This window comes from Arthrobacter sp. B1I2, from assembly GCF_030816485.1.
Taxonomy (GTDB): Bacteria; Actinomycetota; Actinomycetes; order Actinomycetales; family Micrococcaceae; genus Arthrobacter.
On sequence record NZ_JAUSYC010000001.1, the window covers coordinates 57,400 to 288,085 of the forward strand.

General features: G+C 65.5%; 194 protein-coding genes, 4 tRNA genes, 3 rRNA genes, 3 pseudogenes and 3 riboswitches (2 of these 207 running past the window's edge). Of the genes and pseudogenes, 70 read left to right on the plus strand and 134 right to left on the minus strand.

Translation table 11 applies throughout. The features are described from left to right. From QFZ57_RS00270 to fdhA, 5 genes are all read right to left on the minus strand, one after another. On the minus strand, window positions 1–50 hold the start of the coding sequence (locus QFZ57_RS00270) for a dienelactone hydrolase family protein (RefSeq protein WP_306897121.1). It extends 691 nt beyond the left edge of the window; 50 of the gene's 741 nt are visible here — the first part of the coding sequence; its start codon is at window positions 48–50; its stop codon lies beyond the left edge, outside the window. A 44-nt stretch (window positions 51–94) separates the two neighbouring features. After that, the gene (locus QFZ57_RS00275) at window positions 95–1,456 is read right to left on the minus strand and encodes an MFS transporter (protein WP_306897123.1); all 1,362 of its coding nucleotides are present in this window, start codon (window positions 1,454–1,456) and stop codon (window positions 95–97) included. Between the two features lie 67 nt (window positions 1,457–1,523). After that, a complete protein-coding gene (locus QFZ57_RS00280; RefSeq protein ID WP_306897125.1) occupies window positions 1,524–2,489 on the minus strand; it encodes a serine hydrolase in 966 nt (321 codons plus the stop codon). A 130-nt stretch (window positions 2,490–2,619) separates the two neighbouring features. After that, window positions 2,620–2,985, minus strand: coding sequence for a GNAT family N-acetyltransferase (locus QFZ57_RS00285; protein WP_306897128.1), 366 nt, complete (start codon window positions 2,983–2,985; stop codon window positions 2,620–2,622). A gap of 114 nt (window positions 2,986–3,099) precedes the next feature. Then, window positions 3,100–4,317, minus strand: a complete 1,218-nt coding sequence (gene fdhA / locus QFZ57_RS00290) for a formaldehyde dehydrogenase, glutathione-independent (protein WP_306632251.1) — start codon at window positions 4,315–4,317, stop codon at window positions 3,100–3,102. 306 nt (window positions 4,318–4,623) lie between these two features. On the opposite strand from fdhA, the gene QFZ57_RS00295 reads away from it, so the two are divergent. The 4 genes from QFZ57_RS00295 to QFZ57_RS00310 all read left to right on the plus strand — a co-directional run bounded on the left by QFZ57_RS00295 (window position 4,624) and on the right by QFZ57_RS00310 (window position 12,458). Further along, on the plus strand, window positions 4,624–5,598 hold the full coding sequence (locus QFZ57_RS00295) for an aldo/keto reductase (protein ID WP_306632252.1): 975 nt from the start codon (window positions 4,624–4,626) through the stop codon (window positions 5,596–5,598). Window positions 5,599–5,746: 148 nt separating this feature from the next. After that, entirely contained in the window at window positions 5,747–7,423 is a 1,677-nt protein-coding gene (locus tag QFZ57_RS00300; RefSeq protein ID WP_306897130.1) for a RecQ family ATP-dependent DNA helicase, read from the plus strand. A 39-nt stretch (window positions 7,424–7,462) separates the two neighbouring features. Beyond that, entirely contained in the window at window positions 7,463–8,665 is a 1,203-nt protein-coding gene (locus QFZ57_RS00305) for a TerC family protein (protein WP_306632254.1), read from the plus strand. 145 nt (window positions 8,666–8,810) lie between these two features. Beyond that, complete coding sequence (locus tag QFZ57_RS00310) at window positions 8,811–12,458, plus strand: TM0106 family RecB-like putative nuclease (RefSeq protein WP_306897133.1); 3,648 nt, start codon at window positions 8,811–8,813, stop codon at window positions 12,456–12,458. 53 nt (window positions 12,459–12,511) lie between these two features. Here the strand turns inward: QFZ57_RS00310 and QFZ57_RS00315 are convergent, their stop codons facing one another. From QFZ57_RS00315 to QFZ57_RS00325, 3 genes are all read right to left on the minus strand, one after another. Next, window positions 12,512–12,811: an acylphosphatase gene (locus QFZ57_RS00315; RefSeq protein ID WP_306897134.1), complete on the minus strand. Its 300-nt coding sequence runs from the start codon at window positions 12,809–12,811 to the stop codon at window positions 12,512–12,514. A gap of 106 nt (window positions 12,812–12,917) precedes the next feature. Then, complete coding sequence (locus tag QFZ57_RS00320) at window positions 12,918–13,868, minus strand: pullulanase X25 domain-containing protein (RefSeq protein ID WP_306632257.1); 951 nt, start codon at window positions 13,866–13,868, stop codon at window positions 12,918–12,920. A 261-nt stretch (window positions 13,869–14,129) separates the two neighbouring features. Then, complete coding sequence (locus tag QFZ57_RS00325) at window positions 14,130–15,191, minus strand: adenosine deaminase (protein ID WP_373461138.1); 1,062 nt, start codon at window positions 15,189–15,191, stop codon at window positions 14,130–14,132. Between the two features lie 309 nt (window positions 15,192–15,500). Between QFZ57_RS00325 and QFZ57_RS00330 the strand changes: the two genes are divergently transcribed. After that, entirely contained in the window at window positions 15,501–16,157 is a 657-nt protein-coding gene (locus QFZ57_RS00330) for a LysM peptidoglycan-binding domain-containing protein (protein ID WP_306897136.1), read from the plus strand. A gap of 195 nt (window positions 16,158–16,352) precedes the next feature. Here QFZ57_RS00330 and QFZ57_RS00335 read toward each other — a convergent pair whose 3' ends face one another. Further along, window positions 16,353–16,940, minus strand: coding sequence for a hypothetical protein (locus QFZ57_RS00335; protein ID WP_306632260.1), 588 nt, complete (start codon window positions 16,938–16,940; stop codon window positions 16,353–16,355). Window positions 16,941–17,096: 156 nt separating this feature from the next. Between QFZ57_RS00335 and QFZ57_RS00340 the strand changes: the two genes are divergently transcribed. From QFZ57_RS00340 to QFZ57_RS00360, 5 genes are all read left to right on the plus strand, one after another. Further along, window positions 17,097–18,014, plus strand: a complete 918-nt coding sequence (locus QFZ57_RS00340; RefSeq protein ID WP_306632261.1) for an MSMEG_6728 family protein — start codon at window positions 17,097–17,099, stop codon at window positions 18,012–18,014. Window positions 18,015–18,017: 3 nt separating this feature from the next. Then, window positions 18,018–18,878, plus strand: a complete 861-nt coding sequence (locus tag QFZ57_RS00345) for an NAD-dependent epimerase/dehydratase family protein (RefSeq protein ID WP_306897138.1) — start codon at window positions 18,018–18,020, stop codon at window positions 18,876–18,878. 60 nt (window positions 18,879–18,938) lie between these two features. Beyond that, complete coding sequence (locus tag QFZ57_RS00350; RefSeq protein WP_306897139.1) at window positions 18,939–19,334, plus strand: DUF1622 domain-containing protein; 396 nt, start codon at window positions 18,939–18,941, stop codon at window positions 19,332–19,334. 588 nt (window positions 19,335–19,922) lie between these two features. Beyond that, window positions 19,923–21,293, plus strand: coding sequence for a DUF222 domain-containing protein (locus tag QFZ57_RS00355; protein WP_306897141.1), 1,371 nt, complete (start codon window positions 19,923–19,925; stop codon window positions 21,291–21,293). 151 nt (window positions 21,294–21,444) lie between these two features. After that, a complete protein-coding gene (locus QFZ57_RS00360) occupies window positions 21,445–22,257 on the plus strand; it encodes a YqjF family protein (protein WP_306901493.1) in 813 nt (270 codons plus the stop codon). Window positions 22,258–22,267: 10 nt separating this feature from the next. Here QFZ57_RS00360 and QFZ57_RS00365 read toward each other — a convergent pair whose 3' ends face one another. Beyond that, complete coding sequence (locus QFZ57_RS00365) at window positions 22,268–22,588, minus strand: hypothetical protein (RefSeq protein WP_306632266.1); 321 nt, start codon at window positions 22,586–22,588, stop codon at window positions 22,268–22,270. A 45-nt stretch (window positions 22,589–22,633) separates the two neighbouring features. Beyond that, on the minus strand, window positions 22,634–25,066 hold the full coding sequence (locus QFZ57_RS00370; protein ID WP_306897143.1) for a Tex family protein: 2,433 nt from the start codon (window positions 25,064–25,066) through the stop codon (window positions 22,634–22,636). A gap of 129 nt (window positions 25,067–25,195) precedes the next feature. Here QFZ57_RS00370 and QFZ57_RS00375 point away from each other — a divergent pair, with 129 nt between their 5' ends. After that, entirely contained in the window at window positions 25,196–25,513 is a 318-nt protein-coding gene (locus QFZ57_RS00375) for a hypothetical protein (RefSeq protein WP_306632586.1), read from the plus strand. A 233-nt stretch (window positions 25,514–25,746) separates the two neighbouring features. Here QFZ57_RS00375 and QFZ57_RS00380 read toward each other — a convergent pair whose 3' ends face one another. From QFZ57_RS00380 to QFZ57_RS00395, 4 genes are all read right to left on the minus strand, one after another. After that, on the minus strand, window positions 25,747–26,817 hold the full coding sequence (locus tag QFZ57_RS00380; protein WP_306897145.1) for an alkene reductase: 1,071 nt from the start codon (window positions 26,815–26,817) through the stop codon (window positions 25,747–25,749). 113 nt (window positions 26,818–26,930) lie between these two features. Beyond that, the gene (locus tag QFZ57_RS00385; RefSeq protein WP_306897147.1) at window positions 26,931–27,692 is read right to left on the minus strand and encodes a PKD domain-containing protein; all 762 of its coding nucleotides are present in this window, start codon (window positions 27,690–27,692) and stop codon (window positions 26,931–26,933) included. A 161-nt stretch (window positions 27,693–27,853) separates the two neighbouring features. Then, entirely contained in the window at window positions 27,854–28,510 is a 657-nt protein-coding gene (locus QFZ57_RS00390) for a DUF6318 family protein (protein ID WP_306897150.1), read from the minus strand. Window positions 28,511–28,715: 205 nt separating this feature from the next. Continuing rightward, the gene (locus QFZ57_RS00395; protein WP_306632270.1) at window positions 28,716–30,443 is read right to left on the minus strand and encodes a purine-cytosine permease family protein; all 1,728 of its coding nucleotides are present in this window, start codon (window positions 30,441–30,443) and stop codon (window positions 28,716–28,718) included. A gap of 218 nt (window positions 30,444–30,661) precedes the next feature. Between QFZ57_RS00395 and bioB the strand changes: the two genes are divergently transcribed. Genes bioB through QFZ57_RS00415 form a run of 4 tightly spaced genes read left to right on the plus strand, consistent with a single transcriptional unit; the run spans window position 30,662 to window position 32,899 of the window. After that, window positions 30,662–31,663: a biotin synthase BioB gene (bioB, locus tag QFZ57_RS00400; RefSeq protein ID WP_306632271.1), complete on the plus strand. Its 1,002-nt coding sequence runs from the start codon at window positions 30,662–30,664 to the stop codon at window positions 31,661–31,663. Continuing rightward, window positions 31,660–31,935 carry a biotin synthase auxiliary protein BsaP gene (bsaP, locus tag QFZ57_RS00405; protein WP_306632272.1) on the plus strand — a complete coding sequence of 92 codons (276 nt, stop codon included), beginning with the start codon at window positions 31,660–31,662 and terminating at the stop codon, window positions 31,933–31,935. Before bioB ends, bsaP begins: the two co-directional genes overlap by 4 nt. Before the next feature lie 51 nt (window positions 31,936–31,986). After that, window positions 31,987–32,421 (plus strand): pyridoxamine 5'-phosphate oxidase family protein, encoded by a 435-nt coding sequence (locus QFZ57_RS00410; protein ID WP_306632273.1) that lies wholly within the window; start codon window positions 31,987–31,989, stop codon window positions 32,419–32,421. Window positions 32,422–32,440: 19 nt separating this feature from the next. Further along, complete coding sequence (locus QFZ57_RS00415) at window positions 32,441–32,899, plus strand: very short patch repair endonuclease (RefSeq protein ID WP_306632274.1); 459 nt, start codon at window positions 32,441–32,443, stop codon at window positions 32,897–32,899. A 127-nt stretch (window positions 32,900–33,026) separates the two neighbouring features. Here QFZ57_RS00415 and QFZ57_RS00420 read toward each other — a convergent pair whose 3' ends face one another. Next, window positions 33,027–34,220, minus strand: a complete 1,194-nt coding sequence (locus QFZ57_RS00420; RefSeq protein WP_373461289.1) for a glycosyl hydrolase — start codon at window positions 34,218–34,220, stop codon at window positions 33,027–33,029. A gap of 267 nt (window positions 34,221–34,487) precedes the next feature. Between QFZ57_RS00420 and QFZ57_RS00425 the strand changes: the two genes are divergently transcribed. After that, window positions 34,488–34,898 (plus strand): Hpt domain-containing protein, encoded by a 411-nt coding sequence (locus QFZ57_RS00425; protein ID WP_306632276.1) that lies wholly within the window; start codon window positions 34,488–34,490, stop codon window positions 34,896–34,898. Here the strand turns inward: QFZ57_RS00425 and QFZ57_RS00430 are convergent. Further along, window positions 34,871–35,635: a response regulator transcription factor gene (locus QFZ57_RS00430; RefSeq protein WP_306632277.1), complete on the minus strand. Its 765-nt coding sequence runs from the start codon at window positions 35,633–35,635 to the stop codon at window positions 34,871–34,873. The genes QFZ57_RS00425 and QFZ57_RS00430 overlap by 28 nt on opposite strands. Window positions 35,636–35,729: 94 nt before the next feature. Between QFZ57_RS00430 and QFZ57_RS00435 the strand changes: the two genes are divergently transcribed. Then, window positions 35,730–37,385: a sensor histidine kinase gene (locus QFZ57_RS00435; protein WP_306897156.1), complete on the plus strand. Its 1,656-nt coding sequence runs from the start codon at window positions 35,730–35,732 to the stop codon at window positions 37,383–37,385. Here QFZ57_RS00435 and QFZ57_RS00440 read toward each other — a convergent pair. The 10 genes from QFZ57_RS00440 to speB all read right to left on the minus strand — a co-directional run bounded on the left by QFZ57_RS00440 (window position 37,363) and on the right by speB (window position 51,339). Beyond that, window positions 37,363–38,610, minus strand: coding sequence for a 5-methylcytosine restriction system specificity protein McrC (locus QFZ57_RS00440; protein WP_306632279.1), 1,248 nt, complete (start codon window positions 38,608–38,610; stop codon window positions 37,363–37,365). The two genes, QFZ57_RS00435 and QFZ57_RS00440, sit on opposite strands and share 23 nt — an antisense overlap. Continuing rightward, window positions 38,597–40,828: an McrB family protein gene (locus QFZ57_RS00445; protein WP_306632280.1), complete on the minus strand. Its 2,232-nt coding sequence runs from the start codon at window positions 40,826–40,828 to the stop codon at window positions 38,597–38,599. Before QFZ57_RS00445 ends, QFZ57_RS00440 begins: the two co-directional genes overlap by 14 nt. Before the next feature lie 70 nt (window positions 40,829–40,898). Further along, window positions 40,899–41,156, minus strand: coding sequence for a PLD nuclease N-terminal domain-containing protein (locus QFZ57_RS00450; RefSeq protein WP_306632281.1), 258 nt, complete (start codon window positions 41,154–41,156; stop codon window positions 40,899–40,901). 67 nt (window positions 41,157–41,223) lie between these two features. Beyond that, window positions 41,224–41,640, minus strand: a complete 417-nt coding sequence (locus QFZ57_RS00455) for an acyl-CoA thioesterase (RefSeq protein WP_306632587.1) — start codon at window positions 41,638–41,640, stop codon at window positions 41,224–41,226. Window positions 41,641–41,750: 110 nt separating this feature from the next. Next, on the minus strand, window positions 41,751–43,832 hold the full coding sequence (locus QFZ57_RS00460) for an ABC transporter ATP-binding protein (RefSeq protein ID WP_373461143.1): 2,082 nt from the start codon (window positions 43,830–43,832) through the stop codon (window positions 41,751–41,753). Next, window positions 43,829–45,562 (minus strand): ABC transporter ATP-binding protein, encoded by a 1,734-nt coding sequence (locus QFZ57_RS00465; RefSeq protein ID WP_306632282.1) that lies wholly within the window; start codon window positions 45,560–45,562, stop codon window positions 43,829–43,831. Before QFZ57_RS00465 ends, QFZ57_RS00460 begins: the two co-directional genes overlap by 4 nt. A gap of 159 nt (window positions 45,563–45,721) precedes the next feature. Continuing rightward, on the minus strand, window positions 45,722–47,938 hold the full coding sequence (locus QFZ57_RS00470) for an MDR family MFS transporter (protein WP_306632283.1): 2,217 nt from the start codon (window positions 47,936–47,938) through the stop codon (window positions 45,722–45,724). Next, a complete protein-coding gene (locus tag QFZ57_RS00475; protein WP_306632284.1) occupies window positions 47,931–48,425 on the minus strand; it encodes a MarR family winged helix-turn-helix transcriptional regulator in 495 nt (164 codons plus the stop codon). Before QFZ57_RS00475 ends, QFZ57_RS00470 begins: the two co-directional genes overlap by 8 nt. A 156-nt stretch (window positions 48,426–48,581) precedes the next feature. Then, window positions 48,582–50,270 (minus strand): thiamine pyrophosphate-binding protein, encoded by a 1,689-nt coding sequence (locus tag QFZ57_RS00480; protein ID WP_306632285.1) that lies wholly within the window; start codon window positions 50,268–50,270, stop codon window positions 48,582–48,584. Between the two features lie 4 nt (window positions 50,271–50,274). Next, window positions 50,275–51,339 carry an agmatinase gene (gene speB / locus QFZ57_RS00485; protein ID WP_306632286.1) on the minus strand — a complete coding sequence of 355 codons (1,065 nt, stop codon included), beginning with the start codon at window positions 51,337–51,339 and terminating at the stop codon, window positions 50,275–50,277. Window positions 51,340–51,637: 298 nt separating this feature from the next. Here speB and QFZ57_RS00490 point away from each other — a divergent pair, with 298 nt between their 5' ends. Continuing rightward, a complete protein-coding gene (locus tag QFZ57_RS00490) occupies window positions 51,638–52,468 on the plus strand; it encodes a hypothetical protein (RefSeq protein ID WP_306632287.1) in 831 nt (276 codons plus the stop codon). 130 nt (window positions 52,469–52,598) lie between these two features. Here the strand turns inward: QFZ57_RS00490 and QFZ57_RS00495 are convergent, their stop codons facing one another. Then, window positions 52,599–53,174, minus strand: coding sequence for a helix-turn-helix domain-containing protein (locus QFZ57_RS00495; RefSeq protein ID WP_306632288.1), 576 nt, complete (start codon window positions 53,172–53,174; stop codon window positions 52,599–52,601). Window positions 53,175–53,434: 260 nt separating this feature from the next. Between QFZ57_RS00495 and QFZ57_RS00500 the strand changes: the two genes are divergently transcribed. Continuing rightward, a complete protein-coding gene (locus tag QFZ57_RS00500) occupies window positions 53,435–54,955 on the plus strand; it encodes a sodium:solute symporter (protein ID WP_306632289.1) in 1,521 nt (506 codons plus the stop codon). A 76-nt stretch (window positions 54,956–55,031) separates the two neighbouring features. On the opposite strand, the gene QFZ57_RS00505 is transcribed toward QFZ57_RS00500, so the two are convergent. Further along, a complete protein-coding gene (locus tag QFZ57_RS00505; protein WP_306632290.1) occupies window positions 55,032–55,259 on the minus strand; it encodes a hypothetical protein in 228 nt (75 codons plus the stop codon). Window positions 55,260–55,524: 265 nt separating this feature from the next. Between QFZ57_RS00505 and QFZ57_RS00510 the strand changes: the two genes are divergently transcribed. After that, window positions 55,525–56,670 (plus strand): VIT1/CCC1 transporter family protein, encoded by a 1,146-nt coding sequence (locus tag QFZ57_RS00510; protein ID WP_306897162.1) that lies wholly within the window; start codon window positions 55,525–55,527, stop codon window positions 56,668–56,670. A 57-nt stretch (window positions 56,671–56,727) separates the two neighbouring features. Here QFZ57_RS00510 and QFZ57_RS00515 read toward each other — a convergent pair whose 3' ends face one another. Together QFZ57_RS00515 and QFZ57_RS00520 are read right to left on the minus strand one after the other, a co-directional pair. Continuing rightward, on the minus strand, window positions 56,728–57,864 hold the full coding sequence (locus QFZ57_RS00515) for an LOG family protein (RefSeq protein ID WP_306897164.1): 1,137 nt from the start codon (window positions 57,862–57,864) through the stop codon (window positions 56,728–56,730). A 138-nt stretch (window positions 57,865–58,002) separates the two neighbouring features. Beyond that, entirely contained in the window at window positions 58,003–59,421 is a 1,419-nt protein-coding gene (locus QFZ57_RS00520) for a sugar porter family MFS transporter (RefSeq protein ID WP_306897166.1), read from the minus strand. Between the two features lie 298 nt (window positions 59,422–59,719). Here QFZ57_RS00520 and QFZ57_RS00525 point away from each other — a divergent pair, with 298 nt between their 5' ends. Genes QFZ57_RS00525 through QFZ57_RS00535 form a run of 3 tightly spaced genes read left to right on the plus strand, consistent with a single transcriptional unit; the run spans window position 59,720 to window position 62,437 of the window. Beyond that, window positions 59,720–60,460 (plus strand): GntR family transcriptional regulator, encoded by a 741-nt coding sequence (locus QFZ57_RS00525; RefSeq protein WP_306632293.1) that lies wholly within the window; start codon window positions 59,720–59,722, stop codon window positions 60,458–60,460. 17 nt (window positions 60,461–60,477) lie between these two features. Next, complete coding sequence (iolB, locus tag QFZ57_RS00530) at window positions 60,478–61,371, plus strand: 5-deoxy-glucuronate isomerase (RefSeq protein WP_306897169.1); 894 nt, start codon at window positions 60,478–60,480, stop codon at window positions 61,369–61,371. A gap of 46 nt (window positions 61,372–61,417) precedes the next feature. Beyond that, complete coding sequence (locus tag QFZ57_RS00535; RefSeq protein ID WP_306897171.1) at window positions 61,418–62,437, plus strand: LacI family DNA-binding transcriptional regulator; 1,020 nt, start codon at window positions 61,418–61,420, stop codon at window positions 62,435–62,437. Between the two features lie 69 nt (window positions 62,438–62,506). Here QFZ57_RS00535 and QFZ57_RS00540 read toward each other — a convergent pair whose 3' ends face one another. Continuing rightward, window positions 62,507–63,718, minus strand: a complete 1,212-nt coding sequence (locus tag QFZ57_RS00540; RefSeq protein WP_306632296.1) for an MFS transporter — start codon at window positions 63,716–63,718, stop codon at window positions 62,507–62,509. A 170-nt stretch (window positions 63,719–63,888) separates the two neighbouring features. Between QFZ57_RS00540 and QFZ57_RS00545 the strand changes: the two genes are divergently transcribed. Further along, window positions 63,889–64,338, plus strand: a complete 450-nt coding sequence (locus QFZ57_RS00545; protein WP_306632297.1) for a MarR family winged helix-turn-helix transcriptional regulator — start codon at window positions 63,889–63,891, stop codon at window positions 64,336–64,338. A 66-nt stretch (window positions 64,339–64,404) separates the two neighbouring features. Here the strand turns inward: QFZ57_RS00545 and QFZ57_RS00550 are convergent, their stop codons facing one another. The 9 genes from QFZ57_RS00550 to QFZ57_RS00590 form a co-directional block, all read right to left on the minus strand. Next, entirely contained in the window at window positions 64,405–65,844 is a 1,440-nt protein-coding gene (locus QFZ57_RS00550; RefSeq protein WP_306897173.1) for a sugar porter family MFS transporter, read from the minus strand. Then, window positions 65,841–66,716 carry a sugar phosphate isomerase/epimerase family protein gene (locus QFZ57_RS00555; RefSeq protein ID WP_306897174.1) on the minus strand — a complete coding sequence of 292 codons (876 nt, stop codon included), beginning with the start codon at window positions 66,714–66,716 and terminating at the stop codon, window positions 65,841–65,843. The genes QFZ57_RS00550 and QFZ57_RS00555 overlap by 4 nt, the downstream gene beginning before the upstream one ends. 114 nt (window positions 66,717–66,830) lie before the next feature. Then, window positions 66,831–67,844 (minus strand): Gfo/Idh/MocA family protein, encoded by a 1,014-nt coding sequence (locus QFZ57_RS00560; protein ID WP_306897177.1) that lies wholly within the window; start codon window positions 67,842–67,844, stop codon window positions 66,831–66,833. A 30-nt stretch (window positions 67,845–67,874) separates the two neighbouring features. Further along, entirely contained in the window at window positions 67,875–68,786 is a 912-nt protein-coding gene (locus QFZ57_RS00565) for a sugar phosphate isomerase/epimerase family protein (protein WP_306632300.1), read from the minus strand. Between the two features lie 83 nt (window positions 68,787–68,869). Then, window positions 68,870–70,399, minus strand: a complete 1,530-nt coding sequence (locus tag QFZ57_RS00570; RefSeq protein ID WP_306632301.1) for a CoA-acylating methylmalonate-semialdehyde dehydrogenase — start codon at window positions 70,397–70,399, stop codon at window positions 68,870–68,872. Between the two features lie 32 nt (window positions 70,400–70,431). Beyond that, window positions 70,432–72,378: a 3D-(3,5/4)-trihydroxycyclohexane-1,2-dione acylhydrolase (decyclizing) gene (gene iolD, locus QFZ57_RS00575; RefSeq protein WP_373461290.1), complete on the minus strand. Its 1,947-nt coding sequence runs from the start codon at window positions 72,376–72,378 to the stop codon at window positions 70,432–70,434. Between the two features lie 29 nt (window positions 72,379–72,407). Beyond that, complete coding sequence (locus QFZ57_RS00580; protein ID WP_306897184.1) at window positions 72,408–73,346, minus strand: Cgl0159 family (beta/alpha)8-fold protein; 939 nt, start codon at window positions 73,344–73,346, stop codon at window positions 72,408–72,410. Then, window positions 73,343–74,359 (minus strand): 5-dehydro-2-deoxygluconokinase, encoded by a 1,017-nt coding sequence (gene iolC / locus QFZ57_RS00585; protein ID WP_306897186.1) that lies wholly within the window; start codon window positions 74,357–74,359, stop codon window positions 73,343–73,345. The genes QFZ57_RS00580 and iolC overlap by 4 nt, the downstream gene beginning before the upstream one ends. A 187-nt stretch (window positions 74,360–74,546) precedes the next feature. Beyond that, a complete protein-coding gene (locus QFZ57_RS00590) occupies window positions 74,547–74,951 on the minus strand; it encodes a tautomerase family protein (RefSeq protein WP_306897189.1) in 405 nt (134 codons plus the stop codon). A gap of 151 nt (window positions 74,952–75,102) precedes the next feature. On the opposite strand from QFZ57_RS00590, the gene QFZ57_RS00595 reads away from it, so the two are divergent. Then, the gene (locus QFZ57_RS00595; RefSeq protein WP_306897190.1) at window positions 75,103–75,462 is read left to right on the plus strand and encodes an ArsR/SmtB family transcription factor; all 360 of its coding nucleotides are present in this window, start codon (window positions 75,103–75,105) and stop codon (window positions 75,460–75,462) included. Continuing rightward, the gene (locus QFZ57_RS00600) at window positions 75,462–75,944 is read left to right on the plus strand and encodes an SRPBCC family protein (protein WP_306632307.1); all 483 of its coding nucleotides are present in this window, start codon (window positions 75,462–75,464) and stop codon (window positions 75,942–75,944) included. Before QFZ57_RS00595 ends, QFZ57_RS00600 begins: the two co-directional genes overlap by 1 nt. Here the strand turns inward: QFZ57_RS00600 and QFZ57_RS00605 are convergent. The 16 genes and pseudogenes from QFZ57_RS00605 to QFZ57_RS00680 form a co-directional block, all read right to left on the minus strand. Then, on the minus strand, window positions 75,902–76,720 hold the full coding sequence (locus QFZ57_RS00605; protein WP_306897192.1) for a triose-phosphate isomerase family protein: 819 nt from the start codon (window positions 76,718–76,720) through the stop codon (window positions 75,902–75,904). The two genes, QFZ57_RS00600 and QFZ57_RS00605, sit on opposite strands and share 43 nt — an antisense overlap. Before the next feature lie 42 nt (window positions 76,721–76,762). Beyond that, window positions 76,763–78,109 carry an MFS transporter gene (locus QFZ57_RS00610; protein ID WP_306632309.1) on the minus strand — a complete coding sequence of 449 codons (1,347 nt, stop codon included), beginning with the start codon at window positions 78,107–78,109 and terminating at the stop codon, window positions 76,763–76,765. 96 nt (window positions 78,110–78,205) lie between these two features. Then, window positions 78,206–78,973, minus strand: coding sequence for an SDR family NAD(P)-dependent oxidoreductase (locus QFZ57_RS00615; RefSeq protein ID WP_306632310.1), 768 nt, complete (start codon window positions 78,971–78,973; stop codon window positions 78,206–78,208). A 29-nt stretch (window positions 78,974–79,002) separates the two neighbouring features. After that, complete coding sequence (locus QFZ57_RS00620) at window positions 79,003–79,956, minus strand: 3-hydroxyacyl-CoA dehydrogenase family protein (RefSeq protein WP_306897199.1); 954 nt, start codon at window positions 79,954–79,956, stop codon at window positions 79,003–79,005. Next, a pseudogene (locus tag QFZ57_RS00625) lies at window positions 79,953–80,448 on the minus strand (ribose-5-phosphate isomerase). The gene QFZ57_RS00620 and the pseudogene QFZ57_RS00625 overlap by 4 nt, the downstream one beginning before the upstream one ends. Window positions 80,449–80,458: 10 nt before the next feature. Beyond that, window positions 80,459–82,180 carry a dihydroxyacetone kinase subunit DhaL gene (dhaL, locus tag QFZ57_RS00630; protein ID WP_306897200.1) on the minus strand — a complete coding sequence of 574 codons (1,722 nt, stop codon included), beginning with the start codon at window positions 82,178–82,180 and terminating at the stop codon, window positions 80,459–80,461. Between the two features lie 41 nt (window positions 82,181–82,221). Next, the gene (locus QFZ57_RS00635; protein WP_306632314.1) at window positions 82,222–83,220 is read right to left on the minus strand and encodes a sugar phosphate isomerase/epimerase family protein; all 999 of its coding nucleotides are present in this window, start codon (window positions 83,218–83,220) and stop codon (window positions 82,222–82,224) included. A gap of 131 nt (window positions 83,221–83,351) precedes the next feature. Continuing rightward, entirely contained in the window at window positions 83,352–84,041 is a 690-nt protein-coding gene (locus QFZ57_RS00640; protein WP_306632315.1) for a GntR family transcriptional regulator, read from the minus strand. Window positions 84,042–84,149: 108 nt separating this feature from the next. Further along, window positions 84,150–84,926, minus strand: a complete 777-nt coding sequence (locus QFZ57_RS00645; protein ID WP_306897203.1) for an SDR family NAD(P)-dependent oxidoreductase — start codon at window positions 84,924–84,926, stop codon at window positions 84,150–84,152. Window positions 84,927–84,935: 9 nt separating this feature from the next. Then, the gene (locus QFZ57_RS00650; protein ID WP_306897206.1) at window positions 84,936–86,285 is read right to left on the minus strand and encodes an MFS transporter; all 1,350 of its coding nucleotides are present in this window, start codon (window positions 86,283–86,285) and stop codon (window positions 84,936–84,938) included. Between the two features lie 208 nt (window positions 86,286–86,493). After that, complete coding sequence (locus QFZ57_RS00655) at window positions 86,494–87,237, minus strand: FadR/GntR family transcriptional regulator (RefSeq protein ID WP_306897208.1); 744 nt, start codon at window positions 87,235–87,237, stop codon at window positions 86,494–86,496. A 196-nt stretch (window positions 87,238–87,433) separates the two neighbouring features. Further along, the gene (gene sucD / locus QFZ57_RS00660; protein ID WP_306897209.1) at window positions 87,434–88,336 is read right to left on the minus strand and encodes a succinate--CoA ligase subunit alpha; all 903 of its coding nucleotides are present in this window, start codon (window positions 88,334–88,336) and stop codon (window positions 87,434–87,436) included. 10 nt (window positions 88,337–88,346) lie between these two features. Further along, window positions 88,347–89,516 (minus strand): ADP-forming succinate--CoA ligase subunit beta, encoded by a 1,170-nt coding sequence (sucC, locus tag QFZ57_RS00665; RefSeq protein ID WP_306632319.1) that lies wholly within the window; start codon window positions 89,514–89,516, stop codon window positions 88,347–88,349. 224 nt (window positions 89,517–89,740) lie between these two features. Continuing rightward, window positions 89,741–90,418: a hypothetical protein gene (locus tag QFZ57_RS00670; RefSeq protein WP_306632589.1), complete on the minus strand. Its 678-nt coding sequence runs from the start codon at window positions 90,416–90,418 to the stop codon at window positions 89,741–89,743. A 50-nt stretch (window positions 90,419–90,468) separates the two neighbouring features. Beyond that, window positions 90,469–93,054 carry a DNA helicase PcrA gene (gene pcrA / locus QFZ57_RS00675; RefSeq protein WP_306897212.1) on the minus strand — a complete coding sequence of 862 codons (2,586 nt, stop codon included), beginning with the start codon at window positions 93,052–93,054 and terminating at the stop codon, window positions 90,469–90,471. 77 nt (window positions 93,055–93,131) lie between these two features. After that, the gene (locus QFZ57_RS00680) at window positions 93,132–93,962 is read right to left on the minus strand and encodes an inositol monophosphatase family protein (RefSeq protein WP_306897214.1); all 831 of its coding nucleotides are present in this window, start codon (window positions 93,960–93,962) and stop codon (window positions 93,132–93,134) included. Between the two features lie 32 nt (window positions 93,963–93,994). Here QFZ57_RS00680 and QFZ57_RS00685 point away from each other — a divergent pair, with 32 nt between their 5' ends. Next, on the plus strand, window positions 93,995–94,621 hold the full coding sequence (locus QFZ57_RS00685; protein WP_306897216.1) for a hypothetical protein: 627 nt from the start codon (window positions 93,995–93,997) through the stop codon (window positions 94,619–94,621). Here QFZ57_RS00685 and QFZ57_RS00690 read toward each other — a convergent pair. Further along, window positions 94,618–95,388 carry a DUF998 domain-containing protein gene (locus tag QFZ57_RS00690; RefSeq protein ID WP_306632323.1) on the minus strand — a complete coding sequence of 257 codons (771 nt, stop codon included), beginning with the start codon at window positions 95,386–95,388 and terminating at the stop codon, window positions 94,618–94,620. The two genes, QFZ57_RS00685 and QFZ57_RS00690, sit on opposite strands and share 4 nt — an antisense overlap. 83 nt (window positions 95,389–95,471) lie before the next feature. Between QFZ57_RS00690 and QFZ57_RS00695 the strand changes: the two genes are divergently transcribed. From QFZ57_RS00695 to QFZ57_RS00705, 3 genes are all read left to right on the plus strand, one after another. Next, a tRNA-Arg gene (locus tag QFZ57_RS00695) sits at window positions 95,472–95,544 on the plus strand. Window position 95,545: 1 nt separating this feature from the next. Then, entirely contained in the window at window positions 95,546–96,034 is a 489-nt protein-coding gene (locus tag QFZ57_RS00700) for a DUF6314 family protein (RefSeq protein ID WP_306897219.1), read from the plus strand. Beyond that, on the plus strand, window positions 96,031–96,462 hold the full coding sequence (locus QFZ57_RS00705) for an NUDIX hydrolase (RefSeq protein WP_306632325.1): 432 nt from the start codon (window positions 96,031–96,033) through the stop codon (window positions 96,460–96,462). Before QFZ57_RS00700 ends, QFZ57_RS00705 begins: the two co-directional genes overlap by 4 nt. Here QFZ57_RS00705 and QFZ57_RS00710 read toward each other — a convergent pair. Both QFZ57_RS00710 and QFZ57_RS00715 read right to left on the minus strand, forming a co-directional pair. Further along, window positions 96,459–98,372, minus strand: coding sequence for an ABC transporter ATP-binding protein (locus QFZ57_RS00710; protein ID WP_306897222.1), 1,914 nt, complete (start codon window positions 98,370–98,372; stop codon window positions 96,459–96,461). The genes QFZ57_RS00705 and QFZ57_RS00710 overlap by 4 nt on opposite strands. Beyond that, the gene (locus QFZ57_RS00715; RefSeq protein ID WP_306897225.1) at window positions 98,369–100,036 is read right to left on the minus strand and encodes an ABC-F family ATP-binding cassette domain-containing protein; all 1,668 of its coding nucleotides are present in this window, start codon (window positions 100,034–100,036) and stop codon (window positions 98,369–98,371) included. The genes QFZ57_RS00710 and QFZ57_RS00715 overlap by 4 nt, the downstream gene beginning before the upstream one ends. A 251-nt stretch (window positions 100,037–100,287) precedes the next feature. Between QFZ57_RS00715 and QFZ57_RS00720 the strand changes: the two genes are divergently transcribed. Both QFZ57_RS00720 and QFZ57_RS00725 read left to right on the plus strand, forming a co-directional pair. Beyond that, the gene (locus tag QFZ57_RS00720; protein WP_306632327.1) at window positions 100,288–101,019 is read left to right on the plus strand and encodes a hypothetical protein; all 732 of its coding nucleotides are present in this window, start codon (window positions 100,288–100,290) and stop codon (window positions 101,017–101,019) included. Beyond that, window positions 101,016–101,753, plus strand: a complete 738-nt coding sequence (locus QFZ57_RS00725; protein WP_306897227.1) for a hypothetical protein — start codon at window positions 101,016–101,018, stop codon at window positions 101,751–101,753. The genes QFZ57_RS00720 and QFZ57_RS00725 overlap by 4 nt, the downstream gene beginning before the upstream one ends. A 237-nt stretch (window positions 101,754–101,990) precedes the next feature. Here the strand turns inward: QFZ57_RS00725 and QFZ57_RS00730 are convergent, their stop codons facing one another. From QFZ57_RS00730 to QFZ57_RS00775, 10 genes are all read right to left on the minus strand, one after another. Beyond that, window positions 101,991–105,023 (minus strand): alpha-mannosidase, encoded by a 3,033-nt coding sequence (locus QFZ57_RS00730; protein WP_306897229.1) that lies wholly within the window; start codon window positions 105,021–105,023, stop codon window positions 101,991–101,993. A 126-nt stretch (window positions 105,024–105,149) separates the two neighbouring features. After that, window positions 105,150–106,028 carry a formate dehydrogenase accessory sulfurtransferase FdhD gene (gene fdhD, locus QFZ57_RS00735; RefSeq protein WP_306632330.1) on the minus strand — a complete coding sequence of 293 codons (879 nt, stop codon included), beginning with the start codon at window positions 106,026–106,028 and terminating at the stop codon, window positions 105,150–105,152. 50 nt (window positions 106,029–106,078) lie between these two features. Further along, window positions 106,079–107,563, minus strand: coding sequence for a molybdopterin molybdotransferase MoeA (locus QFZ57_RS00740; RefSeq protein ID WP_306897233.1), 1,485 nt, complete (start codon window positions 107,561–107,563; stop codon window positions 106,079–106,081). Then, a complete protein-coding gene (locus QFZ57_RS00745; protein ID WP_306632332.1) occupies window positions 107,560–107,856 on the minus strand; it encodes a DUF6457 domain-containing protein in 297 nt (98 codons plus the stop codon). The genes QFZ57_RS00740 and QFZ57_RS00745 overlap by 4 nt, the downstream gene beginning before the upstream one ends. Then, window positions 107,853–108,566, minus strand: a complete 714-nt coding sequence (gene mobA / locus QFZ57_RS00750; protein ID WP_306897237.1) for a molybdenum cofactor guanylyltransferase — start codon at window positions 108,564–108,566, stop codon at window positions 107,853–107,855. The genes QFZ57_RS00745 and mobA overlap by 4 nt, the downstream gene beginning before the upstream one ends. Window positions 108,567–108,616: 50 nt before the next feature. Continuing rightward, complete coding sequence (locus QFZ57_RS00755; RefSeq protein WP_056331149.1) at window positions 108,617–109,117, minus strand: HNH endonuclease; 501 nt, start codon at window positions 109,115–109,117, stop codon at window positions 108,617–108,619. Between the two features lie 266 nt (window positions 109,118–109,383). Continuing rightward, the gene (locus QFZ57_RS00760) at window positions 109,384–110,157 is read right to left on the minus strand and encodes an NlpC/P60 family protein (RefSeq protein WP_306897248.1); all 774 of its coding nucleotides are present in this window, start codon (window positions 110,155–110,157) and stop codon (window positions 109,384–109,386) included. A 163-nt stretch (window positions 110,158–110,320) separates the two neighbouring features. Then, window positions 110,321–111,004 carry a C40 family peptidase gene (locus tag QFZ57_RS00765; protein WP_306632590.1) on the minus strand — a complete coding sequence of 228 codons (684 nt, stop codon included), beginning with the start codon at window positions 111,002–111,004 and terminating at the stop codon, window positions 110,321–110,323. A gap of 70 nt (window positions 111,005–111,074) precedes the next feature. Continuing rightward, a riboswitch (cyclic di-AMP (ydaO/yuaA leader) is annotated at window positions 111,075–111,253 on the minus strand. Between the two features lie 128 nt (window positions 111,254–111,381). Beyond that, window positions 111,382–112,203: a M23 family metallopeptidase gene (locus tag QFZ57_RS00770; RefSeq protein ID WP_306632591.1), complete on the minus strand. Its 822-nt coding sequence runs from the start codon at window positions 112,201–112,203 to the stop codon at window positions 111,382–111,384. A 12-nt stretch (window positions 112,204–112,215) separates the two neighbouring features. Beyond that, window positions 112,216–112,409, minus strand: a riboswitch (cyclic di-AMP (ydaO/yuaA leader). Window positions 112,410–112,564: 155 nt separating this feature from the next. Continuing rightward, the gene (locus tag QFZ57_RS00775) at window positions 112,565–113,266 is read right to left on the minus strand and encodes a metal-dependent transcriptional regulator (RefSeq protein ID WP_306632335.1); all 702 of its coding nucleotides are present in this window, start codon (window positions 113,264–113,266) and stop codon (window positions 112,565–112,567) included. Window positions 113,267–113,545: 279 nt separating this feature from the next. On the opposite strand from QFZ57_RS00775, the gene serC reads away from it, so the two are divergent. Then, entirely contained in the window at window positions 113,546–114,676 is a 1,131-nt protein-coding gene (gene serC, locus QFZ57_RS00780; RefSeq protein WP_306632336.1) for a phosphoserine transaminase, read from the plus strand. Between the two features lie 60 nt (window positions 114,677–114,736). Here serC and QFZ57_RS00785 read toward each other — a convergent pair whose 3' ends face one another. Then, window positions 114,737–115,255 carry a DUF3027 domain-containing protein gene (locus QFZ57_RS00785; protein WP_306897252.1) on the minus strand — a complete coding sequence of 173 codons (519 nt, stop codon included), beginning with the start codon at window positions 115,253–115,255 and terminating at the stop codon, window positions 114,737–114,739. Between the two features lie 6 nt (window positions 115,256–115,261). Beyond that, window positions 115,262–115,645 carry a cold-shock protein gene (locus QFZ57_RS00790; protein ID WP_306632338.1) on the minus strand — a complete coding sequence of 128 codons (384 nt, stop codon included), beginning with the start codon at window positions 115,643–115,645 and terminating at the stop codon, window positions 115,262–115,264. Between the two features lie 225 nt (window positions 115,646–115,870). Between QFZ57_RS00790 and QFZ57_RS00795 the strand changes: the two genes are divergently transcribed. The 3 genes from QFZ57_RS00795 to QFZ57_RS00805 are packed head-to-tail and all read left to right on the plus strand — an operon-like array spanning window position 115,871 to window position 120,249. Continuing rightward, window positions 115,871–116,104 (plus strand): hypothetical protein, encoded by a 234-nt coding sequence (locus tag QFZ57_RS00795; protein ID WP_306632339.1) that lies wholly within the window; start codon window positions 115,871–115,873, stop codon window positions 116,102–116,104. 10 nt (window positions 116,105–116,114) lie between these two features. Beyond that, on the plus strand, window positions 116,115–118,589 hold the full coding sequence (locus tag QFZ57_RS00800; protein ID WP_306897253.1) for a helicase-associated domain-containing protein: 2,475 nt from the start codon (window positions 116,115–116,117) through the stop codon (window positions 118,587–118,589). A 13-nt stretch (window positions 118,590–118,602) separates the two neighbouring features. After that, complete coding sequence (locus QFZ57_RS00805) at window positions 118,603–120,249, plus strand: DNA repair helicase XPB (protein ID WP_306632341.1); 1,647 nt, start codon at window positions 118,603–118,605, stop codon at window positions 120,247–120,249. Window positions 120,250–120,268: 19 nt separating this feature from the next. On the opposite strand, the gene QFZ57_RS00810 is transcribed toward QFZ57_RS00805, so the two are convergent. Then, a complete protein-coding gene (locus tag QFZ57_RS00810; RefSeq protein ID WP_306897254.1) occupies window positions 120,269–121,138 on the minus strand; it encodes an FHA domain-containing protein in 870 nt (289 codons plus the stop codon). 5 nt (window positions 121,139–121,143) lie between these two features. Next, the gene (locus QFZ57_RS00815) at window positions 121,144–121,401 is read right to left on the minus strand and encodes a hypothetical protein (protein WP_306632343.1); all 258 of its coding nucleotides are present in this window, start codon (window positions 121,399–121,401) and stop codon (window positions 121,144–121,146) included. Window positions 121,402–121,647: 246 nt separating this feature from the next. On the opposite strand from QFZ57_RS00815, the gene QFZ57_RS00820 reads away from it, so the two are divergent. The 4 genes from QFZ57_RS00820 to QFZ57_RS00835 all read left to right on the plus strand — a co-directional run bounded on the left by QFZ57_RS00820 (window position 121,648) and on the right by QFZ57_RS00835 (window position 124,838). Beyond that, on the plus strand, window positions 121,648–122,148 hold the full coding sequence (locus QFZ57_RS00820) for a DUF427 domain-containing protein (RefSeq protein ID WP_306897255.1): 501 nt from the start codon (window positions 121,648–121,650) through the stop codon (window positions 122,146–122,148). Window positions 122,149–122,220: 72 nt separating this feature from the next. Then, window positions 122,221–122,931, plus strand: a complete 711-nt coding sequence (locus tag QFZ57_RS00825; RefSeq protein ID WP_306632345.1) for a response regulator transcription factor — start codon at window positions 122,221–122,223, stop codon at window positions 122,929–122,931. A gap of 2 nt (window positions 122,932–122,933) precedes the next feature. After that, the gene (locus QFZ57_RS00830) at window positions 122,934–124,445 is read left to right on the plus strand and encodes a sensor histidine kinase (protein ID WP_306897257.1); all 1,512 of its coding nucleotides are present in this window, start codon (window positions 122,934–122,936) and stop codon (window positions 124,443–124,445) included. Between the two features lie 105 nt (window positions 124,446–124,550). Next, window positions 124,551–124,838: a WXG100 family type VII secretion target gene (locus tag QFZ57_RS00835; protein ID WP_306897259.1), complete on the plus strand. Its 288-nt coding sequence runs from the start codon at window positions 124,551–124,553 to the stop codon at window positions 124,836–124,838. Between the two features lie 10 nt (window positions 124,839–124,848). Here the strand turns inward: QFZ57_RS00835 and QFZ57_RS00840 are convergent, their stop codons facing one another. Continuing rightward, on the minus strand, window positions 124,849–125,934 hold the full coding sequence (locus tag QFZ57_RS00840; RefSeq protein WP_306897261.1) for a ribonuclease HI family protein: 1,086 nt from the start codon (window positions 125,932–125,934) through the stop codon (window positions 124,849–124,851). 195 nt (window positions 125,935–126,129) lie between these two features. Here QFZ57_RS00840 and QFZ57_RS00845 point away from each other — a divergent pair, with 195 nt between their 5' ends. Continuing rightward, on the plus strand, window positions 126,130–127,440 hold the full coding sequence (locus QFZ57_RS00845) for an ABC transporter substrate-binding protein (RefSeq protein ID WP_306897263.1): 1,311 nt from the start codon (window positions 126,130–126,132) through the stop codon (window positions 127,438–127,440). Window positions 127,441–127,591: 151 nt separating this feature from the next. Here QFZ57_RS00845 and groL read toward each other — a convergent pair whose 3' ends face one another. The 5 genes from groL to QFZ57_RS00870 form a co-directional block, all read right to left on the minus strand. Next, on the minus strand, window positions 127,592–129,226 hold the full coding sequence (groL, locus tag QFZ57_RS00850) for a chaperonin GroEL (RefSeq protein WP_306632350.1): 1,635 nt from the start codon (window positions 129,224–129,226) through the stop codon (window positions 127,592–127,594). Window positions 129,227–129,517: 291 nt separating this feature from the next. Continuing rightward, complete coding sequence (locus tag QFZ57_RS00855; protein ID WP_306897265.1) at window positions 129,518–130,801, minus strand: ABC transporter substrate-binding protein; 1,284 nt, start codon at window positions 130,799–130,801, stop codon at window positions 129,518–129,520. Beyond that, window positions 130,801–131,007 (minus strand): cold-shock protein, encoded by a 207-nt coding sequence (locus QFZ57_RS00860; protein WP_306897266.1) that lies wholly within the window; start codon window positions 131,005–131,007, stop codon window positions 130,801–130,803. Before QFZ57_RS00860 ends, QFZ57_RS00855 begins: the two co-directional genes overlap by 1 nt. Before the next feature lie 165 nt (window positions 131,008–131,172). Next, on the minus strand, window positions 131,173–131,811 hold the full coding sequence (locus tag QFZ57_RS00865; RefSeq protein ID WP_306632353.1) for a LytR C-terminal domain-containing protein: 639 nt from the start codon (window positions 131,809–131,811) through the stop codon (window positions 131,173–131,175). A 52-nt stretch (window positions 131,812–131,863) separates the two neighbouring features. Then, entirely contained in the window at window positions 131,864–132,193 is a 330-nt protein-coding gene (locus QFZ57_RS00870) for a DUF3263 domain-containing protein (RefSeq protein WP_018769531.1), read from the minus strand. A 138-nt stretch (window positions 132,194–132,331) separates the two neighbouring features. Here QFZ57_RS00870 and QFZ57_RS00875 point away from each other — a divergent pair, with 138 nt between their 5' ends. Both QFZ57_RS00875 and QFZ57_RS00880 read left to right on the plus strand, forming a co-directional pair. Continuing rightward, window positions 132,332–133,102, plus strand: coding sequence for a uracil-DNA glycosylase (locus QFZ57_RS00875; RefSeq protein WP_306897270.1), 771 nt, complete (start codon window positions 132,332–132,334; stop codon window positions 133,100–133,102). A gap of 14 nt (window positions 133,103–133,116) precedes the next feature. Beyond that, window positions 133,117–133,956, plus strand: coding sequence for a siderophore-interacting protein (locus QFZ57_RS00880; protein WP_306897271.1), 840 nt, complete (start codon window positions 133,117–133,119; stop codon window positions 133,954–133,956). Window positions 133,957–134,010: 54 nt separating this feature from the next. On the opposite strand, the gene QFZ57_RS00885 is transcribed toward QFZ57_RS00880, so the two are convergent. The 3 genes and pseudogenes from QFZ57_RS00885 to QFZ57_RS00895 all read right to left on the minus strand — a co-directional run bounded on the left by QFZ57_RS00885 (window position 134,011) and on the right by QFZ57_RS00895 (window position 138,108). Beyond that, window positions 134,011–135,498: a threonine/serine ThrE exporter family protein gene (locus QFZ57_RS00885; RefSeq protein ID WP_306897272.1), complete on the minus strand. Its 1,488-nt coding sequence runs from the start codon at window positions 135,496–135,498 to the stop codon at window positions 134,011–134,013. 34 nt (window positions 135,499–135,532) lie between these two features. Further along, the gene (locus QFZ57_RS00890) at window positions 135,533–136,849 is read right to left on the minus strand and encodes a peptidoglycan bridge formation glycyltransferase FemA/FemB family protein (protein ID WP_306897274.1); all 1,317 of its coding nucleotides are present in this window, start codon (window positions 136,847–136,849) and stop codon (window positions 135,533–135,535) included. A 124-nt stretch (window positions 136,850–136,973) separates the two neighbouring features. Continuing rightward, a pseudogene (locus tag QFZ57_RS00895) lies at window positions 136,974–138,108 on the minus strand (lipid II:glycine glycyltransferase FemX). A gap of 121 nt (window positions 138,109–138,229) precedes the next feature. On the opposite strand from QFZ57_RS00895, the gene QFZ57_RS00900 reads away from it, so the two are divergent. Continuing rightward, window positions 138,230–138,775: a TspO/MBR family protein gene (locus QFZ57_RS00900; protein ID WP_306897276.1), complete on the plus strand. Its 546-nt coding sequence runs from the start codon at window positions 138,230–138,232 to the stop codon at window positions 138,773–138,775. 38 nt (window positions 138,776–138,813) lie between these two features. On the opposite strand, the gene QFZ57_RS00905 is transcribed toward QFZ57_RS00900, so the two are convergent. The 4 genes from QFZ57_RS00905 to QFZ57_RS00920 all read right to left on the minus strand — a co-directional run bounded on the left by QFZ57_RS00905 (window position 138,814) and on the right by QFZ57_RS00920 (window position 145,332). Beyond that, complete coding sequence (locus QFZ57_RS00905; protein WP_306897279.1) at window positions 138,814–140,253, minus strand: L-serine ammonia-lyase; 1,440 nt, start codon at window positions 140,251–140,253, stop codon at window positions 138,814–138,816. A 141-nt stretch (window positions 140,254–140,394) separates the two neighbouring features. Then, window positions 140,395–141,555 carry a glycine cleavage system aminomethyltransferase GcvT gene (gcvT, locus tag QFZ57_RS00910; protein ID WP_306897280.1) on the minus strand — a complete coding sequence of 387 codons (1,161 nt, stop codon included), beginning with the start codon at window positions 141,553–141,555 and terminating at the stop codon, window positions 140,395–140,397. Between the two features lie 11 nt (window positions 141,556–141,566). Beyond that, window positions 141,567–144,416, minus strand: coding sequence for an aminomethyl-transferring glycine dehydrogenase (gene gcvP, locus QFZ57_RS00915; protein WP_306897282.1), 2,850 nt, complete (start codon window positions 144,414–144,416; stop codon window positions 141,567–141,569). A gap of 187 nt (window positions 144,417–144,603) precedes the next feature. After that, window positions 144,604–144,701: riboswitch (glycine riboswitch) on the minus strand. Between the two features lie 94 nt (window positions 144,702–144,795). Further along, complete coding sequence (locus tag QFZ57_RS00920; RefSeq protein ID WP_306632363.1) at window positions 144,796–145,332, minus strand: TetR/AcrR family transcriptional regulator; 537 nt, start codon at window positions 145,330–145,332, stop codon at window positions 144,796–144,798. Window positions 145,333–145,415: 83 nt separating this feature from the next. On the opposite strand from QFZ57_RS00920, the gene QFZ57_RS00925 reads away from it, so the two are divergent. Next, complete coding sequence (locus QFZ57_RS00925; RefSeq protein WP_306897283.1) at window positions 145,416–146,975, plus strand: MFS transporter; 1,560 nt, start codon at window positions 145,416–145,418, stop codon at window positions 146,973–146,975. A gap of 102 nt (window positions 146,976–147,077) precedes the next feature. Here the strand turns inward: QFZ57_RS00925 and QFZ57_RS00930 are convergent, their stop codons facing one another. After that, on the minus strand, window positions 147,078–147,557 hold the full coding sequence (locus tag QFZ57_RS00930; RefSeq protein WP_306632365.1) for a Dps family protein: 480 nt from the start codon (window positions 147,555–147,557) through the stop codon (window positions 147,078–147,080). Between the two features lie 218 nt (window positions 147,558–147,775). Between QFZ57_RS00930 and QFZ57_RS00935 the strand changes: the two genes are divergently transcribed. Next, on the plus strand, window positions 147,776–149,332 hold the full coding sequence (locus tag QFZ57_RS00935) for an APC family permease (RefSeq protein ID WP_306897285.1): 1,557 nt from the start codon (window positions 147,776–147,778) through the stop codon (window positions 149,330–149,332). A 57-nt stretch (window positions 149,333–149,389) separates the two neighbouring features. Here QFZ57_RS00935 and QFZ57_RS00940 read toward each other — a convergent pair whose 3' ends face one another. The 7 genes from QFZ57_RS00940 to araB form a co-directional block, all read right to left on the minus strand. Then, complete coding sequence (locus QFZ57_RS00940) at window positions 149,390–149,941, minus strand: AMIN-like domain-containing (lipo)protein (protein ID WP_306897287.1); 552 nt, start codon at window positions 149,939–149,941, stop codon at window positions 149,390–149,392. Between the two features lie 159 nt (window positions 149,942–150,100). After that, complete coding sequence (locus tag QFZ57_RS00945; RefSeq protein ID WP_306632368.1) at window positions 150,101–150,403, minus strand: DUF4193 domain-containing protein; 303 nt, start codon at window positions 150,401–150,403, stop codon at window positions 150,101–150,103. A 92-nt stretch (window positions 150,404–150,495) separates the two neighbouring features. Next, window positions 150,496–150,699, minus strand: coding sequence for a hypothetical protein (locus QFZ57_RS00950; protein WP_306632369.1), 204 nt, complete (start codon window positions 150,697–150,699; stop codon window positions 150,496–150,498). A 74-nt stretch (window positions 150,700–150,773) separates the two neighbouring features. Then, complete coding sequence (locus QFZ57_RS00955; RefSeq protein WP_306897289.1) at window positions 150,774–151,784, minus strand: LacI family DNA-binding transcriptional regulator; 1,011 nt, start codon at window positions 151,782–151,784, stop codon at window positions 150,774–150,776. Between the two features lie 51 nt (window positions 151,785–151,835). Then, complete coding sequence (gene araA, locus QFZ57_RS00960) at window positions 151,836–153,356, minus strand: L-arabinose isomerase (RefSeq protein ID WP_306897290.1); 1,521 nt, start codon at window positions 153,354–153,356, stop codon at window positions 151,836–151,838. A 35-nt stretch (window positions 153,357–153,391) separates the two neighbouring features. Beyond that, on the minus strand, window positions 153,392–154,108 hold the full coding sequence (locus QFZ57_RS00965) for an L-ribulose-5-phosphate 4-epimerase (RefSeq protein ID WP_306632372.1): 717 nt from the start codon (window positions 154,106–154,108) through the stop codon (window positions 153,392–153,394). Next, window positions 154,105–155,865, minus strand: coding sequence for a ribulokinase (gene araB / locus QFZ57_RS00970; protein WP_306897292.1), 1,761 nt, complete (start codon window positions 155,863–155,865; stop codon window positions 154,105–154,107). The genes QFZ57_RS00965 and araB overlap by 4 nt, the downstream gene beginning before the upstream one ends. Window positions 155,866–156,132: 267 nt before the next feature. Here araB and chvE point away from each other — a divergent pair, with 267 nt between their 5' ends. From chvE to mmsB, 3 genes are all read left to right on the plus strand, one after another. Beyond that, entirely contained in the window at window positions 156,133–157,260 is a 1,128-nt protein-coding gene (gene chvE / locus QFZ57_RS00975; RefSeq protein WP_373461160.1) for a multiple monosaccharide ABC transporter substrate-binding protein, read from the plus strand. Between the two features lie 107 nt (window positions 157,261–157,367). Beyond that, window positions 157,368–158,897: a multiple monosaccharide ABC transporter ATP-binding protein gene (mmsA, locus tag QFZ57_RS00980; RefSeq protein WP_306897295.1), complete on the plus strand. Its 1,530-nt coding sequence runs from the start codon at window positions 157,368–157,370 to the stop codon at window positions 158,895–158,897. 4 nt (window positions 158,898–158,901) lie between these two features. Further along, window positions 158,902–160,182: a multiple monosaccharide ABC transporter permease gene (gene mmsB, locus QFZ57_RS00985; protein WP_306897296.1), complete on the plus strand. Its 1,281-nt coding sequence runs from the start codon at window positions 158,902–158,904 to the stop codon at window positions 160,180–160,182. A 112-nt stretch (window positions 160,183–160,294) separates the two neighbouring features. On the opposite strand, the gene QFZ57_RS00990 is transcribed toward mmsB, so the two are convergent. The 4 genes from QFZ57_RS00990 to QFZ57_RS01005 form a co-directional block, all read right to left on the minus strand. After that, entirely contained in the window at window positions 160,295–161,548 is a 1,254-nt protein-coding gene (locus tag QFZ57_RS00990; RefSeq protein ID WP_306897298.1) for an MFS transporter, read from the minus strand. 54 nt (window positions 161,549–161,602) lie between these two features. Then, window positions 161,603–163,783: an elongation factor G-like protein EF-G2 gene (locus tag QFZ57_RS00995; protein ID WP_306897300.1), complete on the minus strand. Its 2,181-nt coding sequence runs from the start codon at window positions 163,781–163,783 to the stop codon at window positions 161,603–161,605. A gap of 84 nt (window positions 163,784–163,867) precedes the next feature. After that, entirely contained in the window at window positions 163,868–164,293 is a 426-nt protein-coding gene (locus tag QFZ57_RS01000; RefSeq protein WP_306897302.1) for a ChaB family protein, read from the minus strand. 68 nt (window positions 164,294–164,361) lie between these two features. After that, window positions 164,362–164,447, minus strand: a tRNA-OTHER gene (locus QFZ57_RS01005). A 389-nt stretch (window positions 164,448–164,836) separates the two neighbouring features. Here QFZ57_RS01005 and QFZ57_RS01010 point away from each other — a divergent pair. Both QFZ57_RS01010 and QFZ57_RS21585 read left to right on the plus strand, forming a co-directional pair. Continuing rightward, on the plus strand, window positions 164,837–165,148 hold the full coding sequence (locus QFZ57_RS01010) for a hypothetical protein (protein WP_306897303.1): 312 nt from the start codon (window positions 164,837–164,839) through the stop codon (window positions 165,146–165,148). Window positions 165,149–165,177: 29 nt separating this feature from the next. Then, window positions 165,178–165,637, plus strand: a pseudogene (locus QFZ57_RS21585) (IS5/IS1182 family transposase); the annotation flags it as partial. 27 nt (window positions 165,638–165,664) lie between these two features. On the opposite strand, the gene QFZ57_RS01015 reads toward QFZ57_RS21585, so the two are convergent. The 5 genes from QFZ57_RS01015 to QFZ57_RS01035 all read right to left on the minus strand — a co-directional run bounded on the left by QFZ57_RS01015 (window position 165,665) and on the right by QFZ57_RS01035 (window position 169,765). Continuing rightward, window positions 165,665–166,474, minus strand: a complete 810-nt coding sequence (locus tag QFZ57_RS01015) for a DUF6994 family protein (RefSeq protein ID WP_306897305.1) — start codon at window positions 166,472–166,474, stop codon at window positions 165,665–165,667. Between the two features lie 660 nt (window positions 166,475–167,134). Further along, window positions 167,135–168,289 carry a tyrosine-type recombinase/integrase gene (locus QFZ57_RS01020; RefSeq protein ID WP_306897307.1) on the minus strand — a complete coding sequence of 385 codons (1,155 nt, stop codon included), beginning with the start codon at window positions 168,287–168,289 and terminating at the stop codon, window positions 167,135–167,137. After that, window positions 168,289–168,516 (minus strand): helix-turn-helix transcriptional regulator, encoded by a 228-nt coding sequence (locus QFZ57_RS01025; RefSeq protein WP_306897309.1) that lies wholly within the window; start codon window positions 168,514–168,516, stop codon window positions 168,289–168,291. Before QFZ57_RS01025 ends, QFZ57_RS01020 begins: the two co-directional genes overlap by 1 nt. Before the next feature lie 135 nt (window positions 168,517–168,651). Then, window positions 168,652–168,728 (minus strand) — tRNA-Thr (locus QFZ57_RS01030). A gap of 149 nt (window positions 168,729–168,877) precedes the next feature. Continuing rightward, a complete protein-coding gene (locus QFZ57_RS01035; RefSeq protein ID WP_306897311.1) occupies window positions 168,878–169,765 on the minus strand; it encodes a DsbA family protein in 888 nt (295 codons plus the stop codon). Between the two features lie 179 nt (window positions 169,766–169,944). Between QFZ57_RS01035 and QFZ57_RS01040 the strand changes: the two genes are divergently transcribed. From QFZ57_RS01040 to QFZ57_RS01055, 4 genes are all read left to right on the plus strand, one after another. Continuing rightward, window positions 169,945–171,447, plus strand: coding sequence for an alpha,alpha-trehalose-phosphate synthase (UDP-forming) (locus QFZ57_RS01040; protein ID WP_306897314.1), 1,503 nt, complete (start codon window positions 169,945–169,947; stop codon window positions 171,445–171,447). After that, window positions 171,437–172,273: a trehalose-phosphatase gene (gene otsB, locus QFZ57_RS01045; protein WP_306897316.1), complete on the plus strand. Its 837-nt coding sequence runs from the start codon at window positions 171,437–171,439 to the stop codon at window positions 172,271–172,273. Before QFZ57_RS01040 ends, otsB begins: the two co-directional genes overlap by 11 nt. A gap of 218 nt (window positions 172,274–172,491) precedes the next feature. Then, window positions 172,492–173,574 (plus strand): ABC transporter ATP-binding protein, encoded by a 1,083-nt coding sequence (locus QFZ57_RS01050; RefSeq protein ID WP_306632383.1) that lies wholly within the window; start codon window positions 172,492–172,494, stop codon window positions 173,572–173,574. A 118-nt stretch (window positions 173,575–173,692) separates the two neighbouring features. Further along, window positions 173,693–175,111 (plus strand): DUF4032 domain-containing protein, encoded by a 1,419-nt coding sequence (locus QFZ57_RS01055; RefSeq protein ID WP_306897320.1) that lies wholly within the window; start codon window positions 173,693–173,695, stop codon window positions 175,109–175,111. 3 nt (window positions 175,112–175,114) lie between these two features. Here QFZ57_RS01055 and QFZ57_RS01060 read toward each other — a convergent pair whose 3' ends face one another. Then, on the minus strand, window positions 175,115–176,485 hold the full coding sequence (locus QFZ57_RS01060) for an FAD-binding oxidoreductase (RefSeq protein ID WP_306897322.1): 1,371 nt from the start codon (window positions 176,483–176,485) through the stop codon (window positions 175,115–175,117). A 177-nt stretch (window positions 176,486–176,662) separates the two neighbouring features. On the opposite strand from QFZ57_RS01060, the gene QFZ57_RS01065 reads away from it, so the two are divergent. Both QFZ57_RS01065 and QFZ57_RS01070 read left to right on the plus strand, forming a co-directional pair. Beyond that, window positions 176,663–178,396 carry a glycoside hydrolase family 13 protein gene (locus QFZ57_RS01065; protein ID WP_373461161.1) on the plus strand — a complete coding sequence of 578 codons (1,734 nt, stop codon included), beginning with the start codon at window positions 176,663–176,665 and terminating at the stop codon, window positions 178,394–178,396. 2 nt (window positions 178,397–178,398) lie between these two features. Further along, window positions 178,399–179,454 carry a LacI family DNA-binding transcriptional regulator gene (locus tag QFZ57_RS01070; RefSeq protein ID WP_306897327.1) on the plus strand — a complete coding sequence of 352 codons (1,056 nt, stop codon included), beginning with the start codon at window positions 178,399–178,401 and terminating at the stop codon, window positions 179,452–179,454. Here QFZ57_RS01070 and QFZ57_RS01075 read toward each other — a convergent pair. From QFZ57_RS01075 to QFZ57_RS01105, 7 genes are all read right to left on the minus strand, one after another. Next, window positions 179,451–179,978, minus strand: a complete 528-nt coding sequence (locus QFZ57_RS01075; RefSeq protein WP_306897329.1) for a hypothetical protein — start codon at window positions 179,976–179,978, stop codon at window positions 179,451–179,453. The two genes, QFZ57_RS01070 and QFZ57_RS01075, sit on opposite strands and share 4 nt — an antisense overlap. 126 nt (window positions 179,979–180,104) lie before the next feature. Further along, window positions 180,105–180,221: ribosomal RNA gene (gene rrf, locus QFZ57_RS01080) — 5S ribosomal RNA — on the minus strand. A 167-nt stretch (window positions 180,222–180,388) separates the two neighbouring features. Beyond that, a 23S ribosomal RNA gene (locus tag QFZ57_RS01085) occupies window positions 180,389–183,529 on the minus strand. 503 nt (window positions 183,530–184,032) lie between these two features. Then, a 16S ribosomal RNA gene (locus QFZ57_RS01090) occupies window positions 184,033–185,557 on the minus strand. The 16S, 23S and 5S rRNA genes sit together here, the layout of an rRNA operon. A gap of 468 nt (window positions 185,558–186,025) precedes the next feature. Beyond that, the gene (locus QFZ57_RS01095) at window positions 186,026–189,718 is read right to left on the minus strand and encodes a 1,4-alpha-glucan branching enzyme (RefSeq protein WP_306897331.1); all 3,693 of its coding nucleotides are present in this window, start codon (window positions 189,716–189,718) and stop codon (window positions 186,026–186,028) included. A gap of 1 nt (window position 189,719) precedes the next feature. Next, on the minus strand, window positions 189,720–191,513 hold the full coding sequence (gene treS / locus QFZ57_RS01100) for a maltose alpha-D-glucosyltransferase (RefSeq protein ID WP_306897333.1): 1,794 nt from the start codon (window positions 191,511–191,513) through the stop codon (window positions 189,720–189,722). Further along, window positions 191,510–193,552: an alpha-1,4-glucan--maltose-1-phosphate maltosyltransferase gene (locus QFZ57_RS01105; protein WP_306632391.1), complete on the minus strand. Its 2,043-nt coding sequence runs from the start codon at window positions 193,550–193,552 to the stop codon at window positions 191,510–191,512. Before QFZ57_RS01105 ends, treS begins: the two co-directional genes overlap by 4 nt. Window positions 193,553–193,743: 191 nt before the next feature. On the opposite strand from QFZ57_RS01105, the gene glgP reads away from it, so the two are divergent. Next, entirely contained in the window at window positions 193,744–196,362 is a 2,619-nt protein-coding gene (gene glgP, locus QFZ57_RS01110; RefSeq protein ID WP_306897335.1) for an alpha-glucan family phosphorylase, read from the plus strand. A gap of 62 nt (window positions 196,363–196,424) precedes the next feature. Beyond that, the gene (locus QFZ57_RS01115; RefSeq protein ID WP_306897337.1) at window positions 196,425–198,212 is read left to right on the plus strand and encodes a thiamine pyrophosphate-requiring protein; all 1,788 of its coding nucleotides are present in this window, start codon (window positions 196,425–196,427) and stop codon (window positions 198,210–198,212) included. Window positions 198,213–198,258: 46 nt separating this feature from the next. On the opposite strand, the gene QFZ57_RS01120 is transcribed toward QFZ57_RS01115, so the two are convergent. The 8 genes from QFZ57_RS01120 to QFZ57_RS01155 all read right to left on the minus strand — a co-directional run bounded on the left by QFZ57_RS01120 (window position 198,259) and on the right by QFZ57_RS01155 (window position 205,791). Continuing rightward, window positions 198,259–198,615: a barstar family protein gene (locus QFZ57_RS01120; RefSeq protein WP_306897339.1), complete on the minus strand. Its 357-nt coding sequence runs from the start codon at window positions 198,613–198,615 to the stop codon at window positions 198,259–198,261. A gap of 7 nt (window positions 198,616–198,622) precedes the next feature. Next, window positions 198,623–199,111 (minus strand): ribonuclease domain-containing protein, encoded by a 489-nt coding sequence (locus QFZ57_RS01125; RefSeq protein WP_306628655.1) that lies wholly within the window; start codon window positions 199,109–199,111, stop codon window positions 198,623–198,625. Between the two features lie 50 nt (window positions 199,112–199,161). After that, on the minus strand, window positions 199,162–201,267 hold the full coding sequence (gene glgX / locus QFZ57_RS01130; protein ID WP_306897341.1) for a glycogen debranching protein GlgX: 2,106 nt from the start codon (window positions 201,265–201,267) through the stop codon (window positions 199,162–199,164). Window positions 201,268–201,349: 82 nt separating this feature from the next. Next, window positions 201,350–202,339: a 23S rRNA (guanosine(2251)-2'-O)-methyltransferase RlmB gene (gene rlmB, locus QFZ57_RS01135; RefSeq protein WP_306628657.1), complete on the minus strand. Its 990-nt coding sequence runs from the start codon at window positions 202,337–202,339 to the stop codon at window positions 201,350–201,352. A 102-nt stretch (window positions 202,340–202,441) separates the two neighbouring features. Then, a complete protein-coding gene (gene cysS / locus QFZ57_RS01140) occupies window positions 202,442–203,899 on the minus strand; it encodes a cysteine--tRNA ligase (protein ID WP_306897344.1) in 1,458 nt (485 codons plus the stop codon). Between the two features lie 9 nt (window positions 203,900–203,908). Beyond that, on the minus strand, window positions 203,909–204,421 hold the full coding sequence (ispF, locus tag QFZ57_RS01145) for a 2-C-methyl-D-erythritol 2,4-cyclodiphosphate synthase (protein WP_306897346.1): 513 nt from the start codon (window positions 204,419–204,421) through the stop codon (window positions 203,909–203,911). Beyond that, window positions 204,418–205,200, minus strand: coding sequence for a 2-C-methyl-D-erythritol 4-phosphate cytidylyltransferase (ispD, locus tag QFZ57_RS01150; protein ID WP_306897347.1), 783 nt, complete (start codon window positions 205,198–205,200; stop codon window positions 204,418–204,420). The genes ispF and ispD overlap by 4 nt, the downstream gene beginning before the upstream one ends. A 108-nt stretch (window positions 205,201–205,308) precedes the next feature. After that, complete coding sequence (locus QFZ57_RS01155) at window positions 205,309–205,791, minus strand: CarD family transcriptional regulator (protein ID WP_011690592.1); 483 nt, start codon at window positions 205,789–205,791, stop codon at window positions 205,309–205,311. A gap of 271 nt (window positions 205,792–206,062) precedes the next feature. On the opposite strand from QFZ57_RS01155, the gene QFZ57_RS01160 reads away from it, so the two are divergent. Then, the gene (locus QFZ57_RS01160; RefSeq protein WP_306901495.1) at window positions 206,063–206,659 is read left to right on the plus strand and encodes a hypothetical protein; all 597 of its coding nucleotides are present in this window, start codon (window positions 206,063–206,065) and stop codon (window positions 206,657–206,659) included. Window positions 206,660–206,743: 84 nt separating this feature from the next. Here QFZ57_RS01160 and QFZ57_RS01165 read toward each other — a convergent pair whose 3' ends face one another. Then, on the minus strand, window positions 206,744–207,424 hold the full coding sequence (locus QFZ57_RS01165) for a response regulator transcription factor (RefSeq protein ID WP_306628661.1): 681 nt from the start codon (window positions 207,422–207,424) through the stop codon (window positions 206,744–206,746). Further along, on the minus strand, window positions 207,421–208,653 hold the full coding sequence (locus tag QFZ57_RS01170) for a sensor histidine kinase (protein WP_306901496.1): 1,233 nt from the start codon (window positions 208,651–208,653) through the stop codon (window positions 207,421–207,423). The genes QFZ57_RS01165 and QFZ57_RS01170 overlap by 4 nt, the downstream gene beginning before the upstream one ends. A gap of 205 nt (window positions 208,654–208,858) precedes the next feature. Between QFZ57_RS01170 and phoU the strand changes: the two genes are divergently transcribed. Then, a complete protein-coding gene (gene phoU, locus QFZ57_RS01175; RefSeq protein ID WP_306897350.1) occupies window positions 208,859–209,521 on the plus strand; it encodes a phosphate signaling complex protein PhoU in 663 nt (220 codons plus the stop codon). A gap of 76 nt (window positions 209,522–209,597) precedes the next feature. On the opposite strand, the gene QFZ57_RS01180 is transcribed toward phoU, so the two are convergent. After that, a complete protein-coding gene (locus QFZ57_RS01180; RefSeq protein WP_306628663.1) occupies window positions 209,598–210,344 on the minus strand; it encodes a phosphoglyceromutase in 747 nt (248 codons plus the stop codon). A gap of 164 nt (window positions 210,345–210,508) precedes the next feature. Between QFZ57_RS01180 and QFZ57_RS01185 the strand changes: the two genes are divergently transcribed. Next, on the plus strand, window positions 210,509–211,342 hold the full coding sequence (locus QFZ57_RS01185; protein ID WP_306897352.1) for a class I SAM-dependent methyltransferase: 834 nt from the start codon (window positions 210,509–210,511) through the stop codon (window positions 211,340–211,342). Here QFZ57_RS01185 and QFZ57_RS01190 read toward each other — a convergent pair. Together QFZ57_RS01190 and QFZ57_RS01195 are read right to left on the minus strand one after the other, a co-directional pair. Further along, window positions 211,327–211,680: a DUF2516 family protein gene (locus tag QFZ57_RS01190; protein ID WP_306628665.1), complete on the minus strand. Its 354-nt coding sequence runs from the start codon at window positions 211,678–211,680 to the stop codon at window positions 211,327–211,329. The two genes, QFZ57_RS01185 and QFZ57_RS01190, sit on opposite strands and share 16 nt — an antisense overlap. A 9-nt stretch (window positions 211,681–211,689) precedes the next feature. Next, window positions 211,690–212,880: a trans-sulfuration enzyme family protein gene (locus tag QFZ57_RS01195; protein ID WP_306897355.1), complete on the minus strand. Its 1,191-nt coding sequence runs from the start codon at window positions 212,878–212,880 to the stop codon at window positions 211,690–211,692. Window positions 212,881–213,015: 135 nt separating this feature from the next. Between QFZ57_RS01195 and tmk the strand changes: the two genes are divergently transcribed. The 4 genes from tmk to QFZ57_RS01215 all read left to right on the plus strand — a co-directional run bounded on the left by tmk (window position 213,016) and on the right by QFZ57_RS01215 (window position 216,593). After that, window positions 213,016–213,690, plus strand: a complete 675-nt coding sequence (gene tmk, locus QFZ57_RS01200) for a dTMP kinase (RefSeq protein ID WP_306897357.1) — start codon at window positions 213,016–213,018, stop codon at window positions 213,688–213,690. Beyond that, on the plus strand, window positions 213,687–214,850 hold the full coding sequence (locus QFZ57_RS01205; protein WP_306628668.1) for a DNA polymerase III subunit delta': 1,164 nt from the start codon (window positions 213,687–213,689) through the stop codon (window positions 214,848–214,850). The genes tmk and QFZ57_RS01205 overlap by 4 nt, the downstream gene beginning before the upstream one ends. Continuing rightward, window positions 214,847–216,415 (plus strand): alpha/beta hydrolase, encoded by a 1,569-nt coding sequence (locus QFZ57_RS01210; protein ID WP_306897360.1) that lies wholly within the window; start codon window positions 214,847–214,849, stop codon window positions 216,413–216,415. Before QFZ57_RS01205 ends, QFZ57_RS01210 begins: the two co-directional genes overlap by 4 nt. A 105-nt stretch (window positions 216,416–216,520) precedes the next feature. After that, window positions 216,521–216,593: transfer RNA gene (locus tag QFZ57_RS01215), tRNA-Thr, on the plus strand. A 229-nt stretch (window positions 216,594–216,822) separates the two neighbouring features. Here QFZ57_RS01215 and QFZ57_RS01220 read toward each other — a convergent pair. After that, complete coding sequence (locus QFZ57_RS01220) at window positions 216,823–217,299, minus strand: hypothetical protein (protein ID WP_306628670.1); 477 nt, start codon at window positions 217,297–217,299, stop codon at window positions 216,823–216,825. A gap of 370 nt (window positions 217,300–217,669) precedes the next feature. Here QFZ57_RS01220 and QFZ57_RS01225 point away from each other — a divergent pair, with 370 nt between their 5' ends. After that, entirely contained in the window at window positions 217,670–218,581 is a 912-nt protein-coding gene (locus QFZ57_RS01225; protein ID WP_306897362.1) for a CPBP family intramembrane glutamic endopeptidase, read from the plus strand. A gap of 168 nt (window positions 218,582–218,749) precedes the next feature. Here QFZ57_RS01225 and QFZ57_RS01230 read toward each other — a convergent pair whose 3' ends face one another. Beyond that, window positions 218,750–219,991 carry an NAD(P)/FAD-dependent oxidoreductase gene (locus QFZ57_RS01230; protein WP_306897363.1) on the minus strand — a complete coding sequence of 414 codons (1,242 nt, stop codon included), beginning with the start codon at window positions 219,989–219,991 and terminating at the stop codon, window positions 218,750–218,752. 86 nt (window positions 219,992–220,077) lie between these two features. Here QFZ57_RS01230 and QFZ57_RS01235 point away from each other — a divergent pair, with 86 nt between their 5' ends. The 3 genes from QFZ57_RS01235 (at window position 220,078) to QFZ57_RS01245 (ending at window position 222,925) form a co-directional block, all read left to right on the plus strand. Beyond that, the gene (locus QFZ57_RS01235) at window positions 220,078–221,082 is read left to right on the plus strand and encodes a hypothetical protein (protein ID WP_306897364.1); all 1,005 of its coding nucleotides are present in this window, start codon (window positions 220,078–220,080) and stop codon (window positions 221,080–221,082) included. Window positions 221,083–221,145: 63 nt separating this feature from the next. Next, window positions 221,146–222,219 (plus strand): hypothetical protein, encoded by a 1,074-nt coding sequence (locus QFZ57_RS01240; protein WP_306628674.1) that lies wholly within the window; start codon window positions 221,146–221,148, stop codon window positions 222,217–222,219. Between the two features lie 520 nt (window positions 222,220–222,739). Then, window positions 222,740–222,925, plus strand: coding sequence for a hypothetical protein (locus QFZ57_RS01245; RefSeq protein ID WP_306897369.1), 186 nt, complete (start codon window positions 222,740–222,742; stop codon window positions 222,923–222,925). A 163-nt stretch (window positions 222,926–223,088) separates the two neighbouring features. Here QFZ57_RS01245 and QFZ57_RS01250 read toward each other — a convergent pair whose 3' ends face one another. The 7 genes from QFZ57_RS01250 to QFZ57_RS01280 all read right to left on the minus strand — a co-directional run. Continuing rightward, window positions 223,089–223,934, minus strand: a complete 846-nt coding sequence (locus tag QFZ57_RS01250; protein ID WP_306897371.1) for an aldo/keto reductase — start codon at window positions 223,932–223,934, stop codon at window positions 223,089–223,091. 117 nt (window positions 223,935–224,051) lie between these two features. Next, window positions 224,052–224,495 (minus strand): hypothetical protein, encoded by a 444-nt coding sequence (locus QFZ57_RS01255; RefSeq protein ID WP_306628678.1) that lies wholly within the window; start codon window positions 224,493–224,495, stop codon window positions 224,052–224,054. A gap of 7 nt (window positions 224,496–224,502) precedes the next feature. Further along, window positions 224,503–225,129, minus strand: coding sequence for a bacterial proteasome activator family protein (locus tag QFZ57_RS01260; protein ID WP_306628679.1), 627 nt, complete (start codon window positions 225,127–225,129; stop codon window positions 224,503–224,505). A gap of 78 nt (window positions 225,130–225,207) precedes the next feature. Next, window positions 225,208–225,411: a YbdD/YjiX family protein gene (locus QFZ57_RS01265; RefSeq protein WP_306897374.1), complete on the minus strand. Its 204-nt coding sequence runs from the start codon at window positions 225,409–225,411 to the stop codon at window positions 225,208–225,210. After that, window positions 225,411–227,708: a carbon starvation CstA family protein gene (locus QFZ57_RS01270; RefSeq protein WP_306897375.1), complete on the minus strand. Its 2,298-nt coding sequence runs from the start codon at window positions 227,706–227,708 to the stop codon at window positions 225,411–225,413. The genes QFZ57_RS01265 and QFZ57_RS01270 overlap by 1 nt, the downstream gene beginning before the upstream one ends. A 224-nt stretch (window positions 227,709–227,932) precedes the next feature. After that, window positions 227,933–228,217, minus strand: coding sequence for a DUF1540 domain-containing protein (locus QFZ57_RS01275; protein WP_306628682.1), 285 nt, complete (start codon window positions 228,215–228,217; stop codon window positions 227,933–227,935). 94 nt (window positions 228,218–228,311) lie between these two features. Beyond that, a protein-coding gene (locus QFZ57_RS01280; RefSeq protein WP_306897378.1) for a hypothetical protein crosses the window boundary here: on the minus strand, window positions 228,312–230,686 show its 3' portion. Its footprint extends 499 nt past the window's final position; only the last 2,375 of its 2,874 coding nucleotides appear in the window; its start codon lies off the right edge, out of view — the gene reads right to left on this strand; the stop codon is at window positions 228,312–228,314.

Sequence of the window (230,686 nt, forward strand, 5' to 3'; positions counted from 1 at the left end):
ACGTACGCCTGAAGAGACTTTTCGGCACCCAGAGTCATCATGTTTTCCATGCGGCCAGCATGGCACGCTCCCCCGGGCCTTCCTAGGGGTACGCCTATGCCTTCTGCTGCCGCCAGAACACGGAGATTCCGAAGGTCACGACACAGAGCACCAGCATGGCCAGCACCATCCGCATCCAGCTGTCCTGGTGCACCCCGCCGGACGCGAACACCCCGATCATCACGGTGGCGGTAATCGCGCCCACGTAGCGGCAGGTCTGGTAGATCCCGGCCGCGACCCCGCGGTCCTGCGGGCGGGTGGACACGAACATGCCCTGGTTGGAGGCGATGCTCACGGTCCCGTACGGGATGCCCATCAGTGCCGTCAGCGCCACCACGATGGGGATGGCCAGGGTGCCGGTGAGCAGCCACATGAGTGCAGCCGCCACGGTCAACAGGACGACGCCGGCAAGCAGCACCCGCCGCACACCGAACCGTCCCATGGCGGAGACAGCCCACGGGGTGGCTATCACGGACATGCCGGCCAGGGGCAGCATCAGCAGGCCCACCACGCCGGGATCGTAGCCGCCGGCTTCCTGCAGCAGTTGCGGAAGGCCGAAAAAGGCGAAGTAGTAGACGCTGCTGAACACGGCGAAGGCCAGATACACCAGCATCAGGGGCCTGTTCCGGCCCAGCAGACGCAGGTCCAGGAACGGTTTGGCGAAGCGCAGCTCGCGCCAGGCAAACAGCGCTGCGAGGACGGTTCCGGCGGCCAGCATCAGCCAGCGGTAGCCCGGCGCCACGTTCAGCGCGGCCATCATGACCAGCAGGAGGGCGCCGATGAACCCGGTGATGCCCGGGACGTCGGAGTCGCGGACAAGCTCCGCGACGCTGCCGCGTTCCCGGACCTGGTCCGGCGGCGCGGCCTTGCGCACGATCAGCAGCGCCGCCAGCGCAAGGGGGACGTTGATGAGGAACAGCCACTGCCAGCCCGCAAAACCCACCAGCAGGCCGCCGACGACCGGACCCACGGCAGCTGCCGACGTGTTGGCCATCTGCAGCCGGCCCAGCGGGCGGGCGGAATCCACTTTGGCCCGGTGCGCGATGGCACCCACCATCACCACGGCACTGGGATAGGCCGTGGCAGTGCCCAGCGCCATGACCGCCCGCGCCACGCACAGCAGCGCGAAGTTTGGGGCCAGCGGGGCCAGCGCGCAGGTGATGGCCACCAGCCCCATGCCCAGGCTGAACATCCGCCGGGGCCCGAACCGGTCTGCCAGCCGGCCCATGACGGGCTGGCCGGCCGCGGAGGCCAGGTAGAAGGACGTGACTACCCAGGTGACGGCCGCGACGTCGAGCCCGAAGTCGGCGCGCAGCACCACCAGGGCCACGGCGATCATGGAGGAGTTCAGCGGGTTCAGCGCCGTGCCCAGGCTGAGGCCGGCGACGGCCAGGGCAGTCCGGGGGTTGTTGCTCACGGTAACAGTCTGGCCTAAAGCTTGCGCCACGGGCGACTTGGCGGACTTCCCGATGGTGTGGCGAGCGCTACTTGGCTGCCACCCCGACCGGGAACAGTGCGTCCTCCACGGCCCGGGTCAGGTCCCTGATCACCTCGGCCTGGCCCTCATCCGGAACGCCCTCGGGGTTTTCCGTGTAGATGACCAGCGCGAAGGTGGAACCGCGGTAGCTCAGGAGCGCGGCGTCATGCAGTTCCCCCGAGACCTCCCCGTACTTGTGGTAAACGTCCACTCCGGACCGTGACCCCGCCGGAATGAGGTCTTCATTATTCGTGTCCTGCATGTAACTGAGCAGTTGCGCCGTGTTGTCCTTGTTCAGCAGCTCACCCGCGTGGAGCTTCTTCAGGATTAGGGCCATGTCCGCCGCGGTCAGGAGGTTTTGTTCGGGGTCGTAGGTGACGCCGATGGAGTCCGCGTAGGCAATCAGCTGCGGGTATCCGACGGCATCCATGAGCAGCAGCCAGGAGTCGTTGTTGCTGTCATTGACCATGGCCTCGAGCTGGAACGCGGCGTCGTAGTCGCCCATGGCGTCATCCAGGCTCGCCTGCCCGCTTTCCACCAGATGGTAGTAGGCGGCGGCGGTGAGGACCTTGGCAGTGCTGGCAGCAGCGAACGTGCCCTCGTCACCGAACGTCCGCTCCGCGCCGCCGGACACGTCGGCGAGCGCCAGTCCGATCCGGTATTCGTCCGCCTCACTGAGGATGTTGTCCACGCGGTCCTGCAACGACGGCGGAGCGGCCGCCACCGGCGCCGCCGGCACCGCAGGCTGGGTGGGGACCACTGCGCCCGACCGCGGCTCGGACCGGACCACGGCCAGGGTCATGGTGCCAACGATGGCCAGCACCACCGCGAGGGCCAGTACCAGCAACCTCCTGTGGCCCCGCTTCCTGCTGGAAGATGGCGTGCCGGAAGATGGCGTGCCGGAAGGTGGCTTGCCAGGCGCTGGCTGCGGAGCGTCGCGGCCTGGTTTGGGCACCACGGGGTGCACGGACATACAAGGGCTCCTGTCCCGCCTCAGCAATCAAAAACAACACCAGCGCGGCGATGAGCCGCGCTGACAGATGCTGATTAAATCACCGGAGGTTGGGAGCTTCCTGAAGGCTCCCGGTGTGTTCCTCCGTGCTTTATCCGCTGTGCTGGGCGCGGGTGCGGGCGGCCAGGGCGGTCTCCAGGAATTCCAGGTGGGCCGGCGCTACGGGCACGACGCTGGCGGAGTATTCCGGGTGCTTGGCCAGGAACTTCTTGATGAACGGGCACACCGGGACGATGCGGCTCCCGGCTTCCACCGTGCTGTCAAGGGCAGCCGTGGCAAGCTCTCCGGCAAGGCCCTGCCCGCCGTATTCCTCGTTGATCACCGTGTGGTAGAAAATCCGCTGCGGCAACTCCCCGCCGTCGTACTCCTTGTACGCCGCCTTGCCAATCACGTTGCCGGCATCAAGAATCTCGAAGCGTTCTCGCCCAGGGTTGTGGCGGACGGTGATGTCGCTCAAGGGAACTCCTTCAGTTGCGGGAAAGTGCTGACCGTGCAAAGCCTAACCCGGCCCGGGCAGCACTTATTTCCGCAAACACGGGGTCCTTGGCAACATCCCCGCCCGCCCGCCGCGTCAGCTCAGGTAGCCGTTCGGGTTCAGGACGTACTTGGTGGCTGCGCCTGCGTCGAACTCCGCGTAGCCCTTCGGTGCCTCCTCCAGCGGAATCGCCTTGGCGTTGACGTTCTTGGCGATGCTGACCTTGTCATTGAGGATGGCCATCATCAGCTGCCTGTTGTACTTCATGACGGGGCACTGGCCGGTGGTGAAGCTAAGCGACTTTGCCCAGCCGGTGCCAAGGCTCAAACTCAGCGAGCCCTTCTTGGCGGCCTCGTCAATGCCGCCCGGGTCACCGGTGACGTAGAGGCCGGGGATGCCCAGCGCCCCGCCGGCCGCCGTGATCTCCATCAGGGAGTTCAGCACAGTGGCGGGAGCTTCCTCTGCGTTCTTTCCATGGCCGTGTCCACGGGCCTCGAACCCCACCGCGTCCACACCGCAGTCCACCTCCGGCACACCCAGAATCTGCTCGATCTGGTCCTTGGGCTCGCCCTTGGTAAGGTCCACCGTTTCGCAGCCAAAGCTGCGCGCCCTCGCCAGCCGTTCCTCGTTGAGGTCCCCAACAATCACGACGGCGGCGCCCAGCAGATGTGCGCTCGTCGCCGCTGCGAGGCCCACAGGACCGGCGCCCGCCACGTACACGGTGGAACCCACGCCAACCCCGGCACTGACGGCGCCGTGGAAGCCTGTGGGGAAAATGTCCGAGAGCATGGCCAGGTCCATGATCTTCTCCATGGCCCGGTCCTTATCCGGGAACTTCAGCAGGTTCCAGTCCGCGTAGGGCACCAGGACGTAGTTGGCCTGGCCGCCCACCCATCCGCCCATGTCCACGTATCCGTAGGCACTGCCCGGGCGGTCCGGATTCACGTTGAGGCAGATTCCGGTCTTGCGCTCCTTGCAGTTCCGGCAGCGGCCGCAGGCAATATTGAACGGCACCGAACAGAGGTCGCCGACTTTGATGAATTCGACGTCACTGCCCACTTCCACCACTTCACCAGTGATTTCGTGGCCCAGCACCAGGTTGGGCGGCGCCGTGGTGCGGCCGCGGACCATGTGCTGGTCCGAGCCGCAGATGTTGGTGGCTACCGTTTTGAGGATTACCCCGTGATTGACCGCGCGTCCCACGTTCGCCGGGTTGACGCCTGGGCCGTCCTTGAGCTCGAACGTTGGGTAATCAATATCAATAACTTCGACCTTGCCTGCTTCTTTGTAGGCAACGGCTTTGTTCCCTGTCATCTATCGCTCCTGTAGTCAGGCGTCCGGTGGGACGGCCATGATCTGGGTAGGTGAGACACCCCGCGTGAAGGACCGCCTGATCCAGTGGTGCTTTTCTGATGGACGTTAGGCATGATCAGCAACCGGTTCCCGGGTTGGGGGTCCGCTCAGTCTAGGCACGCCCACCTAGGCGGTCTAGGGGTAGGAAGCCCCTTGTTTGTTGGGGCAGTCCATAGGGGAAATGCCTATAGTGGCGTACGCTGCACCAACCGGCTCCGCACGGGGGCTGGCTGGTTCCCGGGCACGTTCTACCGTTGAGGAGACCGCATGAAAACGCGCACCATCGGACAATTGACAGTCTCCGCCCTGGGCCTTGGCTGCATGGGCATGAGCGAGTTCTACGGCGACGGCGACGAGCAGGAGTCGATCGCCACCATCCACGAGTTCCTGGACGCCGGCGGATCCCTGCTGGACACAGCGGACATGTACGGACCCTTCACCAACGAGCAGCTGGTGGGCCGTGCCATCGCCGGTCGCCGTGAGGACGTTGTCCTGGCCACCAAGTTCGGCAACGAACGCCGCGAGGACGGTTCCTGGGTAGGCATCAACGGCCGCCCCGATTACGTCCGGTCCGCGTGCGACGCCAGCCTTCAGCGGCTGGGCGTTGACCACATCGACCTGTACTACCAGCACCGGGTGGACAAAACCGTCCCCATCGAGGACACGGTTGGCGCCATGGCGGAACTGGTCCAGGCCGGAAAGGTCCGGCACCTGGGCTTGTCCGAGGCGTCGGCCGAGACCATCCGCCGCGCCCACGCCGTGCATCCCATCACCGCCCTGCAGACCGAGTATTCACTCTGGGAGCGGGAGCCTGAAACCAAGGTTTTCCCCGTGCTCGCGGAACTGGGGATCGGATTTGTGCCCTACAGCCCCCTGGGCCGCGGCTTCCTGACCGGGCAGATCCGCAGCGTGGACGACTTCGCCGAGGACGACTTCCGCCGGCACTCCCCCCGCTTCCAGGGCGGGAACTTCACACGGAACCTGGAACTCGTGGACCGGGTAAAGGAGCTGGCGGACCGGAAACAGTGCACGCCCGGCCAACTGGCCCTCGCCTGGCTGCTGGCGCAGGGCGAGCATATCGTCCCGATTCCGGGGACCAAGAGGCGCGAACGGCTGCGCGAGAACCTGGGCGCTGTAGACGTTGAGCTCAGCCAGGACGAGCTTCAACTGCTGGACCAGCTGGCACCGGCCGGGGCAACTGCCGGCGCCCGCTACCCCAACATGTCCACCATCGACACCTGATCAGGCGGCGGAGTAAAGATGTTTTCCACATAACGCCCGGGTCTAACCACGGCCAAGCAGTTTGCGACGGCGGGGCGGGGCTGGCGTAGGGTGGTTCCTACGGCTGAAGCAAGCGGCCTCTGTTTTCTTCTGTGCGGAGCCACTTTTCATGTCCGACAAACAGGCCCTCCGGGCCCTTGCTGAATCGCCCTTCTCCCTGCCCCACCTTCGGGACGGCCAGCTGGCCGGCATGGCCGCCCTTTCGGACGGTCGCGATGTCCTGGCCGTCATGCCCACGGGATACGGTAAATCCGCCATCTACCAGGTCGCGGCGCTGCATCTGCACAAGGCAACGGGACGTCCCGCCGTCGTGGTTTCACCGCTGATTGCCCTCCAGGAGGACCAACTGGACGGGCTGACCCAGGTCCTGGGACCGGACGCCGCCGTGGCCATCAACTCCTCACGCAGCGACACCGAAGTCGAAACTTCATGGCAGGCCGCTGAGGACGGCAGGGCTGTGTTCCTGTTCCTCGCCCCGGAGCAGCTGGCCAAGCAGTCAACCGTGGACCGGGTCAAAGCCCTGGACATCTCGCTGTTCGTGGTGGACGAGGCCCACTGCGTCTCCTCCTGGGGCCATGACTTCCGCCCGGACTACCTCGCGCTCGGCAATGTCCGGGAGCAACTGGGAAACCCGCCCGTGGCCGCTTTGACCGCCACTGCCTCACCGCCGGTCCGGGACGAGATCGTGGAGCGGCTGGGCATGAAGGACCCTTTGGTCCTGGTCCACGGCTTCGACCGGCCCAACATCACACTGGACGTGGTCCGGCACCACGAGGACAAGGGCAAGCGCAAAGCCGTGCTTGCCCAGGTAGCGGACCTCGCCAGGAAGGGCCAGGGCCTGCTTTACGCCGCCACCCGGAAGGACACGGAGAAATACGCGGCCAAGCTGGCCAGCGAGGGGCTGCGCGCGGAGGCCTACCACGCAGGCCGCTCCGCGAAGGACCGGGAACACATCCACGAGCTGTTCCTGGACGACAAGCTGGACGTGGTGGTGGCCACCACGGCGTTCGGGATGGGCATCGACAAGCCGAACGTGCGGTTTGTGGTTCACGCCGACATTCCGGAATCGCTGGACTCCTATTATCAGGAGATTGGGCGGGCGGGCAGGGACGGCGAATCCGCAACCGCCGTGCTGCATTACCGCTCCGAGGACCTCGGCCTGCGCAAATTCTTCGGCACCCACACCCCCGATCCTGATTCCCTCCTGGCCCTGTTGAAGATCCTCAAGCCCGCCAAGGCTCCAGCCCCCAAGGCGTCGCTGGCAGAGCTCACCGGGTTCCCGGCGCGGCGCGTCACCAATCTGGTGAACCAGCTGGAGGAGATCGGCGCCGTAAGAGTCGGCAAACGCGGCATCCGGCTGACCTCCAAAGCCAAGCTGCCCACACTGGTGCGTGACGCCGTCGAACTCGCCGAGGCCCGGCAACGGGTGGACCAGTCCCGGCTCACCATGATGCGTGCGTACGCGGAGACGGACGGCTGCCGCCGGCAGTTCCTGCTGGGCTACTTCGGTGAGGACCTGCCGGAGCCGTGCGGAAACTGTGACGGGTGTGCTGCCGCTGCCGTGGACGTTGCGCAGCACGGCAAGGAAGAGCACGACGGCGGTGGGCAGGCTTCCGCCGCTGACGAACCTTTCCCGCTGCAATCCGCAGTGGTGCACAAGGAATGGGGCCCCGGCCTGGTGATGCGGCACGAGGACGATGTCATCACGGTGCTCTTTGAACAGGAGGGGTACAAGACGCTGTCCCGGTCCGCCGTCGTGGAGAACAAACTCCTGAAACCCGCTTAGGTAGGCTTGGGGGAACCCTCCTACGAAAGGCCCCCTGGCGTGGAAGTACCTGCTTATGTCTGGACCCTGACCATCGCGGGAATCGTGGGTCTCCTGGCCTTCGATTTCTTCTTCCACGTCCGCAAGGCACACACCCCCACCCTCAAGGAATCCGCCACCTGGTCCGCCATCTATGTGGGCATTGCGGTGCTGTTCGGGCTGGGAGTGCTGCTGTTCGGCGGGTCCGACATGGGCACCGAGTACTTCGCCGGCTATGTCACGGAGAAGGCGTTGTCAGTGGACAACCTCTTCGTCTTCCTCATCATCATGGCCAGTTTCAAGGTGCCCCGCGCGGACCAGCAAAAGGTGCTGCTGTTCGGCATCGTGTTCTCGCTGATCGCCCGCACGGCTTTCATCTTCCTCGGCGCGGCACTGATCAACAGTTTCGCCTGGGTGTTCTACATCTTCGGGCTCATCCTGCTGGTCACTGCCGGCAATCTTCTCAAGCCGGACAGCCATGATGACGACTCCGAAGGCCTGGTGGTCCGGCTCGCCAAGAAGCTCCTGCCGGCATCGGAACACTACGACGGCGACAAGCTCTTCACCGTGGAGAACGGCAAACGCGTCCTGACGCCGATGCTGCTCGTGATGGTCGCCATCGGCGGCACGGACATCCTGTTCGCCCTGGATTCCATCCCGGCGATCTTCGGCCTCACCCAGAACGTGTTCATCGTGTTCACCGCCACCGCTTTCTCGCTGATGGGCCTGCGCCAACTGTTCTTCCTGATCGACGGCCTGCTGGACCGGCTGATCTACCTTTCGTACGGCCTGGCGGTCATCCTGGGTTTCATCGGCGTAAAGCTCATCCTGCACGCCCTGCATGAGAACACGCTTCCGTTCATCAACGACGGCGAGCACGTCAACGTGGTTGAGGTCAGCACCGCTGTCTCGCTGGGCGTGATCCTCGGTGTCCTGGTGGTGACCATCCTGGCGTCCATCTTCAGCCCCAAGGGCAAGGCCAAGAACGCGGTGTCCGGAGCGCGGCGCCACGCCACCGAATACCTGGACCTCAACTACGAGACGGACATGGCGGAACGGGACAAGATCTTCGCCAGGATGTGCCGCGAGGAGGACCAGATACGCAAGCTTCCCGAGAAGTACAAGCGGCTGGTCCGCAACGAAACCGAGTTCATGGAGCTGCTGCGCAACGCCCATGCAGAGCACGACAAGGCCCAGGTGCGGGCTGCCGCCGCTGAGGGCTGACGCTCACCGGCTTTCGGGGCCCACAACGGGGATTGCTGCCGGCGGTGGTTTGGGGCCGGCTGGAGTGATTGTCAGCCCCTCTTGCTAGGTTTGGTTTCAGGCTCGGGAAACTGTCTCCGGGCCCGCAAACAGTTGGGGAGGCCCCATGTTTCTGCTGGACGCTGCCGGCAGTGAAGCCGGATCCGGTGCGCCACCGGACCTGGTCTTTTCGGCCACCGACCTTGTGGCTGCTTCAGAGTGCGAGTACCGCATGCTCCGGATCCTGGACGAAAAGCTGGGGCGCGCTCCCAAGGCTGATTTCCCTGTTGACGAGATGCAGAAGCGTGCCGGTGAGCTCGGCGACCGCCACGAGCAGACCGTACTCGCGAGCCTGGTGGCCAAGTACGGCGAATGGAACGCCAGCAGCGGATCGGGCGTCTACTCGCTGGAGCGTGGCCAGACCCTGCGGGGCGAGCTGCAGGCAAAGCACGCAGAGACGGAACTTGCCCTCCGGTCCGGCGCGGACGTCGTTTTCCAGGCCACCTTCTTCGACGGTGAATTCCTTGGCTATGCGGATTTCCTGGTCAACGAGGCCGCCGGCACGGGAAACCCTGGCCGTTACGAGGTCTGGGACACCAAGCTTGCACGGCACGCCAAGGTAGGGGCCCTGCTGCAGCTTGCGGCCTACGGTGATCAGCTGCTCGGGATGGGTTTGGCCCCCTCCCCTGTCGTCACGCTGGTGCTTGGTACCCGCATCGGCGACGATTGGCTTCGGAGCAGCCATTCCCTGCCGGACTTGCTGCCCGTCTTCCGCGAACGGCGCTGGCGCTTCCGGCAACTCACAGCCGGCCACCGCGCCGCTGCCACCCCTGTCCAGTGGCAGCAGCCCGGGGTGGTCCATTGCGGACGCTGCGACTACTGCGCTGAGCAGGTCAAACTGCACAGGGATTTGCTGATGGTGGCAGGGATGTCTGTTGTCCAGCGGCGGAAACTCCACGCGGCCAGTATCACCACCATTGATGGACTTGCGGCCATGCCTGCCGCCGAAGCCAAAAACTCCGTGACCCGGCTCCGTGCCCAGGCGCGGATGCAGCTGGGCCTGGACCAGCCCGCGGGAGCGCGCACCTTCACTAAGGACGGGCAGCCGCACACGGTCTCCTATACGGTCCTTCCGGACAACACCATCGGATCGCTGCCCGCTCCCAGCGCCGGGGACATCTTTTTCGACTTCGAGGGCGATCCACTGTGGCAGGACCCTGCCACCGGTGCTTGGGGCATCGAGTACCTCTTCGGTGTCATCGAGGCCCCGGTTGCGGGCGCCGAAAGTGAACCCGTGTTCCGTCCGTTCTGGGCGCACTCCCGCTCCGGGGAGCGGCGCGCCTTCCTGGATTTCCTGGATTACGTGGAGAAGCGCCGTGCCCGGTACCCGGACATGCACGTCTACCACTACGCCCCGTACGAAAAGACGGCGCTGCGGCATCTTTCCCTCGTACACCAGGCGGGCGAGGACACGGTGGACCGCTGGCTCCGGCAGGGATTGCTGGTGGACCTGTACGCCACGGTGCGGCATTCCATCCGCATCTCGGAGGCGTCGTACTCCATCAAGAAGCTGGAACCGCTGTACATGGGAGACAACCTGCGGTCCGGAGACGTCAAAGATGCAGGGGCCTCCGTGGTGGCCTATGCCGCCTACTGTGCCGCGCGTGATGAGGGGCACCAGGACGAAGCCCATGGCATCCTGGCTTCGATTTCCGACTACAACCAGTACGACTGCCTCTCCACCCTCCGTCTGCGGGACTGGCTGCTGAAGGTGGGAAAGGACGCGCGAGGCACTGCGGCGCCAGGTGGCCGTGCCGGTGCACCTGGCGTGGACGCAGGGTCCGGGGAGGATGCGCCATCCGAAACCAGCGGCGTGGCATCCGCGGACGAGACACCGGAGGAGGAACGGCTCCGCGGGTATCTTGCCGGCCTGCCGGACAACCGCCCATGGACCGACGACGAGCGCGCCGTCGCCATGGTTGCGGCCGCCACTGGCTATCACCGGCGCGAGCGCAAGCAGTTCTGGTGGCAGCACTTCGACCGGCTCGAGGCACCCTTGGACAACTGGTCCGACCAGAGGAACGTGTTCGTTGTCTCGTCAGCGGAAGTCGTTACGGACTGGGCGTTGGCCAAGCCCAGGGAACGGATGCGCACCCGCGTCCTGAAGCTCCGCGGCACCATGACGGAGGGCTCCGATTTCCGTGCCGACTCCAGCTGGTGCCGGCTGTACGACGCGCCGGGACCGGACGGCATGAGCGCTCCGGAGGCTGTTCCCGGGACCCGGGCCTACACCTTCGGGACCAGGATCAGCGGGCTGGAGGCCGCGCCGGACAGCCCCGAACATGTGATCACCGTTACGGAACGGGAGACAGGAAAGGTTCCCGCCTACCCGCACCTGCCGGTGGCCCTGACCGAGGACCAGCCCCTGGCCACCGCCAGTATCGAAGCCGCCATCGCGGAAATAGCGGGAGCCGTGGGCGCCTCGGTCCCGTCCCTCCCCGCACAGCCGGGCCTGGACATCCTGCGGAAGCTGCCGCCGCGGTTCCGCTCGCTGCCAGGGCCTGCAGAAGTCCGGCATGGCCACGACGGCGCTGCCGATTATGCAAGCGCCATAACCGGGTCCTTGCGGGACCTTGACCACTCCTACCTGGCCGTCCAGGGGCCTCCGGGGACGGGTAAGACCTACGTTGGCGCCCACGTAATCGGCAGGCTCGTTGCCGAGGGCTGGAAGATCGGGGTGGTAGCCCAGTCGCACAACGTGGTGGAAAACCTGCTGTGCCGTGCCATCGAAATCGGCGGGGTGGATCCGCAGGTGGTCGGCAAGAAACTGGCCTCCCCTCATGCGGTTCCCTGGGCCTTCACCGCCGAAGGCGACGTGGCCCGCCTGCTGTCGTCGCCGGGAGGATGCCTGGTGGGCGGCACCGCGTGGACCATGACCGGCAAGGAAGTCCCTGCCGGATCCCTGGATCTCCTGGTCATTGACGAGGCCGGCCAGTTCTCACTGGCCAACACCCTGGCCGTGAGCCGCGCGGGCAAGCGGCTGCTCCTGCTCGGTGACCCGCAGCAGCTCCCGCAGGTCACCCAGGGCGCGCATCCGGAACCGGTGGACGAGTCCGCCCTGGGCTGGCTCGCAGCCGGGCATGCCACGCTTCCGGCGCGCCTGGGCTACTTCCTCGCCGACACCTGGCGGATGCATCCTGAGCTGTGCCGGGCGGTATCGAACCTGAGCTATGAGGGAAAGCTGAAATCGACTCCTGCCGCCTCCCTCCGGGAACTGGAGGAGCTGGCGCCTGGCGTGGAGACGGTGTTTGTCAACCACACCGGCAACACCACAGCGTCGACGGAGGAAGCTGGGGAAGTGGTGCGCCAGGCGCGCCGCCACCTTGGGTTGAAGTGGACCTGCGGCCCGGGCAGCGGAGCGCGCCCGCTGGAGCAGCAGGACCTCCTGGTAGTGGCTGCCTATAACGCCCAGGTCCACCTGGTCCGGAAGCACCTGGCGGAAGCAGGGCTGCCGGATGTACGGGTGGGCACGGTGGACAAGTTCCAGGGCCAGGAAGCCCCTGTGGTACTGGTTTCGATGGCCTGTTCCGCGGTGGCAGAGGCTCCGCGCGGTGCGGAATTCCTGCTGAACCGCAACCGCATCAATGTTGCAGTGTCCCGCGGCCAGTGGCGCGCTGTCATCGTCCGCTCCCCCGAACTCACCAGCTACATGCCGCACAAGCCGGCGGGGCTCGAGGAGCTGGGAGCCTTTATCGGCCTAAGCCCTCGGGAGTAGCGGATCCAGGATCAGCGGAGGCGGGATTTGTCCGGTCAGGCCGGCACAGGACGTCAGCGCGCCCGGAAGCCGCGGAATGATCCTTCGGCCTGGGACATCGAACCGTCCACCCGCTCCACCCGGCCCGGGGTCTTGTCAGAGTTGAGCCAGTCCAGGAGCTCCCGGACCTTGGGATCGGGGCCTTCGGCAACCACGGAGACGGAGCCGTCGTCGAGGTTTTTCACCTCACCTGACAGCCCCAGTTCCTCCGCTTTGCCCATGGTCCAATACCGGAAGCCCACTCCCTGGACCATCCCGAACACCCGGGCGTCCAGCCGCACAGCTTCCTGTGCTGCACCTTCGTGCCTGCCCATGGTGCTCCTCCTCCGTCCGGCCGCCCCTCCCAACCGGGCCGCAGTACGTGTCGTTTAAGCCGACAAACGACACTTGGGCCACCCGGTCGGGTGGGAGGGCAACCCGTCAGTTGATGGTGATGTCGCGGGTGGCGTGGTTGTAACGGATGGTCACCGTGCCACCGGCGTGGTGCAGTTCGTGGTTGGGGCCGTCGAAGGTGCCGAAGGCGCCATAGTTTTCGTCCCACGAGCGGTTCAGGGCGATCTTAAAGGTGTAGAAACCGGCGGGAAGCTCGGCGCTCTTCTTCCACAGCTGGTCCAGGAAGTCGAACTCCATCTGCGCTTCGTCGTACTGCGGCGCCCAGTTTTCCGGGGCGCCCAGGATGGTGTTGAAGTCACCTGCCACGGCCACAGCTTCGGGCTGTGCAAGGGTTTCAACGTCCGGGCCCTCGAAGGGCTCCGTGGCAGCGGAGGTTTCGGCAGAGGCGGCAGCGGGCGCTGCTTCGGTCTTGTCCTTGGCAGCAGCCTTGCCCTTGCGGACAGCCTTCACCACGGGTTCGACGGCGTCTTCGATTGCCTTGGCTGCCTTGCCCACAGCGGACGCGGCCTTCTTCGCGGGAGCCTTCCTGGCGCTCGTTTTCGGTGCTTCCTCCTTGGCCGGAACCGCCAGTGTTGCCGCAGCGGCGGAAACCGGGCGGACAAACCCTTCGGGAGCCGTGGGAACGGAAGTGCCGGCAGGGACGGGAGTGCCGGCGTCGAGCGCTGCGGCGAAGGAATCAGCGTCGGGGAAGGCTACGGTGGCGCGCATGCCGTCCTCGGTAATGGTCCAGCCTGAGCGGCCCTTGACCAGCCAGCCGGCTTTGACCAGCTTGGCGGTGGCCGAGGTGAGGGTCTTGTGGCCGCGCGGGATGCCGCCGCTGAGGAGTTCAGCCTCGTGCTCGTTGAACGGCACGCGGGCCGTTGCTTCCGCCAGGACCTGGCCTGCATTCAGTGCATCGCCGGACCACACGCCTTCGGTCAGGACATCCAGCACGGTCTTGAGTCGAAGGTACGTGTTTTCTGCGGTGGACTTGGCCATGATTCCCCTTATATAAAAGCGATCGGTCTTAGGCATCTTGCCAACTGCCCATTAAATCGCGCGACTTTAATTGGTTAACTCTGCGTGTCGTGACCGACTGTGAAGCGGATTGAGCCGCAAGTGAGGCGGAGGTCTCGGGTAAGGGCTGTCTGCATAACCCTCAAGCGCTGACATGGGTGCTGCCTTGCACTCCCCAGACACGCCTGCGGCACTTAGTTTACCGGGCAGAAAGCCCGGCTGTTGCCCCCGACACAGCAGCGGTCAGTCGGACACTTCCCGGCCGTTCAATTCCGCCAGCAGCTCCGCCTTCCGTTCCTCGGACGCGAAGGAGGAGTGGATGGAGTTCGCCGCAAGGCGCGCCCTGTCAAAGTCGGAAAGGTCAAACACCGCTGTCAGCTGGGTGAAGTTGTCATCCACATAGCCGCCAAAGTAGGCAGGATCGTCCGAGTTGACCGAAACGTTCAGTCCCGCAGCCAGCATCGCAGGCAACGGATGGTCGGCCAGGGTGTCCACCGCGCGGAGCCGGACGTTGGACAGGGGGCAGACAGTCAGGGGAATCCGGGCGTCCACCAGGCGCTCCACCAGGTCCGGATCGTCCATGCAGCGGATGCCGTGGTCAATCCGCTCCACACCCAGGATGTCCAGGGCTTCGATGATGTACGCCGCCGGACCCTCCTCGCCAGCGTGCGCCGTCAACCGCAGGCCTGCTTCACGCGCCTTCGCGTACAGCCGCTCGAACTTGGACGGCGGGTTCCCCACTTCGGCTGAGTCCAGGCCGATTGCGCCGATGGGCGCGTTCATGGCCAGCAGCCGTCCCAGGACTTCCAGCGCCGAATCCTCCGGCAGGTCGCGCAGGAAGGCCGCGATCAGGATGGTGGAGATGCCGTACTCCTCCTCCGAGGTTGCCAGCACCGAAGCCACACCCTTGACGCACGCCTCCAGGGGGATGCCGCGGGAGAGGTGGGCCTGCGGGTCCATCATGATTTCCGCGTGCCGGACGCCGGCGGCAGCGGCCCGCTCCAGGTAGGCCCGGGTCATGTCCGCGAAGTCCTGCTCGGTTCGCAGTACCGTCATGTTGGCGTAGTAGAGGTCAAGGAAGGACTGCAAATCCGTGAACTCGTACTTTTCCCTGAGTTCGTCCAGTCCGGAGTAAGGCAGCGCGATGCCGTTGCGCTCGGCCAAGGCGAAGATGAGTTCGGGCTGCAGCGTGCCTTCGATGTGCAGGTGCAGTTCGGCCACCGGGAGGGGCTTGACAGGGACTGTGGGTTCCGCTGGGTCCGTTTCGGTTTCGGGCATGGTGCTGCCGCCGGCAAAGTTGTCCATCCGGTCAGGATAGTGCCCCTCCGGGTTTCGCGCCTGCCCGGCGCTTCGAGGCCACGGTGCCGCCGCTGCGGCAGGTGGAATCGTCCACCCGCAACACGCCCGCTGGAATCTCGATTTGATAACGCCCCGGCGATGTCCTAGCGTGAAATGCATGCCCGTTCGGCGGGCTCTTTGATTGCCCGGTGCTGCCTCCACCAGAACTGCCCAGCGGCAGCCACCAACAGTGACCTCTATTCGTCAGGGCGGGCAGTGGCGCGACGACTTCCGGGGACGGAACCAGCGCTGGTGGCCTTCAGGAGCATCACCATCATGAAAAACACCAAATTCCGTACTGCCGCACGCCGCGGAGTCACCCTGGCCGCCGTCTCCGCGGCAGGTTTGGCGCTTTCAGCCACGGCGGCCAACGCAGCCACCCCCACGTCCACCTGGGATGCACTGGCACAGTGCGAGAGCAGCGGCAACTGGTCCATCAACACCGGCAACGGCTTCTCCGGCGGCCTGCAGTTCACCCCCAGCACCTGGGCTGCCTACGGCGGAACCGGGTCCCCCGCGGACGCCAGCCGTGAACAGCAGATCGCGGTAGCCGAACGGGTGCAGGCTTCCCAGGGTTGGGGCGCCTGGCCGTCCTGCGCGGCCCAGCTGGGCCTGAGCGGTGGCGGCGGAGCACCGGTCCAGAGCGCTCCAGTCCACGCTGCTCCCGTACAGAGCGCGCCAGTCCAGGCTGCTCCCGTTCAAAGCATCCAGGTCCAAAGTGCTCCGGTGACGCAGGCACCGGCTCCGCGGCACGCAACGTCGGTTGCCCTCAGCGGTGAAACCTACACGCTGCAGGCCGGGGACACCCTGAGCATTGTTGCCCAGAAGCTGGGCATCCAGGGCGGCTGGCAGCACCTTGCCGATGCCAACCTGGACACCATTTCGGATCCGAACCTCGTTTTCGCGGGACAGGTCATCCAGCTTCCCGCGTAACACCAGCGGCAGTACCACCGGCGGCTGCATGAGCAGTGGCTCCCGCCGTTCCGCCTTTTCGAAGGCGACACAAACAGGTCGGCGATAGACAAATTCCGTTGACCAAAAAACGACGCCGGCACCTCCCACAAGGGGCGTGCCGGCGTCGTTCTTTAACCTCTGGGCCGCTGCCGGAGCGGGGCAGTCAACAGACGGTCAGCCGGCGGGCAGTTCGCGGACGATCCGCACCTTCCAGGCGGAGTCGTCGCTGGTGTCCAGCAGGGCAACCGTGCCATGCGCAAGATTCAGGGCAACGCGCTTTACGGCGAGCAACTCCAGGTAGAGGTGTTCGTTCATTCTGCTGGGGGTGTCGATCATGAACTTCACGGCGTCGCGCACCTTGCGGTAGTTGGCGCTGCGTTCGCGGTGCATGTGCAACTCCAGGGCGGAGCGCTGCTTGAGCCGCGGCTCATGCCGGTTGAGCAGCGTCACGGCCGCGTGGACGGCTACCACCAGGGTGAGCGAAACGGCGTAGATCCACCAGCCACTGGAGAGCAGGAACAGGGGCAGGTTGCCGATGGCCACGAGCGCAATGACCACCCGAAGGGCGGCAATTCTCCGGACCGTCCTGGCGACGGCGGCCATGCCGTCCCGGAAGCGGTGCTGATCCTTGCGTGCGGCTGCGGGATCGATGATGAATTCGTCGAGGACCAGGATCCCCCGGGCTTCCGGGCCCAGCATCTGCCCGTAGCGGGGCAGGACGGTGCGGGCGTGGTCGACGGCTTTGTCAGATGTAGATGTCATGAGAGAGCTTCCAGAACGCGGGTGGGGTTGCCGAGATCTTAGTGCTTTAACCTGGAAGCGGTATGCAGGTGTCCACTATTTGGACAGCATCTGCTGCCGCATGTGGTCCCCGGCACCGTAATTGGAACATCCGCCGCATGCCGTCAGACTGAATAGATGCAAACCTTCCTCCCGTACCCTGACTTCCGTCAAAGCGCCAAAGCCCTGGACACTGCACGGCTGGGCAAGCAGCGGGTCGAAGCGCTGCAAACCCTCCGGGCGCTGGTGATCCCTGGCTACGGCTGGCAGACCCACCCGGCGATCCGGATGTGGATGGGCCACGTGCCCGCCCTCACCATGTATGGACTGGCGATGGTGGACGAATGGATTGAGCGCGGCCACCCGGACAACACCCGCGCGAATATCGCCGAGTTCGCGCCGCAGGCGGCCCATCCCGACTACGCTGCCAAAATCGTCCTGCCGCCGTGGCTCGGGGACCCGGACTTCCACCTCAGCCACCGTTCCAAGCTGGTGCACAAGGAACCGAAGTTTTACACCTCTGTCTTCCCAGACGCCATTCCGGATATGGACTACGTCTGGCCTGAGCCCCGGCACGAGTTCCTGCCGCAGGAACCGGAGGGGGACATTCTGTGGATCCTGCGGGAGCCGCATGATGACGTCGACCCCCAGTCGCTCACGACAGTGGCGCTTCCGCCGGTGAACCGGAGTGCTGCTGCCGCCGCCGCGATGGCCCCCGGGGACGGCTACTCCCCCGTCTACGTGGACGACGGCTCCCGCCGGCCGTCGCGGACCCCGAAGAAAGCCGCGCCCAAGCCGCAGGCGAAGAAGCCCACCCGCAAGCGCATGGCGCAGGAGGAGGCGTTCCGGACCCTCCCGGGGAAGACGCCGGTTGCGGTTCCGTTCGAAAACGGGGCCAGGTTCGCGGTGGGACAGGTGGTAGGCCGCCCGATCACCCTTGATGATGGTCGGTTCGGCAGGAATTTCGAGGTCTTGGAGATCATTGACCGCTCCGCGTTCGCCTACCCTGCGCTGTTGCAGGACCCGCGCGTGTTCTTCCCGGTGGAGGCACCGTAGGCCATGACCGTTCTCATGGCGGGCTGCGGCGACCTGGGCACGGAGGCGGGGCTCGGGTTCGCCGCGCTGGGGCACAGGGTCGTGGGTTGGCGCCGGACCCCAGGGAAACTGCCGGCAGCCATCCAAGGTGCTGCGGCAGACTTGGGATCGCCGGAGCTGCCGCTCGTCCCCGCGGACACCGCCGCCGTCGTCATTGCTGTCGCCGCAGATTCCCCCACTGAGGAGGCATACCGCGCCGCGTATGTACGCGGCGTGGCAAACGTGCTCGATGCGCTGGAACGTGACGGCGTGCGCCCGGACCGGGTCCTCTTTGTTTCCTCGACCGCCATCTACGGGGACGCGGGTGGCGGGTGGGTGGATGAATCCACCCACCCGGAGCCTGCCGGATTCTCGGGCCGGGTGCTGCTGGAAGCAGAGGAACTCCTGCAGGCCAGGCTCAGGGGAACCGGCACTGCTGGCATCTCGCTGAGGCTGGGCGGCATTTACGGGCCGGGCAGGACACGGCTGATTGACCAGGTGCGGACAGGTTCAGCAGTCATTCCCGAGGACGTGCGGTACACCAACCGGATCCACCGTGACGACGCCGCGGCCGCGATCGTGCACCTGGCCACCATGGACACTGCGCCCTCGCCTGCTTATGTCGGCGTGGACAACGAGTCGGCCGATCTGGGAACCGTGCTGCGATTCCTGGCAGCCGAACTCGGCCTTTCCGCACCCCCAGCTGGTGATGCGGGCCCGGCCCGTGGGGGCAACAAGCGCTGCCGTAATGACCTGCTCCGCAGCACCGGCTTTACCTTCACCTTTCCCACGTTCAGGGAAGGGTACAGGGACGTCATAGCGGGGAACGGCATCCGCCATCCCTAACGGAGGCCTCCCCATAATCACTGCCAGGCGCAGTACGCCTGGACCGAGGAGAGACAGGGCATGGAATTTCGGCAGGTCATTGAGGCGGTTGGGCAATTTGTCGACGTCGCAGGAGTGGCGGTCATGGTGATCGGCGCCGTGGTGTCTCTCCCGCTGGCGATCCGGGGCCATCAGCCGCGGCAGCTTCCACCGGAGTCGGAGAAGTTGGGTTTCTACCGGTCCTACCGCCAGTTGCTCGGCCGGTCCATCCTGCTGGGCCTTGAACTGCTCGTCGCGGCCGACATCATCCGCACCGTTGCCGTCACGCCCACATTCGCGAGCGTCGGGGTGCTAGCCATTATCGTGCTGATCAGGACCTTCCTCAGCTTCTCCCTGGAACTCGAAATTACAGGGCGATGGCCCTGGCAAAAGGGGCCATCCGTCGCCCGGGATGGGGCTACCGCCGCCGCAGGCTAACGCCTCTGCCCAGGTTTTCCACATAGCAGTTTTGTCGGCTCCTGATTGTCAGTGGTGGCTGGCAGAGTTGGGTTATGGAGGCCATTGGGGAGCAGCTTGGGGAGACGGACGACGCCGGCAGCTGGCTGCCGCGCCCGTCCTACCTTCACGCAGTCCCCGGGGAGGTGCCAGCCAGCGGCGAGGAGCCTTCACGGCAATCCCGGAGTCTCCCATCTGCCACGGCACCGGCCGCACGGGATTTGTTGGGCGGACTGGCTAAGCAGCTTGCGGCAGCTGCCCTGGCCGCCCCTGAGGGGCTGGCGTCCGCCTCCTATGTCGAGGCCGCCGATTTCGCCGACGGGGTCGAGGAACTGGTCCGGACCGCGGAGTACCTGCAAATTCTCTCGGCCGGCGCTGTGGACCGGACCCGCGCCCAGGCCATCAGCGATGCCGCCACGGCCGCCACCAAAACACGCCGCACCACCTGGCTAACCGAAACCGCCCGTGCCAGCCGGTCCCGGGGCTGGATCACCGGGTGGGACGCCAACCGCGTCGAAACCCTGAACACCACCCCGGACCCTGTGAAGGAAACCGACACCGATTGGCCTCGTGCCAGATCCCCCCGCCCGGTCCCGGCGTCTCCGGCCGATGACGGTTGCCGGAACACCGCAGAGTTCCTCCGCCTGCGCCTCCGGATCCCCATCCGCGAAGCCCGCCGCCGGCTCACCCTCGCCCACAACACCCTCCCGGGCACCAGCCTCACCGGCCAACCACTCCCACCCGCCCGGGCCCCGCATCGCCGCCGCCCTCGCCCCCAGCACACCCGGCACGCCCAGCGGCAACAAAGCCGGCACCACGGAGACCGGGACGGCGCAGGGGCCAGTGGTGTCCTCGCACGCCGGCACACTCATCACGGCCACCCTGGACCGGCTCCAACACCACACCACCGCCGGCACCCTGGACCGGATCGAACACCACCTCACCCAAGCCGCCACCACCACCGACCCCGACTTCCTCGCCCGTCTGGCCCAACGATGGACCGACACCATTGACGCCGACGGCACCGAACCCACCGAAGAAGCCCTCCGGCACACCCAAGGCGCCTTCATCCGCAAACCCCGCCACGGCCTGCACCACCTCGAAATCTTCGCCACCACCGACCAGTACGAACACCTCCTCACCGTCATGAACACCGCCACCAACCCCCGCACCAACAGCACGGAAACAGGCACCACCGCCACGAACGGCACGGCCAGTGAAACCAAATCCGATGACGGCACGGGAACAGTCCGGTCGGGTCAACGGACAAGCAGGAACCCTGACCTGCCCGACCTGGACCGGCGGACCCGGCCACAAAAACAACTGGACGGCATCATCACCGCCGCCAAGATCGCCCTGGCAACCAACACCCTGCCCACAACCGGCGGCAACCGACCCCAAATCATCGCCACCATCCACTACCAGGACCTTTTCCCCACCCGCACCACACAACCCGGGACAGGGAGAGAGCCAGGGGCAGGGCCTGGAACGGCATCAGGGACCGGTGCGTTCGCATTCACCGGCCCCGTCGCCGCGGCCACCCTGCGCAAAATCGCCTGCGACGCCGACATCATCCCTGCACTCCTGGGCACCCGCGGCGAAATCCTTGACCTCGGCCGTAAAACCCGCCTCTTCACCCCAGCCCAACGCACCGCCCTCATCGCCCGTGACCAAGGCTGCGCCTTCCCCAACTGCACTATCCCCGCACCCTGGTGCGAAGCCCACCACATCACCTACTGGTCACGTGGCGGCCCCAGCACCACCACCAACGGCGTCCTGCTCTGCAGCTACCACCACCACCTCATCCACAAAGAACAATGGACCATCACCACCACCCACGACACCCCAACCTTCATCCCCCCACCCCACATCGACCCCACCCAAACACCCCAGCAAAACCACTACTCCAAACCACCACCGCTGCCTCAGCCACAAGAATGAAGAAGCCAATAGAAGAGGTTTTTCAGAGCGGCAGTCTGTCCTCACATACAGGGACAGACTGCCGGGGAAACGAGTAGTCACTGCTGGGCCAGCCTTTACGTCTACAACGCCGGTTAGGCTTGGTGGGCCGAGCGAAGGAGTAGTGAGGCCCTTGACCGGAAACCTCAGCGCCGCAGCAGTGTGGCCGCGGCCGCCGGAACTGCCCGCGCCGGTCTTCTCCGATCAGCGGTGGCTTGACGCCGTCTTCCTTCACTGGCGCATCCCGCAGGCAATAGCTGCCGCATTCATGCCTGACGGCGTCCGCCCCGACGTGTTCGACGGCAGTTCCTGGGTGGGTCTGATTGGCTTCCGCATGGAGCAAGCGGGACTTGGCCGCGGCCCCGGAATTCCCTATCTGGGAAGCTTCAATGAGGTCAACGTGCGGCTTTACTCACGGGAGCGGAACGGGACCCGCGGAGTGGTGTTCCTGAGCCTGGACGCAAACCGGCTGCCGGTCGTCCTGGCCACGCGGGCGGCGGGAATTCCCTATGTGTGGTCACGTATCCGGCATTGGCCGCCCTTTCCCGGCGGTGGCGTTTCGGGGCAGCATGGCAACGGCGGGGCGGCCGTGGCTGCCGGCAGCTCGGATGAATTTCCCCTCGGCTATTCCGTACGCCGGTTCGGCAGCTCAGCAGCCCGCAGCGATTTCACGGTCGTCCCCAGGCTCCACACGGCTGCCTCCGACCCGCTCTCCGTCTTCCTGACGGCCAGGTTCGGCATGCACGGCAGCTTCCACGGAAGGACCCTCTATGTACCGAACAGCCACCAGGCGTGGCCGCTCTTCGGCGCGGAGGTCCACCAGCTCAGCGACGGATTGGTCGAAGCCGCCGGCATCAGCGTTACCGGGCCGCCGGAGTCGGTCCTTTACTCGCCTGGAGTTCGAACAAGGTTCGGCAGGCCACGCCTGGTGGGCCCTTCCGGCTGAACGGCAGGCCTTAGACGTCCTGCCAGCCCCGGCCTTCACTGAAAGTGCTCACCAAGGTGCCCACGCCTGCCTGCAATGAGTTCGACGGGTCGAAGTACAGGGACGCATCCGTGGCGCGGCTGTGGGTAATCAGCTGCTCCGCCTCAAGCTTCGCCTCCGGCACGGTGGCACCGATGATTCCGGTGCGGGCCGGGAGATCGGGCGCATGCACCACTTCCGCGTCTGTCTCAGACAGCGGAACCGTGGTTCCGGAATTGATCTCGTCGTGCGGAAAATCGAACCCTGCATCACCAGGGGCGGCCGGAACGGTGTACTCCAGGAAATAGGTCATACCCCACCCTTACAGAAAACCCGCCACTGCCAAAAGCCCGCTCGGCTACTTGCCCAGGCCGGCTTTCCTGAGTGCCTCCGCCATTGCCGTGTCAACGGGCTGGGGTCTGGGAGCCGGTCGGCCTCCAGCACCGGCCCTACCCGTAGCCTGCTTCACCGGCTGTTGCCGGTCCGCGCGCCCATTGCGCTCGGGCTTTCCGCTGCCTGCTCCCCCGCCGCCCTGTCCCGAACCGCGCCGCCCCGAGGCTGCACCGCCGCCGGCCGGTTCGTCGTCGAGCCTCAATGTCAGCGAAATCCGCTTCCGCTCAGGGTCAGCCTCCAGGACCTTCACGCGGACTACCTGCCCGGATTTCACCACTTCGCGCGGATCGGACACAAAGCGGTTGGCCAGGGCGGAGACGTGGACCAGGCCGTCCTGGTGGACTCCAACGTCTACGAAGGCCCCGAAGGCCGCAACGTTGGTGACGGTCCCCTCGAGAATCATGCCCGGCACCAGGTCCGAGATCTTTTCAATGCCTTCCGAGAACGTGGCGGCGGCGAAGGCGGGCCGGGGATCGCGCCCGGGCTTGTCCAACTCCGTGAGGATGTCCTGGACGGTGGGCAGGCCAAAGGTATCGTCCACGAAGTTGCCCGGGTCCAAGGACGACGCCGGCGCCGAGCCGGAGGCCACCAGGATCTTGCGCGCCACGGCGTATGCCTCCGGGTGCACGCTCGACGCGTCCAGCGGCTCCGCTCCCCCGGTGATCCTCAGGAAACCGGCGCACTGTTCAAACGCCTTGGCGCCCAGCCGCGGTACCTTCTTGAGGTCGGACCGCTTGTTGAACGGGCCGTGCTCGTTGCGGTAGGCCACGATGTTTTCGCTCAGCAGGGGCCCGACGCCGGCCACCCGGCTTAGCAGCGCTGGCGAGGCCGTGTTGACGTCGACGCCGACGGCGTTCACGCAGTCCTCCACCACGGCGTCCAGGCTCCGGTCCAGTTTGGACGCCGTCACATCGTGCTGGTACTGGCCCACACCAATGGACTTGGGGTCGATCTTGACGAGCTCGGCGAGCGGATCCTGCAACCGTCGGGCAATGGAGACCGCCCCTCGAAGTGAAACGTCCATTCCCGGCAGTTCCGCGGCAGCGAGCGCGGATGCAGAGTAGACGGACGCGCCGGCCTCGGACACCACGAGTTTCTGCGGCTTCCGGTCCACGTCCGGCAACAGCTTGATCAGTTCGGCAGCCAGCTTGTCAGTTTCCCGGGACGCTGTCCCGTTGCCGATAGCCACGAGTTCGACGGCGTGCTGCCGCGCCAGGCGCGCCAGGGTTGCCAGGGCGTCGTCCCACTTCCGCGCCGGTGCGTGCGGGTAGACCGTGTCAGTGGCAACCACCTTGCCGGTGCCGTCCACCACCGCGACTTTGACTCCCGTCCGCAGTCCGGGGTCGAGCCCCAGCGTGGCGCGGTTTCCGGCAGGGGCGGCCAGCAGGACATCGCGGAGGTTGGCGGCGAACACCCGGACGGCTTCGCCCTCAGCTGCCGCAAACAACCTGGCACGGAGGTCGGAGGTAAGGCGGGCCAGCACGCGCGACCGCCAGGCAACCTGGGCGGTCTGGATGAGCCAGGCGTCTGCGGGACGTCCGCGGTCGGCGACTCCGAGGAACCTGGCTACTGCCGACTCGTAGCGGGCGCGGGCGGCGGTGAGGGCGGCGTCGTCCGACGGGTCTGCTTCGGCGAGATCCAGCTCAAGGACTCCGTCCTTTTCCCCGCGGAACAATGCAAGCACCCTGTGGGACGGCATCCTGTCCGGCGCCTGCGCGAACTCGAAGTAGTCCGCAAACTTCTGGCCTTCGGCCTCCTTGCCTTTCTTGACGCGGGACACCATCCGGCCCTGGGTCCACAGCCGGTCCCGCAGATTCCCGGCGAGGTCGGGATCCTGGGCCACCCGTTCCACCAGGATGGACCGGGCACCAGCCAGTGCGGCAGCTGCATCATCGATGGAGTGTGCGCTGTTGAGGTACTTCCGGGCCTCCCGTTCGGGATCCAGGTCCGGCCGCTTCAAGAGCGTGTCCGCAAGTGGCTCCAGGCCTGCTTCCCGGGCGATCTGGGCCTTGGTCCGCCGCTTGGACTTGAACGGCAGGTAGATGTCCTCGAGCCGTGACTTGGTATCCGCCGCGAGGACTGCCTTGCGCAGTTCGGGCGTCAGCTGGCCTTGGGCCTCAATCGCTTCAAGGATGGCACGACGGCGGTCTGCCAGCTCGCGGAGGTAGCGGAGCCGCTCGTCGAGGTCGCGGAGTTGGGTGTCGTCCAAGGTTCCGGTCGCTTCCTTGCGGTACCGGGCGATAAACGGGACTGTCGACCCGCCGTCGAGCAGTCCGACGGCCGACTTGACCTGCCAGGCTTTGACCCCCAGCTCGGCGGCAATCTGGGCAAAGATGGCGTCCTCCTCTGCTGCGCGGGAGGGGGCGGAAGCGGGGGAAGGTGAAGGCAGTTGGGTCACCAGAACATCTTGCCTTACCGGCCGGTGGGGCTCCACCGCCACTGTCTCCCTGGAGGTTCCGGCGGGGGAAAGCGGGTATTCCCCTTGGGCCCGCAAAGTGCTGTAGTGGACTTGGGATCACTGGCACCCATGCTCGAGGAAGAGGCCACCGTGCGGGAATTGCTGGTTGTGTTTCAGGATGGGTTCGACGAGGCGAACATCACCGTCACCGTGAATGGCAAGGCAGTACGCAGGGACTTGGGGATCTCCACCAATCCGCTTCTCGGCATCGCATCAGAAGTCTCCGTGGAGCTGCCGGCGAAGGGTGCGCAGGTGGGAGTCGAGGTCACCAACCGCGGCCTGAAAGCCATCACCAAGGTCAGCGGCAGGCCCAAGAGCGTGCTGGTGTCCATCGAGGACGGACGCTTGGTGATGAAGGAAGGCACTGGCCGCGAAGCCGTGCTCTAGCCCTGTTTTCCAGGCGGCAAGAAATGGCTCTGGTAAGAGTCCATTCGTTGGAGTAGCATCTGATCACCGCCGGCTTCCGCTGGAGTCCGGCGGGCCACATCAGTCTTCAGCCGGAGGTCGTCGGATGGCCTTCCGGCTTCGCTGCCCGGGACCAGCACCCCTGACAGCCAGCGACGGCGGCACCCAGGATGGGTGCCGCCGCCGTCTTTTATTCGGCTCGGCGGATCGGCCGCTTAGCCCTGGTACGCCGGGTAATCCGTGTAACCGCTGGCGCCGTCAGCGTAGAACGTGGACGCGTCGGGCTCGTTGAGCGGAAGGCTTTCCTTCCAGCGGCGGGCAAGGTCCGGGTTGGCAATTGCGGGGCGGCCCACCACGACGGCGTCCGCGTGGCCTTCAGCCACCAGGTTCACGGCCTCTTCCCGCGTGGTGATGACACCGAATCCGGTGTTGACCAGGAAGGTGCCCCCGAAGCGCGCGCGGAGGTCCTGGACGAGTTCGCCCGAGGGTTCGTGGTGCAGGATGCTCAGGTAGGCCAGGTTGAGCGGCGCGATGCTATCCACAAGGACCTCGTAGGTGGCGCGCACATCCACAGCGTCGGTCTCCGCGATGCCCTGGACGTTGTGCTCGGGGGAAATCCGCAGTCCCACCCGGTTAGCGCCGAGGGCCGCGACTACGGCATTGACGGTTTCGATGACAAAGCGGGCGCGGTTCTCCGGCGATCCACCGCAGCTGTCCGTCCGGATGTTGGAGTTCGGGGCCAAGAACTCGTGCAGGAGGTAGCCGTTGGCCGAGTGCAGTTCCACGCCGTCGAACCCCGCCTCGATGGCGTTCAGCGAGGCGTTGACGATTTCCTGGATGACCATGGGGAGTTCGTCGGTGGTGAGTGCGTGCGGCACCGGGTAGGGCTTCTTGCCGGCAGGAGTCCGGACGTCGCCGTCAATGGCTACAGCGCTGGGGGCGACGATGGGCAGGCCCCCGGTGATGTCGGAGTGGGAAACCCGCCCGCCATGCATGATCTGGGCGAACATGCGGCCGCCCTCGGCGTGGACTGCATCGGTCACCTTCTTCCACCCGGCAACCTGCTCCTCGGTGACGATTCCCGGCTGGCCGGGGTAGGCCTGCCCGGCGAGGGTGGGGTATGTGCCCTCGCTGACGATGAGGCCAAGGGAAGCGCGCTGGCGGTAGTGCTCGACGACGAGCGGGCCCGGGACGCCCTTCTCACCGGCGCGGAGGCGGGTCAGGGGAGCCATCACCAGCCGGTTGGGAAGTTCAAGTTCGCCGAGGGTGAGTGGGGAAAACAGCATGCGCGGTTCCTTTCGAAGGCTGAAGACGTACTGCCCATGCCAACTGTGGGGCGCGTGCAACTATTCCGATCTCCGCGCGGGTGCGACGGGGATCACAGTCCCCCGCGTTGGACCTAGCGCGATGCTCCGGCACCCGGGCAGCCCTGGCCCTGGGGATTGGCGTTGCAGTCGTCGGCGTAGTTGCGGGTGAGCGAGCGCCAGACGCTGACGGTTTGCGGTGGAGCACTGAACTGGCCCTGGCCTGGAATCGGCAAAGGAGGACCCGAATTCACAGAGTAGGTGCCCGTGAACGAGGTGGTCAGTACCACCTGGAAATCTCCCGTGGATGCATACGCGTGGCTGGTGCGGGTCTTCTCGCCCCAGCGGTCCTGCGGCAAGGGTCCGCCCATGGACGGTTGCGGGCCGAAGACAGTACCGTCGCCGTAGTTCCACGTGTATTGGACGGGCGTTGCCACAACGTGAACCTGCTGGCCGAACATGGTGATGTCGAACTGCTGTTCAGCCGCTTCCGCGTAGAAGTTCGTTTCCGCGCCCCGAAGGGTGTTCGGGCTGGGCTGCGCCACAACCTTCCCAGCATTGACCGGCAGGTTCTGGAACTGCCGCTGGATGTCCGCCGCGATCCGGGGCAGCAGGTCCTCAGGCTTCGGATCGTAAAGGCAGGTGGGACCCGAGTGATGCGCCCAAACCGCGCCCGGTACGCCTCGTGGCCGCGACAACCACATGACAGGAATGCCCTTGGCGCCGTCCTCCCGGTCCTTGCAGTCGAGCTGGCGGGCTAGGCAAGGAGTGTCGAAGTCCCCTCCGCCGAGGTGGCATTGGAGCTCGTACTTGTACTCATTGGGGTCGGCGACAATCGCACCGGGCTCAGCCCGCACCAACTTTCCGGTGCCCGAGTCTTTGACCCATTGATCTGCCCCCGCTACTAGCCCCCTGTCCTCATAGCCAACGGATACGTCAGCATAAGCCACTAAGGGGCTAAGAAAGAGAACAGAAAAGGCTACACACAGAACTTTGAGTCCGGTGGCTTTCATTGTGACTACCGAATGAGTCCGAGGTCTGACATTACCCAACCCGACGAGCCGAAGGTAAGTCCGGCTCGGCTACCAGTATTTGTGGCAGGAGTTGGGTTTTGAAGGAGAGTCCCGTCCGGCTTCCTGATCTCGATTGTTGACTGAATAACTTGAACTACTGCGTATGATTCGGCTCCCGTCTCGACTGTCGCTGTTATAGCTGGCGTCTCGATCTTCCCGCCTAATATCCAACGACCCTCGCTCCACGCTTCATTTATGCCATCCCGTAATCCCTTGCAGAAGACGCACCCTGGACCGCTTATCTTCTCGAGATTCTGGGGCTTACCGGTTTCGTACGCGTAGCTCAGGGTCTCGTACCAAAAACGAACAAAGGCTTCTGCCCCTTCCTTCGTCTCTGTCTTCGCCACTTCCGGGAGCACGGGGACGGGCACGTTCTGGGCGGGGCCGGACGCGTCGGCCGGCTTGTACACGGCGCTCGGTGTTGGAGTCGAAGTGGGTGTGGTGCTGGCGGTGGGTGTTTCAGCAGCCACCGGGGAAGACGTGCCGCCGGTCCCAGGAGAGTCCCCGGAGTTGCAGCCGGACAAGGCCAACGCAAGACCAACAACGAGGGCTGCTGCCCTGGAACGCACAGCGCTGGACGTAAAGAAGTTCCGTGATGTCATGGGCCGCTATTCCCCCAGTAGTTTCAAGACGGCTTGCTCCGAACAGTGGCTTAAGGGTAGCCCACGTCGCAATTTCGTGATCAGACTTATCCACAGGCACCGCCCACGGTTTTATCACCAGAGGCGAAGCGAACAAAGTCATAAAGGAAGCCGGTGCAGGAAATGCACCGGCTTCCTTTGACGAGAAGAAGTTCGTAGTAGGCGCCTATTTCCGGGCCGGCAGCACCAACTCACCTGTCTTGTCGGTCGACAAGGCGAGCGAGGAAACATACTGCGGGCCGCCGTCGGGCGCGTCCTGCGCGGAACGCATCATGTCCGGGCGCTCAAACTCCAACCCCGTCACGTGGCAGAGGAGCTTGGCGTCGCTGGGATTCCCGTCCGCGTCGAACATGGGCAGGTCGATTCCGTCGTCAGAACGCCGAAGGTAAAACCGCCCGCGGGTCAGCACGGCGAGAACCGGCGGCAGCACCAGCGCCAGGCCCACCGCGAAAATCGGCGAGTACGGCTGGATTGCGGCGCCGAACGCCCCGAAGAACACCGCAATCGAAACCCCGGCGGACACCAGCATGGACACGAACCCAACCGGATTCACGGCGTACAGCATGCCGCGGCGGAACTCCGGCACCTTCGGGGAAATCTTAAGCAGGTACTTGTTGATGGCGATGTCGGACGCCACCGTGACCACCCACGCCATGGCGCAGTTGGCGTAGAACCCGAGGATGGTGTTGAGGAAATCAAACATGTTCGCTTCCATCAGAACCAGCGCGATCAGCAGGTTCACCACCACGAACACCATCCGGCCCGGGTATGTCTTGGTGATACGGGTAAAGGAGTTGGTCCAGGCGAGCGAGCCCGAGTACGCATTGGTGACGTTGATCTTTATCTGGGAGATGACCACCAGCACCACGGCGAGCGTCATGGCCAGCCACGCCGGCATCATCTCCTGGTAAACGCCCAGGAACTGGTGCACCGGCTCATTGGCGGTAGCAGAGGCGGCGGGATCCAGGGTGGCGATCAGATAGATGGCGATAAACAGGCCCACAATCTGCTTGATCGCCCCAAAAATCACCCAGCCCGGACCGGCAAGGATCACTGCGCGCCACCAGGCACCCCGGTTGGCATCGGTACGCGGCGGCATGAAACGGAGGTAATCGATCTGCTCGGCGATCTGCGCCATCAGGGACAGGCACACGCCCGCGGCCAGCATCACCGACGCCAGGTTCGGCCCGCCGTCACCGGATGCACCCGTGTACGCGAAGAAGCTGTCGATACTCTCCGGGTGCGAGACCAGCAGGTATCCCACGGGAACCACCATCAGCAGCAGCCACAGCGGAGTGGTCCACACCTGCAGCTTGGCAAGGGTGTTCATGCCGTAAATCACCAGCGGAATGATGATGACCGTGGAGGCGGCGTAGCCAAGCCACTGCGGGATGCCGAGCCCCAACTCCAGCCCCTGCGCCATGATGGAGCCCTCCAGGGCAAAGAAGATGAAGGTGAAGGTGGCGAAGATGACGTTGGTGACCACCGATCCGTAATAGCCAAAGCCTGATCCGCGGGTGATCAGGTCAAGGTCGATGTTGTACCGCGCCGCGTAATACGCCAAGGGAAATCCCGTGGCGAAAATAACGACGGCTGCCACCAGGATTCCCAGGATCGCGTTCACCGTGCCATACGAGATGCCAATGTTCGCGCCGATCGAAAAGTCTGCCAGGTAGGCGATGCCGCCCAGTGCACTTGTGGCCACCACCCCGGCGCTCCACTTGCGGTAGGAGCGCGGCGCGAACCGCAGCGTGTAATCCTCCAGGCTTTCCTTGGTGGCGTTGAGTGCGGCGGTGTTGCCCGTCGTCGTGGTTGCCGGAGAACGTCCGACGACGGCGGCGCCGGCGGGTGCCGCCGGTTCCAGCAATTGCGTGGTGTCTATGTCATTGCCCATTGGGTGCGTCTCTTTCGTTGGCAGGCTTCTGCGGTCTGCGTGTGACGCTATCGAGCAGGAAAGACAGTCCGGTCACAGCACCATTTCCGGAGTGTTAAGTCTTGACGGGCCCTGTCAACAAAAGCTGCGGACTGCGGTTGTGGCTACTCCACAAAAACAGGCGGCCCGCGCAGAACTAGCGTCGGGAAGAGATTTCTTCCCACGCCAAAGGACCATCAATGACACCACACCCGATTTTGGAAACAGCCCGCCGGCAGGTGCTGGAACAGGGCATCGGCCTCACTGAGGCGCAGCTGGTAGACGTCCTGCGCCTCCCCGACGACGCACTCCCCTCGGCCCTTCAACTGGCCCACGACGTGCGTCTGGAGCACTGCGGTGAGGAGGTGGAGGTGGAGGGCATCATCTCCATCAAGACCGGGGGCTGCCCCGAAGACTGCCACTTTTGCAGCCAGTCGGGCCTGTTCGACTCCCCCGTCCGCGGCGTCTGGCTGGACATTCCGGCACTGGTCAAGGCCGCCAAGGAAACCGCCGCCACTGGAGCCACCGAATTCTGCATTGTCGCCGCCGTCCGAGGCCCCGATATCAAGCTCATGAACCAGATCAAGTTCGCGATCGACCGCATCAACCAGGAAGTGGACATCAACATCGCCTGCTCCCTGGGCATGCTCACCCAGCGCCAGGTGGACCAGCTGGCCGCCTGGGGCGTCCACCGTTACAACCACAACCTGGAGACCGCCCGCAGCTACTTCCCACAGGTGGTCACCACCCACACCTACGAGGAGCGGCTGGAAACCTGCGCCATGGTCAAGGATGCCGGGATGGAACTGTGCTGCGGGGCACTGATCGGTATGGGCGAAACACTGGAGCAGCGCGCGGAACTCGCCGCGCAGCTGGCGGCCCTGGAACCACAAGAGGTTCCCCTGAACTTCCTTAACCCCAGGCCCGGCACACCCCTTCAAGACCAGCCGATCATGGACGGGAAAGATGCCCTGCGCGCCATTGCGGCCTTCCGGCTGGCGATGCCCCGCACCGTGTTGCGCTACGCCGGCGGCCGCGAGCTCACCCTCGGCGACCTCGGCACCCGCGAAGGCCTCCTGGGCGGAATCAACGCCGTCATTGTCGGCAATTACCTCACCACCCTGGGCCGCCCCGCAACGGCCGACCTCAACCTCCTGGTGGACCTGAACATGCCCATCAAGGAACTGCAGAAAACCCTATGAGCAACCCGGACCTGCGCCAGCCGGGCGAAACCCCTTACTGCGAACTCTGCGGGCTTCCCCTGCAGCTGCCCTCCCGGCACGGGGACGCGCCCAAGGAAGAAAAGTACGACGGCGGCGACGCACCGCCGTCGTACCACCATTCCAGGTGCGCGGACCTTCTCCAGCTGGAGCCGCCCCGCTTCTGCGCGTCCTGCGGCCGCAGGCTCAAGGTCCAGGTCTCGCCGATGGGCTGGTGGGCCAGCTGCTCACGGCACGGCTTAAACGCTTCGTAAAGGGGACTCCTGCCTCTGGTGCGTTTCTGCCTGGCTGAGAAGAATGTCTGCATGATGTTTGAACACGCGGACGGCAATCCTGTCCTGGAACTCGATGATGAGCAGTCGTGGCAGCTTCTGGCGGCAACGCAGCACGGGCGGCTGGTGGTTTCCGTTGCAGGGGAACCGGACATCTTCCCGGTGAATTACGTGACCTCCAACCGGAAGGTGTACCTGCGCACTGCTCCCGGGAACAAACTCGCTCAATTGACCATCAACGCGCAGGTGCTGTTTGAAACCGACGGCATCCTGTCGCAGGAGGCCTGGTCGGTTGTGCTGAGGGGGACAGCACGGGTCCTCAGCAATTCGGATGAGCTGGCGGCGATCGAGGAACTCGGCCTGAAGACCTGGGTTCCAACACTCAAGGACTTCTACGTGGAGATTGAGCCGAAGTCCGTGAGCGGCCGGCACTTCCTGTTCGGCGAGCAGCCGGAACGGGAAATCTAGGCACTCCTAGACTGGAGTTATGCCGGACACCCCCAGCGCGGACAAACCAACTGCGGACAAGCTCAGCCCCGAGCGGCGCAGTTGGAACATGTCCCGGATCCGCGGCAAGAACACCAAACCGGAACTGCTGGTCCGCCGGCTCCTGCACGCCAGGGGCTACCGGTACCGGCTGCATGGAAGGTCCGGTGGTACCAAACTCCCAGGCAACCCTGACCTCGTCTTCGCTGGCCGGCACAAGGTGATTTTCGTGAACGGCTGCTTCTGGCACTTCCATGAGTGCAGGGTGGGCCTGCACGCGCCCAAGGCCAATGCGGACTTCTGGGCCGCGAAGCGCACCCGGACCCGGGAGCGCGACGAAGGCCAGCGCCGCCAGCTGGAAGACGCCGGCTGGGAAGTACTGACAGTCTGGGAATGCGAGCTGAAGGACCGTTCCGCCCTCGAAACCCAGTTAGTGACCTTCCTCGAAGCCGGCGCCTGAGACAGGAATCTTGAGGCAATCTTCAGCCGCCGCCGTCACAGGTCTTGATTCTGGCACGGCAGGATAAACGGGTCGCCGCAATCTGGCACCCGCCACTGACCGTTTCGGAGCAGGTATCCCCTATCCCCTAGCTTCTCCGGGCCAACAGGGCGGACTTGAAGGCAGATGCCGACGAGTCACTGCTGTTGATGCGCCAGTCTGTTTCCTTCTGCAGGTGGAACCAGACGAAGCCCATCACATCAGACTGGCTGGCCAGGTAAGACACCAGAGCCGTGTTCCAAGCGGCCTTGGAGCCGCCCGTCTCGCTGGACGCCGTTTCGGCAATCAGGACGGGCTTTCCGGGTGCAAGGGCGCGGAGCTGGGAGATGCCGGGGGCAAAAAGATCCACGGGGGTAACCCAGCTGCTCCAGGTTTGCGACGTGCCCCAGTTGTAGCCGTCCAGGGCCACGACGTCCACGTAGCCTCCCCCGGGGAACAACCCGGCCAGGTCAGTCGAGCCCCAGTAAGGGACGTTCGGCGACCAGACCCACTGGACATTGCCGGCACCCGTGGCGGCAACGACGTCGTGCACATGCCGCCAGGCGGCCACGTAGTCTCCCGGCTGGTTGCCGTTGACGCCTTCGGCCCACGGATACCAGTTGCCGTTCATCTCGTGGGCAAAGCGCAGCATGACCGGCTTGCCCCAGGCCGCAAGGGACTGGCCCCACTGGGAAATCTTCCCGTCGAAGTCCCCGGCGGTGATCCGTGCCAAGGAGTAAGCCGGCTGCTGCACGCCGCCTCCCCACGCCCACGGCTCCCAGGTGACCAGGGGTGTGGCTCCGCGGGAGCTGACCGCGTCCAGCTCCGTTATTGGCGGCGATTGCAGGAAGTCCTTGTAGATCATCACCATGGACGGACTTTCCCCTGCCAGGGCGGACACCTCCTCCAGTTCAGTGCCGGCCAGGGCTCCCCCGGCGGTCGCCACTCCAAAGCGAAGGGCAGCTGTACTGACAGTTGGCTGCGGGGCGGGCGCTGGAGCCGGGGCAGCTTGAACCACGAAAATCGCTGACGCCTTGACGGACGAGGTCTTGGCAGTGATGGTGAGGTTTCCGCTGGAAGCGGCCGGTATGGTGATGCCAGTGCTGAACGTACCCGTCGCTGTGGTCTGGAACGCGAAGGTGGAGGAGCCTGCAACCACAGTGCCCGTGGTGGAGGCTTTGAACCCGGTTCCGGCAACAGTCACGGCGGACCCTGCAGGGCCGGAGCCCGGAGTGAGCGTGATTTGCGGTGAAGTGGCTGCGCTGGCGGGCTGGAGGATAGACAAAGCCAAACCAGGCACCATTAAGAGCGCGACAAATAAGGTCCTCAAAGTTCGGAACACGGCAATCCATCCCCAGATTGAAAAGCGGCAATTGGCCGCAGACGGCGTCGATGCAGAAAGCACTGGCATCGATCTTATGGGCAGGAAACCACGCTCCCATCAAGAAAACCGCAATTCTTGCCCAGTCTTCCGCGAGCTCAGGGGAACGGTCCTAACCTGAAAAAGAACAAGCACCCGCGCATAAGCATCCTGTTTCCCGAGTCCGCAAGTCCAGCAGAAAGGAGTGTCATGAGCACTTCAGATGATGCGCCCAGGCCGCTGGTTGACCAGTCCGTCCTGGACCGGCTGCGGGACGAACTCGAGGAGGAAGAAGGCTACAGCCGGGTCTTCGTGGGGAACTTCATCGAGAACCTGCCCCAGCGGCTCAATCGGTTGCGGCTTGCCCTGACCACTGGAGACCTGGAGGGCTCCATTGATGCCGTCCTGAGCTTGAAGACCTCAAGCCAAATGGTTGGAGCCGAGCGCCTCGCGGGACTTGCCCTGGACCTGGAAAACGAGATCCGGTCCGAGGCGCGGCACGCGGACATGGCGGTTGCGTTGCCCAGGCTGGCAGCGACCTTCCTGCGGCCCATCACCCAGTGCAGCAGGCAAACGACGCACCGGCTGCAGGCTCAGTGCTGCCCCGGCGCCAAACGGTAACCCACTCCGCGAACGGTTTGCAGCCAACGCGGCTGCTGCGGCGAGTCACCCAGCTTTTTGCGCAGGTTCCCCATGTGGACCTCCACGGAACGTTCGTCGGCCTCGCTGATGTAACTGCCGACGTCGTAATCCTCGTCGCGAAGCCGCCGCACCAGGTCGGACTTGGTCCGGACCGTCCGGCCGGCTTCCAGGAGCGCGTACAGGAGTTCGAACTCCGTGCGGGTCAGGTTCATCTCCTTGCCGTCGACGGCGACTGTGCGCGAGGCGTAGCTGAGTTCCAGGCCGTTGTGGCTGAAGTTTCCACGCTCGGGATGCGCAACGTCGTCCGAAGAAGCATCCACCGCAACCTGGCCCGGCTCTGGAACGGAGCGCGGCCGCCGCATCATCGCCGCAATCCGGGCGCGCAGTTCCCGCGGCCGGAACGGTTTGGTGAGGTAGTCGTCCGCACCCGATTCGAGCCCGATCAGGGTGTCCAGCTCCTCCGCCCGCGCCGTCAGCATCACGATGTAAGCATCGGAAAACTCGCGGATCTGCCGGGAAACCTCAAAGCCGTCGATGTCCGGCAACCCCAGGTCCAGGGTGATGACGTCAGGATTCAGGCTCTTGGCCATCAAGACGCCCTCGGCGCCGCCGCTGGCGACACTCACGTCAAACCCTGCCTGGGTCAGCACAGTGCGAACCAGTTCCCGAATGTCGTGGTCATCCTCGATGACCAGACCCACACGTGCCTCACTCATAGAGCCCCCTCAGTGCCAACGTCAGAAGTATAGCTGGCTGCGGATATCCTGCTGCTATGGTCTTGCACACGCCGACATCCGCGTCCTCCACGCCATGAGCAACCCCACAGCCTGGTCCTCGGGACGGCTGCGGTCTTTCAAGCGGCCCTTTCATGAGTACCGGCTGACGGACCGGGTGGTCTTGAGCCAAATGCCCTTGTTCGTGACCACCATCCTGACGGCCCTGCTGGTCTGGGCGTTTTTCCCGGGCACCATGAACAACCCCTTGTTCATTACATTCCTCATCTCGCAGCTGGCGATCATGGCGCTTTGCTACCTGATCCCTTGGGAGCGGCTGCCCTACACGAGCTTCCTGGCCATCCCGCTTCTGGACTTCATCTCGATCGCAGCGGGCAGGGAAGGCGGCCAGGAAAGCCTCACAGGGATCAGTCTGCTGGCCGTGTTCCCCGTCATCTGGCTCTGCGCGTCCGGATACTACCCGCGGGCGGCCTTGTGGCTCTCCTTCCTGGGACCGCTGGCCATCATTTGGGTGCCGTTGCTCCTGCAGGGGAACTACGCGCCGCAGGACTTTGCCCGGTCCCTGCTGCTGCCCGTCATGATGCTGGGCATCGGCGTGTCCGTGAGTGTCCTGACCCTGAGCATGATGCGCCAGCAGAGCCAGCTGGAGGAAAAGGACGAGCAGCTGCGGGCCAACCTGCGCATCAGCAAGCGCCAGGAGTCGCTGCTGAACACCGTGCTGGATACCGTGCACCTTGGCGTCCTGGCCGTTGACGCCGATGGCCACGACGTCCTGATGAACCGGAAGCAGCGCGCCAACCATGAACTCGCCCGGCCAAAGGACATAGCGGACCCCAATGAATCACAGCTGCTGGTCTATGGCCCGGACCGGAAGACCCTGATTCCCGTAGAGGGGCGGCCGGTACGCCGGGCCATCCTGGGGGAAACCTTCACCGACTACCTCGTATGGCTGGGTGATGGAAAGGACCAGCGGGCCCTGGTGACGACGGCGCGCGCCATGAAGGACCCGGACGGCAACTTTGCCGGCTCCGTGATTGTCTTCAGCGACGTGACGGACCTGGTGAACGCACTGGCTGCAAAGGATGACTTCGTCTCCAGCGTCTCCCACGAATTCCGCACGCCGCTGACCTCCATCCTTGGTTACGTGGAAATCCTGCTTGCCGATGAGCCGGCAGAGCCTCAGCGGGACATGCTGGAGGTCATCCGCCGGAACTCCGAGCGGCTCCTGACCCTGGTGTCCGACCTGCTGTCCAGCAGGAATGGTCAGTTGATCGTCACCCCGCACGCCGTGGACGTGGCCGAACTCGTCCGCAGCAGCGTGACATCGGCGATGCCACGGGCCGCCGCCGCCGGAGTGGAGCTGCGGGCCGACACCCCGCAGCGTCTGGAGGCCCACGTGGACAGCGCCCGGATCTCCCAGGTCCTGGACAACCTGGTGTCCAACGCCATCAAGTACTCACCGGACGGCGGCGAGGTGGTGGTGTCGCTGGCGCAGGAGGACGGGCACATGGCCTGCCGCGTCACCGACACGGGCATGGGCATGAGCCCCGAGGACGCCTCCGAAGTGTTCGCCAAATTCTTCCGCACCAGCAGCGTCCGCCGTACAGCCATCCCCGGTGTGGGACTGGGCCTGCCCATCAGCAAGGCCATCGTCGAGGCGCACGGCGGGACGATCGGCGTCGACAGCACGCTGGGCGAAGGGACGACGTTTACGTTCCGGGTGCCGGTCTAGTCCCCACCCGGATTACTTCGCCCCAGGACTGGCGGGCGAGCTCGCCGATTGAAGCCAGGATGGCCGACGGCGGCTGGCTGAGATCCAGCGGGAACTCCACGATGTCGATGTCGGTGTTCAGGATGCGGCGGAGCTTGACCTCGCCCTGGCCGGCGTAGACCAGCCACGCGGTGGGTACGGCCAGCGCGGTGCAGTGGGCCAGCATCTGGTAGTGGTCGGCTGTCAGGGAAGCGCCGGCGTCCGTGGCGGCACGGTACTTGGTGTTGTAAGCCACCACCGGGCGGCCGCCCAGCAGGTGGACCGCGTCCGGGCGCACGGACAGGCGGTCCGAGTCGCGCACCGCTTCGCTGAGGAGGGCGTTGTACCGGAGGCGCAGCTCCCCCGGATAAGAAGCCATCGCGCTGCGAAGCGCCTTACCCACGAAATCCTCGAACACCTGGGCCATGTCCACCACGAACGAGGCCGTCTGCTGTTTTCCCTCGCCGGCTTCCGCGGATGCGTTGCGCAGGATCAGCCCGGCCAGGCGGAGCACAGCGTGATACCGCAGGTTCATCCGGGTGGGTTTCCACGGCGGCACCGGGGCGCCGGACGGGAGGCGGGTGACGGCGTCGAGCTTTCCCTTCAGCTGGCGCAGCCGGCCCAGCACCTCGGGCCGCACCCCTGGCACCTGCCCCATCCGCTCCAGTGCGGCGCGGAGGATCCGGTTTTCGGCGATGTCCTCGGTGAACTCGTCGTAGGAGACTTCCAGCGGAACCAGCATCCCGGGGCGACGGGAGATCTGGTCCGAAATGCGGATCCGCCCCTTGACCGTCCGCAGCGACTCGTCCACGGTGAGGTAGCCCTGCAGGACGCCGCGGCCGAGGGCCCGTTCGGCCAGCTGCACCAGCGACTCCGCCAGGGCGCTCCACAGGTCCCCGTCCTCGTCAGCGGAGACCAGGTCCGGCCGGAAGCCCTGCTCCCCCGCGAAGCTGAGCAGGAACAGGAGCCGGCTGAGCCCCAGCCGGTCCTTGGGCCGGACGTCCAGCTGGACCGTGGGTGTCCGGACCGAGCCCACCTTGCCCACCGGCTCAATCCGGTACAGCCCCAGGCCCATGGGGGACGCCTTGGCCAGGCCGCTGGAGTTCAGGAGGGAGGCGCTTGGGGCATCCAGCCGTTCCACCAGCCCGCTGGACAGCTCGTCCAGGACCAGGTGCCGCACGGATGCCCGGGGGTCAGCGCGCTGCAACGCGCCCCAGCAGCTGGTCCAGCCCGAAGCGCTCCTCCAGCTGCGCCCGGGTGAGCTGGCCGTGGTAGTGCTCCTCCAGCAGCGGCATCAGCTCGTACTTCCAGATCCGGCGCAGCCCGGCGGGGGTCTGGGCGGCCGGCTTCATGAAGTAGGACGGGCCGATCATCAGGTCACGGTCCCACTCGTCGATTGCCCCGTTCAGCGCATCCAGCAGCAGCGCCGGGGTGGGGTCCAGCTGCCGGGCCTGCAGGAACCGGAGCAGGGACCCCTTGACCGGTTCGGTTTGCGGGTGCAGCTCGATGAACGAGAAACGGCGGCGGATGGCGGCGTCCATCATGGCGATGGACCGGTCCGCGGTGTTCATGGTGCCGATGATGTAGAGGTTGTCCGGCAGCGTGAACGGCTCGTTGGGGCTGTACTGCAGGTAGATCCGGTCGTCGCGGTATTCCAGCAGGAAGTACAGTTCGCCGAACACCTTGGCGAGGTTGGCGCGGTTCATCTCATCGATGATGAGGAAGTACGGCTTCTTCTCGTTGCCGGGCTTCGCGGCCTCCTCGGCCAGCCGGCGCAGCGGGCCCGCCACCAGCTTGAAGGACACCTGCCCTTCGTCCGTCTTGTCGGGCCGGTAGCCCTCGAAGAAGTCCTCGTAGGCGTAGGACGGGTGGAACTGGACCAGCTTGACGCGTTCGTCAGTGGTGTCGTCCGCCAGCTGCGCCGCGAGGTGCTTGGCCAGGTAGGTCTTGCCGGTGCCCGGCGGGCCGTAGAGAACCAGCTGCCGGTTTTCCTGCAGCAGGTCGGCGATCTCCTGGAGCGGTTCCAGCTCCATGTGCAGCGACGCGGCAAATTCCTGGGTCAGCGGGCGGAAGGCCTCCTGGACAGGCGGGACGACGGCGGCGCCGTCAGTGTCGCCGTCGGGCTCAGTTTCCGCCTCGGCCGGCAGCAGCGCCTGAAGCGCCTGGACCACCCGGGTCACGTCCACCACGATGCCGGGGGTGGCGAGCTGGCGCTGGACGTGCCGGGGAAGGGCGGTGGTGGTGTGCCCGTCGTCGAACCAGCGCACCTTGCGCCGCAGCCGGCGGTTGTCGTCGTTGTATTCGGGCTCCCCCAGCACACCGCCCAGCCGGACGCTTCCGGCGTGCTGGTAGAGCACCAGGTCACCGGGCTTCATGACGGTCAGGAATGCAAACACCGCGGTCTTGGTGTCCTCGCGCTCCACATAGCCAAGGTGCTTGTAGTCCTCGTCCACGGCGTGCTGGACCAGGCCGGCGGTCACGCCGGGGTCCAGGTGCCGGAGATGTTCGACGTCGAGGGTTACCTTTTCCTCGCCGTGCCAGGCCGTGATCAGCCCGGCGTGGTCGCTGTGCGTCCGGAGCAGCCAGGCCCGCCGCCCGGGATCGCCCACTTTGCGCCATTGGCTGACCAGCTGGCGGGAGTACCAGTCGGTGCGCTGGCCCGACTGCTCGTCCAGGTGCAGCCGGATGCGGTGGATGTCCGCGGTGATGTCCTCGTCGCTGTCGCCCCTGGCCCCGCCCACCAGGGAGGCGAACGCGTCCCGGATTTCCTGCCGCTCCACGTCCGCCACCACCGGCTCGAAGTAGCTGGGCCAGGCGAGGAACTCGATGCTGCGGCGGATGGCGGGCTGATCGTCCGGGGTGGATGCGGCGAGACGGTGGAACTGCAGCGGGTCCTTGATGGCTGCCTGCACCACGCCGGCCGGCCGCTGTGCCACGTTCCGCACAAACCGGCACAGCCACTTGAGGTGGTCCCAGATGGTCCAGTTGAATTCTGCGGTCCGGTCGCGGATGACGCCGTGGTCCGTCATGCCGGCGTACAGCTCTTCGGGGAGCTCCAGCGGCGGCTCCAGCCAGCAGGCGGCCTCGGCCACGCGGGCGCGCTTGACCTTCAGGGACTTCACCTCATGGGCCAACGGAAGTGACTGCAGGAAGAGCAGCTCCACGGCCAGCTGCTTGGCCCCGCGGGTGGCGCCCTCCAGGTTTTCGCGGAGGTTCGTCATCATCGGGGCCTTGGGGTCGGCGATGCCCCGGTCCAGCCGGTCAAGCAACTCCGCGGCCGCCGGAACCGACCAGCTCCTGGTGCGGCCGTCCAGGGGTGAAGCCTTTCCCTGCAGACCCGGTCCCAGCACGAACCACGCTGCTTCCTCAATCTCCTTCGAGATGCCGAGGGCGCGGGTCATGGCAGCAGTGGCAGTGGGGGTCATGCCCCCAAATTTACAGGGTCAGGCCGGGCGGCCGCTCCAAGCCGCCCGGCTGCCACTCCGCCAGAGCGTGCTACTTGCCGGTGGCGGACCGCTTCCTGCCGAAGACGAAATACCCCATCGGCCCGATGAAATTGACGAAGGACGCCATCCGCCACGCAGCCTTGGGCCCGTTGATCAGTTCCGCCGGACGCCGCGAGATGTCCCGCTGTGCAGCAACCAGCAGCGACACCTGCACGATCGCCGTCAAAATGATGCCTGCCTTGCCGGAAGGCGACATTTCCTTCCACGTCTTCTTGTTCCGGGCGGCACGTGCCTTGTTCTTTGCCATCGGGGCTCCCTTTCGCAGTTTGTGGTGGTTCCAGTCCAGTGTGCCTGGTGCAATCCTGCCCAGAGTCTTAGTGCCTGTAGGGAGCCATCCGGTCTTTTTGTTCCTGGGTGAGTCTTTGCACCCGGCCCGTTGCCTCGTCCACGAACGCCAGGTGGCTGCTCGCCTTCACACAGTCCTCCCGGGTCACCGGGTCCTGGAGCAGGTAGTGGATATCAAAGCTGGCCCCCTTGACCGCGCCGATCCAGACCTGCACCACGGCCGGGATGTTGCGGTACTCCAGGGTCCGGACATAGCGGATCTTGTGGTCCACCACCAGCGCCAGGGTGCCGTCGGGGACGTCGTTGAACAGGGACACCGGCGGCTCGATGCCGGGGAGGCCGGGGCCCCTGGGCGGCCCGAAGGCGGCGATCCTTGCTTCCTCCAGCATCCTCACAATCTGGACATTGTTGATGTGGCCGTAGGCGTCCATGTCGCCCCAGCGCATTGGCACCAGGACTTCTATCCGTTTGCCGCCGTGCACCTCGGTGCCTTCCGTGGCCTCCTGCCCGTGTTCCTGCCCCTGCAACCGCTGGGCTGCCTGGGCCTGCTGCGCGCTCAGCTGCGCACCGCCGTCGAATCATCAACCGGTACTTCTCCGGCATCCGCACCCGCAAACTGCGACATGTACAGGCGGTGGTAGGCCCCGCCGGCGGTCAGCAACACCTGGTGGTTGCCCTGTTCCACGATCCGTCCGTTCTCCATGACCAGGATCGTATCGGCATCGCGGATGGTGGAGAGCCGGTGCGCGATCACAAAGCTTGTCCGGTCCGAGCGCAGCGCCGCCATGGCCTTCTGCACCAGGAGTTCGGTGCGGGTGTCCACGGAGCTGGTGGCCTCGTCCAGGATCAGCAGTGAAGGGTTCGCCACGAAGGCGCGGGCGATGGTGATCAGCTGTTTCTCGCCGGCGCTGACGTTGTTGCCTTCTTCATCGATTACGGTGTTGTAGCCCTCGGGCAGTGCGCGGACGAAGCGGTCCACGAAGGTGGCCTTCGCCGCTGACATGACCTGCTCCTCCGTGGCCTCGAGGTTGCCGTAGCGGATGTTGTCGTAGATGGAGCCACCGAACAACCAGGCGTCCTGCAGGACCATACCCACCTTGGAGCGCAGCTCCGAGCGGCTGAGGCGGGTGATGTCCACGCCGTCCAGCATGATGGAGCCGGAGTTGAGCTCGTAGAACCGCATCACCAGGTTCACCAGCGTGGTCTTGCCGGCGCCTGTGGGTCCGACGATGGCCACGGTGTTGCCCGGCTCTGCCGTGAAGGACAGGTTCTCGATGAGCGGCTTGTTCGGGGTGTAGCTGAAGGTGACGTTCCGGAAGTCCACGTGCCCGTCGGTCTTGGCCGGCAGGTGTTCGGTAGCAGTTTCAGGGTCCTGTTCGTCGGCGTCCAGGAATTCGAAAACCCGCTCGGAGGACGCCACGCCGGACTGGAGCATGTTGGCCATGCCCGCCATCTGGCCCAGCGGCTGGGTGAATTCCCGGGAATACTGGATAAACGCGGTGGCGTCGCCCAGGGACATGGCCCCGGACGCCACCCGGAGTCCGCCCACCACGGCGATGCCCACGTAGCTGAGGTAGGAGACGAACTGCATGACCGGGAAGATGATCCCGGACACGAACTGCGCCCCAAAGCTCGCTTGGTAAAGAGCCTCGTTGCGTTCCTCGAACCGGGCCAGCATGTCGGCATCCCGGCCGAAAACGCGGACCAGGTCGTGGCCCGAAAAGGATTCCTCAATCTGGCCGTTCAGTGAGCCCGTGTTCTTCCATTGGGCAGCGAAGAGTTTCTGGCTCCGGACGCCAATCATTCCCGCGGCGACCCCGGACAGTGGGAGGGCCACCAGGGCGATCAGGGCCAGCTGCCAGGAGACGATGAACATCATGATCACGATGCCCACCACGGTCAGCACAGAGTTGACCAGCTGGGCAAAGGCCTGCTGGAGCGCCTGCTGGATGTTGTCGACATCGTTGGTCACCCGGGACAGGACGTCGCCGCGCTGGCGGGTGTCGAAATAGTTCAACGGCAGGCGGTTCAGCTTGCTTTCAGTGTCGTCGCGCAGCCGCCGGATGACCTTCATGACGATGCGGTTCAGCACGTACCCCTGCAGCCACATGAAGATGTTCGCCACGAAGTACATGAGCAGGACGATGGCGATGAGCATGCTGAATTTGTCGAAGTTGATGCCGGTGCCGGGCACCAGTTCCATGCGGGACACCATGTCCGCAAAGTTGTCCTGACCCTGCTGCCGCAGGCCGGCAACGAACTGCTCCTTGCTGGCACCGGCGGGCAGCTGTTTGCCCACCACACCGGCGAAGATCACGTCCATGGCCTGGCCGAGGATCTTGGGGGCGATGACGTTCAGGACCACGGAGATGACTACCAGGCCAACCACGGCATAGATACCCAGCGTTTCGGGCTTGAGGAGGCCCATGAGCCGCTTAGCGGAGGGCCAGAAGTGCTCCGCTTTCTTGGCGGGCATGCCGCCGAACATGTCCCCGTCCGCTTCGGAGGGCGTGAACTCTTCCTCGAAGTAGTCGTCATCCTCCGGTTGCCCGGCGTCCGGTCGCGCATCCCCGGCAAGCGGCTGGGCCGCCAGCTCGGTCTCTTCCATGGGACCGGAGTCCTTCTTGCGCGGGCTCATGCCACCTCCTCCACACTCAGCTGGGATTCGACAATTTCCTGGTAGGTGGGCGAGGTTTCCAGGAGTTCCTCGTGCGTGCCGCGGTCCACGATCCGTCCGTTGTCCAGCACCAGGATCTGGTCAGCCTCGGTGATGGTGGAAATCCGCTGGGCAACGATGATCACAGTGGCGTCCGCGGTGGTGCGCTTGAGGGCGGCGCGGAGCCTTGCGTCGGTGGCGACGTCCAAGGCGGAGAAGGAGTCGTCAAACAGGTAGACCCGCGGTTTGATCACCAGGGCGCGGGCGATGCAGAGACGCTGGCGCTGGCCGCCGGAAACGTTGGTGCCACCCTGGGAGATCCGGGCGTCCAGGCCGTTCTTCTTCTCCCGCACAAAGGATTCACCTTGGGCTACCCGGAGGGCATCCCAGAGTTCCTGGTCCGTTGCTTCGGTCTTGCCGAACCTCAGGTTGTGCGCAATGGTCCCGGAGAACAGGTAGGGACGCTGCGGCACCAGGGCAACGCGTTTGGTGATCTCGGCGCGATCCAGTTTGTCCACCGGGACACCGTCCAGCAGCACTTGGCCTTCCACGGGGTCGTACAGCCTCGGCAGGAGGGACAGCAGAGACGTCTTGCCGGCGCCCGTCGAACCAATAATGGCAATGGTCTGTCCCGGGCGTGCGGTGAAGCTGATGTTGCTAAGCACCGGCGACTCAGCTCCCGGGTAGGCGAAGGAGACGTTGCGGAACTCCACCACGCCGGCCAGCGAGGCCGGAGCCTCGGGACGTTCGGGATCATGGATGGAAGGTTCCACGCCGAGTACCTCGCCAATGCGGTCCGCGCAGACTGAGGCACGCGGGATCATCATGGCCATGAATGTGCCCATCATGACGGCCATCAGGATCTGCAGCAGATACTGCAGGAACGCCGTCAGCGACCCCACCTGCATGGCGCCGGCATCCACCCGCTGCCCGCCAAACCAGAGGACGGCGGCGGTGGACAGGTGCAGGATCATGCTGATGGCCGGGAACATCAGGACGAACAGGGCGCCAATGCGGAGCGAGACGTCCGTGAGCTCCTTGTTGGCGCCGCCGAAGCGGTCGGTTTCATACGGTTCACGAACGAAGGCCCGGACCACGCGGATGCCGATGATCTGCTCGCGCAGGACGGCGTTGATCCGGTCGATCTTCCTCTGCATGGAGCGGAACAGCGGCATGAGCCGGACCACCAGGTAGCCCACCACCACTGCCAGCAGCGGGACGGACACCCACACCAGCCAGGACAGGCTGATGTCCTCACGCAGCGCCATGATGATGCCGCCGATGCACATGATGGGTGTGGCAACCATGAAGTTCAGCCCCATCAGCAGGAGCATCTGTACCTGCTGGACATCATTGGTGCCACGGGTGATCAGCGTAGGGGCACCGAACGCGTTGACGTCCTTGGCCGAAAAGCTGGTGACCTTGCCGAACACCGCGCGGCGCAGGTCGCGGCCCACCGCCATGGCCGTCCTGGATCCGAAGTACACGCCGGCAATGGCCGCAGCCACCTGGGCGAACGCCACCAGGAGCATCACGGCGCCGGTGCGCCAGATGAAGTCGGTGTCTCCGCGCGCCACTCCTTCATCAATGATTTGGGCGTTCAGGCTGGGCAGGTACAGCGCGGCGATGGTGGATGCGAGCTGGAAAATGACCACAGCCAGGATGTAGGGAAAATACGGTTTGGAGTAGCGCCGTATCAGGGTAAGGAGCATGGACTCAACTCTAGTGATGCCCGCTGACATTGGGTCCCAGGGAGGGCACCTTTTCCTGCCACAAAGCCGCAACCCGCCCCGGGAATCTTCCCGGGGCGGGCTGCCGCTTTGATGTTTTCCGGCGCTGGGCCGGCCGGCCGGGGATGGCCTGCTTAAGGCCTACCGGCCCGGGGCTGGCTCCGAACCGGCGCCGGTGGACGGTGCGGCAGGCGGTGCGGCGGCGCTGTGCTTGCCGTGCCCGGCCAGGTACAAGGCGGCCGCTGCCTGGATCTTGCGTTCCTTCAGGAGCTTGCGCTGGAGCCTGCTGAGCTCTGCCGCGGTGGCCGCCTGCCTGGCGGCAACCTCCTGCTGGGAGCGCAGCTGTTCCTGGATGTCCAGGACCAGACCGCCCAGTTCCGCCTGCTGGCGGGCCAGCAGGTGCTGGGTGTCCTGCAGTTTCTGCAGGGTGGCAGCGGCGCTGGCTACCGCGTCGGCGGCCTTCTCCGCGTTGTCAATGGACCGCAGGTCCAGTCCTTCGGAACTAAAGCTCCTGGCGAAGGCTTCCTCGAAGTCCTCCGTGGCCACCCGGCCGGACGAAGCCAAGGCAGCGGCAGCCCCGCCGTCGTACATCTTTGCGGGCGCCGCGGCCGGCCCTGCATGTGCAGCACTCCTGGCGGCGATTCCAGTCCCGGCGGGGGCGGTGCCGTTCCCGCCGGCGCCGGTGACCATGGGCAGTTGGCCGGTCATGGCGGTCATGCCCGCTTCACCGGCCGCGTTGGCCTGCAGCGTGGCCTCGGGGGTGATGTCCACGGTCTTGCGCAGCGGCACTTCCTTGATGAAGAGCACGGCGATGAGGGCCACCGCGCTGACGATGGCGGAGATCATGAAGATGCCTGCTGTGGCGTCACCGTAGGCGGCACGCATGACGTCGGCGATCGGCGCCGGCAGGTCCTTGAGGTCCAGCGTGGCGCCGCTGTTCCGGGAGGCCTGGATGCCAAGCTTCGAAAGCCCGTCGGTGGCCAGGTCCTTGACATGGTTGGCCATGACGGCGCCCAGGACGGAGACGCCGATGGCGCCGCCAACGGAGCGGAAGAAAGCAACGGAGGCACTGGCGGAGCCGATGTCCTTGGCCTGGACGGTGTTCTGCACGGCAAGGACCAGGTTCTGCATCAGCATGCCCAGGCCGATGCCGAAGATGCCCGTGTACAGGCCGGTCAGCCACAGTTCGGTGGTGTGGTCCATGGTTCCTGCGAGTGCCAGGCCGCCGATCAGGAGAATGGTGCCGCCGACCAGGAAGCGCTTCCACTTGCCGTACCGGCTGATCAGCTGGCCGGACAGGACCGAACCGATGAGGTTGCCGGCGATCATGGGCAGGGTCAGCAGGCCGGCCTCGGTGGGCGTGGCGCCCCGGGCCACCTGGTAGTACTGGCCCAGGAACGTGGACGAACCGAACATGGCAACGCCAACGGCCACGGAAGCCACGATGGCCAGAGCGGTGGTGCGGTCGGAGATGATCTTCAGCGGGATGATCGGCTGGGACACCTTGGACTCCACCAGCACCAGCAGTGCCAGCAGGAGGACGCCGCCGCCCACCATCACCGCCGTCTGCCAGGACCACCAGTCGTAGTAGTCGGCCTTGCCGGCAAAGGAAACCCAGACCAGGAGCAGGCTAACGCCGGAGGTGAGCAGGATGGCACCAAGCCAGTCGATCTTGGCGGGGCGCTTGACGTGCGGAACCTTGAGCGTGACCTGGAGCAGGATCAGGGCGACGACGGCGAGCGGCACGCAGACAAAGAAGGTCCAGCGCCAGCCGAGCGGGCTGTCCACGATGAAGCCGCCAAGCAGCGGGCCGCCGGCGGTACCGACAGCCATCACACCGCCCATGTAGCCGGAGTACTTGCCGCGGTCCCGCGGCGGGATGATGGATCCGATGATCGCCTGGGCCAGGGCGGTGAGGCCACCCATGGCGATGCCCTGGATCACGCGGGCGGTGAGCAGGAACGGAATGTTCTCCGAGAAGCCTGCCATGACCGAGCCGGCAACGAAGATCACGATGCTCAGCTGGACCAGGACCTTCTTGTCGAAAAGGTCGGCAAGCTTGCCCCAGATGGGGGTGGTGGCTGCGTTGGCCAGCAGCGCGGCCGTGATGACCCACGCGAAGTCCGTCTGGGTGCCCTTGAGCTCGGACATGATGGTGGGCAGCGCGTTGGCCACGATGGTGCTGCTGAGGATTGCGGTGAAGAAGGCTGCGAGAAGACCGGTCAGGGCCTCCATGATCTGCCGGTGGTTCATGGGTGCGCCGGGTTCGTGGCGTTTAAATTGCCGCGACTCCTGTTTGGCGCTGCGTTGGCGCTGGCGCTCCTGTTCCTGGTCCGCGGCGGCGGTGACGTTAGCCATTGGTGGGCTCCTGCGTTTCGTGTTCGGTGGTGATTCCGGCCGCCCTTGCCCGGATGGAATTCTTCAGGGATGTGGTGAGCTTGCTCAACATCGCGGCTGTTGCAGCGGCGTCGTCCTCGTTCCAGTCGGCAAGGTAGGCCTGCAGGGTCTCCGTCCGGTGCCGCACCACCTGTGCGAGCTTTTCCTGCCCCCGCGGGGACAGTGCCAGCAGCTGCGCCCTGCCGTCGTGCGGGTCCGGGGTGCGGACCACCAGGCCCGCGTCCGCCAGCTCAGCCACGTGCCGGCTGAGCACCGGAGGGCTGACCCCCAGGCGCTCGGCCAGGTGCGCGGCCCGGGTTTCCCCTTCGCCGATGAACCTGAGCACGCCCTGGAGCGCGATGCCGGTGTCCTGGCCCTTGATATTGACCATGGTGACGCAGCGCAGGGCGCGCTGCAGGTCATAGATATTGCTGACGAGGTCGGCAGCGGTGGCCGGTGCGACAGACATGGTGCTCCCTAAAGAATTAGTTGCTGCAAGCAACTGTATCAGGAAAAGGTTGCTTAGGGAAACGAAGTTGTTTGTAGATGCCTTAACGACAGCGCTCCCCCACTTCAGCCGGGCGGGCCGGGAAGTGAGGGAGCGTTGTGCCGGTTACAGGTGGGCTCAGTCGCCCAAATGGGTGGGGCCGAACATCTTCAGGAGGGTTTCAACCACGACGACGTTCGGCCCGTCGGCAGCGAAGCCCGCCTTCAGCGCGTCCCCCACACCCTCCGGGGCAACCCGGGTGGCGGGCACGCCGAAGGACTCGGCAAGCTTGACGAAGTCCGGGCGGGCGAGCTCGGTGGCAGTTGCTTTGCCGAACGCACCCACCATGTATTCGCGCAGGATGCCGTAGCCGCCGTCGTCCACTATCAGCCAGGTGACCGGCACGTTGTGCTGTTTCGCCGTAGCCAGTTCGGCGATGGAATACATCGAGGAGCCATCACCGGAGACGGCGAGTACCCTGCCTGGCCTCCCCTTTGTTTCCAGTCCCACGGCCGCTCCGATAGCACTGGGGAACGCGTAGCCCAGGCCGCCTGCACCCTGGGCGGAGTGGAATTGCCCCTGCCGCGCATCCCAGCAGGACCAGCCCCAGTAGGCGGCGATCGTCATGTCCCAAAAGGTCTGCATGTCCGCCGGTACGGCCTCGCGGATGTCCGCCATGAACTTCAGTTCCTTGGCCAGGTCCTGGGACTCCAGCCGGGCGCGGACTTTGCCAAGGGACTCCGCGACCAGCTGTTCCGGGGTGGTGCCGTGCCAGTCCGGGGCCGCCGTCCCGCCGGGCTCTAGCGCTTCGTCCAGTGCCGCCAGGGCCTGTCCGGCATCGGCGCGGATGCCCAGGCCGGGCCGGTTGGACTCCAGGACCCGGGGCTCGGCGTCGATCTGGATGATCCGCCCGCGGGGCTCGAAGGTGAAGTAATTGGAGGTCACCTCACCCAGCGAGGAGCCGATCACCACCAGGACATCGGCGTCCTCCAGGACGTCGGTCATGTAGCGGTCCTCGATCCACGCCTGCAGGGACAGCTCATGGTTCCACGGGAACGCGCCGTTGCCGCCAGGGGTGCAGATCACCGGCGCCCGCAGTTTCTCGGCAATGGAGAGCAGCGACTTCTCCGCCTTGCCGCGGCGGGTACCACCGCCGGCGATGATGGCCGGGCGCTTGGCCGTCTCCAGCCACTTCACGGCCTCCCGCACCAGTTCAACCCGCGGCGGGTTGTCCGCGGCCTCCGCCAGGGCGTCCTCCACCGGAGGCACCATGATGGGATCCAGCAGCACGTTTTGCGGAATTTCCAGCCAGACCGGGCCCTGCGGGGACGAGATGGCCTCGGTCCACGCGTCCTGGATGGCGGACGGGATGCCCGAGGCATGCTGGATCAGCCGCTGGCTCTTGGTGACGTTTGCGGCGGACGCCTTCTGGTCATCGAGCTGGTGCAGCATGCCCTTGCGCCGCGCGCCCAGGCCCTCCAGTGGAATCTGGCTGGCCACCACCACCATGGGCACCCCCGTGGCGTAGGCCTCCTGCAGGCCGGCCAGCGACGTCAGCGCGCCAGGGCCGGTGGACAGGAACAGCACCCCCACTTCCCCGGTGGCACGGGAGTACCCGTCCGCGGCAAAGGCGCTGTTGTTCTCGACCCGGGAGGAAACGAAGTGCAGGTTGCCCCGGCCCATGGCGTCGAAGAGTCCCAGGGCATGCTGCCCCGGAATACCGAACACCGTCTTCGCGCCCAGCGCTTCGAGGGTCTCCACGACGAGGTCCCCGCCGTTGCGGGTACCACTTCGCTGCGCGGGGACAGGTGTGCCCAGTTCGGTCACGGCCCTACTCCTTGGCGGCGGCGGCGAAACCGGCGGGGCGGCGGACTTCCTGGCCCAAGGCCTGGGCCTGGTATCCGGTCTCCGTTCCGAAGCGGCTTCCGGGCAGGGCGTTATCTGCCATGAGGGTCACCAGTTCGTAGGCGACGTGGCTCGCAGCGACACCGGTGATTTCGGCGTGGTCATAGGCAGGTGAGACCTCGACGACGTCGGCTCCCACCAGGTTCATGCCGCGGAAGCCGCGGATGATCTCGAGGAGCTCGCGGCTGGTGATGCCGCCGGCTTCCGGGGTTCCGGTGCCCGGTGCGTGGGCCGGATCCAGGACGTCGATGTCCACCGAGATGTAGAGCGGGCGGTTGCCGATCCGGTCGCGGACCTTGGCGACGGTTTCCAGCACGCCCTGGTAGTAGACGTCCGCGGAGGTGACGATGCCGAACCCAAAGCGGTGGTCGTCGTCGAGATCCTTTTTGCCATAGAGCGGGCCGCGGGTGCCGATGTGGCTGATGGCCTCGGTGTCCAGGATGCCTTCCTCAACGGCGCGGCGGAAGGGCGTGCCATGAGTGTATTCGGCGCCGAAGTACGTGTCCCAAGTGTCCAGGTGGGCATCGAAGTGGAGCATGGCGACGGGTCCGCCGGCGCGTTCAGCGGCGGCACGAAGCAGCGGAAGGGCGATGGTGTGGTCCCCGCCCAGGGTCAGCAGCTTGCTCCCGGCGGCCGTGAGGTCCAGCGCGTTCTGCTGGATGGTCTCGATGGCTTCGTTGATGTTGAACGGGTTGACGGCCATGTCCCCGGCGTCGGCCACCTGGATGTTCTCGAACGGGCTGACGTCCCAGGCCGGGTTGTAGGGGCGCAGCAGCCGGCTGGCCTCGCGGACGTGGTTGGCCCCGAACCGGGCTCCCGGACGGTAGGAGACACCTGAATCGAAGGGCACGCCCACCACCGTCACGTCAGCCTTATCCACCTGGTCCAGCCGGGGAAGGCGGGCATACGTGGCAGCTCCGGCATAGCGGGGAATCCGGGATGAATCGATGGGGCCAAGGTTGCCGTTGGCTTCAATGCGCAGCTCTTCCAATGGAGGCCTCTCCTTCGAGGAGTTGAGGGACTGGTGTGACTGCCATCATACACCTCTGTTTTCTAATGAGCATCAGACGTTTACCAAGTTCCTTCAGCGCGCGCGTTACACCCCAGTTACTCCCGGAGCACCAAACCTTCCTTGCGCCCGTTCCGCGGAATTCCGGCCACTCTGCCGAAATTGGACGGGGCTCCGCTGAAGGTAACCGGGAGGGAACGCACGCATCGGTTTCCGGATTTGCCCACATAGGGCCGGCACCTGGTTCCGGTAGCCTCCCCACGCCGCCTCCAATAATGCTGTGGATATTCTTGACTACCTGAAACAGGCCGGCGGCATCGCCCGCTCCTCACAACTCATCCAGGCAGGGTTCCCGCGCCTCGACCTTTTACGGCTCAGGGATACAGGCGTTTCCCAGCCCAGGCGCGGGGTCTTCGTGCTGCCGGACTGCGATGAGGGCCTCCGCGCTGCGGTTCTGAACAACGGACGGTTGAGTTGCGCCAGCGCGGCCGCCCACTACGGGCTCTGGCTGCGCAAGCCTCCCTCCCTGGTACACCTGGCCTGCAATCATGGCCACGGAACTGGTTTCATCCGGCACCGGACCGTTCGTTTCCGAGGGCATCCCCTCTTACCTGTGGCCGCCGTCGAGGATGTGGCACTGCATGCCTTGGGGTGTCTGCCTCCCCCTGCATGCAGCGCCCTGGCCACTTCAGCAATCCGGCTGCACGGCGTCTCCCGGGAATTGCTTGCATCCCACCTGCGGGCGGACCGATCAGCCACATCGCGCCGCATCCTGGCGGAACTCGACGTACGCGCGGAGTCCATCGTTGAGGTCGATCTTCAGCATTTGTTCCGGACGCACGGGATCGCATACGAAGCACAAGTTTTCCTGCCGGGGATCGGCAGGGTGGACTTCCCGCTGGGCGGCTTCCTGATTGTGGAGGTTGACGGCTTCGCGTTCCATTCCAAGCGCGGCGATATGCTCCGCGACCGTGCGCGCAACAACTCATCCACAGTCAACGCATACGCCGTTCTGCGCTACATGCCGGAGCACATTTGGTTCGATCCCGGCCACGTAATAGCAGAAGTCCGGATGGTTCTGGCCGGCGGCCAACAAAGGCCGCGCCGCTAGGCGTGCATTCCAGCCCAGTTACTCCCGCCCTGAGAGAATGTGCGGCCCGAGTCCCACGGAATCCGCGGCTGCGGGAACGGGTAACTTAAGGTAACCGGGCAGGAAGGCACAAACTCCAGAACGAGTGGGGTTACCGGCTGGCGGCGGGCACCAGGACCCAGAGCACCTCAACCGGCTCGTCCGTGGGGTTCACCCAGGTATGGGGTTCGCGGCCGGGGAATGTGACGGTGTCGCCGGTGCCGAGGTCGTATTCCTCGTTGGTGAGGATCAGCTTGATGGACCCCTTGATCACGTGCAGCACATCCACATCGCAGTCCACCGCGTAGAGCTCGGACTCGCCGCGGCCGTGCGGCTCGATCACGGCCTGGATGATCTGGACCCGCCGTTCCGAGCGTGCCGTCAGGAGCCGTTCCACGATGCCCTGGCCGCCAAGCGAGATCCGCGGGCCGTCGTTCCGCTTGGTCAGGTGGGTCTCCGGCGCCGCGAAAAGGTCGCCAATGGAAATGGACAGCACCTGGCAGAGCGTCACCAGGGAAGCGACCGACGGCGAGGTCAGGTCCCGCTCCACCCGGCTGAGGAACCCCTTGGTCAGGCCGGTGGCGTCGGCCACCTGCTCGATGGTGAGCCGCTGGGACTGCCGGGCGGCCCGGATCCTGGAACCGATCGCAACCGGGACGTTGCTGGGCTCAACTGGCAGTGCCTTCATCTTCGAACCTTTCATGGCCGGCAGTCCGGCTCCACTCTCGAGCCATACTAATCGGCGGCGCTTTTGTGACGCGCCCATGCCACACGTGGGTTGCGCCGGCGTTCCCGTCCTTGACTGTTGCAGGCGTCACACTCTAATCTGTGGAAACTCCTGTTGCCTATAAGGCAATACCAGGAACCCTCTCCGCTCGTCCGCGGCGGTTCCGGGCGCCGTCGCCCCCGGTCCCACACCCGGCGCCAAACAGCTCCAAGGAGCCAACTATGGATGCAAGTGCCATCAACATCGCCATTGTGGTGGTGTATCTCCTCGCAATGCTGGCCTTCGGCTGGTGGGGCAAGTCCCGCACCAGGAACAACAGCGATTTCCTCGTTGCCGGCCGCCGGCTGGGACCGTTCCTCTATACCGGAACCATGGCCGCGGTCGTCCTGGGCGGCGCCTCCACCGTGGGCGGCGTGGGGCTCGGCTACAAGTTCGGCATCTCGGGGATGTGGCTGGTGGTGGCGATTGGCGCCGGCGTTCTGCTGCTGAGCCTCCTCTTTGCCGGGACCATCCAGAAGCTGAAGATCTACACGGTGTCCCAGATGCTCACCCTCCGCTACGGGAGCAAGGCCACCCAGGCGTCCGGCATCGTTATGCTCGCCTACACGCTGATGCTCTGCGCCACCTCAACCGGCGCCTACGCCACCATTTTCGTGGTGCTCTTCGGCCTTGACCGGGCGCTGGCCATCGCCATCGGCGGCGCCATCGTCCTGGTCTACTCCACCATTGGCGGCATGTGGTCCATCACCCTTGCGGACCAGGTCCAGTTCGTCATCAAGACGGTGGGCATCTTCTTCCTCATGCTCCCGTTCACACTGAACGCTGCCGGCGGCCTCGACGGCATCCGCAGCCGCGTGGATGCCAGCTTCTTCCAGATGGACGGCATCGGCGTCCAGACGATCATCACCTACTTCGTGGTCTACACCCTGGGCCTGCTGATCGGCCAGGACATCTGGCAGCGCGTGTTCACCGCGAAGACGCCCAAGGTTGCCCGCTGGGGCGGCGCCACTGCCGGCATCTACTGCATCCTCTACGGCGTGGCCGGCGCGCTGATCGGTATGGCCGCCAACGTGGCCCTGTCCAACGTCAAGATCGCCGCGAAGGACGACGTCTACGCCGAAGTGGCCCAGAACCTGCTCCCCGTCGGCATCGGCGGACTGGTCCTGGCCGCCGCCGTCGCCGCCATGATGTCCACTGCGTCCGGCGCCCTCATCGCCGCTGCCACCGTTGCGCGTGCCGACGTCCTGCCGTTTGTCGCCGGCTGGTTCGGCAAGGAAATAAACACCGGCGACACGGAAAACCCGGAGCATGACGTCAAGGCCAACCGCATGTGGGTCCTGGCCCTGGGCATCGTGGCCATCGTCATCGCCATCATCACCAAGGACGTCGTTGCGGCCCTGACCATCGCCTACGACATCCTGGTGGGCGGCCTGCTGGTGGCCATCCTCGGCGGCCTGGTCTGGAAGCGCGGCACGGGCCTTGCGGCCGCGGCATCAATGGCGGTTGGCTCCGTGGTGACCCTGGGAACCATGATCATCCTGGAAGTCAACGCCAAGGCCCCGCTGGACGGCATCTACGCCAACGAGCCCATCTACTACGGCCTGATCGCCTCGGCCGTTGTCTACGTTGCGGCTTCGCTGTTCACCCGTCCCACGGACCCCGCGGTGATGCGCGCCTGGCAGCTGCGCGTTGCCGGGCAGGCGCCGGAAGTTGCTCCCGAGGAAGTCCTCACCGGCCACTGAGCCTGCGCAGGCTTTAAGCACGACGGCGGCGCCTCCTTTCGCTTTCCCGCGAAAGGGGGCGCTGCCGTCGTAAGTCCTACTCCCCTGTGTTGCGGGGCTCGTCGTCATCCAGCGGGACCTCGCGGTCCTCGGCGTCGATGACCACCGGCGGCGGCTGGACCACCGGCTCTTCCTCGTCAATCAACGCGTCCTCCGCGTCCCAGTCCGCATCGTCTACCGGTGCATCCTCGGCGTAATCGTAGGCGGGGTCCGCTTCCACGGCGTCCAGGTGCGGCATGTCCGGGTGCTGTCCGGTGGTGCTCATGATTCAACCTCCGTATGTTCGCCTGACGTGCTCTTTCAGGTAGGGCGCAGGCTGCGCCACACCTTCATCACAGCACCGGCCGGGTGGACGGGTCAATAGCCGCGGCGGGGCCGGGACGAACGGAAAACGGCGGCCGTAATTGGCGCAGTTTTGAGGCTGACCGAAACTTCCCATCGAGGTTTGCCAGCCAAAAAACCGCGCCAATTCGCAGTACGCTGGCAAGGCAAAGGCGCGAAAACATGCCCTTTCCAGCCCAGGAGTACCAGTGTCGCAGCACGCCCAGTCCAATTCGCATGCCACGCCCCCGGAGGCCGCCAACACCCCGCAAAGCCAGCCCTCGCCGTCGAACATCAAACGGTGGCGCCAGTACCTGGCCGACGAGCGTGCTGAAGCCGCCGTCTACCGTGACCTGGCCCAAAACCGCCAGGGCGAGGAACGGGACATCCTCCTGGCCCTGGCCGAGGCCGAAGGCCGGCACGAAGCCCACTGGCTGGCCCTGCTGGGCGACCACGCGGGCAAGCCGAAGAGGGCCTCCGCGCGAAGCCGGTTCCTGGGGTTCCTTGCCCGGCACTTCGGCTCCGTGTTTGTGCTGGCCCTCGCCCAGCGCGCTGAGGGCCGCTCCCCCTATGCCAAGGACCCCAACGCCACCGAGGCCATGGCTGCCGATGAGCAGATCCATGAGGAAGTGGTGCGCGGGCTGGCGACCCGCGGCCGCAACCGCCTGGCCGGTACATTCCGCGCGGCGGTCTTCGGCGCGAACGACGGCTTGGTCAGCAACCTCTCCCTGGTGATGGGCATGGCCGCGTCCGGCGTGGCCAGCAGCGTGGTGTTGCTCAGCGGCATCGCTGGGCTCCTGGCCGGTGCCATGTCCATGGGCGCCGGCGAATTCATCTCCGTCCGTTCCCAGCGCGAACTGCTGGCCGCCACCCGCCCCACGCAGATCACGCTGGCGGCCGCGCCGAAGCTGGACCTCGAACACAACGAGCTCCTCCTGGTGTACCTGGCCCGCGGGATGTCCCGCGAAGCGGCGGAACACCGGGTGGCCGAGCGCATGGGCCTGCTGTCCTGCGACTGCGACCCCAGCCTGTCCCTTCAGCCTGACCTGCCGGAGGAAGAGGACCAGCACGAGGCAGTGGGCACGGCCTGGGGCGCGGCGCTGTCCAGTTTCTGCTTCTTCGCCTCCGGCGCCATCGTTCCCATCCTGCCGTTCCTGTTCGGTCTCACGGGCATCACGGCGCTGGTGGTGGCCGGGGTCCTGGTGGGCACTGCCCTCCTGGCGACCGGCGCCGCCGTTGGCCTGCTGTCCGGAACGTCCCCCTTGACCCGCGGCCTGCGCCAGCTCGCCATCGGCCTGGGTGCCGCCGCCATCACGTACCTGCTGGGACTGCTGTTCGGTACTGCGGTTGGCTAGCTGCAGGGCCGGGTAGCGGGCCGGCAACTCCATCCCGGGGAGGTCCTTCGGTGCCGTTCAGCGGCGCTGCAGGACCTCCACTGCTTCTTCCACCGAGTCCACCAAATAGATGTAATCCGCCATGGGCCGCCCGGCGGCAAGGCTGCACAGCATGGGCCACGCCGGGTACTCCTGCTCCCAGTGGCGCCGGCCCACCAGGACCATGGGCGCCACCTTTTCGAGGGCGCCATAATAGTTTTCGCAGGCGTCCTGGAAGATCTCCTGGACAGTGCCCGCGGCACCCGGCAGGAAAACGATGCCGCCGTGGCACAGTTCCAGCAGGATGGCCTCGCGGATGGCGTTGGCGAAGTACTTGGCGATGTGCGTGGCGAAGTAGTTGGGCGGCTCATGCCCGTAGAACCACGTGGGGATCCCCAGCGACGCCGTCCCGCCCGGATGGCGTTCGACGACGGCGGCGGCCGCACGTGCCCACGCCGACACCGAGGGACGGAATCCGGGGACAGCGGCGAGCGTGGCAAGCGCTGCCTGCACGTCGCCGTCGGACGCCTGGCTCAGGTAGGCACCCAGGTTCGCCGCCTCCATGGCCCCGGGTCCGCCGCCGGTGGCCACCGAATAGCCCTCCAGGGCCAGCAGCCTGCCCAGCCTCGCCGCCTCCGCGAACTCAATACTGCCGCGCGGCGCCGTATGCCCGCCCATGACGCCCACGATGGACCGTCGTGTCCAGGCTCCTGAGCGCGTCAGCTCTTCCAGGGCGGCACCGATCGCATGGTCGTGGAGGGCTGATGCCAGGGTGGCGTCCACGCGGTGCCGCTGGCCGGACTGGATGGTCCAGTGATAGATGCGCGCGTCCGGCAGTTCCTCGTATGGCGACGCTGCCAGGCCTGCATACAGTTCGGCCGGGGAATACAGCGAAGCCCGGTAGGGGTCGAAGGGGACGCCGTCAAGCCGTGGAAAGATCAGTGCGCCGCGGCTGCGCAGGTTGCCTTCCATGCCGTCGTCAAAGATGCAGCCGAGGAACATGGCGCCTTCGACGCTGACGCTCATAAGGGCGGCCGACCGACCGCGCAGGTCAAGTGACTGTGCGTGCCAGCCGTGCAGGTTGACCGCGCCGGCGGCCACCAGGCGGTCGAAGCTGGCCAGGTCCTGGACTTCGAGGTTGCGGGGGCGGGGACCAAGGCTTCCGGCGAAATTCACGGCTGCTGCCTCGCGGTCCACATCATGGAGCCAGCCTAGGCCACCCAACGCGTCGCGGGGCCGGACCGTCCCCTTTTCGTCAATGACGGAGAAGAGCTGGGTCCGGCCCCGCGTTTCATGGGGTGAGAGGCTGCCCGCCTAGGCCGGGAGCTTCGCCGGGACCGCGCCGTCGCGGAAGTACGCTTCCAGGTCCTCGAGCGAGTGGCCCTTGGTTTCCGGAACGAACTTGATGACGAAGGCCAGGGACGCGAGATTGACCAGGACAAACAGGCCGAAGGTGCCGGTGGAGCCCAGGGCGTTGACCACAATGGGGAAGAGGAAGGAGATGGCGGCGTTCACGGTCCACAGTGCGAAGACCGCAATTCCCATCGCGAAACCCCGGATGGCCAGCGGGAACATTTCCGAGAGCAGGAGCCAGACGCAGGTGCCGATGAAGCACTGGACGAAGGCCACGAACAGCATCATGGCGGCCAGGATGGTGTAGCTCGCCAGGTCGGACTGCGGCAGGAGGAAGACGACGGCCAGCAGGGCCTGGGAGCCAACCACTCCGGAGAAGCCGATCACCAGCATCCGGCGCCGGCCAACGAAGCCGAGCAGCCAGATGCCCAGGATGGTCATCAGCACGGAGGTGACGCCGACGCCGATGGTGGCCACGAGCGAAGCGCTGACGCCGAGCCCGCTCTTTTCCAGGATGGTGGGAGCGTAGTAGTTCACGGTGTTGATGCCGGTGGCCTGCTGGACGGTGGCCAGGCCAATGCCGATCCACAGCAGCCGGCGCATCCAAGGGTTGTTCTTCAGGTCCCGCAGCGCGTGGCCCCGTTCTTCCTTCGCGGTGCGTGCTGCCTTGGCGATCCCCTCGTATTCGGCGTCTGCTTCCTGCGGGCTGCGGCTGAGGTTCAGGACGCGGCGGCTGTCCTCGAGGCGGCCACGGATGGCGTACCAGCGCGGTGATTCAGGCAGCATCAGCATGCCGGCGAGCAGGGCGAGGGCGGGGATCGAGGCGATGCCCAGCATGGTGCGCCAGACCTCGTTGTCGTGGATCAGGGCATCCAGGAGGGCATTGATGGCGAAGGCAAGCATCTGGCCGGTCACGATCATGAGCTCATTGATGGTCACCATGCGGCCACGGAGATTGGCCGGCGCCATTTCGGCCAGGTACAGCGGGCAGGTCACGGCGGCCGCGCCCACGCCCAGGCCGAGGACGATGCGGGCAGCGATCATGAAGCCCACGTTCGGTGCGAGGGCGCAGCCCATGGCCCCGATGAGGAACAGCAGTGCGCAGACGAGCAGGGAGCCGCGGCGGCCCAGTTTGTCAGCCATGCGGCCGCCGGTGAGGGCGCCGACGGCGGCACCGGGGAAAAGCAGTGCGCTCACCACGGTTGCTTCCTCGACGGCGGTCATGTTGAGGGAGTCGTTCATGTACAGCAGGGCGCCGGAGATGACGCCGGTGTCGTAGCCGAAGAGCAGTCCGCCCAGGGTGGAAATGACTGTGAGCCGGGCCAGATATCCGCGGCGCTGGGTACCGGGTGCGCCTGTGGGTTGTTTCTGCAACAGCATTGTTGCCTCTCAGATTCTCTCGGCGACCGGAAGACCGATCGGGAATGTGATGCGTGCCACTGACTTTAGAGCGCTCTAATGACGCGCGTCAATAGAAAGTCTTAATGTCAGCACAATGTGCCTTCCATTGGTACTGCCCCTTGGCGCAGGGCCGGCACCCTTGACCCTCGCAACCCGGCTGCTACGATCGAGGAAAGAAAGTATGTCCTATCAAGCGAACATATGGCGGCAAACGGGCCGCAGGCGCGGCTGTCCTGACGGGACGGAGGCGCAGAGACCGAAGACGAGGGAACGCACCGTGGCGAACAACCTGGGACTCACCATCGACCGCTCCTCCCCGGTGCCCTTGTACCACCAGGTGGTCCAGGGCATCGAGGCTGCGATCTACAGTGGCGTGCTGGAGCCCGGCAGCCGGCTGGACAACGAGATTGACCTCGCCGCCCAGCTGAACCTGTCCCGGCCCACCATGCGCAAGGCCATGGATGAACTGGTCCGCTCCGGCCTGCTGGTGCGCAAACGGGGGGTGGGAACCCAGGTAGTCTCCAGCCAGGTGCGCCGCCCGCTGGAGCTGTCCAGCCTTTACGACGACCTCACCAACAACGGCAAGAAACCCACCACTGAGGTTTTGAGCTTTTCCCACGTGGAAGCGGACGACGCCACCCTGGCAACACTGCAGCTTCCCGCCGGCTCCAAGGTGTACCACTTCACCCGGCTGCGGAAAGTGGGCGGCAAACCACTGGCCCTCATGGAGAACTGGGTGCGCGACGACATCGCAAAGATGGATGAGGCCATGCTGGGCGCCGAGGGCCTGTACTCGATCCTCCGCCGCGGCGGCGTGAACTTCCGGCTGGCCAACCAGCGCATCGGCGCCATGACCGCCAATGACTACCAGGCCTCCATGCTGGACACGCCGGCAGGATCGGCTCTGGTCACCATGGAACGTACCGCTGTGGACGATACCGGGCGGCGAGTGGAAACGGGCCACCACGTGTACCGCGCCGATTCCTACAGCTTTGAAATGACACTCGTACAGCGATAATCCAAGGAGCCAACTCCATGACCAACTGGGTCTACCCCCTGGGCACAGCCGCCGACGGCAAATGGGACGTCTCGATCGGAACCTCCGACTCCTCCCTCACCGTGGACGGCTGGGCCCACACCGGGCTGAAGGTGGCCACCGTGCCGGCCGGCGCCGCCGTCGAACTCCCCGCCTCTGACGAGGAACGGATCGTGGTGCCCCTCAACGGGTCCTTCACCGTAACTGTTGAGGGCATCGACTATTCCCTGGCAGGCCGGCCCTCGGTCTTCTCCGGGCCGTCGGACGTGCTCTATTCCGGCACCGGCCGTGCGGTGAGCATCAGCTCAGCCGAAGGCGGCCGGGTTGCCGTGGCAACGGCACCGGCGAACGCGTCCTATCCCACCCGGCTGGTGTCCGCCGCCGAAACCCCGGTGGAGCTGCGCGGCGCCGGCAACTGCTCGCGCCAGGTCCACAATTTCGGCACGCCGGCAGCACTCGAGGCCGACCGGTTCATCGTCTGCGAGGTCCTCACCCCGGCCGGGAACTGGTCCTCCTATCCTCCGCACAAGCATGACGAGGAGAAAGACGGCGAGACCTCCCTCGAGGAGATCTACTACTTCGAGACGCAGGTGGCGGCAGGCTCCGGGGCGCCCTCCGATGCCGACGCCATCGGCTACCAGCGCGTCTACGCCTCCGACGAACGCCCCATCGATGTTTCGGCGGAAGTACGCACCGGCGACGTTGTCCTGGTTCCCTATGGCTGGCATGGTCCTGCCATGGCCGCGCCCGGCTATGACCTGTACTACCTGAACATCATGGCCGGTCCCGGCCCCGTGCGGGAGTGGCTGATCAGCGACGACCCGCACCACGGTTGGGTGCGGCAGACCTGGGAGACCCAGGACATCGACCCGCGGCTGCCGTTCGGCGCTTAAGGAACCCGGGCCGCCAGGTGGCGGCAGACTGGCATAGTGGAGTCTTGTGAAACAGACATCCCCTGCGGCGCGGCCCGTGACCATGGAGGACGTGGCACGCGACGCCGGCGTGAGCCGCGCCCTGGTGTCGTTGGTGATGCGGGATTCCCCCAAGGTTTCCCCCGCCAAGCGGACTGCCGTGCTGGAAGCTGCCGCCGCCCTGGGCTACTCCCCGAACAGGCTGGCCAGCCGGTTGGCCAGCCACCGAACCAACACCGTCGGGGTCCTCTTCCTCGACCTGCACAACTCTGTCTTCGCCGATATCTACGACGGCATCACCGAAGGCCTGGCGGGAAGCGGCAACCAGGTGATGGTGGCCGTCGGCTCCGCTGATCCGGGAACGGAACTGGAGGCCGTCAGGTCCTTCGTGGACCTGCGCGTGGACGGTGTCCTGCTGGCCGGCTACACCGGTACCTCTGCGGAACTTGCCGGGGCACTGCGCGGGACACCCGCCGTCGTCATCACCCGGGAGATGGAGGTCGACGGCGTGGATTCCGTTTTGACCGACGACTTCCGTTCCGGAGCGCTTGCGGTGGAGCACCTGTACGGGCTGGGGCACCGGCGGATCGCACACGTGGACATCTCCGACTGGCTCCCCTATACCGCCCGCCGGGAAGGCTACCTGCACGCCATGAGGCAGTTCGGGCTCGAACCGCAACTGGTCCACAGCGACATGACCGAACGTGGGGGCCGGTCAGTGATGGAGCAATTTTTGGACTCCGGCGCCACCCTTCCCACGGCTGTCTTTGCGCACAACGACCTCACGGCCATCCGCATCATGGAAGCCTTGGCATCCCGCGGACTGTCCGTCCCGGGCGACATGGCGATCGTTGGTTGCGACAACATCGAAGTGGGCGCCTCTCCCCTGATTGGACTGACGTCCATAGACCAGCACGCCGGGCAGCTGGGCCGGGTGGCGGCGCAGGCCATGCTGGACCGGATTGCGGGCGCAGCCGGACAGGCCGTCACCCGCAAGCTCGAACCCGCGCTGATAGTGCGCCGCTCCTCAGATCCCGCCGCGCCCTGAACCGCCTGGATTTTTTGGGCAGATATAACGACTTCCGGGGCATTTACCGCCCGATATCTGCCCAAAAACTCACACCTTCAGGGCGTCCTCCAAGTCCGTTGAGGGTTCCGCCCCCGGGTTGCCGCGCTGTTCGTTGCGCCGGGCGGCTGCGGCGGAGAAAGCCATGACGGCCAAGCCCGCCAGGGTGATCACCGCGCCGGCCCAGATAGGTGAGGTGTAGCCGAGTCCCGCGGTGATGGTGACGCCGCCCAGCCACGCGCCCAGCGCGTTGCCCACGTTGAACGCACCGATGTTGGCGCCGGAAGCGAGCGTCGGAGCCCCGGAGGCGTACTTCATCACGCGCATCTGCAGGCCCGGCACGGTGGCAAAGCCAAAGCCGCCCATCAGGACCAGGGACACGACCGTCAGGACAGGGTTGGCGGCTGTGAGGGCGAACGCCACCAGCACCAGGGTCAGTGCAGCGAGCACCACCAGAAGCGTGCGGTCAACGTTGCGGTCCGCAGCCTTGCCGCCCAGGGTGTTGCCGGCGAAGAGGCCCGTGCCGAAGACAATGAGCAGCCAAGGCACGGTGGATGCCGCGAATCCGGAGACCTCGGTAAGGGTGTATGCGATGTAGGTGAACGCGCCGAACATGCCGCCGAAGCCCAGGATGGTCACCACGATGGAAAGCCACACCTGGCCGGAGCGGAAGGCGCGGAGCTCGGAGCGGAGGCTGGCTGCTTCTTCCGCTTCACCCGCCGCCTTGGGAACGAGCGCCAGGATGCCGGCGAGCGCGGCAACGCCAATGACTGTGATGGCCCAGAAGGTGGCACGCCAGCCGGCGGCCTGGCCCAGCAGCGTCCCGAACGGCACGCCCAGGACGTTGGCCGCGGTCAGCCCGGTGAACATGAGTGCGATGGCGCCTGCCTTCTTGCTGGGCGGGACCATGCCGGCCGCCACCACGGCTCCGATCCCAAAGAAGGCGCCGTGCGAGAGGGCAGCAACAACGCGGCCCAGCATCATGGGCCAGTAGCCGTCCGCCGTGGCGGAGAGCAGATTCCCGGCAATGAACAGGACCAGCAGGGCGGCCAGCACCGGCTTGCGCTGGAAGCGTGTCACCGCGGCCGTCAGGCCCAGTGCGCCCACCACCACCGAGAGCGCATAGCCGGAGATGAACCAGCCGGCTGACGCCTCGCTGACGCCAAAGTCCGCCGCCACCTGCGGGAGGAGGCCGGCGATGACAAATTCAGTGAGTCCTATGCCAAACCCGCCCAGGGCGAGTGCTATCAGGCCAACAGGCATGCGAATGCTCCTTTGAGCTGTACGTGTGGTTGTTCCATGAAGGGGAAAGCGCCTAAGATAGTTGCAGACGCGGTATTTATTGTTGCACATGCAAATATACCGCGCAAGCAACTATCTCGACCTGCAACCACCCACGGCCGTCCCGCGCGGCCACCCACGAAGGAGCAACCATGGGCATCAAGGACGACGCCGTCGAGGTCCGCGCCCAGGGGTGGCGCACCCTGGCGGCCCTGCACGGGCTGATTGAAAATGAGCTGGAGCGCTCCCTCCAGGCAGAGTCAAAGCTCTCCGTGGTGGAGTACACGGTGCTGGATGCCCTCAGCCGGCAGGACGGGTGGCACATGCGGATGCAGCAGCTGGCGCGCGCCACGGCGCTGAGCCCCAGCGCCACCACCCGCCTTGTGAACCGGCTGGAGGACCGCGGCCTCCTCACCAGGATTCTGTGTGATGACGACCGCCGCGGCATCTACACCGAGCTCACCCCCAGCGGAAGCATCCTGCTCGCGGACGCGCGCCCGGTCCACGATGCCACGCTTGAGCGAGCCCTGGACGACGCGATGGGCATCCCCGAGCTCGCACCGCTGGTGGAGGCCCTGCCGCGGCTGCACGCGCCCGCATAGGACAGCAATGCCCCCTTGAGGTTCATCAAGGGGGCATTGAGGTGTGTACAGCTGCGGGTGTTCGGGTCAGGGGACCTTGGCCGCGTCGGCCCCGGCCTTGCTGCCGGCGACGTTCTTGAAGTAGTGCTCCAGGTCCTCCAGGCTCTTGTCCTTGGTCTCCGGCACGTACTTCGCGGCGAAGGCGATAGCCCCCACGCCAAGAACGGCGAACACGAAGAACGTGCTGGAGATCCCGATGGCTGCCAGCAGCAGCGGGAATCCGAACCCAATCAGGAAGTTCACGATCCACAGCAGGAAGGCCGAGGCTCCCATGCCCAGGCCGCGGATCTTCAGCGGGAAGATCTCCGAGAGCATCAGCCACGTCACCGGGGAGATGGCACCCTGCTGGAAGGCCAGGAATGTCACGGTGAGCGCCAGGATGACGAAGCCGCGGGCTGAGCCTTCGGGCAGGATCAGCGAGAAGAAGCCGATGAGCAGCAGCGCCGTCGTGGTTCCCACCTGGCCGGTGATCAGCATCCTGCGCCGGCCCACCTTGCCCAGCAGCCAAATCCCGACGAACGTGGCGAGTACCGAGATGACGCCGTTGGCGATGTTGGCCGTCAGCGCCGCTTCGCGGCCGAAGCCGGACTGCGACAGGATCTGGGTTCCGTAGTACATGATCGAGTTCACTCCGGTGATCTGCTGGATCACCGCAAGGCCCAGGCCCACGAAGAAGATCCGGCGCAGCCAAGGGATGCCCAGGTCCTTCCAGGAGCCCATCTTGGACTTGTAGTCCTCCACCGCCATGGCTTTGACTTCTTCAAACTCCCTGCGCGCCTGCTCCTGCGAGCGGATTCGCTGCAGCACGGAGAGCGTCTCGCCGAAACTGCCGATGGAGGCCAGCCAGCGGGGACTCTCGGGCATAAAGTTCATCCCGATCCACAGGGCGATGGCCGGCAGGGTGGCGATGACCAGCATCCACCGCCAGATTCCGTGGGACTCGCCGAACGAGTTGCCCAGGTACGCGTTGAAGATGAAGGCGAGCAGCTGCCCGGTGACGATCATGAGCTCGTTTTGCGTGACGATGCGGCCGCGCCGGTCGCTTGGCGATACCTCGGCCAGGTACACGGGAACGGTGACAGATGCGCCGCCCACGGCGAGTCCCAGGATGAACCGGGCGGCGATCATGATTCCGGTGTTGGGCGCGAAGGTGCAGCCCAGGGTGCCCAGCAGGAAGATGACCGCCAGGACCATGATCATGCGGCGGCGGCCATTGCGGTCCGCCAGCCGTCCGCCGAAAAGCGCTCCGAAGGCGGCACCGAACAGCAGCGAGGAAGTGACAAGGCCCTCGGTCAGCGGGGTGAGGCCCAGGTCTTCCTGCATGTACGGCAGGGCGCCGTTGATCACGCCGGTGTCGTAGCCGAACAGCAGCCCACCGAACGTGGAGATGATGGTGACGGTCCGCAGCGCCCGCTGGTGGTTCCCTGGCGCTTTGGTTGCCACGGGACCGGAAGCAGCCGAACTCATACGGTGACCTTTTGGACGTACTGCTTCATCGTCTCCAGCTGGTAGCGGGAGACCTCCTCGGCATTGTCATTTTCGGCAAAGACGCTGGACACCATCACACTATTCTCGCGCTCCAGGAAGCCGATCTCCTTCAGGCCGCTAAAGAACTCGTTCCAGTTGACGTCGCCGTCGCCGATCTTCAGGTGCTGGTGCACACGGACCGGGTTGCCAGGCGGGTTGGTGATGTAGCGCAGTCCGTGGGAGGCGTGGTGGTCCATGGTGTCGGCCACGTGGACCAGGCGCAGCTTGTCCCCCGCCGCGCGCATGATGTCCAGCGGGGAGTTCTTCATGTGGAAGCTGTGTGAGGCCACATAGACCATGCCCACGTTCTTCGAGTTCACGCCACGGATCACGCGGATGGCGGCAAGGCCTTCCTCCACGAAGTCGTCCGGGTGCGGGTCGATCAGCAGGTCGATGCCTTCGCGCTCGATGATCGGCAGCAGTTCCTCCATGGAGCGGTAGAACGCCCGCTCGGACTCCTCCGCCTTCTCCGGGCGGCCGCTGAACTCGGTGTTCATGGTGCTGACGCCCAGGTCCACGGTGATCTGGATGGCGCGCTTCCAGTAGCGGACGGCGGCTTCCCTGGCATCCTCGTCGGGCCCGGACCAGCGGAGCACCGGCAGGACCGAGGCGATCTCGATTCCGGCGTCGCGGCAGGCCTTCTTCAGCTGGCCCACCAGTTCATCGTCCGCTTTGGGGTGGTTGAAGAAGGGGATGAAATCCGCGTGCGGAGTCATCTGCATGTACTTGTAGCCAAGGTCCGCCACCACCCTGGGGAACTCCAGCAGGCTGTGCGAGTGGTGGAACGGGGTGGGGTCAAGTGCGATTTTCACGAAAGAACACTCCATTGTGGATCAGGACGGCTGGTACGGGAGTTTTTGGACAGATACCGTGGGCTGGAAGGCGCTAACGTCGCGGTATCTGCCCAAAAACTCCGGTGCGGGTGGTTACTTGTAGAGGTCGGGCTTTGCAGCCAGCTTCACGGCGACCTTTTCGCCGTTCTTCTGCGCTTCGACGCCTGCTTCACAGCACGCTGCGGTGGCGTACCCGTCCCAGGCGGAGGGGCCGCCGATTTCGCCCTTGAGTGCCGCGTCCACCCATGACTGGATTTCGACGTCGTACGCTGCCCCGAAACGCTCTTCAAAGCCGGGGGTGACGTTGCCGCCCCAGCGGCCGGAGCTGCGGGTGTAGGGGCCCTTGTCGCCGCCGATGCTGACAATGCCGTCTTCGAAGGAGGCCTGGGTGGCAACCTCGTAGCCGAACTTGGCGTTGACGTAGATTTCGACGTCGGCCAGGACGCCGGATTCGGTCTCCAGCAGAACGTGCTGGGGGTCGTGCTGGCCGTTCGGGGCGTTTCGGGTGGCCTTGCCCAGCCGGACCTGGATGCTGGTGATTTCCTCGCCGGTGAAGAAGCGGATGGCGTCGAACTCGTGGACCACGGAGTCGTTGATCAGCATCTCGTTCGTGAAGCCGGGCGGTGTCGTGGGGTTCCGGTGCTGGTGGTGCAGCATCAGCAGTTCGCCCAGTTCGTGGTCGCGGATGATCTTACCCAGCGAGGCGTATTCGGCGTCGAAGCGGCGCATGAAACCGACCTGGATGCGCTTGTGCCCCAGCGCCACCTCTGCCTGGACGATCTTCCAGGAGGACTCGGCGTCGGGAGTGAGCGGCTTTTCGCAGAGGATCGGGATGTCCTTGGCGATGGCCTTGAGCAGGATGTCCTCGTGCAGGAAGCCCGGGGTGGCGATCAGGACGGCGTTGACGTCGCCGTTGTTGAGTGCCTCCTCGGCGTCCGCGAGGGCCACTGCACCGGGGATGCCTTCGATGGCGGCCTGGGCGCGGGCGAGATCGACGTCGACGACGGCAGCAACTTCGGCTCCGTGGATGCGCTTGTTAAGGCGCTGGATGTGGTCGGCGCCCATGCGGCCTGCGCCGATGACGGCGACGCGGAGGGTTTCAGTCATTGTTCTGTCCTTTTAGTGTCTGTGGGTGGGCTAGCTGGCGGTGGTGCGGGAACCGCAGGACAGCAGGTAGTTTCGGGTGCGCTTGGCGATGGGCATGGGCACATCAAAGGCAACCGGGTACATGTCCTGCTCCACGATGCCGAAGATGGGCCGGTTGAGGGCTTCCACGGCTTCAATGACGGCGCGCAGGTCCGGCAGCCCGTTGGGCGGCTCAGTCATGACGCCGGCCAGGTTCGCGGCGGCCCAGGTCATGTTCTTCTCGTTAACCTCGGCGAGGATCTCCGGGTTGATCTGCTTCAGGTGCAGGTAGCCGATCCGGTCCGGGTAGTTCTTGATGAGTTCCAGGCTGGAGGCGCCGCAGTATTCGGCGTGCCCGGTGTCCAGGCAGAGGTTGAGGTACTGCGGGTCAGTGGCGCCCAGCAGCGTTTCGATGTCCTCCTGCGCACCAACGTGGGAGTCTGCGTGCGAGTGGAACTGCTGTTTCAGGCCGAAATCCTCCAGGAGGGTCTTGCCCAGGCGGTTGTGCCCGGTAAAGAGGTCGCTCCAGCCCTTGTCGCCCAGGGTGCCGCTCTCGACAGCTTCGCCGGTGACGTCGTCGCGCCACATGGCCGGGATGACCACGATGTGCTCACCGCCCATGGCAGCGGTCAGTTCGGCGACCTTGCGGGCCGGCTCCCAGGCTGCTTCCCACTGGTCCACGCCGCGGTGGAAAGCGGTGAACACGGTGCCGGCGGTGACCTTGAGGTCGCGCTGTTTCAGTTCCTCCGCCAGGCGGGCGGGGTCGGTGGGAAGGTAGCCGTACGGGCCCAGCTCGATCCACTTGTAGCCGGATTCGGCCACCTCGTCGAGGAAGCGTTCCCAGGGGGTCTGCTTGGGATCGTCCGCGAACCAGACGCCCCAGGAGTCCGGTGCCGTGCCGATGATCAGCTTGTTCTCAGTCATTGTCTGTTCCTTTGCATCGATTGCTCCGTAGTTGTCGTTTTGGTCGCTCAAAACGACATGTACGGAGCAGTCGACGGTGGCCGTTAGTTCGAGGGGAAGTTGTAGGAGGCGCCGGAGGCGTGGTGGGTTTCGGGCCAACGGGAGGTGACCACTTTGCCGCGGGTGTAGAAAGATACGCCTTCCGGGCCGTAGATGTGCTTGTCGCCGAAGAGGGATGCCTTCCAGCCGCCGAAGGAGTGATGGGCCACCGGGACCGGGAGGGGCACGTTGATGCCGATCATGCCCACGGTGACACCGCGCTGGAATTTGCGGGCGGCGGCGCCGGAGGAGGTGAAGATGGCGGTGCCGTTGCCGTAAGGGTTGGCGTTGATCAGCTTGATGCCGTCTTCGAGGGTGTCCACGCGGACCACGACCAGGACGGGGCCGAAGATTTCCTCCGTGTAGGCGGTCATTTCGGTTTTGACGTGGTCGATGACGGTGGGGCCTACCCAGAAGCCGTCTTCGTGGCCGGGGACCACGAGGTCGCGTCCGTCCACCACCATAGCCGCCCCGGCGGCCTCTGCTTCGGTGACGATCCTGACGATGCGTTCCTTGGAGGCCGGGGTGATGACCGGGCCCATTTCGGCGTCGGGGGCGGTGCCGTTGTTGACCTTCACGGCTTCGGCACGTTCCTGGACCTTACCTACCAGGGCATCCGCGGCGTCCCCGACGGCGACGGCGACAGAGATGGCCATGCAGCGTTCGCCGGCGGAGCCGAAGGCGGCGGCGGCAAGGTGGTCCGCGGCGTTGTCCAGGTCGGCGTCAGGCAGGATGATGGCGTGGTTCTTGGCCCCGCCCAGGGCCTGGACGCGCTTGCCGTGCTTGGTGGCGGTCTCGTGGACGTACTGGGCGATCGGGGTGGATCCGACGAAGGAAATGCCGTCCACGTCCGGGTGCGTCAGCAGCCCGTCAACGGTTTCCTTGTCGCCGTGCAGGACCTGGAACACGCCGTCGGGCAGTCCTGCCTGCTTCCACAGCTTGGCCAGCAGCAGCGAGGCGGAGGGATCGCGCTCGGAGGGCTTGAGGATGAAGGAGTTGCCGGTGGCGATGGCCATCGGTGCCATCCACAGCGGCACCATGACGGGGAAGTTGAACGGGGTGATGCCGGCCACGACGCCGAGCGGCTCGCGGAAGGAGAAGACGTCGATGCCGGTGGAGACCTGGTCCGAGTAGTCGCCCTTGAGCAGGGTGGGGATGCCGCAGGCGTATTCGACAACCTCCAGGCCGCGGCCGATCTCGCCCTTGGCGTCGGAGAGGACCTTCCCGTGTTCGGCCGTGACCAGCTCGGCGAGCTCATCCACGTGCGCGGCGACAAGTTCCCGGAATTTGAACAAAACGGCGGTGCGCTTTGCCAGGGAGAAGTCACCCCAGGTGTCGGCGGCCTTGCGGGCGGCTGCGACGGCGGTGTCCAAGTCCGCACGGTTGGCCAGGCGCAGTTCACCGGAGACGGCGCCGGTGGCCGGGTTGTACACGTGGGTGGTGCGGTCGCCCTCGCCGGCGGTCTCGGCGCCGTTGATGAAGTGGTTGATGACGGTGGTCTGTGTGACTGTGGTCTGGGTGGTGGTGGCAGTCATGGGACTCTTCCTTGAGTAGTGGAAAGTGTTTCTTAGCCGAGCAGTTTGCGCTGGCGTGACTTGTGGCCGACATAGGTCTGGAAGGCCTGCTTGGTGGATTCCAGTTCTGCGACCTGGGAGACGGGGACATCCCACCAGGACTCGGAGGACGGCGCATCCAGGAGCGGGTCGGATTCGACGTGGATCAGGATGGGTCCGCCGCGCTCCGGGGCGGCCTTCGCGTCGCGGATGGCCTGCTCGAGCTCGGCGATGACCTTCTCCCCCGGCTCAATCCGGATGACCTTCACACCCAGGGACTCGGCGTTCAGGGCCAGGTCCACGGGCAGGGTCTCGCCCTCATCGAAGCTGTGCTGTTCCTCGTCCAGGGCCCGGTACCGGGTGCCGAAGCGCTGCGAGCCGAGGGATTCGGAGAGTGAGCCGATGGAGGCGTAGCCGTGGTTCTGGATCAGGACCACGATCAGCTTGATGCGTTCGGCGACGGCGGTGACCAGTTCGGTGTGCATCATCAGGTAGGAGCCGTCCCCCACCATCACGACGACGTCCCGCACATCCGCACGGTCCCCACCAGCCGCCGTCGTACTTGCCGCGGCCTCCGCGAGGGCTGCACGCTTGACGCCGAGGCCGCCGGGGATCTCGTAGCCCATGCAGGAGTAGGCGTATTCGACGTGGTAGCCGAACGGGTCCCGGACGCGCCACATCTTGTGCAGGTCCCCCGGCAGGGACCCTGCCGCGCAGATGACCACGTCGCGGTCGTCCATGGCCCGGTTGGTGGCGCCGATGATCTCGTTCTGTGCCGGCAGCGGCGTGTAGCGGGTATCGAAGGCCTCGTCCACGGTGGCGTTCCAGCGCTTTTTCTCGGCCGCGACCTTCTCCTCGAGGTCGGCGCCGACCCGGTAGCCGCCCAGTGCTGCGTTCAGCTTGACCAGTGCCTTGCGGGCGTCGGTGACGATGGGGAGCGTGGTGCCGTGCTTGTATGCATCGATCGGGGCGACGTTGATGTTGATGAAGCGCACCTCGGGGTTCTGGAACGCGGTCCGGGAGGCGGTGGTGAAGTCCTCATAGCGGGTGCCGATGATCAGGTCCGCCTCGGCAGCGATGGCGTTCGCCGCCGTCGTGCCCGTGGAACCAATGGCGCCCACGGAGTGCTGGTGGTCCCAGGGCAGGACGCCGACGCCGGCCTGCGTGTTGCCCACCGGGATGCCGGTCAACTCCACGAACTTCGCCAGTTCCTCGTTGGCGAAGGCATAGAGGACGCCGCCGCCGGCGATGATCAGCGGACGCTTGGCCGAACGGATGGCTGCGGCGGCACGGGCAATGTCGTCGTCGTCGGCCTCGGGGCGGCGGATCCGCCACTCGCGCTCGGCCAGGAACTCTTCCGGGACGTCGAAGGCCTCGGCCTGGACGTCCTGTGGCAGCGAGATGGTCACGGCGCCGGTCTCGGCCGGGTCCGTCAGGACGCGCAGGCCGTGGTGGAACGCGGAGAACAGCTGCTCCGGCCGGTTCACCCGGTCGAAGAACTTGGACAGCGGCCTAAACGCGTCATTGACCGTGAGGTCATAGGCGTAGGGCTGCTCAAGCTGCTGCAGCACGGGGTCGGCGGCGCGGGTGGCGAACGTGTCGGACGGCAGCAGGAGCACCGGCAGGCGGTTGGTGGTGGCCAGCGCCGCACCGGTGAGCAGGTTCGAGGAACCCGGGCCGATCGAGGTGCTGACAGCGAAGGTCTGCCGGCGTCGGGTGTGCCGGGCATACCCGACGGCCTGGTGGACCTGGGCCTGCTCGTTCCGGCCCTGGTAGTACGGCATGATGGACGGGTCCAACTGCTGGTACTGCTTCAATGCCTGGCCCACACCGGCCACGTTGCCGTGTCCGAAAATACCGAACGTGCCCGGAATGAGCCGCTCGCGGTACTCAACACCGTTGACTGAGTCCACGGTGTACTGCTTGGAAAGATATTCGACGACGGCCTGCGCCACCGTCATTCTGCGCGTTCCTGTTGTGGTGCCCATGGCTAGTTCTCCGGGATTTCAGTGGTGTGGTGCAGCAGCGAGGCCGCCGTGGCGACGGCGCCGGCGACGTCCCCGTCAGAGGGGTAGAGCAGGGTCCGGCCAACCGTGAGGCCCTGGACGCCGGGAAGCGCCAGGGCTGCCTGCCAGGTGGCGAAGACCTCGTCCTGGGTCCCGTCCGGGTCACCGCCCAGCAGCACGGTGGGCATGGTGGTGGCGGCCATGACGCGTTCCATCTCCGCGACGACCGGCAGTTTCATCCACGTGTAGGCACTGGTGGAACCCAGGCCCTCGGCGATGGCGATGGACTTGATCACGGCGTTGGTGGAAAGGTCGTTGCGGACCCTGCCGTTCTCGCGGACGGACAGGAACGGCTCCACCATGGCGATCAGCTTCCGCTCCGCCAGGGAATCAATGGCCCTGGCGGTCGCTTCCAAGGTGACCACGGTATCGGGGTCGCCCAGGCAAATGCGGGTCAGCATTTTCCCGCCGTCCGCGCCCAGCGCCTCCAGTGCGGCAGCGGTGTGGCCGGTGAAGCGGTCATCGAACTCGTTGACCAGCCCGGACAGCCCGCCGCGGTTCATGGAACCGAACACGAGCTTGCCGTCCAGGGCGCCCAGCAGCAGCAGGTCATCCATGATGTCCGGAGATGCCAGGACACCGTCCACAGCAGGGTTGGCCAGCGCGATCTGCAGACGGTCCAGCAGTTGCCGGCGGTCAGCCATGGCCACGGGATCGCCGCCGACGGCCAGGGCACCGCGGGCGGGGTGGTCCGCGGCGACAATGAAGTTCTGCCGGCCGGACTTCAATCCGGGGTGGCGGCGGCGCGACTTGGCCGCACGGGCCACAGCCTCCGGATCTTCCAGCCGAATGGTGCTCAGGTGCTCATAGCGGCGCGGATCATCGTCCACGGCATTGTTTGAGGCGAGGGGGGTGAGGGTCACAGTGCTGCTCCTTCGGGAACTGAGGCGCCGGAAACTGCACCCGGCACAATACGTCCGCGTTCGGCCAGCAGCGAGGTAACCTCATCCGGCGTCGGCATGGCATCGGCGCAGGAAAGGCGGGAGGCGACAATGGCACCGGCAGCGTTGGCGTAATCCAGGACCTGCGCCAGCGGCCAGCCCGAAAGCAGCCCATGGCAGAAGGCGCCACCGAAGGAGTCGCCGGCACCCAGGCCGTTAAGGGTTTCCACCGGGACAGGAGCGGAGACCGCGCGTTCGGTGCTCGTCTTGGCCATCACGCCCTCGGCGCCGAGCTTGACGACGGCGATCTCCACGCCGGCGGCAAGCAACCGGTCCGCCTGCTCATCCGGGGTCCCCTCCCCCACAGCCACGGCACATTCCTTGTCATTGCCGATCGCCACGGTGACGTGCGGCAGGATCTTCGCGACCTCCGCCCGGGCTTCTTCTTCCGAAGCCCAGAACATCGGCCGGTAATCCAGATCCAGGATGGTGAACTGCCCCTCGGCCAGGCCGGTCCGGGGACGGGCCTCATGGGCGGCAAGGTGCGCGCTGCGGGACGGTTCCTGGCACAAACCAGTTACCGTGGACCAGAAGATCCCGGCCCCGCGGATGGCATTCAGGTCCAGTTCTTCGGCCTGGATCTGCAGATCCGGCGCCGTGGGGAACCGGCCGTAGAAGTAGAGCGGGAACTCGTCCGTCGCCGGCTTGATCGCGCAAAAGGTTACTGCCGTGGGCCAGTCCTTTACCGGCGTGACATACGTGTCATCGACGTTGAACTTGTGCAGTTCGCGGTGCAGGTAGGTGCCGAAAGGATCGTTCCCGGTGCGGGTGATGACACCGGTACGGCGTCCATGGCGGGCAGCGGCAACGGCGACGTTGGATGGTGAACCGCCCAGGTATTTGCCGAAGGAATTAACGTCCTCCAGGCCAACCCCGATGTCGTTCGGGTAGATATCAACGCTGATGCGCCCGATCGTAAGAAGCTCGTGGGTCACGTGAATCGTGGACCTTTCTGATGTGGAACTCGAGTCCTTTGAGGGGCAGGAGTTCCGGGACTGGCAGGCCGTGGTGTGGGCCACAGGCACTACTTTGCCCTAGATCCAATGTCCTGTCAAAGGTTTGTACTGACATACTTACAACAGGTTCTAGGATGCGCCCATCCCCCAACAAATGGGCGCAACGCTACTTCCCGGGGACAGCCAATTCACCCGTCACGTACTGGGCGCGGCCGAAGCCGAAGGACCAGTCGCCGGCGGTGTTTTCGACGTAGCCAATGAAGACGTCCTCTCCGGCAACGCCAACCGCCGCAAGCTTTTCGGCCACTGCGGCGAAGAGCCGCTGCTTGGCCTCCTGCGAACGCCCGCCCTGGGTGAAGATCTGGATCATGACCACGCCGCTAGTCCGCTCAAACCCCAGTCCTGCATCCTGGGCAAAAACCTGGCCCTGCGGATGTTCGGTGAGGATGTGAAAGTAATCCCGTTCCGGAATGCCGTACTCGGCGAGGATCGCGTCATGGATCCCGCGGCTGAGCTGCCGCAGATCCTCGGCGGTGCGCCCTTCGTTGACGTCAATGCGAACCAGTGGCACAAGGCCCTCCTTCAGATAGTTTGTCCTGACATACTAACAATCCCTCTCTAGCAAAACAAGGCCAGTAGGTCTTGAAACCGCCTCACGGGAGGGCTACGGTTAAACAACCAAGAGGTTGATAAACCAGAAGGTTGATTAGAAATGGGCGACGATGAATCCTGAAAGCGCGGCCTTGGACTCCGCCTTCATGGCGCTGGCCGATCCCGTGCGGAGGAGCATCATCGCCCGGCTCAGCCGGGGCCCGGCAACAGTAAACGAATTGGCAGAACCGTTCGAGATCTCCAAGCAGGCGGTCTCGAAACATATCCAGGTGCTCGAGCAGGCGGAGCTGGTGACGCGAAGCAGGGATGCGCAGCGCAGGCCCGTGCACCTGAACCCGGCGCGGCTTGAGGCGCTGACCGCCTGGATCGACCGGTACCGGTTGGTCCGGGAAGGGCAGTTCCGCAGCCTCGACGTCGTTCTTAGATCAAACGCTGCGGGCAGCGGCGATCAATCCTCCAAGGAGTCATGATGAGCAATTCACTGAAACTCAGCGTTCCTGAGGGCGTCCCCTTCATCGATTACGAGCGTGAGTTCGATTTCCCGGTCGCGGATGTATTCCGCGCCCACAAAGAGCCGGACCTGCTTGTCCAGTGGCTCGGCCCGCGGGGCATGAAGATGGAGATCGACCACTACGATTTCCGCACGGGCGGCAGCTACAGCTACCTGCACACGGGGCCGGACGGCGTGGCCTACGAGTTCAAGGGCATCTTCCATACGGTCCGGGACAACGAATTCGCCATCCAGACCTTCGAGTTCGGCGGGTACCCGGACGTGGTCAGCCTGGACTTCATGACGTTCGAGGACCTGGGCAATGGCAGGACCCGGCTGCGGGGCCACTCCGTCTACCCCAGCCAGGAGGCGCGCGACGGCATGGCCCAGTCCGGAATGGAGGGCGGTGTGTCCGAAGGCTACGAGCGCCTTGAAGAATTGCTGGCCGGGGCGCGGGTCTGAGCCACGGCAAGGGCTTCGTCCAGCACGCGGCCCAGGTTCGCGGCGTCGTGGGCGAAGCGGCCCAGGAAGAGTCCGTCCGCGGCGGGCAGCTGCGGGAGCAGTCCGGGCCCGGCACTGCCGCCGTAAATGAGGGGGCAGTCCGGGCCCAGTTCAGCCCGGAGCAAGGCCAGCACGGAATTGACATGGTGCGGCGGGGCGGGGGCATCGGCACCGATGGCCCACACCGGCTCGTAGGCCAGGACCAGGCGGTCCAGCACTGCGGGGTCGCCGCCCGTGGCAGCGCGGACCTGCCGCAGGCAGAAGTCGGCGGCAGCGCCGGCGTCGAGCATGTCCGGCTCGCCGATGCAAAGCAGAGGGGTAAGGGAATGTCCGACGGCGGCGCGCACCTTGCGTGCCACCACGGCGTCGTCTTCGGCGAACAGCCGGCGGCGTTCCGCGTGGCCGATCTCGACGAGCGTGACGCCGAGTTCGGCCAGCATGCCGGGGCTGACCTCGCCGGTCAGCGGCCCGTCCCCCCAGGCGCAGTTCTGCGCGCCGAGCACAACGGGCGAGCCGGCCAGGATCCGCGTGGCCGGCTCCAGGACGGGAAAGGATGGGATGACGAAGACCCGGACCGGGGAGTCCTTGGCAGAACCCGTGGCCAGTCCGGGCCTTTCGTCCACAACAGAGCGCACCTCCGACAGCCAGCGCAGGCTTGCCTGGTAGCCCAGGTACATTTTGGTGCTGACGCCGACGTAGACGGTGCCGTTGCCTGTGCTGCTGCCGGAGGTGCCCATGGGTTTCCTTCTGATCGTGCGCTGGCCTTGATCGTGTAGTGCTCAGTCGAGCAGGTCGTCGGCCTTGTTCTTGAACCGCTTGGTGGCGTACATCATCGCTGCCGCGAGGAACGGCAGGACACCCAGGGCGTAGACGCCCATGGAGCCGGTTGGGGACTGCGTTGCCTCGTTGACGGCGGTCCGCAGGATGGGTGCAACAAAGCCGCCCAGGTTGCCCAGCGAGTTGATCAGACCGATGCCGGCCGCGGCGGCAGAGCCGGCCAAAAACGCGGTGGGATAGGACCAGACCACAGGACCCACGGCCAGGAAGCTGCAGACCGCCAGGGTTATGAAGATCATGCCCAGGACCGGCTGGTGGTTGGTCCCTGCCCAGGCGGAGCCGAAGATGCACAAGCCGGTGGAGATGAACAGGATGGTGCCGAACTTCCGCCGCTTGGCCACGGTGTCTGCAGCCTTGCCGATGAAGTAGCAGGAGAAGATGCCGAAGAACCACGGCACGGCGATCAGCAGGCCAACGGCGAGTCCCACCTTTTGCCCGGTCAGCGAGGACACCTGCTGCGGCAGGAAGAACGTCACACCGTAGACGGCGATCTGCAGGCAGAAGTAGATGACGGTGAAGTACCAGACGCGGCCGTTGCGCATGGCGGCGAGGATGCCGCGGGGGCCGGTCTCATCCTTGATGTTGTCCTCCAGCGCCATGACTTCCTTCAGCGCGTACTTTTCCTCCTTGTTAAGGAACTTGGCTTTCTCCGGGCCATTGATCAGGAAGAAGAACGCAGCGATGCCCGCCAGGACGGCCAGAAGGCCTTCGACGAAAAACATGACCTGCCAGCCGCGCAGGCCCGGCACCTGGTCGCCGATGTTGATCAGCCAGCCGGAGAGCGGGTTGCCGATCATCTGGGAGAACGGCTGGGCCAGGTAGAAGATGGCGAACATCTGGACGCGCACCTTGTTCGGGAACCATTCGGCGAGGTACATGATCACGCCGGGGAAAAGGCCTGCCTCGGTCACGCCGAGGAGGAAACGCAGGATGACGAAGGAGGTCTCACCCTGTACGAAGGCGAAGCAGGCTGAGACGATGCCCCAGGTGATGGCGATGCGTGCCAGCCAGATCTTGGCGCCGACCTTCTTGAGCAGCAGGTTGCTGGGAATCTCGAAGATCGCGTAGCCAATGAAGAAGATGCCTGCGCCCAGGGCGAAGGCCGCGGCGGACACCCCCTTGTCCGCGCCCAGGGCCGCCTCGGCAAAGCCGACGTTGGTGCGGTCCAGGAACGACACGATGTACAGGATGACCAGCATCGGCATGAGCCGGCGGGCGGCCTTGGAAATAGCGGACTTCAGGACCGGGCGGGCCAGAAGTTCCTTGGATGTTGCGGTGGTTTCGGACACAACACTCTCCTTCGAGTGTGACGTTGGTGATTACCCGCGGGCCAGCGGCCCGCGGGGTTTTGTGGCGGCACCGGTCTTCGTGTGGAACCGGTGCCGTCAGTGCATGTAGAGGCCGCCGTCGACGTTCAGCGTCTGGCCGGAGATATAGCCTGCGTCCTCGCCGATCAGGAAGTGGATGGCGGCGGCGATGTCCCGCGTGCTGCCCACCCGGTTCACGACGAGGTCCTTGACGAGTTCGTCCTTGCGTTCCTCGCTGAGGGTGCCGCCCATGATGTCGGTGTCGATGGGGCCCGGTGAGATGGCGTTGACGGTGATGTCGTACTCCCCCAGCTCGCGGGCGGTGGCACGGGTCAGGCCGATGACGCCGGCCTTCGCCACGGAGTACGGGGTCTTGCTGAAGGTGCCGCCGCCGCGCTGGGCGGAGACAGAGGAGATGTTCACGATGCGGCCCAGCCGGTTCCTGACCATCGATTCCGCTGCCCGCCGGGTGGCGTAGTGGACACCGTTCATGTTGATGCCGAGCACGCGGTCCCATTCGGCAGCATCAAGCTCAAGGTAGGGCACGGGAGAGCTGACCCCGGCAACGTTGGCAAGGGCCACGAGCTGCGGCAGCTCGGCCTCGATTTCGTCAATGGCGGCGCGGACCGAAGCCTCGTCGCTGACGTTCGCACCGGCCCCGTGGGCCTTGACGCCATGTTTTTCCGCCAGTTCTTTGGCCACGGCCTTGCTGGCAGCGTCATCCAGGTCGATGACGCCGATGTTCCAGCCCCGCTCCGCGAGATAGTCCGCAGTGGCACGGCCGATGCCGCGTTCGGAGACGGCGCCGGTGACGATCACCGTGCGGTCTGTGGGGAATGCTGTCATGGAAGTGTTCCTTCGGTGAATCGGGTGAACTAGGACAGCGGGGCAGGGCCCAGCTCTTCGATGAGCTTTTGCATGGCGACGTATGCCTTGTTCCGGTACGCCACCAGCTCGGCCGTCCGCTCGGCGGGGACGTCAAGGAAACCGGAGCCGGTCTTGGTGCCGAGCTGGCCGGCGTCGACCTTTTCCTGCAAAATGCGCGGGGTGGCGAAGCGCTCCGGGAAGCCGGTCTGCAGGGATTTGTAGCAGAAGGCGTAGACGTCCAGGCCGGCCATGTCCGCGATGGCGAACGGTCCGAAGAACGGAAGCCGGAAGCCGAAGGTGGTGCGGACCATGGTGTCCACGTCCTCCGCGGTGGCGATGCCCTCCTCCACCACCTGTGCGGCCTCGTGGAAGAGCGCGTACTGCAGCCGGTTCAGGACGAAGCCGGTGACATCTTTGACGGTGGCGGTTTCCTTGCCTGTCTCCCCCACGATGGTGCGGGCGGCCTGGACGGTGGCGTCCGAGGTTCCCGCGTGCGGGATGACTTCAACACCCGGGATGAACGGTGCCGGATTGGAGAAGTGGACGCCCAGGAAGCGCTCCGGATTTTCCACCACTTCGGCCAGTTTGGCGATGGAAATGGTGGAGGTGTTGGAGCCGATGATGGCGTCGGGGCGGGCGGCTGCGCTGATTCGGCCCAGGGTGGCGTGCTTGATCTCCAGGACCTCAGGGACCGCCTCCTCGATGTACTCGGCATCCGCCACGGCTTCTTCAATGTCCTTGGCCGGCCAGAGGTTTTCCTTGAGCAGGTCGGTGGCGTTGGCAGGGAACAGGCCGGCCGCCACGAACTCGTCGGATTCCTTCAGCAGCCGCTCGTAGTTGCTTTGGGCGATTTCGGCGGAGACGTCGGCGAGTGCGACGCGGGCCCCGGCTAGTGCCAGGACCTGGGCGATCCCGCCGCCCATGTAGCCTGATCCGACGACAGCGATGTTGCGAGTGGTCATTTGTCCTCAAGTCCTTCCGACGCGTCCTCGTAGGAGGAGATGGCGTCTACTTTGGCCGCGGATGCGGAATTTTCATCGAAGCGGTGGTCCAGCCACTCGCTCACGAGTTTCTTGGCCAGTTCCAGGCCGATAACGCGCTGGCCCCAAGGTCAGCACCTGGGCGTTGTTGGACAGCACGGAGCGTTCCACCGAGTAGCTGTCGTGGGCGGTGACAGCCCGGATGCCCGGTACCTTGTTGGCCGAAATAGCCACGCCGAGGCCGGTTCCGCAAATGAGCAGGGCACGGTCCGCTTCCCCGGACGCCACTTTGCGGGCAGCCGCGACGGCCAGGTGCGGGTAGGCGGTGGTGTCGTCGGCGCCGACTCCTACGTCCTCCACCGAGGCAACGCGGGGGTCCGCCTCCAGCAGTTCGCGCAGGGCGTTCTTGTATTCGACACCGGCTTCGTCATTGCCGACGACGATGCGCCAGCCTGGCTGGGTGTTCTCGGTCATGTGGTTCTCCTTAGTGGCTTTCGATGGTGGCTGCGTAGTCCGCCACCCTGCGGGCGATGAGGCCGAACGACACTGCGCCGGGATCCGGGTGCCCCAGGCTCTTTTCGGCCAAGGGCCGGGCGCGGCCCTTCTTGGGGCTCAGTGCGGCCGTGGCGTCGGCGGCCTGTGCTGCGGCCTCCGCAGCTGCAGCAAGGCTGCTGGCCAGGCTGCCGCCGTCGTCAAGTGCTTTGCTGAAGGTGTCAGCGAACGGAAGGAGCGCGTCCACCATGGTCTTGTCTCCCGCCTCGGCCTTGCCCAGGGTGATGATGGCGTCGCGGAGGGCGTTGACCGCCGCCGCTGCGTCGGCCGCGGAATAGGCGTCCTTGCTGCCGAGGGTCCTGCCGACGGCGGTGACGGCCGCGCCCCAAAGAGCGCCGGAGGTACCGCCGGCGCGCTCGGCCCACTGCTCCCCTGCAGCCGTGAGGACTTCCTCCAGGCCGGCACCTTCGGCGTGGGACTTTTCAGCGGCGGCAACGGCAGCGTCCACACCGCGCCGCATGCCGATGCCGTGGTCGCCGTCCCCGGCGATGGCGTCCAGCTTCCCCAGTGCCTCCTCATGTTCGACGACGACGGCGCGCGCCACCTTCAGCGCGTCCACGGCCGTGGCAGCCAGGGCAGTGGAGGCGGGGGTGGCGGCCAGCGCCGGCGTCGTTTCCGCCTCGGCGAGGGACGTGATGGATCGCGCACGGCGCGGGGCGAGGTTGCCTTTGCGGAAGGCGGGGGTGTCAGCGGGCGCCGCCCAGAACTTTTCAAGTTCCGCGTCCAGCCAGAACAGGGTCAGGGACAGTCCGGACATGTCCAGGCTGGTAACCAGTTCACCGCACTCCGGCTCGACGATTTCCAGGCCGGCAGCGGTCAGCAGCGCCTCGACCTTGCCGAACAGCAGGAAGAGTTCATCGTACTTAACCGTTCCCAGGCCATTGAGGATGGGCACCACCCTGCGGCCCGCGGTTTCCGGTTTGTCCTTCAGCAGCCCGTCCACCAGCAGCTGTGCCAGTTCGCTGGCGCTGGGCAGGGGCTGCTCGGAGATACCGGGTTCGCCGTGGATGCCCAGTCCCACTGACATCATGCCTTCCGGCACGGTAAACAGGGGTTCCGCTGCGCCGGGGAGGGTGCAGCCGGCGAAGGCGACGCCGAGCGAGCGGGTGTGGTGGTTGGCCTTGATGGCAAGGCGCTCCACCTCGTCCAGGTCCAGCCCGGCCTCTGCTGCTGCCCCGGCCACTTTGAAGACCGTGAGGTCTCCGGCGATGCCGCGGCGCTTGCCGATCTCGTCGAGGGGCGCGCTGGCGATGTCGTCCGTGACCAGCACGGTCCGGGTTTCGATGCCTTCCGCGTTCAGCTTTTCCTGTGCCTGGCCGAAGTGGAGGACGTCGCCGGCGTAGTTGCCGTAGCTGAGGAGGACGCCGCCGCCGGTCTGGGCCGCCTTGGCCACCCGGTAAACCTGTCCGGCGGAGGGGGAAGCGAACATGTTGCCGCACGCGCTGCCGGCGGCCAGTCCGGCCCCTACCAGGCCGGCAAAGGCGGGGTAATGGCCGGAACCGCCGCCGATGACCACTGCCACTTGGCCCTGTGGTGTTTCGGTGGAACGGACAACGCCGCCGTCAACCCGCGCCACGTACTGGCGGTTGGCCGCGACGAAGCCGTCAAGGGCGTCGTCCGCGAACTGCGCTGGATCGTCAAATATTTTTGTCATGATTCCTCATCGAACCGGTCGGGTGGTTGGCTGCCTGCCGGCTAGCGTGCAGGGACGGTTGCCGGGGCCTGCCGGCCCTGGGCCACCAGGCTGGTGCCCAGGGCGTAGCCTTCGCGCTTGGGCAGGACCTGCCGGCGCAGGTAGTCCTGGTTGGCGGCCGTGACGCTCAGGCCGTCGCCGCCGTAGTGCTCCGTGCAGATGATGCCCTGGAAGCCCACCGAGATGGCGAACTGGAAGGCCTCGCGGTAGCTGATGAGGCCGTATTCCATGGGGGCCGGCATGGCGACGTAGTGGTCCCGGGCCTGGTCCTCATCCCGGAAGTAGTTCTTGACGTGCCAGTAGTTGGAGTAGGGCAGCGTCTTGTGCACCAGTTCGCGCCAGTCCTCGATGGGGCGGTGCAGGCGGATCAGGTTGCCGAGGTCAGGGTTCAGCCCAACGTTGGGCAGATCGATGTCCTGGACCAGCTGTACGGACGAGTCCCCCGTGCCCAGGTAGGTGTCCTCGTACATCTCCAGCGAGACCAGGAGTCCCAGCTCGGCGGCGTGCTTGCCCACTTCGCGGATGCGGGTGACGGCGTTGTTCCAGGTTTCCTTATCCCCTGCCGGGTCCTGGTGGCCTTCGACGGTCCAGAACCACAGCTGTTTCTGCTGTTCAGGGGTGATGGCCTGGTGCAGGCCGATCGAGACAACCTCGCATCCCAGCTGGGCTGCAGCTTCCAGGGTGCGGTGCGTGTAGGCCAGGTTTTCCTCCCAGTTGCGTTCCTCGATCACGCTGCGGCGGATGGCTGAGATGGAGGGAAGGCCAAGGCCGGCGGCGGTGGCGGCGGCCTTCAATTCGTCCAGCCGGGCGCTGGAGAGATCGCCGGGGCGCACCCAGCTGTCGGTGAGGTCGGCATTGGTGAAGCCGGCGTCCGCCACTTCTTCGAAGACCTGCTGCCAGTCCCCGGCGGGGGCATCCTGGACGGCGGTGCCGTCCGGCTTGGTTCCCGGGAACTGCAGCAGGGCAGCGGCGATGGGCCAGTTTTCAGCGGTGTACGGCATTGTCACTCCAGATTCTAGAATCGCATTTCCTATAGGATCTACGCTTTGGCTTGGTCCTGTCAAGGGCCTTTTTGTTCCTCCGTTACGGAGGCTGATGAAGAGGCGGGCCCTTTTCGGCCTGCGTGTGACTGCTAGCTGCGGATTTCGCTGTCGTGCTGCGAGCGCTGCTTGACACCGTCAATGTGGTCGATCATTTTTTGCCGGGCCAGCTCGGCGTTGCCGGCTTCGAAGGCCTTGAGGATCTCGGTGTGCTCTGCGATGGCATAATCGGCGTCGGTCACGCCCAGGCCGCCGAAGAAGCGGAAGCGCTGCACTTGGCCGCCCAACGCGTTGTAGGCGGACAGCAGGAATTGATTGTCCGCCGACTCGGCGATGAGTCGGTGGAAACGTTCATCGGCTTCCCAGTAGGCGCGGAACTCCGCGAAGGACGGACCGCGCGGCGCTGCCTTCAGGTCCTCGATCGCCTGCTCCAGTTGCGCGGTCAGTTGCGGGTCCACATGCTTGCAGGCCATAAAGGCGTTGGCCGGTTCGATCACCAGGCGGGCGTCCATCAGGTCTGCCAGCTCTTCCGGAGAGAACAGCGGGGCCACACGGTAACCGCGCAGGGCCATCCTCCGGACCATTCCCGTGGCCTCGAGCCGGGCAAGGGCCTCGCGCACGGGCGTCGGGGAAACATCCAGCTCCCGGGCCATCCCGTCAATACTGACGGGAGTGCCAGCCTCCAGCCGCCCATCCATCAATGCAACCAAGAGCGCTTCGTAGACATGGTCGGCGAGGACCTGCCTGTTGACGCCGCCGGAGGCCTGGTTCTTGGTTGCCATGTAGAAATCCTATAGCCGGAAAACGCGCGGAAGCGCGAGCGTGAAGGGCGCAGCGAGGTCCCGGTGCCGTGCGGCCGGTGGGCCGCACGGCACAGCGGGAAGCGGTGGTCAGGAAACCTGCAGGCCGCCATTGATGTCGTAGGTGGCGGCGGTGATGTAACCGGCGTCCCCGCCAAGCAGGAACGCGATCAGGGCTGCCACTTCCTCGCGGGTCCCCACCCGGCCCATCATGATTCCTTCGGACATCTGGGCCTTGCGCTCATCCGTCAGCGTTCCGCCCATGATGTCCGTATCGATCGGTCCGGGGGCGATGGCGTTGACGGTGATGTTGTGCTCCCCCACCTCTCGGGCCAGGGCGCGGGTGAAGCCGAGGATCCCGGCTTTCGACGCACTGTAGGCCACTTTGGAGTAGGTGCCGCCGCCGCGCTGGGCTGAGATGGAGGAGATGCTGACGATCCTCCCGAGTTCGCGCTGGATCATGCCTTTGAGGACCCGCTGGGAAACAATGAAGGTGCCGCGCATGTTGATGGCAAAGACCTTGTCCCATTCCGCCACCGTAGTTTCCATGAAGGGCGTGGGCGAGCTGATTCCCGCGAGGTTGACCAGTCCGACGATTGGCGGAAGCGCCTGCTCAATCTCCGTGATGGCGCGGTCCACCGAGGCCTCGTCAGAGACGTCGGCACCCACGCCGATGGCCTTGACGGCACGGTTGGCGCCGATTTTCGCAGCCGCCGCCTTGGCGTCTTCATCGTTGATATCCAGGATGGCGATGGACCAGCCCTCGCTGGCCAGCCGGTCGGCGGTTGCGCGGCCGATGCCGCGCGCCGATGCTGCACCGGTCAGGACCGCGGTGCGCTCTGCGGGGAAGGTGTGCTGTGTAGTCATTGATGCGTCCTAGTGGGTTTCGGCAGCAGGAACGGTGACCCCGGGGGCGGAGACACCTTCCGGCCGCTTGCGTGCGTAAAGGTAGGTGGCGACGGCGGTTACGGCCAGGCAGGCGGCCAGGAAGACCAGCCCGCTTTGGCTGTTTCCGGTGGCATCCTTGAGGATGCCCACGATGTAGGGCGCCACGAAGCCGCCCAGGTTGCCCAGCGAGTTGACCATGGCAAGTCCCGCAGCCGCCGCGGCGCCCGTGAGGGCTGCGGAGGGCATGGCAAGGAACGGTGCGATGGCGGAGTAGATGCCCATGGCGGCGAGGGTCAGGAAAACCATGGCGAGTACGGCGTTGACCGGGAGCAGGAAGCCGGCGCCCAGGAGGCCGACGGCGGCGAGCACCATGCTGACGCTGGCGTGCCACACGCGGTTGCCGGTACGGTCCGAGCGCTTGCTCCAGAAGTAGACGAACACTGCTGCGATGGCGTACGGGATGAAGACGATGAAGCCCACCTGTGTTGAGTCGAACTTGCCGAGAGCCTTCACGATGGTGGGCAACCAGAGACCCAGGCCGTATATGCCGCAGACCAGGCCGAAGTACAGCGCCGAGTAGGCGATGGTGCGTGGGTCCTTCAGGCCCGCAAGGAAGTTGTGGTTGCCGGCCTTCTGCTTGTGGGCCAGTTCAGCGCTCATGGTGGTGGAGAGCCAGTCACGTTCTTCCGGCTTGAGCCATTTGGCGTGTTCGGGCCGGTCAGTCATGACGAAAGGCGTGATGATGCCCAACAGGATGGCGGGAATGCCTTCAAGGATGTAGAGCCACTGCCAGCCGTGCAGGCCGCCGACGCCTTCCAGGTTCAGGAGCATGCCGGACACCGGGGCGCCCAGGGCGTTGGAGATGGGCTGGGCCAGGATGAAAATGCCCAGCACGCTCACCCGCTGTGCGGCAGGGAACCACAGGGTCAGGTAGAACAGGATGGCGGGGAAGAAGCCGGCTTCAGCCGCTCCGAGCAGGAAGCGGATGATGTAGAACGTGGTTTCACCGTTCACCAGGAACATGGCCGTGGCGAAGATGCCCCAGCTGATCAAGATGCGGGCGATCCACTTGCGCGCTCCATAGCGGTACATGCCGCCGTTGCTGGGGATCTCCAACAACGCGTAGCCGAGGAAGAAGATGCCGGCGCCCAGGCCGTACGCGGCCTCGGTCAGACCCACATCCCCCTGCATGCCGAGCTTGGCGAAGCCGACGTTGTTCCGGTCCAGGTAGGCAATGAAGTACAGCAGGACGATCAGGGGCATGATCCTCCGGCGTACCTTGCGGAGGGTGGTCTGGCCCAGCTCGCTGAGTGCGGGGGCAGCAGCACGGGAGGCCATCACAGGCCTCCGGTGGTGGTCTGGGGACCCTCGAAAAGGGAATGCACGCACATAACGACTCCTTTGGCTGGCGGCATTTGGGGGAACTGATATCAGATGTCTGATGTCTCTATGAGATTCTAGTCACACGTGCCGGCAGCGTCAACACAAGTGCGGACGGGAGCGGTGGGCACGCCGATAGAAAGGCAAATACCCAACTCGGGAAAGTTTAGACAGACGCCTGGCGGGCCGTGGCTCCGCTGCGGCTGGACACGGCGAGGTAGTGCTCGTAGTCCTCGAAGGTCTGGGTGATGTGGGCGTCCATGGTGGAGCGGGCAGTGGCCGGGTCGCTGGCAGCGATGGCTGCCAGGACCATCTTGTGATGGTGGATGGCGTGGCGTTGCACGTCCGGGAAGGCGGAGGTTTCGCGGCGCATGGCGTAGAGCAGGGTGGACAGCTGGCCCAGCAGGGCCGGCACGAACGGGTTGCCGGAGGCGCGCAGGACCGTGTCGTGGAAGGCGATGTCGGCCATGGTCAACGCGTCCACGTCGCCCGCCTGGTGGGCTGCTTCCATCTGCTCCACGCTGTCCTGCAGTGCGGCGAGGTCGGCCGGCCGATGACGGGACGCAGCAAGTTCGGCCGCCCCGGTTTCCACCATGCGGCGCACCTCAAGCAAACGGAGGGCCACCTGGTCGGAGGCCACTCCCCTGGAGGCTGCGCGCATAATGGCATCCAGTCCCGTCCAGCGCTCGGGCGGGTTGACGAACGTGCCCAGGCCGCGCTTCACGTAAACCACGTCCTGCGCTTTCAGCACTTTCATCGCCTCACGGGCCGTCAGCCTGCTGACGCCCGACTCCTTGGCGATATCAGCTTCCGGCGGCAGGGCGTCGTCGGCCTGGATTTCTCCGCTGAGGATGTGTTCGAGGACCTTATCCACGACGGCGTCGACCAGGGTGGGTCGCTTCTCTGCCATCGTCATTCCCCTGCCTCTGCGCCCGAGGCGCCCTGATTTTCCTTCCCCCAACATTACTCGACGCCCGTCGGCAACTGCCGTATGTCGGCAACTGCTGCCGGGTCGCCGTCGTTCGTTAAACAGCGAACGCGGGGCCACTCCGCACCGGTCCCATCGAGTGGGCCGGGCCTGGAGTGACCCCGCGCTGTCAGTACTGCTAGAGCGCTGAGTAGACCTCACGGAGCAGCTTGGCGGTCTCGGACGGCGTCTTGCCGACCTTGACGCCGGCAGCCTCGAGGGCTTCCTTCTTGGCCTGGGCGGTACCGGCGGAACCGGAGACGATGGCGCCTGCGTGGCCCATGGTCTTGCCCTCGGGCGCCGTGAAGCCGGCAACGTAACCGACGACCGGCTTGGTCACGTTGGCCTTGATGAAGTCGGCCGCGCGCTCTTCGGCGTCGCCGCCGATTTCGCCGATCATCACGATGGCCTTGGTCTCGGGATCAGCCTCGAACGCGGCCAGGGCGTCGATGTGCGTGGTGCCGATGACGGGGTCGCCGCCGATGCCGATGGCGGTGGAGAAACCCAGGTCGCGCAGTTCGTACATCATCTGGTAGGTCAGGGTGCCCGACTTGGAAACGAGGCCGATGGGGCCCTTGCCGGTGATGTTGGCCGGAGTGATGCCCACCAGTGCTTCGCCGGGGGTGATGATGCCGGGGCAGTTCGGGCCGATGATGCGGGTGACCTGGTTGCCGTCGGCGTCCAGCTTGGACTGGGCCAGGGCCCAGAATTCGGCGGAGTCCTGGACGGGAACGCCTTCGGTGATGACCACAACGAGGCCGATGCCGGCTTCGATGGCTTCGACCACGGCGTTCTTAGTGAATGCCGGCGGGACGAAGACGATGGAGACGTCGGCGCCGGTTTCGGCGATGGCTTCCTTGACGGTCCCGTAGACGTTGATTTCGTTGTCGCCGTGCAGGACTGTGGTGCCGGCCTTGCGGGCATTAACGCCGCCCACGATGTTGGTGCCGGCCTTGAGCATCAGGGCGGTGTGCTTGGTGCCCTCGCCGCCGGTGATGCCCTGGACGATGACCTTGGAGTCCTTGTTGAGGTAGATAGACATGGTGCGTCCCTTACTTAGCTGCGTTGGCGAGCTCGGCGGCCTTGTCGGCGCCCTCGTCCATGGTGGCGGCCAGGGTTACCAGCGGGTGGTTGGCCTCGTTCAGGATGCGGCGGCCTTCCTCGACGTTGTTGCCGTCGAGGCGGACTACCAGCGGCTTGTTGGCCGTGTGGCCGAGCTCGGCAAGCGCGCCGACGATGCCCTTGGCCACAGCATCGCACGCGGTGATGCCACCGAAGACGTTCACGAAGACGGACTTGACCTGCTCGTCGCCGAGGATGACATCCAGGCCTGCAGCCATGACCTCAGCGGAGGCTCCGCCGCCAATATCCAGGAAGTTTGCGGGCTTGACGTTGCCGTGGTTCTCGCCGGCGTACGCAACGACGTCGAGCGTGGACATGACCAGGCCGGCGCCATTGCCGATGATGCCTACTTCGCCGTCGAGCTTGACGTAGTTGAGGTCCTGCGCCTTTGCCTTGGCCTCAAGCGGGTCTGCTGCGTCCTTGTCCTCAAGCTGCGCGTGCTTCGGGTGGCGGAAGTCGGCGTTCTCGTCGAGGGAGACCTTGCCGTCGAGGGCCACGATGTCACCGTTGCCGGTCTTGACCAGCGGGTTGACCTCCACCAGGGTGGCGTCTTCCTTCTTGAAGACGTCCCAGAGCTTGAGGATGACGGCTGCCACCTTGCCGCGGAGTTCCTCGGCGAAGCCGGCGGCCGCGACGATTTCGTCGGCCTTGGCCTGGTCGATGCCCACGGCGGGGTCGATGGCGATCTTCGCCAGCGCTTCCGGGCGTTCGACGGCGAGCTGCTCGATTTCCATGCCGCCCTCAACCGAGCACATGGCCAGGTAGTTGCGGTTGGCCCGGTCCAGCAGGACGGAGAAGTAGTACTCCTCGGCGATGTCCGCACCCTGGGCAATCATCACCTTGTTGACGGTGTGGCCCTTGATGTCCATGCCGAGGATGTTGGTGGCGTGCTCTAACGCCTCGTCTGCGGACTTTGCGACCTTGACGCCGCCGGCCTTGCCGCGGCCGCCTGCCTTGACCTGTGCCTTGACAACGGTAACGCCGCCGATCTTCTCGGCAGCTGCCTTTGCTTCTTCTGGGGTGTACGCCACGATGCCGGCAAGCACGGGTACACCGTGCGCCTCGAACATATCGCGCGCCTGGTATTCAAACAGGTCCACGGTTTAGTGTCCTTCTACGTCGAAGTAGTTTCTGTACAGTCGGACACCATCGAAAAGACGATGACCGGGCTGCGGATTGCACGCACCGGCGGCCTGTCTGGAAACGAGCCACGCGGCGTAATGCTCCATGGGGAACTCTAGTCCTTTGGAGGGACCGGGCCGTCCCAGACTACCTCTTATGTGAGTAAGCACACTATTCTATGGAGCGTAGAAAAACCGCGGATTTACGGGGTTTTTGGGCCCTCCGGCTGCGGGGACGCACTGCTTTTGGCCGGCCCCTGGACCAGTTCGTAACGTTCGGGGGAAACGAAGAATCCGACGCCGGCGGAGGCATTTCCGCACGCCACGCCGCCGTTGTAGGCGGAACAGCGCAGGCCGTTCCGTTCAAGGTTCTGCCCGTCCGCAAGCACAGGAAGTTGGGTCAGCGGCCCAGCCTTCGTCCCTTTGGGCCCGAAGGCTGCTTCCATCGATGTGACGCCGGAGCGGCATTCCCCGTAGCGCGCGTTGTCCGGCGCCACCAGGGCCACCCCGCCCATGTAGCCAAGGTGGGTTCCGGCGCAGTCATCCTTGACGTCCCCGGGTTGGGGCGGTTGATAGGTGGCGAGCTCGCAGTGGGCCACCGGAACGATGGGCAGCTTGTTGTTGGCAGCATCGCTATAGCGGTTCTGCCCGTAGGGCAGGTTCACGTGTTCCCCGCGCGCGGAGGTGAGCGAACAGGCAATGGTCCGGTCCGCGGTGATGAAGGAGAGGACATCGGTGCCGCTGGAGAATGTTTTCGAGTCGGCCAGCGGCGCCTTTTCCAGCTGTTCCATGGGCTGCAGCGGAGCCGGCGGAATGTAGGAGGGGTCCTCGGTGGTCACCGTGCAGCCCGTGGCGGTGACAAGGAAAAGGGCGGCGAGCATCCCCCATACAGTCCGTCGCATGGCTCAATTATGCCCGGCCGCAGGCCGGCTTAGGCGTCGAGCCTGGTCAGTGGCGCGTACCGAAGCAGCAGCCGCTTCTCGCCAACGTCGAATTTGACCTTCGCCACAGTCTTGTCCCCCGCCCCTTCAAGCGCCAGGACGGTTCCGTTGCCGAAGCTGGTGTGGTTGACCTTGTCCCCCACGCTGACGGCGATGATTTCCTTCTGCGGCTGTACCCGGTTTTTTGCGATGGAGGCCGGAACGTCGGCGTTGAAACCGGCGGAGGAGTCCGCTGCTGCACCGCGGGAGGTGCCGGCGCCCCAGAAGGACCCGCTGTAGCGGCCGGACCCGATGGAGCCGCCGCTCCAGCCACCGGCCTGCCTGCTGGCCCCTTCCCGTCTCCATTCCAGGAGCTCCGCCGGGATTTCCTCCAGGAACTGGCTGGCCGGGTTGTACTGGCTCTGGCCCCACATGCTGCGCACCTCCGACCGGGTCACGTACAGCCGCTTGCGGGCACGGGTGAGCCCCACGTAGGCCAGCCGGCGTTCCTCGGCCAGTTCCTTGGGGTCGGTGGCGGAGCGCTGGTGCGGGAAGAGCCCGTGTTCCATGCCGGTGAGGAAGACCACCGGGAATTCCAGGCCTTTGGCCGTGTGCAGGGTCATCAGCGTCACCACGCCCAGCCGTTTGGCCTCGGCCACGGCGGCATCAATGTCCGCCCCGGGTGCATCCGGGATCTGGTCGGCATCGGCAACCAGGGACACCTGTTCCAGGAATGCGCCAAGGCTGCCCTCAGGGTTTTCCTGCTCGTACTCGCGCACCACGGCCACCAGTTCGGCCAGGTTCTCCACGCGGGACTCGTCCTGCGGATCGGTGCTGGAGCGCAGCGCGGCAAGGTAGCCGGTCTGTTCCAGGACGGCTTCCAGTGCGGCGGCGGCTCCCGATCCGGAGGCAACCTCGGCCAGGTCGTCCAGCATCTTCACGAAGCTCAGGACGGCATTGACGGATCGGGTGGCCATGCCGGGGGCCTGCTCGGCGCGGCGTGCCGCCGCCATGAAGGACGTCCGCTCACGCTGGGCAAGGGCGGCGACGGCACCTTCGGCGCGGTCACCGATGCCGCGTTTGGGCTCGTTCAGCACCCGGCGGAGGTTGACGTCGTCGTCAGGGTTCACCAGGACGCGCAGGTACGCCAGGGCGTCCTTGATTTCCTTGCGCTCGTAAAAGCGGGTACCGCCCACCACCTTGTACGGCAGGCCCACGCGTACCAGGACGTCTTCGATGGAGCGGGACTGGGCGTTGGTCCGGTAGAAGATGGCCACGTCGCCCGGGCGCAGGTTCTCCTCGTCCTGGAGCCGGTCGATCTCCTTGGCGATGAACTGCGCTTCGTCGTGCTCGTTTTCGCCAACGTAGCCGATGATCTTGTGGCCTTCGCCCTCCGCGGTCCACAGCCGTTTTTCGGGCCGGTTTGGGTTCCGTGAGATGACCGAGTTGGCGGCGCTCAGGATGTTCTGGGTGGAGCGGTAGTTTTGCTCCAGCTTGATGGTGCGCGCTTCCGGGTAGTCCTTTTCGAATTCCACGATGTTCCGGATGTCGGCGCCGCGGAAAGCGTAGATGGACTGGTCCGAGTCGCCCACCACGGTCAGTTCCGAGGCCCCGGGCCCCTCGCCCACGATTTCCCGCACCAGCGCGTACTGGGCGTGGTTGGTGTCCTGGTATTCGTCCACCAGCACATGGCGGAACCGGCGGCGGTAGGACTCGGCAAGCGCGGGGAAGGCGCGGAACATGTAGACGGTTTCGGCGATGAGGTCGTCGAAGTCCATGGCGTTGGCCTGCCGCAGACGCTGCGTGTAGCCCTTGTAGACGTCCGCCACGGCCTGTTCGAAGGGGTCGTTGTAATTGGCGGACGAGGCAAAGGAATCGGCGTCAATGAGCTCGTTCTTCAACGCGGAAATCTTGTGCTGGATAGCCTTGGGTGCGAACTTCTTGGGGTCCAGGTCCAGGGCTTTGGACACCTGCGTGACCAGGCGCAGGGAGTCAGCGGAGTCGTAAATTGAGAAGTTGGATTTGAGGCCGACGTTGGCCGCTTCCTGCCGCAGGATCCGCACGCAGGAGGAGTGGAACGTGGAGATCCACATGATCTTGGCCCGCCCGCCCACCAGCGCCTCAATGCGCTCGCGCATTTCCGCGGCGGCCTTGTTGGTGAAGGTGATGGCCAGGATCTCGCCGTGGTGGGCACGGCCGGTGGCGATCAGGTACGCGATCCTGTTGCTGAGCACGCGGGTCTTGCCGGACCCGGCACCGGCAACGATCAGCAGCGCCGACCCCGCATGCTTGACTGCTTCCTCCTGCTGAGGGTTCAATCCCTCCAGCAGCTGGGCAGCGTCCGGGCGGCGGCTGCCATGGTGACCGCCGTCGTCGTGCCTGTCCCCACGGTTCCGCTCCCCCTCGTTCCGGCCGCCGTGGGTCTGGTTGCCGTTCTGCCAGCCCTCGGACTGGTGCTGCGCGTCAACGTGGGCGGCGGGCATTCCGCCTGGCCCGGCCGTGGTGGCAGCACCCTCCGGCCCCGTCCTGGTGCGGGCGGTGGCGGCAGGCGCGGCCTTGAACGGTCCGTCAGAGTACGGGTCAAACAACATATCCATGGTGCCTACAAGTCTAGGTGGTGGGACCGACAGCACCTTCCAGCCTGTGGATTACTCCCCCTGGGCGGGCAACCGCCCTAGGCCACCGAGCCTGACTGGAGCGCAGCACGCAGCTCCCGCACCGCCGTCGTTCCTCCTGCGATGAACCACTCCAGCCCGTTCACGCGGACCGTGTCCACGGCCCCGCCGGCCGCGCGCACGATTGCCTTGCCCGGGAGCCAGTCCCACTCCGGGCAGCTGTGCTGGAACCAGCACCCCAGCTGCCCGTCGGCCACGCGGCCCAGGTCGCAGGACCCGGACCCCAGCATGCGAAGGGACGCGGCGGAGGTGGCCGCCGCGTGCCACGGCATGGCGCACATGGGATCCATCAGCCAGGTTGGGTGGATGTAGGTGGCCGCCCCAAGTTCGGCCACGCTGGTGGCGTTGCGTTTGTCCCCGTTGTCGCTGAATGCGGCAAGCACGTCACCGTTCAGGGTGGAGGGACGGTCATGGCCGCCGAGCCACAGTTTGTCCTCCTCCGGCTGGAAGATGGCGCCCAGCAGCACGTCGTTGCGGTCTTTGAGGGCGATGGCGGAACACCAGTAGGTGGAGCCGTGCAGGAAGTTGTAGGTGCCGTCCACGGGGTCGATCACCCAGGTACGGCCGCTGGTTCCCCGGACGGAGGCGCCCTCCTCGCCCAGGATGCCGTCCTCCGGCCGGCAGCGCTGCAGCTGCTCCAGCACGTAGGCCTCGGCAGCGCGGTCCGCGGCGGTCACCACGTCGGAGACGGAGGTCTTTTGTTCCGACTGCAGGCCGGCCATGCGCATGAGGAGCGCCAGCTGCCCGGCTTCGCGGACCAGCGCCGCGGCCAGTTCGTAGTCGTCCAGTGAGGGGTCAAGAACAGCTGCGCTGTGTCGGCCAGTGGTCATGGCTTCAGTTTATGGGGCGGGATAATGGTGCCATGGCCAAAACCCCCGCCCAGCGGATCAAGAAGCACGGCGCCAAGGCGGTTGTGCCGCAGCACCACCTGCCACCGGTGGTCAACCCCACCACGGCGCGGACCCCGGAGAAGGCGCAGGGCAACAGCAACCTGATCGTCATTGCCGGCGTGGTGGCCAGCCTGTTCCTGTTCTGGTACCTGCACCTGCTGACCCTGGACCAGCTCACGCAGCTCACCAAAGGCCTGGCCATGCCCGATTCGCTGGTGGGCGGATTCGATGCCGGCTACATAGGCCGGCTGCAGGGTGAGATGGACGCCGAGGCCCTGGGCCAGTTGAACTACGTCCACAAGACCGCGGGGACCCTCTTCCCGCTGATCTTCGGGTTCACGTGGCTGCTGCTTATTGGGACCAACGTGGCACGGAAAGCGCTGCGCTGGGCGCTGTGGGCCTTGCCCATGCTGTTCGTGGTGGTCCGGCTCTGCGGCAACGTGGCCATTGATGCGATGATGGCCACGGAACGCCCCGACGCCGGCCAGGTTGCCCTGGCGTCCGGCCTCACCATTGCCGGCTGGGTGCTTTTGGTGCTGAGCCTCCTGGCCGGGGCAGCCGCAGTGTTCCTCAACAGGCGGAAACGGACAGCGCGCTAGGCGGCATTCACCCGGGCAGCTGCAGCCGCTGCCCCCAGCTGCTTCCGGTGCCGGTGCACCCGGCTTGCAATCACCAGGCCCGCGGCGGCCATCCCCACGGTTACCGGATAACCCATCAGCCGTTCCAGCGTGCCAGGCTCCGGGACCATCATCCGGGTGAGCCCGCCGGTTGCCACCGCCGCGAGGGAGACGGCACCGCACGCCAGGATGAACCACGCCATCCCCGTTTTCCGGAGCCAGAGCAGGCCGAGCACCAGCAGTGCAGAGCCCCCGGCCAGGAAGTACGTGACTGCGCCCCAGTAGTGCCAGGGCGATCCAACGTCCTCGGGGACGAGTCCCACAACAACCGTTCCGGCACCGGCGGCCCCGGTAAGCAGCCGGACCGCGGAGGCCGCAAGCCAGGGCTCCCTGCGGCCCCAATCCAGCCGGGTGCCAGGCCGGGCGGCCACGCGCAGCAGCCCTGAGGTCAGCAGCACCGCGCCCAGCATCATCCCAAGCCCCTGGACCACGAACGAGGCGTTCATCAGCCAGTTCAACGGCGAGCAGACATCCCGGCCGGAAAAGACCCCGCAGTGCACGACACCCAGGTCACTGATGTACCCGGTCCTCAGGTCATAGGGGCGGGGACCGGCCCACGCCATGGCCACGGCTGCCTCCGCAGCGAAGTACTGCAGCACGCTGAGCACCGCCCAGGCCCCGATGTACTGCCGGGTGGATGCAACGTTCGGGATGAAGGCGGCGGGAGCGGCAGTGGGGGCTGGACTCATGCCTTGAGCGTAGTACGGCCCAGCACCTTGTATGCTTGTAACCGTGTCCGGACGGACCGGCCCCGCCGAACCACCGGATGCCCGCCCTCGTAGCTCAGTGGATAGAGCACGGCTCTCCTAAAGCCGGTGTCGTTGGTTCGATTCCAATCGAGGGCACTTGAACTCCCGTTCCCCGGAGCCCAGCCTCCGCGCCTACCTCCTGGGCAGCCAGCCAGCCAGCACCACAAGTGGCACCGGGCAGCCGGGCCGCTGGCGGGTGGAGCGGGACCTGCTGGACAGGTCGGACGGCACCCGCGGCACCTTTTCCGGCGTCGTCCTTTTCACCCCCATGGACGACGGCGGCCTGGCCCTGCGCGAGGAAGGCACCATGCGCTGGCCTGCTTTCACCGGCCCCGCCTCCCGCGAGTACGTCCTGAAAGCCGCGCCGCGGCCCGACGCGCTGGACGTGTTCTTTCCCGACGGCAGGCCGTTCCACCGGATGAGCTTCACACCGGACGCCAGCCTGGACAGCCACTGGTGCGATCCCGATACCTACCGCGTGTCCTACACCCGCCAAGGCCCTGACCACTTCAGCTACAGCTGGGATGTGACCGGTCCCCGCAAGGACCTGCTGCTGGTCTCGCGCCTGGTCCGGGAAACCGCGTGAAGGACCGGATTGTGGTCTCCGCCGTCTGCGTGTTCGACGACGCGGGACGGTTGCTGACCGTGCGGAAACGCGGAACGGGCATGTTCATGCACCCGGGCGGCAAGCCCGAACCGGGCGAGACTGCCGTCCAGGCCGCAGCCCGTGAGCTCGCCGAGGAAGTGGGGATCGTGGTTCGGCCCCAGGAGCTTGAACTAATGGGGGTCTGGATCGCGGACGCCGCGAACGAGGCAGCCACCGACATCGAAGCCACCGTGTTCCTCGCTCCGGGCACCTGGCAGGCCACCCCGGCTGCCGAAATCGCCGAGATCCGGTGGCTGGACATCAGCGGACCCGCCAGTGGCGCGGCCCTCCCCCAGGACCTGGCGCCGCTGCTGACGGACCACGTCCTGCCCCTGCTGGCCGCACAGATTTCCAGGCCAAGCCCCTAGAACTCGGGGACCGCCTCCTGCACCACGGCGGTGGCCTCGGCGAACTGCGTCCGGTAGAGCTCGGCGTAGCGGCCGCCGGCCGCCAGGAGCTCGGTATGGGTTCCGCGCTCCACGATTTGCCCGCCCTCAACCACCAGGATGGCGTCGGCAGCGCGGACGGTGGAAAGCCGGTGGGCAATCACGACGGCGGTCCGTCCCTCAAGTGCAGCACCCAAGGCCGCCTGCACCGCGGCTTCGTTCGTGGAGTCCAGCGCGGCGGTGGCCTCGTCGAGGATGACGACCCGGGGCTGGGCGATGAGGAGCCGGGCGATGGTCAGCCGCTGGCGTTCGCCGCCGGAAAGCCGGTAGCCGCGCTCGCCCACCACCGTCTCCAGCCCGTCCGGCAGGGACCTGATCATCGTCTCCAGCCGCGCCTGCCGCAGGACGTCCCACATGTCCTCTTCGGTCGCCTCGGGCCGTGCCAGCCGGAGGTTGGACGCGATGGTTTCGTGGAACAGGTGGCCGTCCTGTGTCACCATGCCCAGGGTGTCCCGCAGCGAATCGAACGTGGCGTCCCGGACATCCAGCCCGGTCCCCGGCGCGGTGCCACCCAACCGCACGGCCCCGGAGTCGACGTCGTACAGCCGCGACAGCAACTGGGCGATGGTTGACTTGCCGGCACCGGAGGAACCAACCAGCGCCACCGTCTGGCCCGGCTCCACCCGGAAACTGACGCCGCGCAGCACTTCCTCGCCGCCGCGCGTGTCCAGGGTGGAGACTTCCTCCAGCGAGGCCAGGGAGACCTTGTCCGCGGACGGGTAGGCGAAGCGGACGTCGTCGAACTCAACGGATACTGGCCCGGCCGGAACCGGGACAGCACCGGGCTTCTGCTGGATCAGGGGCTCAAGGTCCAGGATCTCAAAGACGCGTTCAAAACTGACCAGTGCGCTCATGACTTCCACCCGGGCGTTGGACAGTGCCGTGAGTGGAGCGTAGAGCCTGGTCAGCAGCAGTGCCAGCACCACCACGTCGCCGGGTGCCAGCTGGCCCCCCAGGGCCAGCCAGCCGCCCAGGCCGTACACCAGGGCCAGTGCCAGCGCGGACACCAGGGTCAGGGCCGTGACGAACGTGAACTGCAGCATGGCCATCCGGATGCCGATGTCACGGACCCGGCCGGCGCGGGCGGCGAACTCGCGCGATTCCTCATCCGGGCGGCCGAACAGCTTCACCAGGGTGGCCCCCGGCGCGGAGAACCGCTCCGTCATCTGCGTACCCATGGCGGCGTTATGCGCGGCAGCTTCGCGGCGCAGGTCTGCCAGCTTGGAGCCCATGCGCCGTGCCGGGATCAGGAAGATCGGCAGCAGCACCATGGCGAGCACGGTCACCAGCCAGGACGTATTGAGCATTACCGCCAGCGTCAGGGCCAGCGCCACCGAGTTGCTCACTACGCCGGAAAGGGTGCCGGCGAAGGCGGATTGTGCCCCAATGACGTCGTTGTTGAGGCGGCTGACCAGCGCCCCCGTGCGGGTGCGCGTGAAAAAGGCAATCGGCATCCGCTGCACATGGTCGAACACCCGGGTGCGCAGGTCCACGATGACGCCTTCGCCGATGGTGGAGGACAGCCAGCGGGTCAGCAGCCCCACCCCCGCTTCCCCTACAGCAACGATGGCGATCAGCACCGCCAGCCAAATGACCGTTTCCACGGCAGTCTTGGCGATGATGGCATCAACCACCCGGCCCGCGAGGACGGGGGTGGCGACGGCCAGGAACGCCGCCACGATGGAGGAGAGCACAAAGGCGATGAGCTTGCCCTTGTGCGGGGCGGCAAAGGCCAGCACCCGCTTCAGGGTTTCCTTGGAGAACGGCTTGGAGCCGCTCTTTGCGGTGCTGATGTTGTAGAGCGAGCTCCACGCAACGCGGTCCATGCTCATGGTTGTTTCTCCTGGCTTGCAGTGTGGTGGAGTTCCCGGACCGTGCCGTTTTCCAGGTGCCACCGGTAGTCGAGTCGAACGTTTTCCAGCAGCCGGCGGTCGTGGGTGACCAGGAGCAGGGCGCCGTCGTAGCTTTCAAGGGCCTCTTCCAGCTGCTCAATGGCCGGCAGGTCCAGGTGGTTAGTGGGTTCGTCCAGCACCAGCAGATTCACGCCGCGGGCCTGGAGCAGCGCCAGCGCTGCCCGCGTCCGCTCCCCCGGCGACAGGGAATCCACGGTCCGCGAGGTGTGATCCGCCTTGAGGCCGAACTTGGCCAGGAGCGTGCGGACGTCGGCGCTGTTCCAGTCCGCCAGCACCGCTTCGACGGCGTCGCCCAGCGGGCGGCTCCCGTCCAGCAGGCCGCGGGCCTGGTCGATTTCGCCGACGGCGACGGCGGCACCCATGGAGGCGTCGCCGTCGTCCGGTGCCTGGGTGCCCAGCAGCAGGCGCAGCAGGGTGGACTTGCCGGCGCCGTTCGGGCCGGTGATGCCCACGCGCTCGCCGCCGTTGAGCTGGAGGGTGACCGGCCCCAGGGTGAAGTCACCCTGGCGTGCCACGACGTTGCGCAGGGTGGCGACGACGGCACTGGAGCGGGGTGCCTGGCCGATGCTGAACTGGAGCTGCCATTCCTTCCGGGGCTCCTCCACGACGTCCAGCCGCGCGATGCGGGATTCCATCTGCCTGACCTTCTGCGCCTGCTTCTCCGAAGACTCGGTGCTGGCGGCGCGACGGATCTTGTCGTTGTCCGGGCTTTTCTTCATGGCGTTCCGGACGCCCTGCGAGCTCCACTCACGCTGGGTCCGCGCACGGGACACCAGGTCTGCCTTGGTGGCGGCAAAATCCTCATACTTCTCGCGTGCGTGCTGCCGCGCCACCGCGCGTTCCTCGAGGAAAGCGTCGTAGCCGCCGTCGTACACGGCCACGCTGTTCTGTGCCATATCCAGCTCAACCACCCGGGTCACGCAGCGGGCCAGGAACTCGCGGTCATGGCTGACCAGCACCACGCCGCCGCGCAGCCCCTTCACAAAGCTTTCAAGGGTGGCTAGGCCCGCGAGGTCGAGGTCGTTGGTGGGCTCGTCCATCAACACGACGTCGAAGCGGCTCAGCAGGAGGGCGGCGAGGGCCACCCGGGCAGCCTGGCCGCCGGAAAGGCCTGTCATCAGCGCATTGGGCCCTGCGTCCAGCCCCAGGTCTGCCAGCACGGCCGGGATCCGGTCGTCCAGGTCCGCCGCACCGGAAGCCATCCAGCGGTCGAAGGCACGGGAGTAAGCGTCATCCGCCCCGGGAGCGCCGGAAGCCAGAGCTTCCGCGGTGGTTTCCATCTCGATGGTCGCTTCCGCGCAGCCGGTCCGGCGGGCAATATAACCGGCCACAGTTTCGCCCTCAACGCGCTCGTGCTCCTGCGGCAGCCAGCCAACGAACGCATCGGAAGGTGCGAGGCTGATTGAGCCCTGCTGTGGCTGGTCAACACCGGCCAGAAGGCGCAGCAGGGTTGATTTTCCGGCACCGTTTGCGCCCACGACACCCACCACGTCGCCGGGGGCCACCGTCAGCGAGAGCCCGGAAAAGAGCACGCGGTGGCCGTGGCCGCCGGAGATATCCCTGGCAACAAGGGTTGCAGTCATTGATTCGTCCTTTCGCCGCTGCCCGGACAGCTGTTGACGGCCGGCAGAGGCGGCGAAAACCGGGCCGCGGCGCCGCTGGGGCTGCAGGACATAGAAGAACCCGCTGGTCCGGACTTGGGGGGTGTACGGACCAACGGGCTCGACCATCAACTATAGACGAATGTAAACCATGGGCAAAATCCGCGTCACGGCCGGAGGCTGGGACGGCACGGTAACATCGTCCACACCACCCGTTCTGCAGAGAGCCCTCCATGACCCTTTCCGCCAAGGCGTTCCAGCGCTGGCTGCAAGGCATCGCACCCGATGCCAGCACGGCAGACATCTGCCGGGTCTCAGGGATCAAGCGGACCACGTTGGCCCAGCAACTGGTCCGGGGCAAGGTCTCGGTGAGCACAGTGGTCAGCATCAGCCGCGCGTACAACATGAACCCTGTCGCCGCGCTTGCCGGATTCGACAACTACAGCGCCCTCGCGGGGCCACCGCGTCCGCCCACCAGGAGCGAGCTGGTCAGCCAGGTTTCCACCCCGGACCTGCTCCGGGCGCTCCTGGCGCGTCCGGCCATGGACGCAGCCCCGGGATCAGCCGCTCCCGCCCTCAGCCCTGCCCCGCACGGCACCTCGGTGAAGAACTGGGTTGATGCCATAGACGACGGCGAGGTGCGGCACCGCGTCTCGGCCTCCACCGGCGTGGCCCCGCAAAATTATTCCGCCCAACTGACCGCCAATCGGCTGTCCGCCGAGCTCGCCGTGGCCACCGCCCTGGCAGCTGGAGTGGGACCCGCCGGCGGGCTGGTGGCCACAGGAATCATCACGGAGGAGGAGGCCGGCTGGCCTCCCGGGGCCCGGCAGGCAGCACTGGAGAGCCTCTCCGACGGAGAACTCACGGCCCTCGCTGGAGACCGGCTTCAGGCAATGGGCAAAGTCCTGCGCCGCCAGGAGCAGGACCAGGCACAGACAGAAAAGATTTGGGAGAACCTGGGATGATCGAGACCCTTCAATGGACCACACTGGTGATTTGCGCCCTGGTTGCGGTGGCCCGCATCCCCAGCACCATCCGTGGGGAGAACCGCTCCCTTTTCGGCATCTTTGCCTCGATGACCCTGGCTATCCTGCTGAGCATCCCGGGGCCCTACATCGTTATCGACCAGGCACTGGGCGGGATCAACCTGGCCAACCTGTTGCTGCGCTTCGTCATCTTTGGCGCCATCTTTTTCATGGGCGTGCGCATTTCCAGGGGCTTTGACGCAAGAGACGCCGGCAGGCTCATCACAGGGCGCGTGGGGGTCGCAGTCCTTGCAGTTATCTCCGCGTGCATGGTGACGCTGTTCTTCATGATGCACACCAGCGGGTCCTCGGCCGGGCTGACAGGGGTTGTGGGCACGGATCCTTGGAACTCCGCCTTACTGGAGTATTACGGGGCTGCCGGCCGGGCTTACCCCGCCTACATCACCTTGGCTCTGTTGCCGGCCATGGTCCGCGCCGTGACCAGCCGACTTCCCGTTTTGATCCGGGTGGCGGCCGCGTTACTGGGCCTGGGTGCCGTAGCCACGGGCCTGTCCTTGTCGTTCCCGCTGATTCCTCCCACCCTCGGCCAGATAGAGTTCATCATCAACTACACAGCGGTGCTGTGCTTCGTCGTTGGGCTGACCCTGATCTGGGCCGCCAGGGTGGTCAGTGGGCGTACCGCAGCAAGCCGCAGGACATCTACCGAAAAGTAACTTCGCCAGCTTTCACAAAATCATTAGAATGTGAAACAATCATGAAAGTGTGAAGGCGGGGCCGCCAAGCGCTTTCGAACGGGGATAAATTCCAAAGCGTCGGCCGGCCCCGGGGGCCTTTGCATGCATTGGGGGGATGAGTGGTGGCGGATCGTTGGGGACCGCCCCCACTCAGCCTATTTAACGGCCCTTTCGAGGCGTTTAACGGGACCGGTTCAGCAAGGGACTCCACGCCACCTACTTCCGGGCGAACCTTAATGTCACCAGCTGGAATGGCCGGAGCGTCAGCTGCGCACCGCTGCCGGCTGGAACAATTCCAGGAGCCTCAGTGGGGCGTTCCAAAAGATCCGTCGTCACAACGTCCTGCACCTGGAAGTTGGCCGTGACAGTTCCGGCTGACCGCTGCCCCAGCGACTCATAGAGCCGGACCACCACGTCGCCCGATCCGTCCTGGGCAAACTTGACCGATTCAATGACCAAGGCAGGATTGCTGACGGAGAAGAGCGGCTCGACGGCAGCGGCACCGCGTACCAGCCGGGGTGCCAGGTTGGTCCGGTACCCCTCCTGGACGGCGTCGGCAATATCAGCACCAGGGCGGATGGTCACCGTCAGCTCCTGGCGTCCCCGGTCGGCGTCGGGGTCGGGGAACTTCGGAGCCCGCAGCAGGGACAGGCGCACCTGGGTGGTGGTCCCGCCGTCGGATTCCCTGATACTCCGGCCCACGTCATGGCCGTAGGTGGATGAGTTGGCCACTGCCACCCCATAGCCGGGTTCGCCCACGTGGATCCACCGATGGGCGCAGATTTCGAACTTCGCGGCCTCCCACGAGGTGTTGGTGTGGGTCGGCCGGAAGACGTGGCCGAACTGCGTTTCGGCGGCCGACCGGTCTGCCCGCACGTCCAGGGCAAAGCCGAGCTTCAGCAGCTTTTCGCGCTCCTGCCAGTCCACCGAGGTGGTGATTTCCAATGATGGGCTGCCGGGGGCCAGCGAGATGCGTTGGCTCAGCCGCGAGTGGCCTGCCAGCCGCTCCACCGCCACGACGGCGCTGCCGCCGTCAGTGACCGTGTGGACCGACTCCGCCTGGACCAGCGGCGTGACATTGCGCCGGTAGAACTCGTCAATGTCCCAGGCGTCCCACTCATTGGGAGTGTCCCGGTGCAGTTCCAGCAGGTTGCCACGCTGGCCTGGGGCGATGGCCTCGCGGCCACTGGCGTGGTCGCGCAGGGAGGCGAGGAGTCCGTCCGCGTCAATCACGGCCCGGATAATTCCGTTGTCCAGGATGAAGCCGCCGTCGTGCGGGGTGACCTGCGCCGGTTCCGGGAGCGCCAAGGGTTCGCCCGCGGCCAGCGCGGGAACCCCGTCCCTGGCGTGCGGGGCGGCGTTGAGCAGGAACTGCCGGTCGCCGGAGCCCAGCATGGCTGCAGCAGCCTGGCCGATGATTGCTTCAAGTGCGGTCTCAATGGCCTGGTAGTTCCGCTCAGCGTCCTGGTGGACCCAGGCAATGGAGCTGCCCGGCAGAATGTCATGGAACTGCTGCAGCAGCACCAGTTGCCAGAGTCGCCTGAGCTCGGCGGCCGGGTAGTCGAAAGCGCCGCCACTCCGGACAGCAGCTGTGGCGCACCACAGCTCCGCCTCACGCAGCAGGTGCTCGCTGCGCCGGTTGCCCTTCTTGGTGCGGGCCTGGCTGGTGTACGTGCCGCGGTGCAGTTCCAGGTACATCTCGCCCACCCAGACGGGCAGGGCCGGGTAGTCCTCCTCGGCCTGCCGGAAGAAACTCTCCGCGGAGCCAATCCTGACCCGGGGGGACCCTTCCAGGTCCGCCGTACGCGCCGCCGCCGCAAGCATTTCCCGGGTGGGGCCGCCGCCGCCGTCGCCGTAACCAAACGGCACCAGCGACACAGTGCCGCGGCCGTGGTCCCGGTAGTTGCGCTCGGCGTGGGCAAGGTCCCTGCCGCTGAGGTCAGAATTGTAGGTGTCCACCGGGGGGAAGTGGGTGAACAGCCGGGTGCCGTCGATCCCCTCCCAGTTGAACGTGTGGTGCGGCATCCTGTTGGTCTGGTTCCAGGAAATCTTCTGGGTGAGGAACCAGCGGCTGCCTGCGGCTTTCACGATCTGGGGCAGGGCAGCGCTGTAGCCAAATGAGTCCGGCAGCCATGCCTCCCTGCACTCAATGCCGAATTCCGCCAGGAAGAAGCCCTTGCCCTCCACGAACTGACGCGCCATGGCTTCGCCGCCGGGCATGTTGGTATCCGATTCCACCCACATGCCGCCAACCGGCACGAACTGGCCTGCCCGCACCTTTTCGCGGATCCGGCTGAACAGCTCCGGGTACAGCTCCTTGATCCAGGCCAGCTGCTGTGCCGAGGAACAGGAGAAGACAAAGTGTGGATCTTCATCCATCAGGGCCACCACATTGGCGAAGGTCCTGGCGCATTTGCGGATGGTTTCCCTGACCGGCCAAAGCCAGGCGGAGTCAATGTGCGCGTGCCCCGTGGCAACCAGCTGGTGCGCGGACGCATACGCGGGGCGGGCGAGGACTTCAGCGAGCGCGTGCCGTCCGTCCGGCGCGGTACCGGCAACGTCGTCAGGGTCCATCACGTCCATCATGCGTTCAAGGGCCCGGAGGATCTCGTGCCGGCGGGGAAGCTCCAGCGGAAGCTGTTCCATGAGGCCGGCCAGGGTCCAGATGTCCTGCTGGAGTTCCCACACGCACTGGTTGAGTTCAGCGATCGCGATGCTTCCCAGCCGGTACTGCGGCGCTCCCCCGGCGGTCGCCTTGTCGCCCAGCGGCGTGGGGGCGAAGGTCCAGCCCTGCGCCATGTCCGGATTCGCCGCGGCCTCGACGTAGAAGTCCACCGCCATGCCGCCGCCCAATAGCTTCAACGGGATGTACTGGTTGCGGGGTGAAATGGCCTTGATGATGCTGCCGTCAGGCCGCCAGGCAATGCCCTCGCACTGGAACCCGGGCGCTTCGGTGGTGAACCCCAGATCCACCACCACCTCCACCGCAGTGTCCGGGCCGCCGCCCCAGGATTCCGGCACCTCCCCTTGCAGCCGCAGCCAGGTAGTGCCCCAGGGCCGGCCCCAGGCGGCGCCGTGCTCCTGCGGCTGGAACTCCTGCCGCATCGCTTCAAGCGCGGGGACCGGTTCGCCGGGGACTTCCCAGCTGCTCAGGGCAAGGGGGACTGTCCTGCTGTACACGGCAGGTGCGATGCGCTCGCGCACAAACCTTGCCAGGCGGACTTCCGTGATGGTCCGGTCGTCATGCAATATGAATCCTCTTTAGGCTCGGGACTGGATCATCGGGTCCATTCGATGGACAAATCTACCCGCCCGGCAGCACGGCAACCAACCCCCGTTGCAAAGCGGGTGCCGCCTATGCCCGGCGTGGGGACCCTACGCACTGGGCACGGCAGGTACGGGCCTCAGGATCCTGGAGTCCCCGGCGTAGACATTGAAACTGGTACCCCGGCTGAAGCCCGCCACGGTCAGCCCGTTCGCTTCGGCCAGTTCCACAGCCAGGCTTGAAGGGGCACTGACGGCGGCCAGGACGGGAATTCCCGCGAGGGAGGCTTTCTGCACCAGCTCGAAGGACGCCCTGCCGGACACCTGGAGGACAGTTCCGGTCAGCGGCAGGAGGCCTTCGCGCAGCGCCCAGCCCACAACCTTGTCCACGGCATTGTGCCGCCCAACATCCTCGCGGAGGCACAGGAGGCGTGGCTCGCCGTCGTCCTCAATCCTGAACAGGCCCGCCGCGTGAACTCCCCCGGTGTCCTCGAAGACACGCTGCGACTTCCGCAGCAACGCGGGCAGGGAGGCCAGGACTTTTGCATCCACCGTCAGCGGGTCCGCCTTCGGGCTGAAGTGGGAGGACTTCCGGACCGCTTCGATCGAGTCAGTTCCACAGATGCCGCAGGAGCTGGACGTGTAGACCCTGCGACCTGTGTCGGGAAGTGGGACGTCCGGCCGCAGCTGGGCCTCCACCACGTTGAATGTCTGGACGCCGTTCTCGTCCTCGCCGGCGCAGAAGCGCAGCGACACCAGCTGTTCGGGGGCCCAGATGACCCCCTCGGACACCAGGAACCCGGCCACCAGGTCAAAGTCGTCCCCGGGCGTGCGCATGGTGACTGAGTAGGAGAGCCTGCCCAGCCGGATTTCCAGCGGTTCCTCCACGGCGAGGACGTCTTCGCGGTGGCGGACCGGGTACTCCAGGGCTCCCGGCGAACCGTCCAGGACATACTTGTGCACCTTGCGGCGCTGGGTTACGCGTCCCATGTTCCACCCTGCCTGTTCATTACTCCATCATGGCACCAAGAGGACCTGGCTCAGCCCAGGAGTGCACTCCAGTCCACGGGCCCACTGGCTGCCGGTTTGCCCTTGGGCTGGCCGCCCCGGACGTTGCTTCGCGGTTTGGGTTTGGCCGGACCCTCCTGGGCGCGCGGTATGGGCGGCCCCCAAGGCAGGGCGAACGCGTGCACCGGCTCGCCCAGCTGCACGCCGTGCGGCGGCACCACCAGCACTCCGTCAGCAGCGGCCAGCCCGCGCATCATCCCGGGGCCCGTATGCTGCGCCGGGGATGCCATGCCGTACAGCAGCCGGAACGGCATCAGCCGGGTACGGCCGGGGTCCGGCTCGATCATGGTCCCGCACGGCACCTCCTCCACCGCCGGAATGCCGCGGTGCCCCAACGCCGCCAGCAGCGGGGCACCCACGGTGGACAGCGCCATCATGGCCGCCAGCGGGTTGCCGGGAAGGCCCAGGACGAAGCGGCCATCCGGCAGTTCGGCCAGAACCACGGGATGGCCCGGCCGCATGGCCACGCCGTCAATGATGAGCCGGCCGCCGAGGTCAGCCACCGCCCGCCGGAGGTGGTCCGTTCCCGAGCGTCCGGTACCCCCGGTGGTAATGACGACGTCGGCCGGCAGGTCCGGCGCGTCCGGGAGCACGTCTTCGAGCGCGGCCAGCCATTCGGCATAGGAGTCCCCGATCCGCTGCTGCCCTCCGGGAATGCCGCCCAGCATGCCCACGACGTCCGGCAGCTGCGGGCCGAAGGTGTCGCGCACCTGGCCGGGGGCCGGCGTGCCGTGTTCCACTACCTCGGACCCGGTCAGCACCAGGCGCACCACAGGCTTTCCCTGGACCTGCAGTTCGTCGTAGCCTGCCAGCGCAGCCAATGCCAGATGTGCCGGATTGAGCTCCACCCCCGCCTTGACCAGGATGTCCCCTTCCAGGGCTTCCTCCCCGGCCTTGCGGATGTGTTCTCCCGCGCGGGGCTCGCCGGGGCGCGCCTTGCCTCCGGTCAGCAGGACGGGGAGGCCCTCATCGTCCCGGCCAAGGACAGCACTCTCGGTACGAAGAACTGCCTTGCCGCCGGCGGGGATCAGGCCGCCCGTGGCGATGGGGCTGGCCTGGTGCGGCGCCAACCGGGTTCCGGGCTCCACCGGGATCCAGGGGCCGCTTCCGTTGACCACCCAGCCGTCCATGGCGGAGGAGGCATAGTGGGGCATGTCCTGAAGGGCCACGATGTCCCGGTCGAGTTTGCGGCCCAAGGCTATCCGGAGTGCCACCGGACCGGGAGGAATCGGGGTGGCTGCATCAAACGCCGCCTGCCGGGCTTCTACCCAGGTGTGGGCCAGATGGTGAGGGGCAGCATGCCCTTCTTCAGTTCTGTCCGGTTCAGCTGTGCCCGGTTTAGATGTGCCGGGTTCAGACGGGCCCGGTTCAGATATGCCGGGTTCCGTTGTGTCTGCACCCGCCCCCGCTTGACTGCCTGGCGGCACCTCAGGATCGCTTTGGGGTTCTGCAGTCATTCGCCGGGAGTCCCGGCGGCGGCTTCGGCGTCGTAGTCTTTGGCCAAGGTACGGGCAACGGCCAGCGCCGCGTCCATGGATTCGGCGTCCATCTCCCTGCCGGGAGCGGCAGCGAGGCCCGCGGCGAAGCCGGCGATAAAAGTGGTGAGCGGCGCGGCCGGCCGGACAACGGCATGGGCCGCAACGCCTGCAAGCGCCAGCACCGCGTTGACGTCTATCTGGACATCCTCAAGCTTGTACGCCTGGAGCAGGGCCCTGCACCACTCCTCCAGCGTTTCGTCCTGGCTTTTCACGAATTGCCTCCCACGTTTGCTCCGCCCGAATGCCGGTCCTGGCTTCCACTCTGGTTCCCGGCGGCAACCCCCAGTGCGGCAGCGTCATCCCAGGTATCCACATCGGACGTGGACCCGGCGGGGACTGTGACAAGCTGCACGTCCAGATTAGCAAGGAGCGCCCTGACAGAGCCGTTGACCAATGCGTTGCGGGCAGCAAGATCGGCACACGCCTTTGTTAACTCAGCTGTGCGGTAAAAACCCAGCAGCGGCTGCGCCCTGGCATCTTCGGCGCGGGCCATGACGCCGCTGCAACGCCCAGCCGTGACCAGCGCCAGGGCATCCTGCAGCACTGCCACTGCCTGGGATGCCAGTGGCATGTCGCAGGCCAGAACCAGGGTGTACGGCGCCGGCGCCGGTCCGCCTCTTTCCACCAGTGCATCCACTCCGGCGGCAATGGCAGCCGCGGGGCCCGAGAAGTGCGGCTCCTCCCGGCAGGTCAGCACATTGGGAGGCAAGGTTGGCGGGGACAGCGCCTGTGAGGGCCGTGCTTCGCTTGCCAGCGGACCCATGTCTCCAACGACGACCGTCTGTCGGGCCCCGGCTGCGGCAGCGACGGCGCGTTCCAGGAGGGTTTGGCCCTGGAAGACCAGCGACTGCTTGGGTACGCCGCCCAGCCGCGATGACCTCCCCCCGGCCAGGATCAGCGCATCAAAGGCCTGCCTGTTCACGTGCACTCCCCCAGCCTAGCGGCCAGCACACCTGCCGGCGGCACCGCTTCTCAGGCAGCGCGCTCCGGAAGCAGGAACGGATCCCAGGCCGGCGTGGGCTTCTCCAGTTCTTTGATCTGCCAGATGGTTCCGTGCGGCGGCTCGGGCACGAACCGCAGGGTCCATCCCATCTCGGCGGGAGTATGGTCGCCCTTGACGTTGTTGCATCGCAGGCAGGCGGCCACCAGGTTCTCCCATGAATCGGCCCCGCCCCGCGATTTCGGGTGCACGTGGTCGATGGTGTGCGCCGCCTTGCCGCAGTAGGCGCATTTATGCCCGTCGCGTCGGAGCACGCCCCTGCGGCTCACGGCCGTGGAGTGGTTGTATCGGGGCCGGATGTAGCGGTTGAGGAGGATCACGGACGGGCGGCCCAGTACGTCGGTGGGGCCCACCACGGGGTCATCCCCTTCGGCCACCACGCTCGCTTTGCCCGTGAGCACAAGCACCAGCGCCCGGCGGAAAGTGATAACCGCCAGCGGTTCATATCCAGCATTCAGAACGAGAGTGCGCATGCACTTACCTCTTCACGGCCGCACCCGTCAGGGGCACGAGGGCCGGCTGCCCTCGGCATGTCCGGGCTATGGATCGACACCACAAGAGTAAACAAAGAAGTACAAAATCAGGTAATCGCCACCCGGAAGCGCTCTCCACAGCCGAACGCCCGGAGACACAACGCGGACGGCGCAGTCCGCTTAAGCGCGAAGGACCCCCGCCTCGATGGCGGGGGTCCTTCACAGCATCCTGCAGACTACGGCCGTTCAGGCCGGCACTCGAAAGCCTAGTTGACGCGGATGAAGACGGGGCCGGAACCGACGTTCGCGCTGAAGACCACGGTCTGGTTTCCGTTGTAGCCGCCGTGGACGGCCATGCCGTTTCCGGCGTAGACAGCAATGTGGGCCATGCCCGAGCCGCCGTCAGCGTAGTAGAGAAGGTCACCCGGCTGTGCTTCGGCTGCACTCACGGTGCGGCCCAGGGACAGGTAGCCGGCAGGCCAGTCATGGAAGTGGATGCCGACGGCGGCCAGGGAGTTGGTGACCAGCATGGTGCAGTCCTGCATGACACCAAGCTGCGCGTAGGCGGCGGAGAGGATTGCAGCGCCCTTGCCGCTGGCGGAAGCCTGGGCTGCGGGAGCGGCGGGAGCCGACGCGGTGGCAACCTTAGCCGTGACCTTGGGAGCAGCAACAGGCTGGGCGGCAGGAGCAGGCTCGGCTTCCTGCACTTCGACCTGGGGCTCAGGCTCGACGACGGGAGCCGGCGTGGTGGTCACGGCGGGCTTCTCGTAGCTGATGGCGATGGTGGATGCCGCGGAGATCGGGGCGTCGACGGCGGATTCAACTTCCAGCGCGGAGACCGGAGCGGAATCGCGCTTGACGTTGGCGTCTGCAGCGTTGGCCGCAATGCCGCTGGTCAGGACCAGGCCGGAAGCAGCAGCGATAACCGCGGCCTGGCGGCCCATGCCGCCTGCGTTGTCGCTGACAGCCTTGGCAATGACAGCGATCGAGTTGGTTTTGGTGGCCTCGGCGCGATGCCGTGCGGTGGCACGAGTCGTCATCAGTTCTCTCTTTCGTTTTTCCTTCGAACCGCTTGTAGGCATGCGAAGGGTGTTGGACGCGCCGGCATCTTGGGGGTACGCCGGCGCATCCCGAACGGGGATGTGGTTTCTAGCGAAGAAGCTTTGGGCAAAGAAAAAGCCCTTGGAGCGCGGAGCCCAAGAACTATTTGCTGTAGTGGTAGTACGACGAGGTACCGGTGGCTGCGGGCGAGTGGAGCAGCGTGCCCTGGGAGGGGTTGAGTGCGCTGATCATCATGCCGTTGCCGACGTAGATGCCGACGTGCGCGCCACCGTTCTGGACAACCAGGTCACCCGGCTGGGGGGCGGAGGTGGGAGTCATGATGCTCCACGCGTTGGTGCGGGGGATGCTGATGCCGGCCTGGGCGTAAACCCACTGCACAAACCCGGAGCAGTCCCAGCCCGTGACGGGGCTGGTGCCGCCCCATACGTAGGAGTGGCCGATACCGGTGTAGGCGAGGGCGGCAATGCCCGAGGTTGCCGCAGCGGACACGGTCTCTTCAGCCTTGGCAGCCGGAGACGCCTCCTGGCCTGCGACGGCCGTGGTGGCGCGGTTCGCCGATGCCGTGGACTGGGTACGCACCGGTTCCACCTTCGGAGCGGCAGTGGTCTTGACGACGGGACGCTCGAAGGACACCGTGGCCGTGGGGGCGGCGGTGACGGCGAGGGCCGTCTGGGCGGAACCGGACTCGGTGGACGCAGAGACACCAGCGGTGGTGTCAGCTGCAGTGGCCGGCAGTCCCATGCTCAGGATGAGGCCCGAAGCCGCTGCCATAACGGCAGCCTGGCGGCCTACGGTCCCGGCATTTGCACTGACGGCTTTGGACACGGCGTCCAGCGGGCTGGTGCGAACCGTTTGCGCACGGTGGCGCGCAGAATTATGGCGTGAAGACACGAAGGTAGCCTCTCCCAATGCCTGCGAGGTGAGCTGTCGGATTCGGATGGGAGTCACCCGGCCACACTGCTTCCTGGGAAGCTCGTGACTTAACCCCAAGGCCTTCTGAAATGAAGACCAAAATTGGTTCCCCCGCCCCTGCCAGACGATGAAATGCGAACGGACCTTGAGCGGTGGCAGAGTTAGGCAATCCGCACAAGAGCGTCAACTTCGGAAAAGTTGACGCGAGTTAGACGGTACAGCAGTTTTCGTTCAATGTCACATTCAGGTCACGGCGGGTTGCGGGAATCTGAGAGTGAGCAATCATTCGGTTACAGCCAGCCCATCGGATCGACCACTTCGCCGTTGACCTGCACCTCGAAGTGCAGGTGGCAGCCGGTGGAGGCACCGGTGGTGCCGCTCAGTGCCACAACGTCCCCGCGGGAGACGGTCTGGCCCACCTTGACGCTGAAGGATGAAAGGTGGTTGTACGTGGTCTCCAGCCCGTTGCCGTGGTCTATGACAACGCGGTTTCCGCCACCGAACTGGTGCCAGCCTGCGAAGGTCACCGTGCCTGTAGCGGCGGCCAGGACGGAGGTCCCGCACTGCGCCACGAAGTCCTGTCCCCGGTGGAAGTCGCCGGAGCCTCCGGTAATGGGACTCACCCGGTAACCGAAGGGGGACGCGGTGGCAAGGGATGCCAGCGGTGTGGCCAGGGTGCCGGCCGAAGCGGCGCGCGTGACGGAGCCGGCGGACTGGGCGCTCAGGAGCTGCTTCAGCTTCCCGTCCGGGTCGGCCTGGGTCACCACGGCGGAGCGGCTGAAGTCGACCTGGGCTCCGATATCAGCGGAGATCTGCGGCTGGGGGCTGACGGCGGAAGCTGCCAAGGGGGCGCTGCCGGCGGCGTCGGTCGCCATGACGGGACTCGTGGCGGGCACGGTAACCGTCAGCACCAGGCCCGTGGCGGCAAGGGCGATGCCGGCTTTTTGGCCGATGCCGCTGGCAGCGGCAAACTCCGTCATCTGCCGGAACGGACCCCGGCGGCGGCGCGCGTCACGATGCAGATCGCGGGGGCGCTCCGCTGCGACAACTTCGGCAAACCGGGGTGCCGAAGGGGGGCCCGCCGCGCGTCGGCGGCCCCGGGGGGTCTGCATGGTCAAGAAGGGTTCCTCTCTGGAAGAAGCCTGCGGAGTTAGCTGTCGGATTCGGGTCAGAGAGATCAAAGACCCGGCCCGCCGCACGCAAGCTTCTGCACAGGGGTATTCCCGGAAGAATCCTTCACTGGAGAGGCTTGCTGCTGACGGACTTCACCCCAAGGCAGTCCCCCGCTGCCGCTTGTGGTTCCCCGCCTCTGCCAGTAACGACTCGTGCACCTGGCCCGCTGGCAGAGCTCGGCTCCGGGTCAGGTAACGCTTATGTATCAACGCTTGCACTCAACTATAGGGGCTTAAGTCCCTAGGTAACAATTCCGTTACCGTTGCGGGGACTCCCCTCCGTGGGGTATGAACCCCTGGCTCAGCGCTGGCTGACAGCCACGAACACGTGCGCGGCCACCTCTGGCGGCAGCTCCAGCGCGCCCTCAATCCCCGGGACCCGCACGGAGATGTAATCTCCCACACGTTCCAGCGCCACGGCAGCACCCGGACGGATTCCTCCCTCATCCAGCTGCGCCAGCAGTTCCGGTTCCACCTGGATTGGTTCCGCAAGGCGGCTGATGGTTACCCCCGACGCAGGGCCGTAGTTCTTCATTGCTTCCACCAGGCTGATGGCGCCGTCGGCGAAGCCGGGGCCCGCCTGTCCGCCCAGGGCAGCGAGGCCGGGGATGGGGTTGCCGTACGGCGACTCGGTGGGATGGCCCAGCATCTCGTAGATGCGCTGCTCCACCCGCTCGCTCATGACGTGTTCCCAGCGGCAGGCTTCGTCATGTACATAGGCCCAGTCCAGGCCGATGACGTCTGCCAGCAGCCGCTCGGCCAGCCGGTGCTTGCGCATGACCTCGGTGGCGCGCTTGCGGCCCGTGTCCGTGAGTTCCAGGTGCCGGTCGCCGGAGACCACCACCAGCCCGTCGCGTTCCATCCTGCCGATGGTCTGGGAGACGGTGGGCCCCGAGTGGCGCAGACGCTCGGCGATACGGGCCCGAAGGGCGACGATGTTTTCTTCCTCAAGCTCCAGGATGGTCCTGAGGTACATCTCCGTAGTGTCGATCAGATCCGTCATCCAGCTCAGCTCCTCGAGCGCAGTACCTTGCGTTGTTCCACCGTGCCGCCTCTTCCCGCGAGGTAGTCCGGGAGAAAGCTTAGCCTGTTTTGACTTAGTCCGAATAGCTGAAGGGGGCCGGGCCCGTCTCAATGTCTGGACTTTGCCCCCGCCGGCTCCCACGCCCGCGGCGGTTCAGGCAGAATGGGGAAGGCCTGCAGCGCAGCCACCGCGCACTGCAGGCCACCCACTGCCCGCCCTTCCGGACAAAGCTTTCGTCCCCGCCGAATTGGAGCACCTGTGAGCGACACCAGCATCACGATCCCCGCCGACCTCCTGCCCCAGGACGGGCGGTTCGGGGCCGGCCCGTCAAAGGTCCGGCCGGAACAGATCGAGGCGCTGGCAGCAGCTTCCAAGACAATCCTCGGCACTTCCCACCGGCAGGCCCCGGTCAAGAACCTGGTCGGATCGGTCCGTGAAGGGCTGAGCCAGTTTTTCCGCGCCCCGGAGGGTTATGAGGTCGTCCTGGGCGTCGGCGGATCCACCGCGTTCTGGGATGTTGCCAGCTTCGGCCTCGTGGAGAAGAAAGCCCAGCACCTCTCCTTCGGCGAGTTCGGGTCCAAGTTCGCCGCAGCCACAAACAAGGCGCCGTTCCTGGAAGCCTCGTCGATCATCAAGTCCGAGCCCGGCACCCGGCCTGCAGCCCAGGCCGAGGCCGGCGTGGACGTCTACGCCTGGCCGCAGAACGAAACCTCCACCGGCGTTGCCGCCCCGGTGCAGAGGGTATCCGGAGCCGATGAAGGATCGCTGGTCCTCGTGGACGCCACCTCGGCTGCCGGCGGCCTGGACGTGGACGTTGCCCAGAGCGATGTCTACTACTTCGCCCCCCAGAAGAACTTCGCTTCCGACGGCGGCCTATGGCTTGGCCTGTTCTCCCCCGCAGCGCTGGAGCGTGCTGCCGGCATCAAAGCGAGCGGCCGCTGGATCCCGGACTTCCTGGACCTCCAGACCGCCATCGACAATTCCCGCCTGAACCAGACGTACAACACGCCCTCGCTGTCCACGCTGGTTACCCTGGACGCCCAGGTCCAGTGGCTGAACTCAAACGGCGGGCTGGATTTTGCTGCCGCCCGCACCGCAGACTCCGCAGGCCGTATCTACAGCTGGGCGGACGCGTCGGACTTCGCAACACCGTTCGTGGCCAACCCGGACGAGCGCTCCAACGTCATTGCAACCATCGACTTCGACGATTCAGTGGATGCTGCCCAGGTTGCGAAGGTCCTGCGCGCCAACGGCATCGTCGACACCGAGCCTTACCGGAAGCTGGGCCGCAACCAGCTGCGCATCGCCACCTTCGTGGCCATCGAGCCCAGCGACGTTTCGGCCCTGCTGGCCAGCATCGACTACGTGGTGGGCGAGCTGCGGAAGTAGACAAGTTAACGTACGACGGCGCCGCCCGGGGTTTTCCCGGACGGCGCCGTTTGTTTGTGGTCAGGAAGTTTTTGCTTCCTCTTCAAGCTGCCCGCCGGCGTCGACAATTCCTTCGTCCCCAGGTTCCTGCTCCACTGCCGCAGGCTCCTCCGGCTGCCCTTGTTCGGGTTCCTGCTGCTGCTCGTCCTCGGGACGGACGCGTTCGGCCCACGGCACCCATTCCGGGGCCAGGATGGATTCCTGGGACGGCAGCAGGCCCAGTTCGTTGACCGTGACCACCTTGGAGCGCGAGTTGCGGGTCAGCACCGCGTACCACTGCCAGCCCATGTAGCCGGGCAACCGGGACTCGAACAGGTGCGTGACCAACCGGTCGCCCTCGCTCTTGGCCGCCAGGTGCGCGCCGATGGTGGCCGCCGGCGTAATGCTTTCCACTGCAGTCCGCGCAGCGTCAACCGCCGCGGCCAGGAAAGCATCGGGCTTGCCCGTACGCCACACGGGCACGCCGGCCTTGCGTTTGGGCGGAGTCTTGGCAGCCTGCTCCTGCACTGGCGTGCCCGGCTGTTCAGATTGGGGGTCCATGGGGGCCTAAACGTCCAGCTCGTCGGCGACCTTGCGGAGGGCAGCGGCGATGGCCTTGCCCTTGTTGCCGTCCGGGTACTTGCCGTTTGAGAGGGTTCCCGACAAGTTGTCCAGGACGGTCACCAGGTCCTGGACCAGCGGGGCGAGGTCCTTCGCGCTGGGACGCTTGGCTTTGGCGATGGACGGGGTCTTGTCCAGCACCCGCAAACCCAGGGCCTGGGCACCCTTGCGGCCGTCGGCCACCCCGAACTCCACGCGGGTGCCCGCTTTCAGCTCCGTCACTCCCTCGGGCAGCGACGACTTCGGCAGGAAGACCTCCTGGCCGTCCTCGCCCGCGAGGAACCCGAAGCCCTTGTCCTTGTCATACCACTTGACCTTGCCGGTAGGCACGTAATCAACCTTCTTCGTTCTGCTGTCATGAGACACGGCCGGCTGCCACCGCGTCCGCATTGTTGTGCGGGTTCAAGGTATGGCCAGCGCAAACCGTATTGGTCTGTATCCTTCAAGGTTATCCTGCCGTATACCCTAATCATGCTTCCTGCGGCACTGTTCCGCCCCGGGCGCAAGGTCCGCGGCTTTCACCTGCACCGCTCCGGCCGCTGTAGCGTTACGTCCATGACACCCACGCGTTACCGGCGGCCGCTGATGGTCCTCGCCGCAGTTATTGCCGTCCTTTCCCTCATAGCCGTGGGAACTGTCATGGCTCTTGCCTTCGCCGGTTCGGTCGCCCCCGCCTGGGTCACCTACCCGGCGCTTTACGGCCTGCCGGTGGCCTTCGTCCTGATGCTCCTGCTGGTCCTGGACGGCGTTGCCGCCCGGCGGCGGACGGGGCGGCGGGAGCCGCGGTAACGTTGAACTGATGTCCCTCATTCGTGCGCTCGGCAAGGACCTGGAGGCGCGCAGCGACGACTCGTTGCGCGCGTTGTTCGCCGCGCGGCCGGACCTCATCTCCCCCTCAGTTCCGGACTTCGCTGCGCTGGCGGCACGGGCGAGTTCACGTGTCAGCGTCCAGCGTGCGCTTGAGCGGCTCAACCGGCCACAGATGCAGGTCCTTGAAACCCTCCATCTGTGCACCAACACGGATACCGGGCACAGCGCGTCGGCAGAAGGCCTGCACCAGCTGATCCGGGGCGCGTCCCTGGCTGTCATCGAACAGATCATGGGTACCCTGCAGGAGCTTGCCCTGGCCCATCCTGCCGCTCCCCCGCACGGCACCCCTCCCCCCGCAGCCGGGCACCACTTTTATCTGCCCGTTGGCTCCCTCAAGGATGTGGTGGGAATCTACCCGGCCGGCCTGGGGCGCAGCTACACAGAGCTGGTCCGCTTGCAGCCGGCCTTCGCGCAGAGGGCAGTGCAGCTGGTTTCCGAACTGCACCGCAACGGATTCGCAATTCACAATGCCACCACGCCCATGGAGGCGGCGCTGGCGCTGCAGCACTGGACTTCCTCCCCGGAGGCATTGCAGGACATCCTCGCCGGGGCGCCGGAACGGACGACGGCGTTGCTTGCCAGGTTCCGCAACTGGGCCATGGGTGCCGTCCCCCAGGCCCAACGGAAGGCTTCGGTCACGACTGAGGGAGCCGACGTCGGGCCTGTGGACTGGCTCCTTGCGCGCGGGCTGCTGGTTCCGCTGGACGCCGCCCACGTGGAGCTGCCGCACAGCGTGGGGCTGGCCCTGCGCGGCGGGGCGGTCATCAACGACTTCACCCTCTCGCCACCGGTACCGGAGCTCGGCCGGACCACCGCCGCGCTGCGCAGGAATGCGGCGCTCAGCGCGATCTCGGAAACCCTGCGGCTGGTCTCCGAACTGCTGCACGCCATCAGGGAAAACCCGCTGGCCACGCTGCGCAGCGGAGGCGTGGGCGTCCGTGAGGTGCGCCGGCTGTCCGACCATTTGCGCATAGACCAGGGCGCGGTGGGCCGGCTGCTGGAAGTGTGCGGCCTGGCAGGACTGATCCGCCTCGACGTTGACTCTTCGGCCTGGGTGCAGCCGCCGCAGCTGGAGTGGCTGGTGCTTCCGCGGCAGGAACAGTGGCTGTGGCTGGTGAACGCCTGGCTTGCCAGCGAGCGCGTACCGTCGATGGTGGGCCAGCCCGTGAACACGGCGCCCGGGGCGCCGTCCGGCCGGGCTGCGTCCGGAACCACCATCGCCGCGTTGTCCGCCAGCGCGCAGCGGCCCGACGCGCCCGTGGTCCGCAAGCGCATCCTGGAGATCCTGCACGAATTAACTGTCGAAGCCGCCGGACCGGACGGCACCGCGCCCGTGCTTGATGCCGCCGCGGTCCTGCAGCGGGCGGAATGGTCCCAGCCGCGGATGGCCCGGCGGTTCAGTTCCCTCATTCGGGGGGTCCTCGCCGAGGCGGAACTGCTGGGACTGGTGGGGTCAGGTGCCCTGAGCCAATTGGGAAGCGCGCTGGCCGAAGACAACCCCGATGCCGCCCTTGCCATCCTGGGCGAGCACCTGCCTGCTGCCCTAAACCATGTGCTGTTGCAGGCCGACCTGACCGCTGTTGCCCCGGGTTACCTCGCTCCTGCCCTGACCGAAAAGCTCTTGGTGATGGCCGACGCCGAGGGGCAGGGCCCTGCCACCATCTACCGGTTCTCGGCGGCGTCCATAAAACGGGCACTCGACGACGGCTACGACGCCGCCGGCCTGCTCGAGTTCCTTCGGGAACACTCCGCCACCGCTGTTCCCCAGCCACTGGAGTACCTGGTGGAAGACACCGCTTCCCGGCACGGCAGGCTCCGGATAGGCCAGGCCGCAAGCTTCATCCACAGCGACGATGAAGCCGCGCTCCGCGAGTTGCTGGCAGGACCCAAGGCTGTGCAGCTTGGCCTGGCCAGCCTTTCCCCCACGGTACTTACGTCATCAGCACCGCCGCGTGAGCTCGCCGCCGCGCTCCGGAGCCTGGGCCTGTCACCGTCCGTGGACGGTGCTGAACCGGCCGCGCACCTCCGCCGGCCTTCCGCGCCCCAGGAGAGCCCGCGTCCCGTGTATACCGCCCCGCGGATGGCGCCCGCGGCGGAGGAGGTCCAAGCCCAGCTGGACGTCCTGCGGCAGGCGGGCCCCGCCGTCGGACACTACCCGGGTGCAGCGGGCAGCGAGGCAGCCACCCAGCTGGGACTTGAGGCGCTGCAAAGGGCCATCCGGCTGAAACAGCCGATCCGCATGAACGTGGTGGACAACCTGGGGAATGCCAGCCTGGAAATTGTTGTTCCGCTATCCGTGGGCGGGGGCCGGGTGCGCGTGTTCGATCCGGCCAAGGATACCGAGCGGGTCCTGTCCGTCCATCGCATTATTGACATCGAGGCCGCAGAGGAACTGCGCCAGTGAAGGATTCCCCCGCGTGACCGACGGACCCCTGATCGTCCAAAGCGACAAAACCATCCTCCTCGAGGTGGACCACGAGCTGGCCACCGAGGCCCGGCACGCCATCGCGCCGTTCGCCGAACTGGAGCGCGCGCCCGAGCATATGCACAGCTACCGGCTGACCCCGTTGGGGCTGTGGAACGCACGCGCCGCCGGACTGGACGCGGAAAAAGTGCTGGACGCGCTGCTGAAGTACTCACGCTTCCCGGTGCCGCACTCGCTGCTGATCGACGTCGAGGAAACCATGTCCCGCTACGGCCGGCTGCGCCTCGAGAAGGACCCGCGCCATGGACTGGTCATGCGGACCGATGACTATCCGGTGCTGGAGGAAGTGATCCGGGCCAAGAAGATCGCGCCGCTGCTGGGACCCAGGATCGACGGCGAGACCGTGGTGGTGCACGCATCCCAGCGGGGCCAGCTCAAGCAGCTGCTGCTGAAGATCGGCTGGCCGGCGGAGGACCTGGCCGGTTATGTGGACGGCACCCCGCACCTGATTGCGCTCAACGAGGACGGCTGGGAACTGCGGCCCTACCAGCGCCTGGCCAGTGAGAACTTCTGGGCGGGCGGCAGCGGGGTGGTGGTGCTGCCCTGCGGTGCCGGTAAGACACTGGTGGGGGCCGCGGCCATGGCCACCGGTTCCACCACCACGCTGATCCTGGTCACCAACACCGTGGCAGCACGGCAGTGGAAGGACGAGCTGCTCCGGCGCACCACCCTCACCGAGGAAGAAATCGGCGAATACTCCGGCGCCCTGAAAGAGGTCCGGCCGGTGACCATCGCCACCTACCAGGTGCTCACCACCAAGCGCGGCGGGATCTACCCCCACCTGGAACTCGTGGACGGCCACGACTGGGGGCTGATCATCTACGACGAGGTCCACCTCCTTCCGGCACCGATTTTCAGGATGACCGCCGACCTGCAGGCCCGCCGCCGCCTTGGGCTCACCGCCACCCTGGTCCGCGAGGACGGGCGCGAAGGCGAGGTGTTCAGCCTGATCGGTCCCAAGCGGTATGACGCGCCGTGGAAAGACATTGAGTCCCAGGGCTACATCGCTCCGGCAGACTGCGTGGAGGTCCGTGTGGACCTGCCCAAGGACGAACGCGTGGCCTACGCCATGGCCGATGACGCCGACAAGTACCGGTTGTGCGCCACCTCGGAGTCAAAAACGCAAGTAGTGGAGCAGCTGGTGGCAAGGCACGCCGGCGAGCAGCTGCTGGTGATCGGCCAGTACATCGACCAGCTGGACGACCTCGGCGAGCGCCTGCAGGCACCGGTGATCAAGGGTGATACCTCCGTCAAGGTACGGCAGAAACTCTTTGACGCGTTCCGCGCCGGGGAGCTGCAGACTCTTGTGGTGTCCAAGGTGGCCAACTTCTCCATCGACCTGCCTGAGGCCTCGGTGGCCATCCAGGTCTCGGGCTCCTTTGGGTCCCGCCAGGAAGAGGCGCAGAGGCTGGGCCGGCTGCTGCGGCCGAAGAAGGACGGCCGGGCGGCCCGCTTCTACTCACTGGTGGCACGGGACACCCTGGACCAGGACTTCGCTGCCAAACGCCAGCGGTTCCTGGCCGAGCAGGGATATGCCTACCGGATCATGGACGCCAAGGACGTGCACGCGGCGGAGTAGTCCGCCGCGTGCACGCCGCTCACCTCACGCCCTCGGAACTGTCCCGCTCAATGGTCCCCGTCCGGGGATCGAGCTGCGGACGTTCGTAGGCCAGTTCCCCGCCGCTGCGGCCGCCATAGGGACGGCCGTGGTCCGCAAACTCCTCCCGGAAGAAGGCGAGGCACCACTGCCCCATCTGGATCCTCGCGCCGGTCCGCAATACAGATGGTCCGGTCCGGGAGACACTGCCGCTGACCGGCCCATTCGGCACCAGGACGTATTCATCCTGCTCGTCGTGCCTGATTTCAGCGTGGAACTCCTCCAGGCCCTCAAGCCGGACATCCGCCCCGGGGCCGCTCCCGATCGTTGTAACGTCTCCGGTCAGGGCTACTTCCCGCGGAATCTGGCCGGTCCAGGTGGCCGAGTCCTGGACAAAGATCAGCCGCGGCCTGCCACCGCCCCTGGCGTAGTGGGTAGTGGTGATGCGGCGCGTGATCTTCCGCTGGACAGTGGGAACCAGCGGCAAGGGGGTGGACGGCGGCAGCAGTGCCATGCCCTTGGGCCTCCGCCTGCCCCGCCGGACCAGAGGCAGCAGGGAGCCGAGTTTGCCCAGCTTGATGTGGGGCGAACGCGTCAACAGCCGCTGTGAAGCAGGGCTGTCCACCTTGCCCAGGCTGAGGATGTTTCCGCCAGGGCCGGCCACGGTGATGCTTACCCCCTTGCGGGCCAGCAGCTCCGCCAGCGGCTTGATGTCCTCCAGGGACGGCAACCCACCGCCTGTCAACGGCGCCAGGCCTTCCAGTGACACCGTCACCTCGGCGCCGGCAGCCCTGGCGCTGCCCGTTGTGACCGCCCCGGACTCATCGGTGTATGCGAAGTCCAGCTCAACGTCCAGACGGTACTCCGGCATGTCCGTCAGCCGCGGTTCGAGTCCGACCCGGCGGCATCCCTGTCGCTGGTGGTGACGCGCAGGCTGCCGTTGAGCTTCCAGGTGGCGCGCGGCGCGTCAGGGCCGATGTCACGTGGAACTTCAACGGTCATATCGATGAACTGGTAGTTGATTGCAGCACCTTTGCCAGTGAGATAGGACCACATCTCCTCGGCGAGGTCTGCCCAGTCCCGGATGCTGCGTTCATTTACAGCAGCGTTTTCAGAAGCACTCAGGTCAGTCATGATGGTCTATCCCCTTCGATGGGCCAGGAACTATCGGATAACTTCCGTTGTTGGCGCGGGGCCACCGGTGGCGGGAGGAGCGAGCAGCCGGTGAACCGTTGGAACGCTGGTACCGGGCTTGACTGGCCCGGCACCCATCACTGTATTCCCGGGAGCAGGACGGGGGAAGACGCGGGGCGCGGAACGTTCTTGTCGTAAGTTGGGTTCCCGGGTGCGGAACAGCGGGCGGCGACGCACACTGGAAGCATGGATACACGAATCATTCCGGCCGTGCCAGGGCCTGGACAGGAGTCTGTATGGGACTACCCCCGGCCGCCGCGGATTGAGCCCAGCAGCGAGCGGATACGCATCGTCCTGGGCGGTGAGCTGATCCTTGACACCACGGACTCGCTGCGTGTTCTGGAGACCAGCCATCCGCCGGTGTACTACGTCCCGCAATCAGCATTTGTTTCCGGCGCGCTGGGGCCCGGCGCGGGCAGCAGCTTCTGCGAGTTCAAGGGCGCGGCCAGGTACCTGACAGTGCGGGGAGGCGGGAAGGAAGCGGACGGCGCTGCCTGGTCGTACCCTGAGCCCGCGTCCGGTTTTGAGGCCCTCGCCGACCGGGTGGCGGTCTACCCGGGCAGGATGGACTACTGCGAGGTGGATGGAGAGCGGGTGCGTGCCCAACCCGGACGCTTCTATGGCGGCTGGATCACCAGCCGGGTCGTGGGTCCGTTCAAGGGCGAGCCGGGAACCATGGGCTGGTAGGCGCCGCGCACCGTCATCATGCTCACAACGAATACCCAGACAACTCCCAGAGACTGGGAGCATGATGGGAGCATGAACAAGAACGGTCCAGAAGCCAGGCTGCTTGTTGTGGACGATGAACCCAACATCCGCGAACTCCTCTCCACGTCACTGCGGTTCGCCGGCTTTGAGGTGGTCTCCGCTGGAAACGGGCGCGATGCCCTCGCCGCAGCTGACGCGCACGCCCCTGACCTGGCCGTGCTGGACGTCATGCTCCCGGACATGGACGGCTTCACCGTGACCCGCCGGCTCCGCGCCTCCGGAAAGCACTTCCCTGTCCTCTTCCTGACTGCGAAGGACGACACCGAGGACAAAGTCACCGGCCTCACGGTAGGCGGCGATGACTACGTCACCAAGCCCTTCAGCCTCGACGAAGTGGTGGCCCGGATCCGCGCCGTGCTCCGGCGGACGCAGCCCCTGCTGGACGATGACGCAGTCATCCGCGTCGATGACCTGGAGCTCGACGACGACGCCCACGAGGTGCGGCGCGGCGGTACTGTCATCGAGCTCTCCCCCACGGAGTTCAAGCTGCTGCGCTACCTCATGCTCAATCCCAACCGGGTCCTGTCCAAGTCGCAGATCCTGGACCACGTCTGGGAGTACAACTTCAACGGCGACGCGTCCATCGTGGAGTCCTACATCTCCTACCTGCGGCGCAAAGTGGACATCGACCCCGAGGCCCCTGCCCTGATCCAGACCAAGCGCGGCGTGGGCTATGTGCTGCGGACGGCTGAAAAGCGCTGACCTTGCTGAAGCGGTGGAAGTCGGCCTCGCTCAGGTCGCAGCTGGTGGCCATGATCATGGCCCTGCTGATCGTGGCGCTGACGGTGACCGGAGCGGTCACGCTGACGCTGCTGCACAGTTATCTCCAGGGCCAGGTGGACGACAAGCTGAACGCCGCCGTCGACTCCGCCCGGAAACAGCGCTCGTTCACCCAGCTGCAGGCACCCAGCTCCATTCCCACCGACTATTCCCTGATGCTCTTCGCCCCGGACGAGGAGCCGTACACGTTCGGCGGGGATCCTGACCACCACCCGGACATCAGCGGCATCACGGCGGAGCAGGCCCAGGCGCGCGGACTGGCTCCCTTCCAGGTCCGGGGAACGGACGGGGAAAACTGGCGGGTCGTGGCAGTGACGGTCCAGAACGGCCAAAACACGGCCGTGGTGGTCATCGGCCTGCCCTTGGAGAGCGTTGACGATGTCCTCAAGCATGCCACCCTGGTGGTTACCGGAGTGGGCCTGCTGACGCTGCTGCTGGCCTCGCTCATCGCCAGCTGGACCGTGTCGCGGTCCTTCCGGCCGCTGGCCAGGGTGGAGAAAACGGCGGCGGCCATTGCCGCCGGTGACCTCTCCCGCCGCGTGGAGGTGGAGAACCCGGCCACCGAGCTGGGCCGGCTCAGCAGTTCGCTCAATGCCATGCTGGCGCATATCGAGACTGCGTTCGCAGCGCGGACCGCTTCGGAAGCAAGGATGCGCCGTTTCGCCGCTGACGCATCACACGAGCTTCGCACCCCCCTGGTGACCATCCGCGGTTTCTCGGAGCTGTACCGCCATGGTGCCCTGGCCACGGACGAAGACGTGGCCACTGCCATGGGCCGGATCGAAAGCGAAGCCAAGCGCATGGGTTCCATGGTTGAGGACCTGCTCCTGCTGGCCCGCCTCGATGAGCAGCGGCCGTTGCAGCAAAAGCCGGTGGACCTTCAACTGATCGCCCACGACGCCGTGGTGGACACCCAGGCCAGCGACCGGTCCAGGCTGATCTCTCTTACGGGGCTCGATGGCGGGTCCGCGGCGCCGGCTCCGGTCCTCGGGGATGAAGCCAAGCTGCGCCAGGTGGTGGGCAACCTTGTGGGCAACGCCTTGCGCTACACGCCGGAGGGCAGCCCCATCGAACTCGCGGTCGGGGTCCGCGGGACCGGCGGTGAGGAGCGCTCGGTCATCGAAGTACGGGACCACGGGCCGGGCATTTCGCAAGAGGATGCAGCCAAGGTCTTTGAACGCTTTTACCGCGCCGACACCTCGCGCACCAGGGAGACCGGCGGCAGCGGTCTTGGGCTCGCCATCGTGGCTGCAATCGTAGGGTCCCACGGCGGCTCCGTGCGGGTGGAAGAGACCGACGGCGGCGGCGCCACGCTGGTGGTCAGCCTTCCGCGGCGTGAGCACGCACCTCGCACTGACGGCGGGGACGGGCAGGAGGCAGCGGCCGGCCGTGCCGCCAACGCCAAGGGCAGCGACGGATCGGTTATCCACATATAGCCGCGGGCCATGGCTGCCCCCTGCCTCAGCTCCGTAGGCTCGTCCCAGCAGCCCGGACCCGCCGGGCGCGGGGGTTCCCCGCCCGCCGTATCGAAAGGCACAGCCATGAGCATCATTTCCGTCGACACTGAATTACTGCAGCTGAAGTCCGCAAACGTGCAGGCCACCGTGGACCGGATCAGCGCGGACGTGCAAACAATGAAGCGCGGCCTGGACGAGCTGCAGGGGTCATGGCGTGGCTCCGCGGCCGCCAACTTTCAGGCGCTCATAACCGAATGGACCATCACCCAGGGCCGGGTGGAGGCGTCGCTGGCCTCCATCAACGCGGCCCTGGCCTCTGCCGCCGCCACGTATGCCCAGGCGGAGCAGGGAAACACGCAGCGGTTCAGCTGACCCCCCCGGCCTAGGCCTCCGGGGTTCCCTGGTGGAACCGCAGCCGCCACCGGCCGCCGTCCAGGACCCACAGCGAGCTGCGAAGCGTGGTGCCGGAGCGAGCGAAGCTTCGGTACGTGAGCAGGACAGCGCTGCTGCCGATGCGGTCAGCACCCAGTATTTCAATGTCGGTCCGTTCCCCGGGGTCCTCCTCGAGGGCCATCATCATGGCGTCCCGGGTCCAGACCCTTCCCGAGCTGCCGATCTCCATGAAGTCCGGGTGGAGAAGGACGGCGGTCCGGCCGATGTCGCCCCGCACCAGCGGGCCCAACAGCTCGCGTTCGAGCTCTTCCACCAGCGCCTCGGGCGGGATGGAGCGGGCCTGCTGTGACGCCTCGGCCGCTTCCAGGGCTTCCGTGTCCAGCTCACTGAACAGGTCAAGTTCATCGAAGGCTGAGAGCGGTTCAGGAGTGGCCCGCGGCTGGTTGGTGCCCGTTCCCGGCGCTTTGCCGCCGGCCGCAGCCGCGTTGCCGGCCGGTGCTGCTGGCCGGCGGGCGGATGCGGCAGCGGGGATGTCCAGGGTGGCTGGCGGGAGGCCGACGGAGGGCGGCTGCGCGTCCAGGGCCCGTCCAGAGGTGCCTGGGTGGTGCCCGCCAGGAAATCCCGGCCCGGACCTTGCTGCCACTCCCTGCTGGTACGCCGTGGCCGCGGCCCTCGCCCGTTCGTCCGCAGCCTCATTCAGGTCGTGGCCGGCGTGGCCCTTGACCCACTCGAACGTGTAGGTCCGCCCGGCCAGTTCACGGTCCAGTTCCTTTAGCAGCTCCACGTTGAGGACCGGCTTTCCGTCGGCCTTGCGCCACCCCTTGCGCTTCCACCCCGGCATCCACTTGGTGATGGAGTTGATCACGTACTGGCTGTCGCATAGGATGCGCAGGTCTTCCCCGGGCAGGTGCGCGGTGGCACGGAGGAGGTCCAGGACAGCCATGAGCTCCCCCTGGTTGTTGGTTCCGTGCGGCCAGCCGCCTGCGCGCCAGCAATTGTCATTCACATACCAGGCCCAGCCGGCCGGGCCGGGGTTTCCTAAGGCCGAACCATCAGCCGCTGCAGTAATCGTCACCGGTCCATCCTGCCAGAAGCAACTGACACTGGCCTGGCCGACCTATTGGAAAGCGTTTACCAGAAGATCTTGACGGGAACACCTATCTCGCGAAACAATCACAGCATCACCTGAGAAAACGGTTTCTGCCATGTGGTTTGGCTCCGGCTAACACGCAGCCACGGCACGAAGGAAGCCAACCCGGAAGGAAAATCAATGACGATTCCAGTCGTAAGCCGGCGCCGTTTCCAGCTCGGCGCCGCGGCCCTGGCCCTGTCCATCCTGGCCACGGGCTGCGGTGCACCCGGCGGCTCCGCCGACAATGGCCAGGTGACCTTGCGGTTCGCCTGGTGGGGCAATGAATACCTGAACGGACAGACGGACAAGGTCATCGCGGCGTTCGAGGCCTCGCATCCGAATATCAAGATCAAGGCGGAGCCGGGCGAATGGTCCAGCTACTGGGACAAGCTGGCAACAAAGACTGCCGCCAATGATGCGCCGGACGTTATCCAGATGGACCAGAAATACATCGCAGAATACGGCGGCCGTGGCGCATTGTTGGACCTGTCCAAGCAGAACGGCATCGACACCTCCAAACTGGACAAGGAAGCACTTGGCTCCGGTCAGTACGATGGCGCACAGTACGGCCTGAGTACGGGCCAGAACGCGTACGTCATTATGGCCAATACCAAAGTCTTCGAGGCGGCCGGCGTTCCCCTCCCCAACGACGAAACGTGGACCTGGAAAGACTTCATGGACACGGCGGCGAAGATCAGCGCGGCCGGTGACGGGAAGACCTACGGAGCCGCTTATGGCAGCAATGAAGCCGACCTCATCATCTGGCTGCGCCAGCACGGCGAAAATCTCTACTCCGGAGACGGGAAGCTGGACTTCAATACGGCAACCGCCTCGTCATTCTGGGAACGACTCAAGGAACAGCGGGATTCCAAGGCCAGCCCGCCGGCCACCGTGGCCACCGAGGATGCGGGTGCCGGACTGGAGGAAAGCCTCTTTGGGACGAACCGGGTGGCCATGGCCTGGTCGTGGACCAACCAGCTTGGTTCGCTTGCATCCACCACGGGCAGCAACATCAAGATGCTCCGCGCGCCCAGCGCCGACGGCTCCGCCGCCGCAAATGGAATGTACTACAAGCCCAGCATGTTCTGGTCAACCTCGTCGCGCTCAAAGCATCCCCAGCAGGCTGCGGAGTTCATCAACTACCTGGTCAACAGCCCCGAGGCCGGGGGCATCCTGATGACGGACCGGGGCGTGCCCACCAATCCCGAAATCGTCAAGAGCATCACGCCCACCCTGAAGCCGGCTGACACCAGTGTCGTGTCCTTCCTCAAGGACATTGCCCCCGATGTAAAGGACGCGCCGCCGGTGCCGCCCGTCGGCTCCGGCAGCGTGCAGAACGTCGTCAAGCGTTACACGGATGAAGTGCTGTATGACCGGCTGACGCCGCAGGCCGCGGCGGAAGCCTTCAAGAAGGAGGTCCAGGGGATGCTGGACTCGGCCCGGAAGTAATTCCGTCCAGAGTTTTTGGACAGATACGACGACTTCAGCCCACGCCAAGTCCGCATATCTGTCCAAAAACTCCTGGGACAAAAAATGCGGCCCCCTCGCAAACGAGGGGGCCGCATTTTTTGGTTGGCGGGACAGATCCCGGCAGGAAGGCTTAGAAGCCGCCCATGCCTCCCATGCCGCCCATGTCGTCGCCGCCTGCGGGGGCAGCATGCTTCTCCGGCTTGTCGGCCACCACTGCTTCGGTGGTGAGGAACAGGCCGGCGATGGATGCCGCGTTCTGCAGGGCAGAGCGGGTTACCTTGACGGGGTCGTTGATGCCGGCGGCCAGCAGGTCGACGTACTCGCCGGTTGCTGCGTTCAGGCCGTGGCCGGCGGGCAGGCCGCGGACCTTGTCGACCACAACGCCCGGCTCGAGGCCGGCGTTGAAGGCAATCTGCTTCAACGGGGCGTCGATGGCAACGCGGACGATGTTGGCGCCCGTTGCTTCATCACCCGTGAGGTTCAGGTTGGCGAAGGCCTTGAGGCCGGCCTGAATGAGGGCCACGCCGCCACCGGCGACGATACCTTCCTCGACGGCAGCCTTCGCGTTGCGGACTGCGTCCTCGATGCGGTGCTTGCGTTCCTTGAGCTCAACTTCGGTGGCGGCACCGGCTTTGATGACGGCAACGCCGCCGGCCAGCTTGGCCAGGCGTTCCTGCAGCTTCTCGCGGTCGTAGTCGGAGTCCGAGTTTTCGATCTCGGCGCGGATCTGGGAAACGCGGCCTGCGATCTGGTCGGCGTCGCCGGCACCTTCGACGATGGTGGTCTCGTCCTTGGTGACAACAACCTTGCGGGCCTGGCCCAGGAGTTCCAGGCCGGCGTTCTCCAGCTTGAGGCCAACCTCTTCGGAGATGACCTGGCCGCCGGTGAGGACGGCGATGTCGGCGAGCTGGGCCTTGCGGCGGTCACCGAAGCCCGGAGCCTTGACGGCGACGGACTTGAAGGTGCCGCGGATCTTGTTCACGATCAGGGTGGCCAGAGCCTCGCCTTCGATGTCCTCGGCGATGATCAGCAGCGGCTTGTTGGACTGCATGACCTTTTCCAGGACAGCAACCAGTTCCTTGACGTTGGAGATCTTGGAGTTGACGATCAGGATGTACGGGTCTTCGAGGACCGTCTCCTGGCGCTCGGTGTCAGTGACGAAGTAGGCGGAGATGTAGCCCTTGTCGAAGCGCATGCCTTCAGTGAGCTCGAGCTCCAGGCCGAAGGTGTTGGACTCCTCGACCGTGATGACGCCTTCCTTGCCCACCTTGTCCAGGGCTTCGGCGATGAGGGCACCGATCTCGTCGTCACCGGCGGAGATGGAGGCGGTGGCCGCGATCTCTTCCTTGGTTTCGATTTCCTTGGCGGAGTCAAGCAGTTCACGGGTGACGGCGTCAACAGCCTTCTCGATGCCTCGCTTGAGGGACAGCGGGTCGGCGCCGGCGGCAACGTTGCGCAGGCCTTCCTTGACCAGCGCCTGGGCAAGGACGGTCGCCGTGGTGGTACCGTCACCGGCAACGTCGTCGGTCTTCTTGGCAACTTCCTTGACCAGCTCTGCGCCGATCTTCTCGTAGGGGTCGTCCAGTTCGATCTCCTTGGCGATGGAAACACCATCGTTGGTGATCGTGGGGGCGCCCCACTTCTTTTCGAGGACGACGTTGCGTCCACGCGGGCCGAGGGTGACCTTAACGGCGTCGGCGAGGGTGTTCAGGCCACGCTCAAGGCCGCGGCGTGCCTCTTCATCAAATGCAATGATCTTGGCCATAACGGCAGTAGTCCTTTCGGGACAGTCGTTAAGAATGAACCTTCGCTGCAGTGCCCGCGACGGACGATCCTTTGACGGGCGGCCTCTGTATGCCTCCGCGTGGGGATCTCACTGAAGTGAGGTGTTTCTTTCGCTCCTCGAACCGGTGCCGCGCGCCGCCGGCCGGAACCAGGCTTTGCTTTAGCAGTCGGTACGTCAGAGTGCTAACTCAATAATTAGCACTCCCCAGGTGAGAGTGCAAGCGAAAAGACGCCGGACGGACGCGTAAAGCAGCGGCTTCGCCCAGGGCGATCAGCCGGATTGTCCTGCCGTCTCACGCCCGGTGGGGCTGGGGTTGTTATCCGGTCCGTACGTAAATACGGAGAAAACGGCGGTGGTGATGTCCCCGTGGGAATCGAAGGCAACCGGGCCCGATTCGCCGTCGTAATTGACGTGCGGGCCGGAAGCGAGCCCACCCAGGCACTCTTTGTATGTCCGGCACGGCGCGGCCGGCGCTCCAGTTCCTGTGGCCGCCGTGCCGCCGGATACAGCCCCGCCGGATACCGGGATCAGGTTGGCGGCGATGGATCGTCCCGCATCGTCCTGGGCCTTGGCCGCGGCCAGGGCCGCGAGGGTCACCGCGTCATAGGTTTCGGCAGCGTAGGAGACGTCCTCCAGGGATGGATCCACGCCCAGCAGTTTTTCCTGGAAGGCGGCGGTGGGGAGCTGGCCGGGAACGACGGCGCGGGCGCCGTCGAGGACCCGGGATGCGAGCCCGGATCCGTAGCGGGCGAAGGCGCCGTCGCTGAGGATGATCCGCGAACCGCTGATGCCGGCGTTGTTCAGCTCGGCCAACGCGCCCTGTGCGCCCTCGCGGGCTATCAGGACCACGGCGTCGGGCTTGGCTTTGCCGGCCGAGCGTGCGCCTTCGGCCGCATTGCCAGGCTTGAAGCCGGCCCCGGGCAGGACCGTGAGTCCGGACTGTTGGGCAGCTTCCGTGACGGCGGCCGACAGGTCCTTGCCGTAGGAGCCTTCCTGGTGCAGCACGCTGATGGTTGCGGCACCGGCGTCCTTGGCAAGTTTGGCCAGCACGGGGCCTTGTGCGACGTCGGCTGCGGCGGTCCGGAAGTAGTAGCCTCCGCTGGCCATGCCGGAGAGGCCGGCAGCGGTGTTGGCCGGCGAGATGAGTGGTATGCGCGCGTTGGACAGGACGTCCACGGCGGCGGCTGCATGGCTGGAATCGGTTGGTCCGATCACCACATCCGCTTTGGCGGCCGCCAGGCTGTTCGCCTGCTCCGCGGTTTCCTGGTCCTGGCGTACCGGAAGCAGCTCCACGGGCCGGCCCTTGTGTCCGCCGGCAGCATTGATGTCCTTGATGGCCAGCTTGGCGGCGGCCAGCTGGGGTGCGTTGAGGAAGGCGGTGTCGCCGGTGTTGTCCAGGATCAGGCCTACCCGGAGGACACCGTCTCCGGAAGCCTCCGGCGCGTCCACCCTGGCGTTGCCGCCGGTGCCGGAACAAGCTGTAACCGCAAGAACGGCTCCCAGGGAAACGGCGAGCGCTGCGCGGACGCGGACTGCGGAACGGTGGAACGGCATCACTGGACGGGCCGGACGTCTTCCGCCTGGGGCCCCTTTTCGCCCTCGCCCACTTCCAGCTGTACCCTCTGGCCCTCATCGAGGGCGCGGTAGCCCTCCCCCTGGATCGCGGACCAGTGGACAAAAACGTCGTCACCGGAGCCGTCAACGGTGATGAAGCCGTAGCCCTTTTCAGCGTTGAACCATTTGACGGTTCCCAGTGCCATGATGAACAACTCTTTCCGTTAAGGGCCGGTGGGGACGGGACCGTCCGGGTAAAGCCCGGCCGGTCATGGGCCTGGAAATCACTCTAGCCAAGCCCGCCGCAGGGCGCAGGCTGCGGCGGGCCCGTGACGGGGAACGTTATGCAGGCGTAACTGAAGCGGGTGCGGCTACCGGTATCCGGGGCCCAGCACCACCACGAGCGGCACCTGGAATTGGGTGCTGTTTACTACGGTGGGGATGTTCAGCAGCTCGGCGAGCGCCTCTGCGCTGGCCAGTTGCTGGGGGCCGGAGTAAAAGATCACCGAGGATTTCTGCGGGGCGCCGGACCAGTTGCCTACCTGGCCGAGAGGCCATCCGTCGGCCTGGACAGTTCCGCCAACCCGACTGGCCAGCCCTGCCGTGCCTGCGGCGTTGTAGACGGCAACTGCCTGGCTCTTGTCGACGACGGCCTGCTGGGTTGCGGAAACGGTCGGCTGGGGCTCAGGATCGTTAGCCTGCGTTGGCCCTGCAGAGGCAGAAGGCGCCGGTGCGGCAGGGGGTGCGGACGCTTGCGTGGCCGGCGGCGTGGAACCGGTTCCGGCCAGCGGGGCAGATTCCACGTTTGCCGATGCCTGGCTCGCCGTGGCGTTGAACCCAAGCTTGGGAAGGATCAGGAAGGACACCAGTCCAATGGCCAGGGCAGCCATTCCCACCGCAAGGATGGGCCACAGCCGTACCCGGGACGGGGCCGAGGCCGTCCGGTGGACACCTTGTCGCGACGCGGCCTCCGGGACCTTGTCGAATTCATCGCGGGCGTATCTGGTCATGGTGGAAGGACATCCTTGTTAATTGCGGCTGTTGTCCCGGCCTTGGGGCGTGCTAAGCGTCGGATCCCAGGCGCCGGGCGGTGCGCGCACGGTGGCGCGACGTACGTAGTCTACGCAATCTCTTCACGAGCATGGGATCGTGGGCCAGGGCATCCTCGCGGTCGATCAGTGCGTTGAGGAGCTGGTAGTAGTGGGTCGCCGAGAGGTCAAACAGGTCCCGGATGGCCTGTTCCTTGGCCCCCGCATACTTCCACCACTGCCGTTCCAAAGCCAGCATCTGCTGTTCACGCTCGGAAAGGGAGGACTCGCGGAGGGTGAAATCCGCCAGGAGGGACTTCCGTGGATCCTGCTCCGGCAGGTGTTCCCGGGCCGGTTCTGCCACGGCACACTCCTTCGCTGGTTACGGTAAATGTCTTACCCCCATGCTACCGGTCGAATAACACCAGTGTCGTTCGCACCTGCTCCGCCTGTTGGCCTGTTCCGGGAGCCGGCTCACGGGGCGTCCTGCAAGAATGGAACGATGTTTGAATCGGATGCGCTCTTCGAGTTGCAGCAGGACCCGGCGGACACCATCCGCTTCGCTGACCTCACTGAACTGCCCCTCGCAGAGCTCATGGCTCCTGACTGGGCAGCGGCCCTGCAGGACGTGGAAGGCAAGCTCCGGTCCGTCCTGTCCTTCCTCGCTGCTGAAGAGGCGGCCGGGCACCACATCCTGCCGCCGCCGTCGAACGTCCTGCGCGCTTTCCGCCGGCCGCTCGCCGCAGTGAAAGTCCTCATCGTGGGGCAGGACCCCTATCCCACGCCGGGGCACGCCGTGGGGCTGTCATTCTCGGTCGACCCACGCACGCGGCCCATCCCCCGCAGCCTGGCAAACATCTACCGGGAGCTGGAATCGGACCTGGGCATTCCGCCGCGGGTCCATGGCGACCTGTCGGCGTGGGCGGACCAGGGCGTGCTGCTCCTGAACCGGGTGCTCACGGTCCGCGCGGGGTCTGCCGGCTCCCACCGGGGCAAGGGCTGGGAGGAGATTACGACGGCGGCAGTCACCGCACTGGCGGGCCGCACGGCACCGGACGGGTCCAGGATGCCCCTGGTGGCCATTTTGTGGGGCAAGGAGGCTGAGGGCGTCCGGCCGCTCCTGGCAGGCGCCCCCGCTGTCACCAGCCCGCACCCCAGCCCGCTGTCCGCCTCCCGCGGGTTCTTTGGTTCCAGGCCGTTCAGCCGCGCGAACGACCTGCTCCGGGAACAAGGTGCGCCGGCCGTAACGTGGGAACTCCCGCCGTCGCCCTAGCTTAGGCTTGCCTTATGAGCACCGTCCCCGCCGCCACCAGCGCCACGAAGAAGAGCCGCCCCCAGGTCAACCTGACCGTGCTGCGCAAGGAACAGCTGTCCCCGCACATGGTCCGGATCGTGGCCGGCGGAGAGGGCTTCAGCGACTTCACCACCAACGGGTTCGTGGACCGGTATGTGAAGATCGTCTTCCCGCAGCCCGGCGTGGACTACCCCTCCCCCTTGGACCTGTGGGCCGTCCGGGAAACCATGCCGCGCGAGCAGTGGCCGTTCACCCGGACCTACACGCTGCGCTGGGTGGATCCGGAGGCCCGGGAGCTGGCAATCGACTTCGTGGTCCACGGCGATGAGGGCCTGGCCGGCCCCTGGGCGGCCGGCGCCGAGCCGGGCGCGACACTCACCTTTACCGGCCCTGGCGGCGCATACAACCCCAACCCCGAGGCGGACTGGTACCTGTTTGCCGGTGATGAAGCGGCCCTGCCCGCCATCGCGGCCTGCATTGAAGCCCTTCCTGCCGGCGCCGCAGGCCTCGCGTTCCTGGAGGTCGGATCCGACGAGGATATCCAGCCGATCAACGCCCCCGCCGGGCTGAAGATCACCTGGCTGCCGCGCAACGGGGTCCCGGCAGGTTCCAGCGACCTGCTGGTCAAGGCAGTGGCGGAGGCCGAGTGGCCCGCCGGCACCGTGGATGTTTTTGCGCATGGCGAACGCGGCTACATGAAGTCGCTCCGCGAAGTCTTCTTCAAGCAGCGCGGCCTGGATCGCCGGCAGGTGTCCCTCTCCGGATACTGGGCGCAGGGCCGGGTGGAGGATGTGTTCCAGGCCGAGAAGAAAATGCCCGTCGGCCAAATCTGACCGGGCCCGATCTGACCGGGCCGGGCCAGAACTGACCGCGCCGGCTGAGTACAGCTAGCGCCGGCGCGCCCGGCGCCGCTCGTTGCTCGCCAGGCTCCGGGTCAGCGGACGGGCCAGCACGTCGCCCAGGACGATCCCGCCGGCCGTTCCCAGCACAATGGCCCCGGCGCTGAGCATTCCCCCGGCGCCGGCGAGGATCTCGGACTCCTCAACGGTGAGGACATACATGGACCGGAAGATCGTGAGGCCCGGCAGCAGGATCAGCGCCGCTGGAACGGCCACCACAAGCTGCGGTGCACCCATCCGCAGCGCCACAACCCGTGCCAGCAGGCCAATGATGACCGCGGCCATGGCAGGTGCGAAACGGTCCCCGATGCCCAGCAGGCCGCAGCCGAGCAGCACCAGGTAGCCTGCCACGCCTACGGCTGCCGTGGGCAGCAGGAGTTTCCAGGTGGTCTGTTCCGTGATGCCGATGGCCATCACGGCGGCGGCCACGAAGATGATGAGGACCCACAGATCGTAGGCGGGCGGGAAGGTTTGCGTGACGTCGATGCGCTGCAGCCCGGTCAGCTCACCCACCACGAAGGCAACGGCGATTCCGGCAACGATTGCGCCGAAAGTCAGCAGCGTGGACAGGAACCGTCCCGCCGCCGTCACCGGGAAGCCGTTGATGGCGTCCTGCACGGAGGACACCAGGCGTCCGGTGGGCAGCAGCAGCAGGATGCCGCCTACCACCACGATGGACGGCGACGCGCTGAGCCCGAACTGCCAGAGCAGCAGCGCCAGGATGGTGACCACGAAGGAGCAGCTGGCGGTGATGAAGAAGTCCGGTACCCGCCAACGTCCCAGCTGCCTGGCCAGCAGGCTGTTGCCGATGTTGGCCATGAACGCTATCGCCGAGGACACCGGTCCGCCGCCGAGCACGCCAACGAACACGGCGGCGAACACACCGAAGGCCGCGGTCACCATCCAGCGCGGGTACGGTTTGGGACTGGTGATGGCCTCGTTCAGGCGGCGAATCGCTTCGTCACGGCCCACCCCGCCGGCGACGATATCCGTGACCAGCTGGTGCACCTTGGCCAGCCCTGCGTAGTTGTTGGTCCAGGAGCGCACCACGCGCAGCAGCGAGATGGGTGTCTGGTCCTTGGGAGCGTAGTTGATGCCCACGGACTGGTTGGTGATGTCCACCTCGATGTTCTTCAGCCCCAGGGCCGCGGTGACGGCAATGATGCTGGTTTCCACCTCGAGGGCGCCGGCACCGTACCGGAACATGGTCTCGGCCAGGTGCAGGGCGAAATCCAGGGTTTTGCGGGCGGACGTGTCCACGCCACCCACCTGGATGGTGGGGTTGGCGTACGGACTGCCGGCCAGCCGGTCCACGATGCTCAAGGGAGCCGTGGGCGGATTCTCGCCCTGCACCAGGCGGCGCAGCATCCTCCGGGCAGCAACATCCTGACGAAGCTGCGCAGGGGTCATCGGTTCAGTCTTGGGCAGGCCGTCAGTCTTCGGCCTGCGTCCGGGCCGTTCGGGCCGGTCAGTCATGCCCGCTTCCTCCCTGTGCGCGGTTGGTGGACGGTCAGGCTGCACGCTTCAGCGGCAGCTTGCCCAGCAGAGTGCGGGCAGCCGCCGCGGCGGACCTGGCGAGCCGGTTGGCATGGAAGACGGCGGGGCGCACCGGCAGGACGAAGTCTCCCAACAACTGGACCACTTCCCCGCCGAATCCCTTCTTGAATTCGTATCCGCCGTGGCCTTCCTCGTCCTGTCCGGAGATGCCGAACGTGCCGTAGAAGTTGTACCGCGGGTACCCCTTCTCGAGGGCATGCAGCATCATGCCCCAGTACAGGGAGGTTGCGCCGTTGAAGTAGATGTAGTCCTGGACGGTGCCGCCGATGACGCACACCACCTCATCGCCGTAGCAGACGAAGTGGATGGCTGCCACGGTGGCAGTCCCCACGGAGTCGGGGAACCTTTCGATGTCCTTCAGGCTGCGCTCGTAGCTGTCCACGAGGTCCTGGACCACTTTGAGCCGGTTGGCCTTTTTCTTGCTGCCGGTCTCCTCAACCTCACGGCGGAGATCGGCTGCAGTGGCTGACTCCGCAGCCAGGCGCTCAGTGATGGATTTACGGTAGGCCGGGATGTCGATCTTGGCCATCATCAGCTTGGTGAATTCCGCGGAGGTGGTGCGGAGGAGGTGTTCGTAGTAGGCGCGTTCGCGGTAGACGAATCCTTTTTCGTCACCGGCCCGGCTCAGGGTCCCGTAGAAGTCGTCCAGGGTTTCCAGGGTGGCCTGTTCCAGGAAGACGCCGTTCTTTTCCGCTTTGCGGATAGCTTTGCGGGTCCGGTAGCTGGTGCTCATGATCAGTTCTTCGGCATCCTGGATGCCCACGAGATTCTTGATGAACATCCAGTTGACGTTGACGAAGTTCATATCCAGGCCCTGGTGCCGGAACCCGAGCCGTTCCAGGTCCGCCACCAGGGGCCGGTTGTCCTCGGTTTCGGGGTGTTCGGCGCCGTCGGCGTCCCGTGCGATGTACCTGACGTTCGGCGAGATCCGCAGTTCAGCTGCTTTGCGGCCTGCCGCGTGCCGGCGGAGAAGTCCGACGACGTCACCCACCAGGTTCCGGTCCGTGTAGTCCATGAGGGGGCCCTTGGCGCATTCACAGACGGTGTAGCCCAGGCGGGTTGTGGTGTAGTTGAGCTTTCCTGCCGCCACGAGTTCCCCGTTGCGCCGGACCCCGAAGAGTTCCACCTGCTGGCCGCGGTCGCGCTGGAAACGGGCAAAATCGGTGGACTGCAGGAAGCTGTTCTGCGGGTGCTTCAGGGCGAAGGCCTCAAATTCGGCGTCGCTCAGGTTGGCGTATTCAAGCCCGGTAGCGGCGGAAACTGGATTCAAGGGGTGACCTTCTTCTGGACTCTTCGCGGCCGGGTGGGCACGCGCTGGCGGGCGGTGTTCGGGACGGGCGGCAAGGGTGCGTGCGGCCCGGCGGTACATGGCTTTGCGGGTTTGCGGCTGCGGGTCAGTAGAACTGCTGGCCGGTCCGTGCGGTTTCAATCCGGCGGAAGACTTTTTCGCCGCCGTTGACCCAGAGCCGGTGCCGCAGCGGGGACAAGACGTAGTCGTGGCAGCCCACGAAGTCGGTGACCCGTTTTGGTGAAGCTGGTCTTGAACATGCCCATTCCGTAGAGGTTGTGGGTCTTGTCCTTGATGCGCGCGGCCGGCGGGGCCCCGCAGAAGTCGTACTCAGTGCAGCCGAGCTCCTGCATCCGCCGGATGGCCGCCCACTGCACCAGGTGCGAGTCGCCGTACTGCTTGCGGTTCTGGGTGGAACCGCCGTCCTTGTAGGTTGCCTTGGCACCGTAGTTGATGACGAATGCGCCCACGCTGGGCTTTCCGTCCTCGTAGGCGAAAAAGAAGTTGCCCTGGCCGCGGTTGCAGAACTCGTCCCAGAACCGTGCGTAGTAGTCGTAGCTGCGCAGGGGCATGGATCCCTTGGCGTTGACGGTGTTGGCCATCAGGTCGTACAGGGCGCGGTAGGTCTCAGGCCCCTGTTCCTGCCGGACCACCTGGCAGCCCTCGCGCTCGGCGCGCCGGATGGCATTCCGGGCGCGCGAGGAAATGGCTTTGAACACTTCCTCTTCAGTGCCCGAGATATCAAGCAGGGCGGTGGAGTCGTTGGACTGGATATTGGGCGCCTTAACCAGGTTGGCCGCGCGCAGTTCCCCCTGGGCTTCGTCGGAATCGACGATGTCCGGTTCCACCTTGATGGTGAAGACGTTCAGCTTCCGGCTGCGGACAAACGCTGCGCAGGCTTCAAGGGCGGTTCCAAGGTCCGCGGCATCCGCCAGGTCGGGGCCCTTGATCAGGTACCACAGCCGTCCCAGGACGGGGAAGTTTTTCTCCAGCACGAGGTTGTAGCTGGGATGTCCGTCGTTTTCCAGCACGAGGAACCGGACTTTCCAGCCGCTGCCGTTCTTGACCGATGCGTAGGCTGCCGACTGCAGCATGTTGCCGCCATTCGGGTTGGCCGTGACGTGCTTGTCCCAGTTTTCAATTTCCTCGGCGGTGGCAAAACGTGCGGTGAATTGTCGCAAGGGGGCCTTGTCCAATCGGGTCTGAGCGCGGTTTCGGTACTTCTGGTTGCGTGCGGACATGCAGCCTCAAGTCTAAAGCCTGATGTGCTTTCGGCTTTTCCCCGGCGGGCCAGGCAAAGTGCCATCTACTTTGCCAGCTGCACCTTGACGCCGCTGTTGGCGTTCAACAAGGGTGGGGGGTATGAGGCCGGACAGGGAAAAGACCACAGCCCGCACGGAAAGCGGCGAGCAGCCCTACAGGGCCGGGGTTCAGGTGGCTGCGCTTGCCGGGTTCCTGGTGGCGTCCCTGCTGGTGGCCGGGCTGGGCGGCCTGGCCTCGGCGGCCAATGTCACCGGCTGGTACGCCACCGCGGACAAGGCCCCCTGGTCCCCGCCCAACGGCGTGTTTGGTCCTGTCTGGACCATTCTGTACACGGCAATGGCCGTCGCCGCGTGGCTGGTATGGCGCAGGCGGACCAACAGGACACGGCCGGCCATGGCGGTTTACGCCATCCAGCTGGTCCTCAATCTCGCCTGGACCCCTGCGTTCTTTGCCCTCTACCCCGCCCTTGGCATTGCTGCCTTGTGGCTGGGGCTGGCAATCATCCTTGCCCTGATTGCCGCCGTCGCGGTGACGGTTCTTTATTTCGGTCCCATCAGCCGCACGGCCGGGCTGCTCCTGCTGCCCTACGTGTCGTGGCTGGTGTTCGCTGCCAGCCTGAACTGGTGGGCGGCAGCGCACAACTAGGCGCCGGCAAGCAGGTCAGCCTGCCGCCGCCGGAACCTCTAGCATTCGACGACGTTGACGGCGAGTCCGCCCATGGCGGTTTCCTTGTATTTGGAGCTCATGTCCTTGCCGGTTTCGCGCATGGTGATGATAACTTCATCCAGCGAGACCCGGTGTGTGCCGTCGCCCCAGAGCGCCATTTTTGCGGCGTTGATCGCTTTCGCGGCGGCGATTGCGTTCCGTTCAATGCACGGGACCTGGACCAGCCCGCCGATCGGATCACACGTCAGGCCCAGGTTGTGCTCCATCGCGATCTCCGCGGCGTTCTCCACCTGCGCCGGGGTCCCGCCCATCACCTCGGCCAGGCCCGCGGCGGCCATCGAGGACGCGGACCCCACTTCGCCCTGGCAGCCCACCTCGGCCCCGGAGATGGAGGCCTGTTCCTTGTAGAGCACCCCGACGGCGCCGGCGGCGAGCAGGAACCGCACCACCACGTCGTCCCGGTCCTGCTGGGTGGCTTTGTCCATGCCGGGGGCGAAATGCAGCGCATAAAACAACACTGCAGGGATGATCCCGGCCGCGCCATTTGTTGGCGCGGTAACCACCCGGCCGCCGGAGGCGTTCTCCTCGTTCACCGCCAACGCCACCAAGTTAACCCACTCCTGCCAATACCGCGGGTCATACGGGCCCGCGTCCCACTCCCCGTCCTGGTCCTCGTCCCGGGTGTCCGCGGACTCCTTCTTGAGCCGCTCGTACCAGTCAGGAGCCCGGCGCCGGACCTTCAACCCGCCCGGCAGCACCCCTTCACGCTTCAGGGATGTGGCCACACAGTTTTCCATCACCGACCAGATGTGCAGCAGCCCGGCCCGGATTTCCCCCTCACCGCGGGAGGCTTTTTCATTGACCAGCATGACGTCGGCGATGCCCAGCCCGGTCACAGCGCAGTGTTCCAGCAGCTCGGCAGCGGTGCGGAACGGCAGCGGCAGCTCCTCCTTGGACGCGTCCAGTTCCTGCTGCGCCGCGTCCTCCAAACCCTCACGAACTATGAACCCCCCACCGACCGAGAAGAAGGTGGCCGTGTGCAGCACCCCACCTCCGGCGTCGGAGACCGTGAACGTCATCCCGTTCGTATGCCGAGGCAGCACCGTCAACGGCCGCAGCACCATATCCTTCACCCCGTACGGCAAGGACACCGACCCGGCCAGCTGCAACATCCCCGTGTCCGCGATCGAGGCCAGCCGCTCCTCCACCTCCTCCGGCAGGATCAGCTCCGGATGGTACCCCTCCAACCCCAGCAGGACCGCGGTCATCGTGCCATGCCCATGCCCCGTCGCCGCCAACGACCCATACAAGTCCACCCGCAACGACGCCACGTCCGCCAGCTTGCCCGAAGCCTTCAACTCCTCCGCAAACACGGCAGCAGCCCGCATCGGCCCCACAGTATGAGACGACGAAGGCCCGATCCCAACAGAAAAGAGATCAAAAACGCCAACAGCCATAACGGGTATTCCTAACGAGAAGTTGAGAGTTTTTGGGCAGATACGAGGACATAAATGCCCCTCAAGTCCGAATACCTGCCCAAAAACTCAAAGTGACGGGGGCCGGACCCGACGGGCAAAGGCGACCAACGGAGACGCACCTTACTTGGGGCGGCGGTAGAACGGGAGGTCGACGACTTCGAACGGCTCCGCCTTGCCGCGCAGATCGATGTCGAGGGCGGTGCCCGGCGCAGAGTACTCGACGTCGACATAGGCCATGGCAATGGGGTAGCCGAGGGTGGGCGAGGGCTGGCCCGAGGTGACCTCACCGACAGGGGCGCCGTCCTTGAGCACGGGGTAGTGCGCGCGGCCGGCGCGGCGGCCCTGGCCTTTGAGCCCCACGAGCCGGCGGCCGGAGGTGCTGCCGGCGCCGGCTTCCTTCATGGCTGCCAAGGCGGCTTTGCCGACGAAGTCGCCTTCCTTGGAGAGCGCGACGACGGCGCCCAGGCCGGCGGCGAACGGATCGCCCTGCAGCGACAGTTCATTGCCGTACAGGGGCATCCCCGCTTCGAGGCGGAGGGAGTCGCGGGAGGCGAGCCCGGCCGGGGTCAGTTCCCCGTCCTCGGCGATGGCGACCAGTGCCTGCCACAGGCCGGGGGCGTCGTCGTTGTCCACGAAGATCTCGAACCCGTCCTCACCGGTGTACCCGGTGCGTGCGAGCAGGAGTTCCGTGCCGGCGCCACCCACCAGGAGCGGAACGCTGGCGGCGGCGTAGTACTTCAATTCCGTCACCAGCGGGTGCTGCGCGGCCGGTACCAGGCGCAGCAAAAGTTCCTGGGCCTTGGGGCCCTGGACGGCGATCAGTGATGTCCGGGCCGAGGCATCCTCCACCACCACATCAAAGCCAGCAGCCCGCTCCTGCAGGGCTGCGGCCACCGCGGTGGCATTGCCCGCGTTGGGCACCACCAGGAAGACGTCGGTACGGCCTCGGGCGTTACCAGCGGCCGGGGGACGGCGGTAGGTGATGAGGTCATCAATGATGCCGCCGTCCTCATCGCAGATCAGCGAATACTTGGCCTTGCCCACGGCCATGGCGGAGATCCTGCCCACCAGCGCGTAGTCCAGGAACGCGGCGGCCTGCGGACCGGTCACCCAGACCTCGCCCATGTGGGAAAGGTCAAACAGGCCCGCGGACTTACGGACAGCGTGGTGCTCGGCCAGTTCCGAGCTGTACTTGAGCGGCATCTGCCAACCGCCGAAGTCCGTGAAGGAAGCCCCGAGCTTTTTGTGCTCGTCGTAAAGGGCGGTGTAGTTCTCGGTCATGGTGCCGGTCCTTAGTTTTCGAAGTCTTCGAGCGGCGGGCAGGAGCAGATCAGGTTCCGGTCCCCGGCAGCACCGTCGATGCGGCCCACTGGCGGGAAATACTTGTCCTGCTTGTGGTGGGCTGGGAACGCGGCCTGCTCGCGCGGGTAGGCACGGTCCCAGTCGGAGCTGACGACGGCGGCCGCCGTGTGGGGTGCGCGGCGCAGGGGCGAGTCCGCCACGGCAAAGTCGCCGTTGGCCACCTGGTCGATCTCCCTGCGGATGCTGATCATGGCCTCGATGAAGCGGTCGATCTCCGCCAGGTCCTCGGACTCCGTGGGCTCCACCATCAGGGTGCCGGCGACGGGGAAGGACAGGGTGGGGGCGTGGAAGCCGAAGTCGATCAGCCGCTTGGCCACGTCCTCCGCGGTGACTCCGGTCCTGGCTGTGAGTTCACGCAGGTCCAGGATGCACTCGTGCGCCACGAGGCCGCCTTCCCCGGTGTACAGGACCGGGAAGTGCTCGTTCAAACGGGAGGCGACGTAGTTCGCTGCCAGCAGGGCGGATTTGGTGGCCTCGGTCAGTCCTTCGCCGCCCATGAGCTTTACGTAGGCCCAGGAAATCGGCAGCACGCCGGCCGAACCGAACCGGGATGCGGAAATCGGCACGTCGGTGGCGCCGGACCCTGCGTTCCAGGTGGTGGCATCGCCCGGCATGAAGGGTGCCAGGTGCGCCTTGGCTGCGACCGGCCCGACGCCGGGTCCGCCGCCGCCGTGCGGGATGCAGAAAGTCTTGTGCAGGTTCAGGTGGGAGACGTCCCCACCGAACTTGCCCGGCTGGGCCAGGCCCACGAGCGCGTTCAGGTTGGCGCCGTCGATGTAGACCTGCCCTCCGGCAGCATGGACAGCGTCGCAGACCTCGCGGACGTCCCCGTCATACACGCCGTGCGTGGACGGGTAGGTGATCATGATGCAGGACAGGACGTCCCTGTTGGCTTCCATCTTGGCCGTCAGGTCGTCGTGGTCGATGGTGCCGTCGGACGCGGTGGCGACGACGACGACCTTCATGCCCGCAAGCACGGCGGAGGCAGCGTTGGTGCCATGCGCTGAGGCCGGGATGAGGCAGACGTTGCGCTGCGCCTCGCCCCGGGAGTGGTGGTAGCCGCGGATCGCCAGGAGCCCGGCGAGTTCGCCCTGGGAGCCGGCGTTGGGCTGGATGGACACCTGGTCGTAGCCGGTGATCGTGGTGAGGTCCGCTTCCAGGTCCGCGATGAGTTCACGCCAGCCTTCGGTCTGGGAGTCCGGGGCGAACGGGTGGATGGAGGCGAATTCCGGCCAGGAAATGGCCTCCATCTCGGCGGTGGCGTTCAGCTTCATGGTGCACGAGCCCAGCGGGATCATGGTGCGGTCCAGCGCCAGGTCGCGGTCGGAAAGCTTGCGGATGTAGCGCAGCAGCTGCGTTTCGGACCGGTGGGTGTTGAAGACCGGGTGCTGCAGGTAGTTGGAGGAACGTTCGACGGCGGCCTCCAGCCCAAATCCCTCGCCCTCGGCAACGGAAGCGCCAAAGACGTCGGCAACCTGGGCCACGATGGCCGCCGTCGTGGTTTCGTCGAGGGCGATGCCCACGGTGTCGCCGTCGATGCTGCGCAGGTTGATCCTCCGCGCCTCGGCGTCGGCGATGATGCCGGCGGCCCGTCCCGGGACCCGCACGGTCAGGGTGTCGAAGAAGCTCTTGTGCAGGACCTCAACGCCGGCAGCCGCAAGCGAGGCCGCCAGGACACGGGCGTGGCCGTGCGCCGTTCCGGCGATCGCCTTCAGCCCGTCCGGTCCGTGGTACACGGCATACATGGACGCGACGATGGCCAGCAGCGCCTGGGCAGTACAGATGTTGGAGGTGGCCTTCTCGCGGCGGATGTGCTGCTCGCGGGTCTGCAGCGCCAAACGGTAGGCGGGAACGCCGGCGTCGTCCTTGGACACACCCACCAGGCGGCCGGGCAGCGAACGCTCCAGGCCCTTCCGGACGGCCATGTAGGCCGCGTGCGGGCCGCCGAAGAACAACGGCACGCCAAAACGCTGGGTGGAGCCGACGGCGATGTCCGCGCCCTGCTCACCCGGAGGAGTGATCAGGGTGAGGGCCAGCAGGTCCGCGGCAACGGTGACCAGCGCGCCGCGCTCCTTCGCTGCGGCGATCACGGCGGACTGGTCCCAGACCCGGCCGGAGACACCGGGCTGCTGCAATACGACACCATTGATGTCGCCTTCCGGCAGGCCCTGGGAGAGGTCCGCCACCTCCACCTCGAAGCCGAGGGCTTCTGCGCGGCCTTTGACGATGGCGATGGTCTGCGGCAGCACGTCCACGTCCAGGACAGTCTTGCCGTCGGCCGCGGGCTTGGTCTTGTTCGCCCGGCGCATCAGCAGCACGGCCTCGGCCACGGCGGTTGCTTCATCCAGCAGCGAGGCGTTGGCGATGGGCAGTCCCACCAGGTCCTGCACCATGGTCTGGAAGTTCAGCAGCGCCTCAAGCCGGCCCTGGGAGATCTCCGGCTGGTACGGGGTGTAGGCGGTGTACCAGGCCGGGGACTCAAGGATGTTGCGGCGGATCACCGGCGGGGTCACGGTGTCCGAGTAGCCCTGGCCGATCAGCTGCACTGCCGTCTTGTTTTTTGCGGCAAGCTTCCGCAGTTCGGTGAGGACTTCAACCTCGCTGAGGGCGTCCTGCAGGCGAAGGGCGGTTTCCTGGCGGATGACCTTGGGTACCGCGGTGTCAACCAGGGAGTCGACCGAATCGTAGCCTACGGCTTTGAGCATGGTGTCGACGTCGGCCTGGCGGCGGGCGCCGATATGGCGGTCTACGAAGGTGGTGGAGGCTGGGGTAACCGGCACGAAGGAACTCCATTTACTCAGGCGGCGAAGGGTACGCCACAGCTAGTCGGGTTCCTCCCCGCTCTGTATTGGACCTGAGAGTTTCCGCGTTGCCTGCCTGGGCAGGACCCGCTTGCACCGTCGGTGAGCACAACAGTCTTTTCGCTCCCGGGGGAGGCAGGAACTGCCTGCTGCTTTCCAGAGGTGCCTCGCCGCGGCGGTACAGGGGCCTGCGAGATTCCTGGGGAGGATTTGCTCCTACGGCGCCTGCCTGTACTTCCGGCAGAACTCTCCCGCCGCAGATCAAAGGCTATTCATTTGTTGAATCATGAGGGCCGGTGACAGCCCTCACAACTTTCTATTGTCCTACGCCGCAACCCCTCCCGGCAAATGGCCCGGGCTACCTGCGAAGCCGTTCCAAAGCGGCCAGGAGTTCCTCCACGTCAGCGGCCGCTCCCCCTTCCGGCGCGGGCGCCACGGACAGCATGGCATTGAAGTACAACCCGTCACCCATGTAGAGGACGGCTTTGGCCAGGCCCGGCCCCACATCCGCCGCGATCTCGTCCAGCCACCGCTGCTGGATGGCCGCAAAACGGCGCCGTGTCTCTTCATGCGCCACTTCCGCAAGCCTGGTGGCGGCCACGATTGCACGGTCCAGCGGGGTGTCCGCCCAGACCGAGGAACGGATGAAGTACGCCGCTGCACCTTCACTGGCCGAAGCCATCGCGTCAGCGTCTTCCCGGGCCAGGCCCTCCAGCCGGTCCAGCAGCACCGCGATGAGCGCTTCCTTGCTGGGAAAGTGGTAGAGGAGGCCGCCCTTGGACACCCCGGCCTTGCGGGCCACTGCATCAAGGGTGGCCGCCCGCTCCCCCACCTCGATCAGCAGGGACTCGAAGGCGTCAAGGACCGCGTCACGGGCTACTGGCTTTCGGGGCATGCCTTCCATCATGCCCTCCACCTGGCGCGAAAACGGAATGGCCGCAATTCCAAACTATACCGTCTGGACGGTATAGTTATTTTATGACAACCTCCACCAACAGCTCCGCACCTGCCCGCGGGGGCACCACCGCATCCCGCTCCCCCTGGCGCGACTGGCTGGCGCTGGGGCTGCTGATGTTTCCCGTGCTGCTGGTGGCGGTGGACAACACCGCACTGACCTTTACCCTGCCCGCCATCACCCGCGCCCTGGATCCCACCGGCGTGCAACTGTTGTGGATTGTTGACGCCTACCCCCTGGTACTGGCCGGACTCCTGGTATCAATGGGAAGCCTGGGCGACCGCATTGGGCGGCGGCGGCTGCTGATCCTCGGCAGCATGGGGTTTGCCGGGCTGTCCGCCGCGACGGCCTTTGCACCCACGCCGGAGTGGCTGATCGCCGGCCGCGCAGCCCTGGGATTTTTCGGCGCCATGCTGATGCCGTCCACGCTGTCGCTGATCCGCAACATCTTCCCGGAGCCCAACCGCCGGAGACTGGCTGTAGCCATCTGGGCTGCCGGATTCTCCGGCGGCGCCGCCCTGGGGCCGATCCTTGGCGGGTGGCTGGTGGAGCACTTCTGGTGGGGCGCCGTATTCCTGGTGGCAGTGCCCCTCATGCTTCCCCTGCTGGCGTTTGGACCGGCCCTCATCCCGGAATCGAAGGACCCGGCCCCGGGCAAGGTGGACGCCCCCAGCATCCTGCTCTCCATGCTGGTCATGGTGCCCGTGGTCTACGGCATCAAGGCAGTTGCCACCGAAGGTCCGGGCGCAGCGGGGCTGGGCACCATGGCCTTTGGCGTGGCAATGGGGGTGGTATTCGTGCGGCGGCAGCACCGGCTGGAGAAACCCCTTCTGGACATGTCGCTGTTCCGGAACAGGGTGTTCAGCATGGCCATCACCGCCAACATCCTGGCCCTGTTTTCCTTCAACGGGTTCATCCTGTTCCTGGCCCAGCATCTCCAGCTCCTCGAGGGAATGAGCCCCTCCGCGGCGGGCGTGGCCATGATTCCGGCACTGGCTGCCGCGGTGGCGGCGGGCCTGGTGGCTGTGCCCCTGGTCCGCAAGGTCCGTCCGGGATACGTGGTGGCCGCGGGGCTGGCCTTCAGCGCCACGGGCTACAGCATGGTGGCCTTCGGGGACCACGACGGCGGACCCTCGCTCCTGCTGGCGGCACTCCTGGTCCTGGCCCTCGGCGTGGGCTCGGCGGAAACCATCTCCAACGACCTCATCCTCGGCGCCGCGCCACCGGAGAAATCAGGGGCCGCCGCCGCGATCTCCGAAACGGGCTACGAGGTGGGCTCCCTGCTGGGGACGGCGGTGCTGGGCTCAATCCTGACGGCGTCCTACCAGCGGAACCTGCGGCTGCCCGCGGGACTGGACGGCACGCTTTCCGGGACGTCCCTGCACAATGCCAGGGAAACGCTTGCCGGTGCAGTGGAGGCAGCCAACCTTTTGCCCGCCTCCCTGTCGGCGTCCGTCGCGGACGCCGCGGCCGCAGCCTTTGATTCCGGCGTGCACATTACTGCGGCCATTGGGCTGGTACTGATGGCGACGGCGGCAGTCCTTGCCGCCGTCGTGCTTCGGAAAGTGCCGAAAGCGGCCTAGCACCCCCGGTCAGCGGCCAGGGCCGGCCAGGCAGCGAAAAGGCGCCCGGCGCCGGGGGAATACCTCGACGCCGGGCGCCCTGCGAAACGCCCGCGGCTTCCGCTACTTGGAGTCGGCAGCCGTAACCTTGGCGGTGGGTTTCATGTTTTCGGCCTGCACCATCCAGGCAAACTGCTCCAGCCGGGCGATGAACTCGTGCAGGAGATCCGCAGACGTGGGGTCTTCCTCATCCACTTCGTCATGGACTTTGCGCATGGTGCCCACGGCAGCCTCCATGGCTGCAACGATCCGCTCGATGGCGTCCGCGGTGCTGATCAGCCCGTCAGGGAACTGGGCCAGGCTGGTGGTCTCGGCAACGGTGGAGCTGCGGCCATCCGGCAGCGCGTGCAGGGCACGCATGCGCTCGGCAGTGTCATCGGCGAACTGGCGGGCAGCGTCAACGATCTCATCAAGCTGCAGGTGGAGGTCGCGGAAGTTGGTACCCACGATGTTCCAGTGCGCCTGCTTGCCCTGAACGTGGAGTTCGATCAGGTCCGCCAGGACAGCCTGCAGGTTGTTGGTCAGTGTCGGTGAAGCTTTCATGCATCCTCCTCAATGGTTCCAGTACGGCAGACGCTACCAGTCTGCTCCCATGGCGGCCCGGGCTGCCAGCCAGTTTCTCAGTGAGCTTACTAATTGGCGGCAGTCATAAACGAATGTGATTCATATTGCGTCTTGCATCACAGGCCCCGCACCCCCATACTAAATGAACGCCATTCATATAGTGACCTCCGTCTCACAGCCTTCCAGAAAGTGGTGCCATGACAGAGACAATCCGCACCAGTACGGCCAAACCCGGTCCGCACGCCCACGCCCCCTCTGCGGACGGCGTCAGCGCCAAGGGACTCAAGGGCGGGCAGCTCGGGCTCCTCGCCGTCGTCGTCCTGGGTATTTCAACCATCGCCCCCGCCTACACCCTCACCAGCGCACTCGGACCCACCGTCAATGAAGCCGGGCTCCAGCTGCCAGTCATCTTCCTGATCGGGTTCATCCCCATGATCCTGGTCTCGCTCGCCTACCGGGAGCTCAACGCCGATTCCCCGGACAGCGGCACCACCTTCACCTGGGTGACCAAAGCCTTCGGGCCCTGGATCGGCTGGATGGGCGGCTGGGGCCTGCTGGCCGCCAACATCATCGTGCTGTCCAACCTGGCAGGCGTCGCCGTTGACTTCTTCTACCTGTTCCTGTCCCAGCTCACCGGGTCCCCGGAACTCGCAGACCTGGCGGATAACAAGGCCTTGAACGTCCTGACCTGTTTCGTCTTCGTGGCACTGGCCGTCTGGGTCAGCTACCGGGGCCTGCACACCACCAAGCTGGTGCAGTACAGCCTGGTGGGCTTCCAGCTGCTGGTGCTGGGCCTGTTCGTGGCCATGGCCTTCGCCAACTGGTCCACCTCCGAAACGGCCATCCCGTTCAGCTGGGACTGGTTCGACGTCACCAAGATCGAAACCTTCGGCCAGATCGCCGCCGGCATCTCCCTGTCGATCTTCGTGTACTGGGGCTGGGACGTCTGCCTCACCGTCAATGAGGAAACGGCCAACGGCAAGAAGACCGCCGGCGTGGCCGGCACCCTGACGGCTGTCATCGTCCTGGCCATCTACCTCCTGGTCAGCATCGCCACCATGATGTTCGCCGGCGTTGGCGATACCGGCAACGGCCTGAACAACGCGGAAAACCACGAGAACATCTTCACGGCCCTGGCCTCCCCCATCATGGGACCGTTCGCCATCCTGATGTCCCTCGCGGTGCTCTCCAGCTCCGCGGCCTCGCTGCAGTCCACGTTTATGTCCCCGTCCCGGAGCCTGCTGGCCATGGCGCACTACGGGGCACTGCCGGAGCCGTTCAGCCGCATAAGCAGGAAGTTCGCCACGCCTGGCTTCGCAACCATCGCCGCCGGCGTGATGTCCGCAGGGTTCTACGCGGTGATGCATGTGGTCAGCGAAAACGTCCTGAATGACACCATCCTTGCCCTGGGCCTGATGATCTGCTTCTATTACGGCCTCACGGCACTGGCCTGCACCTGGTACTTCCGCCACAGCCTGTTCACCAGCGTGCGCCACTTCCTGCTCCGGCTGGTATGCCCGGTGGTGGGCGGTGTGGGCCTGTTCGTGGTGTTCGTCCAGACGGCCGTGGACAGCCTGGCGCCGGAGTTCGGCAGCGGTTCAGAGGTCTTCGGCGTGGGCCTGGTGTTCATCCTGGGCGTCGGCATCCTGGCCCTGGGTGCCGTCGTCATGCTGGTCATGTCACGCACGCACCCCGGCTTCTTCCGCGGCGAAACCCTCAAGCGGGATACCCCCGCGCTGGTGGTCCCGGAGTAGGACCCCAGCACAGAAAGGTGCCGTGCCCCGGCCAGGGGCACGGCACCTTTTGTGTTGTCACCAGAAGTGCGCCACGTCCACCACCAGGCGGTGACCGGAACCGGGTCCGTCCAGGGTGAACACCCGGAACGGAAGACGGGCACGGACACCCAGGCCGAGGGTGGTCTGGCCCTCGAAACTCCCAGCCCAGACCACTTGGCGGAAGGTCTGGTAACCGGAAACGTTGGAGAGCTCTGCCTTGTCGGCGGGGGTGTATGTGGGCTGTCCTTTATCGTCATAGGCTGGCGCCTTAACAACCACCTGCAGGCGGGCGCCACCCCGTGCCGGCACGACTGCCCCCGAGCCGTCCTGGATAATCTGCCCCACGTAGCGGACGGTGTAGCCGGGGGCCGGGCCGCTACCGAGGTCAACCACCAGCCGGTCGAAGCAGTAATGCTGCCCGGTCCGGACGTTGGTCACGGGCGCGCCGCTCACGGCACCGTCCGTTTTCATCAGCGAGCCCCATGTGAGCCCGCAATACGGCGTGGCTGCCGAGGCGGGCGCTGAAACCACGAGTCCCAGCCCTGTAGCCATAATGATGGCTGCGAGCCAGATAAAGAATTTTTTCATTGCGGTGCCATCCGGAAAAGAAGGCCATTGGATGCTTCCAGCGTAGGAGTGTTCAAGCCGGGATACGAGTGAGCATTTTGATAACGACAGCGTCCGGAGACAAAGCAGCGCCGGCCACCTCGGGGAGGTGGCCGGCGCCGGGAAAAATCAGTAGGAAACTCAGCCCTCGCAGTCGCGGCAGTACTTCAGGCCGTCTCTTTCACGGGCAACCTGTGACCGGTGGCGGACCAGGAAGCACGACGAGCAGGTGAACTCATCGGACTGCTCGGGAACCACGATGACGGTCAGTTCCTCGTTGGACAGGTCGGCGCCGGGCAGGTCGATACCTTCAGCGGTGTCGTTCTCTTCAACATCGATAACCGCGGTCTGCGCGCTGCCGCTCCGTGACGCCTGGAGGGCCTCGAGAGAGTCAGCGGGGGACTCTTCTTCCTGCTTGCGTGGAGCATCGTAATCGGTAGCCATAGCGTGTTCACTTTCGTTGCTGCACAGCGCCATTTCAGGCACCTCAGTGAAGCAGTTTAGGGCATCATCCCGCTACTGGCGCAATAGCGTGGCTAAGCAGACATTCCGCCGTCGCCGGGGGCTGTTCCTGCATGCTCTGAGCGGGCCTGGTCCGCTGCTATGGACACCCCGCTCAATGCCGGCAGCCAGCCCCAGCGGGTGGCGTCAGCCATGGCGCCGGCGGCACTGGACTCGGATTCGTACGTAAAGGTGTCAAGCAGCCAGTCACGGAGCCGGACAAGCAGGGTAGCCGTCATACCCTGAAACCTACGCAGCTATTGTTGTGGCCACGTTTCGCCGCGGTCTCCCCCGGATTAAATCCGCTGCCGGCTCAGGCGGGCGGCGCCGTGCTGCTGCGCAGGACGAGTTCCGGCTCCACCACCAGGGTCCGCGGTCCTTCTGCGCCGCCAAGCGTCGTCAGCATCATCTCCATGCACCGCCGGCCCAGTTCTTCGAAGTCCTGCCGGACCACCGTCAGCGGCGGGCTGAAGTAGGCGGCTTCGGGCTGGTCGTCGAAGCCCACCACGGACACGTCCTGCGGCACCTTCACGCCCGCCTCGTTCAGTGCGCGCAGGACTCCCAGGGCCATCTGGTCGTTGCCGACAAAGAGGGCGGTGGCGTGGCGGGCGGCGGCCAACCGCCGGCCGATTTCATAGCCGCTTCCAGCGCTCCAGTCACCCTCGATGATCAGGTCCGCAGCGAGGCCGGCGGAGGCCAGGGTTGACCGCCAGCCATCAGCGCGTGCCACGGCATCAATCCAGTCCTGCGGCCCCGCGACGTGTCCGATCCGGACGTGCCCCTGCCCAATAAGGTGCCGGACAGCCAGTTCGGCCCCGCGGTACTGGTCCACCCTGACGCCCCCAACGGCGTCATTTCCGTCCGGTCCCACTGCCACCACAGGCACGCCGATGGGCAGTTCCGCCAGGGCGGCCAGTGTGTCCAGGTGCGGAACAATCACCACGATTCCGTCCACCGACTGGTCCAGGAAGTGCCGGACTGCGTCCAGGATCGCGTCCCGGTTCACCTCCCGCAACGCGGCGACGCTGACGAAATATCCTGCGTCCCGTGCAGCCCGCTCCACTCCCAGCAGCGTGTTGGCAGGCCCGTACTGCGACAGCTCGCTGCCCAGGACGCCTATGGTGTGCGAGCGCCGGGTGACCAGGCTCCGGGCCGCTGTGTTGCGGCGGTAGCCAAGCCGGGCAATCGCCACTTCCACCTTTTCCCGCGTGCCTGCGCTCACGTTGGGGTGGTTGTTGACCACCCGTGACACGGTCTGGTGTGAGACCCCGGCCAGTTCCGCCACGTCCTCGAGCCTCGGCAGCCGGGGTGGCTTGCCGCGCATCACGAGGTTCTTGTCCGTGGCAGGGGCCGGGGCCTCAGCCGTTCCACTGGATCAGATCCCGCCGGCCAGCTTGTAGTACGCGGCGTTCCAGTTCAAATCCTTCTTGAACTGGCGGATGGTGGTGCCTTCGTCAATGGTGAGCAGTTCTGTTTTGGCGATTTCCGCGAAGTCCTCGAACACGTCCATGCCCACTTGGGTGGACAGCACCGTGTGGTGGGCGGCGCCGGCGGTGAGCCAGGCCGCGGCGGAGGTGGCGAAGTCCGGCTTGGGCTCCCACAGGGCGCGGGCCACGGGCAGGTTGGGCAGCGGCTGGTCCAGGGGGACAACCTCGACGGCGTTGGCCACCAGGCGGAACCGGTCCCGCATGTCTGACAGAGCCACGACGACGCCCGGGGAGGCCTCGGCGTCGAACACCAGGCGGACCGGGTCCTCCTTGCCGCCGATGCCCAGCGGGTGGATTTCCAGGCGCGGCTTCGATGTGGTGAGGGAGGGGCAGACCTCCAGCATGTGGGCGCCGAGGATCTTCTCGGAGCCCGGCTCCAGGTGGTAGGTGTAGTCCTCCATGAGGGAGGCGCCGCCGGGCAGGCCCGCGCCCATCACCTTCGCGGCGCGTACCAGGATGGCGGTCTTCCAGTCGCCTTCGGCACCGAATCCGTAGCCGGCAGCCATGAGCCGCTGTACCGCCAGGCCGGGCAGCTGGCGCAGGGCACCCAGGTCCTCGAAGGAAGTGGTGAACGCGGCGGATCCGTTGCCCTCCAGGAAGCTGCGCAGGCCCAGTTCGATCCGGGCGCCGTAGCGCAGCGATTCGTGCCTGGCCGCGCCTGCGCGGAGCTCGGGCACCACGTCGTAAAGGTCCTGGTACTCGGCCACCAGGGCGTCGACGTCGGCCTCGGCAGCCCCGTGGACGGCGTCGGCGAGTTCGTTGACGGACCAGGTGTTGACTGCGACGCCGAAGCGCAGCTCGGCCTCAGTCTTGTCGCCTTCGGTGACGGCGACATTGCGCATGTTGTCGCCAAAACGGGTCAGCTTCAGGCTGCGGACGGCGGCCCAGCCCGCCGCGGCACGCTGCCAGGAACCCACCTGGCGGGCCACTTCGGGGTTGGAGACGTGCCCGACGACGGTCTTCCGGGCGATGCCCAGGCGGGACTGGATGTAGCCGAACTCGCGGTCGCCGTGCGCGGCCTGGTTCAGGTTCATGAAGTCGAAGTCGATGTCCGCCCACGGCAGGTCCCGGTTGGCCTGCGTGTGCAGGTGCAGCAGGGGTTTCCGCAGCAGGTCCAGGCCCTGGATCCACATCTTGGCCGGGCTGAAGGTATGCATCCAGGCCGTCACCCCGATCACGGAATCATTCGAGTTCGCCTCCAGCGCCGTGCGGCGGATGGCGTCCGAATCGGTGAGGACCGGCTTCCACACGATCCGCACAGGGACGGCTGACGACGCGTTGAGCTGGTTGGCGATCTCCTGCGACTGGGCGGCCACCTGCTTGAGGACTTCCTCCCCGTACAGGTGCTGGCTGCCGGTGAGGAACCAGACCTCGTAACCGTCAAGGGAAGTGCTTGCTGCGGTGCTCATGAATTCTCCTGGGAAAGTTTTTTGGGTTCGGCGGCCTATTGGCCGTACACGTTCTGGTAGCGGGCGTAGAGGGAGTCGATGGAGCCCTGGTCGATGGGCAGCGGTTCACCCAACTGCCGCGAGATGTGGACGGTGCGGGCCACTTCCTCGCACATGACGGCAGCCTTCACGGCAGACCGGGCGTCCTTGCCGATGGTGAACGGGCCGTGGTTCTGCATGAGGACCGCCGGCGAATTGGAGTTCTTCAGCGTCTCCACGATGCCCTGGCCAATCGAGTCATCGCCGATCAGCGCGAACGGGCCCACCGGGATGGAGCCGCCGAACTCGTCGCCCATCATGGTCAGCACGCACGGAATGGCCTCACCCCGCGCGGCCCAGGCGGTGGCATAGGTGGAGTGCGTGTGAACCACCCCGCCCACGTCGGGCATGTGGCGGTACACGTAGGCGTGGGCGGCGGTGTCGGACGACGGCGACAGCGGCGGGTTGCCCCAATCGACCGTGCCGCCGCCACCGACGTTGGTGCCCCTGACCGGCGTGCCGTGCAGGTCCGTCACGATCATCTGCTCCGGGGTCAGGTCCTGGTAGGACACACCGGAGGGCTTGATGACCATGAGGTCGGTGCCTGGCACCCGGGCGGAGACATTGCCCGCGGTCCACACCACCAGTTCGTACCGGGTCAGCTCGGCGTGCAGCGCGCACACTTCCTCGCGGACCCTGGCGATGGTTTCCAGGATGACGGCTCCCGTGCTCATGCGGACACCTCCACGGCCGTCTCGCCGGAACCCACGAGGGAACCGGAAGTCCTGCGCTGAATGGCCTTGAGCCGGTGCATCACGTCATTACCGCCCCGGCCGAAGTAGTCGTGCAGGGTCTTGTACTCCTGGAACAGCTCCTCGTACGCGGCCACGTTTCCCGGGATCGGCGTGTAAACCTCACCGGGTTCGGCACCCATGGCGGCAGCAGCTTCACGGATGTCCGCGTATTCGCCCGCGGCCACGGCGGCGTGGATCGCCGACCCCAGGGCCGGGCCCTGCTCCGAGCCAATGGTGGACAACTGCAGGCCCGTGGCGTCCGCGTAGATCTGCATCAGGAGTCTGTTCTTGAGCAGGCCGCCGGCCACGATGAATTCCTTGACCGGGACCCCGGCGTCGCGGAAGGCGTCCACGATGGTGCGGGTCCCGAACGCGGTGGCTTCCAGAAGTGCGCGGTAGGTGTCCTCGGGCCTGGTGGCGAGGGTCTGGCCCACCACGATGCCGGAAAGCTCGTGGTCCACCAGGACCGAGCGGTTGCCCGAGTGCCAGTCCAGCGCAATCAGGCCGTGCTCGCCGATGGCCTGCCGCGACGCCAGTTCGGTGAGGTACTCGTGGATCCCCAGCCCCGCATCCCTGGCTGCCTGGTGGTATTCGGGCGGGACGCCGTACTTGGTGAACCAGCCGAAGATATCCCCCACGCCGGACTGCCCGGCCTCGTAGCCCCACAGCCCCGGCACGATGCCGCCGTCCACCGCCCCGCACATTCCCGGCACCTCCCGCAGTTCCGTGCCGTTCATGACATGGCAGGTGGAGGTGCCCATGATGGCCACCAGTTGCCCGGAGTCCACTGCCTTGGCGGCCGGGGCCGTGACATGCGCGTCAACGTTTCCCACGGCCACGGCGATGCCCTCCGGCAGCCCGGTCCAGGCCGCCGCCTCCGCCGTCAGGGTGCCGGCGGCGTCGCCCAGCCGTCCGATGGTGTGCTCCAGCTTGGAGCTGACAAAGTCCTTGAAATCCGGATTGAGGGCGGCCAGGAAATCATCCGACGGATACCGCCCATCCTGGTAGATGCCCTTGTACCCGGCCGTGCAGGCGTTGCGCACGTAGCGGCCGCTGAGCTGCCAGACGATCCAGTCGGCCACCTCCACCCAGTGGTCCATTTCGGCGTAGGCCTCCGGGTCCTCCTCCAGCAGCTGGAGGCCTTTGGCGAACTCCCACTCGGACGAGATCAGGCCCCCGTACCGCGGAAGCCAATCTTCGCCGCGTTCGGCAGCGAGCCGGTTGATCCGGTCGGCCTGCCCCTGGGCTGCGTGGTGGCGCCAGAGCTTCACGTAGGCATGCGGGCGGTTGGCGAAGCCCGGCAGTTCGTTCAGGGGTGTGCCGTCGGCCTTGACGGGCACCATGGTGCAGGCGGTGAAGTCCGTGGCAATACCGACGACGGCGGCCGGGTCGATCCCCGCGTCGGCCACCGCGGCAGGAACCGCGTTGCGCAGGACGTCCCGGTAGTCGTTGGGCACCTGAAGCGCCCATTCCCCGGGGAGCCTTACGCCTTGTCCCTCGGACGCCTCGCCCGCCACGTCTTTGGGCAGGGCGTCGGTCAGCACGGCATGGGGATACTCATGGACAGCGCTGCCGAGCTCCTTGCCGTCGCGGACCCGCACCACCACGGCACGGCCTGAGAGGGTTCCATAGTCCACCCCGATGACGCAGTGGTCGTGAAGGGGCTCGGAGCTGGAAGTGAACAACGCATCTGGCATGGGGTTGCCTCCATCCGGGAGGCAGGGGCCTCATCACCGGGTTTTGTAGGGTCAGGGTGGAGCTAAGTGCTGCAGCAAGTGTGAACGCTAACAAAGCAGAAGTCAATGAACTCGAAAGACTTTCGAAGTTTCCGGTAGAAGCCTCTTGTTAGCGTTCACAAATCAGTCTATATTGAACCGACACATCAACAATGTGGCCAGGACCGGGAGCTTCGCTGCTTCCCGGTCCAACAAAACTTCGCGGCAATGCTGCCGCGGAAGGAGATAATGGTGAGAATCAAAAAACTGATGGGCGCGGTGGCCCTTGTCCTCGCCCTGACCGTGGGGGCTACCGGTTGCGGCTCCCGCGGCGGAACCAGCGAATCCAGCAGTGCGGCGAAGCCCAGCGACTCGCTGGTTGGCATTTCAATGCCCACCCAGACATCTGAGCGCTGGATTGCCGACGGCGCCAACGTTGAAAAGTCGCTGAAGGACCTCGGCTACAAGACGGACCTCCAGTTCGCCAATGACGACATTCCTACACAGGTGTCGCAGATCGAAAACATGCTGACCAAGGGCGCCAAGGCCCTGATCGTCGCCGCCATTGACGGCACCACCCTGACCGATGTCCTGGCCAAGGCCAAGGAGCAGAACGTTAAGGTCATCGCCTATGACCGCCTCATCAACGGCACGCCCAACGTGGACTACTACACCACGTTCGACAACTACACCGTGGGCGTCCAGCAGGCCACCTCGCTGCTGACGGGCCTGGGCCTCGTCGATGCCAGCGGCAAGAAGGTGGACGGCAAGGGCCCCTTCAACATCGAGCTTTTCGCCGGCAGCCCCGACGACAACAACGCCAACTTCTTCTGGACCGGCGCCATGGACACCCTCAAGCCGTACCTGGATGCCGGCACCCTGAAGGTCCCCAGCGGCCAGACCAAGTTTGAGCAGGCCGCGATCCTTCGCTGGCAGGCCCCCGTGGCGCAGAAGCGCATGGAGGACATCATCACCTCCGCCTACAGCTCGGGCACCAAGCTGAACGGCGTCCTTTCCCCGTACGACGGCCTGTCCATCGGCATCATCTCCGCCCTTACCAGCACCGGCGGCTACGCCAAGGGAACCCTGCCGGTGGTCACCGGCCAGGACGCCGAAAAGGGCTCCGTGAAGTCCATAATCGCCGGTGAGCAGTACTCCACCATCTTCAAGGACACGCGCCAGCTCGGCGCGCAGGCCGTCAAGATGGTCGACGCCGTCCTCAAGGGCCAGGAAGCCGAAACCAACGACACCAAGACCTACAACAACAAGGTCAAGGTCGTGCCGGCCTTCCTGCTGAAGTCTGTGATCATCACCAAGGACAACTACAAGAAGGAACTGATCGACTCGGGTTACTACAAGGACTCCGACGTCAAGTAGTCGGCGTCCGGGGGCTGTGGCCGGGCCTCCAATCCGGCCACAGCCCCGTCCGCAACCTCCTGCAGCAGCAGGAAGGCCAAGCTTCGACCAGTCAGTGGGAATTGACGATGAACACACCCATTCTTCAAATGCGAGGAATCACCAAGACGTTCCCCGGCGTGAAGGCGCTGCAGGACGTCACCCTCGATGTGAACCGTGGAGAGGTCCACGCCATCTGCGGTGAGAACGGAGCCGGCAAATCAACGCTCATGAAAGTGTTGTCCGGCGTCTATCCACATAACACCTTCGACGGGGAGATCCTCTTCGAAAACGAACCCTGCAATTTCTCCAGCATCTCGGACAGCGAGAAGCGGGGCATCGTGATCATCCACCAGGAACTGGCGTTGAGCCCATACCTCTCAATCGCCGAGAACATCTACCTGGGCAACGAACAGGCCACCAACGGATGGGTGGACTGGCGCAAAACCAACCTGGAGGCAGCAAAGCTGCTTGCCCGCGTTGGCCTCGACGAAAACCCTGTCACTCCGGTGCAGCACATCAGCGTGGGCAAGCAGCAACTGGTGGAAATCGCCAAGGCGCTGTCCAAGGAAGTGAAGCTGCTGATCCTGGACGAGCCCACGGCCGCCCTCAATGACGAGGACTCCGGCCACCTGCTGGACCTGATCCTCCATTTGAAAGGCCAGGGGGTTACCAGCATCATCATTAGCCACAAGCTCAATGAAATCCGCAAGGTGGCAGATGCCGTCACCATCATCCGGGACGGCAGGACCATTGAGACCCTCCGGCTCGATGAAGGCCAGATCACGCAGGAACGGATTATCCGCGGCATGGTGGGCCGGGACCTGGAGAGCCTGTACCCGGACCGCGAGCCGAACATCGGCGAGGAAGTCCTCCGGATCGAAGACTGGTCCGTACGGCATCCCCAGGACCACACCCGCATGGTGGTCCGGAACGCCAACCTGCATGTCAGGAAGGGCGAAGTGGTGGGACTTGCCGGCCTGATGGGCGCCGGGCGCACGGAACTTGCCATGAGCGTGTTCGGCCGCACCTACGGCACCGCCACTTCGGGCAAGGTCTATAAGTACGGCGAGGAAATCAACACTGCCACCGTCTCTGACGCCATCACGCACGGCATTGCCTACGCCACCGAGGACCGCAAGCACTACGGCCTGAACCTCATCGAGGACATCAAGCGCAATATCTCCCTGGCATCGCTGGGCAAGCTCGCCAAACGCGGCTTTGTGGACAAGAACCAGGAGACCGTGGTGGCCAACGGCTACCGGACGAGCATGAACATCAAAGCGCCGTCGGTGGCCGCCATCACGGGGAAGCTCTCGGGCGGAAACCAGCAGAAGGTGGTGCTGAGCAAATGGATGTTCTCGGACCCGGACGTGCTGATCCTCGATGAACCCACCCGCGGCATCGATGTCGGCGCCAAATACGAGATTTACACGATCATTGCCAAACTCGCGGCCGAAGGAAAAGCCGTGATCGTCATTTCCTCGGAACTTCCCGAGCTGCTGGGTATTTGCGACCGCATCTACACCCTTGCTGCCGGCCACATCACCGGCGAAGTGCCCATCGCCGAGGCCACCCAGGAAACCCTGATGCACTACATGACCAAAGAGAAGGAATAGCGAAATGTCCGCCTTACGAGAATCGCTCGGATTCCTCACAAGCCGCCTCCGCCAGGTCGGCATCTTCGTTGCCCTGATCCTGATCGTCCTGCTGTTCCAGGGGCTGACCGGCGGGATCCTGCTGGAACCGCAGAACGTCACCAACCTCGTGGTCCAGAACAGCTACATCCTCATCCTGGCCATCGGCATGGTCATGGTGATCATTGCCGGGCACATCGACCTGTCCGTCGGGTCCGTTGCCGGGTTCATCGGCGCCGTGGCCGGCGTCATGATCGTCCACTGGGGCTGGCCGTGGTGGGCTGCGATTCCCGCCTGCCTGCTGGTCGGCGCCCTCGTCGGCGCCTGGCAGGGCTACTGGATCGCCTACGTGGGGATCCCGGCCTTCATCGTCACGCTGGCGGGCATGCTGATCTTCCGCGGACTCACGCTCATCACCCTCAAGAACCAGCAGATCACCCCCTTCCCCGCCGAGCTGCGTGCCCTGGGCGGCGGCTTCCTTCCGGATATCTCCGGCGGCACGTCCGTACTGGAGTGGCTCACCGTCATCCTTGGCGTCGGCGCCACAGTGGCTCTGCTGATCCAGGCCTTCAAGGAACGCAGGATCCGCAGGAAATTCGATCTCGAAAGCGAACCCCTGGTCTGGTTCGTCATCAAGACCGCCTTTACGTCGCTGCTCATGCTCATCATCACTTTCCTGCTGGCGTCATACCGGGGCACGCCGATCGTCCTGGTGGTCCTGGCCGTGCTGGTGATCGCCTACACCGCCCTGATGAACAACAGCGTCTTCGGGCGCCACACGTACGCAATCGGCGGCAACCTGCACGCAGCTGAACTGTCAGGCATCAAGACCAAGGCCGTGACGTTCCGGCTCTTCGTGAACATGGGCGTCCTTTCCGCACTGGCAGGCCTTGTCTTCACCGCCCGGCTCAATTCAGCGCAGCCCGCCGGTGGCACAGGTTTCGAACTGGACTCCATCGCCGCGGCATTCATCGGCGGCGCCGCCGTCACGGGCGGCATCGGAACCGTCGCCGGAGCGATGATCGGTGGCCTGATCATGGGCGTGCTCAACAATGGCATGTCCATCCTGGGCCTGGGCACCGACTACCAGCAGCTCATCAAGGGCCTGGTACTCCTCCTCGCCGTCGGCTTCGACATTTTCAACAAGAACCGCGGTGGGGGCGGTGGCGATCTTGGAAAGCGGTTCAAGCTGAAGACCTCACCCCCGCCCGCGCAGGAGAAGCCGACGCCGGCGGCCAGCGAAACGGTGGAGGCAGGCGTTAAGTAGTACCGGCGCGGCCGCTCGGCGGCCAATGCCGCCTGTAGGCCCCGGGGTCCGGACTGGTCCGGACCCCGGGGCCTACACTTGCGTGCGGCTTGCAGCACCTCTCCGGTGCTGCTCAGGGCGCTGCCGACAAGCCTGTGGCAACATCTGCCGGCGAGCGCCGGCGCCGGCTGAGGAGGATAAAGGGTGCCGCCAGCAGCTGCACCGCGCCGCCCAGGGCCAGGGATGCGGGATAGCCGTAGACGTCGGCGGCCCTGCCGAGCAGCGGCTGTACCACCACTCCCCCGCTGGACCCCATGAGCGAGGCGAAGCTCAGGACGGTTGCCCGTTGCTTCGAGCCGATCATGTCATTCAGGTAGGCCTGGCGCACCGGGGTGCCTGCGGAGGCAACCACAGCCCAGAGTGCCAGGAGCACCAGTGCCAGCCAAAAAATGTTGGTCACCAGGAGCACCACCAGGACCACCGAACTGGTGATGGTGGAAGCGATCAGCACGGTGGTGCGCCGGCGGACGAGTTTCCGGACCAGCGGGGCCAGCCAGCCGCCCACGATGTCCGCGCCGGCAACAATGGCGGCCGCCAGGCCCGCGATGGCGTAGGCCTTGGGATCACCGAAGAGCTGCAGCAGATAGGGCTGGAGGGCGTAGAAGACATAGAATCCCACGCCTTCGGTGAACGGTGCGGCCAGCATCATGTACCTCACCGGCGGGTTCCGAAGGCCGCCGTCCAGTGACGCCTGGAGGACAGCCCTGGTGGCCTGCAGGGGGTGGGCCGAACGCTCCGGTGTGAAGCCGACGTCGTGCATCAGCAGGAAGGCCACGGCGAACATCGCCACCAGCACCGCGACGCGCAGCAGGAACGGCACGCCCAGGTTTGTTGCCTGCGCGATCACGCCGCCGGCCACTGAACCGGCCAGCATGGCGATGCCGGAGACCATCTGGCCGCGGCCCAGGACCGCTTCCAGCCCGCCGTCGTAACCGGAAAAGTGCAGGGCGTCCACCAGCCAGGCTTCCACTGCCCCCGAGAAGAACGTGAAGCCAAGTCCAAGCAGCGCGGACACTGCGGCCCACCACCAGAACGTGGCGGACAGCTGCCACAGCAGGTAATAGAGGTAGGTGGATGCTGCCAGGGTCACGGTCCCCAGCAGGAAGGACGTGCGGCGCCCCCAGCTGTCGGCAACCACCCCGGTGGGCACCTCAAAGAGCACCATCCCTGCCGTGAAGAAGGCGTTGGCGGCGAAGGCCTCCAGGTTGCTCAGTCCCGCATCCAGCAGGAACAGCGTGTTGATCCCCCAAATGAACGACGCCGCAAGGGTGTTACCCAGCGTCAGCGTCAGGTAAATGCTCTGGATCTTTCGTGCTGCGGCGTTCACAGGCGGGCGGCGTTCATTGAAGCTGTTCCTGCACTGGCGGGAAACCAGGCAGGATCAGGACGGGCTGAAATTCGGGGGAACCGGGTCGTGGCGCAGGTACTGCCGGCGGAACCGCCCGGTGCCTGCCGTCAGGGCGCGCAGTTCCACTGCGTACCGCAGGAGTTCCTGGTCCGGCACCTCCGCGCTGATCTCCGTGAGCCCCTCCCCGGACGAAGTGGTGCCGGTAAGGCGTCCCCGCCGGCTGGACAAGTCGCTCATCACCGCCCCCACGTGTTCGTCGGCAACGCTGATGGACACTGAGGACACCGGCTCCAGCAGCTGGATCCTCCCCGCAGCCGCGGCTTCCCGAAGGGCCAGCGCCCCTGCCGCCTGGAATGCCGCATCCGACGAATCCACGCTGTGGGCCTTGCCGCCGACCAGGGTCACGCGCAGGTCAACCACGGGAAAACCCGCAGCGACCCCCTTATCCATCTGGGCCCGGATCCCCTTCTCAATGGACGGGATGAACGTTCCCGGGATGACGCCGCCCACCGTCTTGTCCACGAACTCGAACCCGGCCCCGCGCTCCAGCGGTTCCACGTCGATGTCGCACACGGCATACTGGCCGTGGCCGCCGGACTGCTTGACGTGGCGGCCGTGGCCGGCCGCGGATGCTGCAAAGGTCTCCCGCAGCGGTGTCACCACCTCCACGGTGTGCAGTTTCACGCCCTGTTCCCGCAGCCTGTCCAGGACCACCTCCGCATGTGCTTCGCCCATGCACCACAGCACCAACTGGTGCGTTTCGGCATTCCTGTCCACCCGCAACGTGGGATCCCCGGCCGCTATCCTGCCCAGGCTGCGGGCAAGGGCGTCCTCATCGCTGCGGGAATCGGCTTCCACCGCAACCGGCAGCAGCGGTTCGGGCATTTCCCATGTGGCGAGCAGCAGGGGGCTTTCCCGGGCGGAAATGGTGTCCCCGGTTTCGGCGCTGCCCAGCTTCGCCAGGGCGCCCATGTCCCCGGCCACGCAGTAGGGAACGGGGCGCAGGGTGGCGCCCAGCGGGGAATAGATATGGGTAACCCGCTCATCGGTGTCGTGGTCCTGGTGGCCGCGGTCAGCCAGGCCGTGGCCGGCCACATGGACCGGCGCGTCCTCCCGGAGCGTCCCGGAGAAGACCCGCACCAGGCAGATGCGGCCCAGGAACGGATCGTTGGAGGTTCGCACCACCTCGGCGGCGAGTGGGCCGGCGGGGTCGCAGGACAAGCTTCCCGCGGGGTTGCCGGCCAGGTCGGTCGTGTCCGGCAGGCCGCGTTCCGCCGGAGCAGGGAATGCGCGCACCAGCAGGTCCAGCAGTTCCGCAGTGCCCAGCCCGGTCACGGCGGACGTGGGCAGCACCGGAAAGAAGGAACCCCGGGCGACGGCGGTTTCCAGGTCGGCGGCCAGCACTGCGGTGTCGATGTCCTCGCCTTCGAGGTAGCGGTCCATCAGCGTCTCGTCTTCGCTTTCGGCGATGATCCCCTCGATGAGGGCTCCCCTGGCAAGCCCGGCCGCCGCGCGTTCATCCGGCGCTGCTGCGCGGACTACTGGTGTTGCATCTCCGGAGGAGTAGTCCGTCACTTCCTGGGACAGCAGGCCTAGGAGGGACAGCGGGCCGGCAGCCTCCCCTGCTGCCTGCACCGGGACGCACAGCGGCAGGACACCCTCGCCGAACGCCCTCTGGCAGGCGGCCAGGGCGCCGTCGTAATCCGCCCGCGGGTGGTCCATCCGGGTGATCACGACGGCGCGCGGCAGCTTCATCTGCCCGCACTCGCCCCAGAGTGCGGTGGTGGTGGCGTCAATCCCATCCACGGCGGAGACCACGAAGAGGGCGGCGTCCGAGGCCCGAAGACCCGCCCGCAGCTCCCCGATGAAATCCGGGTAGCCCGGTGTATCCAGGAGATTCACCTTGTGGTCGTCCACCATCAGCGGCACCAGGGACAGCGTGACTGACCGCTGCTGGTGCACCGCCGCGGGGTCGGAATCGCTGACCGTTGATCCCTCCGCGATGGAGCCCTTGCGTGTGATCACGCCGTTGGCTGCCAGCAGTGCCTCGATCAGCATGGTCTTCCCGGCGCCGGAGTGCCCCACCAGGGCCACGTTCCGGATCCGCGCCGGGTCCTGGACCGCGATGCCGGCGCCCTGGTCCGCCCGCTTCGAATCAGGCCCGTTCCTGCCACCTGCCGCCCGCGCTGACTCCTTGGTGCTTTTCACCGACATTGGAACCTCCTGGCATCATCGCCGGCCGGACCGGACGTGTCCTCTGATTCGACACCTTGGACGGCGGGACGGCAAGAGCACAGGCTATTTGCTGCGGGCTTTGCGGGTGGCGGCGTCGTTGGCCTTTTGGATGGCCTTCACCAGCTGATCCTTGTCCATCGTCGAGCGGCCTTTGACGTCCAGTTCCTTGGCCAGTTTGTAGAGATGGTCCTTGGGCGCATTGGCATCGACCCCGCCCGCAGTGGGTTCGGAAGAGCGGACGCCCTGTTCTGCGCGCTTGTCCGACGGGCCGCGTTTTTCCTTGGGCTCCCAGTGGTCGCCCACCTTCTCGTAGCTGTGCTTCAGGGAGGCGTAGGCTGCGCGGGCCGCCCGTTGTTCGTCCTGGTCATAGGACTCAAGGGCCGAATCGTAGGTCTTGGCGAACGTGTCCTGGGCTTTCTGCTCAGAACGCTGCAGGGTGGAGGGAAGCTCTTCCTTGCGGGCGTGGTCATTCTTGCCGGTCTTGGGCATGGCACCCATCCTCCTTTAGCCAGCACGCTGATTATGTGGATGGATCCAGCTTAGACCCGGAGGTTTTTTGGAGCCCCCTGTCGGATTCGAACCGACGACCCCCGCTTTACAAGGAGGAGTATCCCGGGTGTTCCCGGCAGTGCCCTGAACCGGCCTATGACCAGCGATTTTGCAACTGTTGATGTCGAAATCGTACCCGCGTGTTCCCTGCACTTCCCGTTCAAAGCATGTCGTAAACGTGTCGTCCATGGCGCTGCCCAGTTGCACTGGTCCCTTGCCACCGTTGAGGTCTGGTTACGCGGGCTCCCTTTGCCTGGACCACGGCAAGGGTGCGCCCAGTGCGTTCTGTGATGCATTTCGGGCGTGAGGTCTTCTCCTAACTAAGATCCCACCCGTCCACCCCTCAAGCGCGGTACCTCTTTCATCCTTTCGACTCTCAGCGGCGCATACTCGCCATCGGCTCGACTTCCCCCGAGAATCGTCCCGAGCTCAGCCAAGGGCTCACGGTCGAGCAGCGACGGGTTCTTCTCAAGCATCAAGGTGATGGTCTCCCCGACCTGCTGCGGCGTAAGTGCCGCGCAGATGGTAGCGGGACAGGTTGTCAAGAAATTGCCGCAGAGGGCACTCATGCAGGGGGTCATTTACCCGATCGTGAAGAAGGTTGCAGGTTACCTTGGCGTGCAGATGTCCAAACAGATATTCGCGAAGGGGGTCGCTAAGGCTGTCCCTGTCGTCGGGGCCGTGATGTCCGGCGGTGTTACCTTGGCAAGCTACCTTGCCATGTGCAAGCGGCTGAAGAATCACCTCTCCAGCCTTGAGCTCGCGAAGGAGCGTAGCACCGACGTATCGGTTTAAAGGTTCCGGCCGATGGTGGTGGCCCGGCCCGGATCGTCGGCATAGAATTCACGGACCCGGCCGCGGACGGATGCTTCGTCAAGGCCGCGGGCCGGCCCCGGTGGACCCCCGCATGTCAGGCACCAAACCCTGCTGCTCGACGGCAACGGCATTCCGGTGGGCACCGTGCTCGCGGCAGCGAACCGCCACGACTCCCCGCTACTGCGGCCCACGCTGGAACGGCTCGGCCGGTTCGACTTCCGCCTGCCTCCGGTGATCACCGAGCACCTGCGCGCCGGCTACGACGCGGCCAAAACCCGCGGCCTGCTCGACGAATTCGGCTTTGAGGCCGAGGTCGCCACCATGGGCAAGCTCGCCATCTGCACCGGGCGGCGCATTGGCGCCAGCGACGCGTTCGTCGCCCTGGCCAACGAGATCAACACCGTCCGGCGCCTGATCCGCGACGTCTGGACCACTAACCGCTGGGACACCCGGCCCGCAGGCCGTCCCCAACCCAGCGGCGGAGCAGCTAAGACGCTACTGGCGGACCTCAATCTCGGGGTGGTTCTCTATGACCCACTCAGCCATCCGACGATTCCGTGCCGCGATGAACTCCAGCGTGGCCTCCCGGTACGTTACGTACTCGTCTTTTGTGGCCGGCATCCCGGAACGCTTGAAGTTGTCGAAGGGCAGGTAGAACCGAACCTCTTCGTAGTCGGGCGTCACGAGGTCTTGAAAGTGGAAGAAGTCCACGAACTCTTTAAATCCGTCGAAGAATGCAAAGAAGTCCGCGTACGCGTTGATGACATGGGCTAGTGGGCTCTCCGGTTCTCCTGCGTAATGACGCCGGATGCACTCCAGGGTCAGATCCATCCGGTCGGCGATGAGCGACCTGAGCCCCCTCGCCTGGTTCATCGTGGGTCGGTCCTTCTTCCTGACGGGCCAGATCATCGCACTGCCGATGGTGTACGGCGGCTTCAGGTAGCGGGACCGCTCGTCCTCGTTCAGCGAGGCGATGGCTTTCGCCAGAGACGCCGTACGTGCCCGGCCGGTGTAGGAGTGCGTGATGGCGTCACTGCCGTACCAATGCCTCGCCTCGGAGGGGTCAGTGAAGATGAGGTAGCCGTCCGTACGCTTCGGCGGCGCGGTCGGTTCGAAGAGGACGCCGGATTTTAGCGTCTTGGTCCACAGCAGCTGATGGTCCGCCCGGAGCTTTGGACTGTGCGAATCCGGGTCGCGTTGCTTTGGGGTGCCGGAGTCGGAGTCCGGCGGGGAGCCGGCGTTGCCCGGTTTGGTCTTAGCAGCGGTGTCGGTCATGTAGTCGAATGAAGTATCAAAGACGCGCATTTTCGAAGTGTATGCGCTCGTCAAGTATTTTCAGGCAGTTTCATCGTCGGTATTCGACGATGCCGGTAAGGGTTCACGACCGCAAGCTTGATGGGGTGCCGATGGGGCCGCCGAGGTCCGGGGCCCGCATTGACAGTGGGACGTTGTGGTTCTCCCAAGCCTCGATGTAGTCCATGACCAGGGTTCTAGAACAATCACATGGTTATCGGACCCTGTGCCTACATTGATAAATCCGGTGCGGCCTCACCTAGTGGCGGAACCTCTTAGACGCTCGCGAGATTCCCCTTCTCCCATTGCTTGCACTGGCTACAAAAGGCCGCCCTCGGTAAGAAGGGCGGCCCTTTTCGGTGACGGGCAAGTTCTTGCTTGGTGCTTGACGATCACCAAGACCGCGAAGAACACGGTGGTCAACGCAGGCGGCAGGGTGACGGCCCGTGCTACGTCCTGCTGCGAGCTGAGGATAATAAGTAGTGGAGAACGCTTGGCTTCCGGTCTTCCCGCAGATCCTCTGTGAATGGTGGCACGATCCTCCCCGCCGCGAATGCGGGATCGAGGAGCGCACCACCTTTTCGCCCGGGCTTTAGGGCTTCGGCGCCAGCCGGTCCAGGACCGTGGTGTAGTCCGCCACGTCCCTCAGCCGCTCGATGTAGGCGGCGTGGGTCATGGAGACGTCGGCGTGACCCAGCATGGCAGCAGCAGCCCCTCGGTCAGCTCTCTGGCGAGAAGGGACGCAACCGTTCGCCGAAAGGCGTGTGGAGTGATGGCTGACGTGTTCTCCATGTTGGACGCGGTCAGCGCGGAGCGCAGCTGCCTCCGTACGCTTGACGCCTGAACGTAGGTGCCGGTCCTGGACCAGAACAAGGCCCCCGCTTTGTTGTTTTCCGGGGATTTGAAGCTCCTGCGGATGAGTACGTCGACGACAAACCGAGGCACTGGGATGACCCGCTCACTGCTGCGGTTCTTGAGGAAGCTCTGGCGGTACTTGGGGCCGTGACGGCGCTCCACCAGCGTTCCGGTGAGTGCGATCTTTCCGACGTCGCCTGACAGGTCGATGTCTTCCAACCGGATTGCCAGGACTTCCCCGATGCGTGCCCCGGTGCCGATCAGAACGTCAACGACATCTGCGAGTACGTTGCTTGGGCGGGGACCGAATTGGCCGGGTTCTGTCCGCCAACTCCCGACAGCTTCGCGAACATCGTGCAGGGTAGCCGCGCTCAAGCTAACGGGCTTCTTCCGTGGCCTGTTCAGCCGATCGACCTCCCGCACTGGATTGCCACCCACGTACAGGTCGTGCCTGATGGCGTAGGACATGATCTGCATCAGCACCGTTTTGGCCAACCGGGCATTCGTGTGCCCTTTCCCGCCCACTACCAGCGACCTAAGGAAGCTGTCACAGGTGGAGGTGTTGATTTCATTGATCTTCAGCGCGCCGAGGGCGGGCTCGATGAGGCGGTAGATGAGCCCTTCGTACTGGTCCCAGGTCTGGCGCCGGATGCCACCCGTGCTGGCAGCCGCGATCATGTTCCCCTTGGCGTCGACATTGACCTTGGGGACCTCGATGCTGACGAGCCACTTTGAGGCGACGTCGTTCAGCGGAGGGTTCGCGGTCACTCGACCTGCGAGCAGTTGGCGCTCTTTCATGGACGCCAGCAGGGCTGTCTCGGCTTTGCCCTTGGTTGACCCGAACTTGCTGTAGATCCGAGTGACACCGTCCCAGCCACGGAACCTGCAGCTGGCCCGCCATTTTCCGGACGCTGTGTCTTTCTTGGCGCTGACCGTTCCCCAAGCACCAACCGGGAGGCTTGACCGCCCCATCAGGCCGCTGCCTTCGAAGTCTCGCCGATCCAGGCCTCAACAGCGGCACGATCGTAGCGAACGCTGCTGTGGAGCTTCAGAGCCTCCGGTCCGATCCCGGCAGAGCGCCAGTTGCGGAGGGTCTTGGGTGCCACCTGCAGCCAGAGGGCCACTTCCCCGGTGGTCAGGAGTTGCGGTGCGTTGCCTTGATCCGCTGCCGGTCCCAAGGTCTTTCTGCTCGTCTGCATGGCTTCTCTATGCAGCCCGCGAGCCGACGGGCGTCGCCGGTCTTCCTGAAAGCGTGTCGTAAGCGTGTCGTGCCCTGTTTTCGCACATAAAAAACCCCTCCGTTCGGGGCAAAATCGCCGGAACGGAGGGGTTTCTGGAGCCTCCTGTCGGATTCGAACCGACGACCCCCGCTTTACAAGAGCGGTGCTCTGGCCAACTGAGCTAAGGAGGCGTGCCCTTGCGGGCATGCACCGTGAAGGCGCTAGATAAGGTTAGCCCAACTCCCGCCGGGCGTAAAAACGCCGAGGCGGCGTCCATGGACACTGGAAGGGCCCGCCCCGGAAACGTTCCGGAACGGGCCCCCGGCCTGGCTGATGATCCTTAGCCCTTCGCGGCGATGGCTGCCTGCAGGAGGTCCGGGAACGGCGTCTGGGCGCTGTCCCCCTTGCCCCACTGCTTGCCGTCCACGAAGACGGTGGGGGTACCGGTAACCCCAATGGCCGCCGCTTCCTTGGTGGTGAACTTCACGAACGGGCGGTAGGTCTTGTCATCCACGCAGGAGCCGATGTTGGCGCCCATGTCGGACGCCATCTTCTTCAAGTCGTTGTCGGAAAGGCCTGCGCCGCCCTCGGCGGGCTGCTTGTCGAACAGTGCGTTGACGAAGTCGGAGTACTTCTCCGGGGATTCGTTGACCACACAGGCCGCGGCGTTGGCGGCCCGGGAGGAGTAGTTGGTGGTGGACCGGCTGTCCAGGAACCCAAGGGCCCGGTACTCAACCGTAATCTTGCCTTCGTTGCGCAAGGAGGTGAGCTGCTCGTTGTACTGGCTCTCGAAGTTCTTGCAGACGGGGCAGATGAAGTCGATGTAGAGGACCACCTTGACCGGCTTGCCGGCCTCCGCCTCGGCTCCCGGAGCCACCACCTCGGCGGGCGGAGTCTTCGGGGCGTCCCCCAGGGAAGCAGCGTCAACCGTGGCCGGCTCCGACTTGGCCACGTCCGTGTTGGCCAGCAGCGTAACGCCGCCATGCACGTTGGCGTTGGCCGGCGTGGGCCCCTGGTCCGCAATCGGGGCGTTCTGCTTGAGACTGTTGGTGACCACCAGCGCCACCACCACCAGGATGGCCACGACCGCTGCCACGATGCCCCAGCCGATCAGGAGCTTGTTGCGTTTGTCCTTCTTTACCTGCGCTTCGCGGATCAGGCGCGCCTGTTCCCGCGCCTCCGCGGTTCGCTCAGCCTTGGACTTACGTACTTCGTTTGCGGGGCTCATGAGTTCCTTGGGTCGATCGACGTGGGGGGTCCACTTCGTGGCACCTCCAACATTTTAGGGGAGAAAGCTGAGAGCTTGCGGTTTCAACTATTCCTTCGGGTTGACCAACGGACGAATAGCCCCGATGATTCCGTCCGGATAGGGTGGCTTAGAGGCACAAGCAACCCCAGGGGGCCGCAATGCAAACACCCGTCCAGGAAAAACCCGCCGGCGAAGCGACAGCCGAAAGTTCCGCTTCCAGCCACGCCGGCCATACGAAATACGACTTCATGGTGGTCTCGAACAGGCTGCCTGTTGACCGCGTGGCGGCAGGCGAAGGCGGTGATGACGACTCCGGCTGGCGCAGGTCCCCTGGCGGGCTGGTGACCGCGCTCGCCCCGATGATGACCAAAACGGACGGCGCCTGGGTTGGCTGGCACGGGGCGCCGGACGAGACCGTGGAACCCTTCAGCCACGGCGGCATGGACCTTGTTCCCGTTCAGCTCAGCACCGACGACGTGGAGCTGTATTACGAGGGCTTCTCCAACGCGACCCTGTGGCCGCTGTACCACGACGTCATCGCGCCGCCGGAATTCCACCGCACATGGTGGGATGCCTACCGCAGGGTCAACCAAAGGTTTGCTGACGCCGTCGTCAGCCATGCCGACCAGGGCGCCACCATCTGGGTGCAGGACTACCAGCTGCAGCTGGTGCCGCGCATGTTGCGCCGGGTACGGCCGGACCTGAGGATCGGGTTCTTCAACCACATCCCGTTCCCGCCGCCGGAAATCTTCGCCCAGTTGCCGTGGCGCCAGTCCATTATCGACGGGCTGCTCGGGGCCGACCTCGTGGGCTTCCAGCGGCCCAGCGATGCAGGCAACTTCATGCGCTCGGCACGCCGCTTCCTCGGCGCCAGCGTCAAGCAGCAGCAGGTGCACGTCAAGGGCCACGACGGGGAAATGACCCATATTGCACGCGCCCAAGCGTTCCCCATCTCCATCGATGCCCAGCAGATTCGCGAACTCGCGGCGAAGCCGGAGATCATCGAGCGGGCCCGGCAGATCCGCCAGGACCTGGGAAATCCCAAGACCATCCTCCTCGGCGTGGACCGGCTGGACTACACCAAGGGCATCGGCCACCGGCTCAAGGCGTTCGGAGAGCTCCTGGCGGACGGCAGGCTCTCCGTGGGCGACGCAACCCTGATCCAGGTGGCCTCCCCCAGCCGCGAGCGCGTGGAACAGTACCGGCTCCTGCGCGAGGAGGTGGAAGGGACGGTCGGCCACATCAATGGCACCTACGACACCCTGGAAAACACCGCCGTCCGCTACCTGCACCACAGCTACCCCGTGGAGGAGATGGTGGCGCTCTACCTGGCGGCGGACGTCATGCTGGTCACCGCGTTGCGGGACGGAATGAACCTGGTGGCCAAGGAATACGTCACCGCCCGGACCAACAACGACGGCGCCCTGGTCCTCAGCGAGTTCGCCGGCGCCGCGGACCAGCTCAAGCAGGCGCTGTTGATTAACCCGCACGACATCGACGGACTCAAAGCCACGATTATGCGTGCCGTGGAGTTGCCGCCGAGGGAGGCGGCGCGGCGCATGCGGGCCATGCGCAAGCAGATCCTGGACCACGACGTGGACCACTGGTCCGCGGACTTCCTGCGCGCCCTGAACGAGAAAGTGGTCCGCGATGACTCCTGACGGCCGCAGCACCAAGGCATCGCTGACGCTCACCCCCGAACTCCGGGAAGCGCTGCGTCGGATCGCCGCAACAGAGCACCTGCTGGTGGCCATGGATTTTGACGGCACCATGGCACCTATCGTGGGCCGCGCCCAGGACGCGCGGCCGCTTCCACGCTCAGCCGCGGCATTCGCAGGGCTCGCCGTGCTTCCACGCACGACGACGGCGCTCATCTCCGGGCGCGCCCTCGCCAGCCTGCGCGACGTCGCTTCCCCGCCGGTGGACACCCTGCTGATCGGCAGCCACGGCGCCGAAGCCTGGCTGGGACCCGGTTCCACCGAACTGACGCTGGATGCGGACCAGAAGGCGCTCCTTGAAGGAGTGCGGGCCGAGTTGGCGGGCATCGTGGCGGAGGCGCCGGGCACGTCCCTGGAGGACAAGCCCGCCGGCGTCGTCCTGCATACGCGCCTGGCCGCGGATGACGTGGCCGAGGACGCGGCGTCAGCAGCCCGGTCAGTGCTCCAGGACCGCAAGGGGGTCTTCCTGAAAGAGGGCAAGCGCGTCCTGGAGACCTCCGTGGTCAATGCCTCAAAGGGCGAAGGCGTCAGCTTCCTGAGGCAGGCCACAGGGGCCACGGCGGTGCTGTTCGCCGGCGATGACGTGACCGACGAGGACGCTTTTGGCCGGCTTGGACCAGGCGATGTAGGGGTTAAAGTAGGCCTCGATTTCACCCAGGCCCAATTCCGGGTGGAAGCGCCGGTTCACGTAGCGGAACTGTTGGAAGCCCTGCTCCAGGAGCGGAGCATCGCAGTGGCCGAGGAAGATCCGCAGGCAGCGTCCGGTTAGGACGTGCCCCGCGGCACATGTGACGTTCGTAACATTTGCGCTCAAAGAAGCATCTTCTGGCATACTCTTGGGTGTGATGTGGCGCACAACAACCGTGCGGCGTCACGTGGTGCTCCGCGGAAAGCCGCGGAGCATTTTGCAGGAACAAAACTGAATGAACATGTTCCATTCACAACGGATCGTCCGGCACGTACCTGCCGGTGAAGGGATTGATAACTGTGGCTACAGTTACTTTTGATAACGCTACGCGTCTGTACCCGGGCACAGATAAGCCCGCCGTCGATAAGCTCAACATCGACATCGCCGATGGCGAATTCCTGGTCCTCGTTGGACCCTCCGGTTGCGGCAAGTCCACCTCCCTGCGCATGCTCGCAGGCCTTGAGGACGTCAATGCCGGCCGCATCCTGATCGGTGACCGTGACGTCACCGATGTTCCGCCGAAGGACCGCGACATCGCGATGGTTTTCCAGAACTACGCGCTGTACCCGCACATGACTGTGGCCGACAACATGGGCTTCGCCCTGAAGATCGCCGGCATCTCAAAGGAAGAGCGCGCCGAGCGCGTCCGTGAAGCTGCCAAGCTCCTTGACCTCGAGCAGTACCTGGACCGCAAGCCGAAGGCACTTTCCGGTGGTCAGCGCCAGCGTGTTGCCATGGGCCGCGCGATCGTCCGTAACCCTCAGGTCTTCCTGATGGATGAGCCGCTGTCCAACCTGGACGCCAAGCTCCGCGTCCAGACCCGTACCCAGATCGCATCCCTGACCCGCCGACTCGGCGTCACCACCGTCTACGTGACGCACGACCAGGTCGAGGCCATGACCATGGGTGACCGCGTCGCGGTGCTGAAGGACGGCCTGCTGCAGCAGGTGGACACCCCCCGCAACCTGTACGACCGCCCCAAGAACGTCTTCGTTGCCGGCTTCATCGGCTCCCCCGCCATGAACCTGCTGGAACTTCCCGTCGTCGACGGCGGCGTGCAGTTTGGCGGTACGGTCTACCCCGTCCCGCGCGACGTCCTCCAAGAGGCGCACGGCTCCACGGTCACGCTGGGCAGCCGTCCCGAAGACCTGGAAACCGCTCCGCAAGGTGAAGGCCTGAAGGTGGAGGTGGACGTCGTTGAGGAGCTCGGCGCCGACGCCTACGTCTACGGCCACACCACGCTGGACGGCAAGGACCACGACATCGTGGCCCGCGTCGACGGCCGCCGTCCTCCGATGAAGGGCGAGATCATCTACGTCCGCCCGCAGTCGGGCCACGTGCACCTGTTCGACACCAAGACCGGCCTGCGTCTCGGCGACTAATCCCCGCATTACCGGCGGCGGCCCGCACCATTCCACAATTGGTGCGGGCCGCCGTCGGCCTTTAACCATGCCTGGGCAGGATTTAGCCGCCCTGCCCCGAGTACGGAAGAATTGACTCATGACCGAGGAACACAGCGCCCAGTGGCACGACGAACCCACCGACTACGCCCAGGTAGGTAAGCTTCCGCGGTTCGTGGCCGCCAGTGCCGATGACAACAAGGCAGCCTCCGTCGCCTCGTCACTGAACATCACGGCTGCAGCGGCGGACCCCGAACTCCTGGACCTGCCGTGGCACATCGCCCTCGAGGAGTGGCCCGCCGAATACCTGGCAGCACTCCCCCGCGGCATCTCCCGGCACATCGTGCGCTTCGCCCACCTCGGCGGCTCGGTGATCGCCATCAAGGAAACCTCCGAGCATGTGGCACGGCACGAATACCACATGCTGCGGAAGCTGGCCCGGCTGGATGTCCCCTGCGTGGAACCCGTGGCCGTGATCACCGGACGCACCACCCCGGACGGACGCCCGCTCAACCCGGTCCTGGTTACCCGGCACCTGAAGTTCTCCATGCCGTACCGGGCGCTCTTCTCCCAGATGCTGCGCAAGGACACCCTCACCCGCCTCATTGACGCCCAGGCGCTGCTCATGGTGCGGCTGCACCTTATCGGGTTCTACTGGGGCGACGTCTCGCTTTCCAACACCCTGTTCCGCCGTGATGCCGGCGCTTTCGCCGCCTACCTGGTGGACGCCGAAACGGGCGAGCTCTACCCGGACCTCTCCACGGGACAGCGCGAATACGACCTGGAAATTGCCCGCGTCAATATTGCCGGCGAGCTGATGGACCTCCTGGACGGCGGGCTCATTGAGGAGAAAGTGGACCCGGTGGCCACCAGTGAGCTGATCATGGACAGCTACCGGCGCCTGTGGGCGGAACTGACCGAGAAGGAATCCTTTGAACTGGGCGAACGCTGGCGGGTGGGCGCCCGCATTCGGCGCCTCAACGAACTCGGCTTCGACGTCGAGGAATATGCCATCAAGACCACTCAGAACGGCTCCACCATCCAGCTGCAGCCCAAGGTGGTGGACGCGGGGCACCATATGCGCCGTCTGCTGCGGCTGACCGGGATCGACGCCCAGGAGAACCAGGCCCGCCGCCTCCTCAACGACATGGACACTTTCCGGGCGGACAACAACCCGGACATGGACGAGGAATACAGCGCGCACCTCTGGGTGAGCCAGGTCTTTGAGCCCATCGTCAGGTCCATTCCCCGCGACCTCTCAGGCAAGCTGGAACCGGCCGAAGTGGTGCACGAGGTCCTGGAGCACCGGTGGTACATGTCGGAGAAGCAGGAACGCCATATTCCGCTGGCCGAGGCTGTGCAGTCCTACATTGACTTGATCCTCCGGCACCGGCGGGACGAGGCTGCGATCATGCTCAACCCGGATACCGAACTGTTGAAGATCCTTGAGGTGGAAAACGAGGAGTCCCGCTACGGTGCTGATGAATCGGCGGACGAGTATCCGGACTCGGACGACTGAGTCCTAGATCGCCTTTCCGGGGTTGAGGATCCCGGCAGGGTCAAACAGGTCCTTGATCCTGCGCTGAAGCTCCCGGACGGGCTCCGGCTGCTCCTGGCCCAGCCACCGGAGTTTGTACTGGCCCACCCCGTGCTCACCCGTGATGGTGCCGCCCATGGCCAGTGCCGCCGCGATGGATTCGTCCAGTGCCGCCTGCAGCCGCTGCATCGCGCCCGTGTCGACGTCCGCCCCCTGCCGGTCGATCCAGAACGTGGGATGCAGGTTGCCGTCACCGGCGTGGGCCACCACCTTGAGGTGCACCTGCTGGGCGGCGGCCATGGCTTCGAGCCCTGCAACGTAGTCCACCAGGCGGGACCGGGGAACAGCCACGTCCTCACCGACCCGGTACTCGTCGTCCACCTCGGTGCCCCTGCTGTGCCGGCGGAGCTCCACCAGCCGCTCCGCCTCTGCGCTTGCCTCAGTGGTTACCGTTGCCCCGCCTGCTCGGAGGACCTGGCGCACCACGTCCGCTTCCGCGGCAGCTCCAAACCCGTCCGTCTGGACCAGGAGCAGGGATTTCCCCCGTGCGGTGAGGTCGGAGCCATGGATGTCATCGAGCTGGGCCAACGTGCCGCCGTCGAGCAGTTCCATGATGGCGGGCTGGACGCGCGCCTTGCCCACAGCCAGGACCCCCGCAGCGGCCATCCTGAAGTCCGGATAGAAGGCGGCCACGGTGTGGACTTCCCGGGGCAGGTATTTCAGCCGCACCGTAATTCCGACGACGATTCCAAGCGTTCCCTCGGACCCCACGAAGAGGCCGGTGAGGTCATAGCCCGCCACGCCTTTGAAGGTCTGGTGGCCGGTGTGGATGAGGGACCCGTCGGCCAGGACGAGATCCAGCGCCAGGACGGAATCCCTGGTGACGCCGTACTTGGCACAGCGCAGGCCGCCGGCGTTGGTGGCAACGTTGCCACCAATGGTGGAGCTCCGGAAACTGGCCGGATCCGGCGCGTACATGAGGCCATGCCCTGCTGCCGCTTCGTTGAGGACGGCATTGACCACCCCTGGCTCCACGACGGCGGTTTCGTCGTCCGGATTCAGGGCGAGGATGCGGTCCATCCGCTCCAGCGAGAGGATGATGCAGTTCCTGGTGGCATGGGCACCACCGGATACCCCCGTGCCCGCACCCCGGGGGACGATCGCCACTCCACTGCCCGCGCACGCCTTCACCACCGCCTGCACGTCGGCCACTGATTCGGCGAACACCACAGCCAGGGGAAGCTGGAAGTCGATGACGGGCGCCTGGTCGACGGCGTACCGCCGGAGCGAAACCTCGCCGGTATCCACCTGGCCGGACGCCAGGACGGCTTCCAGCTCGTCAACGATGCTTCCCACAGAGCCTCCACCCGTCGTCGGACATACCTTTCCCCAGTCTAGGGCGTGCCTAAGGGGCCGTTGCTGGCCGTCCGGCCTGAAAGCGCTTCCAGTTATCCTCGTGTCATATCAAGCGAGTAACGAGGGAAGCCTAGAAGCAAAGATGGAAGCGTTTTCATTAAATGCGGTGACGCGGTTATGCTGGCTCTCATGTCTGTCGAAACTGTGACGCAGGGCACCTCGGCCCTTGCTGGTCCCCTGACGCTCATCCATGCTGCTGACACCGCGCCCGGCTGGTGGCGCTCAGCCGTGATCTACCAGGTGTACCCCCGTTCGTTCCGGGACTTGAACGGCGACGGTATTGGAGACCTGGCAGGCATTACGGAGGAACTGCCGCACCTGGCGGACCTGGGAGTCGACGCCGTTTGGCTGTCCCCCTTCTACCGTTCCCCGCAACGTGATGCCGGATACGACGTCAGCGACTACTGCGACGTCGACCCGATCTTTGGCACTCTCGGTGACTTCGACGTCATGATGGCGGAATCGCACCGCCTGGGCCTGCGGGTGATTGTGGACCTGGTGCCCAACCACTGCTCCGACCAGCATCCCGCGTTCCAGGCAGCCCTTGCAGCCCCGGCCGGCAGCCCGGAGCGGGACCTGTTCATCTTCCGTGACGGAACCGGCCCGGACGGACAGGAACCGCCGAACAACTGGCAGTCCCATTTCGGCGGGCCCGCCTGGACCCAGGCGGAAGGAAGGGACGGCCAGCCGGGCCAGTGGTACCTGCACCTCTTCGATTCCTCGCAGCCTGACTTCAATTGGGACAACCCCGCCGTCCATGCGGAATTCGAGCGTGTGCTTCGTTTTTGGCTGGACCGCGGCGTCTCCGGTTTCCGGGTGGACGTAGCCCATGCCCTGGTGAAGGCGCCGGGACTACCGGCCTGGGGCGGCCGCGCCGATGGCGGCAGCAGCGAGGGGTACCCCGGCCATGAGGCACCCATGTTCGGGCAGCCCGGCGTCCACGACATCTACCGGCAATGGCGGCTTGTCCTGGACGAGTACGGCCCGGACCGGATCCTCTGCGCCGAGGCGAGCGTGGACCTCCATCGGCTGGCCCACTGGGTCAGGCCGGACGAGATGCACCAGGCGTTCAACTTCCCGTATCTGCATGCGGGCCTGGACCCGTACCGGCTGCGCTCGGTCATCACGGACTCCCTGACCGTCCTTGACGGCGTGGGCGCCCCCAGCACATGGGTGCTCTCGAACCACGACGTGGTCCGCCACGCCAGCCGGTTTGGCTACAACGGCCATGGTCCACGGGACGGCGACGGCATCGGGGCGGCCGATCCCCGGCCCGATGAGGAACTCGGCCGGCGCCGCGCAGCTGCCGCTTCCCTGTTCATGCTGGGGCTTCCCGGCGCCGCCTACCTCTACCAGGGTGAGGAGCTGGGGCTGCCGGACGGCATCGACATTCCAGGCCACCTGCGCCAGGACCCCACGTTCGCCCGTACCGGGGGGCAGCGGCTGGGCCGTGACGGCTGCCGGGTACCGCTGCCCTGGCGGGCAGGAGACATGCACCTGGGCTTCGGTTCGGGAAGCGATCCCTGGTTGCCCATTCCAGCCTCCTTTGGCAGCCTGGCTCGGGACCTGCAGGCGGAATCGCCATCGTCGCACCTGTCCCTCTACCGGGACGCCCTGGCCCGGCGCCGGGAGCTGGACCTCGGCCGGGGATCCCTGTCGTGGGCCGAGGACTGGTGCACGGGGTCCTCACTGGGTTACCTGAACGGCACTACGCTGGTGCTTATGAACCTCAACCACGGGCCGCTGGAGCTGCCTGCAGGCCACGTCCTTATCCGCAGTACGTCCGCCGGCACGGAAGGACTGCTGGCTTCGGGCGAAACAGCCTGGATCCGCATCACAGCAGCAGACTGACCATGGCGGGCATCAAAGAAGTTGCCAGCCGGGCCGGCCTGTCCGTGGCCACCGTTTCCCGGGCCTTGAGCGGAAAGTCCAACGTCTCGTCCAGGAGCCGCCGCCTTGCGCAGGAGGCGGCACGGGAGCTCGGGTTCGTTCCTTCCTACCACGCGTCCAGCCTCGCATCGGGGCGCAACCACAACATTGGGCTGGTAGTGCCCAGCGTGCAGCGCTGGTACTTCTCCTCCGTGTTGGAAGGCGTTTCGGAAACCCTCCTGGACGCAGGCTACGACCTGACGCTGTACAACGTGGGCGAGCAGCCGGAGCACCGCAGCAGCATTTTGAACGACTTCCTGTTGCGGAAACGCCTCGACGCCGTCATCGCGGTCGCACTGGTGCTCAGCGAGGAAGAGATCGGCCAGCTGCTCGCCGTGCACCGTCCCATAGTGGGTATCGGAGGCGCGCTGCCCGGCGCCTCGACCATACGAATCGACGACGAGGGTTTGGCCATGCTGGCCACCCGGCACCTGATCGGACTGGGCCATACCCGGATCGCGCATGTCACCGGGGATGCGGAGCTGAACCGCGACTTCAGGCTTCCGCAGCTCCGCCAGCAGGGTTTCGCGGCGGCTATGGCAGCAGCGGGGCTGACGCTGCGGGAAGAGTGGCAGGCCACTGCGGACTTCACCATCCAGGGCGCCTACGCGGCCGGGCGCCGGCTCCTGGGAACGCCTGCCGGACGGCCCACCGCTATTTTCGCAGCTTCAGATGAGATGGCTGTGGGCATCATGCTCGCCGCACGCGACTTCGGCCTTCAGGTCCCGCAGGACCTTTCCGTGGTGGGGATTGACGGACATGAACTGGCGGAGACCTTTGGGCTGACCACCATCAGCCAGGATCCGCGGGGACAGGGACGGCTGGCGGCTGCCACTGCTTTGGCTTTGCTGGACACCACGGGCGGGAATTCCGACGGCGGCCCGGCGGCGGGTGCAGCCCGGGACCAGGAGTACCCAACGGAGTTTGTGATCCGGAACAGTACCGCTGTACCGCCTGAGGCGGCCGACCCGCGGGGTTAGGACCCGCCCGCAGGCGGCGCATCTTCCGTGGCATCGCCGGCGCCCATGAAACGTGCATACCTGTCCAGGATGCGGGGCCAGGCCGCCACGTACTCTTGACGGGCGGCGACGGGATCCTCGGCGCCTTCCCACCCTTCATGGCGGACGCGCACCTCGGTTCCGCTTTCGACGGCGCGGAACACCACCAGGAGCTCGGTGGACCACAGCGCCGTGGCCCCGGGGTGCCAGCTGGCATGGAACGACAGCGGCGGCTGCCAGTCGTCAAGGGTTCCCCAGATGCTGGTGCGGCCGTCATCGGCTGTTTCGAGGATGAGGTTCTCTTCGAACTCTACATAGGAGCCGGCACCGTAGACGCCGTGCTCTCCGAGGGGCCACCACAGGTGGGTGTGGTCGGTGAAACCAGCAAAAGCCCGGGCCACGGGGCCCGGCACAACTACGGTGTTCACCACCGGTTCCAGGGGCTCGGTTGCCCGCTGGGCGGCTTCTTCGAAAGGGTCCTGTGGGTGGCTGAAGATACTGCTCATGAGGGTCCACTTTACCCGCGGCAGCCGTGGCCGGCGCGAGTCTGGAGGGAGGGCATGCCCTCTGTGAAATGTGGTTAAAGCACCAGGGCCCTGACATTCCTTTGTCAGGGCCCTGGCCAACTTTACGTCCGGCGGTGACCTACTCTCCCACACCCTCCCGGGTGCAGTACCATCGGCGCTGTGGGTCTTAGCTTCCGGGTTCGGAATGGGACCGGGCGTTTCCCCCACGCTATGACCGCCGTAACCCTTGTACCCGTCACCGACCCCTGGGGGTGGTGTGGGAAGTTTGTGGTTACAACATTGTGGTGTTGTGTATTCAGTTGTTGGTTCCTGTTCAACAGTTGTCCCGTTGGGCGGGGTTGTTGGTTGGGAACCACATAGTGGACGCAAGCAGAATTTGTATGTTCTGTGTGGTGTAAGTTGTTGGCCTATTAGTACCGGTCAGCTTCACGAGTCGTTAGTCCTCGCTTCCACATCCGGCCTATCAACCCAGTGGTCTGGCTGGGGGCCTCTCACACATGAATGTGTATGGAAATCTCATCTTGAAGCGAGCTTCCCGCTTAGATGCTTTCAGCGGTTATCCCATCCGAACGTAGCTAATCAGCGGTGCACTTGGCAGTACAACTGACACACCAGAGGTTCGTCCGTCCCGGTCCTCTCGTACTAAGGACAGCCCTTCTCAAATTTCCTGCGCGCGCAGCGGATAGGGACCGAACTGTCTCACGACGTTCTAAACCCAGCTCGCGTACCGCTTTAATGGGCGAACAGCCCAACCCTTGGGACCTACTCCAGCCCCAGGATGCGACGAGCCGACATCGAGGTGCCAAACCATGCCGTCGATATGGACTCTTGGGCAAGATCAGCCTGTTATCCCCGAGGTACCTTTTATCCGTTGAGCGACGGCCATTCCACAATGTACCGCCGGATCACTAGTCCCGACTTTCGTCCCTGCTCGAGATGTCTCTCTCACAGTCAAGCTCCCTTGTGCACTTACACTCGACACCTGATTGCCAACCAGGCTGAGGGAACCTTTGGGCGCCTCCGTTACTTTTTAGGAGGCAACCGCCCCAGTTAAACTACCCATCAGGCACTGTCCCTGACCCGGATTACGGGCCGAAGTTAGATGTCCAAAGTGACCAGAGTGGTATTTCAACGATGACTCCACCCGAACTGGCGTCCGGGCTTCAACGTCTCCCACCTATCCTACACAAGCCACTCCGAACACCAATACCAAACTATAGTAAAGGTCTCGGGGTCTTTCCGTCCTGCTGCGCGTAACGAGCATCTTTACTCGTACTGCAATTTCGCCGAGTTTATGGTTGAGACAGCGGGGAAGTCGTTACTCCATTCGTGCAGGTCGGAACTTACCCGACAAGGAATTTCGCTACCTTAGGATGGTTATAGTTACCACCGCCGTTTACTGGGGCTTAAATTCTCAGCTTCGCCTTGCGGCTAACCGGTCCTCTTAACCTTCCAGCACCGGGCAGGAGTCAGTCCGTATACATCGTCTTGCGACTTCGCACGGACCTGTGTTTTTAGTAAACAGTCGCTTCCCCCTGGTCTCTGCGGCCCCGATCCCCTCCGGACAGCAAGTGTCCATCAAGGTTGGGGCCCCCCTTCTCCCGAAGTTACGGGGGCATTTTGCCGAGTTCCTTAACCATAATTCTCTCGATCGCCTTGGTATTCTCTACCTGATCACCTGTGTCGGTTTGGGGTACGGGCGGCTAAAACCTCGCGTCGATGCTTTTCTCGGCAGCATAGGATCACCAAATCCCCCCAAACGGGGGTCCCATCAGATCTCAGGCTTATATGAGTGGCGGATTTGCCTACCACTCGCCCTACATCCTTAGACCGGGACAACCATCGCCCGGCTCGGCTACCTTCCTGCGTCACACCTGTTAATACGCTTGCCTCCCGGGATCAGGTCCTGCGCTCCACCAAAACCCGCACACCACAAGGGTGATTGGGCAGGCTTCGGGCAGTTAGTATCCCCCGCTCAGCATGGGCGGTTTTTCGCCGGTACGGGAATATCAACCCGTTGTCCATCGACTACGCCTGTCGGCCTCGCCTTAGGTCCCGACTTACCCAGGGCAGATTAGCTTGACCCTGGAACCCTTGATCATTCGGCGGACGGGTTTCTCACCCGTCTTTCGCTACTCATGCCTGCATTCTCACTCGTGTAGGCTCCACCGCTGGTTTACACCGCGACTTCACCGCCCACACGACGCTCCCCTACCACTCCAAACGCCTGAACCAGCCCAACAAGTGGGCGGCTTGGCTACTATTTGAAATCCACAACTTCGGCGGTGTACTTGAGCCCCGCTACATTGTCGGCGCGGAATCACTTGACCAGTGAGCTATTACGCACTCTTTTAAGGGTGGCTGCTTCTAAGCCAACCTCCTGGTTGTCTTCGCAACTCCACATCCTTTCCCACTTAGCACACGCTTAGGGGCCTTAGTTGGTGGTCTGGGCTGTTTCCCTCTCGACTATGAAGCTTATCCCCCACAGTCTCACTGCTGCGCTCTCACTTACCGGCATTCGGAGTTTGGCTGACGTCAGTAACCTTGTAGGGCCCATTAGCCATCCAGTAGCTCTACCTCCAGCAAGAAACACGCAACGCTGCACCTAAATGCATTTCGGGGAGAACCAGCTATCACGAAGTTTGATTGGCCTTTCACCCCTACCCACAGCTCATCCCCTCCATTTTCAACTGAAGTGGGTTCGGTCCTCCACGACGTCTTACCGTCGCTTCAACCTGGCCATGGGTAGATCACTTCGCTTCGGGTCTAGATCACGCCACTCACTCGCCCTGTTCAGACTCGCTTTCGCTACGGCTGCCCCACACGGGTTAACCTCGCGACGTAACACTAACTCGCAGGCTCATTCTTCAAAAGGCACGCCGTCACCAGAATCAGACTGGCTCCGACGGATTGTAAGCACACGGTTTCAGGTACTGTTTCACTCCCCTCCCGGGGTACTTTTCACCTTTCCCTCACGGTACTGGTCCGCTATCGGTCATTAGGGAGTATTTAGGCTTATCAGGTGGTCCTGACAGATTCGCACGGGATTTCTCGGGCCCCGTACTACTTGGGATACTCTCACAGGCGGTACAAACACATTACGGTTACGGGACTAACACCCTCTCTGGCCGGCCTTTCAAAACCGTTCACCTATGCGCGCACATCACACCCCACTGTCCCGGCAGAGACAGTACGGAAAGTCCCACAACCCCGACCATGCAACGCCCGCCGGCTATCACACATGGAACGGTTTAGCCTGATCCGCGTTCGCTCGCCACTACTAACGGAATCACTATTGTTTTCTCTTCCTGCGGGTACTGAGATGTTTCACTTCCCCGCGTTCCCCCCACGCACCCTATGTGTTCAGGTACGGGTCACCAAGTCACTCGCGCGCTCAGCGGGGTTTCCCCATTCGGACACCCTGGGATCACAGTCCGGTTATCGACTCCCCCAGGCTTATCGCAGATTCCTACGTCCTTCTTCGGCTCCTAATGCCAAGGCATCCACCGTGTGCTCTTAAAAACTTGACCACAAAGATCAAAAACTAATTTCGAGAGAACCACGGAAACCACTGCTCCACCCCAAAAGGCAGAACAACAGATCCAGGTTCATATATCTTGGAAATTGCTTCTTATACAAGATGCTCGCGTCCACTATGTAGTTCTCAAACAACAACCCCAAACCACACACCCCACACACACTCGTGTGTGATCGGCGCGGCCAGGAAAACCAGAAACAAAGTCCCGCACAGCCGCCCCCCACCCCCGAAAGGGAAAGGGAAGAAACCCGCGGTCCTGTTGCCTCAGGACCCAACAGTGTGCCAAACACTAAACCATGCCATCACTCCCCCACCGTTCCAGAACCATCACTGGCTCGTACTGGGACAAGGAAACAACACCACAGCCGCTATTTGTTGATATTCCACCCTTGAGCACCCGCCACGGAACGAACGTCCATGCAACGGGCCTTTACTCCTGACAACCCCCACACCCCGGCATACACCAGGACAGGGACGGTTGTAGGTGCTCCTTAGAAAGGAGGTGATCCAGCCGCACCTTCCGGTACGGCTACCTTGTTACGACTTAGTCCCAATCGCCAGTCCCACCTTCGACAGCTCCCTCCCACAAGGGGTTAGGCCACCGGCTTCGGGTGTTACCAACTTTCGTGACTTGACGGGCGGTGTGTACAAGGCCCGGGAACGTATTCACCGCAGCGTTGCTGATCTGCGATTACTAGCGACTCCGACTTCATGGGGTCGAGTTGCAGACCCCAATCCGAACTGAGACCGGCTTTTTGGGATTAGCTCCACCTCACAGTATCGCAACCCTTTGTACCGGCCATTGTAGCATGCGTGAAGCCCAAGACATAAGGGGCATGATGATTTGACGTCGTCCCCACCTTCCTCCGAGTTGACCCCGGCAGTCTCCTATGAGTCCCCACCATCACGTGCTGGCAACATAGAACGAGGGTTGCGCTCGTTGCGGGACTTAACCCAACATCTCACGACACGAGCTGACGACAACCATGCACCACCTGTAAACCAGCCACAAAGTGGGGGACGCATTTCTGCGCCTTACTGGTTCATGTCAAGCCTTGGTAAGGTTCTTCGCGTTGCATCGAATTAATCCGCATGCTCCGCCGCTTGTGCGGGCCCCCGTCAATTCCTTTGAGTTTTAGCCTTGCGGCCGTACTCCCCAGGCGGGGCACTTAATGCGTTAGCTACGGCGCGGAAAACGTGGAATGTCCCCCACACCTAGTGCCCAACGTTTACGGCATGGACTACCAGGGTATCTAATCCTGTTCGCTCCCCATGCTTTCGCTCCTCAGCGTCAGTTAATGCCCAGAGACCTGCCTTCGCCATCGGTGTTCCTCCTGATATCTGCGCATTTCACCGCTACACCAGGAATTCCAGTCTCCCCTACATCACTCTAGTCTGCCCGTACCCACCGCAGATCCGGAGTTGAGCCCCGGACTTTCACGGCAGACGCGACAAACCGCCTACGAGCTCTTTACGCCCAATAATTCCGGATAACGCTTGCGCCCTACGTATTACCGCGGCTGCTGGCACGTAGTTAGCCGGCGCTTCTTCTGCAGGTACCGTCACTTTCGCTTCTTCCCTACTGAAAGAGGTTTACAACCCGAAGGCCGTCATCCCTCACGCGGCGTCGCTGCATCAGGCTTGCGCCCATTGTGCAATATTCCCCACTGCTGCCTCCCGTAGGAGTCTGGGCCGTGTCTCAGTCCCAGTGTGGCCGGTCACCCTCTCAGGCCGGCTACCCGTCGTCGCCTTGGTAGGCCATTACCCCACCAACAAGCTGATAGGCCGCGAGTCCATCCAAAACCACAAAAGCTTTCCACCAACCACCATGCGGCGGCCGGTCATATCCGGTATTAGACCCAGTTTCCCAGGCTTATCCCAGAGTCAAGGGCAGGTTACTCACGTGTTACTCACCCGTTCGCCACTAATCCCCGGTGCAAGCACCGGATCATCGTTCGACTTGCATGTGTTAAGCACGCCGCCAGCGTTCATCCTGAGCCAGGATCAAACTCTCCGTTGAAGTAAAACAGACACAACCACAACCACCGGAAATAACGGCGACCACAGCTGCACAAAATTTGAAACCAGCTAAAAACACCATGCCAACCACGGAGGTGGCGGCACAGCACAATCAACCAATTCATAAAACAATTGGTATCAACAAACTTGGCACACTATTGAGTTCTCAAACAACAGACACACCCGGCACCACCCAAACATTCCGTTCAGGATCGCTCCGGAGCAACTTTCCAAACTTACCCGCTGACTTCCTGCGTGTCAAACCGGCGTCCGCAACCATCCTCAGCGTAAGCTCGGGGTTTCGGTTTTCCGTCTGACTCCGTGGAGCAGCGCGGAAATAAACTGTACCACCACTCATTCCGGATCGCCAGTCCGCTCGCGGGAGGGCCCGCCCGGCAGCCGAAAGGCCCGGAATCACGCGGATCCCGGGCCTTCGTCTGGAGCCCTGCCGATACAACCCGAGCCTGGGTCAGTCGGCCGATGAAGCTCCCGGCTTGAAGTACGCCGCTCCAAGCGGGGGCAACGTGACTGTCAACGTTGCCGGCTGGCCATCCTGCCCGTCGTTCGTGGCGTTCAGCTCGCCACTGTTGAGTACGCCGGATCCGCCGTAGGTGGTGTGGTCGGTGTTCAGGACCTCGGTCCATGCACCAGCCGTGGGAACCCCCAGGGTGTACCCGACGTGCGGCGCACCGGAGAAGTTGATGGCGCAGACGATCGGATTCTTGTCAGCGTCCCACCTGATGAAGGACAGGACATTCCGGTCGGCGTCTCCCCCGTTGATCCACTGGAACCCGGCCGGAACGTTGTCCTGCGAGTACAGGGCGGGAGTGGAAGCGTAGAGCTCGTTCAGGTCCTTGGTCAGCAGCTGCAGCCCTCGGTGCGCGGGGATGTCGGCGAGCCACCAGTCCAGCCCGTGCTGCTCCGACCACTCGGCTTCCTGGCCGAACTCGGTTCCCATGAAGATGAGCTGTTTGCCCGGATGCGCCCACTGGTAGGCAAAGAAGGCGCGGAGGTTGGCCAGCTGCTGCCAACGGTCGCCGGGCATCTTGCGGAGCATGGAACCCTTGCCGTGGACAACCTCATCGTGGCTGATGGGCAACAGGAAGTTTTCAGTGAAGGCGTAGACCAGGGAGAACGTGACCGTGCCGTGGTGCCACCTGCGGTTGTAGGGGTCCTCGGAGATGTACTTCAGGGAGTCGTGCATCCAGCCCATGTTCCACTTCAGGCCAAAACCCAGGCCGCCGTGGCTGGTCGGGGCCGTGACGCCCGGGAAGGCCGTGGATTCTTCGGCAATCATGACGGCGCCCGGGTGGGTCTTGTAGACCGTGGCGTTGACTTCCTGGAGGAAGGAGATGGCCTCGAGGTTTTCCCTGCCGCCGAAGCGGTTGGGCCGCCACTGGCCTTCCTGGCGCGAGTAGTCGAGGTAGAGCATGGAGGCCACCGCGTCCACGCGCAGGCCGTCGATGTGGAACTCTTCCAGCCAGTAGAGGGCGTTTGCCACCAGGAAGTTCCGGACCTCGGTGCGGCCGAAGTCGAAGATCAGGGTGCCCCAGTCAGGGTGTTCCCCGAGCGCCGGGTCCGCGTGTTCGTAGAGGGGTTCGCCGTCGAACTTTGCCAACGCCCAGGCATCCTTGGGGAAGTGAGCGGGCACCCAGTCCAACAGCACGCCGATGCCCGCCTGGTGGAGGGCGTCCACCAGGTAGCGGAACTCGTCAGGATGTCCGAACCTGGACGTGGGGGCGAAGTAGGACGTGACCTGGTAGCCCCAGGACCCGCCGAACGGATGCTCCGCCACGGGCATGAATTCCACGTGGGTGAACCCGAGCCACTTCACGTACTCCACCAGTTCCTTGGCGAGTTCGCGGTAGCCGAGGCCCAGCCGCCACGATCCGAGGTGTACTTCGTAGACACTCATGGCTGAATTGTGCGGGTCCCGTTTGGCCCGCGCTTCCATCCATTCGTCGTCCTTGAAAGCGTAGGAAGGTTCCACCACCCTGGATGCAGTCAGCGGAGGAACCTCCGTGCCGAACGCCAGCGGATCGGCTTTCTCAACCCAGTAGCCGCCCCTTGTCAGGATTTCGTATTTGTAGCAGGCCCCTGCCGGGACCCCGGGAATGAAGACTTCCCAGACACCGGAGGAACCCAGGGACCGCATGGAGTGTTCCCGTCCGTCCCAGGCGTTGAAGTCGCCCTTGACGCGGACTGCCTGCGCGTTGGGAGCCCATACGGCGAAGGAAACACCGTTGACGTCTCCCAGCGACGACTTGTAGTGCTGGACGTGGGCACCGAGCACCTCCCACAGTTTCTCGTGCCGGCCTTCGCCGATGAGGTGCAGGTCCACTTCGCCTACTGTCGGCAGGTAGCGGTAGGGCTCGTCAACGGTTACCGGGTCCTTGCCGGGATAGGTGACCGACAGCCGGTAGTCGGGGACGTGGCCCTGATCCTGCGGCTCCAGGACGGCAACCCACACACCATGGGCCTCGTGCTGCATGGGTACTTCACCCGCTTGGGTGACTACGGTGATTGCTTCGGCAAGATGCTTTACGGTGCGGACGGTGACATGCCCGTGATCGTCCAGGTGGGCGCCCAGGACAGAGTGGGGGGCGTGGTGTTCACCGTTCGCGATCCTGCCCAGGGTGCCTTCATCCACGTGCAAAGGCACCCCCGGGCGGTCAGTTCGTGCTGAGCCTGTCATTTTGTTACCTTCCGATGCTGCGCCGGCGTGGTCGCCGGCGCCGTTACCACTCAGGAGCCGTCTGGAGGCGTTTACTGGAATCGCCACCCAGTCGGGCCTGTTACGCATTTCATAAACAACTTCGTACAGCGCCTTGTCCAGCCACAATGCCACAAACAGGGGCGAGGTCCGGTCCACCGTGCCGGGAATGACCCCCGCGTACCCGGCAAGGAAAGCGTCGGCGCAATCGTCAACCCAACTGTCCGGGACCTGCGCACCCTCCTGCTCGCGCTGGGCTGCTCCGGCTGCGTAGTCGAAGGACCGCAGCATCCCCACGACGTCACGGAGGGGGACGTCCGGGACGTTCCGTTCGGCGATGGGCCGCAGCGGCTCGCCCTCGAAGTCCAGGATGGCCCAGCGAGACCCGTTGCCGGATGGCCCGGTGACCTGGAGGATCTGGCCCAGGTGGAGGTCGCCGTGGATACGCTGCAGGGGCCCGGCCGGAACCGTGTCCAATGTGGCCAGCAGGGCGTCCAGGGCATCGTCGTAAGGCCCGACGGCGGCACGGGCTTCTGCCCAGGCGGTCCGGACGCGCTGGGCAACAGCAGGCCCCGGCGCCTTGCCGGGCCCGGGCTCGGCTGACTGCCCCAGGGCCTCCGCCAAACGCTTGTGCACCGTAGCGGTGGCCGCGCCGAGGGCCCGGGCTTCCGCCGTGAAGTCAGTGCCTGAGCGGGCGGCGTCCACTGCCAGCCGCCATGCATCACGGCCGCCGGCGAGGAACTCGTGGGCCACCGCAAGCTCACCCTGGACGTAACGGCTGCCCGGTTCTGTGCCGCCGGGCCCCGGTTTGCCAAGCCACTCTCCGCGGACCCAGCCAAGGGTTGCGGGAACTTCCGAGGTGCCGGCCTTGGTCAAGGCAGCCCCCACCTCGATTTCCGGGTTGGTCCCGTCCGACAGGACCCGGAAAAACTTCACCATGGCCGCCGATTCGCCGTCGTCCACGATGACGGAACTATTGGACTGCTCGCCGGAGAGCACCTTCACAACGCCTTTGGCCGTTGGCAGGCGCTGGGGCCCCTCCACGCGGAATCCCCTGGCGGTGCCATTGGCAGCCTTCCCCTCCTGCCGGATGAGCTCCAGCCAGGCGCCCACGAAGTCGGGGTCGTGCACGGCGTCATAGACCCAGGGGCGGGTGGGATCCATTCCTGCTGCTTCGCCCACCAGCGCGCGCTCCATGTCGCCGGCCGGTGCAGGCCGGAAGCTCAACGGAACCTGGACCACGGCGGTGCGCGGACCGCCGTCGGGTCCCTCTGTGGTGACGTTGAGCAGGAACACTGCCAGCGCGGCGTAGCCGCTTGGGTCCTCCATACCCAGGCTGCCTGCCTGGGAGATGGTGAAGTCCGGTGTCTTGACGGGGAACCAGCGCTGCTGCGGCAGCCAGTCCTTGAGCAGCGCGGTGAGGGCGGGGGTGAGGATTGGCTGGTTCATCTCAGTTCTCTATCGACAGGATGGGCATGGCCTGGGTGTACGGCGACGACGGGCTGGACCCCGCCGTCCGCATACGGAGCCAGAAGAAGTCGTGGCTTCCGATGGTCAGGGTGAGGCTGCCATCGTCGCCGATGCCGGGGAAGACCTGCCCGCCAAAGACGTCGCGCAGCCCCCGTCCGGCATACTCGGGAATGCGCAGCGTGGCAGCGACCGGGTGCTGGGAAAGGTTGAAGGCGCACAGAATGGTCTCAGCGTCCGCGCCGGCAGGGTTGCTGTCCGGCAGTTCCCGCAGGTACGCCAGGACGGCGTCGTGGTCTGCTTCCACATGCCTGAACCCGCCCAGCCCGAACGCCGCGTGGTTCTTGCGGACGCTGAGGATTTGCCGGGTCCAACGCAGCAGGGACCCGGAATGGGCAGCCTCCGCTTCCACGTTGGCCATGCTGTAGTTGTAGACCAGCGACTGGATGGGAGGCAGGTACAGCTTGCCGGGATCCGCGTGGGAGAAGCCGGCATTGCGGTCCGGGTTCCACTGCATGGGGGTACGGACGGCGTCGCGGTCCTCAAGCCAGATGTTGTCCCCCATGCCGATCTCGTCGCCGTAGTACAGGAACGGGCTGCCCGGAAGCGAGAGCAGGAGGGCGTTGATCAGCTCGATTTCGGCCCGCGAATTATCCAGCAGCGGTGCCAGCCGGCGCCGGATGCCGATGTTGGCGCGCATCCGGGGGTCGGGGGCGTACCAGCCCAGCATGGCCGCGCGCTCATCGGCGGTGACCATTTCAAGGGTCAGTTCATCGTGGTTCCGGAGGAACGTGCCCCACTGCGCACCATCGGGGATGTCCGGGGTGTCGCGCATGGTTTCGATGATGGGCGCGGCTTTCTGGTCCCGCAATGCGTAATACAGGCGGGGCATGATGGGGAAGTGGAACGCCATGTGGCATTCGGGTTCCTCAGCCGTGCCGAAGTACTCCACCACCTCGTTGGGCGGCTGGTTTGCCTCAGCGATGATCACGCGGCCGGGGTAGCTTTCGTCCACCATGGCGCGCAGCCGGCGGAGGAACTCGTGGGTGGCCGGAAGGTTCTCGCAGTTGGTGCCCTCTTCCTCGAAGAGGTAGGGGATGGCGTCCGCCCGGAAACCGTCGATCCCCTGGTCCAGCCAGAACCGGACCACATCGAAGACGGCGTCGATGACCTTGGGGTTTTCGAAGTTCAGGTCCGGCTGGTGGCTGAAGAACCGGTGCCAGAAGAACTGCCGGCGGATGGGATCGAACGTCCAGTTCGATTCCTCGGTGTCCACGAAGATGATGCGTGCGTCCTGGTACTTCTCATCCGTGTCGCTCCAGACGTAGAAGTCGCCGAAAGGGCCGTCCGGGTCCTTTCGTGATTCCTGGAACCAGGGGTGCTGGTCTGAGGTGTGGTTCAGCGGCAGGTCGATGATCACCCGGACGCCACGGGCATGCGCTTCTGCCACCAGGCGCTTGAAATCGCTGATGGTGCCGAACTCGTCCAGGACGGAGTTGTAGTCGGAGATGTCGTAGCCGCCGTCCCGCAGCGGTGACTGGAAGAACGGGGGCAGCCAGAGGCAGTCCACTCCCAGCCACTGCAGGTAGTCCAAGCGGTCGATGAGTCCGGAGAAATCTCCGGACCCATCGCCGTTTGCATCCGCAAAGGCCCTGACGAGTACTTCATAGAACACGGCCTTGCGGTACCACAGCGGGTCATGCTGCAGGCCAGGCGCATTTAGCTCGAACGTGCTCTTTGGGGTGAAGTGGCCGGAACTTTGCGGATTGAAAGTCACTGATGCATTCTCCTCACGCTCAGGATGTGGGCGGGCTCCACGTGCGGGTCCAGCCGCACGTAGTTGAACTCGCCCCACTCCCAGCTTTGGCCGGTGATCAGGTCATCCACGTAGAAGCCGCCGCCGGGGGTGCGGTCCTGCGGATCCAGCTCAAGGGCTGCCAGGTCCAGCGCCACGCTGCATTCCTTGGTGACGTGGGGGTCGACGTTGACCACCACGATGATGGTGTCCTTGGACCCGTCGGGAAGCGTTTTGTGCTTGGAGTAAACCACCGTGGAGTCATCCGTGCTCGTGTGGACCGTCAGGTTCTGCAGGTCCAGAAGCGCGGGGTGGTCGCGCCGGATGTGGTTCAGCCGTGTGATGTACGGTGCCAGCGAGCGTCCGGACTCCGCGGCGGCATCCCAGTCGCGGGCCTTGTACTCGAACTTCTCGTTGTCGATGTATTCCTCGGCACCGGGCCGGGCAACGTGCTCGTACAGTTCGTAGCCGGCGTACACGCCCCAGAGCGGGCTTCCAGTGGAGGCGAGGACCGCCCGGATCCGGAACGCCGCGGGCCCGCCGTACTGCAGGTATTCGGTGAGGATGTCCGGGGTGTTGACGAAGAAGTTGGGACGGAAGAACGCCGGGGATTCGTGGCTGACTTCGTCGAAGTACGCCTCGATCTCCTTCTTCGTGTTTCGCCAGGTGAAGTAGGTGTAGGACTGCTGGAATCCTGCCCTGCCCAGTGCGTGCATCATGGCGGGGCGGGTGAAGGCTTCGGCGAGGAATACTACGCCGGGCACCGCTTTATTCACTTCCCCGATAAGCCATTCCCAGAACCACACTGGTTTGGTGTGCGGGTTATCCACCCTGAAGATCTTTACGCCATGGCTGACCCACAGCAGCACAATCCGCAGAATTTCCTGCGAAAGGCCTTCCGGGTCATTATCGAAATTGAGCGGATATATGTCCTGGTACTTCTTGGGCGGGTTTTCCGCGTAGGCGATGCTGCCGTCCACCCGGGTTGTGAACCATTCCGGGTGGGACTGCACCCAGGGGTGGTCGGGTGCCGCCTGGAGCGCAAGGTCCAGGGCAACTTCCAGGCCCAGTTCGTTGGCCCGCGCCACGAAGGCGTCGAAGTCCTCGAAGGAACCGAGGTCGGGATGGATGGCATCGTGCCCGCCCTCCTTGGCTCCAATGGCCCAGGGTGAACCGGGATCATTCGGGCCGGCAACGAGGGTGTTGTTGGGTCCCTTGCGGTGCTCGATACCGATGGGATGGATGGGTGGCATGTACAGGATGTCGAACCCCATGGCGGCCACGGCGTCGAGCCGCTTTGCCGCGGTACGGAAGTTTCCTGATGTCCACTCGCCCGTGTTGTGGTCCTTCACGGCACCTTCGGAACGGGGGAAGAATTCGTACCAGGCGCCCCGGCCGGCCCGGTCCCGCTCCACCAGCAGCGGGAACTTCCGGGACACGGTCACCATTTCCCGGATGGGCTGGCGGGCAACGATGTCCGCGATTTCCTGGCTGAACCCGGCGCCGAGCCGTTCCTCGGTGCTGCGCGACTGGTCGGCGAGGACGTCCGAGGCGTGCTGCAGCGCTGCCCGGTCGACTTCGTCCCGGAAGTCTTCCGCGGACGCTTCGCCAAGCAGTTTGGCACCTTCGGCGAGCATGAGTTCGACGTCGATCCCGGCGTCGATCTTCACCTCGGCGTTGTGGTGCCAGGTGCCGTAGCGGTCGTGCCACGCTTCGATGACAAAGGACCAGTTCCCGGTTTCCGACGGCGTGAGCACGCCTTCCCAGCGGTCCGTTCCCATGCCGCGTTCCCCGCGGGGCGGCGTGAGCCGCACACGCTGGCGCTCTGCACCGGAGGGGTCCAGGAGCACGGCGCTGACGCCGAGCTGGTCATGGCCTTCGCGGAAGGCGGTGGCACCCACCACAATGGCCTCGCCGGGCAGGGCTTTGGCCGGAAACTTGCCGCCGTCGACGACGGGCTGCACGGCGGTGATGGGAAAACGCCCGAACCGCAGGCCCTCGGTGATACGGCGCTGGGGCATTTTGGTGGATGCGGCACTGGTTCCTGAGTTAGTCGTCACAGGCTCGACGTTAGCGAGAAATGATCGGAATTGCTAAGTGTGCTCACTAAATTCGCCGTGCCGCGGCCCAATTTCTTCATGCCCCTGTCATTTACCCAAAAGAAACCGAAAGCTGGTTCCAGCCGCGCATGTTGTCGGTTAGTGTGACGCAGGTGAAGGCAATCCGCAGGTTTACGGTCCGTACAGTCCTCCCCGAGCCCATTCGGCCCCTGGCCAGGCTGGCCAGCAACTTGCGGTGGTCCTGGCACCGCCCCACCCGGGAACTTTTCGCCGGTCTGAACCCGCGCCTCTGGGAGCAAAGCGGGCAGGACCCCGTGGGCTTCCTGGGAATGGTCAGCCGCGAGGAATTCCAGCGGCTCGCCGCGGACCAGTCGGTGGTGGACCGGGTGCGCGCCGCCGAGGAGGACCTCGACCGGTACCTCGAGGAGCCGCGCTGGTACCAGGGCCTGGGCCCGGATGCGCCCGCCTCCATCGCCTACTTCTCCCCTGAATTCGGCATTACCGAGGTGCTCCCCCAGTATTCGGGCGGCCTGGGCATCCTGGCCGGCGACCATCTGAAAGCTGCCTCGGACCTGGGCGTTCCCCTGATCGGAGTGGGCCTGCTGTACCAGGCGGGCTACTTCAAGCAGTCACTGTCGCGCGATGCCTGGCAGCAGGAGACCTACCCCGTCCTGGATCCGGACGGGCTGCCCCTGACCCTGCTCCGCGAACCCTCCCCTGACGGCAACGGCCAGGCCCTGCAGATCTCCCTTCCCCTCCCCAACGGAAGGCGGCTGCTGGCACACATCTGGCGTGCCGACGTCGGACGCGTTCCCCTGCTCCTGCTCGACTCCAACGTGCCGGGCAACGATGACGCCGCCCGCAGCATCACCGACCGGCTGTATGGCGGCGGCGGCGACCACCGGCTGCAGCAGGAACTGCTGCTGGGCATGGGCGGGGTCAAAGCCCTGCGCGCCTTCCAGAAGCTGACAGGCTCCGCCGCGCCCGAGGTTTTCCACACCAACGAAGGGCACGCCGGGTTCCTTGGGGTCGAACGCATCCAGGAACTGATGTCCGGGGAACAGTCGCTCACGTTCGACGAAGCACTGGCCGCCGGGCGCGCCTCCACGGTGTTCACCACGCACACCCCCGTGCCGGCCGGCATCGACAGGTTCGAGATCAACCAGATCAGCCACTTCTTCCAGGCCGGACTTGCCCCCGCGGTGCCGGTGGACAGGATCCTGGAACTCGGTCGGGAGAACTACGCGGAGGGCAACCCGTCCGTCTTCAACATGGCGGTGATGGGCCTGCGCCTGGCCCAGCGCGCCAACGGGGTGGCCAAACTCCACGGCGAAGTGTCGCGCGGAATGTTCTCCGCCCTGTGGCCGGGCTTCGACCACTCCGAGGTGCCCATCACCTCTGTGACCAACGGAGTCCACGTCCCCACCTGGGTGGACAGCCTCGTCTCCAAGCTGGCCCGCGACCAGTTCGGCAGCGAAGCCGAAGCGAACGGGCGCTGGGACCTGGCCTACAACGTCAGCGACGCCGACGTGTGGGCCTTGCGCCGGGAAATGCGGGCAGCCCTGGTGGAGGACGTCCGCCGCAGGCTGCGCGCGGCCTGGAAGAAGCGTGGCGCGGCCGATGCCGAGCTGGGCTGGACCGACAACGTCCTGGACCCGGATGTGCTCACCATCGGGTTTGCCCGCCGGGTGCCCACCTACAAACGGCTGACGCTGATGCTGCGCGAACCGGCGCGGCTCAAGGCGCTGCTCCTGCACAAGGAGCACCCCATCCAGCTGGTTATCGCCGGAAAGTCACACCCTGCCGATGACGCCGGGAAGAAAATGATCCAGGACCTGGTGCGGTTCACTGACGATCCCGAGGTGCGGCACCGCATCGCCTTCCTGCCCAACTACGACATCGCGATGGCCAGGACCCTGTTCCCGGGCTGCGACGTCTGGCTGAACAACCCGTTGCGGCCGCTGGAGGCCTGCGGGACGTCGGGCATGAAGGCGGCACTGAACGGGTCGCTGAACCTGTCCGTCCTGGACGGATGGTGGGATGAGATGTACGACGGCGAGAACGGCTGGGCCATCCCCACCGCCAACAACGACGCCTCTCCCGAAGAGCGCGACGACATCGAGGCCGCAGCGCTCTACGAGCTGCTTGAAACACAGGTGGCGCCGCGCTTCTACGGGAGCACGGTGTCCGAGGGGGCGGGGGCGGCCGGGCCTTCCACCACCGGGAGCGAGACCGTGCCCACCCACTGGGTGTCCATGATCAAGCACACCCTGTCCCACCTGGGTCCGGCCGTCTCCGCGGAACGCATGCTCCGCGACTACGTGAACATCCTGTACCGCCCCGCCGCGGAAGCCGGCCGCAGCGCCACCGCCAACTCGTACACCCAGGCCCGCGCGCTGGCGTCCTGGTCGGCGAAGGTCCGCGGCGCCTGGCCCCAGGTGCACGTGGAGCACGTGGACTCGGTGGGCGTGTCCGAGGATCCGCAGATCGGCGACACCCTCCAGGTGAATGCTTACGTGGCGCTGAACGCCCTCACCCCCGAGGACGTCTGCGTTGAGGTGGCCTACGGCCGGGCGGAAGAGAACGATGCCCTTGCGGACATCACCATGATGGAGCTGCAGGTGAAGGAGGACCTGGGCAACGGGCGGCACCTGTTCAGCGGCTCACTGGTCATCGACCGCTCCGGGCCGTTCGGATACACCGTCCGCGTACTGCCCCGGCACGAAGCCCTGGCCTCGAAAGCGGAGCTCGGACTGATCGTCAACGCTTAGTTCCCGGGCCAGGTGGGTAAGGCTCCTGGCAGGCAGGGCACCAACCCGACGCAGGAGGGCTTATGACCGAACGTACAGTGGCCGACGTAATCGTGGAGCGCCTCACCACATGGGGTGTCGGCAGGGTCTTCGGCTACAGCGGGGACGGCATCAACGGGTTCATGGGTGCGCTCCGCCGGTCCGAAGGACAGGTGGAGTTCATCCAGGCCCGGCATGAGGAATCGGCGGCGTTCATGGCCGTGGGGCATGCCAAATACACGGGCGGCGTGGGAGTGGTGACTTCCACCCAGGGCCCCGGCGCGGTCCACCTGCTCAACGGCCTGTATGACGCAAAGCTGGACGGCGTGCCGGTGGTGGCCATCGTGGGACAGCAGAGCCGCACCGTCCTGGGTTCGGCCTACATGCAGGAAATCGACCTGACCGCGTTGTTCAAGGATGTCGCATCGCAGTTCGTGCAGCAGGTCAGTGCACCTGAGCAGGTGCCCATGGTCCTGGACCGGGCGTTCCGAACGGCGAAGGCCACCTCCTCCCCCTGCGTGGTCATCGTTCCACACGACGTGCAGTCCGCTCCCGCCCCCGAACTGGAGCAGCAGCACGGCATCGTGGTCACCGCCCCATCCTGGAACGCAGCGGCCAAGACCCCGCGCGAAGAGGACCTGGCCGCCGCAGCCGCCCTCCTCAACTCTGCCGAGAGGGTTGCCCTCCTGGTGGGCCAGGGCGCCAGGCACGCCGGCAAGGAAGTGGTTGCCGTGGCGGAGAAGCTTGGGGCGGGGATAGCCACCAGCCTCCTGGGAAAGCCCTACGTGGATGAGACCCTGCCCTTCGCGGTGGGAACCATGGGGCACTTAGGCACCACGGCGAGTGCCCACCTGCTGGGCAACTGTGATGCCCTCCTCATCGTGGGCTCCAATGACCCCTGGACCGAGTTCTATCCGCCGCCCGGCGCCGCCCGCGCCGTGCAGATCGACATCGATGAGAAGAAGATCGGCAACCGGTACCCGGTGGAGGCGGGCCTTGCGGGCGATGCCGCATCCGCCCTGGAGGCCCTGAACCAACGGCTGGAACACCGTCCACGGACCCCATGGCGCTCCGCCGTGGAGGAGGAAGTCAGCCGCTGGCGCATCCTCGCGGCAGACCGGGCCGCCGTGCCCGCAAGCCCCGTCAATCCTGAGCGTGTGGTCCGGGAGCTCAACGGCCGCCTGCCCGAAAACGCCCAGGTTAGTGTCGACGTCGGAAGCTGCGTCTACTGGTACGCCCGCCAGCTGGTGCTGCCACAGGGCGTCCCCGCGCACCTGTCCGGGACGCTGGCCAGCATGGGCTGCGCCATCCCGTACGGGCTTGCTGCCAAGCTGGCGCATCCGGACCGCCCGCTCGTGGCCCTTGCCGGGGACGGCGCCATGCAGATGCTGGGCGTGGCCGAACTGGTCACGGTGGCGCACCGCTGGCGCCAGTGGCAGGACCCGCGGTTCGTGGTGTGCGTCTTCAATAACCGGGAGCTGACCGAGGTCACGTGGGAGCAGCGTGAGTCAGAGGCCGAGCCGCGGTTTGCCGCCAGCCAGGAACTTCCTGATTTTCCCTTTGCCGCCTACGCGGACCTGCTGGGGCTGAAGGGCATCCGGGTAGAGGACCCTGAACTGATCGCGGATGCCTGGGAGCAGGCCTTTGCCGCGGACTGTCCGGTGGTGATCGAGGTCCTGACCGACCCTGAGATCCCGTTGCTTCCGCCGTTCCCGGCCGGGCGCCAGAAGGCGGAAAGCATGCGCAAGGGGCTCGCTGCGGAGGACGACGGCGGCCGGGCCTCTGCGCTGCTGGACACCTACGTCTCCCACGAGGAGCGCCCGGTGGGCTAGCTCCGCGCGCCTGCTGGCAGCGCGTTTTCAGCGCAGCACGGCAGGTTCAGAGCAGCACGGCGGTGACGGCAAGGTCCTTGCCCGCGTACCGTTCGGCGTCCTGCAGGATTTCGCAGATGATGCCGAACGACCGGTCGCCGCGGAACGGGGCAGCGACCTGCCACAGGACCGTGACGGGCGGGTTGCCGTTGTCGGTGATGCTGTCGGCGAAGTCGTGGAGCGAGTCGTTCAGCGCGTCAAGGTTCACGCCGTAGTGTTCGGGGAAGTCCAGGACCTCACCGAAGGTTTCCAGGACGGCGCGTTTGCTGTCCGCCGGAGGGATGATCACGCTGCGGCGCCCGGCGTCGGCCACCTGTTCCTGCAGCTCTTCCAGGGTCCAAGTGTCGCCGGAGAAAATTTTCATGGGTGTGCTAGCTGCCTTCTGCTATGTACTTGAACGTTTCGTAGTGGTCACCGGTGTAATACTTCTCCCCGCCGTTGCCCGCGACGATGCGTCGTGCGCCACGGTCGGATTCGCCGGGGGTGGGGACCGTGTACTCCCGGTAGTAGCCCCGGTCCCGGACGGGCAGGACCCGCTCAAAGTTGCCGAATACCTGGTCATCCTGGCTGAACTGGAAGGGACCGCCCGCCCGGATCAGCCCCAGCACCCGGCGGCCATCCGCAGGCAGGGCGGATTCCCTGATCTCCGGCAGGCTGGACGGGTTCGTGCGCCGCTGGGGCGACGACTGTTTTGCTGCCGCGGACGTGGCCGTTCCGTCCGGAGTGGCGGTGCGGCTGGAAGCCGTTCCCGGCGTCGTGCTTTCCGTCTGCTGACCCAGCAGCCCGGCGCCGCCGAACGCCACCATGGCGAGCACCACAAGGGCGGCGAGGAGCAAGGGAAGGATGGAACGGTTGCGCATTCGGGTTTTACCTGCCGGCTGGATGTTGCGGGGTCCTGTTGTTACGGGGTTCAGGTGCGGTAGATGCTGATGGAGTTGGCCTCGGCGAGGTCGGTTTCCCCCGAGGCCACTTGGATGCCCTGCCGCTCTTTGTGGCGGGGTGAGGTGGTCAGCCGAAGCTCGAACAGGCTCGGGGTTTGCCGCCCTGCATCCGGGAGGGTGACCAACACGTCCGAGGCGCCGCCGTTCACCACCACCAGCCCGGCCAGTTCGCCGCCGTCGTCACCCAGCAGGAGCTGCATGACGCGGTGCTGCGGATCATTCCAGCGTTCAGCGGACATGGGCTGGCCATGCTGGTCGAACCAGTAAAGGTAGGACTGTTCGTCCCGGACGGGGAAGTCGTGGGGCTGGGCAGCCAGGAACTCCTTGCGCAGCCGGATGTACCGTTTCGTGCTGCGCAGCATTTCGTGCGCCTCCGGCGTCAGCGTCCAGTCCAGCCAGGTCATGGCGTTGTCCTGGCAGTAGGCGTTGTTGTTCCCCTGCTGCGTCCGCGCCAGTTCGTCTCCTGCCATGATCATGGGAACCCCGAGCGCGACCATGAGCGATGCCATCAGGTTGCGGCGGGCCTGGGCACGCTTGGCCAGGATCGCTCCGTTCTCGGTGGGTCCCTCCACGCCGTGGTTGTAGCTGCGGTTGTCCCCATGACCGTCCCTGTTCTCTTCGCCGTTGTCCTCATTGTGTTTCCGCTCGAAGGAGACGAGGTCGTTCATGGTGAAGCCGTCGTGGGCGGTGATGAAGTTCAGCGACGCCAGCCGGGATCGGCCGGACGCCTGGAAGAGGCCCGCAGAACCGGACAGGGCGTCTGCGAGCTTGGCCATGGTCCCGCCGCTTCCGCCGGAATCAAGGGCCTCGCGGTCTGCTACCCAGAAGGTCCGGACCGCGTCCCGGAAGTGGTCGTTCCAGTCCACCCAGCCGCCGGGGAACCGGCCGGTCTGCCAGCCGCCGTCGCCAATGTCCCAGGGCTCGGCAATCAGCTTGACCTCGGACAGGACGGGATCGGCGGCCACGGCGGTCAGGAAGGGGTGTTTGGGGTCGAATTCGTTCGCAGCGTTCCGGCAGAGCGTGACGGCGAGGTCGAACCGGAACCCGTCGATGTGGAACTCGTCCACCCAATACCGCAGTGAATCAGTGACCATCTGGACCACGCGCTGGTCCGCGAAGTTGAGCGTGTTGCCGCAGCCCGTGGTGTCGATGTACTTGCCGTGGCCGTCCACACGGTAGTACGTGTCCTCGCCCAGGCCGCGGAAGCTCAGGACCTGGCCGTCCGGACCGCCCTCGGCCGTGTGGTTGTAGACGACATCGAGGATGACCTCCAGACCGGCAGCGTGGAGTGCCTTGACCATGGCCTTGAACTCGTCCTGGACGGCCTGCGGGCCTTCCTCCCTGGCTGCCCGGGTTGCATACCCGGGGTGGGGGGCGAAGAACGCGGCGGTGTTGTAGCCCCAGTAGTTGGTGAGCCCGAGGTCCTGCAGGTGCGGCTCATCGATATGGAAGTGCACGGGCAGGAGCTGGACGGATGTGATGCCCAGGCTGGTCAGGTGCTCCACCACGGCGGGGTGGGCCAGGCCTGCATAAGTGCCCCTGAGCTCCTCCGGCACATCGGGATGGAGCATGCTCTGGCCGCGGACGTGGGCTTCATAGACGATGGTGTTGCGCCAGGGCAGACGCAGGCGTTCGTCCGTCCCCCAGTCGAAGTGAGCGGCGGTCCGGACGCTGGCAAGGACGCCATCGCGCTGGTCCACTCCCCGGCCATACGGGTCCAGCAGCAGGGGCCAGCCGCCGGGACCTTTCCCGTCGCCTGCGGGAGGCGCAGACGTCAGCGGTTGGCCGTCCGGGGAGGGACGGAAACCGTAGCGCGATCCGTACGGCAGGTCCTCGACAATGCCGTGATGGACTCCGCGCGTAAGGTTCGGCAGGGTCTGGACCCGCCACTGGCCGCCCGGAGGGCAGTAAACGATGTCCAGCCTGGCAACCGCGGGGGCGAAACAGGCCACGTTGGCCCGGCCGCCGGCGTGGTGCCGGGTACCGCCGGAATCAGCGCGCGGAACGCTGACACCAAGGGGAACAGCCGAAGAGGCGTCCATGGTGGAAGCAGTGTCGAAGAGCGGCATGACCATCACCTAAATAGTAGCGGTCAGCGGCACTTGACCTGCCCGTTCTCCGCTGCGGCGCAGGGAAACCAGCCCGGAGGCCTGGAACCTATCCGGCCGCGCGCTGGCGGGAGACCTCATACAGCGAGATGCCCACGGCCATCGAAGCGTTGAGCGACTCCATGGCGGAATCGATGGGGATGGAGACAATCTGGTCGCAGTTTTCGCGGACCAGCCGGCTCAGGCCCTTTCCTTCCGAGCCCACCACGATGCACACCGGTTCGGTGGCCAGGGTGAGGTCAGGCAGCGAGACGTCGCCGTCGCCGTCGAGCCCCAGCACGAAGATGCCCATGTTCTTGAACTGCTTCAGGGCATTGTTGAGGTTGGAGGCGCGGGCCACCGGCACGCGGACAGCGGCACCGGCACTGGTTTTCCAGGCCGATGCGGTAACGCCCACGGAACGGCGCTCAGGGACGATGACGCCGTGGCCGCTGAAGGCGGAGACGGAGCGGATGATGGCGCCCAGGTTCCGGGGGTCCGTGATGCCGTCCAGGGCAACGAAGAGCGGCGCGTTGCCGACGTGCCCCTTCTTCCACTTCTCCACGGTTTCCTCGGCCAGTTCGTAGGCGTCCTGGTACTCGTAGGGCGGGATCTGCAGCACCAGGCCCTGGTGCACGGCGTCGTCGGTCATCCGGTCAAGCTCGGGCTTGCCGGTCTCCAGCAGCGGGATACCGCGCTCGGCGGCAAGCTTCAGGGATTCCTTGACACGGTCGTCCATCTCGATGCGGATGGCAACGTGCAGGGCTTTGGCGGGGATGCCGGCCCGGAGCGCTTCCACCACGGAGTTCCGGCCGGTGACTACCTCTTCGGTGGCGCGTCCCTTGGGGCCGGACTTGGCCGCGCCGGCGCTGCGTGCACCGGTGCCGCGCTTGGCTGCGGAACGCTCGGCGAGCTGCCTGGCCTTGTGTGCTTTGTGGTACGGGCGGTCCTCCGCCTTGGGCGTGGGGCCCTTGCCTTCGAGAGCCTTGCGGCCATGGCCACCGGTTCCGATGGTCGGGCCCTTCTTCGCTTTAACCGATCGGCGACCATTGTTGGCCATGATGTTCCACCCTTGATTGTGACGACTGAATCTGCATACCAGTCTACTGACCCGAAAAAAATCGGCGTATCCGGGCGGGGTTCAGCCTGGCCTCAGCCCCGCTCAGTCGCGCTTGAGGCTCCAGGTGGGACCGTCCGGGCCGTCCTCCACCACGACGCCGGCCTGGTTCAGGGTGTCCCGGATCGCGTCGGAAGCGGCCCAGTCCTTTTCAGCTCGGGCGGCTGCACGGGCTGCCAACTGGGCTTCCACCAGGACGCCAAGAGCCTTGGCCTCCTGCGTACCCGCTGCTCCGGAATCTGCCACAGCGTTCAGTCCGAGGACCCGGAGCATATCGTGGACGTGATGCAATGCCTGCCGGGCATCCTCCAACCGGTCCTCGGTGAGGGCTGTATTGCCGGACCGGACGGTGTCATGGAGGACGGCCAGCGCCTGCGGCACATTCAGGTCGTCGTCCATGGCGCGTTCAAAGGCTTCGGGTACCAGTCCGTAGGTGAAAAAGCTGTAGGTGCCGTCGACGGAAAGGGCGCGGACGGCCCGGCTGATGAACCCATGAATGCGTTCGACGGCGGCCGCGGCCTCCTCCAGGGACGTGGGCCGGTAGTCGAGGATGGAGCGGTAGTGCGCCTGGCCGAGGTAGTACCGCACCACCCGGGGCGATGCCAGTTCCAGCATTTCCCCGGGGCTGATGGTGTTGCCGATGGACTTGGACATCTTTTCGCCCTGGTAGGTCACCATGCCGTTGTGCATCCAGAAGTTGGCGAACGAATGTCCTGCCGCCTGCGACTGCGCCATCTCGTTTTCGTGGTGCGGGAAGCGCAGGTCCAGGCCGCCGCCATGGATGTCGAACGCGGTGCCCAGGTACTTGGTGACCATGGCGGAGCACTCAAGGTGCCAGCCGGGCCGCCCGGCACCCCAGGGCGAGGCCCAGCTGGCGGTGGCCGGCTCTCCCTCTTTGGAACCCTTCCACAGCGCAAAGTCGCGGGGATCCTTCTTTCCGCGGGGGTCGGCGTCGGGCGCTGCCTGCATGTCGTCGATGTTCTGCCGGGTCAGGGCCCCGTACTTGTCCCACGAACGGACGTCGAAGTACACGTCACCCGAATCGTCCAGCGCAGGATAGGCGTGCCCGCGGTCGATGAGCTGCTGGATCAGGGCGTGCATCTCGGGGATGTGCCCGGTGGCCCTGGGTTCGTAGGTGGGGCGGGAGACGCCAAGGGTGTCGTAGGCCTTCAGGAATTCCTGCTCGTAGCGGTACGCCAGCGCCCACCACTCTTCGCGCGGCACTTCTCCCGCCTCGGGGCTGAAGTCCGGCGCGAAGGAAGCCTCGGACTTGGCGAGAATCTTGTCGTCAATGTCCGTCACGTTGCGGACCACCGTGACGCGCAGGCCGCGGTACTCCAGCCAGCGGGTGAGCTGGTCAAAGGCGATGGCGGAACGGATGTGGCCCACGTGCGGCATCCCCTGGACCGTGGCCCCGCAGTAATAGAGGCTGACCTTGCCCTCAACGATGGGGACGAAGTTCCGGACTTCGGCGGAGGCAGTGTCATAGAAGCGCAGGGTCACTGCTCCAGACTAACCGATGGCTGGGGGCTGCCGCGGGTACACCAGGGCGGTGGCAACCGCGGAAATACCCTCCCCGCGTCCGGTGAATCCCAGGCCGTCGCTGGTGGTTGCCGTGACGCCTACATGCGCGCCCACGGCTTCGCTTAGGATCTTTTGTGATTCTTCCCGGCGCGGCCCGAATTTGGGGCGGTTGGCCACGAACTGCACCGCAACATTGCCTATTTCGAAGCCGGCTGCCCGGACGATTCGTGCAGCTTCAGCCAGGAGGGTTGCGCCGGACGCCCCGGCGAACTCCGGGCGGTCGGTGCCGAAGTGGGTGCCGAGGTCGCCGATGCCGGCAGCCGAGAACAGTGCGTCCGCGGCAGCGTGGGCCACGGCGTCACCGTCAGAGTGCCCGGCGAGGCCGCGTTCTCCGGGCCAGAGGAGTCCGCCGAGCCACAGCGGACGGGGTGAGTCCTCCGGTGCGTAAGCGTGGACATCGATTCCCACTCCGGTGCGCGGCAGAACCATGTCCGCGCTCATCCCTCCACCCACCGGGCGCCGAGCGGGCCTTCCAGGAGTCCTTCGGCGAAGATCAGGTCAAGGGGTGTGGTGATCTTGAGGGACTGCGTTGAGCCACGGACGGCGTGGACGGGTGTGCCGAGCATCTCCACGAGCATGGCGTCGTCGGTGACGGCCGCGGACTGCTGCTGGTCCAAGCCCTGTGCCGCCTGGTGCGCCTGCAGCAGGGTGCCGATCCTGAAGCCCTGGGGCGTCTGGACAGCCCGCAGTTCCTCGCGGCGGGCCGTCCCCGTGACAACCTCGGGCGCCAACGCAGTGTCCCCGCCCGTGGTGGCCGCCACCGTTTTGACGGTGTCCACCACGGGAAGCGCGGGAATGACGGCAGCAGCACCGGCGGCAAGGGCATCGGAGACGCGGTGGAAAACGGATTCGGGTGTCAGCGCGCGGGCGGCATCGTGGACGAGGACCGCTTCGATGCCGTCCATCAGTGCAGCGATACCGGCACGGACGGAGTCGGCCCGGGTGGATCCGCCGTCGACAATCGTCACGAGGGGGCCGGCGTCTGCGAGTTCACCGCGGAAGTCGTCACACAGCTGGCGCAGTCCCTGGTCGCCGGCGGGCAACGCCACGCAGACCTGGCTGGCGACTCCTGACGCGACAATTCCCCGCAGGGCATGCATCAGGATCGGCTCGCCGCCGAGCGGTACGGCCGCCTTGGGCATGCCGTACCCGAGGCGCTGCCCTGAACCGGCGGCCACCACGATGACTGCAGTGACCAGGCGCGTGGGTGATTCACTCATGCGCCTAGCCTACGACGCCGCCACTTCGGTTAGGTGCCTAAGACACCGCCGGGGAGGAGCCAAAAAAAGTAGCCCCGGCGGCACTTGCGTGCCGCCGGGGCTAAATTCTTAGGAAGCCAGGACCTCGTCGAGAACGCTTGCAGCCTTCTCCTCGTCGGTCTTTTCAGCCAGCGCCAGTTCTGAAATCAGAATTTGACGGGCCTTGGCCAGCATTCGCTTCTCGCCTGCGGAAAGGCCCCGGTCGTGATCCCGGCGCCACAGGTCGCGAACAACCTCTGCCACCTTGATGACGTCACCGGAAGCAAGCTTCTCCAGGTTTGCCTTGTACCTGCGTGACCAGTTGGTTGGTTCCTCGGTGAACTCGGCGCGGAGCACATCGAACACGTGCTCCAGGCCTTCCTTGCCCACTACGTCCCGGACCCCAACAAGGTCAACGTTCTCTGCTGGAACTTCAATGGTCAGATCACCCTGAGCCACCTTGAGCTTGAGATACATCTTCTCTTCGCCCTTGATGGTGCGCATCTTGATTTCTTCAATCTTCGCAGCACCGTGGTGAGGGTAAACTACTGTCTCGCCGACCTCAAATACCATGTGGACATTTCCCCTTTCCCGCAGACCAGTTTATCACGATTCAGGCATATGACCGGCCGAAGAAAGGGCCCGCAACCGCGAAAATACGCGGAAAATGAGCCCAATCGACCCCCTCCACCCCCTTGACGGATGCACAGATTAGTGCATGGCGTGAGCGCTCCCACAGCCGATGTGACACCGCCGAATCCTCGTTTGACGCTCATTGCGGATAGGCTATGGCTGAAAAAGACTTCAAATTTCTCGAGGAGTACGTGACGTGCGTTCCACTGCGATGAACCGGGCCCAGCGCGGCAAACTGGCACTGACGGCTGCTGCCCTTGGCGCCAGCCTGCTGACCGCGGGCTGCGGTTACATCACGCCCCAGCAGACCAACCACCAGTACTCCGCCTCGGATGGCATCCGCGCAGACCTTGGCCCCCTGCAGCTGCGGAACATCCTCATTGTCTCCACGGGCGAGGACGAGCCCGGCCGCCTGATTGGCGCCGTCTACAACTCCTCCTCGAAGGACGTGAAGCTCACGGTCAACGGCGCCAAGGGTTCACAGACCGAGGTCCCGGTGAAGGCCAACTCCTACACCCTGCTGAACGAGAAGTCAGACGAGGCCATCCTGAGCACCACCGGCGGCGTGCCCGGCTCCCTGGTGGACGTCAAGATCACCGAGAACGGCACCAACCTCAGCAACACGGTCAAGGTTCCCGTCCTGGACGCCACCTTGGAGGAGTACAAGAACTACGTACCGACTCCGAGCCCCTCGGAAACACCTTCTTCTTCTTCTGCAAGCCCCAGCGCCAGCTCTTCAGCCGGCGCCAGCTCCTCCACGAGCGCCACTCCGGGCGCCACGGCAAGCGCCACCGGCACCAGCCGCTAGGCAGGGCCCGGCAGCACCGGCACAACGAAAGGGAGGAGCCACCGGCTCCTCCCTTTTTGTATGCCCTTGTCCGTGCCGCCCGCCCTACGGCTCGAACTTGTACCCGAGGCCGCGGACAGTGACCAGGTAGCGCGGAGCGGAGGGATCGGGCTCGATCTTCCCGCGGAGGCGCTTCACGTGGACGTCCAGGGTCTTGGTGTCGCCCACGTAGTCGGAGCCCCAGACGCGGTCGATCAGCTGGCCGCGGGTCAGCACCCTGCCCGAGTTGCGCAGCAGCATCTCCAGGAGCTCGAACTCTTTCAAGGGAAGCAGGACCTGCTCGCCGTCCACGCTCACCACGTGCCGTTCGATGTCCATCCGGACCGGGCCGGCCTGGACCGTTGAGGAGATGAGTTCCTCCGGTTCACCCTGACGCCGGAGCACTGCCCTGATCCGGGCCACCAGTTCGCGGGAAGAGTAGGGCTTGGTGACATAATCGTCGGCGCCGAGCTCCAGGCCCACTACTTTGTCGATTTCCGAATCCTTGGCGGTCAGCATGATCACGGGAACACTTGAGCGCTGGCGGAGCTGGCGGCACACCTCAGTACCGGAAAGCCCGGGGAGCTGCAGGTCAAGCAAAACCAGGTCAGCGCCGTTGCGATCAAATTCGGTGACAGCGTCCAGTCCGTTATCCACCACCTCGACCTCGAACCCTTCCTTACCCAGCAAATAGGACAAGGGATCGCTGAACGACTCCTCGTCCTCAACAATCAAAATCCTGCTCAAGCGCTAGCTCCTCGTTCTGTTGCGCCGGCGGCGCGGTGTACTTGGGTGGGATGGGGCTGTTCCGGCGCCAGTGCCGGTGCTTCTGTTGCGGCAGGCCCGGGCCCGCCGTCCTGCCCTTCCATCTCGGGCAGCCGGAGGGTGAACGTTGACCCCTTGCCGGGCTGGGACCAAAGGGTCACTTCGCCGCCGTGGTTCGATGCCACGTGCTTCACGATGCTCAGGCCCAGGCCGGTACCGCCCGTCTGGCGGGACCGCGCCGCGTCCGCGCGGTAGAAACGTTCGAACACGCGTTCCTGGTCCTCAGGAGTGAGTCCCTCCCCCTGGTCGGTGACTGAAATCGAGACCAGGCCTTCCCTGGAACGTACACCAATGCCCACCCGGGTGTTGGCCGGTGAATAGCGGATGGCGTTGTCGATGAGGTTCCGCAGCGCAGTCACCAGGAGGTCCTGGTCGCCGAACACCTTGCCATCGGTGCGGCCCCCCACCATGATGCTGATGTTCTTGCTTTCCGCGGGAAGCTGGGACCGGTCCACGGCCTCGGCGATGACGGCATTGATGTCCACGGGGCCGCCCTGCTGCGTCACGCTGGCGCCCTGCAGGCGCGAAAGTTCGATGATGTCCTGCACCAGGGCGGCCAGGCGGGCGGATTCCTTGTGCATGCGCTTGGCAAAGCGGCGGACAGCTTCCTCGTCATCGGCCGAGGACTCGAGCGCCTCGGCGAGCAGGGAGATGGCGCCCACGGGGGTTTTCAGTTCGTGCGAAACGTTGGCGACAAAATCATTGCGGATCTCTTCGGTGCGGGTGATCTCGGTCCGGTCATCGGCAAGGAGCAGGATATATTCCTCACCCAGCATGGCCGCCCGGACCTGGACGACAATGGTTCCCTGGCCCAGCGGCCCCCGCGGAAGTTCGAGCTGCCTTTCCAGGATGACGCCGTCCCGCCGGACTCCAGCCGCCATGTCCAAAAGCTCCTTGTGCACCACAGTGTGCCCGCGGACCAGTCCGTAGGCGTAGGCTGCGGGGCTGGCACGAACCACGCCGTCCACGTCGTCCAGCACCACGAAAGCACGTCCGACGACGGCGAGCACCTCCGCTGCGCCGGCTGGCAGCGCCGGCTCCCCGGCACCGACGTCCAGCAGCTCGCGCTGCTTCTCGCTCACACGGTAGGCAAGCACGCCGAATGTGCCAAGCGCCAGGCCGATAAGGCCAGCAACCAGACCGATGAGCATAGGATCCACAGCTCCACCTTATGCTCTTGTCCATAGCCCCCCGCCGCCTTCAGGCCCGTCCGGCAAACGGTTCAACTAACGTTCATCTGGGTGGGCATAACCGTTTACCCGGCGATGACAGAGTAAGTGACCAGAGCGCCCAATGGCGACACGATTCCTGCTGCCCTGGAGCGGCCGGCGGGAGTTCCAAGGAAAGGACGCCTACGTGCGTAAGGTTTTTCAGGAAGAGCTCACCCAGGTCGGTGACCAGCTGGTGGAGATCTCCCGGCTGGTCAGCGAAGCGATGGACAAGGCCACTACCTCATTCCAGGTAGCGGACGTGGACCTCGCGCAGGACGTGATCGCCGCGGACGCGCGCATCGACTTCCTGCAGAACAGCCTTGATGAGCGGGCCATCGACATTTTGGCGCTGCAGGGTCCTGTAGCCAGCGACCTGCGCATGATCGTGGGTTCCCTGCGGATGAGCGCATCCCTCGAGCGCATGGGCGACCTGGCCCGCCATATCGCCCAGCTGGCCCGTCTCAGGTACCCCTCCACGGTGATTCCCGAGTCCATGACGGAGACGTTCAACCGGATGGCCGAGCTGGACCAGCTCATCGCCGACAAGCTGACGGTCCTGCTGGAAACCCGCGATCTTGAGGTGGCCAGGGACATCCTGAAGGCGAACACCGCCATCAACGACCTGCACTTGAGCGTCTTCAAGGCCATCGCAGCCCCCGAATGGTCCGAGTCCCCTGCCACCACCGTTGACGTCGCCCTCGCCAGCCGCTACTTCGAGCGCTTCGCCGACCACGGCGTCTCGGTCGCACAGAAGGTGACCTACCTGGTCACGGGTGCCTGGCAGCCGAACGCCAACGAGCACAGCTGAGCATCAATCCGGAGGAATTACGACGGCGGCCGGTCACCTTCCCAGGTGACCGGCCGCCGTCGAACACGTTAATGCCCTACTTCTTGCCCTGGTTGGCTACAGCCAGGATTGCCTCCTCGGCGGCCTCCGGGTCAAGGTAGGTTCCGCCGGGCTTGACCGGCTTGAAGTCCTCGTCCAGGTCGTACACCAGCGGGATGCCCGTGGGGATGTTCAGGCCGGCAATGGCATCGTCGCTGATGCCGTCCAGGTGCTTGACCAGCGCGCGGAGCGAGTTGCCGTGCGCGGTGACCAGGACGGTCTTGCCGGCTTTGAGGTCTTCCTTGATGTCCGATTCCCAGTACGGCAGCAGGCGGACCAGGACGTCCTTCAGGCATTCGGTACGAGGGAGGGCGTCGCCGAGGTCCGCGTAGCGGGGGTCGTGGGCCTGGGAGAACTCGGAGTTGTCGTCCAGGGGCGGCGGCGGGGTGTCGTAGGAACGGCGCCATTCCATGAACTGCTCTTCGCCGTATTCGGCGAGAGTCTGCGCCTTGTCCTTGCCCTGCAGCGCGCCGTAGTGCCGTTCGTTCAGGCGCCAGTCGCGCTTGACCGGGATCCAGCCGCGGTCGGCCTTGTCCAGGGCGATGTTCGCGGTGTTGATGGCCCGCTTCAGCAGGGAGGTATAGAGCACGTCCGGGAGGATGTTGTTCTCCACCAGCAGCTCACCGCCACGCGCTGCTTCGGCGCGGCCCTGGTCGTTCAGGTCGACGTCCACCCAGCCGGTGAACAGGTTTTTTGCGTTCCATTCGCTGTGGCCGTGGCGCAGCAGAATCAGCTTGTAAGTCATGATTTTTATCCTAGCGGAGCAGTGTTGCCGCCCGCCCAGCGTTACAAGGCCAGCGGCCGTGGTCCCGCTCCCCCATCACCGGCGTGCACTGGCAGGGCGAGTGTGCGTGTGCGGAGACCCAGCCGCAAAGATAGGGTTGGGCGGTGGTTCAAAAGGCTGAACGGGTGAACGCCCCGCAACTTTCCGGCAGGTCGCCGGCCGCCAGGCAGGGCCGGCCTGTGGGCAACGTGACCCGCGGCACCACCAACCCCAACCGGATGCGCCGATTGGACCGCTGGCTGACCGGACCGCAGGCGTGGCGCCTGCGCGGGGCGGCCGACCCCCTCGTCGTTGACCTGGGCTACGGCGCAACCCCGGCCACCGCCGTCGAACTCCATGAAAGGCTCGCCACTGTCCGTCCGGACGTACGGGTCTGCGGGATCGAAATCGAACCGGAGCGCGTCCGCGCCGCGCTTCCGTTGCAGCGGCCCGGGCTGACCTTCCACGTGGGCGGCTTCGAACTCCCCGTTCCAGGGTGTCCTGTCCTGGTCCGTGCCTTCAATGTCCTGCGGCAGTACGAGGAAGCTGATGTCCAGGGCATCTGGCAGCTGGTGCAGGACAGGTTGTGCCCAGATGGCATATTCGTTGACGGCACATGCGACGAAATCGGGCGGCGCGTTACGTGGGTGACATTGGACCAGCACCGTCCGCTGTCCCTGAGCATCTCCGTCCGTTTCGGCAGCTTTGACCTGCCCTCGGACGTGGCCGAACGGCTTCCCAAAGCCCTGATCCACCGCAACGTTCCCGGCGAACCGGTTCATGCCTTCATGCAGGCAATGGACCGGGCGTGGCTTGGGAGCGCACCCCTTGCCTCCTTCGGCAACAGGCAGCGCTGGGTGGGCATGTGCCGGAGCCTGCGCGACGCCGGGTGGCCGCTTCAGGACGGACCGGCCAGGTGGCGCCTTGGCGAGCTGACGGTGGACTGGGAGGCTGTGGCCCCTGATTACCAGGGGCCGTAAGGGCCCATGTTGCGACTGCCGCCGCGGCCTGCATCCTTCACGGCGGGACGGACATCAGCCAGGTAGACGGAGGCTGCCACCACCGCGGCGAGCCCGAACAGGCCAAGGGTGCTGATGAGGCCTCCCCCGGCGCCGAACAGCGATATGACGCCGATCAGCAGAGCACCACCGGTCAGGGCAAGCCAGAACGTCTTGGTCCGCTTGCCGGTGGCTTCGAAGGCGTTGGCCCGGTGCCGGGCACAGTCCACGAACGCCCACAGTTCAAGCCCCAGGGCCACCAGGCCAAGGATAAAGAACACTGCCTGCTCTACAAACGCGATGATTATTCGACCGTCCACCAGTCCAGCCTAGCCGCCCAGCGCGTCCAGCGCCTGCTTCAGGTCAGCCCAGAGATCCTCAACGTTTTCCACCCCAACGCTCAGGCGCACCAGGTTCTCCGGGACGCTGACCGGTTCGGCCGAATGCCGGCGCCGGCGCTCGATCAGGGACTCGACCCCGCCCAGCGACGTGGCAGGCAGCCACAGCTCCAGCGCCTGCACCAGTTTGTCCGCCGCATCGGCACCACTCAGTCCTGCCGCGGGCGCCACCTGGATGCAGATGATGGAGCCAAACCCCTGCATTTGCGCTTTGGCCCGGGCGTGCCCGGGGTCGCTTCCGAGCCCGGGGAACCGGATGGATTCAATGGCCGGGTGCCCGGCGAGACGTTCGGCCAGGACCATCGCTGACTCCTGCGACCGCTCCACGCGCAGCGCGAGGGTCCGCAGGCCCCGCAGGGCGAGCCACGCTTCGAAGGGACCGGCGATGGCGCCGTGGATGATGCGGTGGTGGAGCAGCGCGGACCGGATGTCCGGGTTGGAGGTGACCAGCGCACCGAGGACGACGTCGGAGTGCCCGGCGAGGTACTTGGTCACCGAGTGGAGGACGACGTCGGATCCGAGCAACAGGGGCTGCTGCACCAGGGGGGTGGAGAAGGTGTTGTCAGTGACGACGATAGCGCCGGCTGCATGCGCGGCCTCTGCGACGGCCGACATGTCCGCTATCCCGAGCATGGGGTTGGTGGGGCTTTCCAGCCACAACATGGCCGCGGCTTTCGAGGACGGGCCCTCGGGCGCCAGGGCTGCCTTGACCGCATCAGTATCGGCGATGTCCACGGTCCGGAGTTCGATGAAGCCTTTTTCGGCGAGTTCCGAAGCCATCACCAGAGAGCCGGAGTAGCTGTGGTTGGGCATGACCAGCACACCGCCGGCAGGGATCAGAGACAGCGCCGAACTGACCGCCGCCAGCCCCGATGCGTAGAGCAGGCCAGGAAGCGCGGATCTTTCAAGCTGGCCGAGCGCCTCCTCGAAGGGATCCCAGGTGGGGTTGGAGTAGCGGCCATAACCCCGGTCACCGTCACCCAGTGGACCAGTGCCGAAGTAGGTGGAGGAAAGGGTAATGGGAGGATTGACCGGCTGGTCCCTCTCCCGTGGCGGACGCCCGGCCGCCACCACCACGGTTTCCGGTGAAAGGGAAGCGGCCTGATGCTCGGAAAGACTCATGGTGAAAAGCGTACTGTTCCTGCCGGATCCAGCGGAAAGCGGTGCCGCTTTGTGGACTGCTGCCGTTCACCAGGCAGCCACCTTTACTGCAGCTGCGGGTCGGGAAATGTCAGTACGCCTCGGTAGGCTTGAGAGGTGAACAAACAGAAGGCCGGCGTATTCATCGCATTCGAGGGTGGCGATGGTGCAGGCAAGTCCACCCAGGCGGCCAGGCTTGCTTCGGCCCTGGAGTCCAGGGGCTACACCGTGCTGTGCACCCGTGAACCCGGCGGCACCCCCGTGGGCGAGAAGCTGCGGTCGCTGGTGCTGGACCACGGCAACGGCGACATCGATGCCCACACGGAAGCCCTTATTTTCGCGGCTTCCCGCGCTGCCCACGCCACCCAGGTCATCCGCCCGGCTCTTGGCCGCGGTGAGATCGTGCTGACGGACCGGTACATTGACTCCTCCGTGGCCTACCAGGGGGCCGGGCGCAACCTCGGCCTGGACGCGGTGCGGACGGTCAACGAGTGGGCCACCTCGGGCCTTCAGCCACACCTGACAGTTCTTTTGGATGTTGACCCCCGGCTTGGCCGGAGCCGCCGGACTGCCGGCCAGGCTGCGGAAGACCGCCTCGAATCCGAGGCAGACGAATTCCACACCCGGATCCGGGACGCTTTCCTCAACCTCGCAGCCAGCCGCCCCGAGTCGTACCTGGTCCTCCCGGCCCACCTGCCAATTGATGAACTTGCGGCGCGGATCCTTGCCCGGGTGGATACCCTCCTCGCTGTTCCCGCCGCGGCAGCGGCCACGGACGGCGGTGGTTCATGACTGTCTGGGATGACCTCCAGGGCCAGCCCGCCGTCGTCGAACAACTCCGCCAGGCCGCAAGCGGTGAAAGTCTGACGCACGCCTGGCTGTTCACCGGCCCGCCGGGATCCGGCCGTTCAAATGCCGCCAAGGCGTTCGCGGCCGCGTTGAACTGCGACCAGGAGGACGTGGGCCTGCGTGGCTGCGGACAGTGCCAGGCGTGCCACACGATTCTGGGTGAAACCCATTCGGACGTGACGTTCGTGCGCACCGAGAAGGTCACCATCACCATTGACGAGGCCAGGGAACTGGTGGCGACGGCGGGTAACCGGCCCTCTTCAGGGCGTTGGCGGATCATTGTGGTGGAGGACGCCGACCGCATGGCCGAACGGACCACCAACGTGCTGCTCAAGGCCATCGAGGAACCCACGCCGCGGACCGTGTGGATGCTCTGCGCGCCGTCCCCGGCGGACGTCCTGGTCACCATCCGGTCCCGCTGCCGCAGCGTTGCCTTGCGGCTGCCCCCCGCCTCGGACGTGGCAGCACTGCTGGTCCGGCGCGACGGCGTTGACCCTGCCCTTGCGGAGCAGGCGGCCCGTGCAGCGCAGAGCCACGTGGGCATCGCCCGCCGGCTGGCCAGGGATCCCGCAGCAAGGGAACGCCGCCTGGAGACGGTCCGCTTTCCGCTTGGGCTGCGGGGCGTAACAGCTGCGGTCATGATGGCGGACAAGCTGGTCAAGATCGCCACCGCAGAGGCCAACAGCTCCAATGAGGAGCGGGACGCCGCGGAGAAGGCCGCCCTCCTGGCGACGCTCGGGGCGCCGGAATCCGGGACCCTGCCCCCTGCCATGCGCAGCCAGCTGAAACAGCTCGAAGACGACCAGAAACGGCGGGCCAAGAGATCCATTACGGACTCCCTGGACCGGACGCTCACGGATTTGTTGTCCTTCTACCGGGACGTACTGGTCATCCAGCTTGGGAACGCCGTGGAGCTGGTCAACGTTGAGCTGAGGAGTGAGCTGGAGGGGTTCGCAGCCCGCAGCACTCCGGAAGCCACGTTGGCCCGAATGGACGCCATCAACAAAGCCCGCGAACGTATAACCACCACCAACGTTGCCCCGCTGCTGACAATTGAGTCCATGGCGGCCAGCCTGATCCAGCCCTCCAAGGAGACCCGATGACTGCCCGCCCCCTGCCCGCACGCCGCAGGTCCCTGACGGTGGCCGGCCGGGCCGCCGGCGCAATGGCCCTGGCCATGGTCCTGGCTTCGTGCAGTCTTCTCAACGGCGGGGACAAGAACCCCCCCGAGGCTGCAACCGCCCGGGCCGACCCCTCAATCGTGGCGTCCGCTCCTGCCGGGCTGGAAAAGTTTTACTCGCAGGAAGTCGTGTGGCAGCCCTGCGAAGGGGAATTCCAGTGCGCCAAAGTGACCGTGCCAATGGATTACGCCAATCCTGCCGGCGAGACCATCCAGCTTGCCGCGCTGCGGGCGTCCAGCACAGGAAAGAAGACCGGCAGCCTCCTGGTCAATCCCGGCGGCCCTGGCGCCTCCGGTTATGACTTTGTCAAAGACGCTGCCGGAACGCATTTTTCAGCTGCAGTGCGCAACGCTTACGACCTGGTGGGCTTCGATCCGCGCGGCGTGAAGCGCTCCTCTCCCGTCACCTGCATGACGGATGCGGAACGCGATGCCGCCCGGGCCAAGATCTACGCGCTGGAAACTGATGCCGGGCTGGCGGCGGCCCTGGCCGACAACAAGGAAATCGCCGCCCAGTGCGCGGCGCAGACAGGCCCGGTCCTGGCGCACATTGACACCGTCAGCGCCGCGAAGGACCTGGACGTGCTCCGCGCTGTAGTGAACGACTCCAAGCTGAATTTCCTGGGGTACTCCTACGGCACGTTCCTGGGCTCCACGTACGCCTCGCTTTTCCCGGACAATGTGGGCCGGATGGTTCTCGACGGCGCCCTCGACCCATCAATCACCAATGAAGAGCTGACCAGCGGCCAGGCCCGCGCCTTCGAAAAAGCAATCCATGCCTACGTGGCCAGCTGCCAGAAGCAGAGCAACTGCCCCCTGAGCGGCGGTGTTGAGTCCGGTGTGCAGCAGATCCGTGACCTGATCAACGCCGTACAGCAGACACCCCGCACGGCCAAGGACGGGCGGCTGGTCAATGCAACCACATTGGTCAGCGGCCTGATCACCCCGCTTTACAACGACCAAAGCTGGCCGGCCCTCACCCAGGCGCTGGAAGCCGCCCTGTCCGGCGACGTAAGCCTCATGCTCCGGCTTGCCGATCTCGGCGCCGACCGTGCCCCCGACGGTTCCTACACGTCCAATTCGGCGCTCGCCTTCAATGCGATCAACTGCCTGGACTACCCCATGGTTTCGGATCCAACATCCATGCGGGCGGAAGAGAAGCGGCTGGAACAGGATTCCCCCACCCTGGGTTACTTCTTTGCCTATGGCGGGACCACCTGCGCGGACTGGCCGTACAAGAACGTCCGCACGCCAGCGCCGGTGGAATACAGCGGTGACTCCCCCATCGTGGTCATCGGCACCACAGGCGACCCCGCCACGCCCGTTGACTGGGCAGCGTCATTGCGCAAGCAGCTGGGAAACGCCGCCCTGCTGACGTGGAGGGGCGAAGGCCACACCGCCTACGGCCGGGCCAACAGCTGCCTTGAGAATTCAGTAGACAGCTACCTGGTAAGCGGCAAACTTCCGGCCGACAACACCATCTGCTGAGCCCCGCCGCAGCCTTTGCCCGCCCATTTTGACCGCGGCGGCGGGACTCTATTACAGTTGACTCTTGCATGAAGCGCCCGGTTCTTCCGGGGGGTTTCGTGCGGTGCTTCCTTAGCTCAGTCGGTAGAGCGTTTCACTCGTAATGAAAAGGTCATCAGTTCGATTCTGATAGGAAGCTCGGGATAAACCCCTAGGACTCGAGGGTTCTAGGGGTTTTTCGCTGGTTAAGCCATGAGCTTCTTCTGTGGCCGATACGCACCTGTGGCACACTCCGATTTCTTCTCTACAAGCCCAAGCCACGGTGATGCGGTTCCAGTCACGACGGGTGAGTCATAGTCCCCGGCACGGGACCTGGCCGAACCGGATCGAGAAAAACACCGAAGCGGATCTTGCACCGGCTGGCCCATTCATGGACGCGATTCGCCCAACGTCCGGGCTGGAACCGGGGCCCGGGGCGAGACGGCCATGTCTACTGGGCTGCTTTCCTCGGCCCGGTTCCTGATTCCGTGGAGCATCCTCAGGGACATGACGAAACTGGCAACTTCCACGGTCTCGACCAGGAACCGGGCCCACCACTGGCGATAGGCGTACCGCTCTCGAACAACGAGGCGGGTGGTTCCGTCTGGTTTCGGTTGGAGGATGAACGCCCAAGTGAAGTCGAAGGGCCCAGCTGCCGCGCTCGGGGGAATTCGCAGGACAAGGGCCCTTTCCGGCTCAAGGAGCCCCACCTCCAGGCTCGAGGAGTCCGTGGGTGCCAAATGAACCGGGTCCCCCACCTTGATGTCCTGCCACTCGGAGTGGATCCGGTCCGCGCTATGAATGTCCAGGCCGACGAGGTTTTCCAGGAAGTCGTAGCTGTAGAGGCCGCCCCGGCGCTGTCCCATCTGTGCCAACCAAGGCCAAACTTTCTCAGCCGGAGCATGGATGGTGACAGCCCGTGTTGCCTGCAGGCCAGCGTGAGTGATGAAACCGTCGCCTGGAAGCGGGCTGCCCCACTCCTCGGGGGTGGAACCCCAGCGGAGTTGGAGGCGCCGGAATGCGAATCCGCAACCAACGCCAGTGAGAATTGCGGGGACAGAGAGTGCTGGCATCATTTAGCCGAGTCTGCCAACCGGCAGTTCAGTTGTCATGGGCCGGAAGCCCCGCTTCCGGCCGGTTTTCCAAATCATCGGCGTATCCATACCCCTGGCTAAATGCCCTATCAACAGGGACCCATGCGGGCCACACTGTCTACACGACGAAAGGTCGGTCCTGATGATAATCACGCGAATTGAAGGCTGGCGCGCCTGGATGTGGGCTTCGTGGCTCGTGGCTGCAATGTTGTCTTTGGCTTTCCTTGACCTGACGGTCTACGGAGTGGCGGTCCCGGCCTCCGCGTTGCTGCTTGCCGTTCTAACCGGGCGGGTGGCGTGGCGGCGGGGGATCGTCGACAAGCTGGATCTGGCGGTGGTGGCAGCGCTGTACATCACCATCGTGGCGCTGTTCCGCCTAGCCTTCACCGTGTTCACAGCGGCCAACGTTCTGGGCCTTTTCCTCTGCTTTGGTGCAGGCCTGGTCTTGGGGGTCGCAGTGCCGGTGTTCTACACGGTCAAGCGAGGGCGCCCATTGTCCGATCTGGGCCTGGGGTTGCGGAACTGGAAGCAGGCGGTCGTGCTTGGACTGATCCTGGCTTCGATTCAGTTTGCCATCACACTCTTCGGCTACTCCCTGCCGGCACCTGTGGGCTGGGTTCCTTTGCTCGTTATGTCTTTGACTGTAGGTGCCTTCGAGACCGTGTTCTTCCGTGGCTTCGTGCAACAGCGCCTGGGCGCGAGTTTCGGTGAGGCTCCGGGCATAGCGATCGCAGCTGGCTTGTACGCGGCCTACCACGTCGGTTACGGGATGGCCAGTGAAGGAATGGTCTTCCTGTTTGGGCTTGGTGTGCTGTACGCGGTCGCGTTCGCCCTGGTCCGCAATGTCCTCGTGTTATGGCCGCTGCTCACGCCACTGGGCTCGTTCTATAACAACCTCCGCAACGGAGACATCGAGCTGCCGTGGGAGGCGATCCTGGGATTCGCCGACGTCCTGGGCCTCATGGCCGCTGCAGTGTGGCTGGGCCGCCGGCGACTGCTACGGAAGAACGCGCAGCTTGATATGAACCCCTTGGGACCTCGGTTACAGAAATAAACAGAGAGCGGGGAACGCCCTGACGGGCCGGAGAAGGAGACATTCGTGCGGGGCCTGTTCACGGCCATGGCGGGCTGCCTCCTGAGTTACACAAAGAACTTACGACGCCGCCGGTCAAGTGCAGCCGCGCGGGTCCGGTCGGGCACGTCCAGCAGGAATTGGCAGGGACTAATCCGGCCTGCCCACCACCACTTGGGCGGGGCTGTGCGTGACGTAGCCGTTCGCCCAGGAAAACAGTGCCCTGACCTTCTGCTGGAATCCGGGCAGCAGGGCAAGGTGGACCGCCAGCCATGATACGAACGCCAGGGGCCCCTGCAGTTGCAGACGCCGGCGCCCCAGTTCCGCGACGGCGGCGCCGCGCCCCACCATGGCCATGTACCCCTTGTCCCAGTAGCGGAACGGCTCCCGTACACCGCCGGTAAGGTCGGCGTAGATGTTGCGCGCCGCCCATTTGCCCGATTGCTGGGCAACCGATCCCAGCTGCGGCAGCTTGTTCCCGTCGGCATCGGTGATGTTGGCGGAGTCCCCCAGGACGTAGACGCCGTCGAAGTCAGGGGCTGTCAGGTCGGGCTGCACGTCCACGCGGCCACCCCTGCCCTGTTTGAGGCCAGACCCGGTAATGATCCGGCCCGCCTGCAGGCCACCGGCCCACACGACGATCCGGGCAGGAATGACGGTCCCGTCCTTCAGGGTCACCCCGTCCGGGCGGACTTCACCGACTGCCTGGCCCATGTGCAGCTGCACGCCCAGCTTGGTCAGGCGGTCCCGGGCATACGCCTGCGACTTTTCCGAAAAGGCGGCAAGCACGTTCGGCACCATATCCATCAGGTGGACATGGCATCGGGCAGCCAGCCCCGGTGAAAAGTACTTCGGCAGGATGTACTTGACGTTCTCTGCAAGGGCGCCGGCAGTCTCCACGCCTGTGGGGCCGCCTCCCACCACAATCACGTCAGCCTCCGCCGAGGGCTCGCGGTCGGCCTCGTCCAACACGGCAGTGATAGCCGCGCTGAGGCGTGTTGCGTCCGCCACCGAATACAGCGGGTAGGCGTGCTCCTCAGCCCCTGGGGTGTTGAAGAAGTTCGGCACCGCACCGGTGGCGATGACCAGGGCACGGGCCTGGTAACGGGAGCCGTCCGCGGTGGTAACGCTGCGGTTGGCCGCGTCGATCCCGGTCACCTCCGCTGTCAGGACCCGGACGTTGTTGATCCTGCGGAATTCCGACCGGAGTGGCCGGGTTACGGCGGAAACGCCGATCTGCGATGCAGCTACCTGATAAAGGAGCGGCTGGAACTGTTGGTAATTGTTGGCGTCGAGCAGCAGCACCCGCACGCCTTTGCGGCCCAACTCCTCAGCCGCCGTCTTTCCGGCGAAGCCCCCGCCAACCACGATGACCTGATATGAATCGTCCATTCGAGCAACATACCGCGCCCGGTGGGCGAGCAACAGGGGACGGCGGCATGGGCCGGCCCCTATCGCGCGGCACCTAAGATGGCGGCATGGAAGACGAAGCCCTGGCGGACATTGCAGACCGGCTGTACGGCGGGGCGCTGGACGACTTCGTTGCGGCCCGGGCCGCCGCGGCCAAGGACGCTGCCCGGGAGGACAAGGATCTGGCAGCAGCTGTCCGCGCCATGCCGAAACCATCCGTAGCCGCGTGGGCCGTCAACATGCTTGTCCGGAACCGCCCCGAGGTGCTGGCCGGGCTGGACGGACTTGGGGTGCGGATGCGGGCTGCCCAGGACTCGCTGGACGCGGCTTCCTTCCGTGAACTGGGCCGGGAGCGACGCACCATGCTCGCCGACGCCGTGGACACCGCCCGGTCTGTGGCCCAGGAGCAGGGCCGCTCCATCAGCGACGCGATGGCCTCCGACGTTGAGGAGACCCTCCGCGCATTGACGGCGGATGAGGGCGCGGCGGCTGCCGTGGGAAGTGGGCGGCTGTTGAAAGTCCTGTCCGCCGACGGCGTGAACGACGTCGACCTGGACGGGGCGGTGGCCCTCCCCGGGTTGCTGCCGGCCACGCCATCCACCCGTCCCGTCCGTACTCCCCCGGCTGCATTGAAGACAACAGCGCCGAGGGCGACAGCTTCAAAGGCGACAGCGTCGGAGAAGCGGACGACGGCGGAGCGAACCTCCAGGCCAAAGCCCACCAAGCCCCGGCTTGAGGCAGTGCGGCAGACTCCCCGGCCGGCCTCACCCCCGGCGCTGGAAAGGGCCAAAGCTGTCCTGGCCGAGGCGCAGGCCGCTGAAGAAGAGGCCTCCCGGCTGGCCGGTGAACTGCAGGATCAGGCGGAGCAGACACGTGCGGAAATCGCGGAACTGCAGCAGGAAACGGCTGAGCTTCGGAACCGGCTCAAGGTTGCCGAGGAAAGCCTGGAGCGCTCACGCAAGCGGCTTGCCGCTACCTCCGCGGAAGCGAAACAGGCGGTACGGGCAGCGGACAAAGCCACCCGCACCGCCATGCTGGCCCAGGAACGCGTACTCCGGCTGGGCAACACGTGAGGAACGCCACCGCATTTGGGAAACCCTCTCGCTCCGGGCGCCGGCGGGACCTACTGTGGAGCTATGGACGCCGCAGCAGCCTCCGCCTTTGCCATTCCGCCGGTATCGGTTCACCGGCCCACGACAGCCGTTGAAGATACCGTCACCCTCGCGGCCGGCGTGTGGCTCCTCACCGGGACCTATATTGACGGCTGGGCCCACAACAACCTCCGCGACCTGGAGACGTTCTTCACGCCGTGGCACGCGATCCTGTACTCCGGCTTCGCGGTCTGTGCCGTTTGGATCGCCGCCCTGACCTGGCGCCGGCGCGCTCCAGGTACACGGTGGGCGGAAGCGGTGCCCGCCGGCTACGGGGCTGCAGTGGCTGGGGTGGCGCTCTTCCTGGCCTCCGGGGCGGGCGACTTTGCCTGGCATTCGGTGTTCGGCATTGAGCAGAACATCAGCGCCCTGTTCAGCCCGTCCCACCTGGGGCTCGCCACCGGCGCCTTCCTCATCCTGGGCGCGCCGTTCTCCGCCGCGTGGCACTCGCCCACGCGGCCGTGGCAACAACTGATGCCGGCGTTCGGAAGTGCCCTGCTTGCCGGGATGGTTGCAGCGTTCATCCTGCAGGAGTTCGCGGTCTTCGCCCGCCATGGGCTCATCCAGACCTTCACAAGCACCGCCGGGACCCAGCCTGCGGTGACGGTTCCGACGTCGTCAAGCATCATGATCTCCCTGGCATCGTTCCTCGTCTCAACGTGCGTGCTTTTCGTTCCCGTCCTGTTGCTGTCACTGCGGTGGCGGCTGCCGGCCGCGGTACCCGCGGCGATGGCCTTGGTCCCCTCCGCAGCCCTTCAGATCATGGTGGCCCTGCGGGATGCCTGGCTCGTGCCGGTGGCTTTCGCCGGTTCCGTCCTCGTAGGAGTGGTGTGGGCCGTGGTACGGCCTGCACCGGACCGTCCCGCAAGGCTCATGACCGCGGCAGGCCTCACCCCCGTCGCCTTCTGGGCACCCTATTTCGCTGGCGTGGCGCTGCACGACGGGGCGCTCAGCTTCTCCCCCGAGATCTGGGCTGGAACCCTCACATGGGCCGGGCTCGGAATGCTGGCGCTGGCCGCGCTCGCGCTGAAGGTGCGGTCTGCGCCGGCGGGATCGTGAGCACCCGGCCGGAGTGTGAATAGGAGCTCCCATTTGCGAATGGCTTCGTCCTATCCGCTCATTCGTCCTATCCACTCAATCGTCGGCGAAAGATCATCTTGAGGACATGTGGGGTAAACCTCAGACCAGCATTCTTACTCGTAGGTACTTTGATCGGAAAGGACGAGGTCATGGCCCGGAATGAGCAAACTGTTGTCGGTACTTGTAATGAACTTTCACCAGGTGACGCCATCGAAGCCTTCTATGGGAGCAGTCTGGTCCACCGCGGACCCGTTACGGAGATCGCCCCGGATCACGGATCGTTTTGGATCCTGGACACCCTGACAGGGAGCCGCCGCCTTCTCGACAGCTCCGAACTCGAGATCGTGCGTTTACCCCGCGCACCACCGTGAAGTCCTGGTCCGGGCGCCCCGTCACTGGAACTGATTCCTTACCGGAAGTTCTTCCCAACAAGTCCGAGTCTCCCAAACACGCGGCGCCGGTTCCATGAAATGTCAGACCCCGGTTGCACACTGGATCTATGGAAAACCAAGCCGTACAGGAATTTCACGTAACGTACTTCGACGCCGACTGCGGCCGCGCCCGCTCCGAGGTTTTTGAGACCCTCGAAGAGGCCGAGCGCTTCGCCTGCAGGCACAGCCACGGTGAAGACAACTGGGCCGTGGTGGCCGCCGTCACCGTGGAGCGCGTCCAAATCGCTGCCTGACCGGTCCCGTTAAAGGCCGTGGGGCCTGGCCAAGCCAGTGCACCAGCCACGTTAGACACGTTAAAGGCGTCAGCCCGCGCTGCCCGGCGGTTGCCGGCAGCGCGGGCTGACGTTGGTTCGGCGGAAGTCCGCCGGCGGGGTGGGCCGGTGCCGCCGTCGCGGGTTAGGCGAAGTCGGAGACTGCCGGATCCGGTCCGATGCGGCCTTCGCCGCTGGCGGTCCGGTCAAGCTTGTTGATCGCTTCAACGTCCTCGGCGTCCAAAGACACCTCAAGCGCTGCGAAGTTCTCCTTGATGCGTGACTCGGTCACGGACTTGGGGATCACCACGTTGCCGATCGCGAGGTGCCAGGCGATGACCACCTGCGCGGGGGTGGCCTGGTGCTTGGCGGCGATGGACTTGACGGTGGAGTCCTCCAGCAGTTCCCCGCCCTGGCCCAGCGGGGACCATGCCTGGGTCAGGATGCCCTTGGTGGCGCCGAATTCACGCAGTTCGCGCTGGCTGAAGTAGGGGTGCAGCTCGATCTGGTGGATGGCCGGAACCACTCCGGTTTCGTCGATCAGGCGCTGCAGGCCCTCGGTTGTGAAGTTGGAGACGCCGATGGACTTCACCCGGCCGCGCTTCTGAAGCTCGATCAGCGCCTTCCAGGTGTCAACGTACTTGTCCTGCTTGGGCTGCATCCAGTGGATCAGGTAGAGGTCCAGCGTTTCGAGGCCAAGCCGGTCCATGGATTCCTCGAAGGCGGCGAGGGTCGACTCGTAACCCTGGTCCGCATTCCACAACTTGGTGGTGATGAAGATCTGTTCCGGCGAGAGGCCGGAGCTGGCGATGGCGCGGCCCACTCCGGCCTCGTTGCCGTAAATCTTTGCCGTGTCTATGTGGCGGAAGCCGGCTTCGAACGCCTGGCGGACAACCTTTTCAGCCACGCCGTCCTCAACCTGCCACACACCGTAGCCGAGCTGGGGAATCGTGTTTCCGTCGTTGAAAGTCAAGGTAGGTGAAAGAGTCATGACTTCATCCTGCCAAACCTCCATCGCGTCCGGGGCCCATTCGGGTCTATGTCAGCCACCCGCTTAACCGCAATATTCACCTGCCGAATCGGGAATATTTTCGTGGCACCGGCCAAGCTATTCCCCGCGGAGCTGCCTCTCGGCGTCATCCACCTGCTGGAACACGGCCTCAGCACGGCGCCGGACGGACGCCGCCCCTACCGGCACCGGCCCTACGGCGAGCCGGAGCATGGCTGCCGCTTCAGCCGTAGTGGCCAGCGAATTTCCGGCCTTGGACAGCGACCGATGTACATTCGCCAGGGCAGCCGGTATGTCCAGGCCGTCACTGGGCGAACGCCGCTGTGCCTCCATGCAAACCGCCCGGACCCGCTGCAGTTGGGCAGCCAGTTCATTGGCGATTTCCACCAGCTCGCCGTACAGCTGGTCATCCTCCACGCCCTCGAGTACCTGGTGGAAGCGGTCCAGTCCCCGGTGGAAGCGGTCGTGCGCGCGGCGCCACAACCCCTTGCCCAGTTCCGCGTCATCCTTGCGCCCCTGCCTGGCGGCGCTGAAAAAGCCCAAACGGAACCTACAGGTACTGTCCCGGACCGTGATCCGGGTCGTCACGCTGGGCAGGCCTTGCCGGCGCGCCGGGCCGAACCCCGGCAGGGGCACGCTGTGGCTCGCCGTTTTCACCAATGACGACGCCGGGCGCAATCATGGTGCCAGGCGGCAACTGGCGCAGCTGCAGCTGCGCCGCGGCGTGTTCCCGGGCTGCGTTCTGGGCCGCGATGGCGGTCTGGATTCCGTGGAACAGCCCCTCGAGCCAACCCACCAACTGCGCCTGGGCAATGCGGAGTTCGGCGTCAGAGGGGGTGGCATCGCCGGAAAACGGCAGGTTGATCCGGTCCAGTTCCGCCACCAGCTCGGGCGCGAGCCCGTCCTCCAGCTCCTTGATGGAGCGCGCGTGGATAGCAGCCAGCCTGCCCCTCGCGGCATCGTCCAGCGGCGCGGACTTTACCTCTTCGAGGAGCTGCCTGATCATGGTGCCGATCCGCATCACCTTGGCCGGCTCGTCCACCAGGTCCTGCAGATTGCTGGCCCTGGGCTTGCCGTCCGTGGCGGGCGGAGCCTGGACAGGGTCCTGGGTGTCGTCAACGGGAGTGCCTTCTACCGGGAGGTCCTCAGGTGCCTGAGTGTCATTGGGATCGCTCATGCGTTCATACTCTCACGGCCCATCCGCCCGGGGCCCACCATGGCAGCCCCGGGGCGGGCCTGTCCGCTGCCGGCTCAATCAGCAGCACCTGCCCTGCGGGTTGCGGTCCTGGCGGTCCGTGCGGTCCCGCCAAAACTCGCGTTCGCTCAGGGGCGGTTCCCCGTGCCCGGCTGCCCTGTGGTGTTCCAGGTACTTGGCGTAGGCGTCCGCGCCCATGACGCCGCCCAGATAGCGGGCAACCCCCCGGAACCCGCTGGCCACCAGGGCGATGCCGGCGCTCATCAGTGCCGGGTCCGTTCCAGGCGGGCCTCGGCGGGCACTTTCTCCCACTGAGCGGCCAGTTCACGTTCGGCGGCGGTGGGCACCAGCCCGGCGGGGGCGAAGACGCGGGACGGACCAGCCGGATCCTCGTTGTCGGTGGTGGCTGTCCCGGCGGCCCTGTCCCGGAACGCCTTGACCGTGGCGAGTACCGCCGTCGCAATCACAATGATGCTGAGCACCACGAAGATCACGGACAGCCAGCCCTGGATGGCGGTGTTGCGGACCACAGCTTCCATGGCGGCCACAGTCTTGGCGGTGCCGAACTCTGTCTTGCCGTCGGCCAGCGCCTTGCTGAAGGCTGCGTTGTTCGCGAAATACCCCACGGCAGGGACGGGCGAGAAGATCTTCTGGTAGCTGGCCGTAATGGTAACCACCGCGGCGAAGGCCAGCGGCAGGGCGACGATCCACAGGTACTTGAACGTGCCGCGCTTGGCGACGATGGCCAGGCAGACGGCCAGGGCAATGGCGGCAAGCAGTTGGTTGGCGATGCCGAACAGCGGGAACAGAGTGTTGATGCCGCCCAGCGGGTCGGTGACGCCCATCAGCAGCACGGCGCCCCAGGCTGCCACCATGATCGCGGTGCACAGCCAGGCGCCCGGCCGCCAGGAGGCTTCCTTGAATTTGGGTACGAAGTTGCCGATGGAATCCTGCAGCATGAACCGGGCCACTCGGGTGCCGGCGTCCACCGCGGTGAGGATGAAGAGGGCTTCGAACATGATGGCGAAGTGGTACCAGAAGGCCATCATGGCCGTCCCGCCGATGAACTGCTGCATGATGTGGGCCAGCCCCACGGCCAGGGTGGGGGCGCCGCCGGTCCGGGACACGATGCTCTGCTCGCCCACGTTGGCGGCGGTTTCGCTCAGCAGGCCGGGCGTGATGTTGACGCCGCTGAGGCCCAGGCCGTTGACCCAGGTAGCGGCCGTTTCCACAGTCCCGCCCGTCAGTGCCGCGGGGGCGTTCATGGCGAAGTAGAGGCCGCGGTCGATCGAGATTGCTGCCACCAGGGCCATGATGGCTACGAAGGATTCCATGAGCATGCCGCCGTAGCCGATGTAGCGTGTCTGCCGTTCCTTCTCCACCAGTTTGGGGGTGGTTCCGGAGGAGATCAGCGCGTGGAAGCCGGAGAGGGCACCGCAGGCGATGGTGACGAACAGGAAGGGGAACAGGGCGCCGGGGAATACCGGGCCGTTCTCGCGGCTGGCGAATTCGCTGAACGCCGGAACAGTGATCTCCGGGCGGACCACAATAATGGCCAGCGCGAGCATGACGATCACGCCGATCTTCATGAACGTGGACAGGTAGTCCCGGGGTGCCAGGAGCAGCCACACGGGCAGGATCGCGGCGATGAAGCCGTAGACGATGAGGCCCCAGGCGATGGTCACCTTGTCCAGGTGGAATACGGTGGCACCCCATTCGGTCTGGGCCACCAGGCCGCCGCCGATGATGGCGGCCATCAGCAGGACGAAGCCAATGATCGAGACTTCCATGACCTTGCCGGGGCGCAGGTAACGGAGGTAGACGCCCATGAACAGGGCGATGGGGATGGTCATGCCGACGGAGAACACGCCCCACGGGCTTTCACCCAGGGCATTGACGACGACGAGCGCCAGGATGGCCACGATGATCACCATGATGAGCAGGGTGGCGATGAGGGCGGCCGTGCCGCCGATGACGCCGAGTTCCTCGCGGGCCATCTGGCCGAGGGAGCGGCCGCCGCGGCGCATGGAGAAGAACATCACCAGGTAGTCCTGGACCGCACCGGCGAAGACGACGCCGACGATGATCCAGATGGTGCCGGGTAGGTAGCCCATCTGGGCTGCGATGACCGGTCCCACCAGGGGGCCGGCGCCGGCGATGGCGGCGAAGTGGTGGCCGAACAGGACGTTGCGGTCCGTGCGGACGTAGTCCTTGCCGTCCGCCTTGTATTCGGCGGGGGTGGCGCGGCGGTCGTCGGGCCTGGTGATGTAGCGCTCGATCACCTTGGAGTAGAAACGGTACCCGATGAGGTAGGTGCACACGGAGGCAAAGACGAACCAGATGGCGTTGACGGTTTCACCGCGGACGATCGCCAGCATGAACCATGCCACCCCGCCGAGCAGGGCGATGGCGGCCCATAGCGCGATCTTGCCTGGCGTCCATCTCCGGTCTTCGGCTTCGAGCCGTGCCTCGTCCACAGCGGGCGGGGGAAGATCCGGGTCCGTAGCCAGCCCGCCCTCCGCCCGGGATCCGCTCTTCCGCTGGTCAGGCACTCCGGCCATGTCTCCTCCTTGAGAGTTTTCCCGCTTTTGCTATTGGGCACCCTATCAACGCCGCTCCTGCCGGGAACGTCCGACGGCGGCGCGGCGCCGGGCTGTGCGGTGAGCGGCGGCGGCCCGGCGGTGAATGAGCAGGAACGGGCTTTTACGACGGCGGCCCAACAGTAAAAGGCTCCCGTCCGGTATTCCGGACGGGAGCCACGACTTAGGGATGGAAACAGGGAATGTCAGGCGTGCGCGTAGGTGAGGCAGTCGGCGTTGTCGGCGCCGGGTCCCACATGCACCTCAGGAGCGTTGCACATCAGGTGGTCGTTGTGGACGCACTCGGCACGCTGGCAGGCGCCGACATCCGCCAGTACCTTGGGAAGGCCGCCGTGGATGCCGGTTTCAATGAACGTGGCGCAGGATGCGTGGTCCTGCGTGCCCGCAACGGTGATGGCGTGCGCGGTGCAGCCTTCGTGGTCGTTGAATGAACAACGGGTGACACTGCAGTCTGCAACGTGTGTTGTCATGAGGTTCCTCCGTTAAGTTCCCCCGCCCGGCCGGCGGCTTCTGCACCCCACCGTAGGCCTCATGCCGGCGATCAAAAAGACCCAATAATGTTTCCTAATGCCGCTGGCCCAGGCCGCGCCGGGACAGGGGCAGGCCGGAGCGGGTGAAAGTCCAGGCGAGGGCCGCTCCGGCCAAGGGCACGGCCGACACGAGGACAGTCAGCTGCAGCCAGGGAACCTCCACCGCATGCCGCATCTCCGTGGACAGGACAAGGAGGACCGCCGGAACCAATCCGGCCAGCGCCCCCAGGACAGCACCGACGCCACTTGTGAAAAGGGCCTGCGAACCTGCCAAAGCCTTGCGCAGCCTTGGCGAGGCACCCACCCCGGCAAGGGTGGCGTGGTCCTTGCGGCCGTCCGCCAGGGACAGCCCGGTGGTAATGCCCGCTGCGCTGAACGTGATGAGCGCACTGGCGGCAACAATGGACCAGTTGATCCACCCGTTGGCCTGCGAAAGCCCGGGCTCAACCTGGAAACCCATCCCGGGCTGCTTGTAGACCGCCGCGGCAGCTGCGGCGGCGGCATCGGCCTGGGCTTCAGACGGGTACTTTGCCAGCTGCACCAACAGTCCGGCCGGCGCCGGGTGCAGCCCCAGCCTCTCAGCGGTTTCCGGCGAGACAACGCCGTAATAGGGAACGGGGACAACCGGTTCGAGCACTGCCGCGGCGAGGGAATCGCTCCTGACCGTTGCGTGGACAGAGGCGGGTCCTGACGCGGCCGGCACCTGCGTCCGCACGTCCTGTGCCTGCAGCAGCACCTGTCCCCCGCTGACGAAGACCGGATTGGTGACAACCATCCCGCCCGCCTTCAACACCCCCAACGCCTCGGCTGAAGCATCACGTCCCAGCACGGCACGGATGTCCGCTTCGCCGCCCACCAGGATGGCCTGGTCGGACGCCTCTTGGCGGGCCATTGAACCCCGGCACCGCCAGTCCCCTCGATCCGTCATCCTTCCCTGCGGCGTTCGAGGGCACTCGTTGGCTTGGGGCTTGGCCAGTGAATACCTGAGGCAATTGCTGGCGGCCGTCCGGGCAGGCAGGGCCAGGTCGTTGGGACCATAAGTGCACGTGCGGAGACTTTCCGGTGCCGTCACGACATGTGTCCAGTCAACAGTTCCCAAGGCATCGGCCACGGCACTGGAGAGCACGGCCGGATCCACCTGCACCGGAGGCCGAGGCCGCCTGCTGCCGTCGAGGGGCGACGGCGGCTGGTCCACTGCCAGCGGCAGGTACGCCTGGTTTTCCAACCCGCTCCAATAATGTGATTCCCGAAGTCCCGCCTGCTGGCTGGCTGAGAGCACCAAAGCGGCACTTGCCAGCGTGGCGGCCGCGAGCACGGCGGCAACGGCCGGAACGCTCCGGCCGCGGTTCCTGGCCGAGTCCCGTGCCGCCATCCGAAGGGGCAGGGACAGCCACTGCGTCCGCGACGTCAAGCGGAGGATGACCCAGCCCGTCAGCAGCACCAGGCCGATAACAGCCAGCACGGCCCCCAGTATCAGCAGCGTAACCACCAGGGGCAGCTGCTCCGCCTGCCGGTCCGGGTCCGCGGTGGACCCGCTGAGCAGCCAGCCGGCTGCCAGCAGTCCGGCGGCAAGCATCAGCGTGACCACACCGATCAGGGTTGTCCACCGCCCCCTCCCGGCCGGCGCCCGCCCGGACTTGAGCGCACCCAGCACCGCCTGGCGGGAAACCTGGCGGGCGGGCACCACGGCCGCGAGGACGCAGGACGCCAGGCCCATCGCCATGGCGACGGGCGTCAGCAGGAATTCCGGATGCAGGCCCGCCATGCGTGCGGAACCCGTGGCGCGGACTGCCTGGACGACGACGGCTGCGGCCCCCAGCCCCACCGCGGCGCCTGCCGCCACGGCAAGGCCGCCAAGCCAGAGCCCGGCTGCCGTGACGACGGCACCGATGGTGGAACTTTCAGCCCCCGCCGAGGCCAGAAGTGCCAGCTCCCGCACCTGCCGCTTGGCCCCGACAGCGAACGCAGCGCCCGCCAGCAGGCCCACCTCCAGCAGTGCGAGCGCACCGACCAGGCCGAAGGTGGCGTAAACGGCCACCGCCGTGGAGGAATCGTCCCGCGGCCGGGAACCCGGAACGGTCCGCTCCCCAGGGGGCGGGGGATTCAACACGACGCTGCGGGACAGCACACCCACGCCCTTGCTGTTGGCCTCCCTGATGAGCTGCCAGGTGACCGGTTCCGGTCCCGCAAGGTAGTAGGACACGGACTGGCGGGTCTGCGGTCCGGGGTTAAGGTCCGCAGGCACCTGCCTGGCCTGGAGGTACAGGAAGCTGTTGCTGTCCGCGGCGCCGGCGTCGCGGATGGTGCCCACCGGGACAAAGGTTCCTGCCGACGTCGTAAATTCCTGTCCCACGGTTAGGTGGAAACGCTCCATCAGCCCGGGTGAAGCCAGCACCTCCGCACCGCCGC

Bases quoted from the DNA above. Each gene is read 5' to 3' on its own strand.
- QFZ57_RS01265 (WP_306897374.1), bottom strand. From the start codon at position 225,411: ATGAGCGCCGGCATCGCCCTGGTGGCCAGCGGGTTCCGGGGGGTTGCC.
- QFZ57_RS00865 (WP_306632353.1), bottom strand. From the start codon at position 131,811: ATGACCAGATACGCCCGCGATGAATTCGACAAGGTCCCGGAGGCCGCG.
- fdhD (WP_306632330.1), bottom strand. From the start codon at position 106,028: ATGGGACGCGTAACCCAGCGCCGCAAGGTGCACAAGTATGTCCTGGAC.
- QFZ57_RS00920 (WP_306632363.1), bottom strand. From the start codon at position 145,332: ATGCCCCGAAAGCCAGTAGCCCGTGACGCGGTCCTTGACGCCTTCGAG.
- QFZ57_RS00330 (WP_306897136.1), top strand. From the start codon at position 15,501: ATGAAAAACACCAAATTCCGTACTGCCGCACGCCGCGGAGTCACCCTG.
- QFZ57_RS00640 (WP_306632315.1), bottom strand. From the start codon at position 84,041: ATGGCAACCAAGAACCAGGCCTCCGGCGGCGTCAACAGGCAGGTCCTC.
- QFZ57_RS00860 (WP_306897266.1), bottom strand. From the start codon at position 131,007: ATGGCACTGGGAACCGTCAAATGGTTCAACGCTGAAAAGGGCTACGGC.
- QFZ57_RS00340 (WP_306632261.1), top strand. From the start codon at position 17,097: ATGCAAACCTTCCTCCCGTACCCTGACTTCCGTCAAAGCGCCAAAGCC.
- ispF (WP_306897346.1), bottom strand. From the start codon at position 204,421: ATGAGCGCGGACATGGTTCTGCCGCGCACCGGAGTGGGAATCGATGTC.
- QFZ57_RS00825 (WP_306632345.1), top strand. From the start codon at position 122,221: ATGAACAAGAACGGTCCAGAAGCCAGGCTGCTTGTTGTGGACGATGAA.
- QFZ57_RS00435 (WP_306897156.1), top strand. From the start codon at position 35,730: ATGAGCAACCCCACAGCCTGGTCCTCGGGACGGCTGCGGTCTTTCAAG.
- QFZ57_RS00430 (WP_306632277.1), bottom strand. From the start codon at position 35,635: ATGAGTGAGGCACGTGTGGGTCTGGTCATCGAGGATGACCACGACATT.
- QFZ57_RS00315 (WP_306897134.1), bottom strand. From the start codon at position 12,811: ATGGGCAGGCACGAAGGTGCAGCACAGGAAGCTGTGCGGCTGGACGCC.
- QFZ57_RS00875 (WP_306897270.1), top strand. From the start codon at position 132,332: ATGTTTGAATCGGATGCGCTCTTCGAGTTGCAGCAGGACCCGGCGGAC.
- gcvT (WP_306897280.1), bottom strand. From the start codon at position 141,555: ATGACCGAGAACTACACCGCCCTTTACGACGAGCACAAAAAGCTCGGG.
- QFZ57_RS00670 (WP_306632589.1), bottom strand. From the start codon at position 90,418: ATGCTCGCCGCCCTTTTCCTTGTCACCGCCACGGGCTGCACGGTGACC.
- QFZ57_RS01040 (WP_306897314.1), top strand. From the start codon at position 169,945: ATGCAAACACCCGTCCAGGAAAAACCCGCCGGCGAAGCGACAGCCGAA.
- QFZ57_RS00350 (WP_306897139.1), top strand. From the start codon at position 18,939: ATGGAATTTCGGCAGGTCATTGAGGCGGTTGGGCAATTTGTCGACGTC.
- chvE (WP_373461160.1), top strand. From the start codon at position 156,133: ATGGTGAGAATCAAAAAACTGATGGGCGCGGTGGCCCTTGTCCTCGCC.
- QFZ57_RS00950 (WP_306632369.1), bottom strand. From the start codon at position 150,699: ATGACGGCTACCCTGCTTGTCCGGCTCCGTGACTGGCTGCTTGACACC.
- QFZ57_RS00845 (WP_306897263.1), top strand. From the start codon at position 126,130: ATGACGATTCCAGTCGTAAGCCGGCGCCGTTTCCAGCTCGGCGCCGCG.
- QFZ57_RS00545 (WP_306632297.1), top strand. From the start codon at position 63,889: ATGGGCATCAAGGACGACGCCGTCGAGGTCCGCGCCCAGGGGTGGCGC.
- QFZ57_RS01105 (WP_306632391.1), bottom strand. From the start codon at position 193,552: ATGCCCCAGCGCCGTATCACCGAGGGCCTGCGGTTCGGGCGTTTTCCC.
- QFZ57_RS00560 (WP_306897177.1), bottom strand. From the start codon at position 67,844: ATGACTGAAACCCTCCGCGTCGCCGTCATCGGCGCAGGCCGCATGGGC.
- QFZ57_RS00635 (WP_306632314.1), bottom strand. From the start codon at position 83,220: ATGCCGTACACCGCTGAAAACTGGCCCATCGCCGCTGCCCTGCTGCAG.
- mmsB (WP_306897296.1), top strand. From the start codon at position 158,902: ATGTCCGCCTTACGAGAATCGCTCGGATTCCTCACAAGCCGCCTCCGC.
- glgX (WP_306897341.1), bottom strand. From the start codon at position 201,267: ATGGTCATGCCGCTCTTCGACACTGCTTCCACCATGGACGCCTCTTCG.
- sucD (WP_306897209.1), bottom strand. From the start codon at position 88,336: ATGTCTATCTACCTCAACAAGGACTCCAAGGTCATCGTCCAGGGCATC.
- QFZ57_RS01000 (WP_306897302.1), bottom strand. From the start codon at position 164,293: ATGCCCAAGACCGGCAAGAATGACCACGCCCGCAAGGAAGAGCTTCCC.
- QFZ57_RS00710 (WP_306897222.1), bottom strand. From the start codon at position 98,372: ATGAGCATGGACCGCGTTGCGTGGAGCTCGCTCTACAACATCAGCACC.
- QFZ57_RS00900 (WP_306897276.1), top strand. From the start codon at position 138,230: ATGAGGCCGGACAGGGAAAAGACCACAGCCCGCACGGAAAGCGGCGAG.
- araA (WP_306897290.1), bottom strand. From the start codon at position 153,356: ATGAGCACCGCAGCAAGCACTTCCCTTGACGGTTACGAGGTCTGGTTC.
- QFZ57_RS00815 (WP_306632343.1), bottom strand. From the start codon at position 121,401: ATGACTGACCTGAGTGCTTCTGAAAACGCTGCTGTAAATGAACGCAGC.
- QFZ57_RS01275 (WP_306628682.1), bottom strand. From the start codon at position 228,217: ATGACAACACACGTTGCAGACTGCAGTGTCACCCGTTGTTCATTCAAC.
- QFZ57_RS00930 (WP_306632365.1), bottom strand. From the start codon at position 147,557: ATGAAAGCTTCACCGACACTGACCAACAACCTGCAGGCTGTCCTGGCG.
- QFZ57_RS00680 (WP_306897214.1), bottom strand. From the start codon at position 93,962: ATGACCACTGGCCGACACAGCGCAGCTGTTCTTGACCCCTCACTGGAC.
- iolB (WP_306897169.1), top strand. From the start codon at position 60,478: ATGACCAACTGGGTCTACCCCCTGGGCACAGCCGCCGACGGCAAATGG.
- QFZ57_RS00295 (WP_306632252.1), top strand. From the start codon at position 4,624: ATGAAAACGCGCACCATCGGACAATTGACAGTCTCCGCCCTGGGCCTT.
- QFZ57_RS01210 (WP_306897360.1), top strand. From the start codon at position 214,847: ATGACTGCCCGCCCCCTGCCCGCACGCCGCAGGTCCCTGACGGTGGCC.
- dhaL (WP_306897200.1), bottom strand. From the start codon at position 82,180: ATGACAAAAATATTTGACGATCCAGCGCAGTTCGCGGACGACGCCCTT.
- QFZ57_RS00335 (WP_306632260.1), bottom strand. From the start codon at position 16,940: ATGACATCTACATCTGACAAAGCCGTCGACCACGCCCGCACCGTCCTG.
- QFZ57_RS00725 (WP_306897227.1), top strand. From the start codon at position 101,016: ATGATCGAGACCCTTCAATGGACCACACTGGTGATTTGCGCCCTGGTT.
- QFZ57_RS01225 (WP_306897362.1), top strand. From the start codon at position 217,670: ATGATAATCACGCGAATTGAAGGCTGGCGCGCCTGGATGTGGGCTTCG.
- QFZ57_RS00945 (WP_306632368.1), bottom strand. From the start codon at position 150,403: ATGGCTACCGATTACGATGCTCCACGCAAGCAGGAAGAAGAGTCCCCC.
- QFZ57_RS00550 (WP_306897173.1), bottom strand. From the start codon at position 65,844: ATGAGTTCGGCTGCTTCCGGTCCCGTGGCAACCAAAGCGCCAGGGAAC.
- QFZ57_RS01195 (WP_306897355.1), bottom strand. From the start codon at position 212,880: ATGAGTCTTTCCGAGCATCAGGCCGCTTCCCTTTCACCGGAAACCGTG.
- QFZ57_RS01020 (WP_306897307.1), bottom strand. From the start codon at position 168,289: ATGGGGCGGTCAAGCCTCCCGGTTGGTGCTTGGGGAACGGTCAGCGCC.
- QFZ57_RS01155 (WP_011690592.1), bottom strand. From the start codon at position 205,791: ATGGTATTTGAGGTCGGCGAGACAGTAGTTTACCCTCACCACGGTGCT.
- QFZ57_RS00380 (WP_306897145.1), bottom strand. From the start codon at position 26,817: ATGCTGTTTTCCCCACTCACCCTCGGCGAACTTGAACTTCCCAACCGG.
- araB (WP_306897292.1), bottom strand. From the start codon at position 155,865: ATGCCAGATGCGTTGTTCACTTCCAGCTCCGAGCCCCTTCACGACCAC.
- QFZ57_RS00375 (WP_306632586.1), top strand. From the start codon at position 25,196: ATGCTCGAGGAAGAGGCCACCGTGCGGGAATTGCTGGTTGTGTTTCAG.
- QFZ57_RS01035 (WP_306897311.1), bottom strand. From the start codon at position 169,765: ATGAGCCCCGCAAACGAAGTACGTAAGTCCAAGGCTGAGCGAACCGCG.
- QFZ57_RS01205 (WP_306628668.1), top strand. From the start codon at position 213,687: ATGACTGTCTGGGATGACCTCCAGGGCCAGCCCGCCGTCGTCGAACAA.
- QFZ57_RS00995 (WP_306897300.1), bottom strand. From the start codon at position 163,783: ATGTCGGTGAAAAGCACCAAGGAGTCAGCGCGGGCGGCAGGTGGCAGG.
- QFZ57_RS01260 (WP_306628679.1), bottom strand. From the start codon at position 225,129: ATGAGCGATCCCAATGACACTCAGGCACCTGAGGACCTCCCGGTAGAA.
- QFZ57_RS01010 (WP_306897303.1), top strand. From the start codon at position 164,837: ATGGTCTCCCCGACCTGCTGCGGCGTAAGTGCCGCGCAGATGGTAGCG.
- QFZ57_RS00650 (WP_306897206.1), bottom strand. From the start codon at position 86,285: ATGGCCTCCCGTGCTGCTGCCCCCGCACTCAGCGAGCTGGGCCAGACC.
- QFZ57_RS00800 (WP_306897253.1), top strand. From the start codon at position 116,115: ATGTCCCTCATTCGTGCGCTCGGCAAGGACCTGGAGGCGCGCAGCGAC.
- QFZ57_RS00720 (WP_306632327.1), top strand. From the start codon at position 100,288: ATGACCCTTTCCGCCAAGGCGTTCCAGCGCTGGCTGCAAGGCATCGCA.
- QFZ57_RS00310 (WP_306897133.1), top strand. From the start codon at position 8,811: ATGTTTCTGCTGGACGCTGCCGGCAGTGAAGCCGGATCCGGTGCGCCA.
- QFZ57_RS00415 (WP_306632274.1), top strand. From the start codon at position 32,441: ATGCCGGACACCCCCAGCGCGGACAAACCAACTGCGGACAAGCTCAGC.
- QFZ57_RS00760 (WP_306897248.1), bottom strand. From the start codon at position 110,157: ATGACGACTCGTGCCACCGCACGGCATCGCGCCGAGGCCACCAAAACC.
- QFZ57_RS00715 (WP_306897225.1), bottom strand. From the start codon at position 100,036: ATGACTGCAACCCTTGTTGCCAGGGATATCTCCGGCGGCCACGGCCAC.
- QFZ57_RS01070 (WP_306897327.1), top strand. From the start codon at position 178,399: ATGGCGGGCATCAAAGAAGTTGCCAGCCGGGCCGGCCTGTCCGTGGCC.
- QFZ57_RS01240 (WP_306628674.1), top strand. From the start codon at position 221,146: ATGGACGCCGCAGCAGCCTCCGCCTTTGCCATTCCGCCGGTATCGGTT.
- QFZ57_RS01075 (WP_306897329.1), bottom strand. From the start codon at position 179,978: ATGAGCAGTATCTTCAGCCACCCACAGGACCCTTTCGAAGAAGCCGCC.
- QFZ57_RS00345 (WP_306897138.1), top strand. From the start codon at position 18,018: ATGACCGTTCTCATGGCGGGCTGCGGCGACCTGGGCACGGAGGCGGGG.
- QFZ57_RS00795 (WP_306632339.1), top strand. From the start codon at position 115,871: ATGACACCCACGCGTTACCGGCGGCCGCTGATGGTCCTCGCCGCAGTT.
- bioB (WP_306632271.1), top strand. From the start codon at position 30,662: ATGACACCACACCCGATTTTGGAAACAGCCCGCCGGCAGGTGCTGGAA.
- QFZ57_RS01235 (WP_306897364.1), top strand. From the start codon at position 220,078: ATGGAAGACGAAGCCCTGGCGGACATTGCAGACCGGCTGTACGGCGGG.
- rlmB (WP_306628657.1), bottom strand. From the start codon at position 202,339: ATGGCCAACAATGGTCGCCGATCGGTTAAAGCGAAGAAGGGCCCGACC.
- QFZ57_RS00685 (WP_306897216.1), top strand. From the start codon at position 93,995: ATGGCCAAAACCCCCGCCCAGCGGATCAAGAAGCACGGCGCCAAGGCG.
- QFZ57_RS00965 (WP_306632372.1), bottom strand. From the start codon at position 154,108: ATGAGCACGGGAGCCGTCATCCTGGAAACCATCGCCAGGGTCCGCGAG.
- QFZ57_RS00425 (WP_306632276.1), top strand. From the start codon at position 34,488: ATGAGCACTTCAGATGATGCGCCCAGGCCGCTGGTTGACCAGTCCGTC.
- bsaP (WP_306632272.1), top strand. From the start codon at position 31,660: ATGAGCAACCCGGACCTGCGCCAGCCGGGCGAAACCCCTTACTGCGAA.
- iolD (WP_373461290.1), bottom strand. From the start codon at position 72,378: ATGACGGTGGCGCAGGCCGTCGTCGAATATCTTTCCAAGCAGTACACC.
- mmsA (WP_306897295.1), top strand. From the start codon at position 157,368: ATGAACACACCCATTCTTCAAATGCGAGGAATCACCAAGACGTTCCCC.
- QFZ57_RS01230 (WP_306897363.1), bottom strand. From the start codon at position 219,991: ATGGACGATTCATATCAGGTCATCGTGGTTGGCGGGGGCTTCGCCGGA.
- pcrA (WP_306897212.1), bottom strand. From the start codon at position 93,054: ATGGATATGTTGTTTGACCCGTACTCTGACGGACCGTTCAAGGCCGCG.
- QFZ57_RS00395 (WP_306632270.1), bottom strand. From the start codon at position 30,443: ATGGGCAATGACATAGACACCACGCAATTGCTGGAACCGGCGGCACCC.
- QFZ57_RS00520 (WP_306897166.1), bottom strand. From the start codon at position 59,421: ATGCTGTTGCAGAAACAACCCACAGGCGCACCCGGTACCCAGCGCCGC.
- QFZ57_RS00810 (WP_306897254.1), bottom strand. From the start codon at position 121,138: ATGCCGGAGTACCGTCTGGACGTTGAGCTGGACTTCGCATACACCGAT.
- QFZ57_RS00925 (WP_306897283.1), top strand. From the start codon at position 145,416: ATGACAACCTCCACCAACAGCTCCGCACCTGCCCGCGGGGGCACCACC.
- QFZ57_RS00540 (WP_306632296.1), bottom strand. From the start codon at position 63,718: ATGCCTGTTGGCCTGATAGCACTCGCCCTGGGCGGGTTTGGCATAGGA.
- QFZ57_RS01055 (WP_306897320.1), top strand. From the start codon at position 173,693: ATGACCGAGGAACACAGCGCCCAGTGGCACGACGAACCCACCGACTAC.
- QFZ57_RS01120 (WP_306897339.1), bottom strand. From the start codon at position 198,615: ATGAAAATTTTCTCCGGCGACACTTGGACCCTGGAAGAGCTGCAGGAA.
- QFZ57_RS00690 (WP_306632323.1), bottom strand. From the start codon at position 95,388: ATGAGTCCAGCCCCCACTGCCGCTCCCGCCGCCTTCATCCCGAACGTT.
- QFZ57_RS00770 (WP_306632591.1), bottom strand. From the start codon at position 112,203: ATGCAGACCCCCCGGGGCCGCCGACGCGCGGCGGGCCCCCCTTCGGCA.
- QFZ57_RS00460 (WP_373461143.1), bottom strand. From the start codon at position 43,832: ATGAGCCCGCGCAAGAAGGACTCCGGTCCCATGGAAGAGACCGAGCTG.
- QFZ57_RS00855 (WP_306897265.1), bottom strand. From the start codon at position 130,801: ATGCCGTTCCACCGTTCCGCAGTCCGCGTCCGCGCAGCGCTCGCCGTT.
- QFZ57_RS00885 (WP_306897272.1), bottom strand. From the start codon at position 135,498: ATGACTGACCGGCCCGAACGGCCCGGACGCAGGCCGAAGACTGACGGC.
- fdhA (WP_306632251.1), bottom strand. From the start codon at position 4,317: ATGACAGGGAACAAAGCCGTTGCCTACAAAGAAGCAGGCAAGGTCGAA.
- QFZ57_RS00365 (WP_306632266.1), bottom strand. From the start codon at position 22,588: ATGACCTATTTCCTGGAGTACACCGTTCCGGCCGCCCCTGGTGATGCA.
- QFZ57_RS00565 (WP_306632300.1), bottom strand. From the start codon at position 68,786: ATGACTGAGAACAAGCTGATCATCGGCACGGCACCGGACTCCTGGGGC.
- QFZ57_RS00740 (WP_306897233.1), bottom strand. From the start codon at position 107,563: ATGACTGCAGAACCCCAAAGCGATCCTGAGGTGCCGCCAGGCAGTCAA.
- QFZ57_RS00445 (WP_306632280.1), bottom strand. From the start codon at position 40,828: ATGACCCCCACTGCCACTGCTGCCATGACCCGCGCCCTCGGCATCTCG.
- QFZ57_RS00300 (WP_306897130.1), top strand. From the start codon at position 5,747: ATGTCCGACAAACAGGCCCTCCGGGCCCTTGCTGAATCGCCCTTCTCC.
- QFZ57_RS00595 (WP_306897190.1), top strand. From the start codon at position 75,103: ATGAATCCTGAAAGCGCGGCCTTGGACTCCGCCTTCATGGCGCTGGCC.
- QFZ57_RS00325 (WP_373461138.1), bottom strand. From the start codon at position 15,191: ATGGACAACTTTGCCGGCGGCAGCACCATGCCCGAAACCGAAACGGAC.
- QFZ57_RS00470 (WP_306632283.1), bottom strand. From the start codon at position 47,938: ATGGCTAACGTCACCGCCGCCGCGGACCAGGAACAGGAGCGCCAGCGC.
- QFZ57_RS00615 (WP_306632310.1), bottom strand. From the start codon at position 78,973: ATGACAGCATTCCCCACAGACCGCACGGTGATCGTCACCGGCGCCGTC.
- QFZ57_RS00455 (WP_306632587.1), bottom strand. From the start codon at position 41,640: ATGCGCTGGGGCGACATGGACGCCTACGGCCACATCAACAATGTCCAG.
- QFZ57_RS00500 (WP_306632289.1), top strand. From the start codon at position 53,435: ATGGATGCAAGTGCCATCAACATCGCCATTGTGGTGGTGTATCTCCTC.
- QFZ57_RS01270 (WP_306897375.1), bottom strand. From the start codon at position 227,708: ATGGCCGGAGTGCCTGACCAGCGGAAGAGCGGATCCCGGGCGGAGGGC.
- QFZ57_RS00465 (WP_306632282.1), bottom strand. From the start codon at position 45,562: ATGCTCCTTACCCTGATACGGCGCTACTCCAAACCGTATTTTCCCTAC.
- QFZ57_RS00410 (WP_306632273.1), top strand. From the start codon at position 31,987: ATGATGTTTGAACACGCGGACGGCAATCCTGTCCTGGAACTCGATGAT.
- QFZ57_RS00390 (WP_306897150.1), bottom strand. From the start codon at position 28,510: ATGACATCACGGAACTTCTTTACGTCCAGCGCTGTGCGTTCCAGGGCA.
- QFZ57_RS00420 (WP_373461289.1), bottom strand. From the start codon at position 34,220: ATGGTGCCTGGTTTGGCTTTGTCTATCCTCCAGCCCGCCAGCGCAGCC.
- QFZ57_RS00280 (WP_306897125.1), bottom strand. From the start codon at position 2,489: ATGTCCGTGCACCCCGTGGTGCCCAAACCAGGCCGCGACGCTCCGCAG.
- QFZ57_RS01245 (WP_306897369.1), top strand. From the start codon at position 222,740: ATGGAAAACCAAGCCGTACAGGAATTTCACGTAACGTACTTCGACGCC.
- groL (WP_306632350.1), bottom strand. From the start codon at position 129,226: ATGGCCAAGATCATTGCATTTGATGAAGAGGCACGCCGCGGCCTTGAG.
- QFZ57_RS01125 (WP_306628655.1), bottom strand. From the start codon at position 199,111: ATGCGCAACCGTTCCATCCTTCCCTTGCTCCTCGCCGCCCTTGTGGTG.
- QFZ57_RS00600 (WP_306632307.1), top strand. From the start codon at position 75,462: ATGAGCAATTCACTGAAACTCAGCGTTCCTGAGGGCGTCCCCTTCATC.
- QFZ57_RS00620 (WP_306897199.1), bottom strand. From the start codon at position 79,956: ATGACCACTCGCAACATCGCTGTCGTCGGATCAGGCTACATGGGCGGC.
- QFZ57_RS00495 (WP_306632288.1), bottom strand. From the start codon at position 53,174: ATGAAGGCACTGCCAGTTGAGCCCAGCAACGTCCCGGTTGCGATCGGT.
- otsB (WP_306897316.1), top strand. From the start codon at position 171,437: ATGACTCCTGACGGCCGCAGCACCAAGGCATCGCTGACGCTCACCCCC.
- QFZ57_RS01170 (WP_306901496.1), bottom strand. From the start codon at position 208,653: ATGCTCATCGGTCTGGTTGCTGGCCTTATCGGCCTGGCGCTTGGCACA.
- QFZ57_RS01220 (WP_306628670.1), bottom strand. From the start codon at position 217,299: ATGGGACAGCGCCGGGGCGGCCTCTACAGCTACGACTTCCTGGAAAAC.
- QFZ57_RS00505 (WP_306632290.1), bottom strand. From the start codon at position 55,259: ATGAGCACCACCGGACAGCACCCGGACATGCCGCACCTGGACGCCGTG.
- QFZ57_RS00820 (WP_306897255.1), top strand. From the start codon at position 121,648: ATGGATACACGAATCATTCCGGCCGTGCCAGGGCCTGGACAGGAGTCT.
- QFZ57_RS01160 (WP_306901495.1), top strand. From the start codon at position 206,063: ATGAACCGGGCCCAGCGCGGCAAACTGGCACTGACGGCTGCTGCCCTT.
- QFZ57_RS00645 (WP_306897203.1), bottom strand. From the start codon at position 84,926: ATGACTACACAGCACACCTTCCCCGCAGAGCGCACCGCGGTCCTGACC.
- QFZ57_RS01015 (WP_306897305.1), bottom strand. From the start codon at position 166,474: ATGCGCGTCTTTGATACTTCATTCGACTACATGACCGACACCGCTGCT.
- QFZ57_RS00905 (WP_306897279.1), bottom strand. From the start codon at position 140,253: ATGGCTGTTGGCGTTTTTGATCTCTTTTCTGTTGGGATCGGGCCTTCG.
- QFZ57_RS00955 (WP_306897289.1), bottom strand. From the start codon at position 151,784: ATGCGCGGCAAGCCACCCCGGCTGCCGAGGCTCGAGGACGTGGCGGAA.
- QFZ57_RS00320 (WP_306632257.1), bottom strand. From the start codon at position 13,868: ATGGCCAAGTCCACCGCAGAAAACACGTACCTTCGACTCAAGACCGTG.
- QFZ57_RS00935 (WP_306897285.1), top strand. From the start codon at position 147,776: ATGACAGAGACAATCCGCACCAGTACGGCCAAACCCGGTCCGCACGCC.
- QFZ57_RS00755 (WP_056331149.1), bottom strand. From the start codon at position 109,117: ATGCGCACTCTCGTTCTGAATGCTGGATATGAACCGCTGGCGGTTATC.
- QFZ57_RS01115 (WP_306897337.1), top strand. From the start codon at position 196,425: ATGACCGAACGTACAGTGGCCGACGTAATCGTGGAGCGCCTCACCACA.
- QFZ57_RS00835 (WP_306897259.1), top strand. From the start codon at position 124,551: ATGAGCATCATTTCCGTCGACACTGAATTACTGCAGCTGAAGTCCGCA.
- QFZ57_RS01180 (WP_306628663.1), bottom strand. From the start codon at position 210,344: ATGACTTACAAGCTGATTCTGCTGCGCCACGGCCACAGCGAATGGAAC.
- QFZ57_RS01065 (WP_373461161.1), top strand. From the start codon at position 176,663: ATGCTGGCTCTCATGTCTGTCGAAACTGTGACGCAGGGCACCTCGGCC.
- QFZ57_RS00605 (WP_306897192.1), bottom strand. From the start codon at position 76,720: ATGGGCACCTCCGGCAGCAGCACAGGCAACGGCACCGTCTACGTCGGC.
- QFZ57_RS00450 (WP_306632281.1), bottom strand. From the start codon at position 41,156: ATGGCAAAGAACAAGGCACGTGCCGCCCGGAACAAGAAGACGTGGAAG.
- QFZ57_RS00785 (WP_306897252.1), bottom strand. From the start codon at position 115,255: ATGGACCCCCAATCTGAACAGCCGGGCACGCCAGTGCAGGAGCAGGCT.
- QFZ57_RS01025 (WP_306897309.1), bottom strand. From the start codon at position 168,516: ATGCAGACGAGCAGAAAGACCTTGGGACCGGCAGCGGATCAAGGCAAC.
- QFZ57_RS00880 (WP_306897271.1), top strand. From the start codon at position 133,117: ATGAGCACCGTCCCCGCCGCCACCAGCGCCACGAAGAAGAGCCGCCCC.
- QFZ57_RS00775 (WP_306632335.1), bottom strand. From the start codon at position 113,266: ATGACGGATCTGATCGACACTACGGAGATGTACCTCAGGACCATCCTG.
- QFZ57_RS00570 (WP_306632301.1), bottom strand. From the start codon at position 70,399: ATGACTGCCACCACCACCCAGACCACAGTCACACAGACCACCGTCATC.
- ispD (WP_306897347.1), bottom strand. From the start codon at position 205,200: ATGAGTGAATCACCCACGCGCCTGGTCACTGCAGTCATCGTGGTGGCC.
- QFZ57_RS01095 (WP_306897331.1), bottom strand. From the start codon at position 189,718: ATGAACCAGCCAATCCTCACCCCCGCCCTCACCGCGCTGCTCAAGGAC.
- QFZ57_RS01250 (WP_306897371.1), bottom strand. From the start codon at position 223,934: ATGACTCTTTCACCTACCTTGACTTTCAACGACGGAAACACGATTCCC.
- QFZ57_RS00475 (WP_306632284.1), bottom strand. From the start codon at position 48,425: ATGTCTGTCGCACCGGCCACCGCTGCCGACCTCGTCAGCAATATCTAT.
- QFZ57_RS00655 (WP_306897208.1), bottom strand. From the start codon at position 87,237: ATGGCAGAGAAGCGACCCACCCTGGTCGACGCCGTCGTGGATAAGGTC.
- QFZ57_RS00940 (WP_306897287.1), bottom strand. From the start codon at position 149,941: ATGAAAAAATTCTTTATCTGGCTCGCAGCCATCATTATGGCTACAGGG.